The 230686-nt window shown below is 72.8% G+C and carries 214 protein-coding genes and 1 pseudogene (2 of these 215 running past the window's edge); 142 read left to right on the forward strand and 73 right to left on the reverse strand.

Annotated features, from left to right (window positions below; translation table 11 throughout):
• From FHX46_RS11955 to FHX46_RS11965, 3 genes are all read left to right on the forward strand, one after another.
• Positions 1-193, forward strand: the 3' portion of a protein-coding gene (locus FHX46_RS11955) for a glycosyltransferase (protein WP_167113338.1). Its footprint begins 914 nt before the window's first position; 193 of the gene's 1107 nt are visible here — the last part of the coding sequence; its start codon lies off the left edge, out of view; its stop codon occupies positions 191-193.
• Between the two features lie 44 nt (positions 194-237).
• The gene (locus tag FHX46_RS11960; protein ID WP_167107660.1) at positions 238-480 is read left to right on the forward strand and encodes a DUF2630 family protein; all 243 of its coding nucleotides are present in this window, start codon (positions 238-240) and stop codon (positions 478-480) included.
• An 85-nt stretch (positions 481-565) separates the two neighbouring features.
• Positions 566-1177 carry an FMN reductase gene (locus FHX46_RS11965; RefSeq protein WP_167113340.1) on the forward strand — a complete coding sequence of 204 codons (612 nt, stop codon included), beginning with the start codon at positions 566-568 and terminating at the stop codon, positions 1175-1177.
• Here the strand turns inward: FHX46_RS11965 and FHX46_RS11970 are convergent.
• The 4 genes from FHX46_RS11970 to FHX46_RS11985 are packed head-to-tail and all read right to left on the reverse strand — an operon-like array spanning position 1167 to position 5527.
• Entirely contained in the window at positions 1167-2327 is a 1161-nt protein-coding gene (locus FHX46_RS11970) for an acyl-CoA dehydrogenase family protein (RefSeq protein WP_167113342.1), read from the reverse strand. The two genes, FHX46_RS11965 and FHX46_RS11970, sit on opposite strands and share 11 nt — an antisense overlap.
• Before the next feature lie 14 nt (positions 2328-2341).
• Positions 2342-3844, reverse strand: coding sequence for a 3-hydroxyacyl-CoA dehydrogenase (locus FHX46_RS11975; RefSeq protein ID WP_167113344.1), 1503 nt, complete (start codon positions 3842-3844; stop codon positions 2342-2344).
• Positions 3841-4596 carry a CoA-transferase subunit beta gene (locus FHX46_RS11980; protein WP_167113346.1) on the reverse strand — a complete coding sequence of 252 codons (756 nt, stop codon included), beginning with the start codon at positions 4594-4596 and terminating at the stop codon, positions 3841-3843. Before FHX46_RS11980 ends, FHX46_RS11975 begins: the two co-directional genes overlap by 4 nt.
• 1 nt (position 4597) lies before the next feature.
• Positions 4598-5527, reverse strand: a complete 930-nt coding sequence (locus tag FHX46_RS11985; protein WP_167113348.1) for a CoA transferase subunit A — start codon at positions 5525-5527, stop codon at positions 4598-4600.
• Positions 5528-5631: 104 nt separating this feature from the next.
• Here FHX46_RS11985 and FHX46_RS11990 point away from each other — a divergent pair, with 104 nt between their 5' ends.
• The 3 genes from FHX46_RS11990 to FHX46_RS12000 all read left to right on the forward strand — a co-directional run bounded on the left by FHX46_RS11990 (position 5632) and on the right by FHX46_RS12000 (position 12865).
• Positions 5632-6531 carry a LysR family transcriptional regulator gene (locus FHX46_RS11990; protein WP_167113350.1) on the forward strand — a complete coding sequence of 300 codons (900 nt, stop codon included), beginning with the start codon at positions 5632-5634 and terminating at the stop codon, positions 6529-6531.
• A 52-nt stretch (positions 6532-6583) separates the two neighbouring features.
• Positions 6584-7111, forward strand: a complete 528-nt coding sequence (locus FHX46_RS11995; protein WP_167113352.1) for a GNAT family N-acetyltransferase — start codon at positions 6584-6586, stop codon at positions 7109-7111.
• 270 nt (positions 7112-7381) lie between these two features.
• Positions 7382-12865 (forward strand): ATP-binding protein, encoded by a 5484-nt coding sequence (locus FHX46_RS12000; RefSeq protein ID WP_167113354.1) that lies wholly within the window; start codon positions 7382-7384, stop codon positions 12863-12865.
• A 39-nt stretch (positions 12866-12904) separates the two neighbouring features.
• On the opposite strand, the gene FHX46_RS12005 is transcribed toward FHX46_RS12000, so the two are convergent.
• On the reverse strand, positions 12905-14128 hold the full coding sequence (locus FHX46_RS12005; RefSeq protein ID WP_313886101.1) for an alpha/beta fold hydrolase: 1224 nt from the start codon (positions 14126-14128) through the stop codon (positions 12905-12907).
• Between the two features lie 392 nt (positions 14129-14520).
• On the opposite strand from FHX46_RS12005, the gene FHX46_RS12010 reads away from it, so the two are divergent.
• Positions 14521-14850, forward strand: coding sequence for a hypothetical protein (locus FHX46_RS12010; RefSeq protein WP_243871260.1), 330 nt, complete (start codon positions 14521-14523; stop codon positions 14848-14850).
• A gap of 118 nt (positions 14851-14968) precedes the next feature.
• Here FHX46_RS12010 and FHX46_RS12015 read toward each other — a convergent pair whose 3' ends face one another.
• From FHX46_RS12015 to FHX46_RS12030, 4 genes are all read right to left on the reverse strand, one after another.
• On the reverse strand, positions 14969-15265 hold the full coding sequence (locus FHX46_RS12015; RefSeq protein WP_167113356.1) for a MoaD/ThiS family protein: 297 nt from the start codon (positions 15263-15265) through the stop codon (positions 14969-14971).
• Positions 15262-16377 carry a WD40/YVTN/BNR-like repeat-containing protein gene (locus FHX46_RS12020; RefSeq protein WP_167113358.1) on the reverse strand — a complete coding sequence of 372 codons (1116 nt, stop codon included), beginning with the start codon at positions 16375-16377 and terminating at the stop codon, positions 15262-15264. Before FHX46_RS12020 ends, FHX46_RS12015 begins: the two co-directional genes overlap by 4 nt.
• A 107-nt stretch (positions 16378-16484) precedes the next feature.
• A complete protein-coding gene (locus FHX46_RS12025; protein ID WP_167113360.1) occupies positions 16485-17312 on the reverse strand; it encodes an SDR family oxidoreductase in 828 nt (275 codons plus the stop codon).
• A 30-nt stretch (positions 17313-17342) separates the two neighbouring features.
• On the reverse strand, positions 17343-18518 hold the full coding sequence (locus tag FHX46_RS12030) for a S1C family serine protease (RefSeq protein WP_243871261.1): 1176 nt from the start codon (positions 18516-18518) through the stop codon (positions 17343-17345).
• Positions 18519-18639: 121 nt separating this feature from the next.
• Here FHX46_RS12030 and FHX46_RS12035 point away from each other — a divergent pair, with 121 nt between their 5' ends.
• From FHX46_RS12035 to FHX46_RS12050, 4 genes are read left to right on the forward strand one after another with little or no spacing between them, the layout of a single operon-like run.
• The gene (locus FHX46_RS12035; protein ID WP_167113364.1) at positions 18640-19077 is read left to right on the forward strand and encodes a hypothetical protein; all 438 of its coding nucleotides are present in this window, start codon (positions 18640-18642) and stop codon (positions 19075-19077) included.
• Complete coding sequence (locus FHX46_RS12040) at positions 19074-20306, forward strand: NRAMP family divalent metal transporter (RefSeq protein WP_167113366.1); 1233 nt, start codon at positions 19074-19076, stop codon at positions 20304-20306. Before FHX46_RS12035 ends, FHX46_RS12040 begins: the two co-directional genes overlap by 4 nt.
• A complete protein-coding gene (locus FHX46_RS12045) occupies positions 20303-20698 on the forward strand; it encodes a hypothetical protein (RefSeq protein WP_167113368.1) in 396 nt (131 codons plus the stop codon). Before FHX46_RS12040 ends, FHX46_RS12045 begins: the two co-directional genes overlap by 4 nt.
• Positions 20685-20966, forward strand: coding sequence for a PRC-barrel domain-containing protein (locus tag FHX46_RS12050; protein WP_167113370.1), 282 nt, complete (start codon positions 20685-20687; stop codon positions 20964-20966). The genes FHX46_RS12045 and FHX46_RS12050 overlap by 14 nt, the downstream gene beginning before the upstream one ends.
• 7 nt (positions 20967-20973) lie before the next feature.
• Here the strand turns inward: FHX46_RS12050 and FHX46_RS12055 are convergent, their stop codons facing one another.
• From FHX46_RS12055 to FHX46_RS12065, 3 genes are all read right to left on the reverse strand, one after another.
• Positions 20974-21753, reverse strand: coding sequence for an MSCRAMM family protein (locus FHX46_RS12055; protein WP_167113372.1), 780 nt, complete (start codon positions 21751-21753; stop codon positions 20974-20976).
• Complete coding sequence (locus tag FHX46_RS12060) at positions 21750-24335, reverse strand: MFS transporter (RefSeq protein ID WP_167113374.1); 2586 nt, start codon at positions 24333-24335, stop codon at positions 21750-21752. The genes FHX46_RS12055 and FHX46_RS12060 overlap by 4 nt, the downstream gene beginning before the upstream one ends.
• 409 nt (positions 24336-24744) lie before the next feature.
• Positions 24745-25212: a mycothiol transferase gene (locus tag FHX46_RS12065; protein ID WP_167113376.1), complete on the reverse strand. Its 468-nt coding sequence runs from the start codon at positions 25210-25212 to the stop codon at positions 24745-24747.
• Positions 25213-25304: 92 nt separating this feature from the next.
• Between FHX46_RS12065 and FHX46_RS12070 the strand changes: the two genes are divergently transcribed.
• Entirely contained in the window at positions 25305-26111 is an 807-nt protein-coding gene (locus FHX46_RS12070) for an isocitrate lyase/PEP mutase family protein (RefSeq protein WP_167113378.1), read from the forward strand.
• On the opposite strand, the gene FHX46_RS12075 is transcribed toward FHX46_RS12070, so the two are convergent.
• Complete coding sequence (locus FHX46_RS12075; RefSeq protein WP_313886102.1) at positions 26050-27252, reverse strand: MFS transporter; 1203 nt, start codon at positions 27250-27252, stop codon at positions 26050-26052. The two genes, FHX46_RS12070 and FHX46_RS12075, sit on opposite strands and share 62 nt — an antisense overlap.
• Positions 27253-27332: 80 nt before the next feature.
• Here FHX46_RS12075 and FHX46_RS12080 point away from each other — a divergent pair, with 80 nt between their 5' ends.
• A complete protein-coding gene (locus FHX46_RS12080; protein ID WP_313886103.1) occupies positions 27333-28217 on the forward strand; it encodes a LysR family transcriptional regulator in 885 nt (294 codons plus the stop codon).
• Positions 28218-28256: 39 nt separating this feature from the next.
• On the opposite strand, the gene FHX46_RS12085 is transcribed toward FHX46_RS12080, so the two are convergent.
• Positions 28257-28631 (reverse strand): hypothetical protein, encoded by a 375-nt coding sequence (locus FHX46_RS12085; RefSeq protein ID WP_167113382.1) that lies wholly within the window; start codon positions 28629-28631, stop codon positions 28257-28259.
• Positions 28632-28687: 56 nt separating this feature from the next.
• On the opposite strand from FHX46_RS12085, the gene FHX46_RS12090 reads away from it, so the two are divergent.
• Positions 28688-29140 (forward strand): MarR family winged helix-turn-helix transcriptional regulator, encoded by a 453-nt coding sequence (locus FHX46_RS12090; RefSeq protein WP_167113384.1) that lies wholly within the window; start codon positions 28688-28690, stop codon positions 29138-29140.
• A gap of 9 nt (positions 29141-29149) precedes the next feature.
• On the opposite strand, the gene FHX46_RS12095 is transcribed toward FHX46_RS12090, so the two are convergent.
• From FHX46_RS12095 to FHX46_RS12110, 4 genes are all read right to left on the reverse strand, one after another.
• Positions 29150-29425 carry a hypothetical protein gene (locus FHX46_RS12095; RefSeq protein WP_167113386.1) on the reverse strand — a complete coding sequence of 92 codons (276 nt, stop codon included), beginning with the start codon at positions 29423-29425 and terminating at the stop codon, positions 29150-29152.
• Positions 29426-29538: 113 nt separating this feature from the next.
• Positions 29539-30843, reverse strand: a complete 1305-nt coding sequence (locus FHX46_RS12100) for an NAD(P)/FAD-dependent oxidoreductase (protein ID WP_167113388.1) — start codon at positions 30841-30843, stop codon at positions 29539-29541.
• Positions 30836-31066: a hypothetical protein gene (locus FHX46_RS12105; RefSeq protein WP_167113390.1), complete on the reverse strand. Its 231-nt coding sequence runs from the start codon at positions 31064-31066 to the stop codon at positions 30836-30838. Before FHX46_RS12105 ends, FHX46_RS12100 begins: the two co-directional genes overlap by 8 nt.
• Positions 31063-31641 (reverse strand): alpha/beta fold hydrolase, encoded by a 579-nt coding sequence (locus FHX46_RS12110; RefSeq protein ID WP_167113392.1) that lies wholly within the window; start codon positions 31639-31641, stop codon positions 31063-31065. Before FHX46_RS12110 ends, FHX46_RS12105 begins: the two co-directional genes overlap by 4 nt.
• 71 nt (positions 31642-31712) lie before the next feature.
• Between FHX46_RS12110 and FHX46_RS12115 the strand changes: the two genes are divergently transcribed.
• Complete coding sequence (locus FHX46_RS12115) at positions 31713-31928, forward strand: hypothetical protein (protein WP_167107745.1); 216 nt, start codon at positions 31713-31715, stop codon at positions 31926-31928.
• 98 nt (positions 31929-32026) lie between these two features.
• Entirely contained in the window at positions 32027-32515 is a 489-nt protein-coding gene (locus tag FHX46_RS12120) for a glutathione peroxidase (protein ID WP_167113394.1), read from the forward strand.
• A 52-nt stretch (positions 32516-32567) separates the two neighbouring features.
• Here the strand turns inward: FHX46_RS12120 and FHX46_RS12125 are convergent, their stop codons facing one another.
• The gene (locus tag FHX46_RS12125; protein WP_167113396.1) at positions 32568-33107 is read right to left on the reverse strand and encodes a MarR family winged helix-turn-helix transcriptional regulator; all 540 of its coding nucleotides are present in this window, start codon (positions 33105-33107) and stop codon (positions 32568-32570) included.
• A gap of 134 nt (positions 33108-33241) precedes the next feature.
• Here FHX46_RS12125 and FHX46_RS12130 point away from each other — a divergent pair, with 134 nt between their 5' ends.
• From FHX46_RS12130 to FHX46_RS12150, 5 genes are all read left to right on the forward strand, one after another.
• The gene (locus FHX46_RS12130; RefSeq protein ID WP_167107754.1) at positions 33242-34204 is read left to right on the forward strand and encodes an MBL fold metallo-hydrolase; all 963 of its coding nucleotides are present in this window, start codon (positions 33242-33244) and stop codon (positions 34202-34204) included.
• Between the two features lie 3 nt (positions 34205-34207).
• Entirely contained in the window at positions 34208-35824 is a 1617-nt protein-coding gene (locus FHX46_RS12135) for an FAD-dependent monooxygenase (RefSeq protein WP_167113397.1), read from the forward strand.
• 11 nt (positions 35825-35835) lie between these two features.
• Positions 35836-36687: an SDR family oxidoreductase gene (locus tag FHX46_RS12140; RefSeq protein WP_167113399.1), complete on the forward strand. Its 852-nt coding sequence runs from the start codon at positions 35836-35838 to the stop codon at positions 36685-36687.
• A gap of 77 nt (positions 36688-36764) precedes the next feature.
• Positions 36765-37040, forward strand: a complete 276-nt coding sequence (locus FHX46_RS12145; protein ID WP_167113401.1) for a helix-turn-helix domain-containing protein — start codon at positions 36765-36767, stop codon at positions 37038-37040.
• Positions 37037-38887, forward strand: a complete 1851-nt coding sequence (locus FHX46_RS12150; protein WP_167113403.1) for a Na+/H+ antiporter — start codon at positions 37037-37039, stop codon at positions 38885-38887. The genes FHX46_RS12145 and FHX46_RS12150 overlap by 4 nt, the downstream gene beginning before the upstream one ends.
• Before the next feature lie 27 nt (positions 38888-38914).
• On the opposite strand, the gene FHX46_RS12155 is transcribed toward FHX46_RS12150, so the two are convergent.
• On the reverse strand, positions 38915-39280 hold the full coding sequence (locus tag FHX46_RS12155; RefSeq protein WP_167113405.1) for a nuclear transport factor 2 family protein: 366 nt from the start codon (positions 39278-39280) through the stop codon (positions 38915-38917).
• A gap of 75 nt (positions 39281-39355) precedes the next feature.
• Positions 39356-40816, reverse strand: a complete 1461-nt coding sequence (locus FHX46_RS12160; RefSeq protein ID WP_167113407.1) for a benzaldehyde dehydrogenase — start codon at positions 40814-40816, stop codon at positions 39356-39358.
• 108 nt (positions 40817-40924) lie between these two features.
• Here FHX46_RS12160 and FHX46_RS12165 point away from each other — a divergent pair, with 108 nt between their 5' ends.
• Positions 40925-41995, forward strand: a complete 1071-nt coding sequence (locus FHX46_RS12165; RefSeq protein ID WP_167121413.1) for a threonine aldolase family protein — start codon at positions 40925-40927, stop codon at positions 41993-41995.
• Positions 41996-42462: 467 nt separating this feature from the next.
• On the opposite strand, the gene FHX46_RS12175 is transcribed toward FHX46_RS12165, so the two are convergent.
• Positions 42463-43056, reverse strand: coding sequence for a winged helix-turn-helix transcriptional regulator (locus tag FHX46_RS12175; protein WP_167121415.1), 594 nt, complete (start codon positions 43054-43056; stop codon positions 42463-42465).
• 73 nt (positions 43057-43129) lie between these two features.
• On the opposite strand from FHX46_RS12175, the gene FHX46_RS12180 reads away from it, so the two are divergent.
• Together FHX46_RS12180 and FHX46_RS12185 are read left to right on the forward strand one after the other, a co-directional pair.
• On the forward strand, positions 43130-43624 hold the full coding sequence (locus FHX46_RS12180) for a pyridoxamine 5'-phosphate oxidase family protein (RefSeq protein ID WP_167113409.1): 495 nt from the start codon (positions 43130-43132) through the stop codon (positions 43622-43624).
• Position 43625: 1 nt separating this feature from the next.
• Positions 43626-44297 carry an alpha/beta fold hydrolase gene (locus tag FHX46_RS12185; protein WP_167113411.1) on the forward strand — a complete coding sequence of 224 codons (672 nt, stop codon included), beginning with the start codon at positions 43626-43628 and terminating at the stop codon, positions 44295-44297.
• Between the two features lie 49 nt (positions 44298-44346).
• Here the strand turns inward: FHX46_RS12185 and FHX46_RS12190 are convergent, their stop codons facing one another.
• Positions 44347-44901 carry a GNAT family N-acetyltransferase gene (locus tag FHX46_RS12190; RefSeq protein WP_313886105.1) on the reverse strand — a complete coding sequence of 185 codons (555 nt, stop codon included), beginning with the start codon at positions 44899-44901 and terminating at the stop codon, positions 44347-44349.
• 134 nt (positions 44902-45035) lie between these two features.
• On the opposite strand from FHX46_RS12190, the gene FHX46_RS12195 reads away from it, so the two are divergent.
• The 14 genes from FHX46_RS12195 (at position 45036) to FHX46_RS12260 (ending at position 60857) form a co-directional block, all read left to right on the forward strand.
• Positions 45036-46052 carry an Rv2578c family radical SAM protein gene (locus FHX46_RS12195; RefSeq protein ID WP_167113413.1) on the forward strand — a complete coding sequence of 339 codons (1017 nt, stop codon included), beginning with the start codon at positions 45036-45038 and terminating at the stop codon, positions 46050-46052.
• Positions 46053-46159: 107 nt separating this feature from the next.
• On the forward strand, positions 46160-47929 hold the full coding sequence (aspS, locus tag FHX46_RS12200; RefSeq protein WP_167113415.1) for an aspartate--tRNA ligase: 1770 nt from the start codon (positions 46160-46162) through the stop codon (positions 47927-47929).
• Positions 47930-47933: 4 nt separating this feature from the next.
• Positions 47934-48887 (forward strand): DUF389 domain-containing protein, encoded by a 954-nt coding sequence (locus FHX46_RS12205; protein ID WP_167113417.1) that lies wholly within the window; start codon positions 47934-47936, stop codon positions 48885-48887.
• A 32-nt stretch (positions 48888-48919) separates the two neighbouring features.
• Positions 48920-50116 carry a phosphotransferase gene (locus FHX46_RS12210; protein ID WP_167113419.1) on the forward strand — a complete coding sequence of 399 codons (1197 nt, stop codon included), beginning with the start codon at positions 48920-48922 and terminating at the stop codon, positions 50114-50116.
• Between the two features lie 109 nt (positions 50117-50225).
• Positions 50226-51098 (forward strand): SGNH/GDSL hydrolase family protein, encoded by an 873-nt coding sequence (locus tag FHX46_RS12215; protein WP_313886106.1) that lies wholly within the window; start codon positions 50226-50228, stop codon positions 51096-51098.
• A 49-nt stretch (positions 51099-51147) separates the two neighbouring features.
• Positions 51148-52527 carry a replication-associated recombination protein A gene (locus tag FHX46_RS12220; protein ID WP_167113421.1) on the forward strand — a complete coding sequence of 460 codons (1380 nt, stop codon included), beginning with the start codon at positions 51148-51150 and terminating at the stop codon, positions 52525-52527.
• 11 nt (positions 52528-52538) lie between these two features.
• Positions 52539-53423, forward strand: coding sequence for an NAD(P)-dependent oxidoreductase (locus FHX46_RS12225; protein WP_243871262.1), 885 nt, complete (start codon positions 52539-52541; stop codon positions 53421-53423).
• 39 nt (positions 53424-53462) lie between these two features.
• On the forward strand, positions 53463-53861 hold the full coding sequence (locus FHX46_RS12230) for a DUF948 domain-containing protein (RefSeq protein ID WP_167113423.1): 399 nt from the start codon (positions 53463-53465) through the stop codon (positions 53859-53861).
• Entirely contained in the window at positions 53858-54157 is a 300-nt protein-coding gene (locus tag FHX46_RS12235) for a hypothetical protein (protein ID WP_167113425.1), read from the forward strand. The genes FHX46_RS12230 and FHX46_RS12235 overlap by 4 nt, the downstream gene beginning before the upstream one ends.
• Positions 54158-54251: 94 nt before the next feature.
• A complete protein-coding gene (gene alaS / locus FHX46_RS12240; RefSeq protein ID WP_167113427.1) occupies positions 54252-56912 on the forward strand; it encodes an alanine--tRNA ligase in 2661 nt (886 codons plus the stop codon).
• Positions 56909-57400 (forward strand): Holliday junction resolvase RuvX, encoded by a 492-nt coding sequence (gene ruvX, locus FHX46_RS12245; RefSeq protein WP_167113429.1) that lies wholly within the window; start codon positions 56909-56911, stop codon positions 57398-57400. The genes alaS and ruvX overlap by 4 nt, the downstream gene beginning before the upstream one ends.
• Before the next feature lie 167 nt (positions 57401-57567).
• Positions 57568-58983, forward strand: coding sequence for an endolytic transglycosylase MltG (mltG, locus tag FHX46_RS12250; RefSeq protein WP_167113431.1), 1416 nt, complete (start codon positions 57568-57570; stop codon positions 58981-58983).
• A 13-nt stretch (positions 58984-58996) separates the two neighbouring features.
• Positions 58997-59821: a shikimate dehydrogenase gene (locus FHX46_RS12255; protein WP_313886280.1), complete on the forward strand. Its 825-nt coding sequence runs from the start codon at positions 58997-58999 to the stop codon at positions 59819-59821.
• A gap of 94 nt (positions 59822-59915) precedes the next feature.
• Positions 59916-60857, forward strand: a complete 942-nt coding sequence (locus tag FHX46_RS12260) for a D-2-hydroxyacid dehydrogenase family protein (protein WP_167113434.1) — start codon at positions 59916-59918, stop codon at positions 60855-60857.
• Positions 60858-61146: 289 nt separating this feature from the next.
• On the opposite strand, the gene FHX46_RS12265 is transcribed toward FHX46_RS12260, so the two are convergent.
• The 4 genes from FHX46_RS12265 to FHX46_RS12280 are packed head-to-tail and all read right to left on the reverse strand — an operon-like array spanning position 61147 to position 64326.
• On the reverse strand, positions 61147-61962 hold the full coding sequence (locus tag FHX46_RS12265; protein WP_167113436.1) for a serine hydrolase domain-containing protein: 816 nt from the start codon (positions 61960-61962) through the stop codon (positions 61147-61149).
• 51 nt (positions 61963-62013) lie between these two features.
• Entirely contained in the window at positions 62014-62280 is a 267-nt protein-coding gene (locus FHX46_RS12270; RefSeq protein WP_167113438.1) for an HPr family phosphocarrier protein, read from the reverse strand.
• A 13-nt stretch (positions 62281-62293) separates the two neighbouring features.
• Positions 62294-63499, reverse strand: coding sequence for a PTS transporter subunit EIIC (locus FHX46_RS12275; RefSeq protein WP_167113440.1), 1206 nt, complete (start codon positions 63497-63499; stop codon positions 62294-62296).
• A 41-nt stretch (positions 63500-63540) separates the two neighbouring features.
• Complete coding sequence (locus tag FHX46_RS12280; RefSeq protein ID WP_313886108.1) at positions 63541-64326, reverse strand: GntR family transcriptional regulator; 786 nt, start codon at positions 64324-64326, stop codon at positions 63541-63543.
• 163 nt (positions 64327-64489) lie between these two features.
• Here FHX46_RS12280 and FHX46_RS12285 point away from each other — a divergent pair, with 163 nt between their 5' ends.
• Both FHX46_RS12285 and FHX46_RS12290 read left to right on the forward strand, forming a co-directional pair.
• Positions 64490-64726 (forward strand): glucose PTS transporter subunit EIIB, encoded by a 237-nt coding sequence (locus FHX46_RS12285; RefSeq protein WP_167113442.1) that lies wholly within the window; start codon positions 64490-64492, stop codon positions 64724-64726.
• Positions 64723-65175: a PTS sugar transporter subunit IIA gene (locus tag FHX46_RS12290; RefSeq protein ID WP_167113444.1), complete on the forward strand. Its 453-nt coding sequence runs from the start codon at positions 64723-64725 to the stop codon at positions 65173-65175. The genes FHX46_RS12285 and FHX46_RS12290 overlap by 4 nt, the downstream gene beginning before the upstream one ends.
• A gap of 71 nt (positions 65176-65246) precedes the next feature.
• Here FHX46_RS12290 and FHX46_RS12295 read toward each other — a convergent pair whose 3' ends face one another.
• On the reverse strand, positions 65247-65690 hold the full coding sequence (locus FHX46_RS12295; RefSeq protein WP_167113446.1) for a QcrA and Rieske domain-containing protein: 444 nt from the start codon (positions 65688-65690) through the stop codon (positions 65247-65249).
• Between the two features lie 115 nt (positions 65691-65805).
• Here FHX46_RS12295 and FHX46_RS12300 point away from each other — a divergent pair, with 115 nt between their 5' ends.
• The 10 genes and pseudogenes from FHX46_RS12300 (at position 65806) to FHX46_RS12350 (ending at position 74785) form a co-directional block, all read left to right on the forward strand.
• The gene (locus FHX46_RS12300; RefSeq protein WP_167113448.1) at positions 65806-66195 is read left to right on the forward strand and encodes a hypothetical protein; all 390 of its coding nucleotides are present in this window, start codon (positions 65806-65808) and stop codon (positions 66193-66195) included.
• Between the two features lie 23 nt (positions 66196-66218).
• Entirely contained in the window at positions 66219-66704 is a 486-nt protein-coding gene (locus FHX46_RS12305) for a sigma-70 family RNA polymerase sigma factor (protein WP_208401145.1), read from the forward strand.
• A pseudogene (locus FHX46_RS29175) lies at positions 66701-66892 on the forward strand (anti-sigma factor family protein); the annotation flags it as partial. The gene FHX46_RS12305 and the pseudogene FHX46_RS29175, both read left to right, overlap by 4 nt.
• A 1506-nt stretch (positions 66893-68398) precedes the next feature.
• Positions 68399-68962 carry a prepilin peptidase gene (locus FHX46_RS12320; RefSeq protein WP_390622613.1) on the forward strand — a complete coding sequence of 188 codons (564 nt, stop codon included), beginning with the start codon at positions 68399-68401 and terminating at the stop codon, positions 68960-68962.
• 113 nt (positions 68963-69075) lie between these two features.
• Entirely contained in the window at positions 69076-70284 is a 1209-nt protein-coding gene (gene aroC / locus FHX46_RS12325; RefSeq protein ID WP_313886109.1) for a chorismate synthase, read from the forward strand.
• Entirely contained in the window at positions 70281-70784 is a 504-nt protein-coding gene (locus tag FHX46_RS12330; protein WP_167121429.1) for a shikimate kinase, read from the forward strand. The genes aroC and FHX46_RS12330 overlap by 4 nt, the downstream gene beginning before the upstream one ends.
• On the forward strand, positions 70781-71890 hold the full coding sequence (aroB, locus tag FHX46_RS12335) for a 3-dehydroquinate synthase (RefSeq protein ID WP_167113450.1): 1110 nt from the start codon (positions 70781-70783) through the stop codon (positions 71888-71890). The genes FHX46_RS12330 and aroB overlap by 4 nt, the downstream gene beginning before the upstream one ends.
• Positions 71887-72318 (forward strand): type II 3-dehydroquinate dehydratase, encoded by a 432-nt coding sequence (gene aroQ / locus FHX46_RS12340; RefSeq protein ID WP_167113452.1) that lies wholly within the window; start codon positions 71887-71889, stop codon positions 72316-72318. Before aroB ends, aroQ begins: the two co-directional genes overlap by 4 nt.
• Entirely contained in the window at positions 72315-73232 is a 918-nt protein-coding gene (locus FHX46_RS12345) for a GNAT family N-acetyltransferase (RefSeq protein WP_167113454.1), read from the forward strand. The genes aroQ and FHX46_RS12345 overlap by 4 nt, the downstream gene beginning before the upstream one ends.
• Positions 73233-73282: 50 nt before the next feature.
• Complete coding sequence (locus tag FHX46_RS12350; RefSeq protein WP_208401150.1) at positions 73283-74785, forward strand: beta-xylosidase; 1503 nt, start codon at positions 73283-73285, stop codon at positions 74783-74785.
• A gap of 6 nt (positions 74786-74791) precedes the next feature.
• Here FHX46_RS12350 and FHX46_RS12355 read toward each other — a convergent pair whose 3' ends face one another.
• Positions 74792-75241 carry a hypothetical protein gene (locus FHX46_RS12355; protein WP_243871263.1) on the reverse strand — a complete coding sequence of 150 codons (450 nt, stop codon included), beginning with the start codon at positions 75239-75241 and terminating at the stop codon, positions 74792-74794.
• 69 nt (positions 75242-75310) lie between these two features.
• Between FHX46_RS12355 and FHX46_RS12360 the strand changes: the two genes are divergently transcribed.
• Genes FHX46_RS12360 through nusB form a run of 3 tightly spaced genes read left to right on the forward strand, consistent with a single transcriptional unit; the run spans position 75311 to position 77450 of the window.
• Positions 75311-76408, forward strand: a complete 1098-nt coding sequence (locus tag FHX46_RS12360; RefSeq protein ID WP_167113456.1) for a M24 family metallopeptidase — start codon at positions 75311-75313, stop codon at positions 76406-76408.
• 36 nt (positions 76409-76444) lie between these two features.
• On the forward strand, positions 76445-77002 hold the full coding sequence (gene efp / locus FHX46_RS12365) for an elongation factor P (protein WP_167107854.1): 558 nt from the start codon (positions 76445-76447) through the stop codon (positions 77000-77002).
• A 1-nt stretch (position 77003) separates the two neighbouring features.
• Entirely contained in the window at positions 77004-77450 is a 447-nt protein-coding gene (gene nusB / locus FHX46_RS12370; protein ID WP_167113458.1) for a transcription antitermination factor NusB, read from the forward strand.
• Positions 77451-77567: 117 nt separating this feature from the next.
• Here nusB and bldD read toward each other — a convergent pair whose 3' ends face one another.
• Positions 77568-78056 carry a transcriptional regulator BldD gene (gene bldD, locus FHX46_RS12375; RefSeq protein WP_020422358.1) on the reverse strand — a complete coding sequence of 163 codons (489 nt, stop codon included), beginning with the start codon at positions 78054-78056 and terminating at the stop codon, positions 77568-77570.
• A 235-nt stretch (positions 78057-78291) separates the two neighbouring features.
• On the opposite strand from bldD, the gene pyrR reads away from it, so the two are divergent.
• The 22 genes from pyrR (at position 78292) to FHX46_RS12485 (ending at position 101792) form a co-directional block, all read left to right on the forward strand.
• Complete coding sequence (gene pyrR / locus FHX46_RS12380) at positions 78292-78882, forward strand: bifunctional pyr operon transcriptional regulator/uracil phosphoribosyltransferase PyrR (protein ID WP_167107860.1); 591 nt, start codon at positions 78292-78294, stop codon at positions 78880-78882.
• Positions 78879-79838, forward strand: coding sequence for an aspartate carbamoyltransferase catalytic subunit (locus tag FHX46_RS12385; RefSeq protein ID WP_167107863.1), 960 nt, complete (start codon positions 78879-78881; stop codon positions 79836-79838). Before pyrR ends, FHX46_RS12385 begins: the two co-directional genes overlap by 4 nt.
• Positions 79835-81124, forward strand: coding sequence for a dihydroorotase (locus FHX46_RS12390; RefSeq protein ID WP_167113460.1), 1290 nt, complete (start codon positions 79835-79837; stop codon positions 81122-81124). The genes FHX46_RS12385 and FHX46_RS12390 overlap by 4 nt, the downstream gene beginning before the upstream one ends.
• Positions 81124-81630 (forward strand): PH-like domain-containing protein, encoded by a 507-nt coding sequence (locus FHX46_RS12395; protein ID WP_167113462.1) that lies wholly within the window; start codon positions 81124-81126, stop codon positions 81628-81630. The genes FHX46_RS12390 and FHX46_RS12395 overlap by 1 nt, the downstream gene beginning before the upstream one ends.
• Complete coding sequence (gene carA / locus FHX46_RS12400; protein ID WP_167113464.1) at positions 81627-82757, forward strand: glutamine-hydrolyzing carbamoyl-phosphate synthase small subunit; 1131 nt, start codon at positions 81627-81629, stop codon at positions 82755-82757. The genes FHX46_RS12395 and carA overlap by 4 nt, the downstream gene beginning before the upstream one ends.
• A complete protein-coding gene (gene carB, locus FHX46_RS12405) occupies positions 82757-86086 on the forward strand; it encodes a carbamoyl-phosphate synthase large subunit (RefSeq protein ID WP_167113466.1) in 3330 nt (1109 codons plus the stop codon). The genes carA and carB overlap by 1 nt, the downstream gene beginning before the upstream one ends.
• A gap of 13 nt (positions 86087-86099) precedes the next feature.
• Positions 86100-86909, forward strand: coding sequence for an orotidine-5'-phosphate decarboxylase (gene pyrF, locus FHX46_RS12410; RefSeq protein ID WP_167113468.1), 810 nt, complete (start codon positions 86100-86102; stop codon positions 86907-86909).
• Positions 86910-87027: 118 nt separating this feature from the next.
• Positions 87028-87345 (forward strand): integration host factor, actinobacterial type, encoded by a 318-nt coding sequence (gene mihF, locus FHX46_RS12415; protein WP_017983071.1) that lies wholly within the window; start codon positions 87028-87030, stop codon positions 87343-87345.
• Positions 87342-88019 (forward strand): guanylate kinase, encoded by a 678-nt coding sequence (gmk, locus tag FHX46_RS12420; RefSeq protein ID WP_167113470.1) that lies wholly within the window; start codon positions 87342-87344, stop codon positions 88017-88019. The genes mihF and gmk overlap by 4 nt, the downstream gene beginning before the upstream one ends.
• Positions 88020-88023: 4 nt before the next feature.
• Complete coding sequence (gene rpoZ / locus FHX46_RS12425) at positions 88024-88296, forward strand: DNA-directed RNA polymerase subunit omega (RefSeq protein ID WP_017983069.1); 273 nt, start codon at positions 88024-88026, stop codon at positions 88294-88296.
• Complete coding sequence (gene coaBC, locus FHX46_RS12430; RefSeq protein ID WP_313886111.1) at positions 88289-89509, forward strand: bifunctional phosphopantothenoylcysteine decarboxylase/phosphopantothenate--cysteine ligase CoaBC; 1221 nt, start codon at positions 88289-88291, stop codon at positions 89507-89509. The genes rpoZ and coaBC overlap by 8 nt, the downstream gene beginning before the upstream one ends.
• 57 nt (positions 89510-89566) lie before the next feature.
• Positions 89567-90769, forward strand: a complete 1203-nt coding sequence (gene metK, locus FHX46_RS12435) for a methionine adenosyltransferase (RefSeq protein WP_167113472.1) — start codon at positions 89567-89569, stop codon at positions 90767-90769.
• Positions 90770-90985: 216 nt separating this feature from the next.
• Complete coding sequence (locus FHX46_RS12440; protein ID WP_167113474.1) at positions 90986-93055, forward strand: primosomal protein N'; 2070 nt, start codon at positions 90986-90988, stop codon at positions 93053-93055.
• Between the two features lie 60 nt (positions 93056-93115).
• A complete protein-coding gene (gene ggt / locus FHX46_RS12445) occupies positions 93116-94891 on the forward strand; it encodes a gamma-glutamyltransferase (RefSeq protein ID WP_208400123.1) in 1776 nt (591 codons plus the stop codon).
• 357 nt (positions 94892-95248) lie between these two features.
• Positions 95249-96175 (forward strand): methionyl-tRNA formyltransferase, encoded by a 927-nt coding sequence (gene fmt / locus FHX46_RS12450; protein WP_167113478.1) that lies wholly within the window; start codon positions 95249-95251, stop codon positions 96173-96175.
• Complete coding sequence (locus tag FHX46_RS12455; RefSeq protein WP_167113480.1) at positions 96172-97587, forward strand: RsmB/NOP family class I SAM-dependent RNA methyltransferase; 1416 nt, start codon at positions 96172-96174, stop codon at positions 97585-97587. The genes fmt and FHX46_RS12455 overlap by 4 nt, the downstream gene beginning before the upstream one ends.
• Complete coding sequence (locus tag FHX46_RS12460) at positions 97584-98093, forward strand: flavoprotein (RefSeq protein WP_167113482.1); 510 nt, start codon at positions 97584-97586, stop codon at positions 98091-98093. Before FHX46_RS12455 ends, FHX46_RS12460 begins: the two co-directional genes overlap by 4 nt.
• Before the next feature lie 44 nt (positions 98094-98137).
• Entirely contained in the window at positions 98138-98827 is a 690-nt protein-coding gene (gene rpe, locus FHX46_RS12465; RefSeq protein WP_167113484.1) for a ribulose-phosphate 3-epimerase, read from the forward strand.
• 23 nt (positions 98828-98850) lie between these two features.
• A complete protein-coding gene (locus FHX46_RS12470) occupies positions 98851-99486 on the forward strand; it encodes a riboflavin synthase (protein ID WP_167113486.1) in 636 nt (211 codons plus the stop codon).
• Between the two features lie 29 nt (positions 99487-99515).
• Positions 99516-100793 carry a bifunctional 3,4-dihydroxy-2-butanone-4-phosphate synthase/GTP cyclohydrolase II gene (locus FHX46_RS12475; protein ID WP_167121434.1) on the forward strand — a complete coding sequence of 426 codons (1278 nt, stop codon included), beginning with the start codon at positions 99516-99518 and terminating at the stop codon, positions 100791-100793.
• 31 nt (positions 100794-100824) lie between these two features.
• Positions 100825-101331, forward strand: coding sequence for a 6,7-dimethyl-8-ribityllumazine synthase (ribH, locus tag FHX46_RS12480; protein WP_167107907.1), 507 nt, complete (start codon positions 100825-100827; stop codon positions 101329-101331).
• Complete coding sequence (locus FHX46_RS12485) at positions 101328-101792, forward strand: PH domain-containing protein (RefSeq protein ID WP_167113488.1); 465 nt, start codon at positions 101328-101330, stop codon at positions 101790-101792. Before ribH ends, FHX46_RS12485 begins: the two co-directional genes overlap by 4 nt.
• Before the next feature lie 208 nt (positions 101793-102000).
• Here FHX46_RS12485 and FHX46_RS12490 read toward each other — a convergent pair whose 3' ends face one another.
• The gene (locus FHX46_RS12490) at positions 102001-102777 is read right to left on the reverse strand and encodes an exodeoxyribonuclease III (RefSeq protein WP_167113491.1); all 777 of its coding nucleotides are present in this window, start codon (positions 102775-102777) and stop codon (positions 102001-102003) included.
• Positions 102778-102866: 89 nt separating this feature from the next.
• Between FHX46_RS12490 and uvrC the strand changes: the two genes are divergently transcribed.
• From uvrC to whiA, 4 genes are read left to right on the forward strand one after another with little or no spacing between them, the layout of a single operon-like run.
• Complete coding sequence (gene uvrC, locus FHX46_RS12495; protein ID WP_167113493.1) at positions 102867-104810, forward strand: excinuclease ABC subunit UvrC; 1944 nt, start codon at positions 102867-102869, stop codon at positions 104808-104810.
• 35 nt (positions 104811-104845) lie between these two features.
• On the forward strand, positions 104846-105703 hold the full coding sequence (gene rapZ, locus FHX46_RS12500; protein ID WP_167109525.1) for an RNase adapter RapZ: 858 nt from the start codon (positions 104846-104848) through the stop codon (positions 105701-105703).
• Between the two features lie 8 nt (positions 105704-105711).
• Positions 105712-106677 carry a gluconeogenesis factor YvcK family protein gene (locus tag FHX46_RS12505; protein WP_167121435.1) on the forward strand — a complete coding sequence of 322 codons (966 nt, stop codon included), beginning with the start codon at positions 105712-105714 and terminating at the stop codon, positions 106675-106677.
• Positions 106678-106686: 9 nt separating this feature from the next.
• Positions 106687-107673, forward strand: coding sequence for a DNA-binding protein WhiA (whiA, locus tag FHX46_RS12510; protein ID WP_167107919.1), 987 nt, complete (start codon positions 106687-106689; stop codon positions 107671-107673).
• Between the two features lie 152 nt (positions 107674-107825).
• Here whiA and FHX46_RS12515 read toward each other — a convergent pair whose 3' ends face one another.
• Positions 107826-108644 carry a hypothetical protein gene (locus FHX46_RS12515; RefSeq protein WP_167113495.1) on the reverse strand — a complete coding sequence of 273 codons (819 nt, stop codon included), beginning with the start codon at positions 108642-108644 and terminating at the stop codon, positions 107826-107828.
• 101 nt (positions 108645-108745) lie between these two features.
• Here FHX46_RS12515 and FHX46_RS12520 point away from each other — a divergent pair, with 101 nt between their 5' ends.
• The 3 genes from FHX46_RS12520 to FHX46_RS12530 are packed head-to-tail and all read left to right on the forward strand — an operon-like array spanning position 108746 to position 111404.
• Positions 108746-109420, forward strand: coding sequence for a response regulator transcription factor (locus FHX46_RS12520; protein ID WP_167113497.1), 675 nt, complete (start codon positions 108746-108748; stop codon positions 109418-109420).
• Complete coding sequence (locus FHX46_RS12525) at positions 109417-110856, forward strand: ATP-binding protein (RefSeq protein ID WP_313886113.1); 1440 nt, start codon at positions 109417-109419, stop codon at positions 110854-110856. Before FHX46_RS12520 ends, FHX46_RS12525 begins: the two co-directional genes overlap by 4 nt.
• On the forward strand, positions 110856-111404 hold the full coding sequence (locus FHX46_RS12530) for a GerMN domain-containing protein (protein WP_243871581.1): 549 nt from the start codon (positions 110856-110858) through the stop codon (positions 111402-111404). The genes FHX46_RS12525 and FHX46_RS12530 overlap by 1 nt, the downstream gene beginning before the upstream one ends.
• A gap of 14 nt (positions 111405-111418) precedes the next feature.
• On the opposite strand, the gene FHX46_RS12535 is transcribed toward FHX46_RS12530, so the two are convergent.
• On the reverse strand, positions 111419-112123 hold the full coding sequence (locus tag FHX46_RS12535) for a 2OG-Fe(II) oxygenase (protein ID WP_167107931.1): 705 nt from the start codon (positions 112121-112123) through the stop codon (positions 111419-111421).
• A gap of 104 nt (positions 112124-112227) precedes the next feature.
• On the opposite strand from FHX46_RS12535, the gene FHX46_RS12540 reads away from it, so the two are divergent.
• The 4 genes from FHX46_RS12540 (at position 112228) to FHX46_RS12555 (ending at position 119506) form a co-directional block, all read left to right on the forward strand.
• A complete protein-coding gene (locus FHX46_RS12540; protein WP_167113501.1) occupies positions 112228-112692 on the forward strand; it encodes a MarR family winged helix-turn-helix transcriptional regulator in 465 nt (154 codons plus the stop codon).
• Between the two features lie 11 nt (positions 112693-112703).
• Positions 112704-114182 carry a hypothetical protein gene (locus FHX46_RS12545; protein ID WP_167113503.1) on the forward strand — a complete coding sequence of 493 codons (1479 nt, stop codon included), beginning with the start codon at positions 112704-112706 and terminating at the stop codon, positions 114180-114182.
• Between the two features lie 64 nt (positions 114183-114246).
• Positions 114247-115047: a hypothetical protein gene (locus FHX46_RS12550; RefSeq protein WP_167113505.1), complete on the forward strand. Its 801-nt coding sequence runs from the start codon at positions 114247-114249 to the stop codon at positions 115045-115047.
• Positions 115048-115057: 10 nt separating this feature from the next.
• Positions 115058-119506 (forward strand): hypothetical protein, encoded by a 4449-nt coding sequence (locus FHX46_RS12555; RefSeq protein WP_167113507.1) that lies wholly within the window; start codon positions 115058-115060, stop codon positions 119504-119506.
• A 25-nt stretch (positions 119507-119531) separates the two neighbouring features.
• On the opposite strand, the gene FHX46_RS12560 is transcribed toward FHX46_RS12555, so the two are convergent.
• The gene (locus FHX46_RS12560; RefSeq protein WP_167113509.1) at positions 119532-120017 is read right to left on the reverse strand and encodes a YybH family protein; all 486 of its coding nucleotides are present in this window, start codon (positions 120015-120017) and stop codon (positions 119532-119534) included.
• Positions 120018-120059: 42 nt separating this feature from the next.
• Here FHX46_RS12560 and FHX46_RS12565 point away from each other — a divergent pair, with 42 nt between their 5' ends.
• Complete coding sequence (locus FHX46_RS12565) at positions 120060-120407, forward strand: ArsR/SmtB family transcription factor (protein WP_167113511.1); 348 nt, start codon at positions 120060-120062, stop codon at positions 120405-120407.
• Here the strand turns inward: FHX46_RS12565 and FHX46_RS12570 are convergent.
• The gene (locus tag FHX46_RS12570) at positions 120388-121032 is read right to left on the reverse strand and encodes a LysE family translocator (protein ID WP_167113513.1); all 645 of its coding nucleotides are present in this window, start codon (positions 121030-121032) and stop codon (positions 120388-120390) included. The genes FHX46_RS12565 and FHX46_RS12570 overlap by 20 nt on opposite strands.
• A 73-nt stretch (positions 121033-121105) precedes the next feature.
• Between FHX46_RS12570 and FHX46_RS12575 the strand changes: the two genes are divergently transcribed.
• The 7 genes from FHX46_RS12575 (at position 121106) to FHX46_RS12605 (ending at position 126672) form a co-directional block, all read left to right on the forward strand.
• Positions 121106-121609, forward strand: a complete 504-nt coding sequence (locus FHX46_RS12575) for a DUF6069 family protein (RefSeq protein WP_167113515.1) — start codon at positions 121106-121108, stop codon at positions 121607-121609.
• A gap of 32 nt (positions 121610-121641) precedes the next feature.
• Positions 121642-122808 carry a winged helix DNA-binding domain-containing protein gene (locus tag FHX46_RS12580; protein ID WP_167113517.1) on the forward strand — a complete coding sequence of 389 codons (1167 nt, stop codon included), beginning with the start codon at positions 121642-121644 and terminating at the stop codon, positions 122806-122808.
• 149 nt (positions 122809-122957) lie between these two features.
• Positions 122958-123962, forward strand: a complete 1005-nt coding sequence (gene gap, locus FHX46_RS12585) for a type I glyceraldehyde-3-phosphate dehydrogenase (protein WP_167113519.1) — start codon at positions 122958-122960, stop codon at positions 123960-123962.
• Between the two features lie 4 nt (positions 123963-123966).
• Positions 123967-125175: a phosphoglycerate kinase gene (locus tag FHX46_RS12590; protein WP_167113521.1), complete on the forward strand. Its 1209-nt coding sequence runs from the start codon at positions 123967-123969 to the stop codon at positions 125173-125175.
• Positions 125175-125963 carry a triose-phosphate isomerase gene (tpiA, locus tag FHX46_RS12595; protein WP_167113523.1) on the forward strand — a complete coding sequence of 263 codons (789 nt, stop codon included), beginning with the start codon at positions 125175-125177 and terminating at the stop codon, positions 125961-125963. Before FHX46_RS12590 ends, tpiA begins: the two co-directional genes overlap by 1 nt.
• 75 nt (positions 125964-126038) lie before the next feature.
• Positions 126039-126269, forward strand: coding sequence for a preprotein translocase subunit SecG (secG, locus tag FHX46_RS12600; protein ID WP_154758078.1), 231 nt, complete (start codon positions 126039-126041; stop codon positions 126267-126269).
• A gap of 61 nt (positions 126270-126330) precedes the next feature.
• Entirely contained in the window at positions 126331-126672 is a 342-nt protein-coding gene (locus FHX46_RS12605) for an RNA polymerase-binding protein RbpA (RefSeq protein WP_167107970.1), read from the forward strand.
• 107 nt (positions 126673-126779) lie between these two features.
• Here the strand turns inward: FHX46_RS12605 and FHX46_RS12610 are convergent, their stop codons facing one another.
• The 7 genes from FHX46_RS12610 to tkt all read right to left on the reverse strand — a co-directional run bounded on the left by FHX46_RS12610 (position 126780) and on the right by tkt (position 136377).
• On the reverse strand, positions 126780-127961 hold the full coding sequence (locus FHX46_RS12610) for a sensor histidine kinase (RefSeq protein ID WP_167113526.1): 1182 nt from the start codon (positions 127959-127961) through the stop codon (positions 126780-126782).
• A 182-nt stretch (positions 127962-128143) separates the two neighbouring features.
• Complete coding sequence (gene pgl, locus FHX46_RS12615; protein ID WP_167113529.1) at positions 128144-128917, reverse strand: 6-phosphogluconolactonase; 774 nt, start codon at positions 128915-128917, stop codon at positions 128144-128146.
• Positions 128917-129918, reverse strand: a complete 1002-nt coding sequence (gene opcA, locus FHX46_RS12620; RefSeq protein ID WP_167113532.1) for a glucose-6-phosphate dehydrogenase assembly protein OpcA — start codon at positions 129916-129918, stop codon at positions 128917-128919. The genes pgl and opcA overlap by 1 nt, the downstream gene beginning before the upstream one ends.
• Positions 129915-131447, reverse strand: coding sequence for a glucose-6-phosphate dehydrogenase (zwf, locus tag FHX46_RS12625; protein WP_167107982.1), 1533 nt, complete (start codon positions 131445-131447; stop codon positions 129915-129917). Before zwf ends, opcA begins: the two co-directional genes overlap by 4 nt.
• Before the next feature lie 73 nt (positions 131448-131520).
• On the reverse strand, positions 131521-133137 hold the full coding sequence (locus FHX46_RS12630; protein WP_167113535.1) for a glucose-6-phosphate isomerase: 1617 nt from the start codon (positions 133135-133137) through the stop codon (positions 131521-131523).
• Positions 133138-133140: 3 nt separating this feature from the next.
• Positions 133141-134250 carry a transaldolase gene (gene tal / locus FHX46_RS12635; protein ID WP_167113538.1) on the reverse strand — a complete coding sequence of 370 codons (1110 nt, stop codon included), beginning with the start codon at positions 134248-134250 and terminating at the stop codon, positions 133141-133143.
• Between the two features lie 21 nt (positions 134251-134271).
• Positions 134272-136377 (reverse strand): transketolase, encoded by a 2106-nt coding sequence (gene tkt, locus FHX46_RS12640; protein WP_167113541.1) that lies wholly within the window; start codon positions 136375-136377, stop codon positions 134272-134274.
• 319 nt (positions 136378-136696) lie between these two features.
• Between tkt and FHX46_RS12645 the strand changes: the two genes are divergently transcribed.
• The 7 genes from FHX46_RS12645 (at position 136697) to FHX46_RS12675 (ending at position 145592) form a co-directional block, all read left to right on the forward strand.
• Positions 136697-137674, forward strand: coding sequence for a heme o synthase (locus tag FHX46_RS12645; protein WP_167113544.1), 978 nt, complete (start codon positions 136697-136699; stop codon positions 137672-137674).
• Positions 137675-137760: 86 nt separating this feature from the next.
• The gene (locus tag FHX46_RS12650) at positions 137761-140028 is read left to right on the forward strand and encodes an AAA family ATPase (protein ID WP_167121437.1); all 2268 of its coding nucleotides are present in this window, start codon (positions 137761-137763) and stop codon (positions 140026-140028) included.
• Positions 140029-140070: 42 nt separating this feature from the next.
• Positions 140071-140661, forward strand: a complete 591-nt coding sequence (locus FHX46_RS12655) for an FKBP-type peptidyl-prolyl cis-trans isomerase (RefSeq protein ID WP_167113547.1) — start codon at positions 140071-140073, stop codon at positions 140659-140661.
• Between the two features lie 5 nt (positions 140662-140666).
• Positions 140667-141428, forward strand: coding sequence for an SDR family NAD(P)-dependent oxidoreductase (locus tag FHX46_RS12660; protein WP_167113550.1), 762 nt, complete (start codon positions 140667-140669; stop codon positions 141426-141428).
• A 42-nt stretch (positions 141429-141470) separates the two neighbouring features.
• Positions 141471-142448, forward strand: coding sequence for a DMT family transporter (locus tag FHX46_RS12665; RefSeq protein ID WP_167113553.1), 978 nt, complete (start codon positions 141471-141473; stop codon positions 142446-142448).
• Between the two features lie 110 nt (positions 142449-142558).
• The gene (locus FHX46_RS12670) at positions 142559-143245 is read left to right on the forward strand and encodes a hypothetical protein (RefSeq protein WP_167113556.1); all 687 of its coding nucleotides are present in this window, start codon (positions 142559-142561) and stop codon (positions 143243-143245) included.
• 337 nt (positions 143246-143582) lie between these two features.
• Positions 143583-145592, forward strand: coding sequence for a bifunctional phosphatase PAP2/O-acyltransferase family protein (locus FHX46_RS12675; RefSeq protein WP_167113559.1), 2010 nt, complete (start codon positions 143583-143585; stop codon positions 145590-145592).
• Positions 145593-145599: 7 nt separating this feature from the next.
• On the opposite strand, the gene FHX46_RS12680 is transcribed toward FHX46_RS12675, so the two are convergent.
• Positions 145600-146814: a PucR family transcriptional regulator gene (locus FHX46_RS12680; protein ID WP_243871265.1), complete on the reverse strand. Its 1215-nt coding sequence runs from the start codon at positions 146812-146814 to the stop codon at positions 145600-145602.
• A 137-nt stretch (positions 146815-146951) separates the two neighbouring features.
• Between FHX46_RS12680 and hpnC the strand changes: the two genes are divergently transcribed.
• The 8 genes from hpnC (at position 146952) to map (ending at position 156504) form a co-directional block, all read left to right on the forward strand.
• Complete coding sequence (gene hpnC / locus FHX46_RS12685) at positions 146952-147854, forward strand: squalene synthase HpnC (RefSeq protein WP_167113565.1); 903 nt, start codon at positions 146952-146954, stop codon at positions 147852-147854.
• Positions 147851-148714 carry a presqualene diphosphate synthase HpnD gene (gene hpnD / locus FHX46_RS12690; protein WP_167113568.1) on the forward strand — a complete coding sequence of 288 codons (864 nt, stop codon included), beginning with the start codon at positions 147851-147853 and terminating at the stop codon, positions 148712-148714. Before hpnC ends, hpnD begins: the two co-directional genes overlap by 4 nt.
• Entirely contained in the window at positions 148711-150066 is a 1356-nt protein-coding gene (gene hpnE, locus FHX46_RS12695) for a hydroxysqualene dehydroxylase HpnE (RefSeq protein WP_167113571.1), read from the forward strand. Before hpnD ends, hpnE begins: the two co-directional genes overlap by 4 nt.
• Entirely contained in the window at positions 150063-151073 is a 1011-nt protein-coding gene (locus FHX46_RS12700) for a polyprenyl synthetase family protein (protein WP_167113574.1), read from the forward strand. Before hpnE ends, FHX46_RS12700 begins: the two co-directional genes overlap by 4 nt.
• Positions 151073-152971 (forward strand): squalene--hopene cyclase, encoded by a 1899-nt coding sequence (gene shc, locus FHX46_RS12705; RefSeq protein WP_167113577.1) that lies wholly within the window; start codon positions 151073-151075, stop codon positions 152969-152971. The genes FHX46_RS12700 and shc overlap by 1 nt, the downstream gene beginning before the upstream one ends.
• The gene (gene ispH / locus FHX46_RS12710) at positions 152968-154443 is read left to right on the forward strand and encodes a 4-hydroxy-3-methylbut-2-enyl diphosphate reductase (protein WP_167113580.1); all 1476 of its coding nucleotides are present in this window, start codon (positions 152968-152970) and stop codon (positions 154441-154443) included. Before shc ends, ispH begins: the two co-directional genes overlap by 4 nt.
• A 3-nt stretch (positions 154444-154446) precedes the next feature.
• Complete coding sequence (gene hpnH / locus FHX46_RS12715; RefSeq protein WP_167113583.1) at positions 154447-155451, forward strand: adenosyl-hopene transferase HpnH; 1005 nt, start codon at positions 154447-154449, stop codon at positions 155449-155451.
• 267 nt (positions 155452-155718) lie between these two features.
• Positions 155719-156504, forward strand: coding sequence for a type I methionyl aminopeptidase (gene map / locus FHX46_RS12720; RefSeq protein WP_167113586.1), 786 nt, complete (start codon positions 155719-155721; stop codon positions 156502-156504).
• Between the two features lie 12 nt (positions 156505-156516).
• Here map and FHX46_RS12725 read toward each other — a convergent pair whose 3' ends face one another.
• Positions 156517-157488: a quinone oxidoreductase family protein gene (locus tag FHX46_RS12725; RefSeq protein WP_167113589.1), complete on the reverse strand. Its 972-nt coding sequence runs from the start codon at positions 157486-157488 to the stop codon at positions 156517-156519.
• Positions 157489-157566: 78 nt separating this feature from the next.
• Between FHX46_RS12725 and FHX46_RS12730 the strand changes: the two genes are divergently transcribed.
• A complete protein-coding gene (locus tag FHX46_RS12730; RefSeq protein ID WP_167108039.1) occupies positions 157567-157872 on the forward strand; it encodes a hypothetical protein in 306 nt (101 codons plus the stop codon).
• Between the two features lie 3 nt (positions 157873-157875).
• Here FHX46_RS12730 and FHX46_RS12735 read toward each other — a convergent pair whose 3' ends face one another.
• From FHX46_RS12735 to mptB, 5 genes are all read right to left on the reverse strand, one after another.
• Complete coding sequence (locus tag FHX46_RS12735; RefSeq protein WP_167113592.1) at positions 157876-158790, reverse strand: acyl-CoA desaturase; 915 nt, start codon at positions 158788-158790, stop codon at positions 157876-157878.
• 100 nt (positions 158791-158890) lie between these two features.
• On the reverse strand, positions 158891-159865 hold the full coding sequence (locus FHX46_RS12740; protein ID WP_167113594.1) for a COX15/CtaA family protein: 975 nt from the start codon (positions 159863-159865) through the stop codon (positions 158891-158893).
• Between the two features lie 69 nt (positions 159866-159934).
• Positions 159935-160660 carry an ABC transporter permease gene (locus tag FHX46_RS12745; RefSeq protein WP_167121438.1) on the reverse strand — a complete coding sequence of 242 codons (726 nt, stop codon included), beginning with the start codon at positions 160658-160660 and terminating at the stop codon, positions 159935-159937.
• Positions 160661-160725: 65 nt separating this feature from the next.
• A complete protein-coding gene (locus tag FHX46_RS12750) occupies positions 160726-161652 on the reverse strand; it encodes an ABC transporter ATP-binding protein (RefSeq protein WP_167113597.1) in 927 nt (308 codons plus the stop codon).
• A 24-nt stretch (positions 161653-161676) separates the two neighbouring features.
• On the reverse strand, positions 161677-163293 hold the full coding sequence (gene mptB / locus FHX46_RS12755) for a polyprenol phosphomannose-dependent alpha 1,6 mannosyltransferase MptB (RefSeq protein WP_390622617.1): 1617 nt from the start codon (positions 163291-163293) through the stop codon (positions 161677-161679).
• Between the two features lie 149 nt (positions 163294-163442).
• Here mptB and FHX46_RS12760 point away from each other — a divergent pair, with 149 nt between their 5' ends.
• Genes FHX46_RS12760 through FHX46_RS12790 form a run of 7 tightly spaced genes read left to right on the forward strand, consistent with a single transcriptional unit; the run spans position 163443 to position 169811 of the window.
• The gene (locus FHX46_RS12760; RefSeq protein WP_390622618.1) at positions 163443-164210 is read left to right on the forward strand and encodes a helix-turn-helix transcriptional regulator; all 768 of its coding nucleotides are present in this window, start codon (positions 163443-163445) and stop codon (positions 164208-164210) included.
• The gene (gene sufB, locus FHX46_RS12765; RefSeq protein ID WP_167113599.1) at positions 164207-165655 is read left to right on the forward strand and encodes a Fe-S cluster assembly protein SufB; all 1449 of its coding nucleotides are present in this window, start codon (positions 164207-164209) and stop codon (positions 165653-165655) included. Before FHX46_RS12760 ends, sufB begins: the two co-directional genes overlap by 4 nt.
• Position 165656: 1 nt before the next feature.
• Positions 165657-166835, forward strand: a complete 1179-nt coding sequence (gene sufD, locus FHX46_RS12770) for a Fe-S cluster assembly protein SufD (RefSeq protein WP_167113602.1) — start codon at positions 165657-165659, stop codon at positions 166833-166835.
• Between the two features lie 42 nt (positions 166836-166877).
• Positions 166878-167648 carry a Fe-S cluster assembly ATPase SufC gene (sufC, locus tag FHX46_RS12775; protein WP_167113604.1) on the forward strand — a complete coding sequence of 257 codons (771 nt, stop codon included), beginning with the start codon at positions 166878-166880 and terminating at the stop codon, positions 167646-167648.
• A gap of 46 nt (positions 167649-167694) precedes the next feature.
• Positions 167695-168981 (forward strand): cysteine desulfurase, encoded by a 1287-nt coding sequence (locus tag FHX46_RS12780; RefSeq protein WP_167113607.1) that lies wholly within the window; start codon positions 167695-167697, stop codon positions 168979-168981.
• Positions 168982-169425, forward strand: a complete 444-nt coding sequence (gene sufU / locus FHX46_RS12785; protein WP_167113610.1) for a Fe-S cluster assembly sulfur transfer protein SufU — start codon at positions 168982-168984, stop codon at positions 169423-169425.
• Complete coding sequence (locus tag FHX46_RS12790) at positions 169422-169811, forward strand: metal-sulfur cluster assembly factor (RefSeq protein ID WP_167113613.1); 390 nt, start codon at positions 169422-169424, stop codon at positions 169809-169811. Before sufU ends, FHX46_RS12790 begins: the two co-directional genes overlap by 4 nt.
• Positions 169812-169926: 115 nt before the next feature.
• Here the strand turns inward: FHX46_RS12790 and FHX46_RS12795 are convergent, their stop codons facing one another.
• Complete coding sequence (locus FHX46_RS12795) at positions 169927-171630, reverse strand: GGDEF domain-containing protein (protein WP_167113616.1); 1704 nt, start codon at positions 171628-171630, stop codon at positions 169927-169929.
• Between the two features lie 109 nt (positions 171631-171739).
• On the opposite strand from FHX46_RS12795, the gene FHX46_RS12800 reads away from it, so the two are divergent.
• From FHX46_RS12800 to FHX46_RS12810, 3 genes are all read left to right on the forward strand, one after another.
• Positions 171740-173302 carry a deoxyguanosinetriphosphate triphosphohydrolase family protein gene (locus tag FHX46_RS12800; protein WP_167113618.1) on the forward strand — a complete coding sequence of 521 codons (1563 nt, stop codon included), beginning with the start codon at positions 171740-171742 and terminating at the stop codon, positions 173300-173302.
• Positions 173303-173475: 173 nt separating this feature from the next.
• On the forward strand, positions 173476-175104 hold the full coding sequence (locus FHX46_RS12805) for an ABC-F family ATP-binding cassette domain-containing protein (RefSeq protein ID WP_167113621.1): 1629 nt from the start codon (positions 173476-173478) through the stop codon (positions 175102-175104).
• A gap of 176 nt (positions 175105-175280) precedes the next feature.
• Positions 175281-175490, forward strand: a complete 210-nt coding sequence (locus tag FHX46_RS12810) for a helix-turn-helix domain-containing protein (RefSeq protein ID WP_017982988.1) — start codon at positions 175281-175283, stop codon at positions 175488-175490.
• On the opposite strand, the gene FHX46_RS12815 is transcribed toward FHX46_RS12810, so the two are convergent.
• The gene (locus tag FHX46_RS12815; protein WP_167113624.1) at positions 175477-176781 is read right to left on the reverse strand and encodes a glycosyltransferase 87 family protein; all 1305 of its coding nucleotides are present in this window, start codon (positions 176779-176781) and stop codon (positions 175477-175479) included. The two genes, FHX46_RS12810 and FHX46_RS12815, sit on opposite strands and share 14 nt — an antisense overlap.
• Positions 176782-177741: 960 nt before the next feature.
• Here FHX46_RS12815 and FHX46_RS12820 point away from each other — a divergent pair.
• Both FHX46_RS12820 and FHX46_RS12825 read left to right on the forward strand, forming a co-directional pair.
• Entirely contained in the window at positions 177742-178332 is a 591-nt protein-coding gene (locus FHX46_RS12820; protein WP_167113627.1) for a TetR/AcrR family transcriptional regulator, read from the forward strand.
• Positions 178333-178463: 131 nt separating this feature from the next.
• Entirely contained in the window at positions 178464-180329 is a 1866-nt protein-coding gene (locus FHX46_RS12825) for an ABC transporter ATP-binding protein (protein ID WP_167113630.1), read from the forward strand.
• Here FHX46_RS12825 and FHX46_RS12830 read toward each other — a convergent pair.
• Complete coding sequence (locus tag FHX46_RS12830; protein WP_167113633.1) at positions 180326-181039, reverse strand: sugar isomerase domain-containing protein; 714 nt, start codon at positions 181037-181039, stop codon at positions 180326-180328. The genes FHX46_RS12825 and FHX46_RS12830 overlap by 4 nt on opposite strands.
• Positions 181040-181139: 100 nt before the next feature.
• Between FHX46_RS12830 and FHX46_RS12835 the strand changes: the two genes are divergently transcribed.
• Positions 181140-181796, forward strand: a complete 657-nt coding sequence (locus FHX46_RS12835) for an alpha/beta hydrolase (RefSeq protein ID WP_167121440.1) — start codon at positions 181140-181142, stop codon at positions 181794-181796.
• A gap of 165 nt (positions 181797-181961) precedes the next feature.
• On the forward strand, positions 181962-183050 hold the full coding sequence (locus tag FHX46_RS12840) for an LCP family protein (protein ID WP_167113636.1): 1089 nt from the start codon (positions 181962-181964) through the stop codon (positions 183048-183050).
• A 114-nt stretch (positions 183051-183164) separates the two neighbouring features.
• Here the strand turns inward: FHX46_RS12840 and FHX46_RS12845 are convergent, their stop codons facing one another.
• A complete protein-coding gene (locus FHX46_RS12845) occupies positions 183165-183611 on the reverse strand; it encodes an Lrp/AsnC family transcriptional regulator (RefSeq protein WP_167113639.1) in 447 nt (148 codons plus the stop codon).
• A 92-nt stretch (positions 183612-183703) separates the two neighbouring features.
• Between FHX46_RS12845 and FHX46_RS12850 the strand changes: the two genes are divergently transcribed.
• From FHX46_RS12850 to FHX46_RS12860, 3 genes are all read left to right on the forward strand, one after another.
• A complete protein-coding gene (locus FHX46_RS12850) occupies positions 183704-184522 on the forward strand; it encodes an LLM class flavin-dependent oxidoreductase (protein WP_167113642.1) in 819 nt (272 codons plus the stop codon).
• A complete protein-coding gene (locus FHX46_RS12855) occupies positions 184522-184953 on the forward strand; it encodes a nucleoside deaminase (protein ID WP_313886283.1) in 432 nt (143 codons plus the stop codon). The genes FHX46_RS12850 and FHX46_RS12855 overlap by 1 nt, the downstream gene beginning before the upstream one ends.
• Before the next feature lie 213 nt (positions 184954-185166).
• Positions 185167-185706 (forward strand): GNAT family N-acetyltransferase, encoded by a 540-nt coding sequence (locus FHX46_RS12860; protein ID WP_167113648.1) that lies wholly within the window; start codon positions 185167-185169, stop codon positions 185704-185706.
• Positions 185707-185737: 31 nt separating this feature from the next.
• Here the strand turns inward: FHX46_RS12860 and FHX46_RS12865 are convergent, their stop codons facing one another.
• Both FHX46_RS12865 and FHX46_RS12870 read right to left on the reverse strand, forming a co-directional pair.
• Complete coding sequence (locus tag FHX46_RS12865; RefSeq protein WP_167113651.1) at positions 185738-186667, reverse strand: cobalamin-binding protein; 930 nt, start codon at positions 186665-186667, stop codon at positions 185738-185740.
• Positions 186668-186694: 27 nt separating this feature from the next.
• The gene (locus FHX46_RS12870) at positions 186695-187189 is read right to left on the reverse strand and encodes a pyridoxamine 5'-phosphate oxidase family protein (RefSeq protein WP_167113654.1); all 495 of its coding nucleotides are present in this window, start codon (positions 187187-187189) and stop codon (positions 186695-186697) included.
• A 133-nt stretch (positions 187190-187322) separates the two neighbouring features.
• Here FHX46_RS12870 and FHX46_RS12875 point away from each other — a divergent pair, with 133 nt between their 5' ends.
• Positions 187323-188357, forward strand: a complete 1035-nt coding sequence (locus FHX46_RS12875) for a DNA polymerase IV (RefSeq protein WP_167113656.1) — start codon at positions 187323-187325, stop codon at positions 188355-188357.
• 5 nt (positions 188358-188362) lie between these two features.
• On the opposite strand, the gene FHX46_RS12880 is transcribed toward FHX46_RS12875, so the two are convergent.
• Positions 188363-188893 carry a CGNR zinc finger domain-containing protein gene (locus tag FHX46_RS12880; RefSeq protein ID WP_167113659.1) on the reverse strand — a complete coding sequence of 177 codons (531 nt, stop codon included), beginning with the start codon at positions 188891-188893 and terminating at the stop codon, positions 188363-188365.
• A 51-nt stretch (positions 188894-188944) separates the two neighbouring features.
• Between FHX46_RS12880 and FHX46_RS12885 the strand changes: the two genes are divergently transcribed.
• A complete protein-coding gene (locus FHX46_RS12885) occupies positions 188945-189793 on the forward strand; it encodes a DMT family transporter (protein ID WP_167113662.1) in 849 nt (282 codons plus the stop codon).
• 22 nt (positions 189794-189815) lie between these two features.
• Here FHX46_RS12885 and FHX46_RS12890 read toward each other — a convergent pair whose 3' ends face one another.
• A complete protein-coding gene (locus FHX46_RS12890) occupies positions 189816-190757 on the reverse strand; it encodes a zinc-binding dehydrogenase (RefSeq protein ID WP_167113665.1) in 942 nt (313 codons plus the stop codon).
• A 56-nt stretch (positions 190758-190813) separates the two neighbouring features.
• Between FHX46_RS12890 and FHX46_RS12895 the strand changes: the two genes are divergently transcribed.
• The 3 genes from FHX46_RS12895 to FHX46_RS12905 all read left to right on the forward strand — a co-directional run bounded on the left by FHX46_RS12895 (position 190814) and on the right by FHX46_RS12905 (position 194347).
• On the forward strand, positions 190814-191650 hold the full coding sequence (locus FHX46_RS12895) for a universal stress protein (RefSeq protein WP_167113668.1): 837 nt from the start codon (positions 190814-190816) through the stop codon (positions 191648-191650).
• 72 nt (positions 191651-191722) lie between these two features.
• On the forward strand, positions 191723-192490 hold the full coding sequence (locus FHX46_RS12900; protein ID WP_167113671.1) for an ABC transporter ATP-binding protein: 768 nt from the start codon (positions 191723-191725) through the stop codon (positions 192488-192490).
• A gap of 3 nt (positions 192491-192493) precedes the next feature.
• Entirely contained in the window at positions 192494-194347 is a 1854-nt protein-coding gene (locus FHX46_RS12905) for an FtsX-like permease family protein (protein WP_167113674.1), read from the forward strand.
• Positions 194348-194398: 51 nt separating this feature from the next.
• Here FHX46_RS12905 and FHX46_RS12910 read toward each other — a convergent pair whose 3' ends face one another.
• Positions 194399-194737 (reverse strand): cupin domain-containing protein, encoded by a 339-nt coding sequence (locus FHX46_RS12910; RefSeq protein ID WP_313886114.1) that lies wholly within the window; start codon positions 194735-194737, stop codon positions 194399-194401.
• 170 nt (positions 194738-194907) lie between these two features.
• Here FHX46_RS12910 and FHX46_RS12915 point away from each other — a divergent pair, with 170 nt between their 5' ends.
• From FHX46_RS12915 to FHX46_RS12935, 5 genes are read left to right on the forward strand one after another with little or no spacing between them, the layout of a single operon-like run.
• A complete protein-coding gene (locus tag FHX46_RS12915) occupies positions 194908-195729 on the forward strand; it encodes an ABC transporter permease (RefSeq protein WP_167113676.1) in 822 nt (273 codons plus the stop codon).
• On the forward strand, positions 195714-196424 hold the full coding sequence (locus FHX46_RS12920; RefSeq protein ID WP_167113679.1) for an ABC transporter ATP-binding protein: 711 nt from the start codon (positions 195714-195716) through the stop codon (positions 196422-196424). The genes FHX46_RS12915 and FHX46_RS12920 overlap by 16 nt, the downstream gene beginning before the upstream one ends.
• The gene (locus tag FHX46_RS12925) at positions 196411-197430 is read left to right on the forward strand and encodes an ABC transporter substrate-binding protein (RefSeq protein ID WP_167113682.1); all 1020 of its coding nucleotides are present in this window, start codon (positions 196411-196413) and stop codon (positions 197428-197430) included. Before FHX46_RS12920 ends, FHX46_RS12925 begins: the two co-directional genes overlap by 14 nt.
• Positions 197431-197433: 3 nt before the next feature.
• Positions 197434-198573 (forward strand): LLM class flavin-dependent oxidoreductase, encoded by a 1140-nt coding sequence (locus tag FHX46_RS12930; RefSeq protein ID WP_167113685.1) that lies wholly within the window; start codon positions 197434-197436, stop codon positions 198571-198573.
• A gap of 31 nt (positions 198574-198604) precedes the next feature.
• The gene (locus FHX46_RS12935; protein ID WP_208401187.1) at positions 198605-199588 is read left to right on the forward strand and encodes a serine hydrolase domain-containing protein; all 984 of its coding nucleotides are present in this window, start codon (positions 198605-198607) and stop codon (positions 199586-199588) included.
• On the opposite strand, the gene FHX46_RS12940 is transcribed toward FHX46_RS12935, so the two are convergent.
• Together FHX46_RS12940 and pruA are read right to left on the reverse strand one after the other, a co-directional pair.
• On the reverse strand, positions 199578-200486 hold the full coding sequence (locus FHX46_RS12940) for a proline dehydrogenase family protein (RefSeq protein WP_167113690.1): 909 nt from the start codon (positions 200484-200486) through the stop codon (positions 199578-199580). The genes FHX46_RS12935 and FHX46_RS12940 overlap by 11 nt on opposite strands.
• An 11-nt stretch (positions 200487-200497) precedes the next feature.
• Positions 200498-202123: an L-glutamate gamma-semialdehyde dehydrogenase gene (pruA, locus tag FHX46_RS12945; protein WP_167113693.1), complete on the reverse strand. Its 1626-nt coding sequence runs from the start codon at positions 202121-202123 to the stop codon at positions 200498-200500.
• Between the two features lie 113 nt (positions 202124-202236).
• Here pruA and FHX46_RS12950 point away from each other — a divergent pair, with 113 nt between their 5' ends.
• Both FHX46_RS12950 and FHX46_RS12955 read left to right on the forward strand, forming a co-directional pair.
• Positions 202237-203790, forward strand: coding sequence for a PucR family transcriptional regulator (locus FHX46_RS12950; RefSeq protein ID WP_167113696.1), 1554 nt, complete (start codon positions 202237-202239; stop codon positions 203788-203790).
• Positions 203791-203858: 68 nt separating this feature from the next.
• Positions 203859-205085, forward strand: a complete 1227-nt coding sequence (locus FHX46_RS12955) for an FAD-binding oxidoreductase (protein ID WP_167113698.1) — start codon at positions 203859-203861, stop codon at positions 205083-205085.
• A 9-nt stretch (positions 205086-205094) separates the two neighbouring features.
• Here the strand turns inward: FHX46_RS12955 and FHX46_RS12960 are convergent, their stop codons facing one another.
• Complete coding sequence (locus FHX46_RS12960) at positions 205095-205547, reverse strand: hypothetical protein (RefSeq protein WP_167113701.1); 453 nt, start codon at positions 205545-205547, stop codon at positions 205095-205097.
• 121 nt (positions 205548-205668) lie between these two features.
• On the opposite strand from FHX46_RS12960, the gene FHX46_RS12965 reads away from it, so the two are divergent.
• Entirely contained in the window at positions 205669-206445 is a 777-nt protein-coding gene (locus FHX46_RS12965; RefSeq protein ID WP_167113704.1) for a TetR family transcriptional regulator, read from the forward strand.
• Between the two features lie 53 nt (positions 206446-206498).
• Here FHX46_RS12965 and glgB read toward each other — a convergent pair whose 3' ends face one another.
• The 9 genes from glgB to malQ form a co-directional block, all read right to left on the reverse strand.
• Positions 206499-208685, reverse strand: coding sequence for a 1,4-alpha-glucan branching protein GlgB (gene glgB / locus FHX46_RS12970; protein WP_167113707.1), 2187 nt, complete (start codon positions 208683-208685; stop codon positions 206499-206501).
• 3 nt (positions 208686-208688) lie between these two features.
• Positions 208689-210074: a maltokinase N-terminal cap-like domain-containing protein gene (locus FHX46_RS12975; protein WP_167113710.1), complete on the reverse strand. Its 1386-nt coding sequence runs from the start codon at positions 210072-210074 to the stop codon at positions 208689-208691.
• A gap of 1 nt (position 210075) precedes the next feature.
• A complete protein-coding gene (gene treS / locus FHX46_RS12980) occupies positions 210076-211887 on the reverse strand; it encodes a maltose alpha-D-glucosyltransferase (RefSeq protein WP_167113713.1) in 1812 nt (603 codons plus the stop codon).
• Positions 211888-212009: 122 nt separating this feature from the next.
• Entirely contained in the window at positions 212010-213995 is a 1986-nt protein-coding gene (locus tag FHX46_RS12985; RefSeq protein WP_167121442.1) for a maltotransferase domain-containing protein, read from the reverse strand.
• Between the two features lie 391 nt (positions 213996-214386).
• On the reverse strand, positions 214387-216519 hold the full coding sequence (glgX, locus tag FHX46_RS12990; protein ID WP_167113716.1) for a glycogen debranching protein GlgX: 2133 nt from the start codon (positions 216517-216519) through the stop codon (positions 214387-214389).
• A 92-nt stretch (positions 216520-216611) separates the two neighbouring features.
• The gene (gene treZ / locus FHX46_RS12995; protein WP_167113719.1) at positions 216612-218318 is read right to left on the reverse strand and encodes a malto-oligosyltrehalose trehalohydrolase; all 1707 of its coding nucleotides are present in this window, start codon (positions 218316-218318) and stop codon (positions 216612-216614) included.
• Entirely contained in the window at positions 218315-220588 is a 2274-nt protein-coding gene (treY, locus tag FHX46_RS13000; RefSeq protein WP_167113722.1) for a malto-oligosyltrehalose synthase, read from the reverse strand. The genes treZ and treY overlap by 4 nt, the downstream gene beginning before the upstream one ends.
• Complete coding sequence (glgX, locus tag FHX46_RS13005; protein WP_313886115.1) at positions 220585-222702, reverse strand: glycogen debranching protein GlgX; 2118 nt, start codon at positions 222700-222702, stop codon at positions 220585-220587. The genes treY and glgX (FHX46_RS13005) overlap by 4 nt, the downstream gene beginning before the upstream one ends.
• Positions 222703-222762: 60 nt before the next feature.
• The gene (malQ, locus tag FHX46_RS13010) at positions 222763-224703 is read right to left on the reverse strand and encodes a 4-alpha-glucanotransferase (RefSeq protein ID WP_167113725.1); all 1941 of its coding nucleotides are present in this window, start codon (positions 224701-224703) and stop codon (positions 222763-222765) included.
• Positions 224704-224760: 57 nt separating this feature from the next.
• On the opposite strand from malQ, the gene FHX46_RS13015 reads away from it, so the two are divergent.
• A complete protein-coding gene (locus FHX46_RS13015; protein ID WP_167113728.1) occupies positions 224761-226035 on the forward strand; it encodes an alpha-amylase family protein in 1275 nt (424 codons plus the stop codon).
• Positions 226036-226053: 18 nt separating this feature from the next.
• Here the strand turns inward: FHX46_RS13015 and FHX46_RS13020 are convergent, their stop codons facing one another.
• A complete protein-coding gene (locus FHX46_RS13020; RefSeq protein WP_167113732.1) occupies positions 226054-226353 on the reverse strand; it encodes a hypothetical protein in 300 nt (99 codons plus the stop codon).
• Positions 226354-226452: 99 nt separating this feature from the next.
• On the opposite strand from FHX46_RS13020, the gene FHX46_RS13025 reads away from it, so the two are divergent.
• Positions 226453-227514 (forward strand): DUF2235 domain-containing protein, encoded by a 1062-nt coding sequence (locus FHX46_RS13025; protein WP_167113735.1) that lies wholly within the window; start codon positions 226453-226455, stop codon positions 227512-227514.
• A gap of 27 nt (positions 227515-227541) precedes the next feature.
• Here the strand turns inward: FHX46_RS13025 and FHX46_RS13030 are convergent, their stop codons facing one another.
• On the reverse strand, positions 227542-228666 hold the full coding sequence (locus FHX46_RS13030; protein WP_167113738.1) for a CapA family protein: 1125 nt from the start codon (positions 228664-228666) through the stop codon (positions 227542-227544).
• Positions 228667-228735: 69 nt separating this feature from the next.
• Positions 228736-230686 carry the 3' portion of a PQQ-dependent sugar dehydrogenase gene (locus FHX46_RS13035; RefSeq protein WP_167113741.1) on the reverse strand. Its footprint extends 1328 nt past the window's final position, so 1951 of the gene's 3279 nt are visible here — the last part of the coding sequence; the start codon falls outside the window, past its right edge; it ends in the stop codon at positions 228736-228738.

The following is a 230686-nucleotide window of genomic DNA, read 5'->3' on the forward strand; positions in this document are numbered from 1 at the left end:
CGCGGCGTGGCTGCTGATGACGCTCACCTTCGTCCCGATGCTGCGTTACCACGGCCGGCCCTGGCCGGCCGCGGTGCTGCTGCCGGTGACCGCGGCCCTGTACCTGCTGATGACCGTCGACTCAGCGATCCAGCACTGGCGCGGCCGCGGCGCCGCGTGGAAGGGCCGCAGCTACCCGCGTGCGCGGGCGTGATCGCGGGTACGGTCGGACCCGGACCCCGGAACGAGGAGAAGACCATGGCCGACCAGGAGATCATCGCCGACATCGACAGGCTGATCGCCGAGGAGCACGAGCTGCGGTCCCGGTCGATCGGCGGCGGCCTGAGCGACGACGACCGCGCCCGCATGCGCCGGGTCGAGGAGCAGCTGGACCAGTGCTGGGACCTGCTCCGCCGGCGCCGGGCGGCACGCGAGTTCGGGGAGAACCCGGACCAGGCGCAGGCCCGCCCGGCCGGCGAGGTCGAGTCCTACCAGCAGTGAGCCGCGGGCGGCCGGAATACCGGCGCCGCCGCGCCGGTTGACCCTGCATAGTTGAACGCACAACTAGTTGAGCAGGGTGAGGTCCATGTCCCGCACACTCGTGGTCGTCTCGGCCGGCCTGAGCAGTCCCTCGTCGACGCGGCTGCTGGGCGACCGGCTGGCGCAGGCCACCGCCAGGGAGATCGACGCCGCCGTGACGGTGGTCGAGCTGCGCGACCTCGCCGGTGACATCGCCAACAACCTCGTCACCGGATTCCCCAGCCCCAAGCTGGGCGACGCGATCGACGCCGTCACCCGCGCGGACGGGCTCATCGTCGTCACGCCGATCTTCAACGCCTCCTACAGCGGCCTGTTCAAGTCGTTCTTCGACGTGATCGAGGCCGGCTCGCTGCAGGGCAAGCCCGTCCTCATCGCCGCCACCGCGGGCACCGCCCGGCACTCGCTCGCGCTGGAGTTCGCCCTGCGGCCCCTGTTCGCCTACCTGCGTGCCGACGTGGTGCCCACCGCGGTGTTCGCCGCCTCGGCGGACTGGGGCGCGTCCGACCGCCCGGACGGCGACCTCACCGCCCGCATCGACCGCGCCGCCGGGGAGCTGGCCGCGGTGATGGCCGGACGGCCCGCCGCCGCGCCGGAAACCGATGCGGACGAGTTCGTCCCGTTCGAGGCGCAGCTGGCCCGCCTGGGCATCACGTCATAGCGTCCACGCCGGTCAGGTCCCGGCCGATGATCAGCTTCTGCACCTGGCTGGTGCCCTCGTAGAGGGTGAGCACGCGCGCGTCCCGGACGTACTTGCCGACGGGGTACTCGTCGATGAACCCGTACCCGCCGAACACCTGCAGGCAGTTGTTCGTCACGCGCACAGCGGTCTCGCTCGCGTGGTACTTCGCCGCCGAGGCGTCCGTGGCGTACTCCTTCGGCGTCATCCCGGCGTCGGCCATGCGGGCGACCTGGTGGGTGAGCAGCCGGGAGGCCTGCACGTCCACCGCGGCGTCCGCGAGCAGCTCCTGCACCAGCTGGAACGAGGCGATCGGCCGGCCGAACTGCTCGCGCCCGGTGGCGTAGCCGGTGGCCGCGTCGAGGGCGGCCTGGGCCACGCCGACGGCACCCGCCGCCACCGAGATCCGGCCGCGGGACAGCGTGCCGAGCGCGATGCCGAGGCCCCGGCCGACCTCGCCCAGCCGGGCGGAGTCCGGGACGCGCACGTGGTCGTAGGTCAGCTCCGCCGTCGCCTGGCCGCGCAGCCCGAGCTTGCCCTTGATCTCCCGCGCGGTGAAGCCGGGCGCATCGGTGGGCACCAGGAACGCGGTGATGCCGGTGTCGCCGGTGCGGGCGAACGTCAGCGCGACCTGGGCCCAGGTGCCGTTGGTGATGAACATCTTGCTGCCGTCGATCACCCAGTCGGCGCCGTCCCGTTTCGCCCGGGTGCGCAGCGAGCCGGCGTCGGAGCCGGTGCCCGGCTCGGTGAGGCCGAAACAGCCCAGCGCCGCGCCGCTGCTCAGCCGCGGCAGCCACTCCTGTTTCTGCTCCTCGGTGCCGTGCGTGGCGATCGTCTTCGCCACCAGGCCGAGCGACACCGACACGATGCCCCGCACCGCCGAGTCACCGCGGCCCAGCTCCTCGGTGACCAGCACGTAGGACAGCATGTCGGCGTCCACGCCGCCGTAGCGCTCGCCCAGCGTCAGGCCGAGGAACCCGAGCTCGCCCAGCCGCCGCACCACCGCCTGGTCGACGTGCTCGGCGCGGTCCCACTCGCGGGCGTGCGGGACGATCTCGGCGTCCACGAACTCCGCCGCCAGCCGGCGGAAGTCGCGCTGGGTCTCGGTGAGCCCGAAGTCCCGTGCCAGCATGGCGCCGCTCCTCCTCAGACGTCCGCGGGTGCGGTGCCGGCGGCGGTGAGCGGCAGGCCGAGCTGCGCGCGTTCGGTCAGCCACCGGGTCGGCCGGTACCGCGGGTCGCCGGTCGCCTCGTGCAGGGCGCGCTGCAGCATCAGCAGCCGGGCGGGCCCGATCTCGTCGCCCCAGGCCAGCGGGCCCTTCGGGTAGCCGAGGCCGAGCCGCACGCCCAGGTCGATGTCCGCCGGAGCGGCGATGCCCTGCTCGGCGATCGAGGTGGCCACCGAGACGATCGACGACACCAGCCGCTGCGCGACGCCGCCCTCGACGTCCCGCACCACCGACACCGCGCTGCCGTCACGGGCCAGCACCGCCCGCGCGTCGCGGGCGGCGGCCGGGTCGGCGGCCGGGGTGATCGCCAGGACCCGCCGTGCGGTGCGGACCGACAGCGGGTCGACGCCGAAGGTGCGCTCCGGCGGCAGGCCCTGCGCGGCGACCACGGTCGCGACCGTGGTGCCCCAGGTCGTGACCAGCGCGACCGCTTCCGCGGTCAGAGTGTCGGTCACCTTCGCCCCGGCCTCCGTCAGCGCGGCCCGCAGATCCGGGTCGTCCGTCCACACCGGACGGTCGGCGTCCCCGGTGACCGGTTTCTCCGCCGGCTGTTCCGCGCCGGGGGAGTAGTCGAACCAGCCCTGCCCCGTCTTGCGGCCGTGCAGCCCGGCGGCGACGCGGTTGGGCGTGAGGAACGACGCGCGCAGCCGGTCGGAGTAGCGGAACCCGGTCCAGATCGACTCGATCACGGTCGCGGTGACGTCGAGGCCGGTGAGGTCCATCAGCTCGAACGGGCCCATCTTCAGGCCCAGCACGTCCCGCGCGACGCGGTCCAGCTCGGCCGGGTCGGCGACCTGGCGCTCGAGCAGCGCGAGCGCCTCGGTGACCAGGCCGCGCCCGGCGTGGTTGATCAGGAAGCCCGGTGTGTCGGACACGACCACCGGGTGGTGGCCGGACTCGCGGACCAGGGCCGACACCGTGTCCACCACGCCGGCGCGGGTGCGGGCGCCCGGGATCACCTCGACGATCTTCATCAGCGGTGCCGGGTTGAAGAAGTGCAGGCCGACCAGGCGCGAGGGGTCCGCCAGCCGCGCGGCGATCTGCGTGACCGGCAGCGACGAGGTGTTGGTCGCGAACACCGCCGTCGCGGGCAGGTTGTCCGCCAGCTCGGTGAACAGCGCGGCCTTGGTGTCCAGGTCCTCCCGGATCGCCTCGATCACCAGGTCCACCTCGCCCGGCTCGGCCGGGGCGGCCAGCGGCACCAGCCGCCCGGCGATGGCCGCGGCCTCCGCGGCGGTGCTGCGGCCCTTCTGCACGGCGCGGTCGAGCATGCCGCGGATGAAGTCCACGGCTTCGCCGACCGACTCCGGCCGGGCGTCGGCCAGCTCCACGGTGTGGCCCGCGGTGGCGGCCCACTGGGCGATCCCGCGTCCCATCACCCCGGTCCCGACGATCCTGATCCGCACGGTCCTCTCCTTCATCGCAGATACACCCGTTCCGGGTCGACATCCTCGCGCAGCAACCGTAGTTCCGCCTCGCTCGGCGGTTCGATCACCGGCACGTCCCCGGCCACCTCGAGCGGCCACCCGGTCGCCGCGCGAACCTGCTCGACGGTGACCCCGGGGTGCCGCGCAACCAGCCGCAGCTCCTCACCGGGGCCGCCGCGCGCGAGGATGCCCAGCCCGGTGATCACCCTCGTGACGCCGAGCCCGGACGGTTTCCCCCCGTCGGCGAGCGCGCGGTCCGGGCCGGGCGAGGTGCAGAAGTCCAGTTCATCCACAAAGGACCGCGGTTCGTGGCGGCGCATCACCACGAACACCTCGCGCGAGTTCGCCATGACCTCCGTCGCGCCACCGGGACCGGGCAGCCGCACCTCCGGGGAGTGCCAGTCGCCGATGACCGACGAGTTCAGGTTGCCCCACCGGTCGATCTGCGCCGCGCCGAGGAACCCGACGTCGATGTGCCCGCCCTGCAGCACGTACCCGAACAGCGCGGGCATCGGCAGCACCGCCTCGGCGCCGGTGATCAGCACCGCGTCGGCGATGGTCTCCGGCAGGTGCGACGGGTGCGCCCCGCACACGCCCGACTCGTAGACGATCTCCAGGTCCGGCGCCACGGTCAGGTGCGCCAGCGACGCGGCCAGTGTGGGCAGGCCGATCCCGGCGAACACGGTGCGCTTCCCGGCCAGTTCGCGGGCGGCGACGACGGACAGGAGTTCCGACGAGCTGGTCACGTCAGAGCCTCCGCCCGTAGTTCACCGGTTCGCTGAGCGCTTCGCCGACCGCGAGCCCGGCCCAGAACCCGTCGCCGAGCTTGGCGACGTACTCGGCGTGGTCGGCCGTGCCGTACACCCACTCCGCCATCCACGCGGTCAGGCGCGCGCGGTCCTTGCTGATGCCCGACCACGCCCGGTAAAAGGCGTTGTCGCGGTCGTAGTAGCCCTGTGCGAACGACGGGTGCGCGCCGCGCGGGCATTCGACGACGGCGTCCACGGCGTGCGCGGGCACCACCGTCCGGTTGGGGTCGGAGCGGATCACCTCGTCGGCCACGATCTCCTCGACCACCACGATCGCCTTCTCCGCGGCGAAGACCGCCTCGGCCTGGATGCCGGTCAGGCCCCAGATCTGGGTGTTGCCGGAGCGGTCGGCGCGCTGGGCGTGGATGATCGTCACGTCCGGGTTCAGCGGCGGGACGACGGCGACCTGCTCGCCGTCGTACGGCGAGGTGACCTTGCGGATCGCCGGGTTGACCCGCGGCAGGTCCGAGCCGGCGTAGGAGCGCAGCGGGTAGAACGGCAGCCGCTGCGCCCCGGCGAGGTAGCGGCAGATCATGCCGTAGTGGCTGTATTCCTGGAACTCCAGCGGCTCGGGATCGGCGTGCTCGATCCGGCGGCGCAGCTCACCCAGCGACCCGGCCGAGGAGTTCCCCACGAACGACGACACCAGCGTGCGCACGCAGCCGCCGGCGAGCAGCTGGTCGACCACGATGTCCGCGGTCATCCGGACCACCGTGAGGTCGCGGCGGCCCTGCCGGATGATCTCGTGCCCGGCCGCGGTGGGGATGAGGTGGGTGAAGCCCTCCAGCGCGACCGTGTCGCCGTCGTGCACGAAGGCCGCGACGGCCTCGCGCAGGCTCATCGTCTTGTCCGGGCTCGGCCGGGGCATCGGCGCTCCTGTGCGGGTGGTGGCTGGGCGGGTTTCACGGTGCCAGGCCGATTGAGTAGTGTCCAATATCAAATCGAAGTCAGATCAAGACGGAGCTGGTCATAGTGGAGCTGCGCTACCTGACGTCCTTCCTGGCCGTGGCGGAGGAGCTGCACTTCGGGCGCGCGGCCAAGCGGTTGCGGATGGCGCAGCCGCCGCTGTCCCAGCAGATCCGGCAGCTGGAGAAGGAGCTCGGCGTCCAGCTGTTCGAGCGCAACACCCGCTCGGTACGGCTGACCAGCGCCGGTGAGTCGTTCCTCGGGCCGGTGCGGAAGGTGATGGAGGACCTCGACATCGCCACCAAAGCGGCACGCGCCGCCGGGCGCGGCGAATACGGCCGGGTGACGGTGGGCTTCGCGGGCGCGTCGAGCCACGAGAGCCTGCCGCTGCTCACCCGCGCGGTGCGCGCCGCGCACCCGGGGCTGGAGCTGGTCATGCGGGGTCAGACGTACGCCAACGTGGCACTGGCCCGGGTCGCGGACGGCTCGCTGGACCTGGGTTTCGTGCGGCTGCCGATCACCGCACCCGGGGTCGAGGCCCGGGTGATCGACGAGGAGGAGATGATCTGCGCCCTGCCCTCGGACCACCCGCTGGCCCGGCTCGAGGAGGTGCCGGTCGCCGCACTTGCGGACGAGCCGTTCGTGAGCTTCCCGGACAACGCGGGATCGACGGTGCGGGACGCGACGGTGCGGGTCTGCGTGTCCGCCGGGTTCAACCCGCGCGTGGTCCAGGAGGCACCCGACTCCTACACGATCCTCGCCCTGGTGGCGGCCGGCGTCGGGGTCACGCTGACCCTGTCGTCGTGCCGGCACATCCAGCAGACCGGGCTGGCCTACCGGCGGCTGGCCGGCGAACCGATCCGGTTGCAGGCTGCGCTCGCCTGGCGGCGGGACAACCCCTCGGCCGCGTTGCGGACCGTGCTGGCCATCGCCGAGCAGGCGCTGCCCACTCCGGCTGCCCCCTGACCGCTGCGCCCGCAGACCGGTCCCCGGTGCGCGCGGGCGGCAGGATGGTGCCATGCCGGAGATCGAAATCCGTCCCGCCGGTCCCGAGGACCACGAAGCGGTCGCCGGGCTGCGGTGGCGCTGGGTGGCCGAGCGGGACGGGCCGCCCGGCACCGGCCGGGACACCTTCGTCCGCGAGTTCGCCACCTGGGCGCGTGAGCACGCCGGGACCCACCGTTGCCTGGTGCTCGTCCGGGCGGGCCGGATCGCCGGGATGGGCTTCCTCGCCGTCACCGCGCGCGTGCCGTCCCCCGGTTCCCTCACCCGCGCGTCCGGCGACATCCAGTGCGTCTACGTCGTCCCGGAGGCCCGCGGGGCCGGTCTCGGCGGCCGCCTGATCGAGGAGCTCCTCGCCCTGGCGCGCCAACTCGGGCTGGAGCGGGTGACGGTGCACTCCTCGGCCCGCGCCGTGCCCGTCTACGCGCGCACCGGGTTCACGGTCTCGCCGCGGCTGCGCCAGATCAGCCTCGCGGCCGGTCCGCGGGAGTCCACTGTGGAGGGCGGTCCGGCCGGGAGGACGCCGGGACGGCCGGCCCGGTGACCGCGGCGCGGCGCCAGGCTTGGCTGCCTCCTACAACCCGGCCGGGCCGGCCCGAGTGACCAGGCTCTCACGAGCCGCGGGCCGGCGGGTGCGCGCGGCCTGCCCGGATACTCCCGGGTCGTGGGCGCCCTTTGGAGGGTTCCCACAAAAATCGGCCGTCGGCACGGTGAACGGGCGACGATCACACTACCGGTGGGTACGCGCGATGCTGGTCCGGCGGCCAGGGGAGGCCGTGCCGTCCAACCACCACAACTTGTGAGGCTCGATTCGGTGTTCAGTCGTGTCGCGATCGTCAACCGGGGAGAGGCCGCGATGCGCCTCATCCACGCCGTCGGTGAGCTCAACGCGGAGGGCGGGCCGCGCATCGAGACCGTGGCCCTCTACACCGACGCGGACCGCACCGCCACCTTCGTGCGGGAAGCCGACCTCGCCTACGACCTGGGTCCCGCGTCGGCCCGCCCGTACCTCGACCTGGCCGTCCTGGAACGCGCGCTGATCGAGACCGGGGCGGACGCGGCCTGGGTCGGCTGGGGTTTCGTCGCCGAGGACCCCGCCTTCGCCGAGCTGTGCGAGAAGATCGGCGTCACCTTCGTCGGACCCGGACCGGAGGCGATGCGCAAGCTGGGGGACAAGATCGGCGCCAAGCTGATCGCCGAAGAGGTCGGCGTGCCGGTCGCGCCGTGGAGCCGCGGCCCGGTCGAGGACCTCGACGCGGCCCTGCGCGCGGCCGAGCGGATCGGCTACCCGCTGATGCTCAAGGCCACCGCGGGCGGCGGCGGGCGCGGCATCCGCGTCATCAACAACGCGGACGAGCTGCGCGACGCCTACGAGCGCACCAGCCAGGAAGCCGCACGCGCGTTCGGCAGCGGCGTGGTGTTCCTGGAGCGCCTGGTCACCGGCGCGCGGCACGTCGAGGTCCAGGTCATCGCCGACGGGCAGGGCACCGCGTGGGCGCTCGGCGTGCGCGACTGCTCCGTGCAGCGCCGCAACCAGAAGATCATCGAGGAGTCCGCCTCGCCCGTGCTGGCGCCGGAGCAGGTGGCCGAGCTCAAGTCCGCCGCGGAACGGCTCGCCGTGGCCGTGGGCTACCGCGGCGCCGCGACCGTCGAGTTCCTCTACCACCCGGTGGAGAAGATGTTCGCCTTCCTCGAGGTGAACACCCGCCTGCAGGTCGAGCACCCGATCACCGAGTCGACCACCGGCATGGACCTGGTGAAGGCCCAGCTGCACGTCGCCGCGGGCGGCCGGCTCGAGGGCACCCCGCCGGCGGAGCTGGGCCACGCCATCGAGGCCCGGCTCAACGCCGAGGACCCCGACCGCGACTTCGCGCCCGCCCCCGGCCGCATCGCGTTGCTCGACCTCCCGGCCGGCCCGGGCATCCGCGTCGACACCGGGGTCAGCGAGGGCGACTCGATCCCGGCCGACTTCGACTCGATGATCGCCAAGATCATCGCCTACGGCCGCGACCGCGACGAGGCGTTGTCCCGCCTGCGGCGCGCGATGCGCGAGACCACCGTCCTCATCGAGGGCGGCACCACCAACAAGAGCTTCGTCCTCGACCTGCTCGACCAGCCCGAGGTGATCGACGGCACCGCCGACACCGGCTGGATCGACCGGGTCCGCGGGCAGGGCCGCCTGGTCTCGCACGCCCACTCCGGTGTCGCCCTGGCCACCGCCGCGATCGCGGCCTACCGGGACGAGAAGCAGGTCGAGCTGCAACGGCTGCTCTCCACCGCGCACGGTGGCCGCCCGCAGGTGCAGCACGAGGTCGGCCGCCCGATCGACCTCAAGCTGCGCGGCGCGGGCTACCGGCTCACCGTCGCCGAGACCGGGCCGGGCCGCTACCGCATCGGGTTCCTCACCGGCGACGACGTGGAGACGGTCGACGCCGAGCTGGAACGGTTCGACGACCACACCGGCCAGATCCACCTCAACGGCCGCCGCTTCCGCCTGGTCACCGGCACCCACGGCCCGATCCACCTGGTCGAGGTCGACGGGGTGACCCACCGGATCAGCCGCGACGAGGGCGGCGTGGTCCGCTCGCCGGCCCCGGCGCTGGTGGTCGCGACCCCGCTCGCCGTGGGCGACGAGGTCGAGGCCGGCGCCCCGGTGCTGGTGCTGGAGAGCATGAAGATGGAGACCGTCCTGCGCGCGCCGTTCCGGGCGTTACTCAAGGAGTCGATGGTCTCCGTGGGCAGCCAGGTGGAGACCGGGGCGGCGCTGCTGCGCCTGGAACCGCTCGCCGACGACGCCGCCGAGGCCGCCCCCGAGACGGCCGGGGCCGACCTGGACCTGCCGTCCGAACCGGACGGTCTCTCGGCCGCGCAGCGCGCCGAACGCGGGCTGGCCGATCTGCGCAGCATGCTGCTCGGGTTCGACGTCGACCCGCGCGACGGCGGCCGCACCCTCGCCCGCTACCTGGCCGCGCGGGCCGAGCTGCCGCAGCGTCCGCTGGAGGCCGAAACCGGCCTGCTGGAGGTCTTCGCCGACCTGTCCGAGCTGTCCCGCAACAAGCCGGAGGGCGAGGAGACCAAGGCCGAGACGCGGGTGCACAGCCCGCGCGAGCACTTCCACACCTACCTGCAGAGCCTCGACGCCGAGCGCGCCGGGCTGTCGGAAACCTTCCAGGGCCGGCTGACCCGCGTGCTCGGTCACTACGGGGTGGACAGCCTGGACCGCACGCCGGAGCTGGAGGAGGCGGTCTTCCGGATCTTCCTCGCCCAGCAGCGCGCGGCGTCCGACGTCGCCGTGATCACCGCCCTGTTGCAGCAGTGGCTCACCGAGGCGCCGCCGCACAACGGTCTGCGCCAGACCGTGGGCCAGGCGCTGGAGCACCTGATCCGCGCCACGCAGCTGCGCTTCCCGGTGGTCGGCGACCTCGCCCGGAGCCTGGTGTTCCGCTGGTTCGCCCAGCCGCTGCTGCGCCGTACCCGCGCCGAGGTCTACACCCGGGTCCGCCGCCACCTGAGCTACCTGGACGCCAACCCGGACGCGCCGGACCGCGACGAGCGCATCGCCGAGATGGTCGCCAGCCCCGAGCCGCTGGTGCGGCTGCTCGGCCAGCGCATCGGCCGCCCGGGTGCCGATCCCGGCCCGCTGCTGGAGGTGCTGAGCCGTCGCTACTACCGCGAGCACGGCGTGACGCGCGTGGAGACCGGCACCGCCGGCGGGCGCGCGTTCGTCACCGCCGGCTACGACCTGGACGGTCAGCGGCAGCTGCTGATCGCCACCGTTGCGGACTTCACCGAGCTGGCCGACGCGGTCCGCACGATCGTCGAGATCGCCGGCAAGACCGAGCCGGGCGCCCTGGTCGCCGACATCTACCTGACCTGGACCGGTCAGCCCGCCGAGGCCGACCTGATGGCGGCCGAGCTGCGCGAGGTGCTGTCCGCGGTGGCGCTGCCGGGCAACCTGCGCCGCGTCACCACCACGGTCGCCGGGCGCAGCGGATCGGCGATGCACCACCACTTCACGTTCCGGCCGTCGTCGGCGGGCCTGACCGAGGACCGGCTGATCCGCGGTCTGCACCCGCTCATCGGGCAGCGGCTCCAGCTGCGCCGCCTGCGCAACTTCGACCTCACCCGGCTGCCCTCCGCCGACGAGGACGTCTACCTGCTGCGCTGCGTCGCGCCGAAGAACCCGTCCGACGAACGGCTGGTCGCGATGGCCCAGGTGCGCGACCTGACCCCGCTGCGCGACGACGAGGGCCGCATCCTCGCACTGCCCGCGGTGGAGGGCGCGCTCGGCGCGTGCCTGGACGCGATCCGCAAGGTGCAGGCCCAGCGGCCGGCGAAGAAGCGGCTCGACACCAACCGGATCTTCCTCTACGTGTGGCCGCCGAGCGACCTCTCGCCGGAGGACCTGAACACGGTCGCGCAGCGCGTGGTGCCGACCACCGCGGGCGCCGGTGTGGAGGAGGTGCTGTTCCTCGGCCGCCAGCGCGACCAGGAGACCGGCGAGCTGCAGCCCGTCGCGGTGCGCGTGTCCTACGACGCCACCGGGGTGCGGCTGGCCGTCACCGACCCGCCCACGGAGCTGATCCAGCCGCTGGACGACTACGGCCAGAAGGTGCTGCGCGCGCGGCGCCGCGGCACGGTCTACCCGTACGAGCTGACCGCGATGCTCGCCGGTGAGGGTGGCTCGTTCACCGAGTACGACCTCGACGACGCGGGCGCGCTGGTCCCGGTGGAGCGCGAGAAGGGGCTCAACAAGGCCGGGATCGTGGCGGGCGTGGCCACCACACCGACCGAGCGGTACCCGGAGGGCGTCAAACGCGTGGTGCTGCTGGGCGATCCGACGAAGGCGCTCGGGGCACTGTCCGAACCGGAATGTTCGCGGATCATCGCTGCGCTGGACCTGGCCGACCGGCTGCAGGTGCCCGTCGAGTGGTACGCGTTGTCCGCGGGCGCCCGGATCGCGATGGACTCCGGCACGGAGAACATGGACTGGATCGCCGCGGCCCTGCGCCGCATCGTCGGGTTCACCCAGGACGGTGGCGAGATCAACATCGTGGTCGCCGGCATCAACGTCGGTGCCCAGCCGTACTGGAACGCCGAGGCGACGATGCTCATGCACACCAAGGGCATCCTCGTGATGACGCCGGACTCGGCGATGGTGCTCACCGGCAAGCAGTCGCTGGACTTCTCCGGCGGAGTGTCGGCCGAGGACAACTTCGGCATCGGCGGCTACGACCGGGTGATGGGGCCGAACGGGCAGGCGCAGTACTGGGCGCCCGACCTCGGCGCCGCGCACGCGGTGCTGATGAGCCACTACGACCACACCTACGTGCTGCCGGGTGAGACCGCTCCACGGCGGGCCGTCACCACCGACCCGGTCGACCGGGACATCTCGGACTACCCGCACGCGATCGTCGGGTCCGACTTCACCACGGTGGGGCAGATCTTCTCGCGGGAGACCAACCCGGACCGCAAGAAGCCGTTCGACATCCGGACCGTGATGCGCGCGCTGGCCGATCAGGACCACGTGATCCTGGAACGCTGGGCGGGCATGGCGGACGCGGAGACCGCGGTGGTGCAGGACGTGCACCTGGGTGGCTACCCGGTGTGCCTGCTGGGCATCGAGTCGCGGTCGGTGCCGCGGCGCGGCTTCCCGCCCACCGACGGCCCGGACACCTACACCGCGGGCACGCTCTTCCCGCGCTCGTCGAAGAAGGCGGCCCGCGCGATCAACGCGGCCAGCGGCAACCGGCCGCTGGTGGTGCTGGCGAACCTGTCCGGGTTCGACGGGTCCCCGGAGTCGATGCGCAAGCTCCAGCTGGAGTACGGCGCGGAGATCGGCCGGGCGATCGTGAACTTCCGCGGGCCGATCGTGTTCTGCGTCATCTCGCGCTACCACGGCGGGGCGTTCGTGGTGTTCTCCAAGACGTTGAACCCGAACATGACGGTGCTGGCCGTGGACGGCTCGTTCGCGTCGGTCCTCGGCGGTGCGCCCGCGGCGGCGGTGGTGTTCGCCCAGGACGTCAACTCCCGCACGGCGAACGACCCGCGGGTGACGGAGCTGGAGGCGCGGATCTCCGCCGCCGACAGCGCTTCCCGCGCCGAGCTGGTCACCCAGCTGGCCGACGTCCGTGCTTCGGTGCGGGCGGAGAAGCTGGGCGAGGTCGCGGCCGAGTTCGACAGCGTGCACTCCATCCAGCGGGCGCAGCGCGTCGGCTCGGTCGACGCGATCATCCGCCCGGAGGAGCTGCGGCCGCAGATCATCGCCGCCATCGAGCGCGGCCTGGCGCGGGCCTAGGTGTGGTGGCGTCCGGGCGGTCCGCCCGGCCGGACGCCGTCACACTCCGGCGTGGCGGGTGCGGGCGACCGCCCGGAGCACCCGCCGCGCGGCCCGGTCGACCGGGCCGTCCCCGGCGACCACCACGCCGAGCGCGGGGAACAGCGTGCGCAGGCGGGCGGCCTCGGCCGGGTCGTGCAACACCAGGTGCCCGCCCTCGCCCCGCTCGGCCATCCGCGCGGCGAACTCCCGCGCCCGGCCCTGGTCGTCCACCACGACGTCGGGAACCTCGTGCCCGTCGGCGCGCACCTCGGCGCCGGCCGCCTCGAACGCGGACGCCACCGCCCGCGCGAAGCGGCTCGCGCCGGTGACGACCACCAGGTGGCCGTCGAAATCCGCGGCCCGGGCACGCCGGAGGCTCCGGCTCTCCGGCGCGCCCTCGATGTGCTCGACCAGCTCGGCCGCGCACCGCGCGATCACGTCCGGCCGCTCCCGGGGAATCCAGTGCCCGCCGGGCAGCCGCCGCACCCACAGCCGTGGCACCCACCGCGTCACCTCGGTCTGCAGGGCGGGCGTCACGTAGGGATCGCCGAGCGGGGCGAGCACCTGCACCGGGATCTCCACCGTTCGCGGCCGCGGCCGGGACAGGTGGGCCCCGATGTTGGCCCGGTACAGCTCCAGCCCGTGCACCGCATCCGCCACCGCGGGGCGGCCGGCGGCGCTGCCGGACACCTTCCTGAGCAGCTGCCGGCCCAGGCCGGAGCGCCAGCCCAGCTCGGGCACGAGCGGGATCTGGAAGAACAGGATGTAGGTCGAGTGGAGCAGCTGCCGCAGCGCGGGCGCCCAGCGCGCGGGATTGCGCAGCCGGCTGCGGAACCAGTCGGCGGCGTGGTCCAGGGACGGGCCGGAGATCGAGGTGAACGACGCGATCCGGCCGCGCAGCGCGTCCGAGGTGACGGCGTGCCAGCTCTGGACCGAGCCCCAGTCGTGGGCGATCAGGTGCGCCGGCCGGTCCGGGCTGACTGCCGCGAGCACCGCGGTGAGGTCCTCGGTGAGCCGGTCGAGCCGGTAGTCCGCACGGCGCGCCGGGCGGTCGGACTCGCCGGCGCCGCGCACGTCGTAGGTGACGACGTGGAACCGGGACGCCAGCTCGGCCACCACGCCGTCCCACACCGTGCGGTCGTCGGGGTAGCCGTGCACGCACACCACGACCGGGGCGGCCGGGTCCCCGGTTTCCGCGACCGCGATCCGCGTGCCGTCGCGGGACACCACTCGCCGGACCACGCCGCCTCCTCGCTCAAGCTATTACCCGAAGTAACACCCAGCGCGGTCGAGCATCGACGGCGGCCGGGGCGTTGTCAAGGGCGGCCACGGTGATCATTCCACCCGCGCGAGTGACGCACCAAGGGCGGATGTCCTGTGCTGCAACGGACATCCCTGCGCCGCGGGCGGTTGATCGGTTTTCCGGTGCCGACCAGCGGCAGCGGCTCCGGTGGCGCTGGCGGGTGGTGATCACAAGGTGGTCTGCGTCACAACTGCGGCCCAGATCTGCCGCCGGGCTCCCGGGCATCCGGTCCGCGGGCCGATCACGGTGCGGCCCGGAATCCGTTGACACGAACAGAACCCGGCATCATGAACGTTCGTCGCTTCGCGATCGCCGGGCTGCTGGCCTTCCGTTGTCGTTCGGCGCCGCGGGCATCGCCTCGGCCGACAGCTACGGCTCGTCCAGCGCGTCCGCCGGCCCCTGCGGCGCCGTGATCACCAGCACCGGCGCGGTCGCGGGCCACGACAACGACGGCCGGGATCACCATTGCGCCGCCTACTACGACTCGGTCCTGTCGGCCGGCCCGTACGGGGCCGGTGGCGGGTACACCGTGTCCGGCACCGACGGTCACAGCGCCTTCTCCGCCGGCAAGTGGGCGTGGGCCGGGCCGGGCGGCGCGCACTCCGGGGAGACGCACGCGACCGCCGGTCACCACCACACCCACGACTGGGACGGCAACTGAGGCGGTCCGCAGCGCATCTCGTCCGGCGGTGGCTCCCGCCCGGATGGGGGGCCACCGCTTCCGCGTCCCGCCGATGGCCGTCCGGTGTGGACGGATCGGACCGTCCTCAGTGGACGGCTCAGCCGCCGGCCATGGCGCCCATCACGAGGAACGGTTCGGCGCCCGAGGCCACCGGTGCGGGCAGCGGGGCGTCCGGCTCCTGGTGCGAGAGGTCCTGCTCGCAGGCGAAGAACCGCACGAACGTCCGTCGCTTCCCGGTGCCGTGCTCGCGGATCGTGCCGCACAGCACCGGGTACCGGGCTTCCAGCGCGTCCAGCACGGCGCGCTGCGTCACCGGGCCGTCGAGATCCAGCTCGACCTCACCGTCGATGTGCGCGATGGTGCGCAGGTGCGCTGGCAGGTGAACGCGGATCATGGCAGCGTCTGGACCTCCACCGAAAGGACGGCAGGCAGATCCCGCACGATCGGCGCCCAGGTGTCCCCGGAATCGGCCGAGGCGTACACCTGTCCGCCGGTGGTGCCGAAGTAGATTCCGCACGACTCCAGCGAGTCCACCGCCATCGCGTCCCGAAGCACGTTGACGTAGCAGTTCTCCTGCGGCAGCCCGGCGGTGAGCGGTTCCCACTCGGAGCCGCCGGTGCGGCTGCGGTACACCCGCAGCCGGCCTTCCGGCGGGAAGTGGTGCTCGTCGCTCTTGATCGGCACCACGTACACCGTGTCCGGCTCGTGCGCGTGCACGTCGATGACGAACCCGAAGTCGGTGGGCAGGTCGCCGCTGATCTCGTACCAGTTGCCGCCACCGTCGTCGCTGCGCATGACGTCCCAGTGCTTCTGCATGAACAGCACGTCCGGGCGCTGCGGGTGCCGCGCGATGTGGTGCACGCAGTGGCCCACCTCGGCGTCCGGATCCGGGATCTGGCCCGACCGCAGGCCGTGGTTGATCGGCTGCCACGTCTTGCCGCCGTCCTCGGTGCGGAACGCGCCGGCCGCGGAGATGGCGATGATCAGCCGGTTCGGGTCACGCGGGTCCTGGATGACGGTGTGCAGGCACATGCCGCCCGCGCCCGGCTGCCACTGCGGGCCCGAACCGTGCCCGCGCAGGCCGGGCAGCTCCTGCCAGCTCGCGCCCGCGTCGTTCGAGCGGAACAGCGCTGCGTCCTCGACCCCGGCGTAGACCAGGTCGGGATCGGTCAGCGACGGCTCCAGGTGCCACACCCGGGCGAACTCCCACGGGTGCGGTGTGCCGTCGTACCACTGGTGGGTGCCCGGCACGCCGTCGTAGGCGAACTCGTTGCCCACCGGCTGCCAGGTCTTCCCGCCGTCGTCGGACCGCTGGATCAGCTGGCCGAACCAGCTGGTCGACTGGGAGGCGAAGATCCGGTCCGGATCGGCGGGCGAGCCCTTGACGTGGTAGATCTCCCAGCCCGGGAAGTGCGGCCCGCTCACCGCCCAGTCGGTGCGCCGCTCGTCGGAGGTCAGGACGAACGCACCCTTGCGGGTGCCGACCAGCACGCGAACCCCGCTCATCGCCGCTCCTTCCCACAGCCGGTCACCAGACCCTAGGGAGCGCGGCCGGGGCGCGTCTTCTCCAATCTTGCGGTGTGCCGCCGTCCCCGGTGACCGGTCCGGGTGCGTCAGACCTTGCGCCAGTCGTCGTGGCCGAGGGCGGACGCGCCCTGCGGGCCCATCAGCAGCATGCCGCCGTCCACCACGTAGGACGAGCCGGTCACGTAGCTCGCCGCGGGCGTGGTCAGGAACGCGACCACCGCGGCGACCTCCTGCGCGTGCCCGGTCCGGCCGAGCGGCACCCCCGGGCGCACCTGGTCGTGCGGGTTCACGTCCGTCTGGCCGGTCATCGGCGTGGAGATCTCGCCCGGCGCGACCGAATTGACCGTGATGCCGTACTCGGCCAGCTCCAGCGCGAGCACCTTCGTCAACATGCCCAGCCCGGCCTTCGCCGCGCAGTAGGGCGCCGCGCCGACCTTCGGGGCGTGCTCGTGCACGCTGGTGATGTTCACGATCCGCCCGCCCTGGCCGGCTTCGATCATGTGCCGCGCCGCCCGCTGCGCGCACAGGAACGCGCCGTCGAGGTCCACGCTCAGCACGTGCCGCCAGGTGTCGAAGTCCATGTCCATCGCCCGCTGGCCGGTGCCCGTGCCGGCGCAGTTCACCAGCACGTCCACGCCGCCGAGCGCCTCGGCCAGCTCGTCGATGGCCGCCGCGGCCGTGGGCAGGTCACCCAGGTCCAGGCGGCGCACCTCGGCGCGGGCCCCGGCCTCGCGGACCTGCTCGGCGGTCGCCTCCGCACCCGCGGAGTCGCGGTGCCAGGTGATGCCGACGTCCACCCCGCCACCACCGAGCGCGACCGCGATCGCGCGCCCGATGCCGGAATCGGAGCCCGTGACGATCGCCGTGCGCGGCCGTCCGCCCTGTTCTGCCGGGAGGGGAGCTGTCTGCGTCATGCCCCGCCACCTACCCGCCGCCCGGGCGGCCTAACCCACCGGACCCTCGACCAGGGTGGTGCTCGCGCTGTGCTGCTGACCCGCCTGGTCCAGCCAGGTGAGGGTGACGTTGTTGCCCGGGTGCAGCGTGTCCATCACCGCGGTCAGATCCGTCGCCGACCCGACCGCGCGGCCGTCCAGCTGGGTGATGACGTCGCCGACGACGAGCCCCGCGTCGTCGGCCGGGCCGCCCGGGACCACCTGCTGCACCAGCGCGCCCGGGCCGCCGGCGTCGCTCACCGACACCCCGAGGAACGCCGACGCTCCGATGTGGACGGTGTCCGAGGCGTGGCCCGCCTCGATCTGCCGGGTCAGGGTCAGCGCATCGTCGATCGGGATGGCGAACCCGCTCACCCCGGCGGGCTCACGTCCGGGGCGGCCGAACTGGTAGCCGGTCGAGGCGGCGGTGTTCATCCCGATCACCCGGCCCTGCGCATCGGCCAGCGCACCACCCGAATCGCCCGACTGGATGTTCGCGTCCACCTGGATCAGCCCGGTCAGCTGTTCCGAGCTGCCCGACGACTCGTCCGTCGCGGTGATCGACTGGTTCAACGCCGTCACCTTGCCGGGGGAGACGCTCGGTGCGCCGCCGTCGCCGCCGGCGTTGCCCAGTCCCACCACCGGGTCACCGGCCGCCACCGGCGACGAGTCACCGGTGGTGACCGTGCCCAGGCCGGAGGCGTCCTGCAGCTGCAGCACCGCCACGTCCCGCGTCCGGCTGTAGCCGAGCACCTCGGCCCGGTAGGTGCGGCCGGTGTCCACGTCGGTCGCCTTGATGCTGGTGGCCCCGGCCACGACGTGGTTGTTGGTCAGCACCTTGCCGTCGGCGCTGAGCACCATCCCGGTTCCCGCGGCCTGCTGCCCGGAGTAGCCGAGCGTGGAATAGACGTCGACCAGCCCGGGCGCGACCTTGTCCGTGACCGCCTGCACGTCGAGCGTGCTGCTGCTGGTCTGGCGGTTGTGCAGGGTGCGGTCCAGCGGGGCGGAGGTGCCCCCGGTCGGCAGCGAGTCGCGCCCCAGGTCCCACGCCACGAAACCGAGCGCGACCAGCACCACCAGGCCGAGCGCGCTCAGCAGCGCGCGCGGTCCGCGCCGGCGCCGCCGGGGCGGCTGCGGCGGTGGTGGCGGCGGAGCCCAGGGATCGTGGTGCGGTGGGTAGTAGGTCATGGGTGCCTCTCCTCCGCCGTCCAGTGAACCCCTCCTCCCTGAGATTCGCCTGCGGCGCGACCGTGAAACACCTGAGAGGACCCCGCGTTTGTGAAGTTGACCAAGGGGTACACCGGAGCCGATGCGCAAGGGGACGGCCTTCGCGGGCCTCGCGCTCGCGGTCATGCTCACCGCCTGTTCTGCCGGCTCGGCGTCGAGCTACACGGACAGCGCGGTCGTCTCCGCGCAGGAGGGGCTGGCCGCGGTCGGTACCCTGCACCGCATCATCCAGGCCCACCAGCAGGGCCACCTGTTCCCGACCTTCACCACCGCCGCGGTGGACGACGTGATGGCAACGGCCACCAAAGCACTGGACGATGTGGACAACCAGCAACCGTCCGCGCCCGGCGCCCGGCGGATCTACGACGAGTTGCACCCCCGCCTGCAGGACGCGGTCGCGCAGGCCACCGGGGCGCAGGAAGCCCTCGAGTCGGGCGATGCCGGCCGGATCACCGCGGCCGACACCCAGCTGGTGCGGGTGACCGGCGAGCTGACCGACTTCGTGGAGAGCCACCGATGAAGAAGGCGCTCGCCGTCACCCTGGGCATCCTCACCGCGATCGGCGGGTTCGTCGACATCGGCGACCTCGTCGCCAACGCCCAGTCCGGCGCCCGGTTCGGGATGCGGCAGGCGTGGGTCGTCGTCATCGGCGTGGTCGGGATCTGCGTGTTCGCCGAGATGTCCGGCCGGGTCGCCGCGGTCAGCCAGCGCCCGGTGTTCGACCTGGTGCGCGAGCGGCTCGGCCCGCGCACCGCGATGGCCAACCTCATCGGGTCCTACCTGGTCACCCTGCTGACCCTGACCGCCGAGGTCGGGGGTGTCGCGCTCACCATCCAGCTCGTCAGCGGCCTGCCGCACCTGCTGTGGGTGCCGCTGGCCGCGATCGCCGTGTGGCTCGTGCTGTGGCGGGTGAAGTTCCAGCTGATGGAGCAGGTGTTCGGCGCGCTCGGGCTGGCGCTCGTGGTGTTCGTCGTCGCGCTGGTCGCGCTCGACCCGCCATGGGGCGATTTCGCCCATCACGTCACGCACATCGGCCCGCCGCAGGGCGAGAACTGGGCCACGTGGGGCTACCTGGCGGTGTCGCTGTTCGCCTCGGCCCTGACGCCGTACGAGGTGTTCTTCTTCTCCTCCGGTGGCGTCGAGGAGAAGTGGACGGTGCAGGACCTGATGACCGAGCGCAGCAACACCCTCGTCGGCTTCCCGCTGGGCGGGGTGCTCGGCCTGGCGATCATGGGCTGCGCCGCCACCGTGTTCGAACCGGCCGGGATCCAGGTCAGCCAGCTCAGCCAGACGGCGCTGCCGGTGGCGGTCGCGCTGGGCAAGTTCGGCCTCGCCGCGGTCATGCTCGGGTTCTTCGCCGCCACCTTCGGCGCGGCGCTGGAGACCGGTCTGTCCACCGGGTACTCGATCGCGCAGTACTTCGGATGGCAGTGGGGCAAGATGGTCCGCCCGCGTGAGGCGGCCCGCTTCCACACGGTGATGCTGGTCAGCATCCTGCTCGGCACCGCGGTGCTGCTGACCACCGTCGATCCGGTGCAGGTCACCGAGCTGTCGCTGTTGTTCAGCGCGGTGGTGCTGCCGCTGACCTACCTGCCGATCCTGGTGGTCGCCAACGACCGGGACTACCTCGGCGACCACGCCAACGGGCGAGTGCAGAACTTCCTCGGCGTCATCTTCCTGGTGATCATCGTGGTCGCCGCGATCGCCGCGGTCCCGCTCATGATCATCACGGGAATGGGGCAGTCATGATCCTCGGACAGCCGGACCCGCTGCGGGTCGAGTTCCACCTCCTGGACCGCCAGATCGTCGACGTCGACGGGCACCCGGTGGGCAAGGTCGACGACGTCGAGCTCACCCGCGACGACGACGGCACCTACCGGGTGACCGCGCTGCTGACCGGCCAGTACGTGCTGGGCCGGCGGGTCGGCGGACTGCTCGGCACGGTGCTGTGCTGGCTCGGCGCCCGGCTCGGCGGCGGCCGGGTCGAGCCGTTGCGGATCGGTTTCGACCACGTGCAACGGGTGAGCAGCGACGTGACCCTGTCGCTGCGCGCGGAGGTGCTGGAGGAGCAGCCGTTGGAACGCTGGTTGCGCGACAAGTTCATCGCGCGGATCCCGGGGTCCGGCCATGCCGGAGGATGAGGTCGTGCGGGCCGGCCAGCTGCTCGGCCGCCGGGTCTACGACGCGCGGGGGCGGAAGCTGGGGAAGGTGACGGACCTGATCACCCGCCTCGACGCGGACGGGCAGGAACGGACCGTCGCGGTGCTGGTGAGCCGCGGCCGACGCGGGCGGCTGCTCGGGTACGAGCGGAGCGGCCAGCGCGGGCCGTGGCTGCTCGCGTGGCTGGCGAAGGTCGTGCACCGGGGCACGCGGGAAATACCCTGGTCGGAGGTGCACTGGTCGCGGTGATCGCCGGTCAGCCGAGCCGGACGTCGTTGTGGGTGCTGCCAGGCCCGACCCGGACCGCCTGCCGCACCGGTGCGTGGCTGGCGGCGACCACGGTGTACGTGCCCGGTTCGAGGTCGTGGAAGGCGTAGCGGCCGTCGTCGTCCGCATGCGCCCTGCGGACCACGGTGCCCGCGTCGTCCAGCAGGCTCACCGTGATCCGCGGCCACGGCTGCGGCAGATCGCGCACGGTCACCGTGCCCTGCACGGTCGCCGCGTCGGACAGCTCGACGTCCTGCCGCACGGTCGCGTCGCTCACGGTGACCGCCACCGCCGCGGGCCGGTAGGCGGGTGCGTTGACGGCGAGCGTGTAGACCCCGGCCGGCAGCGCGCCGAAGGAGTAGTCGCCGCCCTGCCCGGACAGGGACGAGCCGACCACCTCGCCGCGGAAGTCGGCCAGCAGCACCGTCGCCCCCATGACCGGGACGCCGGTCGACGCCGAACGGACCACGCCACCGAGCCCGGTCGCGCCCTCCAGCACCAGGTCGACACCGGCGGGGGAGTCGCCGACCGCCACCGTCGCGGCCGCCGGCCGGTACGCCGGGGCCGCGGCGATCACCACGTACCGGCCGCGGCCCGGCACGGGCAGCCGGTAGCCGCCGTCGCCGCCGGTGGTGCCCCGCGCGATCTGCTGCCCGCCGGAGTCCACCAGGGTGACGGCTGCGCCGGTCACCGGATCCCCTCCGGCCGACCGCACCCACCCGGCCACCTCGGCGCCGCGGCCCCGCGGCGGGATCGGCGTGCCGGTCATGACCGCGCCTGCTCGGGCCGGCCCGCGTGCAGGGCGTGCAGGTCGATGTCGACGGTCGCCGACTCGCCACCGGTGAGGTCCACCTGCCGCACCGCGGGTTCGAACAGGCTGGTCACCACGCTGTAGTCGCCGGGCGGGAGGCCGGTCACCTCGTAGCCGCCCAGCTCGTCGCTCACCGCGGTCGCGGCGAGCTCGCCCGCGGCCGTGCTGACCTCGACCCGCGCGCCGGGAACCGGACGGCCGTCCGGGCCGGTGACCGTGCCGTGCAGCGTGCCGGCGGCCTGGACGAGCAGGTCGGCCACGGCGGGCTCGGTGCCGGACACCACGACCGTGGCGGCCGCCGGCCGGTGCCCGTCCAGGTGCGCGGTCACCGTGACCTCCCCGGCGGGCAGGCCGGTGAGCTGGAACGTGCCGTCGGCGAGGGTGAGCGTCCGGCCGAGCACCTGACCGTCGCCGCCGGTGGCGACCACGGCGGTGTCCCCGGCGCCGGCGCCGCCGGGGGAGAGCCGGACGATGCCGGTCACCGTGCCGCCACCGGCCACCACGAAGTCACGCACCGCGCCCGACCCGGTCACGGTCACCGCGGCCGCCTCCGGCCGGAACCCGGGTGCGGTCACGATCACGGTGTAGGTGCCCGGCGGCAGCCCGGACACGACGTAGCCGCCGTCGGCGCCGGCCCGGGTGCGCCCGGCCTGCGTGCCGTCCGGGCCCGTCACGGTCACCACCCCGCCGGGCGGCGCGCTGCCGCCGGCGGTGCGCAGACGGCCGGAGATCCGGCCCGGCCCGGCCGCCCCGGTTTCGTCGCCGGTCACGTCGACGACCTCGCCCGCGGCGGCGGCCAGCTCGGAACCGGCCGTTTCGTGCGGCTGCCCCGGCGCGGTCTTGGGCGACCGCCCGGTGAACCAGGACGCGGCCGCGGCCACCACCGACGCGATGATCGCGAACCAGAACGCCGCGGTCAGGCCGTCGGCGAACGGGCCGGAGATCAGCTGCGGGAAGAAGCTGCGCCCGGTGAGGTACGCGGCCTGGTCGGGCGGCAGGGTGGGCAGCACACCGCCGAGGAGCTGTTCGATCGGGTTGTAGCCGAGGAAGGCGGCGAACAGCACGCCGACCGGTGGCAGCACGGCGATCTGGTTCGCGTCCGCGGTGGGCACGCCGTGCGCGGTCAGGCCCTGCGCCATCGCCGAGGGCAGGTGGTCGGCGAGCCCGGCGATCATCAGGCTGAAGAAGAAACCGATCGACAGCACCATCGCCGAGTTCTGGAACGTGGCGGTCATGCCGGCGCCGGCGCCGCGCGCGTTGTTCGGCAGGCTGTTCATCACCTCGGCCCGGTTGGGCGAGGTGAACAGGCCCATACCGAGCCCGTTGAGCAGCAGGATCGCGGCGAAACCCCAGTAGTTGAAGTTCACCGGCAGGACCTCGAGCAGGATGAAGCTGACCGCGGTGAGGAGCATCCCGCCGGTGGACAGCAGCCGGCCGCCGATGCGGTCGGAGATGATGCCGGACACCGGCGCGGCGATCAGGAAGCCGACCGTCAGCGGCAGCATGTAGATGCCCGCCCACAACGGGGTCTGCTCGAAGCTGTACCCGTGTTGCGGCAGCCAGATGCCCTGCAGCCAGATGATCAGCACGAACTGCAGGCCACCGCGGCCGAGCGAGGCGAGCAGGTTCGCCAGGTTGCCGAAGGTGAACGCGCGGATCTTGAACAGCCCGAGGTTGAACAGCGGGTTCGCCACCCGCGTCTCGATGAGGCAGAAGATCAGCAGCACCACAACGCCGCCGATGAGGCAGGACAGTACGAACGGGCTCGTCCAGCCCATGGTGTGCCCGCCGTAGGGCTGGATGCCGTAGGTGATGCCGACGAGCACGGCGATGAGACCGACCGCGAAGGTCAGGTTCCCCCACCAGTCCATCCGGGCGCGGTGCCGTTCGCTGGTGTCCTTCAGCTTCAGGTAGGCCCAGATGGTGCCGAACACGCCGAACGGCACGGACACGAGGAAGACCAGCCGCCACTCGACCGGGCCGAGCAGCCCGCCGATCACCAGGCCGAGGAACGAGCCTGCGATGGCGGCGACACCGTTGATGCCCAGCGCCATGCCGCGCTGGTGCTTGGGGAAGGCGTCGGTGAGGATCGCGCTGGAGTTCGCCATCAGGAACGCGCCCCCGATGCCCTGCACGATCCGCCAGGCGATCATCCAGATCGCCGCGGCGCCCCCGCTCATCCAGGTGACCGCCAGGAAGATCGACGACACCGCGAACACGGCGAAGCCCAGGTTGTACATCCGGACCCGGCCGTACATGTCGCCCAGGCGCCCGAACCCGACCACCAGCACCGCGGTGACGACGAGGAAGCCCATCATCATCCACAGCAGGTAGCTGGTGTTCGACGGTTCGAGCGGGTTGATGTCGATGCCGCGGAAGATGTCGGGCAGGGCGATCAGCACGATCGAGGAGTTGATCGTGGCCATCAGCATGCCCAGCGTGGTGTTGGACAGCGCGATCCACTTGTAGTGCGGACCGAGCGCCGGGGGCCGGTGCCGGGGGGTACCCGCTTGCGTCTGCGGGGCAGACTGCACTTCCATCACTCCAACCAGGGGAAGTCCGTCGCCAGTGACCGATCCGGAAAAATTAGTTGACCTATGCTAACTGATTTTCCGCGGATCGAGTGAGAGCGCTCGCGGGTTTCGGCCCCGTGATCCCGGTCGCATCAGCCTGGCGCAATCCGGAAAAATCTGATGACACCGCCACTAAACGGACCCGCCCAGCAAACCCGCCGCCCGGACCGGCAAACACGCCGCCCGCTCCGGCGAACACGCCGCCGGGAGCGGCGAACACGCCGCCCGGACCGGCAAACACGCCGCCCGGACCGGCAAACACGGCGCGGGGAGCGGCAAACACGGCGCAACCGGCGTGTTTGCCCGTGGGCGCGGCGTGTTTGCCCTTGCGGGCGGCGTGTTTGCGTGTGCGGGCGGGGGCGCCGCGGGCGGGGGCTCAGGAGCGGGTGCGGGCGAGCAGGATGTCCCGGGTCAGTTCGAGCTGCCCGTGGTGCTGGGCGAGTTCCTCGAGGACGTGCACCAGGGCGGCGCCCTGCCGCTGCCCGATCGGGGTGCCGGCGTACCGGGCCGGGACGTCGCCGCGCGGCGGGGCGGCGAAGTCGGCGGCCGCGATGTCCCGCCGCAGCTGGTCCTTGGCCTGCGCGACCCGGTCGAGCAGGGGCGCGACCGGTCCCGAGGAGGTGAACTCGGCCTCGCGATCCCGGTCCACGGTGCGTCCCGCGACGACGTGACCGGCCCAGGCGGCCATCACCCCGAGGCAGTGGGTGACGATCGCGTACGGCGAGTTGGCGCCGGGCAGGTCCGGCCGGGTGTTGGCGAGCTCGTCGCCGAGCGCGGCGAGGATCGCCGTCATGCCGTCGAGCGCGCGGTCGGTGAAGTACAGGAAGGTCTCCTCGTCCAGCATGATCGTCATTGTCCGGGAAGCGCCGCGCGCACGGCGACCGGAGCCGGATCGCATCGGCCGCCGCCGACGGGTTCCGGCGCTACCGTCCGGACATGAGCTTCGCCGACCTGCACCGCACCGGAAACCCCCTGCTGCTGCCCAATGCCTGGGACCACGCCTCCGCCGCCGTCCTGGCCGCCGACGGGTACCCGGCCATCGGCACGACCAGTCTGGGCGTGGCCGCCGCGGCCGGTCTTCCCGACGGAACCGGTGCGGCCCGGGACGAGACGATCACGCTGGCCCGCCGCCTGACGCGACTGCCGTGCCACGTCAGCGTCGACATCGAGGGCGGGTTCTCGGCGGATCCCGGTGAGGTCGCGGCGCTCGGCGCCGAACTGGCGGCGCTCGGCGTCGCCGGGGTGAACATCGAGGACGGCCGGGACAACGGCCGCCTCGCCGATCCCGTCCACCAGCAGGAGCTGATCGCCGCGCTGAAGGCGGCGGCGCCCGGCCTGTTCGTCAACGCGCGCACCGACACGCACTGGCTCGGCACCGGCGAGGACCCTCTTCTGCGTGTCCGGGCCTACCAGGAGGCAGGCGCGGACGGGGTGTTCGTGCCCGGCCTGACGACGGAGGCCGAGATCGCCGCCGTGGTCGCCGCGGTCGAGGTCCCGGTGAACATCCTCTACGCCGCCGGCGGCCCGGGCATCGAGCGGCTCGGGCACCTCGGTGTGCGCCGGGTCAGCCTCGGTTCCCTGCTGTTCCGGGCGGCCTTGGCCGCGGTGCGCCGGACCGCCCACGCGGTGGCGCACGGCGCCGGGGTCCCGCCCGTGCCGTCCTACGCCGAGGTGCAGGCCCTCAGCTCGCCCGGAACAGCCGCCGCACCACCACGGCCAGGATCAGCAGCAGGGCCGCGGTGAACCCCAGCAGCGCCACCCGCAGGTCGAGGATCTGCGTGGCCACGCCGAGCGCGAGGACCGGCACCGCGAGCCCGGTGTAGGCGGCGAGGAACAGCCCGGCCAGGGCCTCGCCGCGGCTCTCCCGGGAGGCCAGGCCGAGCACGACTCCGACACTGCCCTTGAAGCCCGCGCCCGCCCCGGCACCGGCGAGCACCGCGCCGACCAGGAACAGCGCGAGGCTCGGCAGCCAGACCGCCACCGTCACCAGCACCAGCCCCACCGTCAGCAGGATGAGCCCGATGGCGAGCAGCCGGTGCAGCTCCGTGCGCGCCAGCACGATCTGCGCCACTGCGGCGGCGCCGAACACGGCGAACACGCTCACCCCGGCCAGGGCGTGCGAGTGCTGGTGCAGCGTGTTCGCCAGGAACCCGGGCGCGAGCGAGGTGAACAGCCCGAACACCGCGAACTCCGCGAGCGCGGCCGCCCCCGCCGCCAGGTAGCGCGCCCGCGCGTGTGGCGGCACGGACACGCGCTGCGGGCGGTAACGCACCCGGGTCGCGGTGACCGTTTCCGGGGACAGCGCCACGGCGAGCGCGCCGAGCAGCATCAGCACCTGGAACACCAGGTAGGGCACGTGCAGCGGGTCCGGAACGTATTCGGCCAGCAGCCCGGCCACGAGCGGGCCGAGTCCGATGCCGCCGAGGTTGGCGGCCGTCGCGACCACGTCGGCCCGGGTGCGGGAGGCACCCGGCCGCGCGGCGAGGTGCAGCTCGGTCAGGTGCGCGGTGGCGGTGGCGGTGAGCATGCCGATGCTGATGCCGGACAGCACCCGCGCCACGAGCAGCGCGGGCACCGACGTCCAGATCAGGAACACCACCCCCGCTGCCACGTTGATCAGCACCGCGGGCACCAGCACCCGGCGGCGGCCCAGCCAGTCGGACACGTGGCCGGCCAGGAAGAGGCTCGCGATCACGCCGAACGCGTAGGCGGCGAACACGAGGGTGACGGTGAACGGGCCGAAGCGGTCCTTCGCCTGGTAGAGCACGTAAAGCGGGGTGGGGGCGGCGGAGAACCCCATGGTCACGGCGAAGGTGCAGGCGACGAACCAGAATCCGGCGCCGTGCCGGCGGGCCGCGGCGGACCGGGCGGACTGAGTGGTCACGATCCGAGGATGCGCCCGCCCAGGCCATCGCGTCCAACGAATGTTTTCGCTCGTAGCCATCTCGGAGTTAGATAGGTGGGGTGGAACTGCGACAGCTGGCGTACTTCGTCGCGGTGGCCGAGGAGCTGAGCTTCACGCGCGCGTCGCGGCGACTGCGGGTGGTGCAGTCGGCGGTGTCGACCGCCGTGCGCGCCCTCGAGCGGGAGATCGGTGCCGAGTTGTTCGACCGGGACAGCCGGCGCGTCGCCCTGACGGCTGCGGGCGCGGCGATGCTGCCGGAGGCGCGCACCGCCCTCGCGGCAGCGCGCGCGGCGGCGCAGGCGGCCGCCGGGGCCGGTGGTGAGGTGCGGGGCGTGGTCACGATGGGCACGATCCTGTCGACCGGCCGGGTGGACGTGCCCCGCCTGCTCGGCCGGTTCTCGCGCCACCACCCGCAGGCCGCGGTGCGGTTGCAGTACTCGCCGTCCGGCTCCGCCGGGCACGTGCGCGCAGTGCTGGACGGCAGCATGGACCTGGCGCTGGCGTCGCTGCCGGGCCGGGTGCCCGCCGGTCTGGCGCAGGAGGTCGTCGCGCAGGAGAACCTCGTTCTGCTGGCTGCGCCGGGCCATCCGGTGGCGGGGCGGGCCGCGGTGCGGCTCGCCGATCTCGCCGATGAGTCCTTCGTGGACTTTCCGGTGGGCTGGGGGAACCGGACGGTCGTGGACCGCGCCTTCGCGGAAGCCGGACTGTCCCGGCAGGTGGCGCTGGAGGTGTCCGACTACGACACCGCCCGCGCCCTCATCGCCCAGGGCCTGGGAGTGGGTTTCGTGCCGGAAGGTGCGGCGGGGCGGCTGGCGGAGGTGGTGGCGGTGGCGCTGGCCGAACCCCTGCGGTGGTCGGTGTCGGTGGTGCACTCGGCGGTGCGGCCGCTGTCTCCCGCGGCGGCGGCGCTGCTGCGGGAGGTCCGCGCCGAGCTGGAGCCCTGAGGCGTGTTCCGCGACAGGGCGGCCGGGGGGGGGGGCGGTCTAGTGCGCGGCTTCCAGGTTGCCGGCCATCGCGGCCAGCGTGCGGACGGTGTCGGCGTACTGCTGGTCCGTCAGCCCCTCGAGCGTGCGGGCACGGAAGCGCTGCACGTGCTCGGCGATCTCGGTGTGCGCGGCGCGGCCGGCTTCGGTCAGCGCGCCGTCCGGCGTGGTCCAGCCCCGGGCCACCAGGTCGGCGCGGGCTTGCCCGGCGCCTTCGAACACCTCCAGCACGTCCGCGCCGTAGCGCGGGGCGTTCAGCGCCTGCCAGTGCCGCCGGGTCAGGCCGTGGCCGGCGAGCAGCTCGTCGAGGCCGGTCTCCAGCAGGGTGTGCAGGTGCCGGAGCCAGAATCCGATCGGACGGTCGAGAGGGTCCACCACGACTCCCATGTAAAGTTACATGTACTTGTCGTTGACCATAGATGAGGGCGGACATGGACCGCAACAGCGAATCGATCGCCCGGGCACTCGCTGCCCTGCGCCGGGCCCAGTCGCGCCGCGCGCTGAGCCGGCTGGCACGCGAACGGGGCCGCCGCGGGCCGGTACCGGACGCGGTGTACGAGCTGCTGGACGTGATCGCGGCGGCCGGACGGCCGCCGACCGTCACCGAGGTGGCCGCGGCGCTGGGTACCGACCAGCCGCGCGCGAGCCGCCTGACCGCGCAGGCCCTGGACGCGGGACTGGTGCAGCGGCGCGCCGATCAGATGGACGGACGCCGCTCACTGCTGGAACCCACCGCCGAGGGCAGGCGGGCTCTGGCGGAGATCCAGGGGTTCCGGGCCCGGGTGGTGGCCGAGGTGACGGCCGGGTGGGACCCCGCGGACCGCGCGGCACTGGCGGGGCTGCTCGCCCGGTTCACCGAGGACTTCACCGCGCTGGTGCGCTGACCGCGCCGGTCAGGCGGCGTGCGCGTGCCGCGCCCGGAGTGCGCCGAGCCCGGCCTCGGTGGCCACCACGGGAACGTCCCCGGCGCCGGAGCCGTGCGTCGCCTCGATCAGGCCGCGCCAGCTGAGCCGGTCGAGCGCCTCGCACTCCCACGGCGGCACGCGGCCCGCGGCGGCGCCGTCCGCGTCCGCCCACATGTAGCAGGCGGGGGCACCCCACAGTCCGTTGTGGAACAGGATGAGCCCGGCGGCGACGTCCGCCAGGGCCTGGAGTTCTTGCGCGGTCATACCACACAGGGTGCCCGAGGGCCGGGCGGGCACACCTCCGCCGAATCACCGAGGCGGGTACGTAAGTCCGCCCTGCCGCACGACGCGGACACCTCGGGCGCCCGGAGCGCGGCCTACCGCCGGCTGGCCCGCACGAACTGCTCCCGCGGGTGCTGTTGCTCCCCGGTCGCCACGACCTGGCGCCGGAACGGCAGCGAGATCAGCCAGTCCGCCGCGATCCGCGTCTTGCGGTGCGCCGTCGGCATGGTCATCAGGTGGTAGGCGCGGTGCAGCGCCCACGCGGGCCAGCCACGCAGCTTCACGCCGTAGATCTGCGCAACTCCCTGGTACAGCCCCAGGCTGGCGACCGAGCCGGCGTAGGAGTGCCGGTAGCCCTCCAGCGTTCCGCCGCGCAGCGTCGCCACGATGTTGCGCGCCAGCACCACCGCCTGGCGTGACGCGTGCTGCGCCGACGGCGCGCACACCGCGCCCGGTTCCTTGCTGGTCACGTCCGGCACCGCGGCGGCGTCCCCGGCCGAGAACACGCCCGGGGCGCCGTCCACCTCCAGCGTGGTGGCGCAGCAGACCCGGCCCTGCGGGTTCAGCGGCAGGTCCGTGTCCGCCAGCATCGGGCTCGGCTTGACGCCCGCGGTCCACACGATCGTGTCCGCGTCGAACTCGGTGTCGTCGCCCAGCACCACGTGGCAGTCCACACAGGACTTGAGCGTGGTGCCCAGGTGGATCTCGAACCCGCGCCCGCTCAGCACGTCCAGGGTGTAGCCCGCCAGCGACGAGCTCACCTCGGGCATGATCCGGTCGGCGGCCTCGACCAGCACCCACCGCAGCTCCGAGCGGTCGATGGCGTAGTCCTTGAGCGCGTGGCGGGCCATGTCCTCCAGTTCCGCCATCGCCTCGATACCCGCGTAACCCCCGCCGACGAACACGAACGTGAGCAGCTTGCGCCGCAGCTGTTGATCCACCGTGCTGGCGGCGACGTCGAGCCGGGACAGCACGTGGTTGCGCAGGTAGACCGCTTCCTCCAGGGTCTTGAACCCGATGCCGTGCTCGGCCAGCCCGGGAATGGGCAGCGTCTTGGACACCGAACCGGGCGCGACCACCAGGATGTCGTAGCCGATCCGCTCGACGTGCCCGTCGGCGACGCGCAGCGTGACCGACTTCGCCGTCGTGTCGACGCCGGTCGCCTCCGCGGCCATCACCGTGCAGCCGGGCAGCACCTCCCGCAGCGGTACGACGACGTGCCGCGGTTCGACGGAACCAGCCGCCGCTTCGGCCAGGAACGGCTGATACGTCATGTACGAGCGCGGGTCGAGCACGGTCAGCTCGGCTTCGGCCGGGGCGAGCCGCTTGCGCAGCTGCCGGGCCGTCGTGGCGCCGACGTAACCGCCCCCGATGATCACGATCCGGGCCGGGTCACCCACGCAGCACCTCCTCGTCGGTCTCGTAGTCCACTTCCAGGCGCTGCTCGGCCACGTCCCCCAGATCGGCTTCGGACGGCAGCTCCGGCGCCGGCCGCGTGCGTTTCCGCGGGTCCGCGGTCTGCCGCTGCTCCAGTGCGTCGGCGACAGGCGCTTCGGGGTCGGGCGGCAGCGGCGCGTCGTGCTCCAGCGCCTCGCGCACGGACTCCTCGTCGGGCTCGGTCACCTTCGATCACCCTCCTCGTTGTTCGCGGGCAGTTCGGCGAGGGCCTGGGCGACGCCGGCGACCACGTCCGGGTGACCCAGCGGCAGCGGTGCCGGGACCCGGTCGTCCGCGCCGCCGGTGCTGTGCGCGACCACGCGCACCGGTACCCCGGCCTCGGCCAGGCCGCTGATCCGCTCGCGGTTGTCCGTCTCCCAGCTCCGGTCCGCGGTCTCGCCGTCGCCCGGCGGCACGAACTGGTCGGCGGCCGGGTCGACGAGCAGCAGCGAGCGCACCCGGTCGCGGTGCTGCTCGGCCAGCCGCAGGGCGCCGTCGGCGAACGGGCCGCTGGCGACCACGTGCACCGATTCGCCGGGCGGGTCGGACAGGATGTCGTCCGCCTGCGTCAGCCCGCCCTCGGCCGGCAGCCGGCACCACACCACCTGCCACTCGTCCGTCTTGTCCCGCCAGGTCGCCGGGAGCCCCTCGTGCTTGGCCAGCCCGGTCGGGTCGAGTACCAGCACGGTCGGGCCGTCCGGGGTACCTTCGGTTACGGCGGCCGGGCCCTCGGCACGCACCGGGTCCGGGGAGTAGTTCATGACCGCTCCTTTCTCCGGTCCCCGGCTACCCCGGGTACTGCCGCCCTACACGGATCACGTGCGGACAGGGGATGGACATGCGGGAGCACTTGCAGGAGGTAGCCGGCTTCAACGTCCCGGTCACGTCGGCCGAGGACACCGAACTGGTCGCCGCGCAGCGCCGGCGCGCGGTGCGCGCGGTCGCGTCCGCGGCGGAGAACGCCGAGGACTGCGCGCTGCTGCTGGATGCGCTGGGCCTCAAGCCGGCCGAGGGGATGGCGCCGGTCCCGGCGCAGCGGCACGGCTGATCGGGTGTAACGCTGGTCACGGTCGGCGCCGGCTGGGGAACGGTGCGGCCGTGATCGCGTTGGCCAGGGCAGGACCCGATCACCTGCGGAGGACTGGCATGGCCCTGGCTGACATCGAGCTGCGCACGCTCGGCGGCGAACCGACGACCCTGGGCGGCCTCGGCCGCACGGCCCTGCTCGTGGTGAACGTCGCCTCCCGGTGCGGTCTGACCCCGCAGTACGCCGCGCTGGAGCGGCTCCAGGAACGCTACGGCGACCGCGGGTTCTCCGTCGTGGGCTTCCCCTGCAACCAGTTCGCCGGTCAGGAACCGGGCACGGCCGAGGAGATCGCCACGTTCTGCTCGGCGACCTACGGGGTCACGTTCCCGCTGTTCGAGAAGATCGAGGTGAACGGACCCGGCCGGCACCCGCTCTACGCCGAGCTCGTGCAGGCCCGGGACGCCGCGGGGGAGAGCGGCGACGTGCAGTGGAACTTCGAGAAGTTCCTGGTCGGCCCGGACGGCACGGTGGTGGCGCGGTTCCGGCCGCGCACCGATCCGGAGGCCCCGGAGGTGGTCGAGGCGATCGAAGCGGTCCTGGCCGCCTGAGTCCATCAAACCTTTGACGGCCCGGGGCGCGTGAGCGGCGCCACGATGAGCGCTAGAACCGGCGCTTCGCGTCCAGGGCGGCCGAGCTCGTGGTGAGCTTTTCCAGCAATCCGATGAGGATGGTCTGCTCCGGCTTGGTGAGCGCGTTCGCCCACGCCTGTTCGCGCTGGTTGTGGGCCTCGTAGGCGCTGGTGATCGCCTCGTGCCCGGCCTCGGTGAGGGCCAGCAGCACCGCGCGCCGGTCGTGTTCGGCCTGCCGGCGGGACACCAGTCCGTCCCGCTCCAGCGTGTTGACCAGGGCGGACACCGCCGCGCGGCTCATCCCGGACAGCTGCGCGACGCGCTTGGCCTCCATCGGCCCGGCCAGCCACAGCGCGAACAGCACCCGGAACCCGCCCCAGCTCCAGCCGCGCGGCCGGTGCACCGTGGACTCCCAGTCGTAGACGAGTGCGCTGGTCAGCCGGTGCAGGGTGAGGCCGAGCCGCATCGCCGTGGCATCGACCGCGGGCAGCTCGGCGGTCGTCTTCGCGATCGCGTAGTCCACGAACGTCAGGTAGTCCAGCTCGTCGGGGGCAGCCGGTTCCGCGGTCATGCGCCCAGGCTAGGCGGTCGCAGCCGCGACCTCGACCGGCGGCCGCGGTTCGGACGTACCCTTCCCTTGCGGGGTGACCCGCGTTACGCTGTCGTCCACCAGATAGTCAAAGCTTTGATCAAAGGAGGTGCGGGGTGGCCCAGAAGGCGTTCGCCTCGTCCGGCGACGTGGCGGAGAAGCAGCAGACCCTGGAGGTCCTCGACGACGGCGTCTACGCGCTCACCGCCGAGGGCGACCCGAACGTCGGCGCCATCGAGGGTGAGGACTTCCTGGTCTGTTTCGAGGCACTCGCCACCCCGGTCGCCGCCCGGGAGTGGCTCGCGAAGCTGCGGGAGCACACCGACAAGCCGGTCCGGTACCTCGTGCTGTCGCACTACCACGCGGTGCGCGTGCTGGGCGCGTCCGCGTTCGACGCCGAGGTGATCGTCGCGCACGAGAACACCCGCGCACTGGTCGCCGAGCGCGGCAAGGAGGACTGGGAGAGCGAATTCGGCCGCATGCCGCGGCTGGCCAAGGGCGCGGAGTCGGTGCCCGGCCTGACCTGGCCCACGCTGACCTTCTCCGACCGGCTCACGATCGACCTCGGCGGCGACCGCGGTGACCTGGTCCTGCAGTACTGCGGCCGCGGCCACACCGAGGGCGACATCGTGGCGTGGCTGCCGCGGCAGCGCATCCTGTTCGCCGGTGACCTCGTCGAGGCCGAGGCCGCGCTCTACACCGGGGACGCCTTCCACCGCGACTGGGCCTCGTCCACTTTGGACCGGGTCAAGGCGTTCGGTGCCGAGGCGCTGATCGGCGGGCGCGGCGCGGTCAGCCGGGGCCGGGACGCCGTCGACGCCGCGGTCGAGCAGACCCGCAACTTCCTCGACGTGATGATCCGCGAGGTCGGCGCCGTGCAGCGGGCCGGTGGCACGCTCAAGGAGGCGTTCGAGCGCACCCACGCCGCGCTGGCGCCGCAGTACGGGCACTGGCCGATCTTCGAGCACTGCCTGCCCTTCGACGTCTCCCGCCTGTGGGACGAGCTGTCCGGCATCGAGCGCCCGGTCATCTGGACGGCGCAGCGGGACCGCGAGGTCTGGGACCAGCTGCAGGGCTGAGCGATGACCACGACGACGGACCCCTCGACCGGGCATCACAGGGTGGCGGTCATCGGCAACGGCCCGGTCGGCCAGACCACCGCGCTGCTGCTCGCCCGGTGGGGCGTGCCGGTGGTGCTGCTCGACGCCCGGGCCGAGCGCGACCTGGTCGGCTCGAAGGCGATCTGCCAGCAGCGCGACGTGCTCGACGTGTGGGAGGCGGTCGGCGCCGGGCGCCGGATCGCCGACGAGGGCGTCACCTGGACCACCGCGCGGACCTTCCACCGCGACCACGAACTGTTCGCCTACAGCATGGCCGACCCGGGCCGCTCGGCGTTCCCGCCGTTCGTCAACATCTCCCAGGCCCGCACCGAGGAGATCCTGGACGAGCGGATCGCCGCCGAGCCCCTGGTCGACGTGCGCTGGGGCCACCGGGTCACCGGCATCGACCAGGACGAGCACGGCGTGACCCTGGCCGTCGCGGGGCGGCCGGCCGTGCGCGCCGACTACGTCGTGGCCTGCGCCGGGGCGCGGGGCGAGGAGATCCGCCGGATGCTCGGCATCGGCTTCGGCGGGCACTCCTTCGACGACCGGTTCCTCATCTGCGACATCCGCGCCGACCTGCCCGGCTGGGCGCGGGAACGGCGGTTCTACTTCGACCCGGAGTGGAACCCGGGCCGCCAGGTGCTGATCCACCCGTGCCCCGGCTCGACGTTCCGGATCGACTGGCAGGTGCCCGGCGACTACGACCTCGCCGCGGAGGAGGCCAGTGGCGCGCTGGACGCGCGCATCCGCGCGATCATCGGCGATCAGCCGTACGAGATCGTGTGGAAGTCGGTGTACCGGTTCCACTCCCGGGTGGCCGACCGGATGCGGGCGGGCCGCGTGCTGCTCGCCGGGGACTGCGCGCACCTGGTGTCGCCGTTCGGCGCCCGCGGACTCAACTCCGGGGTCGGCGACGCCGAGAACGCCGCCTGGAAACTCGCGTTTGTGCTGCACGGCTGGGCCGGCGCGGAGCTGCTGGAGTCCTACCACGACGAACGCCACGCGGCGGCGTGCGAGAACATCGCGGTCACCACGGCCACGATGGACTTCCTGGTGCCGCAGACCGAGGAGCAGCACCGGCGGCGGCGCGAGGTGCTCCGCGCCGCGGCCACCGACCCGGCGGTGCGGGCGCAGGTGGACTCCGGGCGGCTGGCCGAGCCGTTCTGGTACGTCGACTCCCCGCTGACCACCCCCGATGCGTCGCGGCCGTTCCGCGGGCGCCCGCCCCGCGGCGAGGTGCCGCCGGCCGGCCCGGGGATCCTGGTGCCGGACGTCCCGGTGTCGGTGACCGGCTCGTCCTGCGGCCGCTTCCGGGAGCTGGCCCGCGACGGCGTGCTGCTGCTGGCCACCGACGGTGCGGAGGCCGAGCCGCCGCCGGACGTCGCCGCGCCGGTGCGCGTGCTGCGGCTGCGTGACATCGACGTGACCGGGGTGCTCGCCGAAGCGCTCGCCGCGCGGCCCGGGGAGGTGTGGGTGATCCGGCCGGACGCCCACGTCGCGGCGGTCGTCACCGACGCGGCGGCCGTGGCGGCGGCGGTGCACCGCGCCCTCGGGCAGCCGGCCGGTGACCGTGTCCTGCCGGCCGCCGGCGCGTGAGGGGGAGGGCCATGGACAGGATCGCGGTCACCGGGGCCACCGGGCAGCTCGGCTCCCGGGTCGCCACGCTGCTGGCCGAGCGGGGCGTCCCGCACCGGCTGTGCGTGCGCGACCCGGCCCGGGCGCCACGGGCCGCGGGAGCCGAGGTGGTGGCCGCGGACTACGCCGACCCGGCCGGGTTCCGCGCGGCGCTCACCGGCATCTCGACGCTGCTGCTGGTGTCCGGGCACGAAGGCCCCGAACGGATGGACCTGCACCGCAACGCCGTCCGGGCCGCCGCCGAGGCCGGGGTCGACCGCGTCGTCTACACCTCGTTCCTCGGCGCGGCCCCGCACGCGACGTTCACCTTCGCCCGGGAGCACGCCGAGACCGAGCGGCTGATCCGGGAGCACGGGCTCCGGCTGACGGCGCTGCGCAACACGCTCTACGCCGATGTCGCGCCGCACTTCGCCGGCCCCGATGGGGTGCTGCGCGGCCCGGCCGCCGACGGGCGGCTCGCGTGGGTCGCCCGCCAGGACGTCGCGCGCCTGGCCGTGGCGTGCCTGCTCGACGACGGGCACGCGAACCAGGTCTACGACGTGACCGGCCCGGAGGCGATCGACCTGCACGAGACCGCGGCGCTGCTGAGCGAGGTCACCGGCCGGGACATCACCTACCACCCGGAGACCGAGCAGGAGGCGCGTGCGTCGCGAGCGGGCGCGCAGCCCTGGCAGATCGACGGCTGGGTCGGCTCCTACCTCGCGGTGGCAACCGGTGAGGTGGCCGTCACCAGCCACACCGTCGAGCACGTGACGGGCCGCCGCCCGTGGACGTTCGCGGAGTTCCTGGCCGCGGAACCGCACGCCTGGGCGCACCTGGTGTGACCCCGGCGGCTGCACGCCCGCCGAGCGGGGCAACTATCATCGAGACCCGAGAAGATCACCCCCGAGAGGCACCGCGCATGGCGTCGGACAGACCGGCATCACCCTCGGTCGACCGCACGCTGACCGTGCTGGAGACCCTGGTCACCGCCGGTGAGGGCGTCACCCTCACCGCGCTGGCACGCGCGAGCGGGATCCCGCTGGCCACCTGCGCCTCCATCGTCTACACGCTGGAGAGCCGGGGCTACGCCCGCCGTCGCGTCGTCGGGCGCAGCCACTTCTGGCGCGCCACCACCCGTGTGTGCGAGCTCGCCGCCCCGCTGGCCGGCGAGGCGCGGCCGGCGCGGTCCCGATGATCGTCGCGGTCGAGCTGGCGGCGCTGGTCGCCGCCGTTCTGGTTGTCACCGGCATCGCCCAGCGGCTGGGCTGGTCACCACCGTTGTGCCTGGTCGCGACCGGGGTCGCCGCCTCGTTCGTCCCGGGGGTGCCCGACTACCACCTCGATCCGGAGGTCGTGCTGGTCGGGTTGCTGCCGCCGCTGCTGTACGCGACCGCGATCCGCACCCCCCTCTTCGACTTCCGGGCCAACCGGGTGCCGATCGCGGCGCTGTCGGTCGGTCTGGTCGTGTTCACCACGCTCGTCGTCGGCTGGGTCGTGTGGCTCATCGTGCCCGGCATCCCGCTGGCCGCCGGGTTCGCGCTCGGCGCGGTGGTCGCGCCGCCGGACGCGGTGGCCGCCACCGCGGTCGCGCGCCGCGTCGGCATGCCGCGGCGGGTCGTGCGCATCCTGGAGGGCGAAAGCCTGCTCAACGACGCGGCGGCGCTGGTCGCGCTGCGCACCGCCATCGCGGCGATCGCCGGTGCGGTGAGCATCGCCGAGGTCGGTGGCGACTTCCTGCTCGCCGCCGGCGGGGGAGTCGCGGTCGGTGCGGTGATCGGCTGGGGCGCGAGCCTGCTGCGCCGCCGCCTGACCGACCCGGTGCTGGACACCGCCTGGTCGTTCGTCATCCCGTTCCTGGCCTACCTGCCGGCCGAGGCCGTCCACGGTTCCGGTGTGCTGGCGGTCGTGGTGGCCGGGCTCATCGTCGGGCACCAGATGCCGAAGCTGCTGTCCGGCCCGTCCCGGCTGGCCAGCAGGCTGAACTGGCGCACCATCCAGTTCCTGCTGGAGAACGTGGTCTTCCTGCTGATCGGGCTGCAGGTGCGGCGGATCGTGGAGGAGGTCGGCGCCGCGCGGCTGTCGGCGTGGACGCTCTCGCTGATCTGCGCCGGGGTGCTCGCCGCGACGATCCTCGCGCGGATCGTGTGGGTCCTCGGGTACGGGCTGGTCACCCGGATGCGGCCGGGCGGCCGCACGCCGTGGTCCTACTTCGCGGTGATCTCGTGGGCGGGCATGCGTGGCGTGGTCACGCTCGCGGCCGCGTTCGTCCTCCCGGACGACACGCCGCAGCGCGCGGTGCTGGTGCTTGCGGCGTTCGTCGTGGTGGCCGGCACGCTGCTGCTGCACGGCACCACCCTGCCCGGCCTGGTGCGCCGGCTGCGCCTGCCGCCGCCCAACCCGGCCGAGGACGCGTTGCAGGAGGCGGCGCTGCTGCACGACATGACGTCGGCGGGCCTGGCGCGGCTGGAGGAGATCCGCCGCCCCCAGGACCCGATCGAGGTCATCGACCGGTTGCGGGACAAGCAGGCCTACCGGTCGGACTCGGCGTGGGAGAGCCTCGGCCGGCTCAGCGACGTGGAGGAGACCCCCAGCGACGCGTACCGTCGGTTGCGCGCCGAGATGCTGGACGCGGAGCGGCAGGTCCTGCTCACCGCACGCGCCCGGGGCACCGCCGACGACGAGGTGCTGCGGCGGGTGATGGACGGGCTGGACATCGAGGAGTCGCTGCTGGAGCGACCCGAGGAGGAGCCGGGCATGGAACGTGAGCTGGAGACCCCCGCGGCCACCGCGGGCAGTTGCGACCACCTGGAGCGGGCGGGCTCGCCGGACGCCGACGCCGAGGGCTGCATCGACTGCCTGCGCGAGGGCACGACGTGGGTGCACCTGCGGTTGTGCTTGGAGTGCGGGCACGTGGGCTGTTGCGACTCCTCGCCGCGCAAGCACGCCACCCAGCACTTCCACGACACCCGCCACCCGGTGATCCGCAGCTACGAGCCCGGCGAGAACTGGCGCTGGTGCTTCGTCGACGGCATCGTCGGCTGAGCCGCACCGCCCGGTGACCGCTCCGGGTCAGAACATCCCGTTCGGGATCTGACCGGCCTCCGGCACGCGCTGGACGACGTCCCAGTGCTCGGCGATCTGCCCGTCCTCGAGGCGCCAGATGTCCACGACGGCGGCAGCGCGCTCGCCGCCCTCCGGGGTCATGCTGTAGTGCAGCACCACGAGGTCGTCCTCGGCGACGACCCGTTTGAGATCGAGGTGCGCGCCGGCGACCGGGGCGGCGGCGATGAACTCGATGAACGCGTCCCGCCCGCTGGGGTTGCCGGGGCTGTGCTCGATGAAGTCCTCGTGCAGAAGGGTGCGCAGCACCTCGGTGTTACCCGAGGCGAATTCGCGGAATCCGTCGACAACCAGTTGCTTGTTGGTCTTGTCCATCTGCCGACTGTGGCGCACGGCGGCCGGGCGCGTCGATTACCCGCCGGGTAATGGATGCGCGCGGCCGGCATGCCGTCAGAACGGGTAAGCCGCGACGTCGCCGCGCATCGTGACCCAGCGGGTCTCGGTGAACGCCTCGATGTTCGCCGCCGGGCCGCCGAAGCGCGAGCCGGTGCCGGAGTCGAACACGCCGCCGAACGGGGCCAGCGCCTCGTCGTTGACCGTCTGGTCGTTGATGTGCGCGATCCCGGTCGGAATCCGGTCGGCCAGCGCCAGGCCCTTCGCCACGTCCGCGGTGATGATGCCCAGCGACAGCCCGTACTCGCTCTCCGACGCGAGCTTCGCCGCCTCGTCCAGCGTGGCGAACTTCGCCACCGGGGCGACCGGGCCGAACACCTCCTGGTCGTAGGCGGGCACCGAGGGGCCCGCCCCGGCCAGCACGGTGGCGCGGTAGAAGAGGTTTTCGTAGGTGCCGCCCGCCGCGACCTTCGCCCCGGCGTCCACACTGGACGTCACCAGGCCGTGGATCTTGTCACGCTGGCGCTCGTCGATGATCGGGCCGAGCGCGACCTGGTCGGTGAACGGGTTGCCGACCGGCAGGTGGTTCGCCTTCTCCGCGAGCCGGTCCACGTACTCGTCGTAGAGCGAGGCGTGCACCAGGTGCCGCCCGGTGGTCATGCAGATCTGGCCCTGGTGGAAGAACGAGCCCCACGCGGCGGCGCTCATCGCCTGCTCCAGGTCGGCGTCGTCGAGCACGATCAGCGCCGAGTTGCCGCCGAGCTCCAGGTGCGCGCGCTTGAGGTGACGCCCGGCCGATTCGCCGACGGCCCGGCCCGCGGCCGTGGACCCGGTGAACGAGATGACCCGGACGTGCGGGTCCTCGACCAGGGCCGCGCCGACGTCCGGCCCGCCCGGCAGCACGTGCAGCACCCCGGCCGGCAGCCCCGCCTCCTCGAAGACGCGCGCCAGCGCCACGCCACCGCAGACCGCGGTGCGGGGGTCCGGCTTGAGCACGACGCTGTTGCCCAGCGCCAGTGCCGGCGCGACCGACCGGATCGACAGGATCAGCGGCGCGTTGAACGGCGCGATCACGCCGACGACGCCGGCCGGGACGCGGCGGGCCATGCTCAGCCGCGGCGCCTCGCTCGGCAGGACCTCGCCGGTGGGGTGGCTCGGCAGGGCGGCGGCCTCATAGCACTCCTGCGCGGCGACGTGCAGTTCGAAGTCGGCCTTGCCGGGGATGCTGCCCGACTCGCGGATCAGCCAGTCCTTGAGCTCGGCGGCGTGCTGCTGCCACAGGTCACCGGCGCGGCGCAGGACCGCGGCGCGGTCCTGGAAGGAGGTCGCCGCCCACGCGCGCTGCGCCTCGGCCGCCTTCGCCGCCGAGGCCGCGAGGTCCTGGGGCGAGGCGATGCCGACGCGTCCCAGCTCGTCCCCGGTCGCGGGCTCGACGACCGCCGCGTCGCCGCCCGCCGCGCGCTCCCAGCTGCCGGTGAAGACGCGTCCGGTCCACTTCTCGTCGTCGAGAAAGCTCACTGTCACTCCTGATGCGCGAGGTTTTCCGCCATCCTCCTGGGCTCTTCTGGGTTCGCCAGTGGGTCTTTCACTGAGTGGAAGGCCGGAAAACTGTCGGTGGTGGCTGCGATGATCGCGCTCGTGGACGAATCGAAGATCAAGCGGACGCTCGCCTCGCACGGCCCGGTGCGGCGGCGGCCACGGGCGGTGCTCGAACGGATGCTGGCGCGGGCGGGGGAGGACCTGTCGCCCGCGGAGCCGGTGGCGGCTCTGGAGGCGCGGATCGCGTCGCTGCTGGGCAAGCCGGCGGCGTTGTTCTTCCCGAGCGGGACGATGGCGCAGCAGGCCGCGCTGCGGGTGCACGCGGACCGGTCCGGGCGGCGGACGTTCGCCGCGCACCCGCACACGCACCTGGACAACTGGGAGGACAAGGGTTACGCGGCGGTGCACGGCCTGCGGTTCCGGCCGGTGGGGGACCGCAACGAGCTGATGACGCTGGCGGACCTGGAGGCGGTGGGGGAGCCGCTCGCGGCCGTGGTGTGGGAGCTGCCGCAGCGGGACCTCGGCGGGTTGCTACCGTCGTGGGACGATCTGGTTGCGCAGACCGGGCTCGCGCGCTCCCGTGGCGCGGCGGCGCACCTGGACGGCGCGCGGCTGTGGGAGTCGCAACCGTTCTACGGCAAGGATTTCGCCGAGATCGCCGGCCTGTTCGACAGCGTGTACGTGTCGCTCTACAAAGGACTGCAAGGCGTGCGGGGAGCGGTGCTCGCCGGCGACGAGGCGCTGGTCTCGGAGGTGGCGGTCTGGCGCCGCCGGCTCGGCGGCGCGATAGCCGACGCGTGGCCGCTGGCGCTCGCGGCGCTGGACGGGCTGGACTCGGTGCTGCCGCGGATGCCGGAGTTCCACACCCACGCGCGGTCCCTGGCGACGGCGATCAACCAGGACGGGGTGGCGTACGCGCACCCGGACCCGCCGCAGGCCGGGATGTTCCACGTCCACCTGCCCGCACCGAAGGCCGCGGTGGAGCGCGCGGCGGAGGAGCTGATCGCCGAGAAGGGCGTGCAGTTGTTCCTGCGGGTGCGATCGGCGCCAGACCCCCGGCGGTGCTCCTTCGAGGTCAGCGTCGGGGAGACCACAATGGACTTCACGCCGCCGGAGGTGGTCGCCCTGCTGCACGAGCTGCTCGACCGCGCGCGCTGAGCCGCGCCACCGGCGGTCGTCAGGTGCTCGGGCGCGCGAAGCGCCCGCTTGCCGGTCACCGCGGTGACGTTCAGGCGGGGCGCTGGGGACACCAGCGATCGCAACGGGCCTGCGTAGGCCGGCGGCTGCTCGGCCGCGCGCGCTGAGCCGCGCCACCGGCGGTGGTCGGGTGCTCGGGCGCGCGAAGCGCCCGCTTGCCGGTCACCGCGGTGACGTTCAGGCGGGGCGCTGGGGACGCCAGCGATCGCAACGGGCCTGCGTCGGCCGGCGGCTGGTCGGCCGCGCGCGCTGAGCCGCGCCACCGGCGGTGGTCGGGTGCTCGGGCGCGGGCGCCGGCGAGGAAGTGCTCGGCCACCGCCCGGTCGCCGGTCACCGCGGCCTCGTCCAGGCGGGCGCCGGGGAACGCCAGCGAGCGCAGCGTCTCCAGTGTCGCATCGGCCCTGCGCGCTGAACCGCGCCGACGGTCGTCAGCTGCTCGGGCGCGGGAAGCAGCCGAGGAACCGCTCGGCCACCGCTCGATCGCCAGTCACCGCGGCGTCGTCCAGACAAGCGCCGAGGAACACCAGCGAACGCAACCCGCCCGCGTCGGTCTCCAGCGTCGCATCGGCCTCGCCCGAGCCCCGCTCGATCGAGAACTCGCCGGAATCGACCCTGGCCAGGAACGCGTCGTCGCCGAGCTGCAGCGCCACCCGGGCCGACAGGTCGCCCGCCCGGTCCGGCGAGAACGTCGTCCGCAGCGCCAGGACCAGTGCGTCCACGCTCAGCTCCCCGGCCGGCGGCACCGCGCGGCGGCTGCCCCACCGCGCCAGCGCCAGCACGACCGCCTCCAGCTCGGCGCCGTGCTCGGTGAGCTCGTACACGCTGGTGCTGGCAGGCGGCCCGAGCCGTCGCCGCCGCACCACGCCGGCCGCCTCCAGTTCCCGCAGCCGCTGCGACAGCACGTTCTGGCTCATCCCCGGCAACGACCGGCTCAGATCCCGGAACCGCTTCGGCCCCAGCAGCAGCTCGCGCACCACGAGCAGCGCCCAGCGCTCGCCGACGGCGTCCAGTGCCCGCGCCACTCCGCAGGGATCGTCGTAACTCCGCACGAAGAAATACTAGCTTAATGACACCGATCACTCCTAAAGTAGGAGCATGGCTACCACGCTCCCACAGGGAGACCTCAGACTTCTCGGCACCGACCTGGCCCAGCGGATGCTCGCCTCGACCGAGCTGGCCCGTCTCGCCTACGTGGCCCCGGACGGCACCCCGCGGGTGCTGCCCATGTTGTTCCACTGGACCGGTGAGGAAGTGGTCATGTCGACGTTCGCCGGCACGGCGAAGGTCGCTGCGCTGCGCGCGAACCCGGCCGTCGCGATCACCATCGACCGCGCCGGCCCGCCACCGGAAGTGCTGCTGGTGCGCGGCACCGCGGTGGTGACCGAGGTCGACGGCGTGGTGCCCGAGTACGCCGCGGCGCAGCACCGCTACTACGGCGAGCAGGGTGACGCCGGGGTCGCCGAACTGGACCGCCCTGGCCTGAAGATGGCACGCATCGCGGTGCGGCCGGCCTGGGCCGGCACCTTCGACTTCCAGGAACGCTTCCCCGGCGGCGCCACGCGCGCGGAGTTCGCGCGGCGGGGGCGCTGACATGGCCACGTTCGTGCTCATCCCCGGTGCGGGCGGGCAGGCGTCGTACTGGAACCGGCTGGTGCCCGAGCTGACCGCGCGCGGCCACGAGGCGATCGCCGTCGAGCTGCCCGCCGGCGACGAGTCGGCGGGGTTGTCCGAGTACGCCGACGTGGTCGTCGACGCGATCGGGGGCCGCGACGGCGGCGACGGCGACGGCGGCGACGACATCGTCCTCGTTGCCCAGTCGATGGGCGGCTTCACTGCTCCGCTGGTGTGCGAGCGCGTCCCCGTGCGGCTCCTGGTGCTGCTCAACGCGATGATCCCGCGTCCCGGCGAGCCCGGCGGGCAGTGGTGGGCGGAGACCGGCTACCGGCAGGCGCATCCGGAGGAGATGGACGTCGAGCGCGACTTCTTCCACGACGTCCCGCCGGAGGTGCGGGCCGAGGTCATCGGACAGGGCGAACCGCAGCAGTCGGGCACCCCGTTCGAGCAGCCCTGGCCGCTGGCGAAGTGGCCGGACGTGCCGACCCGGTTCGTCCAGGGCCGCGACGACCGGTTCTTCCCGCTGGAGTTCCAGCGGCGGGTCGTGCGGGAGCGGCTCGGGCTGGAGCTGGACGAGATTCCCGGCGGTCACCTGGCCGCGCTGAGCAGGCCCCGCGAACTGGCTGAATACCTCGTTTCGCTCGTCTAGGTGGCCTGCGGTCGAAGGTGGCTCGACGGGGCGTGCGCGGTAGTTAGGGCTACCGATGGTCGGCGGGCATCTCGTAGATGATCTCGAGCCCGTCCTCGTCGTCCCACTGTTCGCCGACCTCGGCGAAGCCGTACTGCGATGCCAATCTGCGGGAGGCCGTGTTGCCGGGGCTGATGGTGACCCGGACGGTGTGTACCTCCGGCTCCCGGGCGGCCCGCGCCAGCAATGACTCCAGCGCCGCGCGCGCGTAACCGCGTCGCCGGTGTGCGGGGTCGACGGCGTAGCCGATTTCCACCATCCCCGACGTGTCGGGAGGCCCGTGGTAGCCGGCCGTTCCGACGGCCAGTAGTTGTTGCTGGTCCCAGATGATGCCGGTGACCCAGGCGGCGCTGTCGGGGTCCGCTGCGACCTGCCTGCTGCGCCTCTGCCAGAGCCGGCGCCGGTCCGGGCCGGCCAGGTAGGCAGTCAGGGGCACGGGGCTGGTCGCGTTCGCCCCTGCCAGGTCCCCGCGGGCGAGCGCGTCGAACGCGGGGCCGGTCAGATGCACGATACGAACATCCGGCTTCGGCGTGGTTGGTGTTGCCGCGTGGTGGTGGTCCGGCACGGAGAGGCAACCTGCCACAGATCTGATCACGACGCACCCGCAATATCCCGCCGCTCATCGGCCCGTCACAATGCGGCGTCCGGGCCGGGGCCGCCGCGCTTGACAGTTGTTCGAACGCGTGTTCGACTAGCTGGGTGAGGTGGGAGAACCAGCGCGCCGGGCGCGACGCGCAACCGGCCCTCCTGGGCCTGGACGGCCTGGTCCGGTCGGTCGCGTCACCGGAGTTCCAGGGCGTCACGTTCCACGAGGTCCGCGCACGTTCGGTGCTGAACAAGGTCCCGGGCGGGTCGATGGTCCCGTTCGGCTGGACGGTCAACCCCTACCGGGGCTGCAGCCACGCCTGCACCTACTGCTTCGCCCGCAACACCCACACCTACCTCGACTTCGACGCCGGCCGCGATTTCGACACCCAGGTCGTGGTCAAGGTCAACGCCCCGGAGGTGCTGGCCGCCCAGCTGCGCCGCCCGGGCTGGGCCCGCGAGCACGTCGCCATGGGCACCAACACCGACCCCTACCAGCGCGCCGAGGGCCGCTACCGGCTGATGCCCGGCATCATCCGCGCGCTCACCGGATCCGGCACGCCGTTCTCGATCCTCACGAAGGGCACCGTCCTCACCCGGGACCTGCCGCTGCTCACCGCCGCGTCGCGCGAGGTGGACGTGGGCATGGCGGTGTCGATCGCGCTGCTGGACCGCGACCTGCAGCGCAGCCTCGAACCCGGCACGCCCAGCCCGCGCGCCCGGCTGGACCTGGTCCGCCGCATCACCGACGCCGGCCTGCCCTGCCACGTGATGGTCGCCCCGGTGCTGCCCGGCCTCACCGACAACGAGGAGGCACTGGACCCGCTGCTCGCCGGGATCGCGGCCGCCGGCGCCACCCGCGCCACCGTGCTCGCCCTGCACCTGCGGCCCGGCGCGCGGGAGTGGTTCGCCCGGTGGCTCGGCGCCCACCGGCCGGACCTGGTCGAGCGCTACCGCGAGATCTACGGCCGCGGCAGCTACGCGATACCCGCCTACCGGCGGGCGCTGTCCGCCCGGGTCACACCGTTGCTGCGCCGGCACGGCCTGCACCGGCAAGAGGAGCCGCACCGCGCGCCCGCGCCGCGGGAACCGGTGCGCCCGGCACCGGGGGAGCAGCTGAGCCTGTTGTAAGGAAAACCTGGTGAACCAGGCCGCGGGCGCGTTCGTTAGCCTCTTACCGGCAGGAAAATCCCTGCTGACGCCACGAGCTGCCACGCCTCGCAAGGAGAACAACCGCAGTGCTTCGCACCCACGACGCCGGCACCCTGCGTGCCGAGCACGCCGGCCAGATCGTCACGCTCACCGGGTGGGTCGCCCGGCGGCGCGATCACGGCGGGGTGATCTTCATCGACCTGCGGGACGCGAGCGGGGTCGCGCAGGTGGTGTTCCGCGAGGGCGAGATGGCCGAGCGTGCCCACCAGCTGCGCTCCGAGTACTGCATCAAGGTCACCGGCGAGGTCGCGCAGCGCCCGGCCGGCAACGAGAACCCGGACATCCCCACCGGCGCGATCGAGGTGCTGGCCACGGAGCTGGACGTGCTGTCCGAGGCCGCCGTGCTGCCCTTCCCGATCGACGACCGCGTGGACGTCGGCGAGGAGGTGCGGCTCAAGTACCGCTACCTCGACCTGCGCCGCAGCGGCCCGGCCCGCGCCATCCGGCTGCGCAGCGAGGTCAGCCGCGCCGCCCGCGAGGTGCTGCACGCCCAGGGCTTCGTCGAGGTCGAGACCCCGACCATGACCCGCTCCACCCCGGAGGGTGCCCGCGACTTCGTGGTCCCGGCGCGCCTGCGCCCGGGTTCGTGGTACGCGCTGCCCCAGTCGCCGCAGCTGTTCAAGCAGCTGCTCATGGTGGGCGGCCTGGAGCGGTATTACCAGATCGCGCGCTGCTACCGGGACGAGGACTTCCGCGCGGACCGGCAGCCGGAGTTCACCCAGCTCGACATCGAGATGAGCTTCGTCGACCAGGACGACGTCATCGCGGTCGGCGAGGCGGTCGTGTCCGCGCTGTGGAAGCTGATCGGTCACGACATCCCGCGCCCGATCACCCGCATCACCTACGCCGACGCGATGGCCAAGTACGGCACCGACAAGCCGGACCTGCGCTTCGGGCTCGAACTGACGGACCTGACCGAGTACTTCGCCGACACCCCGTTCCGCGTGTTCCAGGCGCCCTACGTCGGCGCGGTGGTCATGCCCGGCGGCGGCGGCCAGCCCCGCCGCCAGCTCGACGCCTGGCAGGAGTGGGCCAAGCAGCGCGGCGCGAAGGGCCTGGCCTACGTGCTGATCGGGGAGGACGGCACGCTGTCCGGCCCGGTCGCCAAGAACATCTCGGAGTCCGAGCGCGCGGGTCTCGCGGAGGCCGTCGGCGCCCAGCCCGGCGACTGCGTGTTCTTCGCCGCGAACAAGCCGAAGGAAGCCCGCGCGCTGCTCGGCGCGGCGCGCGTGGAGATCGGCCACCGGCTGGGCCTGATCGACGAGGACGAGTGGTCGTTCGTCTGGGTGGTCGACGCGCCGCTGTTCGAAGCCGCCGACGAGACCGACGACGTCGCGGTGGGCTCCGGCAAGTGGACCGCCGTGCACCACGCCTTCACCTCGCCCACCCCGGAGTGGATCGACAAGTTCGAGACCGACCCGGGCAACGCCCTGGCCTACGCCTACGACCTGGTCTGCAACGGCAACGAGATCGGCGGCGGCTCGATCCGTATCCACCGCGCCGACGTGCAGAAGCGCGTCTTCGAGGTGATGGGCCTGTCCGAGGCCGAGGCGCAGGAGAAGTTCGGCTTCCTGCTCGACGCGTTCGCCTTCGGTGCCCCGCCGCACGGCGGGATCGCGTTCGGCTGGGACCGCGTCGTGATGCTGCTGGCCAAGGCCGATTCGCTGCGCGATGTCATCGCGTTCCCGAAGACCGGTGGCGGTTACGACCCGCTGACCGGCGCCCCGGCCCCGATCACCGCGCAGCAGCGGCGCGAGGCCGGCGTCGACGCGAAGCCGCCTGCCCCGCAGGGCTGACGCGGTGCTGCACCTGCGGGTCGTCAGCCCCGCCGAGGAGACCGAGCGGGCGCTGGCAGCGCTGCGGGACCAGCCGGGCACGGCGCACCTGATCGTGCACCGCGGTGCCGCCGTGTCCCCGGCCGGTGACCTCATCGAGGCCGACGTGGCCCGCGAGGCGGCCGACGAGGTGATCGAGGCGCTGTGCGGCCTGGGCCTGGACCACAGCGGCGCGATCACGCTCGAGGCGCTGGACACCGCGTTGTCCGACGCGGCGGACCGGGCCGAGGAGAGCGCGCCGGGCGAGGCGGCGGACGCCGTGGTCTGGCAGGAACTGCTGAACCGCACCGGCGAGGAGTCCCGGCTCAACGTCACCTTCCTGACGTTCCTGACCATCGCGTGCCTGCTGGCCTCGGTCGGCATCGTGACCGACTCGCCGGTGACGATCGTCGGCGCGATGGTGGTGGGGCCGGAGTTCGGGCCGCTCGCCGCGATCGCCGTCGGGCTGGTGCTGCGCCGCGGTGACCTGATCCGCCGCGCGGTCCTGGCGCTGGCGCTCGGGTTCCCGATCGCGATGCTGGTGACCGCCGGGGTCACGGTGCTCACCTGGATCGTGGGCCTGCTCGACGTGGGCGGCTTCCGTGAGGCGCACGAGGTGGATTTCGTCTACCAGGTCGGCTGGTACTCGCTGATCGTCGCGCTGCTCGCCGGCGCGGCCGGGATGCTGTCGATGACATCGGCGAAATCGGCCGCGCTGGTGGGCGTGTTCATCTCCGTCACCACCGTGCCGGCCGCCGGATACGCGGTGGTCGCGGCCGTACTGGGGGAGTGGTCGAAGGCGGCGCAGTCGTTCGGTCAGCTCGCGGTGAACCTCGTCGGGATCGTGGCGGCGGCGGTCGTCGTGCTGCTGCTGCGGCGGCGCCGGCACGTTCCGGTCACCGTGCGGCCGCTGCCGGAAGTGGAAAAATCGTTGTGGTGAGCGAGGTTCGCGCGCTAGTAGGGTCGAGGGCGATGACGGTGGACACTTCCCCAGGCACGGAGGACGACCAGGATCCGCCCGCCACAGCCGTTCCGGTCAGCGAAACGGCCGCTGTGGACGCGGCCGTCCAGGCGGCCGAGACCGTGCTGACCCGGCGCTTCGGCAGCCCGATCGGGCTGGTGGAGCCGGAAGCGCTGCCCGGCAGCGGACCGGCGACGGTCGTCCGCGCCCGTATCGCCGCGTCCCCGTTCGGGCTGCCCCGCACGCTCGTCATCAAGCACTACCCGGACGCGCCGCCGCGGGGCGTGGCCGACCCGTTCGCGCAGGAGGCGGTCAGCTACCAGCTGTTCACGGCGCTGCCCGCCGAGGACCGGATGTGCCCGGAACTGCTGGCCCACGACGGGCCGCTGCGGGTCCTCGTGATCGACGACCTCGGGCGCGCGCCCACGTTGTGGGACAAGCTCCGCGGCCCGGACGCGCGGCCGGCCGAGCGGGCGCTGCTGTCGTGGGCGCGGTCGCTGGGCCGCCTGCACGCGACCACCGCCGGCCGGGAGGCCGATTTCGAGGCCCTGCTGCGCCGGCTGGGCGGGTTCGCGCCCGACGAGGACACCACGCCGGCCGTGGCGTGCGCACGCCTGCCGACGCTGCTCGAGGAGGCGCTGGGCGTCGGCACCCCCGACGACGTGCGCGCCTACGCCGAGCAGGTGCGGGAATCCTCGGCGTCCTCGCCCTTCCGCGCGTTCAGCCCGGTCGACCTGAGCCCGGACAACAACCTGGTGACCAGCGGCGGGCTGCATTTCCTCGACTTCGAGCGCGGGGTGGTGCGCAACGCCCTGGTGGACGCCGCCCACCTGCGGGTCCCGTTCGCCACCTGCGACGACGCGAGGGCGCTGCCGACCGGCATGAGCGAGGCGATGATCGCCGCGTGGAAGGCCGAGGTGTCGGGCGTGTGGCCGGCGCTGGCCGACAACGAGGTGCTGTCGGCCCACCTGCTGGACCACCAGATGCTGCTGGTGTGGGTCGCGACCTGGGCCGCCCTGGGCGGGTCGTCCGCGGGGATCTCCCAGCACCGCGCGGCCGCCCTGGTGGCCTGGTGGCAGGATCTGGGCACCTACGCCGAGCGTGGCGGCAAGGACGCGGTCGCGGCGCACGCGCGAGCGGTGTCCGCCGCCCTCGACGACCGCTTCGGGCCGGGGCTGGAGCTGCCGCTGTACCCGGCGTTCCGCTGACCGCGCCGGCCACCGGCACCCGGAACGTTCGCTGAGCCGTCCGGGCGGTGTTACCCGGTGATCACGTGGCGGGCGGGTGCGTGCCCGAGGGTCTGCAGACGTGACCGCGGTGCACGCAGAACCCACCCAGGCCCCTGATCCCCGTCCCCGCCGGGCCGCCCGGCTGGCCGTGCTCGGCGACTCGACCGCCGTCGGGCTCGGCGATCCCGTTCCTGGTGGCTCCTGGCGCGGCGTCGGGCCCTTCGTGGCCGGGGCGCTGGGCATCGCGCCGCAGGGGTACCTCAACACCTCCGTCACCGGCGCCCGGATGCGGGACGTGCGCACCGGCCAGCTGCCGGCGGCGCTGCGCCACCGGCCCGACGTCGCGGTCGTGATCGCCGGCATGAACGACACGCTCCGCTCGGACTTCGACCCGGTGGCCCTGGCCTGCGACCTGAGTGACGTGGTGGCCGCGCTGCGCGCAACCGGCGCGGTCGTCGTCCCGATGCGCTTCCACGACCACAGCCGCGTCTTCCGGCTGCCCGGGCCGTTGCGGCGGGCCCTCACCGCGCGGATCGGCGAGGTCAACGACGTCGTGGATGCCGTCGCCCGGCGGCACGGTATCGCCTGCCTCGACCTCGGCGCGCTACCGGGCGCGTACGACCTCGCCTCGTGGAGTGTGGACCGGCTGCACCCGTCCGAGCTGGGGCACCGCCTGCTGGCGCGCGGCGTGACCGAACTCGTCGCCGAGGCCGGGATCGCCGTGCCGTCCCCGGTGAGCCTCGTCTGCTCCGGTGGGGTTGCGCCACGCACGCTCGACCACGTGGGCTGGCTGGTGGTCAAGGGCATCCCGTGGCTGTGGCGCCGCGGCCGCGACCTGCTGCCGCACGCGGCGGCGATCGTGGCCCGCTCGGCGGCGGAGTCCTGGCGCGCCCGTCGCGGCACCCCGCGCGAACTGGCGGCAGGACCCGGGCCGGGCGCTGAGGCTCCCCGGTCCGCGTGAGCCGCCGGTGGCGGGCGGTTTCGTCGGGGGGCGGCATTACGGTGGAGGTGTGCAGGACGAACTCTTCACGGTGAACCCGGACCTGGAGCCGCCGCCGGAGCGCGTGACGCAGCCCCAGGCGGCGCCGGTCCCGCCGGGTTCGCCCCTCGCCGTCCGGATGCGGCCGCGCTCGCTCGACGAGGTCGTGGGCCAGCAGCACCTCCTCGGCGAGGGGGCTCCGCTGCGCCGCCTGGTGGAGGGCGCCGCCCCGGCCTCGGTGCTGCTCTACGGCCCGCCCGGCACCGGCAAGACCACCCTGGCCAACCTCGTCTCCACCGCCACCGGCCGCCGGTTCGTGGCGTTGTCGGCCCTGTCCGCCGGCGTCAAGGAGGTGCGCGGCGTCATCGAGGAAGCCCGGCGCCGCCGCCAGTACAACGCCGAGAACACGGTGCTGTTCATCGACGAGGTCCACCGGTTCTCCAAGACCCAGCAGGACGCGCTGCTCGGCGCGGTGGAGGACCGCACCGTCCTGCTCGTCGCCGCCACCACCGAGAACCCGTCGTTCTCGGTCGTGTCGCCGCTGCTGTCCCGCTCGCTCGTGCTGCAGCTCAAACCCCTCACCGACGAGGACGTGCGCCTGCTGATCCGCCGCGCCATGACCGACGAGCGCGGCCTGGGCGGTGCGCTCGAGCTCACCGCCGACGCGGAGGACCACCTGGTCCGCCTGGCCGCCGGGGACGCGCGCCGCGCCCTCACCGCGCTGGAGGCCGCCGCCGACGCCGCCGCGGCCACCGAGCACAAGACGATCGACCTGCCCACCGTGGAGTCCACGGTGGACAAGGCGGCGGTGCGCTACGACCGCGACGGCGACCAGCACTACGACGTCATCAGCGCGTTCATCAAGTCGATCCGCGGGTCCGACGTGGACGCCGCGCTGCACTACCTGGCCCGCATGATCGAGGCGGGGGAGGACCCGCGGTTCCTCGCGCGCCGCCTGGTCGTGCACGCCAGCGAGGACATCGGCATGGCCGACCCGACGGCGCTGCAGGCCGCGGTCGCGGCCGCGCACGCGGTGCAGTTCATCGGCATGCCCGAAGGGCGGCTCGCGCTGGCCCAGGCCACCATCCACCTCGCCACCGCGCCCAAGTCCAACGCCGTCGTGGCGGGAATCGACGCCGCGCTGGCCGACGTCCGCGCCGGGAAGCTGGGCACCGTGCCGCCCCACCTGCGCGACGGCCACTACGCCGGCGCCGCCAAGCTCGGCAACGCCCAGGGCTACCGCTACCCGCACGACGTGCCCGAAGGAGTGGTCGCGCAGCAGTACCCGCCGGACGAGGTCGTGGGCGTGGACTACTACCACCCGACGCAGCGCGGCGCCGAGCGCGCGCTGTCCGAACGGGTCCCCCGGTTGCGCCGGTCGGTGCGCGGCGGTCCGGCGTCCGCGGTGTGATGATCGGAGGCATGCCCGAGAACCCGCAGATCACCGTCGCCGTGCTCGGCACCGGCATCATGGGCCTGCCGATGGCCGCCAACATCGCCGCGGCCGGCCTTGCGGTGCGGGCCTGGAACCGCACCCGCGACAAGGCCGAGCCCCTCGCCGAGCGGGGCTGCACCGTCGTGGACACCCCGGCCGAGGCTGTCGCCGGCGCGGACTTCGTCGTCACGATGCTCAGCGACGGCGCCGCGGTGCAGGACGTCGTCGAGCAGGCCGGCCCGTTCCAGGCGGTCTGGCTGCAGATGAGCACCGTCGGCGTGGACTGGACCGGCCGGCTGGCCGCGCTCGCGCGCCGGTCCGGCGTCGCGTTCGTCGACGCACCCGTGCTGGGCACCCGCAAACCGGCCGAGGACGGCGCGCTCGTCGTCCTCGCCGCCGGCCCGGAGGACCTGCGCGAGCGGTGCGCTCCCGTGTTCGACGCGGTCGGCAGCCGCACGCTGTGGGCCGGTGCGGCCGGCGCGGCCAGCAGGCTCAAGCTCGCCGCCAACGCCTGGGTGCTCGCCCTCACCAACGGCACCGCCGAGAGCATCCGGCTGGCGCAGGTGCTCGGCGTCGACCCGCGGCTGTTCCTGGAAGCCATCACCGGTGGTGCGCTCGACGTGCCCTACGCCCACCTCAAGGGCGGCGCCATGATCGACGGCGAGTTCCCGCTCGCGTTCGCCGCCCGGCACGCGGCCAAGGACGCCCGCCTCGCGCTCGAGGCGGCCGGGGACGCGGTGGATCTCGCCGGAACGCGCGCCGCGCTGGCGCATCTGGACGCCGCGATCGACGCCGGCCACGGCGACGAGGACATGGCAACCCTCTACTACGGCCTGGAGGGCCGTCCGGCCGGTGACGGCGACGCACGGTAACCTGACCGGCATTCACGCCGCTTGAACCGAGGAGGGCCCGTGTCGGCAGGGCAGATCGCCGCGTTGATCGCCGCAGGAGCGTTCGTCCTGCTGGTGCTGCTGCTCGCGATCCCGTTGCTCAAGCTCGGTCGCACGCTGGACGAGGCGACGATCGCCATCCGCAAGGCGCACGAGAACTCGGACCCGATCCTGCTCGGTGCCAACGAGACGATCACGCACGTGAACAACCAGCTGGAACGGGTCGACGGGATCACCGCGAACGCGCAGGCCGTGACCGGCAACGTCTCCGCCCTCTCGTCGGTGTTCACCGCCACCCTCGGCGGCCCCCTGGTCAAGACCGCGGCGTTGTCCTACGGCCTGAGCAAGGCCATCCGGTCCCGCCGCAAGGCCAGGGAACTGGGCGAGGGCAAGCACTCCCGGAAGCGGGGCCGCAAGTGAAGCGCCTGCTGTGGCTCGGCGTCGGTGTCGCGACCGGTGTCGCGCTGTCCCGCAAGGCCACCCGGACCGCTCGTCAAGCGTCGCCGGCGGGGTTAGCCTCGAACCTGGGTGACGCCGTGTCGGAGCTGGCCGGCGCCATCGGATCGTTCGGCGCGGACGTGCGCGCCGGGATGAGCGAGCGGGAGCAGGAGCTGCGCGAGATGGTGGTGGACCGGTCCGGGGTGGCGACCCCGCGCGCCTCCGAGGGCCGGCACGCCGCCCGGCGCCCGGCGCGAGCTCGCCGGGCGGAGAGCTGACCACGCGGCACCGCCGCCGCGCCGTGTTCTCCGCCGACGCCGCTGCCCCTGACCCCGCGGCGCCCGCCGCCTGCCTTCGCACGAGGACTGACCAGTGGAAACACACGAGATCAACAAGCGGTTCCTGGCGCACTTCCAGGCCAAGGACCACACCCCGGTGCCCAGCGCGTCGCTGATCCTGGACGACCCGACGCTGCTGTTCGTCAACGCCGGCATGGTCCAGTTCAAGCCGTACTTCCTGGGCGAGGTGCCGCCGCCGTACCCGCGGGCGACCAGCATCCAGAAGTGCGTGCGCACCGGCGACATCGACGAGGTCGGCAAGACCACCCGGCACAACACGTTCTTCCAGATGGCCGGGAACTTCTCCTTCGGCGACTACTTCAAGGAAGGCGCGATCGCGAACGCCTGGGAACTGATCACCAAGTCCCAGGACGACGGTGGTTTCGGCTTCGACCCGGACCGCATCTGGGTCACCGTCTACGAGAACGACTCGGAGGCGGCCGGGCTGTGGCAGAAGATCGCGGGCATCCCCAGCGAGCGCATCCAGGCCCGCGACGGGCGGGACAACTACTGGGACATGGGGGTGCCCGGCCCCGGTGGCCCGTGCTCGGAGATCTACTACGACCGCGGCCCCGGGTTCGGCCGCGACGGCGGCCCGGTGGTCGACGAGGACCGGTACCTGGAGATCTGGAACCTGGTCTTCATGCAGGACGTGCGGGGCGAGCAGAGCCCGAAGTACGGCCACCCGCCGGTCGGTGAGCTGCCGAAGAAGAACATCGACACCGGCATGGGCGTCGAGCGCGTCGCCTACCTGCTGCAGGGCGTGGAGAACGTCTACGAGACCGACCTGGTGCGGCCGGTCATCGCGCGTGCCGAGGAGTTCTCCGGCCGCCGCTACGGCGCGAACCACGCCGACGACGTGCGCTTCCGCGTCATCGCCGACCACGCCCGCTCCGGCGTGATGCTGATCGGCGACGGCGTGACCCCGGGCAACGAGGCGCGCGGCTACGTGCTGCGCCGTCTGCTGCGCCGCATCGTGCGGTCGGTGCGCCTGCTGGGCGTGCAGGAGCCGGTGCTGCCCGAGTTCGCCGCGGTGGTGCGCGACGCGATGGCGCCGTCCTACCCGGAGATCGCGCGCGACTTCGACCGCATCAGCGAGGTCATGCGGGTCGAGGAGGAAGCGTTCCTGCAGACCCTGACCAGCGGGTCGCGGATCTTCGACCTCGCCGCGGAGGAGACGAAGAAGGCCGGCGGCAACGTGCTGGCCGGCGACCGCGCCTTCCAGCTGCACGACACCTACGGCTTCCCGATCGACCTTACCCTGGAGATGGCCGCCGAGCAGGGCCTGTCGGTCGACGAGGACGGGTTCCGCACGCTGATGGACGAGCAGCGCCGGCGCGCGAAGGCCGACGCGGCGGCCCGCAAGAAGGGCCACGGTGACCTGTCGGTCTACCGTGAGATGCTGGAGCGGCACGGGGAGACCGACTTCCTCGGCTACACCGACCTGCAGGCCACCGCGAAGGTCGTCGGCCTGCTCAAGGACGGCCAGGGCGTGCCGGTCGTGCGCGAGGGCGACAAGGCCGAACTGATCCTCGACCGCACCCCGTTCTACGCCGAGAGCGGTGGTCAGGTCGCCGACACCGGCGTGCTGCTCGGGTCGGCCGGCGAGGCCAGGGTCGTCGACGTGCAGAAGATCGTGCCGGGCCTTTGGGTGCACCGCGTCGAGGTGGTCGCGGGCGAGATCGGCCTGGACACCGAGGTGACCGGTTCGGTCGACCAGACCCGCCGCGGCTCGATCGCGCGCTCGCACTCGGCCACCCACCTCGTGCACGCCGCGGTCCGCGGCGCCTACGGCCGCCGCGCCGCGCAGGCCGGGTCGCTGAACTCGCCCGGCCGCATGCGGTTCGACTTCACCACTCCGGGGCCGGTCTCCACCGATGTGCTGACCGAGGTCGAGGAGGAGGTCAACGACTACCTGCAGAACGACGTCGAGGTGCAGGCCTACACCACGACCAAGGACCAGGCGCTCGAGCTCGGCGCGGTGGCGCTGTTCGGCGAGAAGTACGGCGACCGGGTCCGGGTCGTGGACATGGGCGAGTACTCGCGCGAGCTGTGCGGTGGTACCCACGTCGGCCGCATCGGCGAGCTGGGCCTGGTCAAGCTCGTGTCCGACTCCTCGATCGGGTCCGGGGTGCACCGCGTCGAGGCGCTGGTCGGCACGGACGCGCTCAAGCACGTGCGCAAGGAGCAGCTGCTGGTCTCGCAGCTGGCGAACACCTTCAAGGTGCCCAGCGACCAGCTGCCCTCCCGCATCGAGGACGTGCTGAGCCGCCTGCGCAACGCGGAGAAGGAGATCGCCCAGCTGCGCACCCGGCAGGTGCTCGGTTCGGCCGGGACGCTCGCGGACAAGGCGACCGACGTGCACGGCGTCGCGGTCGTGGCCGAGAAGCTCGACGGCGACATCGACGCGGGCGCGCTGCGCTCGCTGGCGCAGGAGGTCCGCAACCGGCTCGGCTCGCGGCCAGGTGTGGTCGCACTGTTCGCGCCGCAGGGCGACAAGCTCAGCTTCGTGGTCGCGACCACCGCCTCCGCCCGCGACAAGGGCTTCGCGGCGGGCAAGCTGGTGCCCTCCTTCGCCGGCGCGGTCGGCGGTCGCGGCGGCGGCAAGCCGGACCTCGCGCAGGGCGGCGGCAGCAACCCGGCGGGCATCGAGCAGGCCATCACGGCGCTGCGTGGCGCGGTCGCGGCAGGGTGACGCCGCGCACACCGGACCGTCCCGGGGAGCACGATCCCGGGGCCGGTCGGCGGCTGGGCGTCGATGTCGGATCCGTCCGGGTCGGCGTGGCGCTCAGCGATCCGTCGCCGGTTCTCGCCAGCCCGCTGGTTACCCTGTCGCGTGATGCGAACAGCGACAGCGATCTCGAGCAGCTGGCCGCGCTGGTGGCCGAACACGAGGTGGTGGAGGTGATCGTGGGACTGCCGCGCACCCTGGCCGACCGCCACGGTCCGGCCGCGGAGATCGCCGCCGGTTACGCCGACGCCCTCGCCGGGCGGATCGCGCCGGTCCCGGTGCGGCTCGCCGACGAGCGCTTCACCACAGTCACCGCGTCACGGATGCTGTCGCAGCGTGGTGTCAAGGGCCGCAAGCAGCGCGCGGTGGTCGACCAGGCCGCCGCCGTGGAAATCCTGCAGGGCTGGCTCGACGCGCGGGCCGCCTACCGCGCACGGGCGGGTGAGGCGTGAACCCCGAACAGCCGCCGCGCCCGCCGCGGCGCCGTCCGTCGGTGCCACCGCCCCCACCGCCCCCACCGGTTCCGCCGCGCGGTGTGCCCGCGCGGCCGGCCGGCGGGCCGCGCCACGCGCGCCCGGAGCCACCGCAGGCACCGCAGGCCCCGCCTCCGCCGCCGGCGGTGCCCCGCCGTCCGCCGTCGCGCCGTCCGGCGCCGCCCGACTACGGCCTCGACCTGTTCGACGAGCGGCCGCCGTCCCCACCGCGCCGGCCCAGCCGTCCCACCCGGCCGGTTCGTCCCCCTCGTCCGCCGCAGCCGCCGCCGGACGAGTCGCCGACGGAGATCATCCGGCTGGACGACGACTACGACTACGACGATTTCGACGACTACCCGGAGAACGCGGAGGAAGTCCGGGCCGAACCGGAGTACATCGACCCGGACGATCCGGACGACCCGGACGACGACGAACCCGTCGGCACCGGGCGCAGGCGCAGACCGCTGCGCTGGCTGGTCGCGCTGGTGGTGCTGGCACTCATCGGCGGCGGCGCGTGGTACGGCATCGACGCGGTCTTCGGCTACGACGACTACCAGGGCACCGGTGAGTCCGACGTCCTGATCCAGATCAACGCCGGCGACTCCACCGGTGCCATCGGCCAGGAGCTGGCCGCGTCCGGTGTGGTCGCCAGCGCGAAGGCGTTCGTCAAGGCCAGCGAGGACAACTCGAAGGTGCTGAGCCTGCAACCCGGCTACTACGTCCTGAAGACGAAGATGTCCGGGGCCGCCGCGGCGGCGAAGCTCACGCAGGACGGCTCGCGCGTCGGCGTGCTGCAGGTGCGGGCCGGCACCCAGCTGGACGACATCACCCAGCCCGACGGCACGGTGACGCCCGGCGTGTTCTCGCTGCTGGCGAAGGCTTCCTGCGCCGACCTCAACGGCAGGAGCACCTGCATCACCGCGCAGCAGCTGCGGGACATCGCGGCGCGAGCCGACCTGGTCGCGCTCGGCGTGCCGGACTGGGCCGCGTCCGTCGTGTCGGCGTCCACCGACGCCCGGCGTATCGAGGGGCTGGTCGCGCCGGGCGTCTACGACGTCAAGCCCGGCTGGACCGCGACCGAGCTGCTGTCGAACGTGCTCCGGACGTCGGCGAGCCGCATCCAGGCTGCCGGGCTGACCGGCACGGCCAAGTTCCAGGGCCGCACTCCGTACGAGACGCTCGTCGTCGCCTCGCTGATCGAGCGTGAGGCCATCAAACCGGACTTCGCCAACGTCGCTCAGGTCATCTACAACCGGCTCGGCAAGGCCATGCGGCTGCAGCTGGATTCGACGGTGAACTACCTGCTGGACAAGCCGGTCGTGACCACGACCGACGAGGACCGCAACCGCCCCGGCCCGTACAACACGTACCGGATCGCCGGGCTGCCGCCGACGCCGATCTCCTCACCGAGCGTGGAAGCCATCCACGCCGCCGAACAACCCACCCAGGGCGGCTACATCTACTTCGTCAAGTGCGAGAAGAACGGCCAGTCCTGCTTCGCCACCACGGACCTGGAACACCTGCAGAACATCACCCTTGCGAGGCAGCGCGGTGCCTACTGAACGCAAGGCCGCCGTGCTCGGCAAGCCGGTGGCGCATTCGCTGTCGCCGGTGCTGCACCGAGCGGCGTACGCGGCGCTGGGCCTGGACGGCTGGAGCTACGAGCGGATCGAGGTCGACGCCGAGGGGCTGCCCGGGTTCGTGCGCGGGCTCGGCCCGGAGTGGGCGGGGCTGTCGGTGACCATGCCGGGCAAGCGGGCCGCGCTGGACTTCGCCGTCCGGGCGACCGGCCGGGCCGTGGCCGCCGGTGCGGCGAACACCCTGGTCCGCACCGCGGAGGGGTGGCTGGCCGACTGCACCGACGTGGACGGGGTCGCCGGCGCGCTGCGGTGCGCGGGCGGGTTCAGCGGCGGCGGCACCGGCCTGGTCCTGGGCGCCGGTGGCACGGCGGCCGCGACGGTCGTCGCGTTCGCCGAGCTCGGGGTCCGGCGCGTGGTGCTGGTGGTCCGCGACCCCGCCCGTGCGGCGGAGACCGTGGCGGCGGCGGGCCGGGCCGGGATCGAGGCGGACGTGCGCGGATGGGCCGAGGCGGACTTCGGCAAGCTCGCCGCGGACGCGGCGGTGCTGGTGAACACGGTGCCGCCGGCGGCGGTCGCGGAGCACGCGGCGGAACTGGCGGCGGCGCCGTGCGTGCTCGACGTGATCTACCACCCGTGGCCGACCCCGCTGGCCGAGGCCGCCGCCGCCCGCGGGGGCCGGGTCGCCACCGGACTGGACATGCTGCTGCACCAGGCGTTCGGGCAGGTCGAGCACTTCACCGGCCGCCCGGCCCCCCGCGAAGCGATGCGCACCGCCCTGCGCGAGGCCACCGGCAGCGTCTTGCCGCTGCCCATCGGATGAGCTCGTCGACGTGCGGCTGGTCGTACCCCCACGCCGAGGGGACAGGCGGGGTGGGTCCGCCATTCCCGAGCGCGGTTGAACTAGCGTGGTGGCCATGAAGATCGTGGTGCTGGACGACTACCAGGATGTCGCGCGGAGCCTCGCGGACTGGGACTCGCTGGGGGCCGAGGTCGAGGTGATCACCTCCTTCATCGGCGACCACGACGAGCTGGTCCGGCGGCTCGCCGGTGCCGAGGTCGTGGTCGCGATGCGGGAGCGCACCCGGTTCACCGCGCAGCTGCTGGACCGGCTGCCGGACCTGAAGCTGCTGGTCAGCACCGGCCGCCGGAACGCCGCCATCGATCTGAAGGCCACCGAGCGGCTGGGCATCACCGTCTGCGGCACCGGCTACCTGCCGCACCCGACGGCCGAGCACACCTGGGCGCTCGTCCTCGCCGCGCAGCGCCACCTGGAGACCGAGCTGGCCGCGATGCGTGACGGTGCGTGGCAGTCCACGGTGGGTACCGGCCTGCACGGCAAGACACTCGGCCTGCTCGGTCTGGGCAACCTGGGCCAGCGGGTGGCGCAGGTCGGTCAGGCGTTCGGGATGGAGACCATCGCGTGGAGCCAGAACCTCACCTCGGAACGGGCGGCCGAGCACGGTGTCACAGCAGTGTCCAAAGAGGACTTGTTCGCCCGGTCCGACGTGTTGTCCATCCACCTGGTGCTGTCCAAGCGCACCCGCGGTCTGGTCGGTGCCGCGGAACTCGCCGCGATGAAGCCGGGGGCGCTGCTCGTCAACACCTCCCGCGGACCGATCGTCGACGAGCAGGCACTGCTGGACGCCCTGCGGGCCCGGCGGATCCGCGCCGCGCTGGACGTCTACGACATCGAACCCTTGCCGGCGGACCACCCGCTGCGCGCGATGCGCAACGCGACGCTGACCCCGCACCTGGGTTACGTCACGCGCGAGGTGTACGAGATCTTCTACCGCGACGCGGTGGCGGATATCGCCGCCTGGCGGGAGGGCAACCCGGTGCGCGTCATGACGCTGTGACCGCTCGCCCCGCACCGGAAGGGAACACCGCGCCGCACGACGCGCACCGGTAAGCGGACCGGATCGCCCGATCGCGCCTACGCACCCGCGCGACCGGCCAACTCGCCGCCACAACCAGCAAACACGCCGCCGCCAGCGGCGAACACGCGGCCGGGAGCGGCGAACACGCCGCCGGTGTCGTGTTTGCCCTTGCGGGCGCCGTGTTTGCTGTCCGGGGCCTCGTGTTTGCTGGTCCGGTCGGTGTGTTGGCGCTGGCGGGCGCTGGGTTGGCCGTGGCGGGCCGGCGGCGTCAGCCGCGCAGTTCGGCGAGCACCGCGTCGGTGAACGGGGGCCACGCCTCGATGGCCCACGGACCGAAGTCCAGGTCGGTCAGCACCACGCACGCGGCTCCGGCGTCCGGGTCCACCCACAGGAACGTGCCGGACTGGCCGAAGTGCCCGAAGGTGCGCGGCGAGCTGGCCGCGCCGGTCCAGTGTGGACTCTTGGAGTCGCGGATCTCGAACCCCAGCCCCCAGTCGTTGGGCTTCTGGTGCCCCAGGCCGGGCAGGACCCCGGTCAGGCCGGGGAACGCGACGGAGGTCGCCTCCCGCAGCGTCGCCTCGGCGATCAGCTTGGGCGCCTGCAGTTCCGCCGCGAACCGCACCAGATCGTCCACACAGGACACGCCGCCCGCGCCGGGCGAGCCGTCCAGGCGGGTCGAGGTCATGCCGAGCGGGGCGAGCACCGCCTCGGACAGGTAGCCGGCGAACGGGATGCCCGAGTGCTGCGCCAGTGCCTCGCCGAGGACGGCGAACCCGGCGTTGGAGTACATGCGGCGGGTGCCGGGCGCGGCCAGCACGCGATCGGAGTCGAAGCCGAGGCCGGCGGTGTGCGCGAGCAGGTGCCGGACGGTCGAGCCCTCGGGACCGGCGGGCGTGTCCAGCTCGACCACGCCCTCCTCCACCGCGATCAGCGTCGCGTAGGCGGTGAGCAGCTTGGTCACCGAGGCCAGCCGGAACGTCCGCGCCGTGTCGCCGTGGCTGCCGGCCACCGTTCCGTCCGCCCGCACGACGGCCGCCGCCGCGTGCGGGGCCGGCCACTGATCGATCCGCTCCAGGCTGCGCATGCCGCAAGCCTAACGGCGGCCGTCCCGCGCCGGCGACGGCCGCCGCCGGGGTCAGGCGTCGAGGTCGCTGGCGACCAGGTCGGCGACCGCGTCCACGGCGGCCTGGGCGCCGTCACCCTCGGCGGCGACGACCACCTCGTCCCCGTGCGCCGCCGCGAGTGTCATCAGGCTGAGCAGGCTGCCGGCCGGCACCGGTTCGCCGCCGTCCTTGGCGATCGTCACCGGCACCGCCTGCGCGGCCGCGGTCTTCGCCACCAGCGCGGCGGGCCGGGCGTGCAGGCCCACCTTGCTGGCCACCGTCACACGTCGGTGCGGCATGGTCTTCCTCTCCTCACTGGGCCTGGCCGGACGAGCGCGGCTGCTCGTCGGCCGGGGCCGCCTGCTCGGTGTCGTCCTCCCGGCCGGGCGTGCGCAGGTTCCACTTGGTGATCACCCACCGGAACAGGAAGTAGTAGATCACCGCGTAGACGAGGCCGATCGGGATGATCAGCCACGCGCGGTGGGCCGCCGGCGCTGTCGAGTTCAGCGCGAAGTCGATGACCCCGGCCGAGAACGAGAACCCGAGGTGGATGTCCAGCGCGTTGCAGAGGGCGTGCGACAAGCCGGTGAGCACCGCGTGGATGAGGTACAGCGGCCAGGCCACGAACATGAACGCGAACTCGATCGGCTCGGTCACGCCGGTCAGGAACGAGGTGAGCGCGCCGGCGATCATGAGGCCGCCGGTCACCTTGCGCTGCCCGGGCCGCGCGGTCCGCCAGATCGCCAGCGCCGCGGCCGGCAGCGCGAACATGAAGACCGGGAAGAAGCCGGTGGTGAACACCCCCGCGTGCGGATCGCCGTTGAAGAAGTTGGTGATGTCGCCGCCGTTGAAGATGAACCACACCGGCACGTTGATCAGCTGGTGCAGGCCCACCGGCAGCAGCAGGCGGTTGAGCAGGCCGTACACGCCGCCACCGGCGACCGCGTTGCCGGTGACCGTGTCGCCGAGCCAGTGCATGGCGTGGTCCACGGCGGGGAAGACCAGGCCGAACACGACCCCGATCAGCAGCAGCACCAGCGAGTTGATGATCGGCACGAACCGCCGGCCGCCGAAGAACGCCAGGTACGGCGGCAGCTTCACGCGGTGGAACCGTTGCCACAGCACCGCCGTGACCAGGCCGACGACGATGCCGCCCAGCACGCTGTAGGGCCACTTGATCGGCTGGAGGTACCAGCCCTGCTTGAACCCCGCCAGATCGCTGATCGGTGCGAACACCTGCACGACCTTGTTGAACACCACGAACCCGACGACGGCGGCGACACCGGTCGAGCCGTCGCCCTTGCGCGTGAACCCGACGGCGATGCCGACGGCGAACAGCAGGGGCAGCCAGTCGAACAGGCCCCCGCCCGCCGCGGCGAGCACGGCGGCGACCTTGTCCCAGCCCAGGCCGTCCTTGCCGAGCAGGTCGTCCTGCCCGAGCCGGCTGAGCAGGCCGGCGGCCGGCAGCGTGGCGATGGGCAGCATGAGGCTGCGGCCGAAGCGCTGCAGCCCCGCCATCCCCCTGCCTCTTCCCTTTTTTCCTTCTGCGACGGTGGCGTTCACGGGTTACCTCCGTGTTCGGCGGGGACTGTGCGGTCGAGTTGCATGGTCACCTCGTACCGGTCGCCCCGGTACCACGAGGTCATGTCCTCCACCGGGACTCCGGACGCACTGGAGACCCGGCGGAAGACCAGGAGCGGGTCGCCGGCGCGGATGCCGAGCAGCCGCGCGGTCTCCCGGTCCGCCGCTTCCGACCGCACCGTCTGCCGGGCGTGGTCCAAGCGGAGGTCGTAGTGCTGTGCGAGCTGGTCGTACAGCGAGGAGGTCAGGTCCAGATCCGGCAATCCGGGCACCCGGCGCGGGTGGTACCAGCCGCGCTCCACCGCCAGCGGGACGCCGTCGGCGCGGCGGCGGCGTACCAGCCGGTACGCCGGTTGGCGCGGCGCCAGCCCGAGCGCGCCGGCGGTTTCCGGTGGCGGGGCCTCGCTGCCGCAGTGCAGCAGTTCGGTGGCCGGGGTCAGCCCGCGGCGGCGCATGTCGTCGGTGAAGGACATGAGGTAGAGCTGCAGCTCCATCCGCCGGGTCGCGGTGAAGGTGCCCTTGCCCCGGGCGCGGGTGAGCAGGCCCTCCTCGACGAGCTTGCCGATCGCCGAGCGCACGGTCAGCCGGGACACCTGGTACCGCTCGGCGAGATCCCGCTCCGACGGGATCGGCGAGCCGGGCGGCAGTTCGCGCTCGATCGCGCGGCGCAGGATTTCCCGCAGCTGCGCGTGTTTCGGTGTCGGCCCGTCCACCACGCGGTCGGTGGTGGACGCGGGGGTCGCCGGGGTCACGGTCTGCGGCACGCCACCTCCAGGTTCCGGGTTGGTCTCGGGGCTCGCACCGGGTCCCGCGAATTGGTACGTTCCGGTCTAGACCATTTCTCGATGGGGCAGAATGCTCCGCTACCCGGGAGGGTGTCAACCACCGTTACGGGTTCGTGTTCGGCAAGCAGAGAAGGAGGCGGCCGTGGCGGACGACAGGCCGGAAAGGATTCTCGCGGCACTGGGTGGCGCGGACAACGTCGTCGAGATCGAAGGCTGCATCACGCGGCTGCGCTGCGAGCTCGAGGACGGCTCGCTGGTGGACGAGGCCGCGCTCAAGGCGGCCGGCGCGCACGGCGTGATGAAGGTGGGTTCGGTGGTGCAGGTCGTCGTCGGCCCCGAGGCGGACACCATCGCCGGCGACATCCAGGACCTGATGTGAGCGTGGTGGTGCTGAGCCCGGTCGCCGGGCGGGTCACACCCCTGTCCGGGGTGCCGGACCCGGTGTTCGCGCAGGCGATGGTCGGGCCCGGCGTCGCGGTGCTGCCGGCCGGCGGACGGCAGGACGCGCTCAGCCCGGTCAGCGGCACCGTCGTCACGCTGCACCCGCACGCCTTCGTCGTCGCCACCGAGGGCGGCCAGGGCGTGCTGGTGCACCTGGGCATCGACACGGTGCAGCAGAAGGGTGAGGGCTTCACCCTGCACGTGGTCAAGGGCGAGTCGGTGCGCGCCGGACAGCTGCTGATCAGCTGGGACCCGGACGCGGTTGCCGCCGCGGGCTACTCACCGATCGTGCCGGTGGTGGCGCTGGACGCGGACGCGCAGGCGCTGACCGGGCTGCCGGCCGGCGGCGGCATCACCGCGGGCGAGCAGCTGTTCAGCTGGGACTAGCGCGGGGTGGCGGAACCCGCGGGTGCCGGCCGGCGGCCGCACGAGCGGCTCCGCCGCTGCGGAAACCGACCCTAGGCGGTCACGATGTTGCCGCCGTCGACCTTGACGGCGATCGGGGCCAGGGCCCGCTCGGCGGGGCCCTTCTCGACCGCGCCGGTGAGGGCGTCGTACGTCGACCCGTGACACGGGCAGTGCAGCTTCGACCCCTCCGGCGCGACGGTGCAGCCCTGGTGGGTGCAGATCGCGCTGAAGCACACCGCGGTGGTGCTGGTCGGGCGCGACACGATCGCCGGTTTGCCGTCGACCTCGACCGACTTGGCGCCCCCGACCGGGACGTCGGCGAGCGCCGCGAGGGGGGCACCGGGCGGGGCGGCGGGGGCCGGTCCGGTGTTCTGGCTGCTTCCGGAGCTGCCGCCGCTGCCGCAGGCGGCGAGGGCCACGGAGCCGGCGGCCGCACCGGCCACGGCGACCCCGGTCGTCAGGACGGCACGGCGGGTGGGTGAATGCGCAGTCATGCCCGGTGAAACGACCGCCGGCCCCGCCCGGTTCACTTCCCCGGCGGATTGAACCCGATCGCGGCCCGTCCCGTGGTCAAACGGTGCAAGGATCGCCGGTGGAGGAGGTCGGGTCATGGTGGCGTGGCTGCTGCGGATCCTGGTGGTCCTCGGGCTGCTCGGATCGGCGTGGGTGCACTGGACCCTGTGGTCCGGCGAGGGGTTCCGCGACATCGCCACGATCGGGCCGTTGTTCCTGGTCAACGTCGCGGCCGGGGTGGTGATCGCGGTCGCCGTGCTGTTCTGGCACCACTGGCTGCCGGTGCTCGCGGCGATCGGGTTCGGCGCCGCCACCCTGGGCGCGTACCTGATCTCGCTGACGCCGGGAGGCCTGTTCGGGGTGCGGGAGCAGTTCGTGACGGCCGCGGAGAAGTGGGGCGTGATCACCGAGTCCGCGTGCATCGTGTTCGGGGTGCTGCTGCTGGTCGCGCAGCGGGTGCGGCGGAAGCAGAGCGTGCTGGCGTGACCGGGGGCGCGGAGGACCAGCTGATGCGGGCGCTGCACGCCGACCACGCGGCCGCGCTCTGGTCCTACGCGCTGCGGCTCACCGGGGGCGACCGGGCCCGGGCCGAGGACGTCGTGCAGGAGACGCTGCTGCGGGCCTGGAAGCACCCGCGGGTGCTGGACCAGACGCAGGGGTCGGCGCGGGCGTGGCTGTTCACGGTGGCGCGCCGGATCGCCATCGACGACTGGCGGTCGGCGGCGCACCGGTCGGAGGTGACCACGGATTCACCCCCGGAACGCGCCGCACCGGACGACACGGACCGGGCGTTGCAGGGGTGGCTGGTCGCCGAGGCGCTGCGGGAGCTGTCCGTGGCCCACCGCGAGGTGCTGTTGCTGTGTTACTTCCAGGGCTTCTCGGTCGCCGACGCGGCCGAGCGGCTCGGGATCTCACCCGGGACGGTCAAGTCCCGGACGCACTACGGACTGCGGGCGTTGAAGCTCGCGCTGGAGGAGAAGGGGGTGACCCGGTGACCGAACCCGACGAGTTCGTGACCTATGACGCGGCCTACGTGCTGGGCGCCCTCTCACCGGAGGACCGCTCGGCGTTCGAGGAGCACCTGCGCACCTGCGACCGGTGTTCCCGGGCGGTGGCCGAGCTGGCGGGTCTGCCCGGGCTGTTGTCCCAGGTGACCGCCGACATGCTGGGGCCGGCACCGGATGCGCCGACGGGGTTTTCGGATGCGGGGTCGCCGGGTGCGGTCCGGCCGGGGACGGGGAAGCCCGGGGTGAAGCCGTCCCGGGCCGTGGAGCCGCCGCCGGAGTGGCCCTGGCCGGTGGCGTCGCTGCCGGACGGGGTGCTGCCGGGACCCGGCAGGCGTCCCGCGGGGACGGCGGGTCGGGAGTCACCCCCGGGCGGTCGCACGGCGGAGCCACGCCCGGACCGGGAGCTTCCGCCCGGGACGCCGGGGACCGTGCTTGGTGAGCCGTCACCGGCCGGGTCGCCGCGGGGAATGGCGCCCGGGGAGCCCGTGCCGGAGGTGTGGCAGCCCGGGGTGGCCCCAGATGAGCCGTCCCTGGGCGGCGTATCGAGCGGGGCGCCGCAGCGGGTGACGGCGCCGGGCGAGCGCTCGCCCGGCGGGGAGCCGCGGTCCGCGACCGCGCCGCCGTCATCGCGCGGGGCACGGGGGCCGGGGATGGTGCCCGGCGAGCCGCCACCGGAGGAGATGCTGCCGGCGTTGCTGCGCACGGTGCACCGCGGCCGGCGGCGCCGGCTGGCGGCGACCATCGCGGCAGCGGTGGCGGCCGCGGCAGCGGTGCTGGCTGCGATCTTCGTGTCCCTGTCCGCCGGGGACGGTGGCGGGACCGCCATGACCCCGCTGGGCGCCTATCCGGTCCAGGCGACGGCCGCGGTGGCCTCGGTGTCCGGCGGCAGCCGGGTCGACATGTCGTGCACCTACCGGGGCGCCCGGCAAGGGGCGGGATACCGGCTGGTGGCCCTCCGCGCGGACGGCTCGGCGACCGAGCTGGCCACGTGGACCGCCACCCCCGACCGCGACGCCCGCATTTCGGTGGGCACCGACGTGCCGCGCGAACAGATCACGGCACTGGAAGTCCGCACCACGAGCGGCGTGCCGCTGCTGCGCTGGTACCCCTGACGACCGGCCGGTGTGGTGCGCTCACGAGTGGGACCCTCGTGACGTGCGGCCGGACCGTTCGTGGACGGGCGAGGCGCGGCTGTGCCTCCGCAGACCCGTCGACCGGACCGTGATCACGCTCGTGGCCGGATTCCGCGGGAACTGCATCCGGCCGGACCTTGCCCGGACCTTGCGCACGCGGGACCACGGTTCCCGCCGGCAACTCCGCGTGCCGAATGGCCCGGCCGACGGGCACGTGCGCGAAGTTCGCTAGTTCCGGCGGAGCGGTACTCGGGTGCCCTGGCCAGATACCAGCGGATCGCCAGCCGCGGGAGACCGGCGTGATACCCGCAGATCGGCGCTCCTGTGCACCGGCGAGAGGTGCCTTCCCCGCGAATCTGCGTCGCTCAGGCCTTCCCCGGCGCGGGGGCGACGGCGGGAGGTGTTCCGGTGCACGAGCGAGCGGGAGGGCATGACTGGTTCTCCCGTCGCGCCACGAGAAGACCTTTCGCACGAGGTGCCTCGTGCGAAGGGGACTTTCGTGCGGGCCGGGATTTGGCGGTCCGGCCGAGCCAGTCCCAGCCTGGGATCGTGAACTGGGGAATCGCCGCGGCGCTCGGTGCCGCGGGAACAAGTGCCGGCGCCGCATCGGCCCGCCTGCTCCGCCGGGCGGAGGCGCCGGTGCCGGTCATCGCCGTCACGGCCGGCACCGGCGCGGTGTGGCTGGTGTTCGCCGCGGCGGGGGTGAGCCGGTGGCTGCCGTTCGTCCTGGCGGCGCTCGCGGTGCCGTTGACCGCCGCCGACCTGCGCCATCGGCGGCTGCCGGATGTGCTCACCGTGCCGGCGTACCCGCTCGTCGTCGCGGTGGCGCCGAAGCCGCTCCAGGCGCTGGCCGGGGCCGCGGTCTTCGGCGGCGCGCACCTGGTGGCCCACGTGCTCGCCCCGCACGCGATGGGCGCCGGGGACGTGAAGCTGGCCGGAGCCCTCGGCGGCGCCCTCGCGTCGGTGGGTTGGCTCGCGCTGCCCGGGGCCGCCGTGCTGGCGGCGTTCGTCACGGCGGTCCTGGCCGCGAGCCGCCATTGGCGCGATGGCGTCCCGCACGGGCCCGGCCTCCTCGCCGCGGCCACCACGCTGGTGTTGTTGCGTCCGGGATGACCGGCGGTGGCAGGGCGGCTCCGTTCGTGCCGTGCAGGGCCGCCCCGCGGGCCCGCGCCACACCGGCCGGAGCCGCGTGCATCGCACCGGGAGGGCCATGACAGGATCGTCTGGTGGGACTGCGCTGGATAACCGCTGGTGAATCGCACGGCCCGGCTCTCGCTGCCGTGCTCGAAGGGATGGTGGCCGGGGTCGAGGTCACCACCGCCGACGTGAGCGAGCAGCTCGCCCGCCGGCGGCTCGGGTTCGGCCGCAGCCCCCGCATGGGCTTCGAGACCGACCACATCGAGTTCCTCGGCGGCGTCCGGCACGGCGTCACCCAGGGCGGCCCCGTCGCGGTGCACATCGAAAACGCCGAATGGCCCAAGTGGGAAAAGGTCATGTCGGCCGACCCGGTCGACCCGGCCGAACTCGAGGGCCTGGCCCGCAACGAGCCGCTCACCCGGCCCCGGCCCGGCCACGCCGACCTGCCCGGCATGCAGAAGTACGGCTTCGACGAGGCCCGTCCGGTCCTGGAGCGTGCCAGCGCCCGCGAGACGGCCTCCCGCACCGCGCTGGGCACCGTCGCGCGGAACTTCCTCCGTCAGCTGCTCGGCGCGGAAATCGTCAGCCACGTGGTGTCCATCGGCGGCGCCAGCGCCCCCGACGGGCCGCTGCCCGGGCCCGGCGACCTCGCGGCCGTCGACGCCTCGCCGGTCCGCGCGTTCGGCCAGGAGGCCACCGACGCGATGATCGCCGAGGTCGACGCCGTGCGCCAGGCCGGCGACACCGTCGGTGGCGTCATCGAGGTCATCGCGTACGGCCTGCCGCCCGGGCTGGGTTCCCACGTCCACTGGGACCGCCGCCTCGACGCGCGTCTGGCCGGCGCGCTCATGGGCGTTCAGGCCATGAAGGGCGTCGAGGTCGGCGACGGCTTCACCACCGCCCGCCGCTGGGGCAGCCAGGCGCACGACGAGATCGACCGCGGCACCGGCCCGGTCGGCGTCACCCGCCGCTCCAACCGCGCCGGCGGCCTGGAGGGCGGCATCACCAACGGCGAACCCGTCCGCGTGCGGGTCGCCATGAAGCCGATCTCCACCGTCCCCCGTGCACTGTCCACAGTGGACGTCAAGACCGGCGAACCGGCCGTGGCGATCCACCAGCGTTCCGACGTGTGCGCGGTGCCGCGCGCCGGTGTCGTCCTGGAATCCGTTGTGGCGCTGGTGCTCGCCGACGCGGCACTGGAGAAGTTCGGCGGCGACTCGCTGGCCGAGACCAAGCGCAACGCCGAGTCCTACCTCGCTGCCCTGGAGGAACGGTGGACCAGCCACCCTGCATCGTGATCGCCGGGCCGCCCGGCTCCGGCAAGAGCACGATCGGACCGCTGCTCGCCGAGCGCCTGGGCGTGCCGTTCCGCGACAGCGACGACGACATCATCGCCCGCACCGGCCGCGCCATCGCCGACATCTTCGCCGAGGACGGCGAACCGGCCTTCCGCGCACTGGAAGAAGAGGTGATCGCCGAGGCGCTGGCCGGGCACCACGGCGTGCTGTCGGTCGGTGGTGGCGCGGTGCTCGCCGAGGGCACCCGGAAACGCCTGCGCGACCACCCGGTCGTGTTCCTCAACGTCGGCTTCGCCACCGGCGTGCAGCGCGTCGGCCTGTCCACCGCGCGGCCGCTGCTCGCCGGGGTCAACCCCCGCGCCACCTACCGCTCGCTGCTCGAGGCGCGGCTGCCGGTCTACCGCGCGATCGCCACCCTCGAGGTGCAGACCGACGACCGCAGCCCGGCCCAGATCGTCGACGCCATCGCCCGCGAACTAGCCCTGGAGGAAGCGCAGTGACCGATCCGGTCCGGATCGAGGTCCGCACCGCCCGCCCGTACCCGGTGATCGTCGGCCGTGGCCTGCTCGGCGAGCTCACCGAGGCCGTCAAGGACGCCTCCAGCGTCGCGATCATCCACCAGCCCACGCTGGCCGCCACCGCGGAGGCCGTGCGCGATGAGCTCATCGCCGCCGGGCTCGACGCGCACCGCGTCGAGATCCCGGATGCCGAGGACGGCAAGGACCTGTCCGTCGCCGGGTTCTGCTGGGAGGTCCTCGGCCGCATCGGCCTGGACCGCCAGGGCGTCGTCGTCGGCCTGGGCGGGGGAGCGGTCACCGACCTCGCCGGGTTCGTCGCCGCCACCTGGATGCGCGGCGTGCGGCTGGTCAACGTGCCCAGCACGCTGCTCGGCATGGTCGACGCCGCGGTCGGCGGCAAGACCGGCATCAACACCGACGCGGGCAAGAACCTGGTCGGCGTCTTCCACGAGCCCAGCGCCGTCCTGGTCGACCTCGCGACCCTGGAAACCCTGCCCCGCCACGAACTCGTCGCCGGCATGGCCGAGGTCGTCAAGGCCGGGTTCATCGCCGATCCGCGCATCCTCGAGCTCATCGAAGCCGGCCCGGAAGCCGCCACTGACCCGGCCGGCGAGATCCTCGGCGAGCTGGTGCGCCGGTCCATCCAGGTCAAGGCCGACGTGGTGGCCGCCGACCTGCGGGAATCCGACCTGCGGGAGATCCTCAACTACGGCCACACGCTCGCCCACGCCATCGAACGTCGCGAACGCTACCGCTGGCGCCACGGCGCGGCCGTCAGCGTGGGCCTGGTGTTCGCCGCCGAGCTGGCGCGCCTGGCCGGCCGGCTCGACGACGCCACTGCCGACCGGCACGCGCGCATCCTGGAGACGCTCGGCCTGCCGACCAAGTACGACCCGGACGCCCTGCCCCAGCTGCTGGAGTCCATGCGCAAGGACAAGAAGACCCGCTCCGGTGTGCTGCGGTTCGTCGTACTCGACGGGCTGGCCAAGCCCGGCCGCCTGGAAGGCCCGGACCCGGCGCTGCTCGCCGCCGCCTACTCGGCCGTGGCCGGTCCCCGCCAGTCCGAGGGCGGGAGCGTGCTGCTGTGAAGGTGTTCGTGCTCAACGGCCCCAACCTGGGCCGCCTCGGCAAGCGCGAGCCCGGTGTCTACGGCTCCACCACGCACGCCGAGCTCGCGGAGCTGTGCGTCAAGACCGGCGGCGAGCTCGGCATCGAGGTCGAGGTGCGGCAGACCGATCACGAGGGTGAGATGGTCGGCTGGCTGCACGAGGCCGCCGACGGCGGCAACCCCGTGGTGCTCAACGCCGGCGCCTGGACGCACTACTCGATCGCGGTGCGCGACGCGGCCGCCCAGCTCACCGCGCCGCTGATCGAGCTGCACATCTCCAACGTGCACAAACGCGAGCAGTTCCGGCACCACAGCGTGCTCTCCGACATCGCCACCGCCGTGATCGCCGGGCTGGGCGTCGACGGCTACCCGCTGGCCCTGCGCTGGCTCGCGGCCAACGCGGGATGACCGTCCCGGACCTCCGAACCCCCCGGCTGCGGCTGCGGGGCCTCCACGCCGGTGACACCGAAGCGATCGTCCGGATCTTCGCCGACCCGGAGATGAGCCGCTTCCTGGCGACCGACCTCAGCGACCCGGCGCGATGCCGGGCCTCGGTCGCGCGGCGCCTGTCCTACGCCGGGCCGGACGGCACCGGCCACTGGGTCGTCGAACGCGAGGGCGAGGTCATCGGCCTGGCGCACCTGCGGCCGTCCACCGAGCTGTCCGGGGACCTCGTGGAGATCGGCTACTTCCTCGACCCCGCCCACGGTGGCCAGGGCCTGGCCACCGAAGCGGCCGACGCGCTGCTGCGTCACGCCTTCGCGGCCCTCGGGCTGCCCGCCGTGTGGGCGCTCGTCCACGAGTCCAATGTGGCCAGCCGGAACCTGGTGCACCGCCTGGGTTTCACCGACGTCGGTGGCGGCGAGCACTACGGCGGCCCGCACCGCGTGTTCGTCGCGCTGCCGGCCGCGGCCGGGCAGTGGCACCACGTCGAGCTGTGGGTGCCCGACCTCGCGCGCGCCGAGGAGAGCTTCGGCTGGCTGCTCACCGAACTCGGCTGGCGGGAGCACCAGCGCTGGCGGGACGGCGTGAGCTGGAAACTCGGCGCGGGGTACCTCGTGGTCGAACAGTCCCCGGCGCTCACCGGTGCCGTGCACGACCGTTGCGCGCCGGGTCTCAACCACGTAGCGCTGCACGCCGGTTCGCCGGAGCGCGTCGGCGAACTGGCCCAGGCCGCGCTCGCCCACGGCTGGCGGCCGTTGTTCGCCGAGCGCTACCCGCACGCCGGCGGTGCTGATCATTACGCCGCGTATCTGGAGAACGCCGACGGCTTCGAAGTCGAACTCGTCGCTGACTGGCCGCGTTTCACTCGACCGGGTTAAACGCTCTCTACACTGATCCTGTCGGTGGCGGTGGACGAACGGCGGTGACCATGCGCAGGGTGCTCGGCGGAACGCTCGCCGCGGTGCTGGCCGTCAGCGCGCTGGCCGGGTGCGCCGGCAGCGTGCCGCCGCAGGCCGAGGGCGCCGGGCACGGCGTGATCGGCGGCGCCCAGCCGGGCACCACCACGACCGCGCCCGCCGACATCACGCTCGAGACCGCCTCGCCGCGCGAAAGCCCGGGTGTCGTGGGCGCGGGCGGACCCGGCGCGCCCTACAACTACGGCCCGACCGTGATGGCCGACGGCGCCACCAACCGGATGTGGTGGTGCAGCCAGTACCCCGGCTCGCCGCCGCCCGGCGACGACATCCTCTACGCCGAATCCGGATCGCTGGACGGGCCGTTCACCGGCCCCGGCGGCGCGGTGCCGCCCGCCGTGCTGTCCGGCGACCCCGGACAGTTCGACGGCGTGCACACCTGCGACCCGTCGGTGATCCGGGTGGGCGGGACCTACTACCTGTACTACACCGGCGCGGCCGGCGACCACGCCCTCGGCAACGCGATCGGCCTCGCCACCAGCACCGACGGGATCACCTGGCGGCGCGCGAACGGGGCGGGGCCGATCGTCGGCCCGGCCCACGACACCCACCGCGACAACCTCTACGGCGCCGGCCAGCCCGCCGCGGTGTACCTCGACGGCTGGTTCTACCTGATGTTCACCGACACCACTGGCCTCGCCGCGGGCTGGAACGGCGCGGGCCAGTTCGTGCTGCGGTCGAAGGACCCGGCCTTCGCCGGTGGCGTCGAAGCGCTCGGCGAGGCCGGGTTCGCCCCGGTGGCGAGCACCGCCGCGCCGCGCACCAGGTCGGTGGCCGACGCGTTCAGCGCGGACCTGATGTGGATCGATGCGCTGAACGCGTGGGCGATCGCGCACGAGACCGCGGACGGCACCACGATCACCTTCTGGGACCGCGACTTCACCCGCAGGCCGTACCAGCCGCTGCTCGTCCCGGGCGCCTGGCGGGAGGGTCCCGGCCTGGTCCGGCGTCCCGACGGGCACGCGCCGATCTCGGCGGCGGACCCGTGCCGGCGCGTGCCGCTCGATGTGGTCCGTGCGACCGCGACCGGGGAGGCCGGCGCGCCCACCGACCTGCGCCGGTTCGGGCTGGACGTCGTGGGCGTGCCCGGGTGCGCGGACCCGCGCCGCGCGCTGACGGTCCTGGACGGTTTCGCGATGCCGTCCCCGGTGCGGACCATGGATCTGGTCGTCGCCGGACAGGTCGTGCGGGTCGACCGCCGCTCGGTGGCGCAGCAGCTGGCCGGGCACGTGCTGGACACGCGGCTGGACGTGCTGGACCAGTTCCCGGTCGCGGCGCGGCTGGAGTCGGGCACGCGTGCGCTGACGGCGGCCGGGCTCGGCGTCGGCTTCCTGCTCGACGACGGCCGCCTCTACCCGGTGCGGCGGGCGGACGCGGTGTCCGCGAACGGTTCCGCCGTCGAGGACGTCTCGCCCGCGCAGTGGCGCGGCTTCCCGGCCGGGCCCGCGCTGGGCTGATCCGGGTCAGTCCTCGGCCGCGGGCCTCGGGCGCGGAGCGGGCCGCGGGCGCGGGCGTCGTGCCGGGCGTTCCCCTGGCTCGTCCTCGTCGGGTGCCGGCCGCTGGACCCGCCCGCCGGCGAACAGGCCCAGCCCGGCCGGCACCAGGATCAGCAGCGCGGTGAACGCGGCGCCACCGGTGACCGCAGGCCACAGCTCGTCCGCGCCCGTGCGGTCCACGAACACCGCGCGCCCGATGACGTACAGCACGCCGGACACCGGACCCGCCACCAGCGACGCGATCAGCCAGATCCGGCCGGCGCCGGCGAGGCGCCGCCACGCGTCCAGCGCGCTCCACAGCGCCGCGATGCCCACCAGCAGCGCGATCACCGCGATCCGGGCGGTGGTCAGGCCGGTCGGGTCGTACACGGTCGCCTTCGCCAGGGCGACCTCGACCAGCGCGTGCAGCACCGCCATGCCCAGACCTCGAACCAGCCAGGACCGCATACCCATCCACCCATCGTCGCACCGCACTAAGCTGCCTGTGTGCCCGACCTCCACGCCTCCCGGCGCGACGCCCTGCGCACGGTGCTCAACGAGTCCGGCGTCGACGCGTTGCTCGTCACCGACCTGCTCAACGTGCGTTACCTGACCGGCTTCACCGGCTCCAACGCCGCGCTGCTGGTGCACGGCGCGGGTGAGGACCGCACCGTGTTCTGCACCGACGGCCGCTACACCACGCAGGCCGCGGCCGAGGTGCCGGACCTGGAGCGGGTCATCGAGCGGGAGAGCGCCGAGGCTCTGCTGGCGCGCGCCGCGGGCGACGCGGCCGCCTACCGGCGCACCGGTTTCGAGAGCCAGCACGTCAGCGTCGAAGCGCACGACGCCTACACCCGCGTCGCCGACGGGGTCGAGCTGACCCGCGCGCCCGGCCTGGTCGAGCGGTTGCGGCTGGTCAAGGACGAGGCCGAGATCGAGGCGCTGCGGATGGCGTGCGCGGCCGCCGACCGCGCGCTGGCCGGGTTGCTCGAGCACGGCGGCCTGCGCGCCGGCCGCACCGAGCGGGACGTGGCGCGCGATCTGGAGAACCGCATGCTCGACCACGGCTCGTCCGGGCCGTCGTTCGACACCATCGTCGCGGCGGGGCCGAACTCGGCGATCCCGCACCACCGGCCGGCCGACCGCCCGCTGCGCGCCGGGGACTTCGTCAAGCTGGACTTCGGGGCGACGGTCGACGGTTACCACTCCGACATGACCCGCACGGTCGTGCTCGGCCGCCCGGCCGGCTGGCAGGAAGACCTGTACGAGCTGGTCCGCCGCGCCCAGCAGACCGGCCTGGAGGCGGCGCTGGCCGGGCAGGCGGTCGCCGACGTGGACCGGGCCGCCCGGCACGTCATCGAGCACGCCGGGCACGGTGACGACTTCTCGCACGGCCTCGGGCACGGTGTCGGCCTGGAGGTGCACGAGGCGCCCAGGCTCGCGAAGAACGTCGCCGGTACACTGGCCGTCGGCATGACGGTCACCGTGGAGCCAGGCGTCTACCTCGCCGGCCGCGGTGGCGTGCGCATCGAGGACACGCTGGTCGTGCGGGACGCCGATCCCGAACTCCTCACCCTGAGCAGCAAGGAACTCGTGGTCGTGTAGCGCGGCCCGATCGGAAACAGGAGAACTGGACAACCCGTGGCCACCACCAACGACCTGAAGAACGGCCTGGTGCTGAACCTCGACGGACAACTGTGGTCCGTCGTGAACTTCCAGCACGTCAAACCGGGCAAGGGCGGTGCGTTCGTGCGCACCACGCTCAAGCACGTGCTGTCCGGCAAGGTGGTGGACAAGACCTTCAACGCGGGCACCAAGGTCGACACCGCGACCGTCGACCGGCGCACCATGACCTACCTGTACAACGACGGGTCCGACTACGTCTTCATGGACGGCGAGACCTACGACCAGATCACGGTGCCGCGGGAGACGGTCGGCGACGGCGCGAACTACCTGCTGGAGAACACCGAGGTCCAGGTCGCCATGCACGAGGGTGTGGCGCTCTACGTCGAGCTGCCGACCTCGGTCGAGCTGGTCATCCAGCACACCGACCCGGGCCTGCAGGGCGACCGCTCCACCGGCGGCACCAAGCCGGCCACCCTGGAGACCGGCGCCGAGATCCAGGTGCCGCTGTTCCTGAGCACCGGCGAGAAGGTCAAGGTCGACACCCGCGACGGCCGTTACCTGGGCAGGGCCTAGGTTGTCCGACCCGGCATCGGCACCACGGCGCGGCGGCCGCCGGGCCCTGCGCAGGCGTGCCGTCGAGATCCTGTACGAGGCCGCCCAACGTTCACTCGATCCGGTGACGCTGCTGGCGGACCGGGTGGGGTCCACCGCCGCCGACCCGGTCGGCGACTACACGATCAGCCTCGTCGAGGGCGTCACGGCGAACCGCGAGCGGATCGACGAGCTGCTCGCCGAGCACGCGCACGGCTGGACGCTGGAGCGCATGCCACCGGTCGACCTGGCCGTGCTGCGGGTGGGCGTCTACGAGCTGCTGTGGGCGGCGGACGTGCCGGACCCGGTCGCGATCGACGAGGCGGTGGGCCTGGCCCGGGAGCTGTCCACGGACGACTCGCCGCGGTTCGTCAACGGGGTGCTCGGCCGGATCGGCACGATCGCCGACCGCATCCGCGCGGTCCTGTAGCGAGCAGCAGAAGGCCCGGCGCGCGGAGATCGCGCCGGGCTTTCCGTGTCGGTGGTTCCGGGCGCAGCGGGACAGTGGTTCGCGCCGTTCCGCGAACCCCGGTTGCCCGCCTGGCCCTCAGTCCTCCTTGGCGGGACGCGCTTCCGGCGGCAAGACGCCCCAGTCGATGAGCTGCTCGGTCAGTTCACCGGGGGTCATGTCGTAGATGATGGCCAGCGACCGCAGGTCCTCGGTGCGGATGGACAGCACCTTGCCGTTGTAGTCGCCGCGCTGGCTCTGGATGGTGGCCGCGTAGCGGGCGAGCGGACCGACCTTCTCGGCCGGCAGCTGCTGCAGCCGCTCCAGGTTTATCACGATCTTGGTGGCGGGTTCGGCGCCGGAGGGCACGCGGCCTTCGGGCAGCAGCTCGACCACCGGCACGCCGTAGAAGTCGGCGAGCTCGGCCAGCTTCTGCACGGTCACGGCCCGGTCGCCGCGCTCGTAGGAACCGACCACGACAGCCTTCCAGCGTCCGCCGGACTTCTGCTCGACCCCGTGCAGGGACAGGCCCTGTTGCTGGCGGATCCCGCGGAGCTTCGCCCCGAGCGCCTTGGCGTAATCGCCCATCTGGTGGTTCTCCGTTTCCTCGCCCAGTCGGTCTGGTGGGCCGCCGGGGGACTGCCGAGTTGAACACTCAGAGTAATGGTTACGCATTGTCGTCACCAGGTCAAGGAGAGGATGCCTCCGCCACCACCCGGATGGCTGAACCGAACCTCCTGTTACCATCAAGTGGATTTCCTCGGTAAGCAGGAGATCGACATCCTTTAAGGACCCGTCCGGTGAGGCGGGGAAGGAGTCTGCCGTGGCGTCACGCCCTCGTGGCGCGGCGGAGCCAGGTGGCGAGCGCGAGCTGCTCTCCGCCGGCGACGTTGCGCGCACCATCGCCCGGATGGCCCACCAGGTCATCGAGAAGACCGCCCTCGGCGGCGGCCCGGGCGCACCGCCCGTTCTCCTGGGCATCCCGACCCGGGGCACCTCGCTCGCGACCCGGCTGGCCGAGCGCATCGGCGAGTTCTCCGGCGTCGAGCCCCCCACCGGTGCCCTGGACATCACCCTCTACCGCGACGACCTGCGCCGCCGTCCGACGCGGCCGCTCGCGGACACCACCCTGCCCGACAGCGGCATCGATGACCGGGTGGTGATCCTGGTCGACGACGTGCTGTTCTCCGGCCGGACCGTGCGCGCGGCGCTGGACGCCCTGCGTGATCACGGGCGTCCCCGGGCCGTGCAGCTCGCCGTGCTGGTCGACCGCGGGCACCGCGAGTTCCCGATCCGCGCCGACTACGTGGGCAAGAACATCCCGACCGCACGTGCCGAGGACGTCGCCGTGCTGCTGTCCGAAGTAGACGGCCGCGACGCGGTGCTGCTGCGGGAGGGGGAAGCGAAGGCATGAAGCACCTGCTGGCCACCGAAAACCTCGATCCGGACCTGGCGACCGCGGTGCTGGACACCGCCGACGGGCTCAAGCGCACGCTGCTCGGCCGCGAGGTCCGCAAGCTGCCGACCCTGCGCGGCCGCACGGTCGTGACCATGTTCTACGAGAACTCCACCCGCACCCGGGTCTCGTTCGAGATCGCCGGGAAGTGGATGAGCGCGGACGTGGTGAACGTCTCGGCCGGCGGCTCGTCGGTCGGCAAGGGCGAGTCGCTGCGGGACACCGCGCTGACCCTGTCCGCGGCCGGCGCCGACTGCGTCATCGTCCGCCACCCGGCCTCCGGCGCGGCCCAGCGCCTGGCCGGCTGGCTCGAGGGCACCGGCACCTCGGTCGTCAACGCCGGGGACGGCATGCACGAGCACCCCACCCAGGCGCTGCTGGACGCGGCCACCCTGCGGGACCGGCTCGGCGGGATCAAGGACCGGCGCATCGGCATCGTCGGCGACGTCCTGCACAGCCGGGTCGCGCGCTCCAACATCCACCTGCTGTCCGCGCTGGGTGCCGAGGTGGTGCTCATCGCGCCGCCGACGCTGCTGCCGGCCGGGGTCGGCGCGCTGCCGGTGACCGTCTCGCACGACCTGGACGCCGAGCTGCCTGCCCTGGACGCGGTGATGATGCTGCGCGTGCAGGCCGAGCGGTTGGCCGGCGCCGCCGGCCCCGGCGGCAAGTTCGCGGGGTTCTTCCCCTCGGCTCGCGAATACTCGATCGCCTACGGCCTGAACGAGGCGCGGCTGCGGCTGCTGCCCGAGCACGCGGTGGTGCTGCACCCCGGCCCGATGCTGCGCGGCATGGAGATCGCCTCCGCCGTGGCGGACGCGCCGTCCGCGGCGATCACCGACCAGGTCCGCAACGGGGTGCACGTGCGGATGGCCGTTCTCTACCACCTGCTCGCCGGAGAGGAAGACGCGAAGTGACCCAGGTTCTGATCAAGGGTGCCCGGCTCTACGGCGAGGGCGACCCGGTGGACGTCCTGGTCACCGGCGGCACCATCGCCGAAATCGGCGAAATCCAGGCACCCGGGGACGCCGAGGTGATCGAGGCCGGCGGCCAGGTCCTGCTGCCCGGCTTCGTCGACCTGCACACCCACCTGCGGGAACCGGGCCGCGAGGACACCGAGACCATCGAAACCGGCTCGGCCGCGGCCGCGCTCGGCGGCTACACCGCCGTGTTCGCGATGGCCAACACCGATCCGGTGGCCGACAACGCGGTGGTGGTCGAGCACGTGTGGCGCCGCGGCCGGGAGACCGGCCTGGTCGACGTGCACCCGGTCGGCGCGGTGACCGTCGGGCTCCGCGGCGAGCGGCTCGCCGAGCTGGGCACGATGGCGAAGTCGGCGGCCGGGGTGCGGGTGTTCTCCGACGACGGCCACTGCGTGCACGACCCGCTGATCATGCGCCGGGCGCTGGAGTACTCGACCGCACTGGACGTGGTGATCGCCCAGCACGCCGAGGAGCCCCGGCTGACCGTCGGCGCACAGGCCCACGAGGGCGAGAACGGTTCACGCCTGGGCTACGCGGGCTGGCCCGCCTCCGCCGAGGAGTCCATCGTCGCGCGCGACTGCCTGCTCGCCGAGCACGCCGGCGCGCGCCTGCACGTGTGTCACGTCTCCACCGCCGGCACCGCGGACGTGCTGCGCTGGGCGAAGGAACGGGGGACCCGGGTCTCGGCCGAGGTCACCCCGCACCACCTGCTGCTCACCGACGAGCGCCTGGCCACCTACGACCCGGTGAACAAGGTCAACCCGCCGCTGCGGACCGGCGGCGACGTGGCGAAGCTGCGGGCCGCACTGGCCGAGGGCGTCATCGACTGCGTCGCCACCGACCACGCCCCGCACGCGCCGCAGGACAAGGACTGCGAGTGGTCCGCGGCCCGGCCCGGCATGCTCGGCCTGCAGACCGCCCTCTCCGTGGTCGCCGCGACCATGGTGGAGACCGGGCTGCTGGACTGGCGTGGCGTGGCGAAGGTCATGAGCGAGCGGCCCGCGGAGATCGCCGGCCTGCCTGACCAGGGACGACCGCTCGCCGTGGGCGAACCCGCCAACCTGGTGCTGGTCGACCCGGGCGCACAATGGACCGTGCGGGGGGCGGAGCTGGCCAGCCTCGCCGCCAACACCCCGTACGAGGGAATGCGGTTGCCCGCCGTGGTGACCGCGACGATGTTGCGCGGGCGGGTCACGGCCCGCGAAGGGAAGATCTGCTGATGGACCGGTTGCTGCTCACCCTGCTGGTGATCGCCTGCTTCCTGCTCGCGCTGTGGGGGATGCGACGAAGCTGGCGGCGCCGCGCCCGGTCGCAGAGCGCCGTGCTGCCGCCGTTCCCGCAGAAGCCGGCCGAGCCGGGGGAGGAGCTGCTGCCGGAGGCCAAGGGCCTCTACGTGAGCACCACCACGGCCGGCAACTGGCAGGACCGGATCGTCACGCGCGGGGCCGGCCTGCGCGGCCGGGCGGTTCTGCGGCTCTACCCGGCCGGACTGGAGATCGACCGGGCCGGCGCGCCCGGGTTCTTCATCCCGCGGGAGTCCATTGTGGAGGCCGGAAGGTCGAACGCGATCGCCGGGAAGGTGATGGGCACCGACAGCCTGCTCGTCATCCGCTGGCGGCTCGGCGACGCCGAACTCGACACCGGCTTCCGCGGCGACGACCTCGATGTCTATCCACAGTGGATTCAAAGCTTGTCCGAACGAGAGATCAAGGGAGGGGCCCAGTGACCGTGGGCACCAGGACACCGGCCGCATTGGTGCTGGAAGACGGGCGGGTGTTCCGCGGATCGGCCTATGGCGCCCAGGGCCACACGCTGGGCGAGGCCGTGTTCTGCACCGGCATGACCGGCTACCAGGAGACGCTGACCGATCCGTCCTACCACCGCCAGATCGTGGTGCAGACCGCGCCGCAGATCGGCAACACCGGCTGGAACGACGAGGACGACGAGTCCGACCGCATCTGGGTGGCCGGCTACGTCGTGCGCGACCCGGCCCGGACCCCGTCGAACTGGCGCTCCCGCCGCACCCTCGACGAGGAGCTGGCACGCCAGGGCGTGGTCGGCATCAGCGGTGTGGACACCCGCACCCTCACCCGCCACCTGCGCGAACAGGGTGCGATGCGGGCCGGGGTCTTCTCCGGCGACGCGCTCGGCGCCGAGGACGCGATGGTGGCGCAGGTGCTGGCGAGCCCGCCGATGACGGGCGCCGACCTCGCCGGCGCGGTCACCACGAAGCAGCCGTACGTGGTGGCGCCGGAGGGGGAGCGGCGGTTCCGGGTGGCCGCGCTGGACCTGGGCATCAAGTCCAACACCCCGCGGCAGATGAGCCGCCGCGGCATCGAGGTGCACATCCTGCCCTCGACCAGCACGCTGGAGGACCTGCTGGCCGTCGAGCCGGACGGGGTGTTCCTGTCCAACGGCCCTGGCGACCCCGCCACCCAGGACCACGCGGTCGCGCTGACCGAGGAGGTCCTGCGCCGGGAGATCCCGCTGTTCGGCATCTGCTTCGGCAACCAGATCCTCGGCCGCGCGCTGGGGCTGGGCACCTACAAGATGCGCTACGGCCACCGGGGCATCAACATCCCGGTGATCGACGTGGCGACCCGGCGGGTGGCGATCACCGCGCAGAACCACGGTTTCGCCCTCGAAGGCGAGCCCGGGCAGCGGTTCGACTCGCCCTTCGGCACCGCGCAGGTGAGCCACTACTGCCCCAACGACGACACGGTGGAAGGCGTGCGCTGCGCCGACGTGCCGGCCTTCTCGGTGCAGTACCACCCGGAGGCCGCCGCGGGCCCGCACGACGCCGCCCCGCTCTTTGACGAGTTCGTGACCCTGATGGAGAAGAAGAGCCGCTGATGCCGAAACGTACAGACATCGAGCACGTCCTCGTCATCGGATCCGGGCCGATCGTCATCGGTCAGGCCGCCGAGTTCGACTACTCGGGTACCCAGGCCTGCCGGGTCCTGCGCGCCGAGGGCCTGCGGGTCAGCCTGGTCAACTCCAACCCGGCGACGATCATGACCGATCCGGAGTTCGCCGACTCCACCTACATCGAGCCGGTCACGCCGGACTTCGTGGAGAAGGTCATCGCGCACGAGCAGGCGCAGGGACGCCCGGTCGACTGCCTGCTCGCCACCCTGGGCGGGCAGACCGCGCTGAACACCGCCGTCGCCCTGCACGAGCGCGGGGTGCTGGAGAAGTACGGTGTCGAGCTCATCGGTGCCGACGTCGACGCCATCCAGCGCGGCGAGGACCGGCAGAAGTTCAAGGACATCGTCCGCGCCATCGGCGGTGACGTGCCGCGCAGCCGCGTGTGCCACTCGATGGAGGAGGTCCGCGACACCGTCGCCGAGCTGGGCCTGCCGGTCGTCATCCGGCCCTCGTTCACCATGGGCGGGCTCGGCTCGGGCATGGCGCACACCGACGAGGAGCTGGAGCGGCTGGCCTCGATCGGGCTGGCCGAGTCGCCGGTCACCGAGGTGCTGATCGAGGAGAGCGTGCTCGGGTGGAAGGAGTACGAGCTCGAGCTGATGCGCGACCGCCACGACAACGTGGTGGTGATCTGCTCGATCGAGAACATCGATGCGATGGGTGTGCACACCGGTGACTCGGTGACCGTCGCGCCCGCGATGACCCTCACCGACCGCGAGTACCAGCACATGCGCGACGTGGGGATCGCCGTGCTGCGCGAGGTCGGCGTCGACACCGGTGGCTGCAACATCCAGTTCGCGATCAACCCGCGCGACGGGCGCATGGTCGTCATCGAGATGAACCCGCGCGTGTCCCGCTCCAGCGCACTGGCGTCGAAGGCCACCGGCTTCCCGATCGCCAAGATCGCCGCGAAGCTCGCCATCGGCTACAGCCTCGACGAGATCCGCAACGACATCACCGGTGAGACCCCGGCCTCGTTCGAGCCGACCCTGGACTACGTCGTGGTCAAGGTGCCGCGGTTCGCGTTCGAGAAGTTCCCGGGCGCCGACCCGGAGCTGACCACCACGATGAAGAGCGTCGGCGAGGCGATGGCCGTGGGCCGCAGCTTCCCCGAGGCCCTGGGCAAGGCGCTGCGCTCGATCGACACGAAGGCGGCCGGGTTCTGGACCGTGCCCGACCCCGAGGGCGCCACCCTGGAGAACACGCTGGAGGCCCTGCGCACCCCGCACGACGGCCGCCTCTACGCGGTCGAGCGCGCCCTGCGCCTGGGCGCCACCGTGCAGCAGGTGTACGAGGCCAGCGGCATCGACCCGTGGTTCATCGACCAGATCGCGTTGATCGGCGAGATCGGTGCCGAGGTGCGCGACGCCCCGGTGCTGGACGCGCCGTTGCTGCGCGAGGCCAAGCGCGTCGGGCTGAGCGACCAGCAGATCGCCGCGCTGCGGCCGGAGCTGGCCGGCGAGGACGGCGTGCGCGCGCTGCGCCACCGGCTCGGGGTGCGCCCGGTGTTCAAGACCGTGGACACCTGCGCGGCCGAGTTCGCCGCGAAGACGCCGTACCACTACTCGGCCTACGAATCCGACCCCGCGGCGGAATCTGAGGTCTCACCGCAGCCGGACAAGTCGAAGGTGCTGATCCTCGGTTCCGGCCCGAACCGGATCGGTCAGGGCATCGAGTTCGACTACTCGTGCGTGCACGCCGCGCTGGCGCTGCGGGAGGCCGGGTTCGAGGCCGTCATGGTCAACTGCAACCCGGAGACCGTGTCCACCGACTACGACACCTCCGACCGGCTGTACTTCGAGCCGCTCACCTTCGAGGACGTGCTCGAGGTGGTCTACGCCGAGCAGCGCTCGGGCACGGTCGCCGGGGTGATCGTGCAGCTCGGCGGCCAGACCCCGCTGAAGCTGGCGCAGCGGCTGGCCGACGCCGGGGTGCCGATCGTGGGCACCTCGCCGGAGGCGATCAACCTGGCGGAGGACCGCGGCGCGTTCGGCGACGTGCTGGCCGGTGCGGGCCTGCCGGCGCCGAAGTACGGCACCGCCACCTCGTTCGAGGGCGCCAAGCGGATCGCCGACGAGATCGGCTACCCGGTCCTGGTGCGGCCCTCCTACGTCCTCGGCGGCCGCGGCATGGAGATCGTCTACGACGAGGCGTCCCTGGCCGGCTACATCCAGCGCGCCACCGAGGTGAGCCCCGAGCACCCGGTGCTGGTCGACCGGTTCCTCGACGACGCGATCGAGATCGACGTGGACGCCCTGTTCGACGGCGAGGAGCTCTACCTCGGTGGCGTCATGGAGCACATCGAGGAGGCCGGTGTCCACTCCGGCGACTCCTCGTGCGCGCTGCCGCCGATCACGCTCGGCCGCCAGGACGTCGAGGCGGTGCGCGCCTCCACCGAGGCCATCGCCCGCGGTGTCGGCGTGCACGGCCTGCTCAACGTCCAGTACGCCCTCAAGGACGACGTGCTCTACGTCCTGGAGGCCAACCCGCGTGCCAGCCGCACCGTGCCGTTCGTGTCCAAGGCCACCGGCGTCCAGCTGGCCAAGGCTGCCTCGCTGATCATGACCGGCTCCTCGATCAAGGACCTGCGCGCCCGCGGCGTCCTGCCGGCCGAGGGCGATGGCGGGCACCTGCCGATCGACGCGCCGGTCGCGGTGAAGGAAGCGGTCCTGCCCTTCCACCGCTTCCGCACGCCGGAGGGCAAGGGCGTGGACTCGCTGCTGGGGCCGGAGATGAAGTCCACCGGCGAGGTGATGGGCGTGGACACCTCGTTCGGCGAGGCGTTCGCGAAGTCGCAGGCCGGGGCCTACGGGTCGCTGCCCACCGCGGGCAAGGTGTTCGTGTCGGTCGCCAACCGGGACAAGCGGGCCCTGGTGTTCCCGGTCAAGCGGCTGGCCGACCTCGGGTTCGAGATCCTCGCGACCTCCGGCACCGCCGAGGTGCTGCGGCGCAACGGGGTGCCCAGCACGGTGGTGCGCAAGTACTCCGAAGGCAGCACGCCGGACGAGCCGAACGTGGTCGAGGTGATCACCTCCGGCGGCGTGGACATGGTGATCAACACCCCGTACGGCAACAGCGGGCCCCGCATCGACGGCTACGAGATCCGCACCGCCGCGGTGTCGCGGGACATCCCGTGCATCACCACGGTGCAGGGCGCCGCGGCCGCGGTGCACGGCATCGAGGCGCTTATCCGGGGTGACATCGGCGTCCGCTCGCTGCAGGACCTGCAGGCGGCGCTGCGGGCGAAGGCGTGACGGGGGCCGGGGCGTGACGGGTTTCGGTGCACGCCTGGTGGCGGCGATCGCCGCGCGCGGGAACCTGTGCGCGGGGATCGACCCCCACCCCGGGCTGCTCGACGCGTGGGGCCTGGACCGGGATGCCAACGGGCTGGAGAAGTTCGCCCTGACGGCGGTTGACGCGCTGGCGCCGGAGGTGGCCGTCGTCAAGCCCCAGTCGGCGTTCTTCGAGGCGTTCGGGCCGCCCGGCGCGGCGGTACTGGCCCGCGTGGTGGAACACGCGCGGGACCGCGGCGCGCTGGTGCTGCTGGACGTCAAGCGGGGCGACATCGGGTCGACGATGGCCGCCTACACGGCGGCCTACCTCGGTCCGGACGCGCCCGTCCGGGCCGACGCGATCACCGTCTCGCCCTACCTCGGGTTCGGTGCGCTGGCGCCGGCGCTGGGCACCGGCGAGGGCCTGTTCGTGCTCGCCCGCACCTCCAATCCGGAGGCCGGCGGGCTGCAGAACGCCTTGCTGGCCAACGGCAAGACCGTCGCGCAGTCGATTGTGGACGAAGCCGCCCGGTGCAACGCCGGTGCCGGCTCCCTCGGCGACGTCGGCGTGGTCGTGGGCGCCACCATCGACGACGGCGAACTCGACCTGGCCGGGCTCAACGGACCGGTCCTGGCGCCCGGTTTCGGGGCCCAGGGCGCCACTGTGGCCGATCTTCGGCGGCTGTTCGGTGCGGACCTGCCCGGGGTGCTGCCCGCGTCGTCCAGGGACGTGCTCAGGCACGGTCCCGACCCGGTGGCGTTGCGCGACGCGGTGCGCCGCATCCAGGCGAGCCTGACCGGATAGCGCCAATATCAGGTCCCTGTCCTGGAACCGAGCGACCACCCCCCGCATTGTGGCCGGTGGCGCGGGGTGGGTACCGTCGCGTCACCCACCCAGAATTTTGAGTACTACGGAGGAAAACGTGGCACTTCCCCAGCTGACCGAGGAACAGCGCAAGGCGGCGCTGGAGAAGGCCGCTGCCGCTCGTCGTGCCCGCGCTGAGCTGAAGGAGCGCCTCAAGCGAGGCGGCACCACGCTCACCGATGTGCTGAAGCAGGCCGACGAGGACGAGGTTCTCGGCAAGATGAAGGTCTCCGCCCTGCTCGAAGCCCTCCCCGGCGTCGGCAAGGTGCGCGCGCAGCAGACCATGGAGCGCCTGGAGATCGCACCGAGCCGGCGGCTGCGCGGCCTTGGTGACCGGCAGCGCAAGGCGCTGCTGGCCGAGTTCAGCGGCGAGTGAGCGACACCGGCAGCGACCGCGTCACCGGGGCCGGCGGGCATGCCGGCCCGGCGGCGCACCGTGAGCCGGCACCGGGCCAGGCGCGACAGGGGTCCCGGAGCCGGCTCACGGTCGTCTCCGGCCCGTCCGGGGTCGGGAAGTCCAGCGTGGTCGGCGAGCTGCGCCGGCTGGACCCGGACATCTACTTCAGCGTGTCGGTGACCACCCGGCCGCCCCGCCCCGGCGAGATCGACGGGGTGCACTACCACTTCATCGACCGCGCCGTGTTCGACAAGATGGTCGCCGCGGGCGAGCTGCTCGAGCACGCCGAGTTCACCGGCAACTGCTACGGCACGCCCCGCGAGCCCGTGGAACGGGCACTGGCCGAGGGCAGGCCCGCCGTGCTGGAGATCGAGCTCCAGGGGGCGCGGCAGGTGCGCGCGGCCATGCCGGACGCCCGGCTGGTCATGCTCATGCCGCCGTCCTGGGAGGAGCTGGTCGGCCGGCTCAAGGGACGCGGCACCGAGGGGGAGGCCGCCGTCACCGCCCGCCTCGCCGAGGCGGAGCGGGAACTCGCGGCGGCCGGCGAGTTCGACGTGCGGGTCGTGAACGCCGACGTCGGGGAAGCCGCGCGGCAGTTGTTAGACTTGCTGCGGGGAGACCACCGACTTCACGAAGAGAATTCAGGAGCATAAGCGCGTGACCGCATCGCTCGGCATCTACGGCGAGGAACTCGAGGGCATCACCAACCCGCCGATCGACGACCTCCTCGCGAAGGTCAGCTCGAAGTACGCGCTGGTGATCTACGCCGCGAAGCGCGCCCGCCAGATCAACGACTACTACGCCCAGCTCGGCGAGGGGCTGCTCGAGTACGTCGGCCCGCTCGTGGAGCCGGGCCCGCGCGAGAAGCCGCTGTCGATCGCGCTGCGCGAGATCCACGCCGGCCTGCTCGAGCACACCGAGGGTGAGTAAACCCCGCGTCGTGCTCGGCGTGGGCGGCGGGATCGCCGCCTACAAGGCCTGTGAGGTGCTGCGCGGGCTGACCGAGACCGGTCACGACGTCCGCGTGGTACCCACCGAGGCCGCGCTGAACTTCGTCGGCGCGGCCACCTTCGAGGCGCTGTCCGGGCACCCGGTGCACACCGGCGTGTTCACCGAGGTGGACCAGGTGCAGCACGTCCGCATCGGCAAGGAAGCCGACCTCGTGCTGGTCGTCCCGGCGACCGCGGACCTGCTCGCCCGTGCGGCCCAGGGCCGCGCCGACGACCTGCTCACCGGGACGCTGCTCACCGCGCGCTGCCCGGTCGTCTTCTTCCCGGCGATGCACACCGAGATGTGGGAGCACCCGGCCACCCGGGACAACGTGGCGCTGCTGCGGTCCCGCGGCGCCGTGGTCACCGAGCCCGCCGCGGGGAGGCTGACCGGCGCCGACACCGGCAAGGGTCGCCTGGCCGACCCGGCCGAGATCGTCGACCTGGCCCGGCTGCTGCTGGCCGCGCCGTCGGCCCTGCCGCGCGACCTGGAGGGCCTGCGCGTCGTGGTCTCCGCGGGGGGCACGCGGGAACCGCTCGACCCGGTCCGCTACCTGGGCAACCGGTCCTCCGGCAAGCAGGGTTACGCGCTGGCCCGCGTCGCCGCCCAGCGCGGTGCCGAGGTGACGCTCGTGACCGGGCACACCGCCGAGCTGCCCGAACCGGCCGGCGCCGAGCTGCGCCGGGTGTCCACCGCCGAGCAGATGCGCGAGGCCGTCCACGAGGCCGCCAAGGAGGCGGACGTCGTGGTGATGGCCGCCGCCGTCGCCGATTTCCGGCCCGCCACCCGATCCGGTCACAAAATCAAGAAAACCGACGACCGGCCCGATCCCGTCATCACCCTTTCCCGGAATCCGGACATTCTCGCGGAACTGGTCACGAATCGATTGCCGGGACAGGTCATCGTCGGTTTCGCCGCGGAAACGGGGGACGAGCACGGTAGCGTACTCGACCACGGCCGTGCGAAACTGCGGCGCAAGGGCTGTGACCTGCTGGTTCTCAACGCCGTCGGAGAGGGCAGGGCGTTCGAGGTCGAGGAGAACGCGGGGTGGCTGCTGGCCGCCGACGGCACCGAGCGACCTATCCCGCTGGGCTCCAAAACGCAACTCGCCGCCGCAGTGTGGGACGCGGTCGGGGAATTCATCAGGCACTGACCGGCACGTCTTACGCTGACGGCCGGAGGGACGAAGATTTGATGGGATGTGAGCGTGGTGACCGCGTCTAACCGCAGGTTGTTCACTTCGGAGTCGGTGACCGAGGGGCACCCGGACAAGATCTGTGACGCCATCAGCGACTCGATCCTGGACGCCCTCCTGGCCAAGGACCCGCGCTCCCGCGTCGCGGTCGAGACGCTGATCACCACCGGCCAGGTGCACGTCGCCGGCGAGGTGACCACCGAGGCCTACGCCGACATCCCGACCATCGTGCGCGAGCGGATCCTCGACATCGGCTACGACTCCTCCGCCAAGGGCTTCGACGGCAACTCCTGCGGGGTGAACGTCGCGATCGGGGCGCAGTCCCCGGACATCGCCCAGGGCGTGGACGCCGCCTACGAGGCGCGCGTGGAGAACGCCATCGACGACATCGACCGGCAGGGCGCCGGCGACCAGGGCCTGATGTTCGGTTACGCCTGCTCCGACACACCCGAGCTGATGCCGCTGCCCATCGCGCTGGCCCACCGCCTGTCCCGGCGGCTCGCCCGCGTGCGCAAGGACGGCGTGCTGCCCTACCTGCGCCCGGACGGCAAGACCCAGGTCACCATCGAGTACGCCGGTGACCAGCCGGTGCGCCTGGACACGGTCGTGGTGTCCACTCAGCACGCCGACGGTATCGACCTGGAGACCATGCTCGGCGTCGACGTGCGCGAGCAGGTCGTGCGGCCCGAGCTGGCCGAGCTGGACCTCGACCACGGCGACGTGAAGCTGCTGGTCAACCCGACCGGCCGGTTCGTCATCGGCGGTCCCATGGGCGACGCCGGGCTGACCGGCCGCAAGATCATCGTCGACACCTACGGCGGCATGGCCCGGCACGGTGGTGGCGCGTTCTCCGGCAAGGACCCGTCGAAGGTGGACCGGTCCGCGGCCTACGCGATGCGCTGGGTCGCCAAGAACGTCGTCGCCGCAGGTCTCGCCGGGCGGATCGAGGTGCAGGTCGCCTACGCGATCGGCAAGGCGTCGCCGGTCGGCCTGTTCGTGGAGACCTTCGGCACCGAGACGGTCGACCCGGCCAAGATCCAGGCCGCCATCACCGAGGTGTTCGACCTGCGCCCGGCCGCGATCATCCGCGACCTGGACCTGCTGCGCCCGATCTACGCCGCCACGGCCGCGTACGGCCACTTCGGCCGCACCGACCTCCAGCTGCCGTGGGAGAACACCGACCGCGCCGACGCGCTCCGGTCGCTCGCCGGGGCCTAAGGAGATGCCGCGACTGGCCTGCGAAGCGGTGCGGGTGGCGGAACCTCAGACGTCCCCTCGCTGTGGGATCGCCTCCTCATGAATGCCAATTCACCACGTCGGCGCTGTCCTCGCGAGGGAACGTCTGAGAACCCGCGGCGGTGCCGGCTGCGTAGGTGGTGAGGAGCGGCTACTGCCGCTTCTCCAGGACCCGGGCGCGTCTGGTAGAGAACAGTGGTGACCTCGTCCGACGCGCTCTGGGAGCTGCCCGCCGCCGCGCCACCCCGGCGCGCCGCGGCGAAGCGTCCCGCGTCCCGGAAGGGGCAGCAACGGCCGGCGGAGCAGGACCCGATCGCGCGGGTCGTCGTCGACGTGCCGCTGGCGCACCTGGACCGCACGTTCGACTACCAGGTGCCGGACAAGCTCGACGCCGACGCGGTGCCCGGCTGCCGGGTGCGGGTGCGGTTCGCCGGGCAGCTGGTCGACGGGTTCCTCGTCGAGCGCGCCGCCACCACCGGGCACCGCGGCCGGCTGGCGTTCCTGGAACGGGTCACCTCGCCCGAACCGGTGCTGTCCCCGACGTTGTACGCGCTGGCCCGCCGCGTCGCCGACCACTACGGCGGCACGCTGATGGACGTGCTGCGGCTGGCGATCCCGCCGCGCCACGCCAAGGCCGAATCCGAGCCGGCCGGTGCACCGGTGCGGATCACGCAGGCGCCGCCGACGGAGGCGTGGCAGCGCTACCAGTTCGGCGCATCGTTCACCGACGCCCTCCGCGCCGCCCGCCAGGCACACGCGGTGTGGCAGGCGCTGCCGGGGGAGGACTGGCCGGCGCGGCTGGCCGAACTGGCCGCCCTCGCCGCGGCGAGCGGCCGGGGCGCGCTGCTGGTGGTGCCCGATCACCGCGACCTGACCCGGGTGCACGACGCCTGCGCGCGCGTCGCCGGAGCGGACGCGGTGGTCGCGTTGTCGGCGGACACCGGGCCGGCCGAGCGGTACCGGCGGTGGCTCGCCGTGTCCCGCGGCTGCGTGCCGATCGTCGTCGGGACCCGCGCGGCCATGTTCGCACCGGTCGCCGACCCCGGCCTGTTCGTGGTGTGGGACGACGGCGACGACCTGCACGTCGACCCGCACATGCCCTATCCGCAGGTGCGGGACGTGCTGGCGCTGCGGGCGCACGCGCAGGGCGCGTCGTTCGTGGCCGGCGGGTTCGCCCGGACCGCGGAAGCGCAACTGCTGGTCGAGACGCGCTGGGCGCACCCGGTGATCGGCTCGCGCGACGAGCTGCGCAAGGCCGCCCCGCGCGTGACCCCGGTCGGGGAGGACTTCGACGTGGCGCGGGACGAGGCGGCACGCGTGGCGCGGCTGCCGTCGGTCGCGTTCGAGGCGGCACGGCAGTCCCTGTCCGCCGGGGCGCCGGTACTGGTCCAGGTGCCGCGCCGCGGCTACGTGCCCGCGCTCGCGTGCGCGCAGTGCCGCACGCCCGCCCACTGCCGCCGCTGCGCCGGCCCGCTCGGGCTGCCGGGCGGCGCGGGTGCCGACGTCGCGCACCCGCCGAGCTGCCGGTGGTGCGGCACACCCGAGGCCCATTTCCGGTGCCCGGCGTGCGGTTCGGCCCGGCTGCGGGCGGTGGTGGTCGGCGCGAAGCGGACCGCGGAGGAGCTGGGCCGGGCCTTCCCGGGGACCCCGGTGCGGACCTCCGGCGCCCGGGAGGTGCTGGCGGCCGTTCCCGGCCGCCCCGCCCTGGTGGTCGCGACCCCCGGGGCCGAGCCGGTCGCCGAGGGCGGTTACGGCGCGGCGCTGCTGCTGGACGGGTGGGCGCTGCTCGGGCGGCAGGACCTGCGGGCGGCCGAGGAGACGCTGCGCCGGTGGATGGCCGCCGCCGCCCTGGTGCGCCCCGCCTCCGCCGGGGGCCGGGTGATCGTCGGCGCGGAAGCACCGCTCGCGCCGGTGCAGGCCCTGGTGCGGTGGGACCCGGCCTGGCACGCCGAACGCGAACTGGCCGAGCGGCGCGAGCTGGGTTTCCCGCCGGCCGTGCGGATGGCGAGCGTGGAGGGCACGCCCGAGGCGGTGGCGGCGCTGCTCGAGGAGACCGAACTGCCGTCGTCGGCGGAGATCCTCGGCCCGGTGCCGCTGACCGAGCCCGACGAGGAGGGCCGCTCGGAGCGGGAACGCGCCCTGATCCGCGTGCCGCGTGGCGAGGGCCGCGCCCTCGCGTCCTGTCTGGCCGCCGCGCAGGCCACCCGCGCCGCGCGCAAGGAAACCGCCGCGGTGCGCATCCAGCTCGACCCGCTGGCGCTGATCTGAGCCGTCCGCCCCGCCGGGGTCCGGTTGAGTGAATGACCGAAACCGGGCAGGATGCGGCGAATGCGTACTCTGCGTGTCATCGCGGTTCTCGCCAGTGCTGTTCTGCTCGCCCCTGGTGTCGCCTACGCCGAGCAGGCACCGCCCAGACAACCGGTCGCCACCGGGTTCGGTGGTGCGGTGGCCAGCATCGACCCCGACGCCACCGCGATCGGCACCCAGGTGCTGCGCGAGGGCGGCAACGCGGTCGACGCGGCCGTCGCCACCGCCGCGGCCCTCGGCGTCACCGACCCGTTCTCGGCCGGCATCGGCGGCGGCGGGTTCTTCGTGTACTACGACGCCCGCACGCACCAGGTCCACACCCTCGACGGCCGGGAGACCGCCCCCGCCACCGCCGACGAGAACCTCTTCGTGGAGAACGGGCAGCCGATCCCGTTCGCCGAGGCCGTCACCAGCGGCCTGTCCGTCGGTGTCCCCGGCACGCCGGCCACCTGGCAGGACGCGCTGCGCGAGTGGGGCACCCGGCCGCTGAGCGAGATGCTGCGCCCGGCTGCCCGCCTGGCCCGCGACGGGTTCACGGTGGACGACACCTTCCACACGCAGATCGCGGAGAACGCGGCGCGGTTCGCCGCGTTCCCCAGCACCCGGGAGCTGTACCTGCCGGGCGGCGCACCGCCCGCGGTCGGCAGCCGGTTCACCAACCCCGACCTGGCCACCACCTACGACACCGTGGCCCGCCAGGGCGCCCGCGCCTTCTACCACGGCCCGATCGCCGACGAGATCGCCGCAACCGTCCAGCACCCGCCGGTCGATCCCGCCTCCGGGCTGAACGTCCGGCCGGGCAAGCTGACCGCCGACGACATCGCCGCCTACCGCACGGTCGAGCGCGAGCCCACCCACACCCGCTACCGCGGCCTCGACGTCTACGGCATGCCCGCCCCGTCCTCCGGCGGTCTGACCGTCGGCGAGGCGCTCAACATCCTGGAGAACTTCGACGTCGCCCGGTTCTCCGAGTCCGACTACCTGCACCACTTCCTGGAGGCCAGCCGGTTCGCCTTCGCCGACCGCAACCGCTGGATCGGCGACCCGGCGTTCGTCGACGTCCCGTCCCGGCAGCTGCTCAGCCAGCGCTTCGCGGACAGCCGGGCATGCCTGATCAACCCCGGCCGCGCCGCCACCGGCACGGTGCCCGCCGGCGACCCGCGCCACCCGCAGCCGTGCGCGACGGGCCCCGCGGCGCCCACGCCGTACGAAGGTGAGAACACCACCCACCTGACCGTCGCCGACAAGTGGGGCAACGTCGTCGCCTACACGCTCACCATCGAACAGGAAGGTGGCAGCGGGATCGTGGTGCCCGGCCGCGGCATCCTGCTCAACAACGAACTGACCGACTTCTCCTTCACCCCGGTCACCCCGGGCGTGCCCGACCCGAACCTGCCCGGCCCCGGCAAGCGCCCGCGCTCGTCGATGGCGCCGACGATCATCCTGGAGCACGGCAAGCCGTTGGTGGCGGCCGGTTCGCCCGGCGGGGCGACGATCATCACCACCGTGCTGCAGGTGCTGCTCGGCCGGCTCGACCGCGGTCTGACCCTGGAACAGGCGATCGCCGCGCCGCGCGCCTCGCAGCGCAACTCCGGGCCGGCCCAGGTGGAGCCCGCGTTCCTCGCGCTGCGCGCGGCGTCCGACCTGCGGGCGCGGGGCCAGCAGTTCTCGTCGTCCCCGGCGGAGATCGGGGCCGCCACCGGCGTGGAACGCCTGCCCGACGGCCGGTGGCTGGCCGCCGCCGAGCCGGTGCGCCGGGGCGGGGGAGCGGCCCAGGTCGTACACCCCGCACCCTGACCGCAGCATCCCCGAGCGGCAACCACACCGCCGCAACCGGCCAACACTCAAGCCGGAGCGGCCAACACACCGCAGCAACGGGCCAACACGCGAGCCGGAGCGGCAAACACGCGAGCCGGAGCGGCCAACACGCCGCCGGGACCGGCGAACACGCCGGTGGCGGGCGTGTTTGCCGCTCCGCGCGCCGTGTTTGCCCTTCCGGGCAGCGTGTTGGCTGCTGCGGGTGGTGAGTTGGCCGGCCCGGGCGCCGTCGTCGGCGGTGACGGGCGGGGTGATCCGCCCGGACGGGCCACCCGGGCCGGTCATTAGACTGGGGTCGATGCCGACCCCTCCCACACCCGCCACCGAGGTGCGTTGATGCGCCTCGTCTTCGCCGGTACCCCCGAAGCCGCCGTGCCGTCGCTGCGGGCGCTGCTCGACTCGCCGCGGCACGAGGTCGCCGCGGTCGTCACCCGGCCCGACGCGCCGGCCGGCCGCGGCCGCAAGCTCGTCCGCTCCCCGGTCGGCGCGCTCGCCGACGAGCACGGCATCGAGGTGCTCACCCCGCCCAAGGCGGGCGACCCCGGGTTCCTCGCCCGGCTCGCCGAGCTGGCCCCGGACGCGTGCCCGGTCGTCGCCTACGGTGCGCTGCTGCCGCAGCGGGCGCTGGACATCCCGCGGCACGGCTGGATCAACCTGCACTTCTCGCTGCTGCCCGCGTGGCGCGGTGCCGCGCCGGTGCAGGCCGCGATCCGCGCGGGCGACGAGATCACCGGCGCATCCACCTTCCGCATCGTCAAGGAGCTCGACGCCGGCCCGGTCTTCGGTGTCGTCACCGAGAAGATCGCCGCCGACGACACCGCCGGCGCGCTGCTGGAGCGCCTCGCGATCTCCGGCGCCCGTCTCCTGGCGTCCACTCTGGACGGCATCGAGGACGGTGTGGTCCAGGCGGTGCCGCAGCCCGCGGACGGCGTCACCTACGCCCCGAAGGTCGCCGTCGAGGACGCCCACGTCTCGTTCACCGAGCCGGCCGCCGCCGTGGACCGCCACATCCGTGCGGTCACCCCCGATCCGGGCGCGTGGACCGGGTTCCGCGGCGAACGGCTCAAGCTCGGCCCGGTCACCGTCGTCGACGAGCCGGCCCTCGAACCCGGTGAGCTGCGCGTGGAACGCAAGCGCGTCCTGGCCGGTACGGCCACGAAACCGGTGCGGCTGGGCGAGGTCCAGGCGCAGGGCAAGAAACGCATGGCGGCCACGGACTGGGCCCGCGGCACCCGCATCGAGCAAGGAGAACGGCTGTCATGAACGAGCGCAGGCCCTCGCGGCCGCAGCGCGGACGCCCGGCGCCCCGCAAACCGGGCCCGCGCCGCCCGCCGGCCGAGGACCCGGCGCGCCGCGTCGCGCTGGACGTGCTGCGCGCCGTCCGCCAGCGCGACGCCTACGCCAACCTCGTGCTGCCGGACATGCTGCGCCGGCACCGGTTGTCCGGCCGCGACGCCGCACTGGCCACCGAGCTCGCCTACGGCGCCTCCCGCGCGCAGGGCATGCTGGACGCGATCATCGCCGCGTGCCTCGACCGCCCGCTGGACAAGGTCGACGGCCCGGTGCTGGACTGCCTGCGGCTGGGCGCCTACCAGTTGCTGCGCACCCGCATCCCGGAGCACGCCGCGGTCACCTCGACTGTCGACCTGGCCCGCGCCGACGCCGGGTCGCACGTGGCCGGGTTCGTCAACGCCGTCCTGCGCAAGATCTCCGAGCAGGACGAGGACGCGTGGATGGCGCAGCTGACCCCGGACCGCGAGCAGGACCCGATCGGGCACCTCGCCATGCGCACCGCGCACCCGCGGTGGGTGGCCCGGGCGTTCGCCGAAGCGCTCGGCGACAAGGGCGACGACCTGCAGGCGGCGCTCGAGGCCGACGATGCCCGTCCGGCCGTGCACCTGGCGGCCCGGCCCGGTGAGATCAGCGCGGACGAGCTCGCCGCCGTCACCGGTGGGGACGTTGCGCCGTACTCGCCCTACGGGGTGCACCTGCCCACCGGGGCCGGTGACCCGGGCGACTCCGAGCCGATCCGGGAACGGCTGGCGGTGGTGCAGGACGAGGGCAGCCAGCTGTGCGCGCTCGCTCTCACGCGGGTGCCGCTGGCCGGTTCCGACGAACGCTGGCTCGACCTGTGCGCCGGCCCCGGCGGCAAGGCCGGGCTGCTCGGCGCGCTCGCCGCGACCCAGGGCGCGCACGTCGACGCCGTCGAGCAGGCGCCGCACCGGGCCAGGCTCGTCGAGCAGGCCACCGAGGGCCTGCCGGTCACCGTGCACGTCGCCGACGGGCGTGATTCCGGGCTCGACCCGGGTTTCGACCGGGTCCTGGTCGACGCGCCGTGCAGCGGCCTGGGGGCGCTGCGGCGCCGCCCCGAGGCGCGCTGGCGCCGCAAGCCCTCCGACGTGCCGGACCTGACCCGGTTGCAGGGCGAGCTGCTCACCGCGGCGCTGGACCTCACCCGCTCCGGCGGGGTGGTGGCCTACGTGGTCTGCTCACCGCACCTGGCCGAGACCGAGGGCGTGGTCGGCGAGATCGCCCGCCGCAGCAAGGCCGAGGTGCTCGACGCGCGCGAGTTCTTCCCGGGCGTGCCGCAGCTGGGCGACGGGCCGTACGTGCAGCTGTGGCCGCACCGGCACGGCACGGACGCGATGTTCTGCGCCGTGCTGCGCAAGCCGTGACGGTCCTCGGGCTGGTCGGCAGCGCGTGCGGGGGACTGGACACCAGGTTCCGCGCCGAGCTGGCCGCGCCGGCGGTGGCCCGCGGCTGGCGGCCGGCGATCACCCTGACCCCCACCGCGCACCGCTGGCTGGACGCCGCCGGTGAACTCGACGGGCTGGCGGCGCTGACCGACCTGCCGGTGCGGTCGGTGTCGCGGCTGCCCCGAGAACCGCGCCCGCACCCCGACCCGGCGGTGTTCCTGTTCGCGCCCGCCTCGGCCAACTCGATCGCCAAGCTCGCGCTCGGCATCGCGGACAACCAGGCGCTCACCGTGCTCGGTGACGTGCTCGGCGATCCGGGCGTCACGATCGTCGCCGGCTACCAGGTCCAGGACAGCCGGCTGCGGCATCCGGCGTGGTGCCGCCACCTCGCCGTCCTCGCCGAAGCCGGCGTGCGGGTGGAGCGTCTCGAGTACGGAAAGCCCTGGTCGGCCGTGCTGGACCTGCTCCCGGCGTCCACAGGATGAGTGCGCCCGAAGCGGCGCGGGCGCACGATCTACACTCCGGAACCGTGGCCCACCGACCTCTCATCGCGCCCAGCATCCTGTCCGCCGACTTCGCCCGTCTCGGCGAGGAGATCCGCGCCGTCGCCGGTGGCGGTGACACCCGGGCCGACTGGGTTCACGTCGACGTCATGGACAACCACTTCGTGCCCAACCTGACGCTGGGCCTGCCGGTCGTGCAGTCGCTGCTCAAGACCACCGACATCCCGCTGGACTGCCACCTGATGATCGAGGACCCGGACCGCTGGGCCATCGGGTACGCCGAGGCGGGCGCGCACAACGTCACCGTGCACGTCGAGGCCGCCGCGGACCCGGTCATGCTGGCGAAGAACCTGCGGGCCGCGGGCGCGAAGGCCGGCCTGTCGATCAAACCGGGCACCCCGCTCGAGGACCACCTCGAAACCCTCAAGCACTACGACACCCTGCTGGTCATGTCGGTCGAGCCCGGCTTCGGTGGCCAGTCGTTCATCCCGGACGTGCTGGCCAAGGTCCGCACCGCCCGGCGCCTGGTGGACACCGGTCACCTGAAGCTGCTCGTCGAGATCGACGGCGGGATCAACGCCGACACCATCGAGCAGGCCGCCGAGGCCGGGGTGGACTGTTTCGTCGCCGGCTCCGCCGTCTACGGCGCCGGGGACCCGGGCAAGGCCGTCGCGGCCCTGCGCGAACGCGCCGCGAACGCCGGCGCGGCACACTGACACCGACAAGGAGGCGCGCGCCAGTGTTCACCGGCATCGTGGAGGAGCTCGGCGAGATCATCGCGGTCGAGCAGGTTCCGGGCGCCGCGCGGCTCACCGTGCGCGGGCCCGTGGTGACCTCGGACGCCAAGCACGGCGACTCGATCGCCGTCAGCGGGGTGTGCCTGACCGTCGTCGACGTGTCCGGCGCCGAGTTCACGGTCGACGTGGTGCACGAGACGTTGCAGCGCTCCCGGCTCGCGAAGATCGCGGTCGGTGACCGGGTGAACCTGGAGCGCGCGACCGCGGTCGGCGACCGGCTCGGCGGGCACATCATGCAGGGTCACGTCGACGGCACCGGGGTGTTCCTGTCCCGCGACGCGGTGGGCCTCACCCGGTTCGCGCTGCCCGAGGGGTTGTCCCGTTACATCGTGGAGAAGGGCTCGATCGCGGTCGACGGCATCTCGCTGACCGTGACGAGTGTGACGAACGACGAGTTCTCCGTGGCGCTGATTCCGACCACACTGGAGCTGACCACCCTCGGCCGTGCCGCGCCGGGTGATCTGGTGAACCTCGAGGTCGACGTGCTCGCCAAGTACGTGGAGAAGCTCGCGACGCCCCATCTGCCCGGCCGCACGGAGGACACTGGAGCCGGGGCAGGCTCGAAGGAGGACGCGTGAGCAGCGCAGGGACGCCGTGCGGGGCGGGGGTGCCGGTCGATGCCGCCGGTATCGAGAAGGCGATCGCGGACATCGCCGCCGGCCGGCCGGTGGTCGTCGTCGACGACGAGGACCGCGAGAACGAGGGCGACCTGATCTTCGCCGCCGAGAAGGCGACGCCGGAACTGCTCGCGTTCATGGTGCGCTACACCTCGGGCTACGTCTGCGTGGCGCTCACCGAGGGGGACTGCAACCGGCTGGACCTCCCGCCGATGTACCACACGAACCAGGACCAGCGGGGCACCGCGTACACCGTCACCGTGGACGCGGCCGACGGCATCACCACCGGCATCTCGGCCGCCGACCGGGCGCACACGATCCGGCTGCTGGCCGACCCGAAGTCGCAGGCGAGCGATTTCCGCCGGCCCGGGCACGTGGTGCCGCTGCGGGCCAAGGAGGGCGGCGTGCTGCGCCGCCCCGGGCACACCGAGGCGTCGGTCGACCTCGCTCGCATGGCCGGCCTGCACCCGGCCGGTGTGCTGTGCGAGATCGTCTCCCAGAAGGACGAGGGGGACATGGCGCGGCGGGAAGAGCTGGAGATCTTCGCCGCCGACCACGACCTGCAGATCATCACCATCGCCGACCTGATCGCCTACCGGCGCCGGCACGAGAAGCAGGTCGAGCGGGTCGCCGAGGCGCGCATCCCGCTGGCCGCGGGCGAGTTCCGCGCGGTCGGCTACGACAGCCTGCTCGACGGCATCGAGCACGTCGCGTTCGTCTACGGCGAGATCGGCGACGGCGAGGACATCCTGGTGCGCGTGCACTCCGAATGCCTCACCGGCGACGTGTTCGGCTCGCTGCGCTGCGACTGCGGCCCCCAGCTGGAGGCCGCGTTGCAGATCGTCGCCGACGAGGGCCGCGGCATCGTCCTCTACATCCGCGGGCACGAGGGTCGGGGCATCGGCCTGCTGCACAAGTTGCAGGCGTACCAGCTGCAGGACCTCGGCGCGGACACGGTGGACGCGAACCTGGCGCTCGGCGTGCCGGCGGACGCGCGTGACTACGGCACGGGCGCGCAGATCCTGTGCGACCTGGGGGTGCGGTCGATGCGGCTGCTGACCAACAACCCGGCCAAGCGGATCGGCCTGGAAGGCTACGGCCTGACGATCACCGGCCGCGTGCCGCTGCCGATCTCGCCGAACCCGGAGAACCTGCGCTACCTCCGCACGAAGCGGGACCGGATGGGACACGACCTGTCCAACCTGGAGGAGTTCGACCAGGTCGGCGCCGACCTGGAGGCGCGGAACGGGAACGGTGCGGCACAGTGAGCGATGACGACCGCAGGGAGCGGCAACGGCCATGAGCGGTGAGGGACGTCCGGACGTCGAGCTCGACCTGAGCGAGTGCGAGAACCTGCGGCTGGGGATCGTGGCGACCCGGTGGCACGCGAAGATCACCGGCGCGCTGCTGGAGAACGCGCTGAAGACGGCGCGCGAGGCGAAGCTGAACGAGGAACCGACGGTGGTGCGTGTCGCCGGTGCGATCGAGCTGCCGGTGGTGGCGCAGGCGCTGGCCCGCACGCACGATGCGGTGGTCGCGCTCGGCGTGGTGATCCGCGGCGGCACGCCGCACTTCGAGTACGTGTGCGACGCGGTGACGGCCGGGCTGACCCGGGTCGCGCTGGACGAGGGCACGCCGATCGGCAACGGCGTGCTGACCTGCGACACCGAGCAGCAGGCGCTGGACCGCGCCGGGCTGCCCGGATCGGCGGAGGACAAGGGCCGCGAGGCGACGCAGGCGGCGCTGGACGCGGCGCACGTGCTGCGGTCGCTGCGGCAGCCGTGGACGGATCGGAAGTTCGTGTGAGCGTGGCCGTGGCGAACCAGACCGGGCCGGTGGTGTTCCGGCCGCACCGCGCGACGTGGATGTCGTCGGCCCTGGCCGTCGTGCTCGTCGCGGCCTTCGTGGTGGTGGCGATCCTGCTGCGCAGCTCCAGCACCGGTGTCATCTTCGAGCGCTCCGACCAGGTCGCCATGGTGTTCATCGGCCTGCTCCTGGGCGGGGCGACGATGCTGTTCGCCACCCCGCGGGTGCGGGCGGACGCCGAGGGGGTCTCGGTGCGCAACGTCCTGGTGGGGCGGCGGTTCACCTGGCTGGAGGTCCTGTCGGTCAGCTTCCCGGACGGCGCGTCGTTCGCCCGCCTGGAGCTGCCCGAGGACGAGTACTACGCGATGCTCGCCATCCAGGCAGTGGACCGCGATCGCGCCGTCGACGCGGTGCGCACCCTGCGGCGGCTGCACCAGGCCGCGTGGGCGCAGCGGGACTGAGCGCCGGCGTGTTGGCCGTCCCCGCCGGCGTGTTCGCCGTTCGTGGCGCCGTGTTGGCCGCTTGAGGCAGTGTGTCGGCTGTTCGCGACGCTGAGTTGGCTGCTTGCGACAGCCAACCCAGCGCGTCCGGCGGTGAACACGGTGCCCGGAACGGCAAACACGGTGCCCGGGGCGGTGGACACGGCGCCGGGAGTGTGGCGGGGGCGGGTTATACCGTCAGGTCCACGACCACCGGGGCGTGGTCGGACGTGCCCTTGCCCTTGCGCGCCTCGCGGTCCACGTAGGCGTCGCTGACCGCACCGGTGAACTTCGCCGACCCGTAGACGAGGTCGATCCGCATCCCGTTGTTCTTCGGGAACGCCAGCTGCCGGTAGTCCCAGTAGGTGTAGGGCGTGTCGTACTTCAGCGCGCGCGGCACCACGTCGCTCAGGCCGGCTTCGCGCAGCGCCGCCAGCGCCGCCCGCTCCGCCTCCGTCACGTGCGTCATGCCGTCGAACAGCGTGATGTCCCAGACGTCGTCGTCGGCCGGGGCGATGTTGAAGTCGCCCAGCACCGCGAACGGGCGGTCGGCCGCGGCCTCGGCCGCCACCGTCGCCCGCAGCGCCTCGAGCCACCGCAGTTTGTACGCGTAGTGCGGGTGCGAGGGCTCGCGCCCGTTCGGTACGTACACCGACCACAACCGCACCCCGCCGCACGTCGCGCCGATCGCGCGCGGCTCGGACGCGCCGTCGAACGCCGGCTCGCCGTCCAGCCCGCGCCGGACGTCGGCCAGCCCGACCCGGGACAGGATCGCCACGCCGTTCCACCGGCCGGTCCCGTACGCCGCCACCTCGTAGCCGGCCTGCGCCACCTCGGCCGGGAACGCCTCCGTGGCGCACTTGAGCTCCTGCAGGCACACCACGTCCGGCTGGGCCGTGCCGAGCCAGGACAGCAGCCGCGGCAGCCGCGCGGTGACGGAGTTGACGTTCCAGGTGGCGATGCGCATGATCGGAAGAATCGCATACCGGCAGGGGCCGTCCGCGCCCGGCAGGAGGGGTGTCTCGGACTGTCGGAGGGGAGCCATAGGCTGGAGGCGTGGCTGACCCGTCCACCTACCGTCCCGCGCCGGGGAGCATCCCGGACGAGCCCGGCGTCTACAAGTTCCGCGACGCGAACCGGCGGGTTATCTACGTCGGCAAGGCCAAGAGCCTGCGCAGCCGGCTGAACTCCTACTTCGCCGACCTGTCCGGGCTGCACCCGCGCACGCGGCAGATGGTGACCACCGCGGCCGGCGTGGAGTGGACCGTCGTCTCCACCGAGGTCGAGGCGCTCCAGCTGGAGTACAACTGGATCAAGGAGTTCGACCCGCGGTTCAACGTCCGCTACCGCGACGACAAGTCCTACCCGGTGCTGGCGGTGACGCTGCACGAGGAGTTCCCGCGGTTGCACGTCTACCGCGGCCCGCGCAAGAAGGGCGTGCGTTACTTCGGCCCGTACGCGCACGCGTGGGCGATCCGGGAGACGCTCGACCTGCTGCTGCGCGTGTTCCCGGCCCGGACCTGTTCCACCGGGGTGTTCCGCCGCCACGGCCAGATCGGCCGGCCGTGCCTGCTCGGCTACATCGACAAGTGCTCCGCGCCGTGCGTGGGCAGGGTGAGCGCCGAGGAGCACCGGCAGATCGTGGACGACTTCTGCGATTTCCTCTCCGGCCGCACCGACGCCATGGTGCGCAGGCTGGAGCGGGAGATGGCCGACGCGGCGGAGGCGCTGGAGTTCGAGAAGGCCGCCCGGCTGCGCGACGACATCGGCGCGCTGCGGCGGGCGATGGAGAAGCAGGCCGTGGTGCTCGGCGACGGCACGGACGCCGACCTGGTCGCGTTCGCCCACGACGAGCTGGAGGCCGCCGTCCAGGTCTTCCACGTGCGCGGCGGCCGGGTGCGCGGCCAGCGCGGCTGGGTGATCGACAAGGCCGACGAGATGGGCGTGCCCGAGCTCGTCGAGCAGTTCCTCACCCAGTTCTACGGCGAACAGGTGGAGCTCGCCGATCAGGGCACCGACCTGGGCACGCCGGTGCCGCGCGAGGTGCTGGTGCCGGAGCTGCCCGCCGATCCGGGCGCGATGAGCGAGTGGCTGTCCGGGTTGCGCGGTTCCCGCGTCCAGCTGCGGGTGCCGCAGCGCGGTGACAAGCGCGCGCTGGCCGAGACGGTGCAGCGCAACGCCGAGGAAGCGTTCGCCCAGCACAAGCTGCGCCGCGCGGGTGATCTGACGGCGCGCTCCGCCGCGCTGGCCGAGCTGCAGGAGCACCTCGCGCTGGACAGCGCGCCGCTGCGCATCGAGTGCGTCGACATCAGCCACACGCAGGGCACCGACGTGGTCGCCTCGCTCGTGGTGTTCGAGGACGGTGTGCCGCGCAAGGCCGAGTACCGCCGGTTCGCGTTGCGCGAGGCCGCGACCGAGGGCGACGTCGCCGCCATCGCGGAGGTCGTGCGGCGCCGCTTCGCCCGCTACCAGACCGAGACGCAGGAGGGCCTGGCCGGTGACAAGCCGGGCCTCGACCCGGAGACCGGGCGGCCGCGCAAGTTCGCCTACCCGCCGAACCTGCTCGTGGTCGACGGCGCCGGCCCGCAGGCGACGGCGGCGGCGGACGTGCTCGCGGAGATGGGCATCACCGACATCGCCGTGGTCGGTCTGGCCAAGCGGCTGGAGGAGGTGTGGCTGCCCGGGGATCCGGACCCGGTGATCCTGCCGCGCACCTCCGAGGCCCTGTACCTGTTGCAGCGGGTGCGGGACGAGGCGCACCGGTTCGCGATCGCCTACCACCGGCAGAAGCGGGCCAAGCGCGTGCAGGTGTCCGCTTTGGACGGAGTGCCGGGGCTGGGACAGGCGCGGCGGGCCGCGCTCATCAAGCACTTCGGCTCGGTGAAGCGGCTGAAGGAAGCAGGGGTGGACGAGATCGCGCAGGTGCCTGGCGTGGGGAAGCGCACCGCCGAGGCGATCGTCGCCGCGTTGGCCTCACTTGGGGAGTCGGAGAAGAAGTGACGGGAGAGACGATGGCCGAGGAGCGGGGCACCGGCATGGAGGTGGCCGTGGTGACCGGGCTGTCCGGTGCCGGCCGCAGCACCGCCGCGAAGTGCCTGGAGGATCTGGGCTGGTTCGTGGTGGACAACCTGCCGCCCGAGCTGATCGCGACGATGGTCGAGCTGGGGGCGCAGGCCCGGGGCGCGATCACGAAGGTCGCGGTGGTGATGGACGTCCGCTCGCGCGCGTTCACCGACGACCTGTCGTCGATCATCAAGGACCTCGACGCGCGCGGCTACAAGCCGCGGGTGCTGTTCCTGGAGGCGACCGACGCGGTGCTGGTGCGCCGGTTCGAGCAGGTGCGCCGCGGCCACCCGCTGCAGGGCGACGGGCGGCTCATCGACGGCATCACCGCGGAACGCCAGATGCTCGCGCCGCTGCGCGAGGAGGCCGACCTGGTGCTGGAGACGTCCGCGTTGTCGGTGCACGACCTGCGTGCGAAGATCGAGGACGCGTTCGGCAGCGAGGCGGCCATGCAGACCCGGGTGACCGTGCTGTCGTTCGGCTACAAGTACGGCCTGCCGATGGACGCCGATCTGGTGATGGACGTCCGCTTCCTGCCCAACCCGTTCTGGATCCCGGAGTTGCGCGACCACACCGGCCTGGACGCCGAGGTGCGCAACTACGTGCTGTCGCAGGAGGGCGCCGAGGAGTTCCTGGACCGCTACCACCAGCTGCTGCGCCTGATCGGCGCCGGCTACCGGCGGGAGGGCAAGCGCTATCTGACGCTGGCGGTGGGCTGCACCGGCGGCAAGCACCGCAGTGTGGCGATCTCCGAGGAACTGTCCCGCCTGTTGTCCAATGAGGACGGAATGGCCGTGAAGGTCGTGCACCGGGACCTGGGACGCGAGTGACGCCGGGGTTGCGAGCCGTCGCGCTGGGCGGCGGCCACGGGCTGCACGCGACGCTGACCGCGCTGCGGCGGCTGACCACGGACGTGACCGCGGTGGTCACGGTCGCCGACGACGGCGGCTCGTCCGGGCGGCTGCGCCGGGAGCTGGGCCTGCTGCCGCCCGGGGATCTGCGGCAGGCGCTGGCCGCGCTGACGGTCGCCGAGCAGGGCGAGTCGCTGTGGGCGGAGGTGTTCCAGCACCGCTTCGGCGGCAGTGGCGCGCTGACCGGGCACGCGGTCGGCAACCTGTTGCTGGCCGGGCTGTTCGAGGTGCTGGGCGATCCGGTGGCCGCGCTGGACGAGGCGCGCCGCCTGCTGGGGGTGCCCGGCCGGGTGCTGCCGATGTCGCCCGAGCCGCTGGAGATCGAGGCGGAGGTGTCCGGGCTCGACGACGACGGGTCGCTGCGCCGCATCCGCGGCCAGGTCGCGGTGGCCAGCACACCCGGCCGGGTCGAGCGGATCACGCTGCGCACGCCGGGGCGGCCGGGTGGTGTGCCCGCGGCGTGCGAGGAGGCAGTGCGGGCCGTGCTGGACGCGGAGGCGGTGTTCCTCGGGCCGGGTTCGTGGTTCACCAGCGTGATCCCGCACCTGATGGTGCCGGGCCTGCATGATGCGCTGCTGCGCACCGCCGCGACCAAGATCGTGGTTCTCAACCTCGTACCTCAACCGGGTGAGACGGCGGGGTTCTCGCCCGAGCGGCACTTGGACGTACTCTTCCAGCACGCGCCCGGGTTGCGGGTGGACGCGGTGATCGCCGACCGGGACTCGGTGCCGGCACCGGGCCGCCTGCGGGACGCGGCGGCGGGGCTGGGGGCGAAGACGCTGCTGGCGGATGTGGCGGACCCCGGTCGCGAGGGTGTGCACGATCCGGATGCGCTGGCGAGCTGTGTGCGGGAAGCTCTCGGTCTCAGTGGGACCGCGGGCGGGAAAGGGTAGGGAGGGGCCATGGCGATGACCGCCGCCGTGAAGGACGAGCTCAGCAGGCTGCAGATCACCAAGATCGGGCCGCGCCGGTCGGAAGTCGCATCGATGCTGCGCTTCGCCGGTGGCCTGCACATCGTGGGGGGACGGGTGGTGGTGGAGGCGGAGCTCGACACGGGTTCGGTCGCGCGGCGCCTGCGCAAGGAGATCCACGAGCTGTACGGTCACCACTCGGACGTGCACGTGCTGTCCGCCGGCGGGCTGCGCAAGACGACCCGGTACATCGTCCGGGTGGTTCAGGACGGGGAGAGCCTGGCCCGGCAGACCGGGCTGATCGACCAGCGGGGTCGCCCGGTGCGCGGCCTGCCGGCCGCGGTGGTGTCCGGGGGCATCGCCGATGCGGAGGCCGCCTGGCGGGGCGCGTTCCTGGCGCACGGCTCGTTGACCGAGCCGGGCCGGTCGTCGTCGCTGGAGGTGACCTGTCCCGGCCCGGAGGCGGCACTGGCGCTCGTGGGGGCGGCCCGGCGGATGGGTATCCAGGCGAAGTCGCGCGAGGTCCGGGGCGCCGACCGGGTGGTGGTGCGCGACGGTGACGCGATCGGCGCCCTGCTGACCCGGCTGGGCGCCCACGCGAGCGTGCTGCAGTGGGAGGAGCGGCGCATGCGCCGCGAGGTCCGGGCGACGGCCAACCGCCTGGCAAACTTCGACGACGCCAACCTGCGCCGCTCGGCCCGCGCCGCGGTCGCGGCGGCCGCCCGGGTGGAACGGGCACTCGACATCCTGGCGGACTCGGCGCCGGAACACCTGCTGGCGGCCGGCCGGCTCCGGCTGGAGAACCGGCAGGCCTCGCTGGAGGAACTGGGTCAGCTGGCCGACCCGCCGATGACGAAGGACGCGGTCGCCGGCCGCATCCGGCGGTTGCTGGCCATGGCCGACAAGCGCGCGAAGGAACTGAACATCCCGGACACCGAGAGCGCGGTGACGCCGGACATGCTCGAAGAAAGCGTCTGACTCCGGAACGGGACCCGACCGCGGCCGCACGCGACGCGATCGCGGTCGGTCACCGCGGTTGCTCAGCCGAGCCAGGCGGCCTCCCGCGCCGGACGATCAGCGCCGGCGCGGGAGACCTGGTGGGTGGCCCGTCGGTTCCTGGGCGGGAAACCTCAGGTCAGCAACGATCGCACGGCTGCCGTCGCCACGGTGACCTCGGCCATCGCGGTGTGCGCGGGCGTTCCGCCCGGGCGGTGGCTGAGCACCACCACGATGTACCGGTCGCCATTGCCGACCACGCCGCTGGTGTGCACGTCGACGCCGCCGCGGCCGGCTGCCCAGCCCTGTTTGATCGCCCGCGGCATGCCGGGCAGCGCGTCCGGGATGCCGAAGAACTGGTCCGTGCCGTCGGCCGCCACCCGTTCCGCGTCGCGGAGCGGGTCGAGGATCAGGCGGCGCTGGCCGTCCGGCAGGGCGAGCACCGCCTGGTACACCGTCACCATGTCCGACGCCGACAGCAATGTGTCGCCCCAGCGGCTCGAGTCGGCCGGCGGCTCGGTCGCCGTCAGGCGGAGCGATTGCACGACGCGGCGGACGATGTCCGGTCCGCCGCCCGACTGCCACAGCGCACTGGCGATCGCGTCGTCGCTGGCGGCCAGCATCCGGGCGATCCGCGGGCTCGGCCGCTCGCTGGTCACCTTGCCGCGCTGCACCAGGTCCAGTGCGATGAGCACCTTCACCAGCGAAGCCGACCGGAACCGGACCGCGGGGCCCTCCGCGCGCAGGATCCGGTTCTGCGTGCGGTCGTAGACGAGCACGCTGGTGGCCGACTCGTCGGCGCCCACCGTCATCGAGGAGGTGCTGCCGGTGCCGCGGACCAGGAAGGCGGTCCCCAGGGCGACCGCGATCACGACGACGGCGGTGACGAGGAGGGCGACCGGGCCACGACGGCGTGCCCTCAGCTGCACGGTCGGCGCCGTGTGGACAGACATGCCGATCAGCATCGGGCAGGAATGTCCGGGTCCGATCGCCGCCATGTCATGGATTCGCTACCAAGTCGCGGTAGCTCGTGACCACCCGCCATAATCGCAGCGTGGCGAGTGTGCTGTTGATCGAGGACGACCCGGCCGTCCGGGAAGGACTGTGCCTTGGCCTGCGCCGGCACGGTCACGACGTGGAACCGGCGCCGGACGGGGAACGCGGAATGTCCCTGCTCGCCGCCCGCCGACCGGACCTCGTGCTGCTCGATCTGATGCTGCCCGGGATCGACGGGTTCGAGGTGTGCCGCCGCATCCGCGCGACCGGTCCCGTCCCGATCATCATGCTCACCGCCCGGGGTGACGACATCGACGTGGTGGGCGGCCTCGAAGCCGGGGCCGACGACTACGTGGTCAAACCGGTGCAGCCGCGCGTGCTGGACGCGCGCATCAAAGCCGTGCTGCGCCGCGGCGGCGTGGCCGGTCACGACCGCGAACAGCACGGCGACCTGGTGATCGACCGGGCCGCCTGCGAGGTCACGAAGAAGGGAAACCTGGTCCGCCTGACCCCGACCGAGTTGCGGCTGCTGCTGGAGCTCTCCCGGGTGCCCGGCCGCGTGCTCAGCCGCCAGCAGCTGCTGGAACTGGTGTGGGACCACGACTACCTCGGCGACTCGCGGCTCGTCGACGCCTGTGTGCAGCGGCTGCGCGCGAAGCTGGAGGACCGGCCCGCCGCGCCGGTCTACGTGCGCACCGTGCGCGGGTTCGGCTACCGGTTCGGTCCACTGTGATCAGACGAATCCTGGGGGTGCTGCGGGGAATCCGCGCCCGCCTGGTGCTGATCATCAGCCTCGTCGCGGTGGTCGCGACCGCCGGTGCGACCGGCATCAACTACGTCAGCGCACGGCGCACGGTGCTCGCGGCGGCCCAGGACCGGCTGATGAACCAGCTGCGCCAGGACGTCGACGCCCTCGCCCCCACCGTGCGGATGCCGCCCGACCGGACCACCCTCGACGAGCTCAAAACCGTCATCCGCGGATTGTCCGTCTTCGTCCGCTACCGCGATATCGGCTCGTCCGACTACTCCTCCCCGTCTTCGTTCCCGCTCGGGACTCCGATCCCGCCCGAGCTGGTGTACCGCGTCCACACCGAGGGGCGGTTGGTCTTCCAGCGCATCTCCGACGGCGACATCGGCCCGGCGCTGGTGGTCGGCATGCCCGTGATGACGGTCGGCACGGACTTCCGCCCGGTGCCGTCCGGACTCGAGGTGTACGCCGAGTACCCGCTGTTCCAGGAACAGCGGCAGATCAGCGAGTTCGCGCTCAACGGCTGGCGCACGGCGGCTGTGGTGGTGCCCCTGGCGGTGATCCTCGCGTGGCTGGCCGCGGGTGCGGTGCTCCGGCCGGTCCGGAGCCTGCGCGACGGCGCCCGGGACCTGGCGCACGGACGGCTGTCCACCCGGCTGCCGGAACGCGGCGGCGACGAGCTGGCCGAGCTGGCGCGCACCTTCAACGAGTCCGCCGCGAGCCTGGAACAGTCCGTGGGGGACCTGCGGCGGATGGAGGCCGACGCGCGCCGGTTCGTCGCGGACGTCTCGCACGAGTTGCGCACCCCGCTCGCGGCCATGACCGCCGTGACCGAGGTGCTCGACGAGGAGGGGGCGCGCCTGCCGGGTGACGCCGGCACCGCGGCCCGGCTGATCGGCGAGGAGACCCGCAAACTGACCCGGCTCGTGGACGATCTCATCGAGATCTCCCGCTTCGACAACGGCCGTGCCCGGATGGACCGGCGGGAGGCCGACCTGGGCGAGCTGATCGCGGCGACCTTGCGCACCCGTCAGTGGACGGACCGGGTCGAGGCCGCGCTGCCGGCCGGGATCACCGCCCCGGTGGACGCGCGACGATTCGACGTCATCGTGGCGAACCTGGTCGGCAATGCGCTGCGCCACGGCGCCCCGCCGGTGCGGGTGCGGCTGAGCAGCTCGGGCCCGGCCGCCCTCGTCGAGGTCACCGACCACGGACCGGGCCTGGCCGAGGACGTGCTGCCGCACGTGTTCGACCGGTTCTACAAGGCCGACAGCGCACGGACGAGGTCGGAGGGCAGCGGGCTGGGTTTGTCGATCGCGCACAACAATGCCGCCCTGCACGGGGGCACGCTCGAAGCGGGCAACCGGCCGGATGGTGGGGCGCGGTTCCTGTTGCGACTGCCCCGGGCGGTGGCGTCGTGATGCGGTGGGTCGCGCTGCTGCTCGTGCTGGTGCTCGCCGGGTGCGGCGTCCGGCCGACAGGGCCGGTCGGGGCGGGGCAGGGGCCGATCGGGGTGGCGCCCGGGCCGATCCTGTACTTCCTGCGCGCGGGGGCCACGACACCGGTGCTGCGGCAGACCGGTCATCTGGGCACCGTGCGGGAAGCGGTCGCCCTGCTCCTGGCTGGTCCGACCCCGCAGGAGCGGGGTTTGGACTACTACACCGCCATCGGACCCGCAGTGGCCTCCGCCACGTCCGTCGGGCCGGTGCGGGACGGCGTGGTCACAGTGGACTTCACCATGCCCTTGGAGTACGTCGGGCAAGAGGCGAAGGCCCAGATCGCGTGCACCGTGATCGCGGTGAACGCCCAGCTCGGTGCCAGTGCCCGCAAGCTGCTCGTCCGGTTCCGCAGCGTTCCGGGCGTCACGCAGTTGACCGGCCCGGACGCCGTTCCCGGGGCGGCCGGGCCGTCCGCACAAGAGCCGTACGTCCAGGTTGCGCCCCGGGGCTGCTCGGCCATGCCCAGGTGAGGAGCCGCCGGGGCTCAGGTCGCGTCGTGGAAGACGAGGCCCAGCGTGTGGCGGATGCCGCTGCGGACGGTGCTGACGCCGTGCCGCACCGGTGCCGCCGACCAGCCCCGCGACGAGCGCACCGGGCGGTCCCGCGTGGTGAAGATCAGCGCGTGTCCCTGCGGCAGCACGGTCACCGTGCCGCGGGACTGGGCCCGTGGTCGCTGCTCGACCAGCAGGAACTCGCCGCCGGTGTGGTCGGTGCCGGGTGCGTCGAGGCCGATCACGACCTGCAGCGGGAACACCAGCTCGCCGTAGAGGTCGCGGTGCAGCGCGTTCCAGTCACCGGCCCGGTAGCGCAGCAGGATCGGGGTCGGGCGGGTCTGGCCGGCCCGGTGGCAGCGGTCCAGCCACGTCGCCAGGTCGTCCGGCCAGGGCGCGTCCCAGCCGAGCTTGGCGGCCCAGTCCCGCGCGACCGGCAGCAGGCGCGGGTAGAACGCCTCGCGCAGCCGGGCCACCGGATCCGGCAGCGGGTGGTCGAAGTAGCGGTACTGCCCGGAGCCGAAGCGGAAGCGCGCCATGTCGATCGTGGACCGGAACCGGCCGGGGTCGTCGTACAGCGCCGCCAGCTCGCGGCATTCGGCCGGGCTCAGGATCGGGGGCGTGAGCGCGCAGCCGAGGTCGTTCAGGTCCCGGGTGAGAGCCGGCCAGTCCAGGCCGGCGAGGTCGGTGGTCCGCACGTCCGCGAGTGTGCGCCGGTTCGCGGGCGGGGGCTGGCGGAAATCGGCCGGGGAGCCCGCCGGACGGCGATCCCCGCTGCCGGCGGCGTGGGATCATGACCGGCATGGCGAGCGAAGGACCAACCACGGAGGAGGCCGTGCGCACCGCGTTGCTGCTCCTGCCGCGGCTGGTGGGGCGCGCCAAGAAGATCCCGGTCCCGGAGTCGCTGCGCGGGTTCTCCCTCGCCCCGCGGCACCTGTCGCTGCTGTCCTACCTGCTCTTCGACGGGCCGATGACGGTCAACGAGCTGGCCGCGCGTCTGGAGGTCGCGCCCACCACGGTCAGCCTGATGGTCGGCGACCTCAGCCGCCGCGGCATCCTCACGCGCACCGAGGACGAGCAGGACCGGCGCCGCACCATCGTGAGCATCGCCGCGGCCTACCACGCGGATGTGGAGGGCTGGCTCGCCACCGGCGCACGTGCCTGGCGCACCGCGCTGGAGCCGCTCACGCCCGCACAGCGGCGGATGTTCCTCGACACGCTGCGCGCCTACGAGCGTGAAGTCGAGCAGGAGCGGGGTCCCGGGTAGTCTGGCCCGCTGTGCGTGACTCGGACCTGATCAGCGGGGGGCTGGTGGACGAGGGCCTGGCCCGGCGGCTCAAGGCGCTCGCCTGCACCGCGCCCCTGCACGACCTGGACGCGCGCAAGGCGAAGCTGGACTGGGCCGACGCGACCGTCTACCAGATGGCCGAGATCGCGCTGCACACCATCGACCTGGTCACCATCGCGATGGACTTCGACACGGGCGCCGACCACGACGACGTGGTGCGCCGACTGCAACCGTTCGTCGCTGCGCAGGCCCCGCAGCGCCCCGCCGAGGAGCACCTGCGGGTCGCGCGCTGGGTGCTGGACAACCTGATCAACGTCGGCACCACCGACCGCGGTTTCCGCCGGGTCTACGGCAGCGTGGACGCGCACGGCCGCTACCGGCGCCGCGCGTTCGACTTCAAGCTGCTCGTCGAACTGGCGGCCCCGGACGGTGAGGTGTACCTGCGCGCCAGCGACGAGGCGATCAACGTGCTGGTCGGCGCGCTGGACACGGACGTGGAGTCCGCGCAGATCGCGGCCGAGGTCAAGCTGGAGAACCTGATCAGCCGCGGCCGGCTGGCCGACGCGAAGCTCGCCGCCGAGCAGGCCCGCTACCGCACCGTCCAGTACGGCGAGACGCTGCGGGCCAAGCTCGACGCGACCCGCCGGGATGTGCGTGCGGTGGACTGGGACCGGGAGATGCCGGAGCTGCTGGACTCGGCGCTGACCCACATCGAATCCCGGTTCCGGGCCGAGAACGCGATCCTGCGCAACATCACCGCGGCCCGGGACGAGGCCGAGGACGTCGACCACAAGCGCCGCGCCGCCGAGCTGGTCGACATCGTCAGCGACTGCATCAGCCGCCACACCCGGTTGCAGGCGCGGTTGCAGGCCGCCGGTGCGGTGTTCCGGGCCGAACAGGACCGCCAGCAGTTCTCCGGTCCGCCGCAGCGCGCCACGGTCGACCTGTTCGGCCAGATCCTGGTGCCCGCGCTGGAACTGCCGATCGCCGATGCCGTCGCGCCGCTGGAGAAGTACTTCCACGCCGCGGCCGGGCTGACCGTGCCGACCGTGCCCGCGCTGCCGTCGCTGGTGTCGCTGCTGCTGCGGCCGGCCCCCGAGCGCGACAAGGTGGTGGGCGAGGTGCCCGAGCCGGAGCTCGTCCCGCCCGAGAGCCGCGACCACTACAGTGACGAGCAGTGGCGGCGCGCCGACGAGCTGCTGGACCTGCCCGAGGTGCCGCGGCGGCTGTCCGGCCTGCTGGCCGAGGCGCGCGAGCTCGACCCGCAGCTGCCGCGTCTGGTGGCACTGCGGGCGCTGCACTCCTACAGTCCCGAGGTGGGTGCGGCGATCCGGCAGGGGGACGACCGGGCGCTGCTCGCCGTCGACGACGGCACACCGCTGGCGGACGACGAGTTCGGCGGCGCCGACCTGCTGCTGAGCACGGTCCGGCTGGACCGCGACGTTCTGGACGAAGAGGGGGCGGCATGAGAACTGCGCGCAGGTCCGGATCATCCGGTGCCGTGCGGACCGCGTCCGGCGTGGAGGTGCCGGCATGACGCGTCCGGTCACCACCGGCGACGCGGAGAACGCGGCACGGCTGATCTCGTTCGGCATGCGGCCCAAACACCTGCCCGCGCGCGACGTCGTGTACGCGGACCTGGTCCGCCGCTACGGCGAGGACAGCGCGTTCAAGCAGCTGACCAACTCCGTCGCGGCCGGGCTGGGCCTGATGGTGCTCGGCGTGAGCAGCCAGGCCGGTGCGGTGCTGGCCGCCACCGACGAGTCGGTGTTCGAGGTCAGGATGGACAGCTACGCGCGGCAGAGCAAGATCCGCGAGCGCCGCGACACCGAGAAGGTGCTGCACGGCCTGGTCCACCTGGCCACCGCGGCCCTCGGTTACCCGCGCCCGGACGACCTGGCCAACGACACCTACATCGGCCGGGTCAGCGTCGACCAGGTCGACGGCGTGGTGCGCGAGGCGTGCCGGATCCTCGACGAGCGCGCGGCGAAGGCCGAGGCGAACAACGACCCGCTGTCCGACTCGCCGGAGCTGGAGCAGGCGTGGCGTGCCTACGCCCGCCGTCCCGAGGCCGCGGCCACCAAGGACGGCCGGCTGGCCGCGGACACCACGCGCGGCATGGTGTCGCGCGCGCTGCGGTTCCTGGCCGACCAGGGCTTCCTGGTGCAGGTCAGCGGTGAGCAGGGCGGCACGTACCGGACAACGCCGCGCTACCAGGTGCAGGTGCGGGAGCTGGCCGCGGACAGCGCTTTCGAGGAACTGCTGGCGCTCGGCGTGGTCGCGGTGTCCGACGGCGAGGGCACGCTGCGTCCGTCCGGTTCGGACACTCTGTAGGGGGAGATCGGTGTACGAGCTTTCGCGGGTGCGGCTGCACTCGGTCGGTCCGGCCGGCGCGCGCTACCAGGACGTGCTGCTCGACTTCAGCGGCGCCGGCCCGCTGGTGCAGGCGCCGGCGCAGGACGCGCTGTTCACCGCCGGGATCCACTCGGCCGAGGGTGGCCTGCCGCGGCGGCCGTCGCCGGCGAGCGTGCTGTTCCTGGAGAACGGCGGCGGTAAGTCGGTGCTGATCAAGCTGATCTTCTCGGTCATGCTGCCCGGGCGGCGCCAGGTGGTGGGCACGACCAGCACGCGCGTGCTGGAGAAGTTCGTCCTGGCCAAGGACGTCGCGCACGTCGTGCTGGAGTGGCAGCACACCGAGACCGGGCAGCGGGTGATCACCGGCAAGGTGTCGGAGTGGCGCGGGCACGTGACCTCCGGTGATCCCGCCAACCTGATCGATTCGTGGTACTGCTTCCGGCCCACCGCGTCGCTGGATCTGGAGTCGCTGCCGTTCACCGACGGCGGCCGCCTGCTCACCATGTCCGGGTTCGCCGAGCAGCTGGACCGCGCGCACAAGGCCGAGCCGGAGCTGGAGCTGTTCACCACCCGGCGCCACCACGAGTGGACCGAGCGGCTGGACGGCCTCGGCCTGGACACGGAGCTGTTCCGGTACCAGCGCGCGATGAACGCCGGCGAGGGTGAGGCGGCCGATGCGTTCGCCTTCACCTCCGACGAGGCGTTCGTGGAGTTCCTGCTGCGCGCGGTGATCCCCGAGGACGATCCGAAGGACCTCGCCGAGGTGGTGCAGACCTACGCGCACAACCTCGGCCGCCGCGGTGAGCTGATGAGCGAGCGCGAGTTCGTCGCCGGGGCGCTGGAGCTGCTCACCCCGCTCACCGAGGAGGAGTCGCTGGCCGCGGCCTCCCGCAAACTGGCTGCCCTCGCCCGCGAGGAGGCCTGCGAGCTGGCCGGTTCCGTCGTCGCCCGGCACCGGCTGGAGGCCGGGCGCCTCGACGGACTTCGGTCCTTTGTAGACGATGCCAGGGACGCGGAGAAGCTCGCCGAGGGCGACCACCGGCGCCGCGGCGCCGTCGTGACCGAGCTGCGCCGGGTCGTCGCGGAACTGCGGCTGGCCGCCGCCACCGCCGAGAAGGCCCGGCTCGACGAACAGCTGCGGCACGCCCGCGAGACGGCGGCCGCCTGGCGCGAGACCGGCACGGTGCTGGCACACGTCAACGCAGCCCGCAGGGCCGCCGACATCCGCGAGCTCGTCGGTGACCGTGAGCAGAGCGCGAAACCGGCTCTGGAGGCCAAGAACGCGGCGGCCACGGCACTGGCCCGCGGACTGCTCGCGCTGGCCCGGGAGGCCGGCGAACAGGCCGAGGCCGCCGAAGCGCGTGCCGTGGCCGCGCGGACCGGCGCCGCGGCCGCGCAGGACCAGCGGGACGAGGCCACCGCCACCGCCGCCGCGCACCGCGCCGAACTGGGCCAGCTGACCCGCCGCGTCGAGGAGGTGCGCGCGCGGGTGCAGCAGGCCGTCCGGGACGGGCTGCTCACCGATGGCACCCAGGTCGCCGCTGCCGCGCAGGAGGCCCGCACGCGCGGGGAGCAGGCCGTGGCGGAGCTGGCCGCGCGGGAGAGCGAACTGGAGGGTGTGGCCGAGGACCACGCCCAGGCCCAGCTCGCGCTGCACGCCGCGCAGCAGCGAGCCGCCGCCGCGCAGGCCCGCGCCGCACACGCGGCCGAGGAGCTGGCCAAGGCGCAGCGCCGCACCGGCAACCTCGCCGCGCACCCGCGGCTGCTGGAACTGCTCGGCGGTGACACCGTCCAGCTGGAGACCGACACCCCCGCGCTGCTGACCCGGTTGCGGGAGGCGCGGACAGCCGCGGAACGCGAGCAGACCGCGCTGCGCATGGCGGAGTCGGCCGACGAACGCGCGCTGGCCGCGCTCGGCTCCGGTGGGCTGCTGCCGGCGCCGCCGGAGGTCCAGTCCGCTTTGGACGTCCTGGAGGCGGCGGGCATCACCGCGTGGTCCGGGTGGCGGTATCTGTCCACCATGGACAGCGCAGGGCGGGAGCGGGTGCTGCGGGACCTGCCGCACCTGCTCGGCGGGGTACTGGTGAACGACCCGGCGCACCTGGACCGCGCCCGCCAGGTGCTCGCCGGTGCCAACCTGCTGCCGAGCGTGGTGCTGCCGGTCGGCACCACCGAGGCGGTGCGCGCCGGCGGCGCGGCGCCGGGTGTGGCGTTCCTGGTCCCGCCCAACCCCGCGATGTACGACGAGGAAGCCGCCGACACCGAGCGGCAGGCGATCGCCGCCCGGCACGCCCGCCGGCAGAAGCAGCTCGACGCGCTGGCGAGCGCCATCGGCGACGACGCGGCACTGGAGTGGAAGCTCACCACCTGGCGCGAGGACTACCCGCCCGGCGCGCTCGCCACGCTCGCCGAGGAGGCCGAAGCCGCGGCGACCGAGCAGACCGAGGCCGCGGCCGCCATCGCTGCGCAGGAACGCGCCCTGGCCGATCTGGGTGCGCGGCGGAACCGGTTGCGGGAGGCGATCCCAGCGTTGCGCGCCGGTGCCCGCACGAGCGAGGAGCGCGCCCGCAAGCTCAGTGAGCTGGCCGAGCGGGTCGCGTCGATTCCGCAGTGGACCGAGGCGGCCGGGCACGCGCAGGAGGTCGTCGCCCGCGCGGAGGCCGAGGCCGAACAGGCCGCGGCCCGCGCGGCGCGGCTGCGCGAGGAGGCCGCCGAGGAGCAGCGCACCGCGGACGGCCACCGCCGCACCGTGACCCAGGCGCGGGCCGAGCTGGCCGAGGTGCCCGGCGGGGGATCGGTGTCCGAGGACGAACCGGTGCCCGCCGAGCCGGTCGACGTGCTGCGCCGGACGTTCGCCGCGGCCGGCGACGCCTACGCCCGGGTCGAGGTCGGCAGCGACCTGCGGGCCGAACTGGACCAGGCCGAAAGCGCGGAGTCCGCCGCGCGGGCGGCGCTGGAGGCCGTGGACGCTGCGGTGCGGGAGCGCGCCGCGCGCCTGCTGGAAACGCCGGACGGCTCGAACGCCGCGACCAGGGCCGCGGCCCTGGCCCGCGCCGGGCGGGCCGTGTCGGCGCTGGAGGCCGAGCACGGCGAGGCGATCGGGCTCGTCGCGACCTGCAAGGCCGAGCTGGAGCAGCTGCCGAGGCAGAACGCGGTGCTGGAGACCCGGCCGCGCGACGTCGAGCACGGCCGTGCGCTGATCGACGACGCCGCGGAGGAGGTGTCGGCCGCCGCCCGGGCGCTGGAGGAGGCGCAGGCGCGGCGCGCGGAGGCCGAGCGTGCGCTGGCGGCGGCCACCGCGTCGGCCGCCGGGTTCGAGATGCTCGCCGGGTCGATGGCGCACCTGGTTCCCGGCGGTGAGCCGGACGGGGCGGTGAGCGTGTTCGACGGCGATGTGGAGGCCGCGCAAGCCCGCTACCGCAAGCTGAACACGACTCTGACCGACGCCGAGGCCGCGGTGGAGGGCGCCGAGAAGCGGGTGCGCGCGGCGGCGGACGCGCTCGCCCAGTACGCGACGGACAAGCGGTTCGAGAAGCTGACCAGCCCGGTGCGGCAGCAGATCGTGTCGGTGCGCCGGGACGACCTGCCGGCGCACGCGCGGGAGTGGGCGGCCGCGCTGAAGCCGCGGCTGCGGACGCTGACCGACGACCTGGCGCAGATCGACCGGCACCGGTCCGGGATCGTCGCCCGGCTGCAGGGGATGGTCGAGGGTGCGCTGCGGATGCTGCGCTCGGCGCAGCGGCTGTCGCGGCTGCCGGAGGGACTCGGCGGCTGGTCCGGCCAGGAGTTCCTGCGGATCCGGTTCGGCGACCCGGAGGAGCCGCAGCTGTCCGAGGCGCTCGGCCAGGTCGTGGACGAGGCCGCGACCGGGAAGACCGGCGACGGGCGCGACGTCAAACGGGACGGCATGTCGCTGGTGCTGCGGGGGGTGCGGGCGGCGGTGCCCAAGGGGTTCCGGGTGGACATCCTGAAGCCGGACTCGGTGCTGCGCACCGAACGCCAGCGGGTGTCGGAGATCCGGGACGTCTTCTCCGGCGGGCAGCAGCTCACCGCGGCGATCATCCTGTACTGCACGCTGGCCGCGCTGCGGGCGAACAACCGTGGCCGGGTCCGCAACCGGCACTCCGGGGTGCTGTTCCTGGACAACCCGATCGGCCGCGCGTCGGCCGGGTACCTGCTGGAGCTCCAGCGTGTGGTCGCCGAGGCGCTGGGTGTGCAGCTGATCTACACCACGGGCCTGTTCGACGCCGGAGCGCTGTCGGAGTTCCCGCTGATCGTCCGCCTGCGCAACGACGCCGACCTGCGGGCCGGCCGCAAGTACCTGTCGGTCGACGCGACGATCCGCAACCACCTCGACGACCTCGGGGAACCGGACGGCACCGCCCGCATCTCGGCGACCCGGCTGTTCGCCAGGCCGGGGGAGCAGGCGAGCGCCTGAGGCGGCCGCCCCGTTCCCCGGGTGGTCAGCCGCGGATCGCGGCCTGGTACGCGGCCAGTTCGCCGGCGTCGTCGATGCTGCCGTGGTGGTGGAACTGCGCCCAGCGGCCGTCCGCGTAGCGGAAGTACCGGCTGGTGCGGATCCGCAGCGGCACCTCACGGCCGTCGACGACGTACGAGCCGGTCTCCCGCCCGGCGAACAGCGCGTGGCCCTCGCCGGCGTACTCCACGATGTCGCCGAACGTCACCGTCACCAGCGCCGGGCCGTGGAACACCTTGTCGTACAGGGCGGTGATCTCCGGGCCGCCGCGCAGGATGCCGCCCAGCGGGTTGTTCAGCTGGGCCAGCGGATCGCCGGTCCACACCTGCGCGAACACGTCCGAATCGCGCTGGTTGAAGGCGAAGTAGAAGGTTTCCAGCGCGGCCAGCGCGCCTTCGATGCCGGGCGCGGTGGCCGCGTCCAGCCGGTTGCGCGAGTCCGGGCCGAAGGTGGCCGCGAGGCGTCGGGTCATGTCCGCTCCTGCCGTCTAGAGTGTTCGATGGAGGTCGATCACATGAGTGTACGACAAGATTCGAACACCGCGCGGGCGCGCGGGCTGACCCACGCCGATCCGAAAGACGTGTCCCTGCAGGACGCCCTGACCGCCGTCGCCGACCCGGTGCGCCGGGCCATCCTGCGCGAGCTGGCCGGGGTGCCGGACTGGACCAAGACGTGCGGCACCTTCGACCTGCCGGTCACCAAGGCCACCCGCAGCCACCACTTCGCGGTCCTGCGCGCGGCCGGCCTGATCGAACAACGCGACGCCGGCCCCCGGCGGCTCAACAGGCTGCGCCGCGCCGAGTTCGACGACGCCTTCCCCGGCCTGCTGGAGCTGGTGCTGACTAGTCCCGCCGACCGTTGAGCGCCAGCCCCGCGCCGAGCCCGATCATCACCAGCCCGCCGGTGCCGCCGACCAGTTCGAGCCGCCGCGGCGAGCGGGCGAACCACGCCCGCGCGGCGCCCGCGACCAGCGCCCACCCGCTGTCCGACACCAGCGCGACGACCGGCAGCGCGATCCCCAGCACCAGGATCTGCACCACCACCCCGCCGGCCGGGTAGTCGACGAACTGCGGCAGCACGGCCGCCAGGAACACGATCGACTTCGGGTTGGCGAAGCCCACCACGAACCCGTCGCGCAGCACCGCTGCCGTGCGGCCGGCGGTGGCCGGCACCGCGCCGGTGAGCGCCTCCGACAGCTTCCGGCGGTGCCGGATCGCCTGCACACCCAGGTAGACCAGGTAGGCCGCGCCGGCCAGCTTGATCACGGTGAACACGGTTGCCGAGGTCCGCACGAGCGCGCCCATCCCGAACGCCACCGCCACGACCTGGGTGTACACCCCTGCCGCGTTGCCGGCGACGGTCAGCAACGCGTCCCGGCGGCCCGCGGACAGCGCCCGGCTCACGGTGAACAGCACGCTCGGCCCGGGGACGATCACCATGACGAACACCAGCGCGGCGAAGGCGGCGAAGTGGCTCGGAGACACCATCTCCGGAGCATATCGGCACGTTCGCGCGGGTGACGAATGTTTATCCGCGGCGGATCGGGCCAATCCCCGGACGGTGACCGGATACCCGCCCAGTGTCCCGACCGAGCCCGACTACGGCCGGCTGTGGGCCGGCGGGGTGGCGACCGCGGTCGTCGCCGCGCTGGCGGCCGTCGTCGGCCTGCTGATCGCCCGCGGTCTGTTCGACGTCGCCGTCCTGGCCCCGAAGGGCAACGGCATCTGGGGCAACGCCAACACGCTCACCTACGCCCTGTGCGCGGCCGTCGCGGCGCTGCTGGCGACCGGGCTGATGCACCTGCTCAGCCTCGCCACCTCGGCGCCGGGGCAGTTCTTCACCTGGATCATGGTGCTGATCACCGCGATCGCGATCGTGCTGCCGCTGACGCTCACGGTGAAGACCGACGCCAAGGTCGCGACGGCGCTGATCAACCTCGCCATCGGGGCGGTGATCACCACGCTGGTGAGCACGGTGGCCGCCACCGCGCGCCGCCGTCGCCGCGACCGCGATGCGCCGGCGCCCACCGTCAAGTGGGACAACGGTCCGCACTACTACTCCTGAAAAGTGTCGGACCCCGGTGGTAGAACCACCGGGTGAGCAGGAAGCTGGGGAACGACCAGCGCCGGGCCCGGCTGGTGACCCGGCACCACCTCGCCGTGCCCGCGGACGGCCCGGAGCAGGTCGCCGAGAGTCTCGTCGCGCTGCACGCCACCGACCCGGCCACCGTGCACCTGTCGGTGCTCGCCCGCTGCGCGGCCGGCACGGCCGACGTGGAACGCGCCCTCTACGACGACCGCACGCTGGTGCGGATGCTCGGCATGCGGCGCACCATGTTCGTCGTCCCCGCCGCGCTCGTGCCGGTCGTGCAGGCCGCGTGCGCCGACGACATCGCCGTCCGGGAGCGCAAGCGGCTGGTCCAGCACCTGGCCACCGCCGATGTCGACGGCGACCCCGGCACCTGGCTCGCCGGGGTCGAGGAGGGCACCTACACCGCGCTGCGGGCCCGCGAGCCGGCGTTCGCCCAGCACATCGCCGACGGCGAGCCGCGGCTGCGCACCGAGATCGTGATGGCCGCCGGCAAGCCGTACGAGTCACGCGGCTACGTCACCAACCGGGTGCTGTTCCTGCTCGCCGCCGCCGGACGCATCGTGCGCGGCCGTCCGCGCGGCAGCTGGTTGTCCACCCAGTACGCCTGGTCCACCGCGGAGACCTGGCTGCCCGGGCTCGCACCGGTGGACGCCGGCACCGCCCGCGCCGAACTGGCCCGCCGCTGGCTGCGCGCCTTCGGCCCGGCGCCGGTCGCCGACCTCAAGTGGTGGACCGGCTGGAGCGCCGGCCAGGTGAAGAAGACGCTCACCGCGATCGGCCCGGTGGAGGTCGACCTGGACGGCGGTCCCGGCATCGCACTGCCCGGCGACGACGAACCGGTTCCCCGGCCGGAGCCGTCCGCGGCGTTGCTGCCCGCACTGGACCCCACCCCGATGGGCTGGCAGGAGCGCGGCTGGTTCCTGGGCGATCACCAGCCGCTGCTGTTCGACCGCACCGGCAACATCGGCCCGACGGTGTGGTGGGACGGCCGGGTGGTCGGCGGTTGGGCGCAGCGGCCGGACGGCGAGATCGCGATTCGTCTGCTGGCCGACATCGGCGCCGACGGAACCGCGGCCGTGCACGCGGCGGCCGCCCGGTTGCACGGCCGCCTCGGCGGTGCGGTGGTCATACCGAAGTTCCGCACTCCCGTCGAGCGAGATCTCTCATCTTGATCGTCCTCTTGATCGATTCCCCACGGTGGTGGACATCTCGCTAGGGTGTTCGGGTAGACGCAGGCCAGCACCGATAGGGTTGGCCTCGAGCCCGAAGATGTGTGCCCGGTTCCCGCGGGAGCCGGGACGAACCCGAGGAGAGAGCAGCAGTGACGGTTCGCGTAGGTGTGAACGGCTTCGGTCGGATCGGCCGCAACTTCTTCCGCGCCGTGCAGGCCGCGGGTCACGACATCGAGGTGGTCGCGTTCAACGACCTCGGTGACGTCGCCACCATGGCGCAGCTGCTCAAGTACGACAGCGTCCTGGGCCGCTACCCCGAGGAGGTCACGGTCGGCGACGACGGCATCGTCGTGGGCGGCAAGACCATCAAGGCCCTCGCCGAGCGCGACCCGGCCAACCTGCCCTGGGGCGACCTGGGCGTGGACGTCGTGGTCGAGTCCACCGGCTTCTTCACCAACGCCGACGCGGCGAAGGCCCACATCGCGGGTGGCGCCAAGAAGGTCATCATCTCGGCCCCGGCCAAGGGCGAGGACCTGACGGTCGTGCTGGGCGTGAACGACAACCTCTACGACGGCTCGCAGACGATCATCTCCAACGCGTCCTGCACCACCAACTGCCTCGGCCCGCTCGCCAAGGTCCTGCACGAGGCCTTCGGCATCGAAAAGGGCCTGATGACCACCATCCACGCCTACACGCAGGACCAGAACCTGCAGGACGGCCCGCACAAGGACCCGCGCCGCGCCCGCGCCGCCGCGCTGAACGTCGTGCCGACCTCCACCGGCGCCGCCAAGGCCATCGGCCTCGTCCTGCCCGAGCTCAACGGCAAGCTGGACGGCTACTCGCTGCGGGTGCCCGTGCCCACCGGCTCGATCACCGACCTCACCGTCGACCTGGCGAAGAAGGCCTCCGTCGAGGAGATCAACGCCGCCTACCGCGAGGCCGCCGAGGGCTCGCTGGCCGGCATCCTGCGTTACAGCGAGGACCCGATCGTCTCCAGCGACATCGTCAACGACCCGGCGTCCTGCATCTTCGACGCGCCGCTGACCAAGGTCATCGACAACCAGGTCAAGGTGTTCGGCTGGTACGACAACGAGTGGGGCTACTCCAACCGCCTCGCGGACCTGGTCAAGCTCGTCGGCTCGAAGCTCTCCTGAGGCCATGGCTGTCAAGACTCTCGAAGACCTGCTGGCCGAGGGTGTCTCCGGGCGGCGCGTTCTGGTCCGGTCGGACCTGAACGTGCCGCTCGACGGCTCGACCATCACCGACGACGGCCGGGTGCGGGCCGCGCTGCCCACCATCCGCCGCCTGTCCGAGGCCGGCGCGAAGGTGATCGTGGCGGCCCACCTCGGCCGCCCGAAGGGCACGCCGGAGGCCAAGTACTCGCTGCGGCCGGTCGCCGACCGGCTCGGCGAGCTGCTCGGAGCCGAGGTCCGGCTGGCCGGTGACGTCGTCGGCGAGCAGGCCCGCGCGGTCGTCGCCGGCCTGTCCGACGGCCAGGTGGCCCTGCTGGAGAACGTGCGGTTCGACCCGCGCGAGACCAGCAAGGTCGACGACGAGCGGGCCGGGCTGGCCCGCGACCTGGCGGCCCTGACCGGAGAAGGCGGCGCGTTCGTCTCCGACGGCTTCGGCGTGGTGCACCGCAAGCAGGCCTCGGTCTACGACGTGGCGCGCGCGCTGCCCGCCTACGCCGGTGGCCTGGTGCTCGCCGAGCTGGAGGTGCTGAGCAAGCTGACCGGTGACCCGCAGCGGCCCTACGTGGTCGTGCTCGGCGGGTCGAAGGTGTCGGACAAGCTCGCGGTCATCGAGGCGCTGCTGCCGAAGGTCGACCGCCTCCTGATCGGTGGCGGCATGGCCTTCACGTTCCTCGCCGCGCAGGGCCACGGCGTCGGCTCCTCGCTGCTGGAGCAGGACTACGTGGACACCGCGCGCACGCTGCTGGCCGAGCACGCCGACAAGATCGTGGTGCCCTCCGACGTCGTGGTGGCGGACCGGTTCGCGGCCGACGCGGCCACCGACACCGTCGCGGCCGAGAAGATCCCGGACGGCTGGATGGGCCTGGACATCGGCCCGGCCACCACCGAGCGCTTCGCGGCCGAGGTCGCGGCGGCGAGGACGGTGTTCTGGAACGGCCCGGCCGGCGTGTTCGAGATGGCGCCGTTCGCGGCGGGCACCAGGGGTGTCGCCGAGGCGATCGCCGGGTCCGGCGCGTTCAGCGTGGTCGGTGGCGGGGATTCGGCGGCTGCGGTCCGCGTGCTGGGCCTGCCGGAGGAGAAGTTCTCGCACATCTCCACCGGCGGTGGCGCTTCCCTGGAGTACCTCGAGGGAAAGGAGCTGCCGGGCGTGGCGGTACTGGAGGGTGGTGCCTGATGGCGCGCAAGCCGTTCATCGCCGGCAACTGGAAGATGAACCTCAACCACCTCGAGGCCATCGCCCTGGTGCAGAAGATCGCCTTCTCGCTGCCGGAGAAGTACTACGCGAAGGTGGACGTCGCGGTCCTGCCGCCGTTCACCGACATCCGCAGCATCCAGACCCTCATCGACGGGGACAAGCTGCTGCTGACCCACGGCGCGCAGGACCTGTCGCCGCACGACTCCGGTGCCTACACCGGCGACGTGTCCGGGCCGATGCTCGCCAAGCTGGGGTGCTCCTTCGTGACGGTCGGGCACTCCGAGCGCCGCGAGTACCACCACGAGGACGACGACGTGGTGAACAAGAAGGTCCGCGCCGCGATCAAGCACGGCATCAAGCCGATCCTGTGCGTGGGGGAGAAGCTCGACGTGCGCGAGGGCGGCGGGCACGTCGAGCACTGCGTCGGGCAGCTGCTCGCCGGGCTCAAGGGGCTCACGGCCGAGCAGGTCAAGGACAACGTCGTGGTCGCCTACGAGCCGGTGTGGGCCATCGGCACCGGCAAGGTCGCGACCCCGGCCGACGCCGAGGAGGTCTGCAAGGCGCTGCGCGGTGCCCTGGTGGACAAGTACGGCGCCGAGGTGGCCGACGAGGTCCGGGTGCTCTACGGCGGTTCGGTGAAGTCGGGCAACATCGCCGAGCTGATCGCGTGCGACAACATCGACGGTGCGCTGGTCGGCGGGGCGAGCCTGCAGGCCGACGAGTTCACCAAGCTGTGCGCCCTCGCTGCCGGCGGCCCGCTGCCGTAACGGGGCGGTCGGCGAGTAGTCTGGCAACCTCAGACCGTCACACGATCAGGCAACCCCCGAAGACCAGAGGATGAGATGAAGCTGTTCCTGCAAATCCTGCTGATCGCGTCCAGCGTGCTGCTCGTGATCGCCGTGCTGCTGCACCGCGGGCGCGGTGGCGGGTTGTCCTCGCTGTTCGGGGGTGGCATGCAGTCCAGCCTCTCCGGGTCGAGCGTGGCCGAGAAGAACCTCGACCGCATCACGCTGCTGCTCGGTGCCATCTGGCTGATCAGCATCGTGGGCCTGGGGCTGCTGCTGAAGGTGTGACGGACTGAAACGCACGGGCGTGCCTATGGGGGGTGCGCCGCCTATCACACTGTGAGGATTCATGGTTGGCGGTAACGCAATCAGGGGCACCAGGGTCGGTGCCGGTCCGTCCGGTGAGTCGGAGCGCGGTGAGGCCGCTCCCCGCCGCCGGGTGTCGTACTGGTGTGCCAACGGGCACGAGTCCCAGCCGTCGTTCGCGGTCGAGGCGGAGATCCCGGCGGAGTGGGACTGCCCGCGGTGCGGGCTGCCCGCCGGTCAGGACGAGAAGAACCCGCCGGCAGCGCCGCGGACCGAGCCGTACAAGACCCACCTGGCGTACGTGAAGGAACGGCGCAGCGACGCCGACGGTGAGGCCATCCTCGCCGAGGCGCTCGAGCGGCTGCGTCAGCGCCGTCAGATCTGAGGAATCGCGGACACCACGGACGGACCCGTCCCGCCGGCGCGCACCGGCGGAACGGGTCCGTTCCGCATTTCCGGGGTCCCGCCGGCAGCGCTCGCGGGCGTCGGTGGTCAGGCCCCGAGCGGGTAGCGGGCGCGGATCCGGAAACCACCGTCCTCGGTGGCGCACATCTCCAGGCTGCCGCCGAGCAGCCGGGCCCGTTCGGCGAGCCCGGTAAGCCCGTACCCGCCCGACGGGAGCGCGGGCGGTTCCCGCCGGGGCCGCTCGTTGCGGATCTCCACGTTCAACGCGCCGTCCCCGCCGCGGACGACTACCGTCGCGGGCGCACCGGGCGCGTGCTTGCACACGTTCGTCAGCGCCTCCTGCACCGTCCGGTAGGCCGCCGCCGACACCTTCGGCGGCACCTGCTCGGGCACCGCGTCCATGGTCAGCCGCACGGCGAGGTCGCAGTTGTGCACCAGGCGGCCGAGCTCACCGATGCCGGGGTGCGGGCCGTCGCCCTCGCCGCCGGAGCGCAGAACCCCGACCAGTGACCGGAGCTCCTCCAGGGTGCGGGTGGACAGCTGCCGGATGATCTCCGCGGTCTGCCGCGCGGACGGCGGGTCCTGGGCGGTGAGCGCCCCGGCCTGCATGGCGATGAGCGTGATGTCGTGGGACACCACGTCGTGCATCTCCCGGGCGAGGCGGGCCCGTTCCTCCGCACGCACGGCATCGGCGGCGAGCCGGCGTTCCCGGTCGCGGCTCGCGGTCAGCTCGCCCAGCCTCCGGGCCAGCTGCGCGCGAGCCCCGGCGAGCAGGCCGATCGCGATCGGCATGCCCGCGACGAGCACGCCGTAGATGCCGTCGAGCACGTGTTCACGCCAGCCCAGCTGGGCGAAGTCGCCGGGCGGCCACCGCACGAACCGGCACGCCCACACCAGCACCGCGCCGGCCCACACCTGCCAGTGCCTCTGCTTGCGGGTGGCCAGCGCGCCCAGCGCGATCATCGCCGCCAGCTGGGACCAGCCGGCGAGGAAGCCGGGCACAGTCAGCAGCACCGCGCCGAAGGGCAGCCGGCGGCGCGCGGCCAGTGCGAGGCAGGCCAGCGCGGACAGCGGGATCGAGTAGGGCGGTGCCTCCGCCGGGATGACGAGCCAGACGTCGAGCGCGGCGACGAGGATCGCGGTGACATCGACCGCGAGCGGCACCCACCCGGACCGGCGGGCGCCGGCCGGGCGGCGGTGTGCCCGGCCGGCGGCCCCCGCGCCCGGGCCGCCGACCGAAATCCCGATGGACAGTCCCTCGGAGCTCATGGTTGCGACCTCACTCGTCTCGTGGACTGTCTAGGAGAGTCCCCAGCCGTCCGAGCGGGACGCGGGCCGCCGCAACAATGTGCGGATGCTAACGAGAACGCGGGGCGGGCCGTGAATCGCCGTCGCGTCACCAGCACGAGAAAGGCCCGCCGGCAGTACCGGCGGGCCTTGTCCCGGTGGACTCAGGCCGTGGGTGGCTGGTAGACGTGCGACAGCTTGCTCGCCGCCGTCCGGTCGAGCAGCCACAACGTGCGCCGCCGGCCCTGGGCACCGGCCACGGGCAGCTGGACCTCGCCCGCGCCGGACAGGGCCAGCGCCACCGCGTCCGCCTTCGCCTCGCCCGTGGTCATCAGCCATACGTCGTGCGCGCGGCGGATCGCGGGCAGGGTCAGCGACACCCGCGTCGGCGGCGGCTTCGGGCAGTTGCGCACCGCCACGACGCTGCGCTCCGTCTCGTACACCGCCGGCGACTCCGGGAACACCGACGCGGTGTGCCCCTCGCCGCCGAGGCCGAGCAGGCAGATGTCGAACGACGGCACGTCGCCGTGGTCCTCCGGCTGCGCGTTGTCCGCCAGCACGCGCGCGTAGGCGGCCGCGGCCGCGTCCACGTCGTCCCCGAACTCGCCGTCGGAGGGCGCCATCGCGTGCACGCGCTCCGGGTCGACCGGCACGTGGTCCAGCAGCGCCGCACGCGCCTGCTTCTCGTTGCGCTCGTCGTCGTCCGCGGGCACGAACCGCTCGTCGCCCCAGTAGATGTCGAGCCGGGACCAGTCCACCGCGTCCCGGGCGGGGGAGCGGCGCAACTGCTCCAGCACCGCGATCCCGGTACCGCCGCCGGTCAGCACCAGCGACGCCGAACCCTTCGCGCTCTGCAGGTCCACCAGGCGCGTCACGAGCCGGGCCGCCGCCGCGGCCGCGAGCAGCTCGCCGCTCGCGTACACCACGACCTCCGCCATCAGGCGCTCGCCTTCGACTGCGCCGGCTTCACCGACTGCGCCGGTTTCTTCGCGGCGGGCTTCTTCCTGGCGGCGCCCGCCGACCCCGCGGACAACTTGTCCAGGCCCTGCAACGCCGCCTCGAACACCTCGTCCGGGTCGAGCCGCCGCAGTTCCTCGATCAGGCAGTCCTTGGTGTTGCGCCGGTGCAGCGCGATCCGCCGGGTGGGCTGGTCCGGCTGCATGAGCGTGCCGACCTTGCCGTCCGGCCGGTGCAGGGCGATCGCGCCCGACCGGCGCTCCATCTCCACGGACACGATGCCCTGCGCGGTGGTCGTCTTGACCCGGCGCACCGGCACCTTCAGGTACTCGGCCAGCCACCCCGCCAGCAGCTCGGTGGACGGCGAATCCGCCTCGCCGGTGACCGTCGCGCCGGTGATCTTCTCGTACGGCGGCAGGTCCAGCGCGGCCACCAGCTGGGCCCGCCAGTTCGTCAGCCGCGTCCAGGCCAGGTCGGTGTCACCCGGCACGTACGACTTCCGCCGCGCCGACAGCGCCCTGATCGGGTTGCGCTCCGCCGCCGAGTCGGTGATCCGGCGCTGCGCCAGCTGCCCGATCGGGTCCTCCGCCGGCACCTTCGGCCCGGAGCTGGGCCACCACGCCACGATCGGCGCGTCGGGCAGCAGCAGCGGGATCACCGCGCTCTGACCCTGCGAGGCCAGCGGGCCGTACAGCCGCAGGATGATGACCTCGCTCGCGCCGGCGTCGCCGCCGACGCGGATCTGCGCGTCGATCCGGGCCGCGGCCGTGCGTGATCCGCGGGCCAGCACGATCACCCGGCACGGGTGCTCGCGGCTGGCCTCGTTGGCCGCGTCGATGTGCTCCTCCAGGTGCTCGCCGTCGTCGTCGACGATCACCAGCGTCAGCACCCGGCCCAGCGCGACGGCGCCGCCGCGCTCGCGCAGCTCGACCATCTTCCGGTTGACCTGCGAGGTCGTGGTCGAGGGCAGGTCGATGATCACGGGCGCCTCCAGTTCCGGCCGCTGCGCTGCAGGACCTCGTCCGCGGACTGCGGGCCCCACGTGCCCGGGGGATAGGGCTCCGGCGCGCCGTGCTTCGCCCAGAACTCCAGGATCGGGTCCAGGATCCGCCAGGACAGCTCGACCTCTTCGTTGACCGGGAACAACGACGGCTCGCCGAGCAGCACGTCCAGGATCAGCCGCTCGTAGGCTTCCGGCGAGGACTCGGTGAACGCGTGCCCGTAGCCGAAGTCCATCGTGACGTCGCGGACCTCCATCGTGGTGCCCGGCACCTTCGAGCCGAACCGCAGCGTCACGCCCTCGTCCGGCTGCACCCGGATCACCAGGGCGTTCTGCCCCAGCTCCTCGGTGGAGGTGTAGTCGAACGGCAGGTGCGGCGCCCGCTTGAACACCACCGCGATCTCGGTGACCCGCCGTCCCAGCCGCTTGCCGGTGCGCAGGTAGAACGGCACCCCGGCCCAGCGGCGGTTCTGCACCTCCAGCGACACCGCGGCGTAGGTCTCGGTGGTCGAGTCCTTGGCGAACCCGGCCTCCTGCAACAGGCCCGGCACCTTCTTGCCGCCCTGCCAGCCACCGGTGTACTGGCCGCGCGCCGTGGTCTCGGCGAACGGCTCCATCGGCTTGGTGGCCCGCAGCACCTTGATCTTCTCCGCCCGCAGTGCCCGCGGCTCGAACGACAGCGGCTCCTCCATCGCGGTGAACGCGAGCAGCTGGAGGAGGTGGTTCTGGATCACGTCGCGCGCCGCGCCGATGCCGTCGTAGTAGCCGGCGCGGCCGCCCAGGCCGATGTCCTCGGCCATGGTGATCTGCACGTGGTCCACGTAGTTGGCGTTCCAGATCGGCTCGAACAGCTGGTTGGCGAAGCGCAGCGCGAGGATGTTCTGGACGGTCTCCTTGCCGAGGTAGTGGTCGATGCGGAACACCGACTCCTCGGGGAAGACGTCGTTGACGATCGCGTTGAGCTCCTTGGCGCTGGCCAGGTCGTGCCCGAACGGCTTCTCGATCACCACCCGCCGCCACGACTCGTCGTCGGACTGCGCAAGCCCGGACCGCGCCAGCTGCTTGGTCACCACCGGGAACGCGCCCGGCGGGATCGACAGGTAGAACGCGGTGTTGCCGCCGGTGCCGCGTTCGGCGTCCAGCTCGCGCACGGTCTGCGCGAGCCGGTCGAACGCGTCGTCGTCGTCGAAGGTGCCCTGCACGAAGCGGATGCCCTCGGCGAGCCGGTTCCACACCGACTCGCGGAACGGGGTCCGCGCGTGCTCGGCCACCGCGTCGTGCACCAGCTGCCCGAAGTCCTCGTCCTCCCAGTCCCGCCGGGCGAAGCCGACCAGGGAGAACCCGGCCGGCAACAGCCCGCGGTTGGCGAGGTCGTAGATCGCCGGCATCAGCTTCTTGCGCGACAGGTCACCCGTGACGCCGAAGATCACCAGGCTGGACGGCCCGGCGATGCGCGGCAACCGCTTGTCGCGGGGATCCCGCAACGGGTTGGTCCACCCCTTGCTGCTCATCGCACCGCCTCGACGTACTCGGCGGACCGGGCCACCAGCACTGCTGTGGTGCACGGTCCGGTCACACGCTCCCTCACTGAGCCTCCTGTACCGCACGCATGAGCTGGGCCAGGCCCGCGGCCCGGTCGGTCAGGTGCAGCCGCAGCACCGGGCGGCCGTGTTCGGTCAGCACCTGGCCGTCACCGAGCGCCTGCGCGTGCTGCAACTGGCCCAGTGTGTAGGGCCGGTCCGGCACGTCCAGGTCGTTCTCGCTGGCCCCCGTGATCTGCAGGAAGATGCCGTTCTGGTGGCCGCCCTTGTGGTACTGGCCGGTCGAGTGCAGGAACCGCGGCCCCCACCCGAAGGTGGTCTGCAGCCCGGTCCGCTTCGCCAGCTCCGGCCGCAGCAGCGCGGCCGAGGCGTCGTCGAGCCGGTCCAGGTAGGCCTGCACCGCGAGGTAGCCGCCCTCGGGCGCGGTCGCCAGGAACTCCCGCAGCACATCCGGCAGCGTGCCGTCGCCGGAGACCCCGGCGGGCGCGAAGATCTCCACCGCGTCGTCGGTCGCGCTCGGCGTCTCGCCGCCGGAGAGCTTCGACGGGTCGTCCAGCAGCGCCCGCGCGGCCTTCTTCGCGGCCTCCACGTCCGGCTGGTCGAACGGGTTGATCTTCAGCAGGCGCCCGGCGATCGCCGTGGCGAACTCCCACAGCAGGAACTGCGCGCCCAGGGAGCCGGTGGTGGACACCGCGGCGTTGCCGGTGTCGGGGCCGATCGCCACCGGCGTCGCGTCGGCCTTGGCATCGGCGAAACCGGGTGCGGCCGGGCCGTCCACGGCCACCGGCAGCAGTCCGGTGCCGAGCTTGCCGGTGGACTCGGCGATCAGCTGCTCCGCCCAGTCGGCGAAGCCGGTGATGCCCGAGCCGGTGTCGGCCAGCACGACCTTCTCCGCGCCGGCGTTGTGCGCGGCACCCCACGCGGCGGCCAGCTGGAGGGCCGGGTTGTCGGGGCTGTCGGAACCGAGCACCTGCGCGGCGGCCGCGGCCTGGTCGAGCAGCCGGGCGATGTCCGCCCCGGCCAGCCCGGCGGGCACCAGCCCGAACGCGGTGAGCGCCGAGTAGCGGCCGCCCACGTGCGGGTCGGCGAGGAACACCTTGCGGTACCCCTCCTTCTCGGCCAGCTCCGCCAGCGGCGAGCCCGGGTCGGTGACCACGACGATCCGGCGCGCGGCGTCGATCCCGTTCTCGGCGAACGCCTTCGCGAAGATCCGGCGGTGGCTGTCGGTTTCCACCGTGCCGCCGGACTTCGACGAAACCACCAGCACCGTGCGCTGGAGGTCGCCGGCGAGCGCGTCGGCGACCTGGCCCGGGTCGGTGGTGTCCAGCACCGTCAGCGCCACGTGCTCGGTCGCCGCGATGACCTCCGGGGCGAGCGAGGAACCGCCCATCCCGGCGAGGACGATCCGGTCCACGCCCTCGCTGCGCAGCTCCTCGCGCAGCGCCTCGATCTCACCGATCAGCGGCCGCGACGACTTGTGCAGCGTGGTCCAGGACAGCCGGATCGACGCCTCGGACTCGGCGTCGGGACCCCACAGCGTGGGGTCCTGGGCCGCGACCTTGCTGGCGACCTGGTCGGCGACGAGCTGGTCGACCAGGGGAGCGGCCTGCGCGGCCAGCTCCCCGTCGCTGATCGTGACCGTCAGTCGTTCCCCCACCACGGGTCAGCCCTTCGCCTTCTCGAGCTGGCCGGTGACCGTCTCGAGCAGCTCGGCCCAGGACTTGTCGAACTTGTCGACGCCCTCGTTCTCCAGGGTCAGGAAGACGTCGGTGATGTCGATGCCCACCGCGGCGAGCTTGTCGAACACCTCCTGCGCCTGCGCGCCGGTCCCGGTGACCTTGTCGCCCTCGATCCGCGCGTGGTCGGCGACGGCGTCCAGCGTCTTCTCCGGCATGGTGTTGACCGTGCCGGCGACCACCAGCTGGTCGACGTAGCGGGTGTCGGAGTAGGACGGGTCCTTCACCCCGGTGGAGGCCCACAACGGCCGCTGCGGCCGGGCGCCCGCCGCGGCCAGCGCCTGCCAGCGGTCGGTGGCGAACAGCTCCTCGTAGGCGGCGAAGGCCAGCCGGGCGTTGGCGATGGCGGCCTCGCCGCGCAGCGCCTTGGCCTCGTCGGTGCCGATCGCGTCCAGCCGCTTGTCCACCTCGGTGTCCACCCGGGACACGAAGAACGACGCGACCGACTCGATGGTGGCGAGGTCGTGGCCGTTGGCCTTGGCCTGCTCCAGGCCGGCGAAGAAGGCCTCGATCACCTTGCGGTACCGCTCCACGGAGAAGATCAGCGTGACGTTGACGCTGATGCCCTCGGCGAGCGTCTTGGTGATCGCCGGCAGGCCCTCCTCGGTCGCCGGGATCTTGACGAAGATGTTCGGCCGGTCGACCGTCTTCCACAGGTCCTGCGCCTCGGCGGCCGTCTTGTCCGCGTCACGCGCCAGGCGCGGGTCGACCTCGATCGACACGCGGCCGTCCACACCGTTCGTGCGGGTGTAGATGTCGCGGAACAGGTCCGCGGCGTTGCGCACGTCGGTGGTGGTCAGCTCGCGGACGACGGCGTGCACGTCGGCGCCGCGGGCGGCGAGCTCGCGGACCTGCTCGTCGTAGGACTCGCCCCGGGACAGGGCGTTGGCGAAGATCGTCGGGTTCGTGGTCACGCCGACGACGTGCCGGTCGCGGATGAGGCCGGCCAGGTTGCCGGAGTTCAGCCGCTCACGGGACAGGTCGTCGAGCCAGATGGACACGCCGGCCTGGGACAGTTGAGCAAGGTTGTCGCTCATGACTTCATCCCCTTCGGATGATCAGGAATTCTTGGTCTTGGCGAGCGAGCGCCGCGCGGCGTCGACCACGGCGTCGGCGGTGAACCCGAACTCGCGGAACAGGGTCTGGTAGTCGGCCGAGGCCCCGAAGTGCTCGATCGAGACGATCTCACCGGCGTCGCCGACCCAGCGGTACCACGGCTGCGCGATGCCGGCCTCGACCGACACGCGGGCCTTCACCCCGCTGGGCAGGACCGACTCGCGGTAGGACTCGTCCTGCGCCTCGAACCACTCCACGCACGGCACCGACACGACCCGGGTGGGCACGCCCTCGGCCTCCAGCGTCTTGCGCGCCTCGACCGCCAGCTGGACCTCCGACCCGGTGGCCATCAGCACGACCTCCGGGGTGCCGGAGGAGGCGTCGGCGAGCACGTAGGCGCCCTTGGCGACGGCCTCGGCCGAGCTGCCCTCCAGCACCGGCACGTTCTGGCGGGTCAGCGCCAGGCCGGACGGGTGGCGCTTGTCCTCCAGCGCGGCCTTCCAGGCACCGGCCGTCTCGTTCGCGTCGGCCGGCCGGACCACGTTCAGGCCCGGGATGGCGCGCAGCGCGGCCAGGTGCTCGATCGGCTGGTGCGTCGGGCCGTCCTCGCCGAGGCCGATCGAGTCGTGCGTCCACACGTAGATGACCGGCGCGTGCATCAGCGCGGCCAGCCGCACCGGCGGGCGCATGTAGTCGCTGAACACCAGGAAGGTGGCGCCGTAGGGGCGGGTGCCGCCGTGCAGCGCGATGCCGTTGAGGATCGAGCCCATCGCGTGCTCGCGGACACCGAAGTGCAGGGTGCGGCCGTAGGGGTTGGCCTGCCACATGCCGGTGGAGGCCTTCTCCGGGCCGAACGAGTCGGCACCCTTCATCGTGGTGTTGTTGCTCTCGGCCAGGTCGGCCGAGCCGCCCCACAGCTCCGGCAGCACGTCGGCCAGCGCGTTGAGGACCTCGCCGGACGCCTTGCGGGTGGCGACGCCCTTGGCGTCGGGCTCCCAGGACGGCAGCTTGTCGGACCAGCCCTCGGGCAGGTCGCGGGTGGCCATCCGGTCGGCCAGCTTCTTGCGCTCCGGGTTGGCCGCGGCCCACTCCTCGTAGCGCTCCTGCCAGGCGGCGCGCTCCTGCTTGCCGCGCTCCAGCGCCTTGCGGGTGTGCGCCAGCACCTCGTCCTCGACCTGGAAGCTGCGCTCCGGGTCGAAGCCCAGGATCTCCTTGACGGCCGCGACCTCGTCGGCGCCCAGGGCGGCGCCGTGCGCCTTGCCGGTGTTCATCTTGTTCGGCGCCGGGTAGCCGATCACGGTGCGCAGCAGGATGAACGACGGGCGGGTGGTCTCCGCCTTGGCGGCCGCGATGGCCTCCTCGATGGCGACGACGTCCTCACCGCCCTCGACGACCTGCACGTGCCAGCCGTAGGCCTCGTAGCGCTTCGCGGTGTCCTCGGACAGCGCGATGTTGGTGTCGTCCTCGATCGAGATCTTGTTGTCGTCGTAGATCACGACCAGGTTGCCCAGCTCCTGGCGGCCGGCGATGGAGGAGGCCTCCGAGGTCACGCCCTCCTCGATGTCGCCGTCCGAGGCGATCACGAAGATGTGGTGGTCGAAGATGCTCTCGCCGGGCGCGGGCTCGGGGTCGAGCAGGCCGCGCTCGCGGCGGGCCGCCATCGCCATGCCGACCGCGTTGGCCAGACCCTGGCCCAGCGGGCCGGTGGTGGTCTCCACACCCTTGGTGTGCTGGTACTCCGGGTGACCCGGGGTCTTCGAGCCCCACTTGCGCAGCTGCTTGAGGTCCTCCAGCTCGAGGCCGTAGCCGGCGAGGAACAGCTGGATGTAGAGCGTCAGGCTGGAGTGCCCGGCGGACAGGACGAAGCGGTCCCGCGCGGGCCATTCCGGGTCACTGGGGTCGTGGCGCATGATCCGCTGGAACAGCGCGTACGCGACGGGCGCCAGGCTCATCGCGGTGCCGGGGTGACCGCTGCCGCAGTTCTCGACCGCGTCGGCGGCGAGCACCCGGACGGTGTCCACCGCACGGGTGTCGAGGTCGGTCCAGTCGGCGGGCAGGTTCCGCCGCAGCAGTGGGTTGTTCTCGCTGATGGAGGCGATATCGGACACTGAACTCGAACTCCCCGTCCTTGTCGGTGGCATCTCTTCTGTTGGTGGGGGTCTTCGCGCGCGCAGGCTCCACTCATCTCAATCGATCCCGAAGAGCCGATATTCCTGCCAGCGGGCGTGCGCACGACCACAAGCGCAAACCCCCGCGCCAGCCTAATGGGTCGGGTACCCGGCGGCCGCGGGGCCGACACACCCCGCAGCCCACCCCCTGTGCACCGCCCTGTGCACCCCGGTGCACGCGGGGCCGCGGCCCGGCGATTACGATCGGTTGTGGCGCCGGGCCGTCCCGGTGCCACCGAATCTGACTCAGGGAGCGGAATTGTCGTTGGTGAACGCTGCGCACGGGCGCAGTGACAGCACCAGCGCTGTCGACCCCGGAGGCGAGCGCCCGCGCGGTCTGCGGCGCGTGAGCCGGATCGTCGGCGCCTACGTCGCCCTGACCAAGCCACAGGTCATCGAGCTGCTGCTGGTCACCACCATCCCGGCGATGTTCCTCGCCGCGCGCACGATCCCGTCGCCGTGGCTGATGCTGGCGACACTGGTCGGCGGCACCATGGCCGCGGGCAGTGCGAACGCGTTGAACTGCGTGATCGACGCCGACATCGACAAGGTGATGAAGCGCACCAAGCGGCGCCCGCTGGTGCGCGACTCGGTGCCCCGGCGCAACGCGCTGGTGTTCGCCCTGGCGCTGGGGCTCGGGTCGTTCGCGATGCTGTACTTCACGGTGAACCTGCTGGCCGCTGTGCTGGCGATCGCCACGATCCTGTTCTACATCTTCGTGTACACGCTGGTGCTCAAGCGGCGCACGGCGCAGAACGTGGTGTGGGGCGGTGCCGCCGGGTGCATGCCGGTGGTGATCGGCTGGGCCGCGGTCACCGGCACCGTGCAGTGGCCCGCGTTCGTGATGTTCGCGGTGATCTTCTTCTGGACGCCGCCGCACACCTGGGCGCTGGCGATGAAGTACCGGGACGACTACGAGCGCGCGGGCGTACCGATGCTGCCGGTGGTCGCCACGGCGGAGCACGTGGCCCGTCAGATCCTGATCTACGCGTGGGTCATGGTCGGCTGGACGCTGCTCCTGCTGCCCGCGACGAGCTGGCTGTACGCGGGCTTCGCGGTGCTGGCCGGGGCGTGGTTCCTCTTCTACGCGCACCGCCTGTACTCGGCGGTCCGGCGCGGGGTGGAGACCAAACCGATGGCCCTGTTCCACCGGTCGAACACCTACCTGATGATCCTGTTCTGCGCGCTCGCGGTCGACTCGGCGATCGGGCTGCCCGCCCTCGGCCTGCCGTTCTGACGCGGTCCGGGGAATTCCCCGGCGCCGGTCGTCGTTGGCTTCCTGGCCGACTTGTCCCCGAAGCCGAAAGCAGGTTGCTCTTGTCCGTGGCTGAGGACCGGGAACCACACCGCACCACCGACCTTCAGCACGAGCAGGACTACGTGTCCATGCTCTACCGCCGGCTCGACGACGAGCGCGCGACCACCGAGCGCCGCCTGGACCGGGCGCTGCGCTCGCACGGCGAAACCCCGCAGGAGAGCGCCGAGCGCGACGCGGCCACCAGCCTGCACCACGAGCGCCTCGCGCAGCTCGGGTCCGTCGAGCAGGGCCTGTGCTTCGGGCGGCTCGACTTCCACGACGACCGCGCGCCCGCCTACATCGGCCGGATCGGGCTGTTCGACTCCGACGGCGACTACGAGCCGTTGCTGCTGGACTGGCGCGCCCCGGCCGCCCGGCCGTTCTACCTGGCCACCGCCGCCTCGCCGGAGGGTGTGCGGCGGCGACGGCACATCCGCACGCTCAGCCGCAAGGTCGTCGGTCTCGACGACGAGATCCTCGACCTGCGGGCCGCCGGCGGTCAGCAGGCCGACCTCGGGCTGGCCGGCGAGGCCGCCCTGCTGGCGGCGCTGGAGCGCAAGCGCACGGGTGAGATGGGCGACATCGTCGCCACCATCCAGGCCGAGCAGGACGACATCATCCGCGACGAGCTCGGTGGTGTCCTCGTCGTGCAGGGCGGGCCGGGCACCGGCAAGACCGCGGTCGCCCTGCACCGGGCGGCCTACCTGCTCTACACCTACCGCCAGCAGCTCGCCTCGCGCGGCGTGCTCGTGGTCGGCCCGAACAGCACCTTCCTGCGCTACATCGGCCAGGTCCTGCCGTCGCTGGGTGAGACCGGGGTGCTGCTGTCCACGATCGGGCAGCTGTTCCCCGGCGTCCGGGCGCGTGGCACGGAGCGCCGCGAGGCCGCCGAGGTCAAGGGGCGCCCGGTCATGGTCGACGTGCTCGCCCGGGCCGTCGCCGACCGCCAGCGCGTGCCCGAGGACCGGTTCGCCGTCGAGTTCGACGACGACGTGCTGGTCCTGCGCCGCGAGGTGGTGGAGCGGGCTCGGGAGAAGGCCCGGCGCACCGGCCGGCCGCACAACGTGGCGCGCCGGGTGTTCGTCGACGCCGTGCTCGACGCGCTGGTCGAGCGTGCCGCGGTCCGCATGGAGGTCGACCTGTTCGCCGGGGTGCCGGACATCCCGCTCGCCGCGGGGGAGACCGCCGACGCGCCGGTGCTCGACGCGCGGGACCGGATGGAGATCCGCGCCGAGCTCGCCGGGTCTGCGACGGTGGCGGCCGCGCTCGACGAGCTGTGGCCCAAGCTTACCCCGCAGCGCCTGCTGCGTGACCTGCTCGGCGACGCGGACCGCCTGCGGTCGGCGTCGGAGGGGCTGCTCTCCGACGCCGACCGGGCGGCGGTGCAGCGGCCCGCGCGGTCGCCGTGGACCCCGGCCGACGTGCCGCTGCTCGACGAGCTGGCCGAGCTGCTCGGCGAGGACGACGACGCCGAGCGCGCCGCCCGCGAGCGCCGGGAGCGCGAGGAACGCGCCTACGCCGAGGGTGTGCTCGACATCATGGACCAGGACGAGGAAATCCTCGACGAGGACCAGATCCGCATCGCCGACGTCCTCGACGCCGAGCTGTTCGCCGAACGGCAGGAGCGCCGCAGCCGGCTCACCGCCGCCCAGCGCGCCGCGCGTGATCGCACCTGGACGTTCGGGCACGTCATCGTCGACGAGGCGCAGGAGCTGTCCGCGATGGACTGGCGGCTGCTGGCGCGCCGCTGCCCGACCCGGTCGATGACCGTGGTCGGCGACGTCGCCCAGACCGGTGCCCCCGGCGGCGCGTCGTCCTGGCAGGAGATGCTCGGCCGTCACGTCGGGGACCGGTGGCGGCTGCGCCAGCTGACGGTCAACTACCGCACCCCGGTGGAGATCATGAACGTCGCCGCCGAGGCGCTCCACGAGGTCGATCCCGACCTGCGGGTACCGACCTCGGTGCGCGAGACCGGTGTCGAGCCGTGGCGCGCCACCCTGGGCGAGCGGCCGCTCGCGTCCGTGGTGGACGACGAGGTGGCGGCGGCGGACGGCGGCACCGTCGCGGTGCTGGCCCCCGCGGCCCGGCTGGACGCGGTCCGGTCCGAATTGGACGGTCACGGCGAGGCGGTGTCGGTGCTCACCGTCGCCGAGGCCAAGGGCCTGGAGTTCGACGGCGTCGTGGTGGTCGCGCCGGAGGACATCGTGGCCGAGTCGCCCCGCGGCTGGAACGACCTCTACGTCGCCTGCACACGCGCGACGCAGCGCCTCGGGATTCTTTGCACGGAGCGGTAACCCGCGGAAACCGACTGGTCAGCGCCCGGTTAAGGTGTCGCCATGCGTAACGCTGGCAAGATCGTGCTCGCGGCGGCCGCCGCCCTCGCCGTCGCGGCCTGCTCTCCCGACCAGGAACCGTCGTCCGTCCCGCCCGGTGGCGGCCCGACCTACCCGGCGCCCGAGCCGGCGGCGGCGTCCACGAGCGCCTCGGCGGCCCACGGCACGAGCAGCAACGCCACGCGCGAGTGCACCGCCGACGACATCACGGTGACCGGTGACGTCGGCGCCAAGCCGACGATCACGATCCCGGACACCTGCGCCGCCCCGACCAAGCTGGTGACCAAGGACCTCAAGCCGGGCACCGGGGCCACCGCGCACGCCGGCAGCACGCTGCAGATGAACTACGACCTGGTCACCTGGTCGGACAAGACCGACCAGCAGAACTCGTTCGGCTCGACGCCGTTCTCGTTCGCGCTCGGCGCGGGCACCGCCATCCCCGGGTGGGACCAGGGCCTGGACGGCATCAAGCAGGGCGGCCGCCGGCTGCTGGTCGTCCCGCCCAACCTCGGCTACGGCCCGCGCGGCAACGGCCCGATCAAGCCGAACGAGACGCTCGTCTTCGTCGTCGACGCCGTCCAGGTCGCCGGCTGACGCCGGTGGACGTCCGCGGTGCGGTCGCGGTGGTCACCGGTGCCTCCTCCGGCATCGGGGCCGCCACCGCGCTCCGGCTGCACGAGGCCGGTGCTCGCCTCGTGCTGCAGGGCCGCGACGGTGACCGGCTCGCCGCGATCGCCGACCGCACCGGCGCCATCGCCATCCGCGCCGACTTCGCCGAGCCCGGCGCCGCCGAGGCGGCCGCGGAGGAGATCGCGCGGCGGGCGGAGCGGATCGACGTGCTCGTCAACAACGCCGGCCTGGGCTGGGCAGGGCCGGTGACCGAGATGTCCGGTCCGGACGTGCGGCGGTTGCTCGAGGTGAACCTCGCCGCCCCGCTCGAGCTGACCCGCGCGCTGCTGCCCCGGCTGCTGGCGCGGCCCCGCGCGGCGGTGGTCTTCGTCACGTCCATCGCGGGACGGGCCGGGGTCGCGGGGGAGTGCGTCTACTCGGCGACCAAGGCCGGGGTGGACATGTTCGCGGAGAGCTTACGGCTCGAACTGGCGGGCACCGGGGTGCGCGTCGGGGTCGTCGTGCCCGGGGTGGTCGACACGGCGTTCTTCGCCCGCCGCGGCCGCCCCTACCAGCGGCGGAGCCCGAAACCGGTTCCGGCGGTCAAGGTCGCCGACGCGGTGCTCGAAGCGGTCACCACGGGCCGGGCGGAGCAGTACGTCCCGCGCTGGCTGAGGCTGCCCACGGTGGTGCGGGCGACGGCACCCTCGGTGTACCGTGCACTGTCTGCCCGGTTCGGGGGCTCGAGCTGAAGCCCCGGAATCTTTCCGCCACTGGAAGCGCTGACAAGTGACGTGCTAGTCCCGGTCTTCCTCGGATTCGCCGCGGCGTTCCTGTTCGCCGCGTCCGCCGCGCTGCAACGACGCGCGGTGATCGAGGTTGCCGACAGCGACGTCGACGGTCGCGCCGCCCGGCACCGGGTCCCCGTACTGTGGCTGATCCGCAAGCTGTTGCGCAAGAGGGTGTGGCTCGCCGGATGGGCGACCAACCTGTTGGGATTTTTCAGCCAGGCCGCCGCGCTGCACTTCGGCTCGATCGCGCTGGTGCAGCCGCTGCTGGTCACCGAGCTGCTGTTCGCGCTGCCGATGGCCTCGGCCGCGATCCGGCGCTGGCCGCCGCTGCGGGACTGGCTGGCCGGGCTCGCCATCACCGGGGGCGTGGTGGTGTTCCTCGCGGTCGAGGGGGCTGCACCGCTGGACGGGCCGCCGGACCGGGGCCGCCTGCTGATCGCGGTGCTGATCGCCGCCGCCACCGTCGTCACCCTCGTCCAGGTCGCCCAGCACCGCGGTCCGCTCGTGCACAGCGCGCTCATCGCGACCGCGGCCGGGATCTGCTACGCGATCAGCGCGGCCATGATGAAGGTGACCACCGATCTGCTGTTGAACGAGGGTGTCGCTCACACCGCCATCACCTGGCCGGGGTACGTGCTGGCGTTGTCGACCCTGTCCGGGCTGTTGCTCGGCCAGCAGGCGTACGGGTCGGGGTCGCTGTCCGCGGCGATCGCCGTCATGTCCATCGTCAACCCCGCCGCCAGCTATTTCCTGGGACTACTGGCGTTCAACGCGACCTTGGTGACCGAGCCCGGTCCGCTGGCCGCCACCGCCGGCGCGGCCGTGTTGCTCGGTCTCGGCGTGTTCGGGCTGGCGCACTCGCCGAGCGTGCAGGCGGAAGCGAGCCGGTCCGCCCAACGCGGGGTTTACCCCGGAGGTGATAGGTTCTCCGGAACCGTCCCCGCCCGGCGTCGTTCTTCGGACACCCTCGCACAGGAATAATTCAGGTTTCCGGCGTAGGTTTCGCCCGGGCGAGCAGTGGAACCCACAGAGCCTGTCAATGAGTGCGCTGCCCCCGCGCAGTCCAGGCAGACCCTTGGAGGCTGGAACCCGTGCACCACCGAGCGTCGTCCGGCGAGCGCCATCTGGTGATCGAAATCCCGCATCTGGGCAAAACGGTCAAGGATGCAGTCATCATGCTGCTCGAGACCGTCATCGTGCCGACCGTGCTGCTGGCACTGCTGCTGCACATGGTCGGTCTCGTGCCGGCGTTGTGCGCGGTCATCGGCTGGAGCGCGTTCGTCATCGGCGCGCGACGGCTGATGAAGCGCGACCTGCCCCGCACGCTGCTGCTGTGCACCGCCATGCTGATCGGACGCGCCGCGGTCGCGCTGATCACGTCCAGCGCGGCGGTGTACGTGTTGCAACCGGTCCTCGGATCGGTGCTGATGTTCGTCATCTTCGTCGGCAGCGCGATGATCGGCCGGCCCATCACGGCCCGCCTGGCCAAGGACTTCGTGCGGCTGCCCGCGGAGCTGTTCAAGCACCGCACGGTGAACCGCGTGTTCGTCGAGGTGGCCCTGATGTGGGGCGGTTCGCGCCTCATCGACGCCGGGATGACCCTGGGTTTCCTGCACTGGGGCGTCGAGGCCGGCCTGATGTCGCGGGGCCTCCTCAGCGGCCTGCTGACCGCGCTCACCGTGGCGATCTGCACCGCGCACGGCTGGCGCAAGCTCCGCCGGGACGGCGTGACGCTCCGCCTGGCCGGCCGCCGCAGCCCGGCCCCCGCCGCCGCCTGACCTGCGGCCCTTCCTCTCCCGCACCCCTCTCCACACCCGGCCCACGCACGCCAACCGCCCAACACGCCGCCGCGCGCGGCCAACACACCGCGCCGACTGGCGAACACGGCGCGCCGACCGGCCAACACACCGCGCGCCGACTGGCGAACACGCCGCCGCGACCGGCCAACACACCGCGCCGACTGGCGAACACGCGGGGGTGGTGTGTTGGCCGCTCCGGGTGGTGTGTTGGCCGCTCCGGGCGGTGTGTTGGTCCCTCCGGGTGGTGTGTTGGCTGCTCATGGTGGTGGCTTGGCTGTTCCGGGCGGGTTCGCGGCGAGCGCCGTGACGGTGAACCGTGATATATGACGGTGTGCTCACGGTCGGTTTCCGCTCCCGGTCCCCGGTGGTCCCGGATGCCCGCACGGCGGCCCTCCGGCGTCCGAGCTGGTGGGGTGAGCTGCTGCTCGGCCTCGCCGTGTTCGGCGTCTACCTGCTGGTCGAGGCGTTGCCGCTGCCCGATCGTGAGGCGCGGGCACAGGCCGGCGGCGAGGCGTTGCTGGCCTTCGAGCGGATGCTGCACCTGGACTTCGAGCTGCCGGTCAACCAGTGGCTCGCCGGGCAGGGCTGGCTCCGGGTCGCCGCCAACTACGAGTACGCGATCACCTACATCGTCAGCGCGCTCGTCCTGCTGATCTGGGTGCACGCCCGGTACCCGGCCCACTACCGGTCGGTGCGCACCAGTTTCGTCTGGCTCAACCTGTTCGCCCTCGCCTGTTTCTGGCTGTTCCCGGTCGCGCCGCCCCGGATGCTCCCGGGTGCCGGGTTCGTCGACACCGTCCGCCTGGGGCACACGTTCCTGTCCTGGGGCTCCCCGGCGTTGCAGGGGGCGAACCAGCTGGCCGCGATGCCGTCCCTGCACGTCGGCTGGGCGTTGTGGGTGTCGGTGGTCCTCGCGCGCATCAGCGGCGGCCGGGTGGTGCAGATCGTCAGCGCGGTGCACGTGCTCGTCACGTTCGCGGTCATCATCGCCACCGGAAACCACTACTGGATCGACGCCGCCGGCGCCGCCGTGCTCATCGCCGCCGCGACCGGGCTCGCCCGGGTCGCCCGGCCGGTCGACCGGGTGTCCGCCTCCGACACGTTCTTCCTGCACGTGGAAACGCCCGCCTACCCCCAGCACGTGGGCGGGCTCATCATGCTGAACACCTCGGCCGATCCCGCCGGCCCGGCAGGCGATTGGGTGCGGGCCGCGATCCGGGACAAGCTCGCCGACCTGCCCCGCTACACCCAGCGCCTGTCGGAGTACTCGCCCTGGCGGCGGCAGTACTGGGTGCCGCACCCCGATCTCGACTGGGACTGGCACGTTCCCGAGTTCGACCTCACCCGGCCGGACGGCTCGCCCGGCGGCATGGGGGAGCTGCACAAGCTGGTCGCCCGGTTCCAGGGCGAACTCCTGCCGCGGGACCGGCCGCTGTGGCGGTTCGTGGTCGTGCGCGGGGTCGAGACGAACACCGCCGCGGTGATCTCGCTGGTGCACCACGCCGTCGCCGACGGCATCGGCACGATCAGCCTGATGCTCGACCTGTTCGACTCGCCGAGCCTGCTGGACGGGCTCAACGACACCAAACGGCCCACCGTCCTGCAGAAGGTCGCCGCCGGGGCGGTGGGCCTGGCGCAGCTGGCCACCGACGGGCGGCCGAAGTCCCAGCTGCCGGCCGGGAACCCGCCGGATCGCCGCTACGCCACCCTGCAGATCCCGCTCGACGACGTCCGCGAGCTGGCGCGCAGGCACCGCGTCCGGGTGACCGACCTGCTGCTGGGCGGGGTCGCCGGTGCGCTGCGCCGGGTGGCGGTCGCGCCGCTGCCGGAGTCGATGCTCACGTCGGTCACGCTGATGGCCGCCGAGCCCCGGCCGGGCGCGGAGGGCAACGTCACCGCCGCGGTGATGGTCGACATCCCGCTCGGGGACATGCCCGAAGCCGAGCGCCTGCGGCGGATCGCCAAGGCCACCAGGCGGCTGCGCACCGGCACCCGGGTCGTCGCGTCCCGGTTCGTGCAGCACACGGTGGCCGGGCTGCTGCCGGCGTTCGTGCACGCCTGGTTCGCCCGGACTGTCTACAATGCACGGTTCTTCAACGGCACGGTGTCCAACATGCCCGGGGCGTCGTGGCAGGTGAGCTTCCGGCATTTCCCGCTGCGCACCGCGTTCGCCATCATCCCGCTCGCACCGGGCACCCCGTTCACCATCGGCGTGCTCGGCTGGTACGGGTCGTTCTCCCTCAGCGCCACCGTGGACGCGGCGCTGGTGGACAGTGTGGACGAGTTCCTCGCCGGGTTCCGCGCGGTGCTGGCGGAACTGGACTGAGAAGTCCTCACAGGTCGTCCGGTTCGGACCCGCCCCAGGCCAGGGCGAGCGTGAGCCGGCGCCGGTTGTCCGGATCGTCCAGGCTCTCCCCGAACAGCTCCCGCAACTGGGTCATCCGGTAGCGCACGGTCTGCGGGTGGATGTGCAGTTCCTCCGCCATCGCCCGGCGGTCGCCGAGGTGCCGCAGCCAGCAGGCGAGCGTTTCGCACAACCGCTTGCGCGTGACCGGTCCCAGGTGCGCCAGGGGAGCGAGGCACTGGTGGCGGAAGGCGTCGAACAGCTTCGCGTCGCGGTGCACGATGAGCGAGTCCAGGTGCTCGTCCACGAACACCGGATCGTCGGTCAGCACGTGGTCGCGGCGCAGCTGCGCGGCGAGCTCGGCGATGTGCATGCTGGCCGGCAGGTGTTCCAGGGCCACCGCGTGCCCGACCACCGCCCCGGCGCCGCGCAACGCCGACGCCAGCCACTGGCGGCGCTGCGGGCCGCCCGGATCGGGCACGATCGCGCAGACCAGCCGCTGCCGCCGGACGTGCAGGCAGGACTGCCCCAGCCGGCCCAGCAGGGCGCTGCCGACCGGGTTGTCCGGCTCCACCAGGACCACCGCGGCCTGGCGCGGCAACGGCCAGTCCACGCGGGCCGCCGCGGCGCGGATCGCGGCGGAATCGGAACGGTCCGACAGCAGCATGTCCGCGAGTTCGTCGCGCAACCGTTCCCGGGTGGCCGCGGACTCCGACTGCTCCAGCACGTATCCGCGCGCCGAGGCCGAGGACAGCTGGTCCACGAAGATGAACACCGCCTCGGCCAGCGAGGCGAACATGTCGGAGGGGACTCCGACCTCCAGCGCGACCGCGGCGACGTGGTGCCACGCCACGCGCGCGCCGATCTGGTACGCCGACAGCAGGCTCGTCAGATCGCGGCCCTGCTGCCACTGCGCGCGCCCGATCTCCTCGAACAGCGGCTGTTCGCCGAACCGGTCGGCCCCCTCGGCGATCCCGGACAGCTCGGCGATGTCCCACTTGGCCATCCGGAGCAGGCGCTGCAGGAACATGTTGGCCGAGACCAGGACCTCGTCCCGCTCGGTGACGATGAACTCGGCGTAGTCCGGCCAGTGCTCGCCGAGCAGCCGTGCCACGTCGTCCAGCATCCGCGGCAGCCGCTGCGAGGTCGCCGCCGCCAGATCCGCCAGCTTGCCGTCGCTGGTCTCCGTCCGTCTGCCCGCCATGTCGTGGACCCCCACTCGCCCAGCCCGCGTGCCGTCCATCGTCCGGGTCAATACTGTCAGCTCGTGACAACCGGGGCTTCTCCATTTTTGTTTCCGGTGCGAAGAATTCGCCTCGGGGCCCGAGTGATTATGAGGCGATGGCTCCCGCACCCCCTGGTTCCGGCACGGTCGACGACCGCGTGCTGCGCGAAAAGAAGCAGGCCGAGAACTTTCCGGTAGCGCTGCGGATACTTCCCCGTGACCTGCGGGACGACCTGGGCGCGGTCTACGACGTCGCACGCGTCATCGACGACCTGGGCGACGAAGCGGCCGGCGCCGCGGCCGAGCGCACGGCCGGGTTACTGCGATTCCAGCACGATCTGGAACGCGCCTTTCGGGGAGAGCAACCACACGAACGGGTATTGCGTGATCTTCTGCCCGCGATTCGGCGCCGCGATCTGGAACTCGAACCGTTCAATCGCCTGGTGCGGGCGAACCTCCAGGACCAGCGCGTCGCCTCCTACGCCACGCAGGCCGAGCTGGAGGCGTACTGCGTGCTCTCCGCCGATCCGGTCGGCCGCATCGTGCTCCGGATCTTCGGCGTGCGCGACCCCGAGGCCGAGCGCCTGTCGGACCGGGTCTGCACGGCGCTCCAGCTCATCGAGCACTGCCAGGACGTCGGCGAGGACCGCCGCAACGGGCGGGTCTACCTGCCGCAGGCCGACCTCGCCGCGTTCGGCGCCACCGCCGCCGACCTGGACGCACGTGCCACCAGCCGCCCGGTGCGGCTCGCCGTGGCCGCGCAGACCGCTCGCGCGCTGGACCTGCTGGCCGAGGGCGCGGCCCTGCTGGACCGCCTGCACGGCTGGGCGCGCCTGGCCGTCGCGGGGTACGTCGCCGGGGGACTGGCCACACTCGACGCGCTGCGCCGGGCCCGCTGGGACGTCCTGCCCGGCGCCCCGCGCCCGCGCAAGCCCGATGTCCTGGCGCACCTGATCGCCCTGCTGGTGCGCCCGGCCGCCCATGTCCGCCGGATCCGGGAAGGTGGTCGGTTCTCGTGACGACCCCGACGATCGCACAGGCCTACGCCACCTGCGAGGACATCACCAGGACGGAGGCCCGGAACTTCTACTGGGGCATCCGGCTGCTCACCCGGCAGCGCCGCTCGGCGCTGTGCGCGGTCTATGCGCTGGCGCGCCGCGTGGACGACATCGGCGACGGCGACCTGCCGCTCGAGGAGAAGGCCGCGCAGCTGGAGACGGTCCGCAAGGAGCTGTCCGCGCTCGACCGCAGCACGGACCCGGTGCTGGTCGCGGTCGCCGACGCCGCCCGCCGCTACCCGGTGCCGCTGGAGGCCTTCGAGGAACTGCTCGACGGGGTCTGGATGGACATCGAGGGCCGCCGTTACGGCACCTTCGACGAGCTGACCGAGTACTGCCGGTGCGTGGCCGGGTCGATCGGCCGGCTGTGCCTCGGGGTGTTCGGTCACCGGCCGCACCCGCAGGCCGCGCACTACGCCGACGCGCTCGGCATCGCGCTGCAGCAGACCAACATCCTGCGTGACATCCGGGAGGACCTCCTCACCGGCCGGGTCTACCTGCCCGCGGCGGATCTCGACGCGTTCGGCGTCGAGCTGGCCGTCGACGAGCGGGGCGTGCTGGCCGATCCGGACGGCGGCCTGGCGAACCTCATCCGGCACAGCGCCGCCCGCGCCCGCGAGTGGTACGCCGACGGGCTGCGGCTGGGACCGCTGCTGGACCGCCGCAGCGGTGCGTGCTGCCTGGCGATGGCCGGCATCTACCGGCACCTGCTGGACCGCATCGCCGAGCAGCCCTCCGCGGTGTTCGACCGGCGGCTGTCGCTGTCCGGGCGGGAGAAGCTGGGCGTGGCGTTCCGCGCCCTGGGCGGGCGGGCGGCATGAGGCAGCGGGTCGCGGTCGTCGGTGGCGGGCTCGCCGGGATCACCGCGGCCCTGCGCTGCGCCGACGCCGGGCACGAGGTGACGCTGCTGGAGTCGCGCGGCCTGCTCGGCGGTCTCACGCACTCGTTCACCCGCGACGGGCTGCACGTCGACAACGGGCAGCACGTCTTCCTGCGCTGCTGCACCGCCTACCTCGGGCTGCTGCGGCGGCTGGGCGTGACCGACCGCGTCCACCTCCAGCCACGTCTGGAGATCCCGGTGCGCTCGCCCCGGCTGCGCCGTCCGGCGTGGCTGCGCCGCAACCCGCTGCCCGCACCGCTGCACCTGGCGGACTCGGTGCTGCGGTACGCCCCGCTCGGCCTCGGTGACCGGATGCGCTTCGCGGGCGCCGCGCTCGCGCTCAAGGCCGTGGACCCCGCTGCGCCGGCTTCGGACCGGCGCACGTTCGGCGAGTGGCTGGCAGCGCACGGCCAGAGCCGGGACGCCGTCACCAAGCTGTGGGACCTGGTCGGTATCGCGACGCTCAACGCCCCCGCCGAGCAGGCCTCGCTGGGCCTGGCCGCGACGGTGTTCCAGGTCGGGCTGCTCACCGACGCCGCCGCCGCCGACATCGGATGGGCGACCGTCCCGCTGCGCCGGCTGCACGGCGAACCCGCGCTGGCCCGGCTGACCGGGGCCGGCGTGCGGGTGCGGCTGAACAGCAAGGTCACCGGCCTGGCCCGGGTGGACGGGAGCTGGCGGATCGGCGCGGACGAGCCGGTGACGGCCGACCAGGTCGTGCTGGCCGTCCCCCCGATCGTCGCGGCGAAGCTGCTGCCCGAGGGCGCGGTGCGCCTGCCCGCCGATTTCGCCGACCGGCTCGGCAGCTCGCCGATCGTGAACGCGCACGTGGTGCTCGACCGCCCGGTCACCGGTGCCCCGTTCTTCGCCGTCGTCGACTCGCCGTTGCAGTGGGTCTTCGACCGCACCGCCTCGTCCGGGCTGGCCCGCGGCCAGTACCTGGCGATCTCGCTGTCGGCCGCCGTCGAGGAGATCGAGCTGCCGGTGCGGGTCCTGCGTGAGCGGCTGCTGCCGGCGCTGCGGCAGGTGCTGCCGGCCGCGCGGGACGCGCAGGTCCTCGACTTCTTCGTGACCCGGGAGCGGCACGCCACGTTCCGCCCGGCGCCCGGGTGCGCGGAACTGCGCCCACCCGCGCGCACCTGCGTCCCGGGCCTGGTCCTGGCCGGTGCGTGGACCGCCACCGGCTGGCCGGCGACCATGGAGGGCGCCGTGCGCAGCGGTGAGGCGGCCGCCCAAGCCGTGCTCGGCGCCCCCGCGGGGGTGCCGGGCCGATCGGAAGGGATACCCGCATGACCGCTGTTCTCGATTCCCTGCAGCAGGGCAGGCAGGCTGTCCTGCCCGCGATGCGGGCCGCCGTCGACCGGCTCGACCCGGCCAGCCGCGCGATCGCCTACTACCATCTCGGCTGGACCGACCTGGACGGCAACCCGACCTCCGGCGGCGGCAAGGCTGTGCGCCCCGCCCTCGCCCTGCTGTCGGCCGAGGCCGCCGGTGCGCGCCCGGAGACCGGGCTGCCCGGCGCGGTCGCCGTCGAGCTCGTGCACAACTTCTCGCTGCTGCACGACGACCTGATGGACGGCGACACCGAACGGCGCCACCGGCCCACGGTGTGGGCGGTGCGCGGCGCGGCCAGCGCGATCCTCACCGGGGACGCCCTGCTCGCGCTGGCCAACGAGGTCCTGCTCGAGGCCGACGGACCGGGTGCGGTCGGCGCGGCGCGGCTGCTGTCCGAGGCGGTCGGCGAGCTGATCCGCGGTCAGGTCCTCGACGTCGCCTTCGAGCAGCGCGACGACGTCACGCTGGACGAATGCCTGGACATGGCCGGCGGGAAGACCGGGGCGCTGCTGTCCGCCAGCGCCGCGATCGGGGCGGTGCTGGCCTGCGCGCCACCCCGCGTGGTCGACGCGCTCGCCGAGTTCGGCGCCGACCTGGGCCTGGCCTTCCAGCTGGTCGACGACGTGCTCGGCATCTGGGGCGAGCCGTCGGTGACCGGCAAGCCGGTGCACTCCGACCTGCGGGCCCGCAAGAAGAGCCTGCCGGTCACCTACGCGCTGACCCACGGCGGCGCGCCCGGCCGGGAGCTGGCCGCGTGGCTCAGCGGCGGTGACGCCGCCGACGAGGACGCGGTGCGCCGCGCCGCGGACCTGGTCGACCTGGCCGGGGGGCGGGCGTGGGCGCTGGAGGAGGCCCACCGCCGGATGACGGCGGGACAACGCAAGCTCACCGACGCCGGGGTCCCGGAACGGGTGCGCGCGGAGCTGCTGGCCCTCGCGCGGTTCATCGTGACCAGGGAGGCTTGATGACGCAGACCTCGGAGATCTCCGGGGCGGTCGGGTTCGATCCGGCCGGCACGCTCGACCGCGCGGTCGCCCACCTCAAGGGCCTGCAACGCGACGGCGGCTGGTGGAAGGGCGAGCTCCAGACGAACGTGACCATGGACGCCGAGGACCTGCTGATGCGGGAGTTCCTCGGCATCCGGACGGCCACCGAGACCGCGGAGGCGGCCCGCTGGATCCGCTCCCAGCAGCGCGCCGACGGCACCTGGGCCAATTTCCACGGCGGCCCCGGCGACCTGTCCACCACACTCGAGGCGTGGGTGGCGCTGCGGCTGGCCGGCGACTCGCCGGACGAGCCGCACATGCGTGCCGCCGCCGAGTTCGTCCGGGCTTCCGGCGGGGTCGAGGCCAGCCGCGTGTTCACCCGCATCTGGCTCGCGTTGTTCGGCCTGTGGTCGTGGGACGACCTGCCCACCATGCCGCCCGAGCTGGTGCTGCTGCCGTCGTGGGTGCCGCTCAACGTCTACGACTGGGCGTGCTGGGCGCGCCAGACCGTGGTCCCGCTGACCGTGGTCAGCACGCTGCGGCCGGTCCGCCCGCTGCCGTTCGGGGTCGACGAGCTGCGCACCGGGAACCGGCGCGGCGGGCTGGTCGCGCCGTGGACGTGGTCGGGCGCCTTCCACTACCTGGACAAGGCGCTGCACCTCTACGGCAAGGTCGCGGTCAAACCGGTGCGCGAGTTCGCGATGCGGCAGGCCGCGGAGTGGATCCTGGCCCGGCAGGAGGCCGACGGCGGGTGGGGCGGCATCCAGCCGCCGTGGGTGTACTCGCTGCTCGCGCTGCACCTGCTCGGCTACTCGCTGGACCACCCGGCGATGCGTGCCGGGCTGGCGGGGCTCGACGGGTTCCTCATCCGGGAGGAGACCCCGGAGGGCACCGTGCGGCGGCTGGAGGCGTGCCAGTCGCCGGTGTGGGACACCGCGCTGGCGATCGTCGCGCTGCTCGACGCCGGGGCGCCCGCCGACGACCCGCACGTGCTCAAGGCCGTCGACTGGATGCTCGGCGAGGAGATCGCGGTGCGGGGCGACTGGGCGGTGCGCCGCCCCGGCCTCGACCCGGGCGGCTGGGCGTTCGAGTTCGCCAACGACCTGTACCCGGACACCGACGACACCGCCGAGGTCGTGCTCGGCCTGCGCCGCGTCGCGCACCCGGACCGCGCCCGGCTGTCCGGTGCTCTGGACCGCGCCGTGAAGTGGGTGACCGGCATGCAGTCGCGGGACGGGGGCTGGGCCGCCTTTGACGCCGACAACACCCGGGAACTGACCACCAAGCTGCCGTTCTGCGACTTCGGCGCGGTGATCGACCCGCCGTCGGCCGACGTCACCGCGCACGTGGTCGAGATGCTCGCCAAGGAGGGCAAGGCCGGCAGCCGGGAGTGCCGTCGCGGGGTCGAATGGCTGCTGGACCACCAGGAGGCCGACGGCTCGTGGTTCGGCCGCTGGGGCGCGAACTACGTCTACGGCACCGGTGCCGTGGTGCCGGCCCTGGTCGAGGCCGGGGTGCCGACGTCGGCCCCGGCGATCCGGCGGGCCGTGCGGTGGCTGACCGAACACCAGAACCCCGACGGCGGCTGGGGTGAGGACCTGCGCTCCTACCGCGACCCGTCGTGGTCCGGGCGCGGCGAGTCGACCGCGTCGCAGACCGCGTGGGCGCTGCTCGCGCTGCTCGCGGCGGGGGAGCGGGACTCCGCGGTGACCGCGCGCGGCGTGCAGTGGCTCGCGGAGACCCAGCGCGCCGACGGCACCTGGGACGAGCCGCAGTTCACCGGCACCGGGTTCCCCGGCGACTTCTACATCAACTACCACCTGTACCGGCTGGTGTTCCCGGTGACCGCGCTGGGCCGCTACCTGGGACGGTCATGACCGGCGTGGTGGTCGCGCCGATGCGCGTCGAGGCGGCGGCACTGCGGGTGCCGGGCCTGACGGTGCTGCGCGGCGGGATGGGCCCGCGCCGGGCGGCCGAGTCGGCGCAGCGGTTGACCGCGGCCGGCCGGCCGGTCCTGGTGGCGGGTGTGGGTGGTGCGCTGGTGCCGCAGGTGCGGCCGGGTGATCTGGTGGTGGCCACCGAGATCGATGGGCCCGCCGGACGGGTGCCGCTGCCGTCCGCGCCGTTGCTGGCGGCCGCGCTGCGGCGGCACGGGCTGACTGTCCACCTGGGACCGATCGCGTCGGCACCGTCCGTGGTGGACGGTGCGGACCGGGCCCGGTTCGCCGCCCGCGGGGCCATCGCGGTCGACATGGAGTCCGCGGAGTTCGCCGCCCTGCCCGGTCCGCTGGCCGTTGTACGGGCCATCGTGGACACCCCGGACCAGCCGCTGTGGCGGCCGGGGACCGTGCTGCGCGGCATCAGCGGGCTGCGCTCGCTGCGGGCCGCGGTGCCGGCGCTGCGCGAATGGTGTGACGCGGCCGGCGACGGTGACCTGCTGCTCGCCAGCCCGCGGTCGTTCTGCGCCGGGGTCGAGCGGGCGATCCAGATCGTCGAGCGGGCGCTGGACCGGTACGGCGCCCCGGTCTACGTGCGCCGTCAGGTGGTGCACAACGCGCACGTCGTGCACCGGCTGGAGGCGATGGGCGCCGTGTTCGTGGCGGAGGTCGACGAGATTCCGCGAGGCGCGACCACGGTGCTCGCCGCGCACGGGGTCGCTCCCGCGGTGCGCGAGGCCGCCCGGGCGCGGGAGCTGCGCGTGGTCGACGCGACCTGCCCGCTGGTGATGAAGGTGCACAGCGAGGTCAAGCGCTACACCGGCCGCGGCGACACCGTGTTCCTCATCGGCCACGCCGACCACGAGGAGGTGGAGGGCACGGTCGGGGAGGCACCCGACCGGATCGTGGTGGTCGAGGACGCGGAGGCGGCGGCGCAGGTGCGGGTGCCCGACGGCACCGGTGTGGCCTACGCGATGCAGACCACGCTGGCCGTCGACGAGGCGGAGGAGATCGCTGCGGTGCTGCGGGCGCGGTTCCCGTCGATCGCCGGCCCCCGGCACGACGACATCTGTTATGCCACCACGAACCGGCAGCGCGCGGTGACGAAGGTGGCCCAGGAGGCGGATCTCGTCCTCGTGGTCGGCTCGGTGAACTCGTCCAACTCGCAGCGCCTGGTCGAGGTGGCGCGGCGGCGGGGGACGCGGGCCCGGCTCGTCGACGATGTGTCCGAAGTGGACCTGCGCTGGCTGGCCGGGGCGCGGCGGATCGGGATCACCGCCGGTGCCTCGGCGCCACCGGATCTGGTGGCGGAGCTGGTGCGGTGCCTGCGCGGTGTGGGACGGTCGACGGTGACCGAGCACGCGGAGGCCGAGGAGGACCTGGTTTTCACATTACCCCGGGAGGTGAGCTAGACCATGGCGATGCCGTTACGCCAGTCGATCCGGCTGGGCGCGTTCCTGGCCAAGCAGAAGCTGCTGCGCAAGGACAAGTACGCGATCCTGGTCGAGCTGGAACCGCTGTTCGCGTGCAACCTCAAGTGCGGTGGGTGCGGGAAGATCCAGCAGCCGGCGCACCTGCTCAAGCAGCGGATGCCGGTGCAGCAGGCGGTGGGTGCGGTGGAGGAGAGCGGTGCGCCGATGGTGTCCATCGCCGGTGGGGAACCGCTGATGCACCCGCAGATCCACGAGATCACCCGGATCCTGCTGGAGCGCAACAAGATCGTGTTCCTGTGCACGAACGCGCTGCTGCTGCCCAAGCACATCCACAAGTTCAAGCCGCACCGGAACTTCACGTGGATGGTGCACATCGACGGGCTGGCCGAGAAGCACGACGCCTCGGTGCGCAAGGAGGGCGGCTTCCAGGCCGCCGTCGACGCGATCCAGCTCGCGAAGTCGAAGGGCTTCAAGGTGATGACGAACACGACGTTCTTCAACACCGACACCCCGCAGGACGTCATCGACGTGCTGGACTACCTCAACGACGTCGTCAAGGTCGACAACATGCAGCTCTCGCCCGGGTACGCCTACGAGAAGGCCCCGGACCAGGAGCACTTCCTCGGGGTGCAGCAGACGCGGGAGCTGTTCGCCAAGGCGTTCGCGGACGGGCGCCGCAAGAAGTGGCGGCTCAACCACTCGCCGGTGTTCCTCGACTTCATCGAGGGCAAGCGGGACCTGGAGTGCACGCCGTGGGGCATCCCGTCCTACTCGCTGCTGGGCTGGCAGCGGCCGTGCTACCTGCTCGACGACGGCTACGCCAAGACGTGGCGGGAGCTGATCGAGGAGACCGAGTGGGACAAGTTCGGCCGGGGCAAGGACCCGAGGTGCGCGAACTGCATGGCGCACTGCGGTTACGAACCGACGGCCGTGATCGCGACGACGAGCAGTCTCAAGGAGACGATCCGCGCCGCGGTCAGCGTCTGACCCGGACCCGGTAGCGCGGGGGCGATCACCGCTCGTCCCCGCGCCGCCGGTCAGCTGGCGAAGAACTGGTGATCCACCGCGCCGGGCGGGGCGAGGCAGTCCTCGTCGCCGTGGCGTCCGGCGGGATCCACGTCCGCCGAACATCGCCTCCGCCGGTGCGGCGGACGATTCGACGCGCGGTGTGCCAGGCACCCCTGGTATTCCTATACCGGGTGAGTGCTAGGGTTCCGGTATAACTATACCGACACCCTGGGACGCGAGGTACCCGTGATCGAGTTGAAGACGCCGGCGGAGATCGAGCGCATGCACGTGGCCGGGCGGTTCGTCGCCGAGGTGCTCTCCGAGGTGGGCCGGCTGGCCGAGGTGGGCGTCAACCTCCTGGACCTGGAGCACCACGTGCGCGGGATGATCACCCGGCGCGGAGCGCAGTCCTGCTACTGGGACTACGCACCCTCGTTCGGCCGGGGCCCCTTCCGCAACGTCATCTGCCTGTCGGTCAACGACGCCGTCCTGCACGGCCTGCCCCACGACTACACCCTGCGCGACGGGGACGTGCTCACCGCCGACCTCGCCGTCGGCATCGACGGCTGGGTGGCCGACTCGGCGCGCACCGTCGTCGTCGGTACCGCCGCCGAGGAGGACCTGCGGATCGTCCGCGCCACGGAGGAAGCGCTCGCGGCGGCGATCGAGGCGGCACGACCGGGCAACCGCCTGGGCGACATCTCGGCGGCGATCTGGTCCGTCGCCCGGGCGCACGGCTACCCGGTCAACACCGAGTTCGGCGGACACGGCATCGGCCGCACCATGCACGAGGACCCGCACGTGCCCAACAAGGGGCACGCGGGGCGGGGGCTGACGCTGCGGCCCGGGCTGACCCTCGCGCTGGAACCCTGGTTCGCCCGCACGACCGACCGGATCGTCCACGACGCGGACGGCTGGACGATCCGGTCGGCCGACGGTTCCCGCACCGCCCACTCCGAGCACACGGTCGCCATCACCGAGGACGGCCCCCTGGTGCTCACCCGGCGCGCGGAGGAGTCGGCGGGGCGCTAGGCGCGACTGGGCCTACGGGATCAGTAGCAGCTTGCCGGTCGTGCGGCGGGCCTGCAGGTCCTCGTGCGCCTTCGCCGCCTCGGCGAGCGGGTAGCGACCGCCGATCCGCACCGTCAGCGCGCCGGAGGTCACCGCCTCGAACAGCTCGCCCGCCCGCCAGTCCAGTTCCTCCCGGGTCCGCACGTAGTGGGCCGACGTCGGCCGCGTCAGGTACACCGATCCGGCCTTGTTGAGCCGCTGCGGGTCGACCGGCGGGACCGGGCCGCTCGCGGCGCCGAAGAGCACCAGGAACCCCCGCACCCGCAGGCTGGCCAGGCTGCCGTCGAACGTGGTCCGGCCGACCCCGTCGTACACCGCGGCGACCCCTTCGCCGTCGGTCAGGCGCCGGACCTCCTCGGCGAAGTCCACCTGGTCGTAGCGGATCACCTCGTCCACGCCGGCCTCCCGGGCCAGCGCCTCCTTCTCCGCGGTGGACACCGTGCCGATCACCCGCGCGCCGCGTGCCTTGGCCAGTTGCGTCAGCAGCAGGCCCACCCCGCCCGCGGCCGCGTGCAGCAGGATCGTGTCGCCCTCGGCCACCTCGTAGGTCGACCGGACCAGGTAGTGCGCCGTGACGCCCTGCAGCAGGGTCGCGGCGGCCACCTCGTCGGACACGCCGTCCGGGATCCGCACCGCGCTGCGTGCCGGGACCCGGGCCCGCTGCGTGTAGCCGCCGAGCACGCCCTGCCAGGCGACCCGGTCGCCGACCTGGAAACCGGTGACGTCCGAACCGACCGCGGCGACCGTTCCGGCGCCCTCCTGGCCCAGCGTCGCGGGCAGGTCCAGCGGGTAGCTCCCGCTGCGGTGGTAGGTGTCGATGTAGTTCACGCCCGCGGCCGCGACGTCCACCAGCAGCTCGTCCGGCCCCGGATCGCCGACCTCCACCTCGGCGACCTCCAGCACCTCGGGTCCGCCGGTCCGCCGAATCTGCACTGCCGTGGGCATCGTGTGTCTCCTCCTGACGTGGTCGGGTTCACCCCGTACAAGCCGGTGGGGCCGCCCGATCTTCCTTAAGATGCCGGCATGGCTGAAGAGACCGAGGCACCGGCGCCCACCGCCCAGCAGCTTACGACCGCCCGCCGATTCGTCGCCGAACACGGCAAGCCGGCCAAGGCCGTCGTGGAGAACATCGGCCGCGCCGGTGCACGCGTGGTGCTCGTCGGCCACGACGGTGCGCTCGGTGACATCGTTGTGCGCACCGTCGAGACCGGTCAGCAGCTGGTCGAGGCGGTCGAGGACCTCGAGCCGGCCGAATGGGACTCGGCAACCGTCAACGAGACCCGGATCGGGCCCGGCCACCGCCGCCGGATGGCCGGGCACGCCCTGTAGGGCTCACGCAACGGTTTGCAGCCGCTTCGCGGCGAGGCGCTCGGCCCGCGGCCAGCGCACGTCGTGCGCCCAGCCCAGCTTCTCGAAGATCCAGATCAGCCGCGCCGACACGTCCAGCTGCCCGCGCAGCACCCCGTGCCGCGCGCACGTCGGGTCGGCGTGGTGCGAGTTGTGCCACGACTCGCCCATCGACAGGATCGCCAGCGGCCAGAAGTTCGCCGCCCGGTCCCGGCTGGCGAACGGCCGGTCGCCGATCATGTGGCAGATCGAGTTCACCGACCACGTCACGTGGTGCAGGAACGCGATCCGCACCAGCCCGGCCCAGAAGAACGCGGTCACCGCGCCCCACCACGACCAGCTCAGCAGCCCGCCGAGCAGCGTGGGCAGAGCGAGGCTGAGCACGATCCACAGCCAGAACAGCTTGCTCACCACCCGCAGGTCGCGGTCGGCCAGCAGGTCCGGTGCGAACCGCTCGTAGTTGGTCACCTCGCGCTCGAACATCCACCCCATGTGCGCGTGCCAGAACCCGCGCAGCAGCGCCGCCGGGCTCGTGCCGAACAGCCAGGGGGAGTGCGGGTCGCCCTCGCGGTCGGCGAAGGCGTGGTGCCGGCGATGGCTGGCCACCCAGAACAGGACCGACCCCTGCACGGCCATGCTGCCGGCGATCGCCATCACGACCCGCAGCGGCCGTCCGGTCTTGAACGAGCCGTGCGTGAAGTGGCGGTGGTAGCCGACGGTCACGCCGAGCGTGGCGAACACGTAGAAGAACACCGCCAGGCCGAGGTCGAGCCAGGTCAGTCCCCAGCCCCACGCGAGTGGCACCGCGGTGACCAGCGCGAGGAACGGGATCAGCAGGAACGCTTTGAGCACGATCATCTGACCGGTGGACCGGCGATGTGAAATCAGGGGTTTGGTCATGGGCGGTGGTTACCTCTCTTCCCGGCCCCACCGTACGAGGCCGTCCTGGCGGATACCCCCCTCGGGCGTTACCACCGCGTGACGAGCGCGGAAATCCGGCTCACGCCGTGGTCAGCTCCGGGCTCTGGGGCGGGGCCGGTGCGGCGGGGACGACCGGGCCCCGGTCGCGGCAGCCGCACCACAGGGCGGCGGTCGCCACGATCACCAGCGCCGAGCCCAGCACGTGCAGCGACACCAGCGCCTCCGGGATGCCGAGTGCGTACTGCACCGACCCCAGCACACCCTGCGCGAGCGCCACCACCCAGACGACCGCGTAGCGCCGCCACACCGCCGGCGGGGTGCCGCCGCGCATCAGGACCAGGCCGAACATCGCGAGCACGAGCAGGTAACACACCAGCAGACCACCGTGGACCTGGGCGAGCACCTCGATCGGCGCGTCCAGCCGGTGGGTCGCCGGGTCGCCGCCGTGCGGGCCGGCGCCGGTCACCGTGGTGCCGGCGATCAGCACCGCCCACATCGCGACCACGAGGGTGACCAGCAGCTTCTTCGCCAGCGGCGGGACCAGCCACCGCGCCGGCTCGTCGCCCTCGCCGAACGCGCGGACCAGCAGCACCGCCAGCCACACCAGCGGCGTGGAGACCAGGAAGTGGATCGCGACCGTCCACCACTCCAGCTTCGCGAGCACCGTCATCCCGCCGACCACGGCCTGCAGTACGACTCCGCCGGGCATTGCCCAGGCGAGCCGGAGCGCCCGCCGGCGCTCCGGGTGGGCGATCTGCACCCGCCACGCGGCGAGCACCGCCAGCGCGGAGACCAGGATGACCACCACGGTGAGCAGCCGGTTGCTGAACTCGATCCACTGGTTGAGCGTCTCGAGCTCGGGGTGCGCGACCGGCACCAGGCTGCCCGGGAAGCACTGCGGCCAGGTGGGGCAGCCCAGACCCGATCCGGTGACACGGACGACCGAGCCGGTGACCCCGATGCCCGCCTGGGCGACCACCGCGGCGACGGCGATCGCGCGCTGCACGGAGCGCGACGGGTAGGGCAGGCGGGCGATCAGGGACTTCAGTGCCACGCGGAAATAGTAGACGGGCGCGAAGCGCCTCCGTTGAGGGCGGTGGCGGGAGACGAGCGGGCCCCGGCGCTACGTCAGTTTCGTCGTGCGGCTGGCCAGTGCCGCCGCCAGCACGCCCCACCCGGCGAGCACGGCGACCGGGCCCGCGGCGAGCTGCCCGTGCACCAGCGCGGCCCGCAGCCCTTCGGCCAGCGCCCCGGAGGGCAGCAGCTCGATGATCGTCGCCGCCCCGGCGGGCAGCGCCGAGGGCGCGAGCAGGATCCCGCCCGCGAGCAGCAGCACGAACCACACGATGTTGGCCAGCGCCAGCACCACCTCGGCGCGCAGCGAACCGCCGAGCAGCACGCCCAGCGCGCCGAAGCTCAGCGTGCCGGCCACCAGCAGCAGGACCGCCTCGGCGATCCCGGCGCCCGACGGCGTCCAGCCGAGGAACGCGGCGACCACGCCCAGCACGACGACCTGCAGCAGCACCACCACCAGCGCGGCGACGATCCGGCCCGCGACGAGCAGCCACCGCGGGATGGCCGTGGCCGACAGCCGCTTGAGCACGCCGTAGCGGCGGTCGAACCCGAGCGCGATGGCCTGCCCGGTGAACGCCGAGGACATCACCGCGAGCGCGAAGATGCGCGGCGTGACCCAGTCCACCTTGGCGACCCCGTCGAGGTCGCCGGTGGGCAGGATGTTCAGCAGCGTCAGGCCGATCAGCAGGGCCAGCGGGATGAGCAGGGTGAGCAGGATCTGCTCACCGTTGCGCAGGGTGAGGCTGGTTTCCAGCTTCGCGTGGGTGAGCAGCATCCGGGTGCGGCGGCCCGGACCGGGCGCGGGGGTGAAGGTTCCGGCGGGGAACCGGGCCGGTGCGGTCACGAGCGCAGCTCCCGTCCGGTCAGCTCGAGGAAGACCTCTTCCAGGTCGCGCTTGCCGACGTGCAGCTCCTCGGCCAGCACGCCCTGCTGCGCGCACCACGCCGTCACCGTCGACACCACCTGCGGGTTCACGCTCCCGGACACCTGGTAGCTGCCCGGCGCGGACTCCTGCACGCGGTAGCCCTCGGGCAGCGCGGCCGACAGCAGTTCGGTGTCCAGCCCCGCGCGGGCCTTGAACCGCAGCTGCGCGGCGTCGGAGTCGTCCGCGGTCAGCGCGCTCGGCGTGCCCTCGGCGATCACCTTGCCGTGGTCGACGATCACCACGTCGTCGGCCAGCGCCTCGGCCTCCTCCATCAGGTGGGTGGTGAGCAGGACGCTCACCCCGTCGGCCCGCAGTGCGCCGAGCAGGTCCCACACCAGGCGGCGGGCCTGCGGGTCCATACCGGCGGTCGGCTCGTCGAGGAACACCAGCTCGGGGCGCCCGACCAGGGCGCACGCCAGCGACAACCGCTGCTGCTGCCCGCCGGAGAGGCGCTTGAACGGGGTGCGGCGCGCCGGGGTGAGGCCGAGGACGTCGAGCAGCCACTCGGGGTCCAGCGGGCTGGCGGCGCACGAGGCGACCAGTCCGAGCATCTCGCCGGCCCGGACACCCGGGTAGGCGCCGCCGCCCTGCGGCATCACACCGACCCGGGGACGCAGCGCGGCGCCGTCGCGAGCGGGATCCAGGCCCAGCACGCGCACCGACCCGGCGTCGGCGCGGCGGAAGCCTTCGCAGATCTCGACGGTGGTGGTCTTGCCGGCACCGTTGGGACCGAGCAGTGCGAGCAGGCGCCCGCGGTGCATCTTCAAGTCCAGGCCGTCGACCGCGGTCTTCGAGCCGTACCGCTTCACCAGCCCGGTGATCTCGACGGCAGGTGTGCTCACGACTGTCAAGCGTACGACCCCGGCTCAGGGCGCCGGCTGCGGATCCCTCTTCAGCAGCAGAGGTGCCCTGCGCCACACGACGAGCACGGCCACGGCGACCACGACACCCGCGGCGAGGTAGGCCTGCGGCACGACGAACGAGCGGCCGTCGAACGTGCTGCCCGGCGGTGCGGCGAGGAACGCCAGCGCCACGCTGGCCACGGTGGCCGCGACGCGGAACCGGGACGTGCCCGCGGCGGCGGCGAGCGGGATCACCGCCCACAGCAGCCACCACGGCTGCATCGCGACGTGCAGGATCATGAAGGCGCCCAGCGAGACGCCGAGCCCGATGATCGGCCGGTAGCGCCAGCGGAAGCTGTCCCACAGGAACTTCGCGGTGATCAGCCCGGCCAGCGCGATGCCGGCCAGCTGCAGGATCGACACCAGCGCGTTGGTGTGGTTGCCCAGGCCGAGCGCGATGCCCAGGACCCCGCCGAGGTTCGCGAGCTCGGCACTGGGGGAGATCCAGCTGCGCACCAGCCCCGGGGTGCCCAGCGCGCCGATCCAGCCGAAGCCGAGGCCGGTGCCCAGGCACACGGCGACCATGACGACGGCGAACACGCCGGTGAGCGCGGCGGCGGCGCGCAGCAGGTCGCTGATCCGGCCGCGCCAGCGGCGGGCGATCATGACACCGAAGAAGCCCAGTGCGATGACCGCGTTGATCTTCACCGCGGCGCCGAGCGTGATGACCGCCGCACCGAGCACGAGGAACGGGATCTCGCCGTTGGCCAGGGGTGGCGGCGTGTCGCCGGTGAACCGGACCGGCAGCCGGCGGATACCCAGCTCCAGGCCGGCGACCATCAGGCCGATGCCGAGCGCCTCGTTGTGCGCGCCGGCGACCAGGTGGAACAGCACGAGCGGGTTGGCGGCCCCCAGCCACAGCGCGGTGGCCGGTTCGACGCCGAACCGCTGGGCCAGGCGGGGCAGGGCCCAGATGATGAGCGCGACGCCGGCCAGGGCGAGGGCGCGCTGCAGCAGCACCCCGGCGACGATGTCGTCCCCGGTGAGCCCGGAGATCCAGCTGCCGAGTTTGAGGAAGAGCGGGCCGTAGGGGGCCGGGGTCTCGCGCCACATGTTGGAGACACCGCTGGTGAGCGGATCGGCCACGCCGAGCGCCTGCGCCGGGCCCAGTTCGTACGGGTCCATGCCGCGGTGCACGATCTCGCTCTGCGCCAGGTAGCTGTAGACGTCGCGGGAGAACAGCGGTGGGATGAACATCAGCGGCGTCAGCCACATGACCAGCGTGCGGGTCAGCTGGGCGCGGGTGGCCAGCCGCGGGCGCCCGGGCCGCGCGAACCGGCCCAGCAGCAGCCACCCGACGACGAGCATGCCCATCCCGGCGAAGCACATCGCCAGCGAGACGGTGGGGATGCGGGCGAACAGGCGGAGGACGGGGATGTCCTGGACCGGGTTGAGCACCGGGGCCGCGCCGGCGCCGAGCGAGCCCAGGGCGAGCAGCAGCGCGCCGACCGTGCCCAGCCGGCGCACGATGTCCAGGGCACGCAGTTCCCGCTGTTCCAGCGGCCCGGCCCCGGGAGGGTGCACCGGGGACGGCGGCGCCGCCACCGCACCACCTCCGGTGCTCCGCTCACCCCATGTCACACAGAGAGGGTATCGGCGCCGTCCCGGGCTGCCGAGAAGGGCGGCCACGGCGACCGGCGGCACCGGCGCGGCGGCCGGGATCCGTGACCCCGGTCACGCCGAGTTGACCACTCTTTGCCTCCCCGCCCGAAATACGACACAATTATGTTGTGAAAAACAGCGGACCCCACTCCCACCAGGGCGGCGCCGGCCGTCCCGGTGACGGCGTGGCCGCTCAGGCCACCCCGGACGGGCGCACCCGGCACGAGGTCGCCCGCCTCCTGCTGGAGGACGGCCCGATGACGGCGGGCGTGGTCGCCGACCGGCTGGGCATCAGCCCGACCGCGGTGCGCCGTCACCTGGACGCGTTGCTGGCCGACGGGGAGGCCGAGACGCGGGACGCGCCCCGGCGCGGACCGCGTGGCCGGGGCCGCCCGGCCAAGCTCTTCCTGCTCACCGAGACGGGCCGCGCCCGGTTCGGGCACGCCTACGACGACCTCGCGGTCGCCGCCCTCCGCTTCCTCGCCGAACACGCGGGGGAGGAGGCCGTGCGGGCCTTCGCCGAGCGCCGGGCCGCCGGCATGGTGGAGCCGCACCGGGCCGCGATCACCGCAGCGGACGGCCCGGCCGGCCGCGCGGAGGCCCTGGCCGCCGCCCTGAGCAGGGAGGGTTACGCTGCGTCGGCCCGCCAGGTGGGCGCTCCGGCCACCGGTGCCGGCGCGCAGCTGTGCCAGCACCACTGCCCGGTCGCCCACGTCGCCGCTGAGTTCCCGCAGCTGTGCGAGGCGGAGACCGAGGCGTTCGCCGAGCTGCTGGGCACCCACGTCCAGCGGCTGGCGACCATCGCACGCGGTGACACCGTGTGCACCACCCACGTCCCAGCGGAGAATCCGCCGGGTCTGCAAGCGAAAGCTCCGGACGGAGGGAAACGCGAATGACTGCCGCTGCCGAGCAGCGCAATCCCACCACAACGCCGCTGTCCCAGGAAGAGACCATCGAGTCCCTGGGCAACTACGCGTTCGGGTGGGCCGACCCGGATGCCGCGGGGGCCAGCGCCCGCCGCGGGCTCAACACCGACGTCGTGGCCGACATCTCCGCCAAGAAGAACGAGCCGGAGTGGATGCTCGAGGCGCGCCTGAAGGCGCTGAAGCTCTTCGAGCGCAAGCCCATGCCGAACTGGGGCGCCGACCTGTCGGGGATCGACTTCGACAACATCAAGTACTTCGTGCGCTCCACCGAGCAGCAGGCCGCCAGCTGGGACGAGCTGCCCGAGGACATCAAGAACACCTACGACAAGCTGGGCATCCCGGAGGCGGAGAAGCAGCGCCTGATCGCCGGGGTGGCCGCCCAGTACGAGTCGGAGGTCGTCTACCACAAGATCCGTGAGGACCTCGAGGCCCAGGGCGTCATCTTCCTGGACACCGACACCGGCCTCAAGGAGCACCCGGAGCTGTTCCAGGAGTACTTCGGCTCGGTCATCCCGGCCGGTGACAACAAGTTCTCCGCGCTGAACACGGCGGTGTGGTCCGGTGGGTCGTTCATCTACGTGCCGCCGGGCGTGCACGTGGACATCCCGCTGCAGGCGTACTTCCGGATCAACACCGAGAACATGGGCCAGTTCGAGCGGACCCTGATCATCGTCGATGAGGGTGCCTACGTGCACTACGTCGAAGGCTGCACCGCGCCCATCTACAAGTCCGACTCGCTGCACTCGGCCGTGGTCGAGATCATCGTCAAGAAGGGCGGCCGCTGCCGCTACACGACGATCCAGAACTGGTCGAACAACGTCTACAACCTGGTCACCAAGCGCGCCAAGTGCGAAGAGGGCGCGACCATGGAGTGGATCGACGGCAACATCGGCTCCAAGGTGACCATGAAGTACCCGTCGGTCTTCCTGATGGGCGAGCACGCCAAGGGCGAGGTCCTCTCGATCGCGTTCGCCGGCGAGGGCCAGCACCAGGACGCCGGCGCCAAGATGGAGCACCTGGCGCCGCACACCTCCTCGACCATCGTGTCGAAGTCGGTGGCGCGCGGTGGCGGCCGCACCTCCTACCGCGGCCTGGTGAAGGTGGCCAAGCGGGCGCACCACTCCGCGTCCACCGTGAAGTGCGACGCGCTGCTGGTGGACACCATCTCCCGCTCGGACACCTACCCCTACGTCGACATCCGCAACGACGAGGTGTCGATGGGCCACGAGGCCACGGTGTCCAAGGTCTCCGAGGACCAGCTGTTCTACCTGATGTCCCGCGGTCTCACCGAGGACGAGGCCATGGCGATGGTCGTGCGCGGGTTCGTCGAGCCCATCGCGCGCGAGCTGCCCATGGAGTACGCGCTCGAGCTGAACCGCCTGATCGAACTGCAGATGGAAGGAGCCGTCGGCTGACATGACGGTGGCTGCTGAGAACACCGCTGCCGCTGCGGAGGCCGTCGTCCCGGCGGCCTCCCGCGCGGAGCGCTTCACCGGGTACGACGTCGCCGCCTTCGAGGTCCCCAGCGGCCGCGAGGAGAACTGGCGCTTCACCCCGATGAAGCGCCTGCGCGGGCTGCACGACGGCACCGCGACGGCCTCCGGTGAGGTCAAGATCGACGTCGACGCCGCCCCCGAGGTGCGCGTGGAGACCGTCGGCCGCGAGGACGAGCGCCTGGGTCAGGCCGGCGTGCCGAGCGACCGGATCGCCGCGCAGGCGTACACCTCGTTCGCCGCGGCGACGCTGGTGACCCTGCCGAAGGAGACCCGCGCGTCCCGGCCGACCGTGCTGCGGCTGACCGGGCCGGGCGAGGGCAACACCGCCTACGGGCACGTGCAGGTGCGCGCCGAGGCCTACGCCGAGGGCGTGGTCGTGCTCGACCACCTCGGCTCCGGCACCTACGCCGACAACGTCGAGTTCGTCGTCGGCGAGGGCGCGAAGCTCACCGTGGTCAGCGTCCAGGACTGGGCCGACGACGCCGTGCACGTCTCCGAGCAGCACATCCGGCTCGGCAAGGACTCCACGGTCAAGCACATCGTCGTCACCCTGGGCGGCGACCTGGTGCGGGTGTCGCCCACCGCGAGCTTCGCCGACCGCGGCGGCGACGTGGAGATGCTGGGCCTGTACTTCGCCGACGCCGGCCAGCACCAGGAGCACCGCCTGTTCGTCGACCACGCGGTCCCGTACTGCAAGTCGAACGTGATGTACAAGGGCGCGCTGCAAAGTGATGGCCGCTCACAGGAGGCTCATACCGTGTGGATCGGCGACGTGCTGATCCGGGCCGCGGCCGAGGGCACCGAGACCTACGAGCTCAACCGCAACCTGGTGCTCACCACCGGTGCGCGGGCCGACTCGGTGCCGAACCTGGAGATCGAGACCGGTGAGATCGCCGGTGCCGGGCACGCGAGCGCCACGGGAAGGTTCGACGACGAGCAGTTGTTCTACCTCCAGTCGCGCGGGATCGAGGAGGAGCAGGCGCGGCGGCTGGTCGTCCGCGGCTTCTTCCACGAGATCCTGATGAAGATCGACGTCCCGGAGGTCCGCGAGCGCCTGACCCAGGCGATCGAGGCCGAACTCGAAGCCGTCGGCAGCTGAAGCCCTCCCCTTCCACCACGAGAGACAGAGACGAACGAGGCCATGGCCACACTGGAAATCAAGGATCTGCACGCCGGTGTCACCACCGACGAGGGCACGAAAGAGATCCTCAAGGGTGTCAACCTGACCATCCGCTCGGGTGAGACCCACGCGATCATGGGCCCGAACGGGTCGGGCAAATCCACCCTGTCCTACGCGATCGCCGGCCACCCCAAGTACGAGGTGACCTCTGGCGAGGTGCTGCTGGACGGCGAGAACGTCCTCGACATGTCGGTTGATGAACGCAGTCGAGCGGGCATTTTCTTGGCGATGCAGTACCCCGTCGAGGTGCCGGGCGTGTCCATGTCGAACTTCCTGCGCACCGCCGCCACCGCCGTCCGCGGCGAGGCGCCGAAGCTGCGGCACTGGGTCAAGGAAGTCAAGGACGAGATGGCCAAGCTGGAGATCTCGGCGGAGTTCGCCGAGCGCAGCGTCAACGAGGGCTTCTCCGGCGGTGAGAAGAAGCGCCACGAGATCCTGCAGCTGGCGCTGCTCAAGCCGAAGATCGCGATCCTCGACGAGACCGACTCGGGCCTGGACGTCGACGCGCTGCGGATCGTCTCCGAGGGCGTCAACGAGTACAAGGCGAACAACGAGGTCGGCGTCATGCTGATCACGCACTACACCCGGATCCTGCGGCACATCACCCCGGACTTCGTGCACGTCTTCGCCGACGGCCGCGTCGTCGAGTCCGGCGGCAAGGAGCTGGCCGACGAGCTGGAGGAGAACGGCTACGTCAAGTACACCGGCAAGAAGGAAGCCGCGGCGGTCTGACGTCCCCCGTTCCCGAACTGACACACCGAGAGAGGAGTTGGCGCGCATGACCACCACAGCCGCGGCCAACCTGCCTTTGGACGTCGCTGCCCTGCGCGCCGACTTCCCCATCCTGTCGCGCACCGTGCGCGACGGGAAACCCTTGGTGTACCTGGACTCCGGCGCGACCTCGCAGCGGCCGCGGCAGGTGCTGGACGCCGAGCGCCGGTTCCTGGAGACCTCCAACGCGGCGGTGCACCGGGGTGCGCACCAGCTCGCCGAGGAGGCCACGGACGCCTACGAGTACGCCCGCGCCCGCACCGCCGAGTTCGTCGGTGCCGACCAGGGTGAGCTGGTGTTCACGAAGAACGCCACCGAGGGCATCAACCTCGTCGCGTACGCGATGAGCAACGCGGCCACCGCCGGCCCGGAGGCCGACCGGTTCCGCGTCGGCCCGGGCGACGAGATCGTGATCACCGCGATGGAGCACCACGCGAATCTGGTGCCCTGGCAGCAGCTGTGCCAGCGCACGGGTGCCACGCTGCGGTGGTTCGACCTCACCGGCACGTTCCGGCTGGATCTGTCCAACCTGGACGACCTGATCACCGAGCGCACCAAGATCGTCGCGTTCGCGCACCAGTCGAACGTGCTCGGCACGATCAACCCGGTCGAGCCGATCGTGCGGCGGGCCCGCGAGGTCGGCGCGCTGACGCTGCTCGACGCGTGCCAGTCGGTGCCGCACTTCCCGGTCGACTTCCACGCGCTCGGCGTGGACTTCGCGGTGTTCTCCGGGCACAAGATGCTGGCGCCGTCCGGTATCGGCGTGCTCTACGGGCGCCGTGAGCTGCTCGAGGCGATGCCGCCGTTCCTCACCGGCGGGTCGATGATCGAGCTGGTCACGATGGACCGCACCACGTTCGCGCCGCCCCCGCAGAAGTTCGAGGCCGGGGTGCCGATGACCTCGCAGGCGGTCGGGCTCGGCGCCGCGGTGGACTACCTGAGCGAGATCGGCATGGAGCGGGTGGCCGCGCACGAGCACGCGCTCGTCGAGTCCGCGCTGGCCGGGATCGCCGAGATCCCGGGCGTCCGGCTGATCGGCCCGGGCGACACCGCCGACCGCGGAGCGACCGTCGCGTTCGTCGTCGACGGCGTGCACCCGCACGACGCCGGCCAGGTGCTGGACAGCCTGGGCATCGCGGTGCGGGTGGGTCACCACTGCGCGTGGCCGCTGCACCGGGTGTGCCAGGTGCCGGCCACCGTGCGCGCGACGTTCTACCTGTACAACGAGCTGTCCGAAGTGGACGCCCTGATGGGCGGTATCCGCGAGGCGCAGAAGTTCTTCGGGGTGGCGTAGGTGAACCTGGAGAGCATGTACCAGGAGATCATCCTGGACCACTACAAGAACCCGCACGGCCACGGCCTGCGGGAGCCCTTCGACGCCGAGTCGTTCCAGGTCAACCCGACCTGCGGGGACGAGATCACCCTCCGGCTCAAGGTCGAGGGCGACAAGGTCGCCGACGTCTCCTACGAGGGGCAGGGCTGCTCGATCAGCCAGGCGTCCGCGTCGGTGCTGACCGATCTGGTGACCGGGCACACCGTCGGTGAGGCGCTGTCCACGATGGACACCTTCGTGGCGATGATGCAGAGCCGGGGCCAGATCGAGCCGGACGAGGATGTGCTGGAGGACGCGGTCGCCTTCGCCGGGGTGTCGAAGTACCCGGCGCGAGTGAAGTGCGCCCTGCTGGGCTGGATGGCGTTCAAGGATGCGCTGACCCGCACGAACGGAGCCGTGAAGTGAGCGAGGAGCAGACGCGCGAGGGCCGCACCGCGGCGGACCTGCCGGAGCAGGCGCAGCCGGCCGCGGACGTGGCCAAGATCGAGGACATCGAGGAGGCCATGCGGGACGTCGTGGACCCCGAGCTCGGCATCAACGTGGTCGACCTCGGGCTGGTCTACGACATCCGGGTGGAACCGGACAACACCGCGACCCTCGACATGACGCTGACGTCGGCGGCCTGCCCGCTGACCGACGTGATCGAGGACCAGACGGCGTCGGTGCTGGTCGGCCAGGCCGGTGTGGTCAAGGACTTCCGGATCAACTGGGTCTGGATGCCGCCGTGGGGCCCGGAGAAGATCACCGACGACGGCCGGGAGCAGCTCCGCGCCCTCGGGTTCACCGTCTAGATCCGCATCGGCGGCACACCGCCGCCGCGGCCGGGCCCGTTCGGGTACTCCGGCTGCGGCGGCGGTGTGCTGCGTGCGGCCCGTGATCCCCTCGTAGCAGCCGGCGTATAACGACCTATACGGCGCGGCTCAAGCCGGCCGCAGACCGGTCGCGCTGTTCCGGCAACGCGTGCCGCGACCGGCCGCGCAGCACTTCGACCCGCTCGGAGCCCGGCCGGCCCAGCACCCAGCTCGACCCCGGCACCGCCTTCGCCCGCTTCTTCAGGGGTGCCAGCAGCCGGGACGCCTCCCGGTACGACTCGATCGTCGCCGTCGCGCACACCAGCGTCGCCAGCGACACCGTCACCGGCATGCCTTCGGCCGACCACGGCACGTCCAGCAGTGCCCCGGCGATCGTGCCGATCTCCGCGACGTCGCAGGCGATCAGGAAGTCGTCCCCGCCGACGTGGCTCACCACCATCCGCGGCAGGCGGGCCGCCAGGTCCGTGAGGGCCCGCCCGATCGCGCGGATCAGGTCGTCCCCGGCGGCGAAACCCGCGTTGTCGTTCACCGCCTTGAACGAGTCGACGTCCAGCCAGGCCGCCACGAACGCCTCCCGGCCGGCGATCCGGCGGTCCACGTCCCGCGCCACCGTGTCGCTGCCGGGCAGCCGGGTCAGCGGGTTCAGCGCGGCCGCTTCCTCGACCTTGGCCTCGGCCACCCCGCGCACCACCTCGGTCACCAGCACCACACCCAGGCAGCGGCCCGCGTCGTCGACCACCACCACGTCGTCGCCGGTGCGGCCCCAGTCGGCGTCGGTCACCAGTTCCAGCAGCTCCAGGGCCCCCGCATCGGCGTGGATCGTGTGCGGGCTGTCCGCCAGCCGTTCCGCGCTGCGCCTGGCGTGCAGCGCGTGCCCGTACGGGCCGGTGACCGAGACCAGGAACCGGGTGCGGTCGATCGACCACCGCGGGCGCCCGTCGGGGCCGATCCCGACGATCCCGGTGGGCGCGTCCGCGGCGGCGAGCGCGGAGCGCACGTCGTCGCAGGTCGCGTCGTGCGGCAGGGTGCTGGCCGGGCGCAGGAAGTCCCGCACCCGCGGGGTGCTCAGCGGTCCCGGCACCACGCGTTCCCCGGGGTCGGGGATGGCCGGGGTGAGCAGGTGCCCGAGGCTCACCCCGGCCCGGGCCGGCGCGAACAGGTTGCCCTGGGCGATGCGCACTCCCAGCCGCCGCACCGCCCCCAGCTGGGCCTCGGTCTCGATGCCGGTCGCCACCAGCCGCGCGTTGCGGCGGGCGGCGAAGTGCAGCAGCGATTCCACGACCGCCACCGAACCGGCGTCGCCGGGCAGCCCGCGCAGCACGCTGTGGTCCAGTTTCAGGACATCCACCGGCGCCGCGGCGAGCAGCGCGAACGGCAGGTCCCCGCGCCCGAGACCGTCCAGCGCCAGCCGGAACCCCAGCTCGCGCAGCCGCGTCAGGCCGGCGAGCAGCTGCTCGGGCGGGACCGAGCAGAACGGCGGGCCGATCTCCAGCACCACCTCGCGCGGCCGCTTGCCGGTGCGCGCGAGGGCGTCCAGCAGCGGATCCACCGCCGGGGCCGCCGCGGTGGCCGCGGTCAGGTTCAGGTGCACCGGCAGCAGCGTCTGCTGGTCGGCCTCGGTGCGCACCGCCTCGCAGGCCAGCGCGAGGTCGGTCTCGACCAGACGCTGTTCGCGGCGTGCGGTGTCGAGCAGGTCGTGCACGGACCCCTCGGCGGGGCGGGCCAGCGCTTCGAGCGCGACCATACCGCCGGTGTGCAGGCTGTAGAGCGGCTGGAAGGCGAACCGGACTGGGCGCACGGACCGATCTTCCTGGTGAGGTGGCTCCGGTGAAAGAGATGTTCACGGATGTTCACCTCCGGTGTGCACGCCGTATGCCCCCACCGGGTGTCCCCGGACCGATACGGTGATGCGCATGGAACTCGATCCGCGGATGCTGCGCCGGGAGAACGCCAGGGAACCGGCCTGGTCCGATCTGGCCGACAACCCGTTCCGGGCCGACCGGGACCGGATCGTGGTGTCGCCGTTCTTCGCCCGGCTCGGTGGCGTGACCCAGGTCGTGAGCGCCGCCGGGTCCGGTCTGCTGCACAACCGCCTCACGCACAGCCTCAAGGTCGCCCAGGTCGCCCGCGCGATCTCGGAGCGGCTGCTGTCCGCGGTCGACTCGGCCGAGCTGATCGGCAAGCTCGGCGGGCTGGACCCGGACGTGGCCGAGGCCGCCGCGCTGGCCCACGACCTGGGGCACCCGCCGTTCGGGCACCTGGGGGAGCAGGTGCTGGACCGCATCGCCCGCCACCGGTTCTCGCTGCCCGACGGGTTCGAAGGTAACGCGCAGACGTTCCGGATCATCACCACCACGGACGTGCGCGGCCCCGCGGCCGTCGGCCTCGACCTCACCGCGGCGGTGCGGGCGGCGGTCCTGAAGTACCCGTGGGCCCGGCTGCACTGGCCCGACCCGCACCCGTCCGCGATGCGGATCCCGCCCCGCGGCGCCGCCGAACCGGACGAGGCACCCGGTACCGGGTCGAGCAAGTTCTCCGCGTACTGCACCGAACTGGATGACGTCGTGGCGGCGCGCCGGTCGTTCGCGGGCCGGATCGAACCGTGGCAGCAGACCGTCGAGGCGTCGGTGATGGACACCGCCGACGACCTCGCCTACGCGATCCACGACATCCAGGACTTCCACCGCATCGGGGTGCTGCAGCACGCGCCGGTCGCGGCCGAGCTGGGGGAGTGGCTGGACCACGCCCTCGACCTGGCCGCGCTCGACAACGCCACGCTCGCGGCGCAGATCCGCCGCCCGGGCCGCTCGCTGGAGCAGCTGCGACGGCGCATGCACGCCAAGGACGCGTGGATCGTCGACGACGACGCCTTCGCCCACGCCGTGTCCCGGATCCGGGCCGAACTTGTCGACGGCCTGCTCGCCACCCCGTTCGACGGGTCGATCGAGGCCGAGCAGACCACGGCGGCGTTCTCCGCGCAGTGGACGCACCGGCTGGTGGATGGCGTGGTCGTGCTGCCGACGCCGTCCACCCGGGCCGGGCACGTGTCGTTGCGGCCGGCGCAGTGGCACGAGGTGCAGGTGCTCAAGTTCGTGCACCGCAGGTTCGTGCTGCTGCGGCCGGAACTGGCGCTGCACCAGCGGGGGCAGGCTTCGTTGCTGACCACGCTCGTGGACGCCCTGGACGCGTGGCTCGGCGACCGGGACGAGGTGTCCCGGCTGCCCCGGCGGCTGCACGACCTGGTCGAGCTGGCGCAGTCGGAGTTCGAGGACCTGGCCCGCAACGCGCCCGAGCTGCTGGTCGGAGCCACCGGCGAGCCGGTGACCGGTGCGGACGCGGTACGCAGCCTGGCCCGGCGCCGCGCGGTGATCGACTTCGTGTCCTCGCTGACCGACAAGCAGGCGGTCACCCTGCTGGACGCGCTGTCGGGCCGGTCCGCGCAACCCTGGTCGGACTCCTTCGTGCTGTAGCGGCAGGCAGCACCGCGTGCTGGGTGAGGACGGTCACCGCGGGGAAAACGGCTGGACGGTGATCCGTACACTGGACTCGTGGACGTCCAGTTGGAGTAGCTCCGGGCCCGGCCCCGCCAGACCCGGCGGGCCCGTCGATGTCTCCTGTCCACCCCCGATTCCGGGAGTTCCCCTTGATCACGGCCACCGGCCTAGAACTGCGCGCCGGGTCGCGCATCCTGCTGTCCGACACCACCGTGCGCATCCAGCCGGGTGATCGCATCGGCCTGGTGGGGCGCAACGGCGCCGGCAAGACGACCACCCTGAAGGTCCTCGCGGGTGAGGGCGAGCCCTACGCGGGCGAGGTGCGCCGCGGCAGCGAGCTCGGCTACCTGCCCCAGGACCCCCGCGAGGGTGATCTCTCCGTCACGGCGAAGGACCGCGTCCTGTCCGCCCGCGGCCTCGACACCCTGCTGCGGGACATGGAGAAGGCGCAGACCGCCATGTCCGAGCTGGTCGACGACGCCGAGCGGGACCGCGCCATCCGCAAGTACGGCCGGCTCGAGGAGCGGTTCGCCTCGCTCGGTGGGTACGCCGCCGAGAGCGAGGCCGCCCGCATCTGCGCCAACCTGGGCCTGGCCGACCGGGTCCTCGCGCAACCTCTGCGCACCCTCTCCGGTGGTCAGCGCCGCCGCGTCGAGCTGGCCCGCATCCTGTTCGCCGCCTCCGACGTGGGGGCGTCCGGCCGCTCGGACACGATCCTGCTGCTCGACGAGCCGACCAACCACCTCGACGCCGACTCCATCAACTGGCTGCGTGGCTTCCTCAAGGGGCACGAGGGCGGTCTCGTGGTGATCAGCCACGACGTGGACCTGCTGGCCGAGGTCGTGAACAAGGTGTGGTTCCTCGACGCGACCCGCGGCGAGCTCGACTCCTACAACATGACCTGGTCGCGCTACCTGGAGGCGCGCGCCACCGACGAGAAGCGCCGCCGCCGGGAGCGGGCCAACGCCGAGAAGAAGGCCGCCGCGCTGCAGGCGCAGGCCGCCAAGCTCGGCGCGAAGGCGACCAAGGCCGTGGCGGCCAAGAACATGGCCCGCCGTGCCGAGCAGATGCTCGCCGGGCTCGACGAGCAGCGTCAGGCCGACAAGGTGGCGCACATCAAGTTCCCCGCGCCGGCCCCGTGCGGGCGCACTCCGCTCACCGCCGACGGATTGTCCAAATCGTACGGTTCGCTGGAAATCTTCACCGGTGTCGATCTCGCGATCGACCGGGGGACCAAGGTCGTCGTGCTCGGTCTCAACGGTGCCGGCAAGACCACCCTGCTGCGGCTGCTGGGCGGAATGGAGAAACCGGATACCGGCAGTGTCGTCGCCGGGCACGGTCTGCGCCTGGGCTATTACGCGCAGGAACACGAAACCCTCGACCACGATGCGAGCGTCTGGGAGAACATCCGGCATCTCGCTCCGGACACCGGTGCGCAGGAGCTGCGGAACCTGCTCGGCTCGTTCCTGTTCACCGGCGAGCAACTGGACCAGCCGGCCGGCACGCTCTCCGGCGGCGAGAAGACCCGGCTCGCGCTCGCCGGGCTGGTTTCCAGTGCGGCCAACGTGCTGCTGCTGGACGAACCGACCAACAACCTGGACCCGGCCAGCCGTGAGCAGGTGCTCAACGCCCTGCGCAGTTACACCGGTGCGGTCGTCCTGGTCACCCACGACCCCGGCGCGGTCGAGGCACTCGAACCCGAGCGGGTGATCCTGTTGCCGGACGGCACCGAGGATCACTGGTCGGATGATTACCTGGAACTCGTCCAGTTGGCATGATGTAAACAATGGCGCCGGTCCTTAGTTGGACTAGGCAACCACCTGGTTCGGCGCAATTTTTCCGCCATTGGGCAGGTTTTTCTCGCCTCGTCTGGCAAATTCGCGGTTCGTGTTCGATCATTGCGTGACGAGGCCCACTGTGGCCTGCCAACGCGAACTGGTGGAGGCGGAACGACGTGGCTGACCTGAAGAAGGGCGCGCGGATCACCGGCAGCACGCGTGACAAGCTCGCCGCTGACCTGAAGAAGAAATATGAGAAGGGTGCGAGTATTCGGGCCCTGGCCGAGTCGACCGGACGCTCGTACGGTTTTGTGCACCGCGTACTTTCCGAATCCGGTGTGCAGTTGCGCGGGCGCGGCGGAGCGACACGAGCTAAGAAGAAGTAGGCCCGGCGGCGGCTTCGGCACGGCGGAAGCACAATGCCGCGCCGGCGAGCACGCACGGGTACAGCAGGTACCCGAAGCGCGTCGCGGGCGTCAGGAGGGTGAAGGCGCACAACCCGGCGGCGATGCGCCACAACGCGTCCGATCCCGCGACGGGCGGACGCCGCAGCAACCAGACGACGATCGCGGCGGCGGCGCCGACGAGCAGGATGAACGCGGCCACTTTCCCGGCCGGACCGATACCGGCGATGAGATGACCCGGCAGGGGGCTCGCCGCCGGTGACGCCACCTGGCCCACGCCGGCCGGGAACCGGACCACGTGCTCCACGAACGCGTGCGGATCGACCAGGAACACCGGGACGTTCAGCACCGCGCACGCGGCGACGGCCGTGCCGGCGAACCGCGCCAGGGCGGTGCCGCCCAGGCGGGTGAAGATCAGCACGGCCAGCACCACGGCGGCCGGTGCGACGATGAGCTTCGCGCTGATCACGAGCGCGAGCACGGTGCCGCTCGCCATCGGCCGGTCCCGCGCGGCGAGCGCGGCGGCGACCAGCAACAGACCGACGATCGCCAGGTCCGGCCCGGCGACCGCCCAGGTCAGCGCGGTCAGCGGGAAGGCCATGGCCAGCTGGGCCGCGCGTACCGGCACCCGGGGGGAACCGATCAGCCGCAGGGTCAGCCAGGCGCACACGCACGCGGTGAGGACGAACATCAGCCGCGCGTCGGTGAGGGCGTCGGCGACGGGACCGCCGCCGAACAGGGCGCGCGGCAGGCCGAACACGGCCATCACCGGGCCGTACGGGGTGTAGTCGTTGACCTCGGGCACGTGGTCGAGCGCGGTCACGTCGACGTACGGCGTGCCGTGCTCCAGCAGCAGACGCGCGGAACGTTCGATCACCCACACCTCGGGCTGGGCGCTCCAGGAGAACGGCGTGTTCAGCCAGTCGTTGCCGGTGAGGCGGCGGATCACCAGGACGACCAGGGGCAGCAGCATCGACAGCACGGCGATGCCCGCGAGCCCCAGCCAGCGGGAGCGCAGCGGTCCGCCCGGCCGGCGCGCCGTCATCAGCCAGCCGGTGTGCGCGGCCGCGAAGCCGTACCCGAACGCCGCACACGTGCCCCAGATGCGGAAGCCGTAGAACTCGCCGGTCAGCGCGAGTGCGATCGCGTAGACGGCGCACCCGAGGTAGAGGAGCAGGTCGACGGCCAGTGGATGCGTCGCGAGCAGCGCCCGGGTGCGTTCGATCGCGGTGACCGGGACCGGTGGGCGCGTTGCCGTGCGCTCGGTGGTCACCGGCTGCCACCGCGTGCCTGCATGCCGAGATCGTTCCGCCCCATGGGCAAAGGTTACCGAGACCGTCCCGCCCGGCGGCGCCCGGGAAGCGCCCGGTCGACCGGACCGCTGGTCCAGGGCGTGTTCTGTTCGCCGGGTGATGCACCGTTCCTGGAAGGGCCGGGTGAGACGTGTTTCCACGGTCCGTCGGGACACGATGAGAGCCCGGGCGGTCCCGGGGGTGGTTCAGGCCGTCGGCGACCAGGGCGGCGATCTTCTCCTCGGCCGGCGTGAGCACGTCCAGCGCACCGTGGCGGAATGCGACTTCGCCGATCGCCGCGACGATCCGCTCCTCGGCGAGCTGTGCTCCCGCTGGAACGGCACCAAGCCGCCGGCACGAGCCTGCCGCCCCGAAGCCGACTGGGCGACGGCTTCCGCGGTGGCGGCCGGTCGAGGTCGGCCAGGTACACCACGGCCGCGGTGTCGAACGCGCTGTTGACCCGTTGCGCCGGTGCCACGCGGAGCCGGGTCCTGCCCACGTCCGCCGGCCCGGTCAGCGTGAGCAGCCGGGTGCCGTGGCGAGATCCGCACGACTGTTCACCGATCATCCCGCCACTGTTAAACGCCGTACAACTATCGTGCCTGTCGTACGAGAGGCGCGGCGAAGTGCAGTGCTCATGTCCGTGGCTCTCACCGCCCTGCCACGGAGGTGCCAGAACGCGCGATCGCCGTGGTCGAGCCCGCCGGGATGGTGCCGGCACCGCGGCCGGGGACCCCGGGTGCGGTCCAGTCACCCGGGAACCGGCGCTACCGTCCCGTCCGGCTCGTGACGGGCAGCGGGAACGAGCGGGTGTGCTACTTAGCGTGGGACGAACGGGGCGTGACCGTGCCGGGTGGTCGCGGCGCCGCGGAGAGGGCCGATACCGTGTCGGGGATGGTGTGCGAGGCGTGCCTGCGGGAACGGGTGCGGGTGAGCCCACGGTGAGCAACCCCCGTATCAGCAAGGGGCTGACCCGCGACCAGATCGTGGCGGCGGCCGTCATGCTCACCCGCCGCCAGGGTCTGGAGGGGTGGTCGCTGCGCGGCGTGTCCGAGTGCGTCGGGGTCTACCCGGGTGCGGTGTTCCACCACCTGGGTGGCGGGCGGGACGTCCTCGTCGCCGCCGTCGTCGATGACATCGCTGCGCGGATCCTCCTCGTCCCGGCCCGCGGGACCGGCTGGCGCGAGTACGTGCGTCGCCTGGGGGAGATGGGGTGGGGGGTGCTGCGCCAGTGCCCCGGCGTCGCCTGGCACATCGCGCGCAACGCCGCCTCCGGTCACCTGCCCCAGCCGATGGGCGCCCGGCTGGTGGCCGTGCTCACCGAGGCGGGTTTCGGAGAGCGGGCCGAGACCACGGCGCTGCAGGTGATCCGGGTCCTGTGCCTGTTCATCGCCGGGCTCGACGAACTCCCCGGCGTCGATCCCGCGGCGCTGGAACGGCTCTGGGCCGCCGACCTCGCCCTGTTCCTGGCCGGTCTGGACGCCGTCGAGGGCGCCCGCGCCAGGCCGGGGGAGCCCGGGATCACGGAATAGCGGACGCCCGCGCCGGGCTTGATGTGGTGCGTGCCGTCGTGGCGGTGGTGACCTTCGGGCGCTGTCCCGGCATCCCGGCCGCAAACCTGAAGTAATCTGGAGCTGTTTGCGGCGGCACCGCGGAGGACGATGTGGACAACACCTGGTCGTTGATGAGTTCGGCAATGCGCTCGGCGGACGCACCGAAGGGACTGGCACCGGGCACGGTGCGCCGGGTGGCGCGGTTCGCCCGGCCGTACTGGCGCAGCCTGCTGGTCTTCCTGGCGCTGACCGTGGTGTCGGCGGTCATCGCGGTGACCACGCCGCTGCTGGCGGGCAAGGTGGTGGACACCATCGTGCGCGGGCGGGAGGCCGGCCTGGTCGGTCTGCTCGCCGCCGTGGTGGCCGCGCTCGCCATCGCCGACGCCGGGTTCGGACTGGTCGAGCGCTGGCTGTCCGCGCGGATCGGCGAGGGGCTGATCTACGACCTGCGCCGCGCGGTGTTCGAGCACGTGCAGCGGATGCCGATCGCGTTCTTCACCCGCACCCGCACCGGCGCCCTGGTGAGCCGGCTCAACAACGATGTGATCGGCGCGCAGCGCACCTTCACCGCGACCCTGTCCGGGCTGGTCACCAACGTGATCCAGCTGGTGCTCTCGCTCGGGGTGATGGTGACGCTGTCCTGGCAGGTGACGCTGCTGGCGCTGGTGCTCCTGCCGGTGTTCGTGCTGCCCGCCCGCCGGATGGGCCGCCGGATGGCCGCCCTGCAGCGGGAATCGGCCCAGCTCAACGCCGGGATGACCACCCAGATGACCGAGCGGTTCTCCGCTCCCGGCGCCACCCTGGTCAAGCTGTTCGGGCGGCCGCGGCGGGAGGCGGAGGACTTCGGCGCCCGCGCCGGCCGGGTGCGGGACATCGGGGTGCGGACGGCGATGCTCACCCGCTGGTTCATGACCAGCCTCACCCTGGTCTCGGCGCTCGCGCAGGCCCTGGTCTACGGCCTGGGCGGGTGGCTGGCGATCCGCGGGCAGCTCGCCCCGGGCACGGTCGTGGCGCTGGCGCTGCTGCTCACCCGGCTCTACAGCCCGCTGACCGCGCTGGCCAACGTCCGGGTGGACGTGATGACCGCACTGGTGTCGTTCGAGCGGATCTTCGAGGTGCTCGACCTGGAGCCGATGATCACCGAGAAGCCGGATGCGCGGACGGTGCCCGAGGGCGGGGTGTCGGTCGAGTTCGCCGACGTCACCTTCGCCTACCCGGCGGCCGACCGGTACTCGCTCGCCTCCCTGGAGGACGTGTCTACTTTGGACACCCGCGGGGGCGAGGAGGTGCTGCACGGGATCAGCTTCCGCGCCGAACCGGGACAGATGGTGGCGCTCGTCGGCTCGTCCGGCGCCGGCAAGTCGACGATCGCGTCGCTGCTGCCGCGTCTCTACGACGTGGACTCCGGGGCGATCCGGCTGTCCGATGTGGACGTCCGGGACCTGGCGTTCACCGCGATCCGGGACACCGTCGGCGTGGTCACGCAGGACGGGCACCTGTTCCACGACACCATCCGGGCCAACCTGGAGTACGCGCGGCCCGGCGTCACGGACGAGGAGATCTGGGACGCGCTGGAGCGGGCGCGGCTGGCCGAGCTGGTGCGCAGCCTGCCCGACGGGCTGGCCACGCTGGTGGGGGAGCGCGGCTACCGGCTCTCCGGTGGTGAACGGCAGCGCCTGACCATCGCACGGCTGCTGCTCGCGCAGCCCCGGGTGATCGTGCTGGACGAGGCGACCGCCCACCTGGATTCCGAATCCGAGGCCGCGGTCAGCGAGGCCCTGTCGCACGCCCTGGAGGGGCGGACCGCGCTGGTCATCGCCCACCGCCTGTCCACCGTGCGGGCGGCCGACCAGATCCTCGTCGTCGAGGCCGGGCGCATCGTCGAACGCGGCACGCACGAGCAACTGCTCGCCGCCGGCGGCCGCTACGCCGACCTCCACCACACCCAGTTCAGCGAGGAACCGGCCGCGGCCTAGCCGGACTGGCGCAACGCGGGGACGCGCGGCCGGTAGCGCTCCAGCAGGGCGGCGTTCGCCGCGTCCCCGTCCGCCATGTTCGAGCTGCGCCACAACGGCACCTCGGCACCCTCCCGGCGGGCGGCGTCGTGGACGTGCGCCAGCACCTCGTTCCAGAGGTAGACGTTGAGCAGCGACGACAGCGCCACCGTGCGCGGGTCGTCCGCCGGGAACGAGGCGTCGCCGGGCCGGACACCGGTGTCGAGCACCACGTCGGCATGGTCGAGCAGCGTGCTGGGCGACCGGCGCGGCGCAGCCGCCACCGCGGCGCGGGAGGTCACCGCCACCACCGGCGCCCGGACCGCCTCCGCCAGCTCCACCGGGTACGGGTTGACACCCGAGTTGGAGAACACGAACACGACGTCGTCCGGCCCGGGCGCTCGCTCGGCGAGCACCTGCGCCGCCAGCCCGGACCGCCGCTCGGCAGCCGTGCTGGTGGTCGCGCTGTGCAGCGGCAGCAGGTCCGGGTGGTAAAGCGGGTACACGCACGCCAGGCCGCCGGCGCGGTAGAAGGTCTCGGCCACCGACGCGAGTGAGTGCCCGGCCCCGGCGGTGAAGACAAGCGCATCCGCCCGCACCGCGCCCAGGACCAGCCCGGCCGCCTGCCGGATTTCCGCGGAGTTGCGTTCGCCGGCCCGCTCGAGCGCGCCGGCCACCAGATCGTGGATCACCCGGCCGACCCTAGGCAACGGACCACCCGCCGGAGTGGCCGGACGGAAGAATCCCGCCGCCCGGGATGTTGGACCCCAAGTGACGACCGACCCCGTGCTGATGACCTGGCGAGCCCGCGGACCGGTGCGGGCCGTGGTGCTGGTCCTGCACGGGGGCGCGGAGAACGGGCTCGCCGTGGTCCGGCCGTGGGGCCTGGCCTACCTGCGGATGGTGCCGCTGGCGCGGTCCACCGCCGGCGCGGGCGCGCCGCACGGCGTGGAGGTGCGGCTGCTGCGCAACCGCGTCCGTGGCTGGAACGAGCCGGAGATGCACCCGGTCTCCGACGCGCGGTGGGCGCTCGACCGGATCCGCGCGGAGCGGCCCGAGGTGCCGGTGTACCTCGTCGGGCACTCGATGGGTGGCCGGGTCGCGCTGCGCGTCGCCGACGACCCGGCGGTGCGCGCGGTACTGGCGCTGGCCCCGTGGACCCCGGCCGGGGAGCCGGTCGAGCCGGTGACCGGCCGCACCGTGCTGATCGCCCACGGCACGCGCGACCACATCACCGATCCCGCGGAGTCCTTCACCTACGCGCAGCGCGCGCAGGCCGTCGCGGAGCGGGTGGTGCGGATCGAGGTCATGTCGGAGGGGCACGCGATGCTGTTCCGGCCCGGCGTGTGGACGCGGCTGGTGCGTGACTTCGCCCGGGACGCGGCCGGCGTGGCGCCGCTCACGGCCTGGTCAGCGGGCCCCGACCAGCGGCTTCGCCTGCCCGTGTGATCGCGCGCAACCCGTTCGGGGTGCTGGACGTCCTCGGGAGGACGGCTTGCGGTTCACTAGGGGCGTCCTAGGGCCGGTCGATCGGGGAACGGTGATGGCGTGACGAACCAGGGCGGACACCCAGCGCGCGCTCCGCGCGGACCGCGACAGCACCAGCCTGCCCAGATGATGCCGGTGCCCGGCCGCGCGGACGCCGCACGGCAGGCCCCGCCCCGGCGGAGCGGCCCCCCGCCGACCCGCGCGATGCCCTCCCGCGGTGCTGTCCCGCCGCCCGCCCGGCCGCCGCGCACGCGCCGCCGCCGGTTCGGCCCGGGCAAGATCCTGCTCACGCTGCTGTCGGTGGTCCTGCTGTTCTTCGCCGGCGTGTGGATCTACCTGGAGTTCTCCATCAACCGGGTCGCGGCGATCGAAGACTACAACGGCCGACCCGCCGCGGCGTCGGGCACGAACTGGCTGATCGTCGGCTCCGACAGCCGCGAGGGCCTGTCCGCCGAGGACGAGGAGCGCCTGGTCACCGGGGACGTGGCCGCCGCGGGCGGCGGTCAGCGCACCGACACGATCATGCTCGCGCACCTGCCGGACAACGACACCAAGCCGACCCTGGTGAGCCTGCCGCGCGACTCCGAGGTCGCCATCCCGGGCCACGGCACCAGCAAGATCAACGCCGCGTTCTCCCTGGGCGGCGCGCCGCTGCTGGTGAAGACGGTCGAGCAGGCCACCGGGCTGCGCATCGACCACTACGCGGAAATCGGTTTCGGCGGGTTCGCCACCATCGTCGATGCGATCGGCGGCGTGGACATGTGCGTCGACAAGGAGATGCACGACACGATGACCGGCATCACGATCCCGGCCGGCTGCCAGGAGCTCGACGGCGCGCACGCGCTCGGCTTCGTGCGGATGCGGCACAGCGACGCGACCCCGCGCTCCGACCTGGACCGGGTCGAGAACCAGCGCAAGTTCATCGGCGCGCTGGTCAGCCAGATCGCCAGCCCCGGCACGCTGCTCAACCCGTTCGACTTCTTCCCGCTGCTGAGCGCGGCGCCGGACGCGCTGACCATCGACTCCGGGGACCATCTGCACAACCTGGTGGGCCTGGCGTGGGCCATGCGCGGCATCTCCTCCGACGGCGTGCTGTCCACGACCGTGCCGGTCACCTCGGCCGCGGCCGAGCACTGGGACAAGACGAAGTCCAGGCAGCTGTTCGACGCCCTCCGCCGCGACACCGCGGTGCCCGACAGCGCGATCATGAACTAGTACTCCAGCGGTAGATCGTGAGCACGCTTGCGAGGTCTTCGGCGAGGGCCGAAGCCATGGCCCCGCGATCCTCCACGGGGGCAGTGCGGAATGCGACGGCCGGTCAGCTGCCGGTCAGGGCCGGGGCGGTCCGTGAAAGGGCAGCGTCTGGCTGTAGACGACGCTGGTGGTCGTGCTGCCGAAGCCGGCCAGCTCGTCCATGAGTGTCTCCAGATGCTCCATGGAGGTCGCGGCTACCTTGAGGGTGTAGCAGTCGTCGCCGGTGGTGCGCAGGCACTCCAGGATCTCGCGTCGCTCGGCGAGCAGTCGGCGGAGCGGCTGGTGGTGGTTGCCCGGGTACTTCAACCGGACGACGGCGAGTACGGGGTAGCCGACCTTGGCCAGGTCGACCACGGCGTGGTAGCCGGTGACGACGCCCATCGCCTCCAGTTGCCGCACCCGTTCCGTGGTGGCTGACGGGCTGAGGCTCACGCGCCGCCCCAACTCGCTGAGGGAGATGCGTGCCTCCCGTTGCAACTCGTCGAGGATCGCCCAGTCGACGTCATCAAGATTCACGGCCATCTCGTCATTTTACCGGGAAAACGACTGGAAAACGTGGGAACTGCCGGGAGATCTCACTTCCCAGTTCCTTGATCGCCGGGATAACCTCAACCATGCAACTTGGCGTCAACGTACCGAACTTCGGGCCGGGAACCGATCCCGGCGTGCTGCGCGAGTGGGCGCGGATCGTGGAGGGGCTCGGCTTCGACCTCCTCATGGTGTCGGATCACGTGGTCGTCACCCCGGACGTGGCCGTGCGGTACCCGGAGCCGTTCTACGAGCCGTTCACCACGCTGTCCTGGCTGGCCGGCACCACCACCACGGTTCGGCTGGGTACCACCGTGCTCGTGCTGCCCTACCGGCATCCGCTGCTGGTGGCGCGCATGGCCACCAACCTCAACCAGCTCAGCGGCGGCCGGCTCGTGCTCGGGGTGGGCGTCGGCGGGGCACGTCAGGAGTTCGAGGCGCTCGGCGTGCCGTTCGCCGCGCGCGGCAGGCTGACCGACGAGTACCTCGGCACCCTGCGGAAGACCTTGCAGGAGGAGGCCGACGGCCGGACCAGCCCGATACCCATCTGGGTCGGCGGCAACAGCGAGGCGGCGATCCGACGCGCCATCAGGTTCGACGCCGCCTGGCACCCGCTGCGGGCCACCCTTCCCGAGCTGCGCTCGGCCGTGACGAACCACTCGCTGCCGGCGTTCGCGCCCCGCATCGTCCTGCGGCTGACCACCACACCGGTCGACGACCCCGATCGGCCGGCCGGCTCCGGCACCATCGAGCAGATCCTCGACGATCTGAACCAGCTCCGTCTGCTCGGCTCCGGCACCGTCCTGCTCGACCCCTACCACGGGGATCCGGAGGAGACTCGCCGTCCGAGCGCAGTCTGGCAGGCACTCACCGCCGTGGCCACACACTGGAGGACAACATCGTGATCACTGCAGCCGACGAGGATTTCCTGCGGCGCGCCATCGACATCGCGGCCCATGCCATCACCCTCGGCGACGCGCCGTACGGCTCCCTGCTGGTCGGCCCGGACGGGGCGATTCTCGCCGAAGCCCACAACACGGTGCGGCGCGACAACGACATCAGCGCCCACCCGGAACTGAAACTCGCCCGCTGGGCGGCCCGCGAACTCGACCATGACACGGCCGTACGCACCACCATGTACACCAGCTGCCAGCCATGCTCCATGTGCTCGGGCGGCACCGTCCGCTCCGGACTCGGCCGGGTCGTCTACGCGCTTTCCACCGAGCAACTCATCGAACTCAACCCGGACTCAGGCGCCTGGCCGGCGGTAGCGCAGGACGGCCCGGCTCTGTTCGACGTGGCACGCGCCCCCATCGACGACTACTACCGGCGTTGACCGGGAGTGCCGGCCAACACCCCGCACCACAACAACCCGAGCGCGTTCATCCGTAGTAGCTGGGCACGTTCACGTGTACGCGTGCACGACAGGGCCCACCGGCTCCGCTGGTCCCACCGGCGACGCCGCCGCCAGGCCGTCGCCCCAGCGTGATCACGATCGACCGCGGGAATCTCCCGTGCGGGCGAGCACCGGGGCGGGGATGATCGAGGGATGCAGATCCCTGCGGAGAGCCTGTCGGACGGGGTGATCGTGCTGCGCCGGTGGTGGGCCGGCGACGCCGAAGCGCTGCATCGCCTGGTCGACGAGTCGCTGGACCACCTCGCACCCTGGATGCCGTGGGCGGTCGGCAGCTACACCGAGCGCGACGCGCGGGAGTTCCTGATGCTGACGCGGGAGAGCTGGCTGGCGGCCGAGACGTTCGACTACGCGATCGTCGCCCCGGACGGGGCGATCGCCGGCAGCTGCGGGCTGATGGCCCGCATCGGCCGCGGTGGCCTGGAGATCGGTTACTGGCTGGGCAAGCCCTACACCGGTCGCGGCTGGGCCACCCGCGCGGCGCGCCTGCTCACCACCGAAGCCTTCCGCGTGGGCGCCAACCGGGTCGAGATCGTGCACGACGTCGCCAACCACCGCAGCGCGGCGGTTCCGGCCCGGCTGGGCTTCACACGGCTCGGGGAACGCCCCACGCAGCTGCCCGGCGGCACCGCCGCGACCGGGCGCGTCCTCGTGTGGCGGCAGACCGCGTCCTGACCACGCAGGGTTTTGCCGGCGGTACCCGGGATCAGACCGGAGGTGCCCCGCCGGAGCCGGAGGGGCTGCGGGCCGGGCGCGCCTCCTCCGGAGTCACGTCCCCGATGCCGTGCAGCACGTGGGCGAGGATTTCCGCGCCGCGCACGACGCGCGGGCCGGGCCGGTTGAAGTAGGCCGGGCCGTCGAGGACCCACACCCGTCCGCTGCGCACGGCCGGCAGGTCCGCCCAGCCCGGGCGGGTGGTGAGCAGGTCGAGTTCGGTCTCGGTGCGGTCCGGCGGCAGGCCGCACGGCAGCAGGAGCAGGACGTCGGGCCGGGCCGCGACGACCGCGGACCAGTCGACGGCGTGCGTGTGCTCCCCGGGCACCGCGAGCAGGGGTTCCCCGCCCGCGGCGAGGATCTGCTCGGGCACCCAGTGCCCCGCCGGCCACACCGGATCGAGCCATTCGATCGCGGCGACCCGCGGCCGGTTCCGGTGCCCGGTCTTCGCCCGGACGGCGTCGAGCCGGGCCTCGAGGTCCCGGTGCCGCTCGTGGGCCACCTCCGGCACGCCGAGGACCTCACCCACCTGGCGGAGGCAGTCGAGCACCTCGGGCAGCGTGCGGGGCTCCAGGCTCAGCACCCGCGGCCCGGCGTCGAGCAGGCGGACCGCGTCCGACACGCGCCGGTAGGAAACCGCGCAGACCTCGCAGAGATCCTGGGTGAGCACGACGTCCGGGGCCAGCTCGGCGAGTTTGGCGGAGTCGAGCGCGTAGAGCGCGGAGCCGGAATGCGCGCCGCCGACCGCGGCGGTGATCTCCCGGCTGCTCATGGCCGCGTGCAGGCCGCTGCCGGTCACCACGGGCACGGCGCCGACGCCCGGCGGCCAGTCGCACTCGTGGGTTCGCCCGACCAGGTGGCCGGCCAGGCCCAGCTCGGCCACGATGTCCGTGGCGGCGGGCAGCAGCGACACGATCCGCATGTCCCGAGCCTAGAACGGCGGAGCGTCTCAGTCCTGGCCCTGGCGTTCGCGGATCAGGTCCTCGACCGCCTTCGGGACCGTCGTCTCGAAGTCCAGCATCTTCGCCCAGTGCGGCTCGACCGTGATGACCACCATCCGTTGGTAGAGCGCTCGCACGCCCTGCTCCCACGCCTCGAACTCCCCGGCCGGGACCATCTTGCGCGACGCCTCGACGTAGCCCTCCGGCACGCCGTCGACCTCCGTCAGGCGAGCCGTGCCGCGGATCAGCAGCACCCGCGGAGGCCACCGGCCCTGCGTGTCGATGGTGATGGCCACGCGCGGATTGCGGCGCAGCGCCGGGACCTTCGCCGAGTTCGGTACCGTCCCCATCAGCAGGTTGCCGCCCTCGCACCAGAACCCGATCGGGATGACGCGCGGTCCGCCGTCGAGCCCCTCGTAGGCCAGCCGCGCCGGGATCGACGATCCCAGCAGCTCCTGCGAGACCGGCTCGGCCAGCACCCCGGCCACGTCGTCGCGGTTCATGTCCGTCTCCTCCCGTGGTGAGCGCCCGTCGTGGCGCAGTCTCCCCGGGGACGGGGCCCGCCGCACGGTTTCGACGTCTCCGGCATCCGCAATTCCACCGGGCGGGGGGAGGGTGGCCGCTAGCCTGGACCGCGTGTGCCCGGACACCTGGGTCCTCCACGTGGACCTGGACCAGTTCATCGCGGCGGTCGAGGTCGCCCGGCACCCCGAGCTGCGCGGCAAGCCGGTGGTGGTGGGCGGGTCCGGCAACCCGGCGGAGCGGGGCGTGGTGGCCACCGCCTCCTACGAGGCCCGCGAGTTCGGCATCCAGTCGGGCATGCCGTTGCGGCTCGCGGCCAGGCGGTGCCCGGACGCGGTGTTCCTGCCCGTCGACAAAGAGGCCTACGAGGAGGTCTCCGAGCGGGTGATGGCCACGTTGCGGTCGTTCCCGGTGGTGGTCGAGGTGATCGGCTGGGACGAGGCGTTCCTCGGTGCGCGTACCGGCGATCCGGAGGCGCTCGCGGCGGAGGTCCGGACGCGGGTGGCGGAGACGACCGGCATGTCGTGTTCCATCGGGATCGGCGACAACAAGGTGCGCGCCAAGATCGCCACCGGGTTCGCCAAACCGGCCGGCATCTACCGCCTGACGCGTGCCAACTGGGTCGAGGTGATGGCCGACCGGCCGACCGACGCGTTGTGGGGGATCGGCCGGAAGACGGCCAGGAAGCTCGAGGCCGCCGGGCTGACCACGGTCCGGCGGCTCGGCCTGGCCGATCCGGACGAGCTGGCCGCGCGGTTCGGCCCCACGATGGGGCCGTGGTACCGGCTGCTCGCCCAGGGTGCGGGCGACACCGAGGTCACCGCGACCCCGTACGTGGCGCGCTCGCGCAGCCGCGAGATCACCTTCCAGACCGACCTGACCGCCCGCGCGGAGATCGACGCGCAGGTGTCGGCGCTGGCGGCCCGGGTCGCCGCAGATGTGGTGTCGGAGGGCCGCCCTGCGGTACGGATCGGGGTGAAGGTGCGGTTCAAGCCGTTCCTCACCTACACCCGCAGCCTGACACTGCCCGCCCCGACGAGCGACGGTGCGGACATCGAACGCGCGGCGCTGTCGTTGCTGGACCGCTTCGAGTGGACGCGGCCGGTGCGGTTGCTGGGAGTGCGGGCGGAGTTCGACCGGGTGGAGTGACGCGCTCAGGTGTGCGTGCGCCGGTAGTGGCGGCGGGCGCGGTCGCGGTTGCCGCAGTCGCCGGAGCTGCACCATCGGCGTGATCCGTTGCGGCTGCGGTCGAGGAAGAGCCAGCCGCACGCCTCGTCGGCGCACTCCCGCAGCCGGGTGAGGTCTTCGAACTGCAGGAGCCGCCAGACCTCCAGCGCGAGCGCCGCGGGCAGGTCACTGGTGCCGTGCACCGCGATCCGCCAGTCCAGCGGTGCCACCGACGCGATCGCCGCCCGGCCGAGTGCGCCGACGATCAGCCGGCGCACCGGCTCGGGATCCCCGGGCGCCGCCCCGGTGGCCAGTGGCCGCAGCACCCGGTAGGCCGCTTCCCGGAGTGCGCGGACCTCCGCCACGCCACCGTCCACGGCGACGGGGGTGAAGCCGGCGCCCTCGGCCCAGCGCTGCAGCGCGTCGTCGTCCGGGAGCCGCTCCTCGGTGCGCGCCGGGTCGAGCCGCCACGCCACGGTGTTGAGCAGTTCCAGCGCCCGATGTCCACCCACGGCCATCTAACAACCGTAAAGGTGTTTGGTCGTTATGTCGACGGGTAGCCACCCGGTGTGCGACCTGCCTGGGGAGTCGCGACGGGGGCGCTGGGCGTCTCCGCCTCGGCCGTGCTGATCGACCTGTCCGGGACGGCGCCCGGCACCGCGTCGTTCTTCCGGTGCCTGTTCGCCCTGCCGCCGCTGGCGCTGCTCGCCGGCGCCGAGCGGGCGCGGGCCGGGCCGCTGGACCGCACGGCGGTCGTGCGCGCCGTGCTGGCCGGTGTGCTGTTCGCCGGGGACAGTCTGCTGTGGACACAGGCGATCGGGGAGGTCGGCGCCGGACTGTCCACGGTGCTGGTCAACCTGCAGGTGGTGATCGTGCCCGTGATCGCCTGGCTGGTGGACCGCGAGCCGGTGTCCCGCCGCTACTTCGCGGCCGTCACCCTGGTGCTGCCCGGGGTGGTGCTCGCGGCGGGTGTGCTCGGCGGTGCGACCGGGACCGCGCCGGTGGCCGGTGCGGTGCACGCGTCCCTGGCGGCGCTGTGCTACTCGGGGTTCTTGTTCCTGCTGCGGCGTGGCGGGCAGGACGGCCGGACGCGGCAGCCCTACCTCGTGGTGACCGCCGCGGCCATGATCGCGTCCCTGGTCGCGGGTGCCCTCGGCTACGGGCTGGACCTCGCGCCGGGCTGGGCCGCGGCCGGGTGGCTGCTGGTGGTGGCGGTGTGCGGGCAGGTCGTCGGGTGGCTGCTGGTGGCGGAGGGCAGCCCGCGGCTGCCCAGCCACGCCGGCGCCGTGCTGCTCCTGCTCACGCCGGTGGGCGCGGTCGTGCTGGGCGCGCTGGTGCTGGGGGAGCGGCCGTCACCGGTGCAGCTGCTCGGCTGCGGCCTGGTTCTCGCCGGGGCGGTCGTCACCGCACGGCGATGACTTCACACCACCAGGGCTGACCTCACACCACCAGGAGCGTCTTGCCCGTGGCCGTCCGGTTCTCCAGCGCCCGGTGCGCGTCGGCGGCGCGGGACAGCGGGAAGGTCTGCCCGACCACCGGGCGCACCGCGCCGCGGGCGGCCATCCGCAGCACGCGTTCGGCTCGGGCGCGGCGGCCCGCGGCGTACTCGCCCAGCTGCTCCAGCCCGTAGGCGGTCACGCCGCGGCGCGCGACCTCGGCGGCGGGGACCGGCGCGCCACCGGCGAAGCCGTAGTTCGAGTACCGGCCGCCGGGCACCACCAGTCCCGCGGCGGCCCGGCCCAGCTCGCCGCCGACGCCGTCGAACGCCACGTCCACCGGCCCGGCCTGGTCGGTCCAGCCGGGCTCGCTGTAGTCGATCACCACGTCCGCGCCCAGCCCACGCACCTTCTCCAGCTTCTCCGCGCCCCGCGCCGCGCCGATCACCCGTGCCCCCGCCCCGTGCGCCAGCTGCACGAGCAGGATGCCCAGCCCACCCCCAGCGGGCTGGACGAGCACCGTCTCACCGCGGTGGACCTGCACCCGCTCGAACACCGCCAGCGCCGTGGTGCCGTCGTGCAGCAGCGCCATCGCCTCGCGCAGCCCGGCCCCGGGCGGGATGCGGATCAGCTGGTCCGGTGCCGCCAGCACCTGCTCGGCGTAGCCGCCGTCCACATCGGCCAGCACCCACTGCCCGCACCACGACGGATCCACCCCCGCGCCGATCTCGGTGACCTGCCCGGCTGCGCCCGCGCCGGGCACGTAGGGCGGCGACACCGGGAACCGGTCCCCGCCCTCGCCCCGGCGGATCACCGTATCGAGCGACAGTACGCCCGCCACCTTCACCTCGACCACGACCTGCCCCGGCCCCGGATGCGGATCGCGCACGGTCTTGACCCGCAGCACCTCGGGACCGCCGAACCGGTCGACCACGATCACTCGCATGGGGACAGGCTGCAACTTCGACCGCGCTGGAGGTCAAGGCTCGGTAGCGTGGCGGCATGGCGGACGAAATCGTGGTCGGCGTGGACGGCTCGGCGGCGGCGCTGGACGCGGTGCGGTGGGCGGCGGAGGCTGTCCGGCGGAAGGTGGCGTTGCGCCTGGTCCACGCCACCGACATCACCAGCGGCCTGGACGGCGGGCTGCCGATGCCGCAGAGCTTCTTCGACGAGCTGGATCGCGCCGGTCAGGAGTTCCTCGCCGACGCGGTGCGGCTGACGGGGGAGGTCCCGGTGTCCACCGAAACGCCGTTCGCGCCGGCGGTCGCGCTGCTGCTCGAGCGGTCGCGCACCGCGCGGATGCTCGCGCTCGGCTCGTCCGGGCGGAGCGGGCTCACCGGGATGCTCGCCGGGTCCACGGCCGTGTCGGTGGCCGCGCACGCGTCCTGCCCGGTCGCGGTGGTCCGCGGGCGGCCGGCCACCGGCGGCCCGGTGGTCGTGGGTGTGGACGGCAGCCCGACCAGCGAGGAGGCGCTGTCGGTCGCCTTCGACGAGGCCGCCTGGCGCGCGGTGCCGCTGATCGCGGTGCACGCCTGGAGCGACGCCAAGGTAGCGCTGCCCGCACCGGATCCCGGCTGGGCGGAGGTGGAGCGCGACCAGTTACGGCTGCTGGCCGAGCGGCTGGCCGGCCGGCGCGAGCGCTACCCGGACGTGCGCGTCGAGCGGGTCGTGGTGCGGGACCGGCCGCGGGACGAGCTGCTGGCCCGCAGCCGGGACGCGCAGCTGGTGGTCGTGGGCAGCCGCGGCCGCGGTGGCTTCCGCGGCCTGCTGCTGGGATCCACCAGCCAGGCGCTCATCCACCAGGCCGAGTGCCCGGTGCTGGTGGTGCGTCCCCGGTAGGGCCAGCCCCACCACGCACCGGGTGGACGGCACCGCTGACAGCGGACCCGCCCGCACGATGGGATTGTCGTCATGACAACGCCTGTGGAAACCGTGGCCGCCCCCGTGCGGGCTTCGGGCACGCCAGCCGTCGAACTGCACGGCGTCACCCGGACCTACCGCGCCGGACAGCACGAGGTCCGGGCGCTGGACGGGGTGACCGCAACGTTCCCCGCCGGGTCCTGGACGGCGGTGATGGGCCCGTCCGGTTCCGGTAAGTCCACCCTCCTGCACTGCGCCGCCGGCCTGGAACGCGTCACCGGCGGGCAGGTCGTGGTCGCCGGCCAGGACATCACGACCGCCACCGATGCCGACCTGACCGCCTTGCGGCGCCGCGAGATCGGGTTCGTGTTCCAGAGCTTCAACCTCATCGGCTCGCTCACCGCCGAGCAGAACGTCGCCCTCCCGATGCGCCTGGCGGGCCGTCGGCCGTCGGCGAAGGACGTCACCGCGGTGCTCGCCGCGGTCGGGCTGGCCGATCGCCGCAAGCACCGCCCCCGCGAGCTCTCCGGCGGCCAGCAGCAACGCGTCGCGATCGCCCGTGCCATGGTCACCCGGCCGCGCGTGCTGTTCGCCGACGAGCCCACCGGGGCCCTCGACTCCGCCGCCGCCCGCCGCGTGCTCGCGCTGCTGCGCGAGCTGGTCGGCGCGGACCGCAGCATCGTGATGGTGACGCACGACCCGGCCGCCGCGGCCCGCGCCGACTCGGTGATGTTCCTGCGGGACGGCCGCGTCGTCGACCACGCCGTGGCCCCGGACGCCCGCGAGGTCGCCGCCCGCCTCGCCGCCCTGGAGGCGTGAGCGATGCTGCGCCTGTCCTGGACCACCTTCACCGACCGCTGGGCGCTGTTCCTCGGCGCGATCCTCACCGTGTGCCTCGGCGTCGCGCTCGTCCAGTCGTCCCTGCTGGTCCTGGTGTCCGCCGCGACCGCGGGCGGCGAGGTCACCGAGGCGATCACCCTGCTCGCGATGACCCTGGGTATCTCGGCGTTCCTCGCCGTCTTCATCGTCAGCTCGACGTTCGCCTTCACCGTCGCCCAGCGCCGCCGTGACCTCGCGCTGCTGCGGCTGACCGGCGCCGCGCGCGGCCAGGTGCGCCGGTTGCTGCTGTCGGAGGCGCTGTTGCTGGGCCTGCTCGGGACCGCCGCCGGCGTCCCGCTCGGCCTGCCGGTGATGCGGTTGCAGACCTGGCTGCTGCACGACCTCGGGTTCGTCCCCGCGGCGTTCACCCCGCGCTGGCAGGACTGGATCCTCGCCGTGTCCGCGGGCACCGGGACCGGTGTCGCGCTGATCGGCGTGCTCGCCGCCTCCCGGCGGGCCGCGAAGGTCCGGCCCCTCGAGGCACTGCGCGAGACCGGCGCGGCGACCCGGGTGATGACCGCGGTGCGCTGGTTCTTCGGGGTACTGTTCCTCGCCGGTGCGGTCGCCATGGCGACCGTCGCCGCGTTCGCCCCGCCGGAGGGCGCCGTCCCGCTGGCGATCAACACCGCGCTCGCCTCCGCGGTCGCGCTCACCGCGTTGAGCCCGCTGGTCGTGCCGCTCGCCGGGCGGGTGGCCGGGCTGCTCCTGCGCGGCCCGCTCGGACGGCTGGCTCAGGCGAACCTGCGCGACGGAGTCCGGCGCAGCGCCTCGACCGCGGCGCCGCTGATCGTGCTGGTCGCGTTGCTCGTCGCGCAGGCCGGGACACTCGCCACCATCGCCGGCGGGGCCGACCTTGAACGGCGCGCGGACATCCGCGGCGACCTCGTGGTGACCACGACCGGACCATCCGATTTGGACACTGCAGACACTGTGCACACTGGCGGCGTGGTGTCCCCGGAGAGCCGGGTGCCGATCACCGTCGTCACCCGTGACGAGGACGGCACCGAGACCGACGAGGCCCTCGCGAAGGTGGTCGATCCCGGCGCCTACGCCGCGATCCACACCCGCGGCCCGGCCAGCGGATCACTCGCGGCGCTGACCGGCGACACCATCGCCGTCGCGGACGGTTCCGGCGCGCTCGGTGACGTGGTGACCGCCCGCATCGGCGGCAGCGAACGGAACCTGCGGGTGGTGGCGGTGATGCCGGAAAGCCTCAGTGGTGGCGTGGACTTCCTGCTGCCCTCCGGGGTGGTGCCCGCCGGGCTGCTCGCCGCCGCACCCACCGAGTCGATCGTCCGGCTCGCGCCCGGCGCGGGGCCTGCGACGGTGACCACCCGCGGCACGGTGACCACAGTGGACGACTGGATCGCCACGACCGGGGCCGCCGAGCAGCAGACCGGCACCGGCATCATGACCGTGCTGATGGGCCTGTCCGGGCTGTACGCGCTGCTCGCGGTGATCAACGCCGTGGTGATCGCCGCCGCCGACCGCCGCCGCGAGTTCGCGGTCGCCCGGGTGACCGGCCTGACCCGCGGCCAGGTGGTGCGGGCCGCCGTGCTGGAGTCCGGCCTGGTCACCGCCATCGGTCTGGTGCTCGGCGGTCTCGCGGCGTCGGCGACCCTGGCCGGCATCTCCTCGGCCGCCGCCCGGATCTCCGGGCAGGCCGTCCTGGTGGTGCCGTGGACGTTGATCGCCGTCGTGGTGCTGGGCGCTTTCCTGGTGGTGGGTGTGACCAGCGCGGTCACCGCGCTGTCCGCGACCAGGCCGAACCCGGTGTCGCTCACCGGCGCGGCGTGAGTTCCGGCTGCGCCCGGCGGGTGGGCGCGGGCTCGCCCGGGCGCACCGGCGTCACCGGAGTACCCGGCCCACCTCCGGCGGCGGGGCCTTGAACTCCAGCCACCGGCTGTCGGTGATCGCGCTGACCGTGTGGCGCACTCCGCGCGGGTGCAGCACCGTGTCACCGGGGCCCAGCCGGGCCGGCACTCCGTCGACCGTGCCGGTGAGTTCCCCGGACAGTACGTAGACGAAGCTGTCGTGGTCGTGCGTGTGTTCCGGCGACGACACGCCCGCCGGGTATTCGAGTTCGAGCAGCAGTCCCCGCGGGGTGTTCTGCAGGACGCGGAACCGGCCGGAGCCGCCGATCAGCGGGAGCCCTTCGACGGAGGTCAGGGTGCGGAAGTTCGTCACGTCCGCAGCGTGACCGGTCAATCCGGGCGCTGTCAACGTTTTTCGGCAAGCGGGGAAAGGAACTCCGGGCTGTTCAGCGTGAGTGGGTCCGCGATCCGGGACGCCGTTGACCCGTTCGCGGCCGGGAGGAAGCATTTCTTCCGAACCTTCCGCAAAACTTGGGAGAATCCGTGTCGCTTTCCGCAACGGACGTTCTCGTGCGCCCGGACGGGGCAACCGGGCCGCGCGCACGTCCGGCCCGAAGACGTCTGCCCGATCTGCGCCGCTGGATCAGTCCGGTCGCATTGCTCGCCCTGTGGCAGCTGGCCTCCTCGACCGGGGTGCTGCCACCCGGCAAACTCAGTTCACCGTGGACCGTCCTGCAGGCCGGTGTCGAGACCGCCCGCTCGGGGGAACTGGGTGAGGCGTTCGCCGTCTCGATCGTGCGGGTGGGTTTCGGGTTCGCCGCCGGTGCCGCGGTCGCGGTCGTGCTGGGCGTGATCGCCGGGCTGTCCCGGTGGGGCGGGGTGCTCGTCGACCCGCCCGTGCAGATGTTGCGCACCCTGCCGTTCCTGGGCCTGATCCCGCTGTTCATCCTGTGGTTCGGCATCGGCGAGGAACCGAAGATCGTCCTGGTCGCGCTGGGCGTGGCGTTCCCGCTGTACCTCAACGTGCATTCGGGTATCCGGGGCGTCGACGACCACCTCGTGGAGGCGGCCACCGCCCTCGGCTACACGCGCTGGGAACGGCTGGTCCACGTCGTGCTGCCGTCCGCGGTGCCGCAGGCCCTGGTGGGGTTGCGGCAGTCGCTGGGCATGGCGTGGCTGGCGTTGATCGTCGGCGAAACCGTGAACGCCGACGCGGGCCTGGGCTACCTCATCAACAACGCCCGCGAGTTCCTGCGCACCGACGTGATCGTGGTCGGCCTGATCGTCTACGCCGTGCTCGGCCTGGCCACCGACGCGCTGGTCCGCCTGATCGAACGGAGGGCGCTGCGATGGCGCGCGAACTGATCGCCCAGGTGCGTGGCCTGACCAGGCGCTTCGGCGCGCGCACCGTATTGTCCGATGTGGATCTGGACATCGCGCGCGGCGAGTTCGTCGCCCTGCTCGGCCGCAGCGGCTCGGGCAAGTCGACGCTGCTGCGGATCCTCGCCGGGCTGGACGCCGGGATCGAGGGCGAGGTGCGGGTCGACGGCACGGTGTCCGTGGCGTTCCAGCAGCCGCGGCTGCTGCCGTGGCGGCGGGTGTGGCGCAACGTCGTCCTCGGCCTGCCCGGCCGCGGCCGGGACCGGGACCTCGCCGGGCGCGCGCTCGCCGAGGTCCGCCTCGCCGGTCACGCCGGAGCGTGGCCGCGCACGCTGTCCGGCGGTGAGGCCCAGCGCGTCTCGCTCGCCCGGGCGCTGGTCCGGGAACCCGGCCTGCTGCTGCTCGACGAGCCGTTCGGCGCGCTGGACGCCCTGACCCGGCTGGCGATGCACCGCCTCGTCGAGGACCTGTGGACCGAGCACCGGCCCGGTGTCCTGCTCGTGACCCACGACGTGGACGAGGCGCTGCTGCTCGCCGACCGCGTGCTCGTGCTCGGGGAGGGGCGGATCGTCGCCGAGCACGTCCTGGACCGCCCACGGCCCCGCGCGGTGTCCGACCACCTCGACGTCCGGGCCAGGGTGCTGGCCGACCTGGGAGTGACCGATCATGCGATTGCCTAGAACCCTCGCCGCTCTCGGCGCCACCGCGGCGCTCGTGCTGGGCCTCGCCGCCTGCGGCGGTGGCACCGGATCTTCGGGTGGCCCGTCGGTGCCGCCGCCGGTGAGCGCGGCCGACCTGGCGAAGGTGACCCTCAAGGTGGGCGACCAGAAGGGTGGCTCGCAGGCCCTGCTCAAGGCTGCCGGCCTGCTGGACGACCTGCCGTACCACCTCGAGTGGTCGACCTTCACCTCCGGCCCGCCCCTGCTGGAAGCCGCTTCGGGTGGTGCGATCGACGTCGGTGCGGTCGGCAACACGCCGCCGATCTTCGCCGCCGCCGCGAACGCCAGGATCGCGATCGTCAGCTCCGCGCAGGGCGACGTCCGCGGCGACGCGCTGCTGGTGCCGCCCGACTCGCCGCTGCGCACGATCGCCGATCTCAAGGGGAAAACCATCGGCGTCGCCAAGGGCAGCTCCGCCCACGGCCAGATCCTGCTGAACCTGCGCAAGGCCGGACTGTCCACGAAGGACGTTCAGTTGTCCTTCCTGCAACCGGCCGACGCCTACAGCGCGTTCACGCAGCACCGCATCGACGCGTGGGCGGTGTGGGACCCCTACACCTCGCAGGCGGTGCTGGAGGCGGGCGCTCGCGTGCTGGCCGACGGGACCGGCACCGCGAACGGGTACTCCTTCGAGGTCGCCGGGCACGACGCGCTGTCCGACCCGGGCAAGAACGCCGCGATCCGCGACTTCGTGGTCCGCATCGCCAAGGCACAGCGGTGGTCGGACGCGCACCGCGACCAGTGGGGGCAGGCGTGGGCGGCCGACACCGGCCTGGCGCCCGAGGTGGCGCTGGCCGCGGCCCGCAACGGCCCGGACGTGCCGGTCGCGCTGGACGACCGGGTCATCGCCTCCGAACAGGAGCTCGCCGACGCCTTCACCGGCGAGAAGGTCCTGCCGGGCAAGGTCGAGTTCGCCCGGTTCGTCGACACCCGGTACGCCGCCGATCTGTCCGCCGCGAGGGGATGAGAAATGACCATCACAGCGCACTGGTTCCTGCCCACCTCCGGGGACGGCCGGACGGTCGTGGAACGGTTCCACGCCAACCGTTCGCTCGGCCCGGCCGCGCAGCGGGAAGCCAGCATCGACTACCTGGCGCAGATCGCGCGCGCCGCCGAGCAGCTCGGGTTCGAGGGCGTGCTGACGCCGACCGGCACCTGGTGCGAGGACGCGTGGCTGACCACCGCGGCGCTGATCCGCGAGACCAGCAGGCTGAAGTACCTCGTCGCGTTCCGGCCCGGTGTGCTCTCGCCAACCCTGGCCGCGCAGATGGCGGCCACCTACCAGCGGATCTCCGGTGGCCGGCTGCTGCTCAACATCGTCACGGGCGGTGACTCCGTCGAGCAGCAGCGGTTCGGCGACTTCCACGACCACGACCAGCGCTACGCCCGCACGGACGAGTTCCTCACCATCGTCCGCGGGGCGTGGAGCGGGCAGCCGTTCGACTTCACCGGCGAGCACCTGTCGGTGGCGGGCGCGACGGTGCTCGCCGCGCCGGACCCGGTGCCGCCGCTGTACTTCGGCGGATCGTCCCCGGCCGCGCTGCCGGTCGCGGCCAAGCACGCCGACGTGTACCTGACGTGGGGCGAGCCGCCGGCGCAGGTGGCGGACAAGATCCGCCGGGTGCGGGAGCTGGCGCAGGCGCGCGGCCGCACGATCCGGTTCGGCATCCGGCTGCACACGATCTCCCGGGACAGCTCGGCCGAGGCGTGGGCGGAGGCGGGCAAGCTGCTCGACGCGCTGAGCCCCGAGCAGGTCGCGAAGGCCCAGGCGCAGCTGTCCGCGAGCGAGTCGGAGGGGCAGCGCCGCATGGTCGCGCTGCACGGCGGTGGCCTGGACCGCGGTGTGCGCGGGCTGGAGATCCACCCGAACCTGTGGGCCGGCATCGGCCTGGTGCGCGGTGGTGCCGGCACCGCGCTGGTGGGCAGCCACGGTGAGGTCGCGGACCTGATCGAGGAGTACCACGCGCTCGGTATCGAGGAGTTCGTGTTGTCCGGGTACCCGCACCTCGAGGAGGCGTACTGGTTCGCCGAGGGGGTGCTGCCGGAGCTCGCGCACCGCGGGCTGTTGCGCGGCACCCGCGACCGGCGCACGACCGTCGCCGCGCGGTGAAAAGGTGAGGCGATCCCCTCCACCGGGCAGGATGGGCGGGGTGGAGGGGATCGTCGACGCGCTCGTGGCCGAGACCGGGTTCTCCGGCGTCGTCCGCGTGGACTCGAGCGGGCGCACGCTGCTCGCGAAGGCCTACGGCTTCGCCCACCGCGGGCTGCGGGTGCCCAACACCGTCGGCACCCGCTTCGCCCTCGCCAGCGGCACCAAAGGCCTGACCGCACTGACGGTCGCCGCACTGGCCGAGCGCGGTGTGCTCGGGCTCGACACCACCGCCCGGTCACTGCTCGGTGACGACCTGCCGCTCATCGGCGACGAGGTCACCGTCGAGCACCTGCTGGCTCACCGCTCCGGCATCGGCGACTACTGCGACGAGGACGCCGGCCGGCCGGTCACCGACCACATCCTGCCCGTGCCGGTGCACGAGCTGGAGTCCACCGGGGACTACCTGCGCGTGCTGGACGGGCACCCACCGAAGTTCCCGCCCGGACGGCGGTTCTCCTACTGCAACAGCGGTTACGTGGTGCTCGCCCTCCTCGCAGAACGCGCCACCGGCCGCCCGTTCGCCGAGCTGGTGGGCGACCTCGTGTGCGCGCCCGCGGGCATGGCGGACACCGGGTTCCTCCGCTCCGACGAGCCCACGGCCGGGGTGGCCCTCGGCTACGTCGGCGCACGGCGGACCAACGTGTTCCACCTGCCGGTGCTCGGCAGTGGCGACGGCGGGATCTACTCGACCGCCGCCGACGTCCACGCCTTCTGGGCCGCGGTGTTCACCGGACGGATCGTCCCCCTCGCCCGGGTGCGGGAGATGACAGCGCCCCGCAGCGCCGTCCCGGAGGAGAACCTGCGTTACGGCCTGGGGTTCTGGCTCGCCGGTGACGCGGTGCTGCTGGAGGGCTACGACGCCGGCGTGTCGTTCCGAACCGTCCACAGTGGTGCGGCCACCTGGTCCGTGCTGTCCAACACCACCGAGGGCGCCTGGCCGCTCGCCCGGCGGATCGCCGAGCTCACCGGGTGACCAGCGCCCGGAGGAAGAACGCCAGGTTCGCCGGCCGCTCGGCCAGCCGCCGCATGAAGTACCCGTACCACTCGTCGCCGTAGGGCACGTACACCCGCATCCGGCCCTCGCGCGCGAGGCGGCGCTGCTCGGCGTCCCGGATGCCGTACAGCATCTGGTACTCCCAGTCCGGCCGGTCCTTGCCGAGTTCCGCGGCGATCGCGATCATCCGCGGGTCGTGGGTGGCCACCATCGGGTAGCCCTGGCCCGCCATGAGCACCCGCAGGCAGCGCACGTACGAACGGTCCACTTCGGACTTGTCCAGGTAGGCCACCGACGGCGGCTCGGAGTAGGCGCCCTTGCACAACCGGACCCGTGAGCCCGCGTACGCGAGGTCCCGGCAGTCCTGCTCGGTGCGCTTGAGGTACGCCTGCAGGACCGCACCCACCCACGGGAAGTCCGCGCGCAGCTCGCGCAGGACGCCGAGCGTGGCGTCGGTCGTGCTGTGGTCCTCCATGTCCAGGGTGACCGTGGTGCCGGCGGCGGCCGCGGCGGCGCAGATCCGCCGCGCGTTGTCCAGGGCCACCCGGTCACCGTCGGGCAGGCGCTGCCCGACCGCGGACAGCTTGACCGACACCTCGGCCCCGTCCGCCAGCCCCGAGTCGGCCAGCAGGGTCAGCAACTCGACGTAGGCCTTGACGGTGGCCGCGGCCATCGCCGCGTCCGTGGTGTCCTCGCCGAGGTGGTCGAGCGTGACCAGCCGTCCGCTGCCGGTCAGCTCGCGGGTCACGGTGATCGCGTCGTCCACCCCGGCGCCCGCGACGAACCGGCGGACCACCGGGCGGGTCAGCGGGGACCGCTCGACGAGCGACCGGCAGGCCGGCGATCCGGCCGCGGTGAGCAGTGCGGTGCGCAGCATGGTGGTCCTCCTCAGCCCTGGTGCGGGTAGCCGACGGTGGTGGGCGGCACGAACGTCTCCTTGATCGAGCGCGGGCTCACCCAGCGGAGCAGGTTGTGGATCGACCCGGCCTTGTCGTTGGTGCCCGACGCCCGGCCACCGCCGAACGGCTGCTGGCCCACGACCGCGCCGGTCGGCTTGTCGTTGACGTAGAAGTTGCCCGCCGCGAACCGCAGTTCTTCGCTGGCGTGCGCGATCGCCGCCCGGTCGGTCGCGATGATCGACCCGGTCAGCCCGTACGGCGCCACGTTCTCCATCTGGCGCAGCACGCTGTCGTAGCGGGAGTCATCGAACACGTGCACCGCGAGCACCGGGCCGAAGTACTCGGTGGTGAACACCTCGTGCCCGGGGTTGTCCGACCGCAGCACGGTCGGCCGCACGAAGTAGCCTTCGCTGTCGTCGGCGGTGCCGCCGGCGAGGATCTCCAGCTGGTCGTCCCCGTGGGCGCGGTCCAGCACGCCGGCCAGCTTGTCGAACGCCCGCCGGTCGATCACCGCCCCCAGGAAGTTGCCCAGATCGGTGACGTCACCCATGGGCAGCGACTCGACCTCGGCCAGGAAGTCGTCCTGGATCCGGGTCCAGACCGAGCGGGGGACGTAGGCGCGGGAGGCGGCCGAGCACTTCTGCCCCTGGTACTCGAACGCGCCGCGGATCAGCGCGGTGCGCAGCACCGCGGGATCGGCCGACGGGTGGGCGAGCACGAAGTCCTTGCCGCCGGTCTCGCCGACGATCCGCGGGTAGGTGCGGTAGTTCGCGATGTTCGCGCCCACCTGCGACCACAGGTGCTGGAACGTGCGGGTGGAGCCGGTGAAGTGGATACCGGCCAGGTCCGGCGCGGCGAGCGCGACCTCGGACACGGCCTGGCCGTCACCGGGCAGCAGGTTGATCACCCCGGGCGGCATCCCGGCCTCTTCCAGCAGCCGCATCGTCAGGTGCGCGGCGAAGCTCTGGGTGGGCGAGGGCTTCCACAGCACGACGTTGCCCATCAGCGCGGGCGCGGTGGGCAGGTTGGCGGCGATCGCGGTGAAGTTGAACGGGGTGATCGCGTAGACGAACCCCTCCAGCGGCCGGTGGTCGGTGCGGTTCCACACGCCCGGCGAGCTGGCGGGCTGCTCGGCGAGCAGCCGGCGGGCGAAGGCGACGTTGAAGCGCCAGAAGTCGGCCAGCTCGCACGCGGCGTCGATCTCGGCCTGGTACACGGTCTTGGACTGGCCGAGCATCGTCGCGGCGTTGAGCTTCGCGCGCCACGGGCCGGTCAGCAGGTCGGCGGCCCGCAGCAGGATCGCGGCGCGGTCGTCGAAGGACAGGGCGCGCCAGGCGGGGGCGGCCGCGCGGGCGGCGGCCAGTGCGTCCCGGGTGTCCTGCTGGGTCGCGTAGCCGAGGGTGCCGAGCACCGCGCCGTGGTTGTGCGGCTGGACGACGTCGACCCGCTGCCCGCCGCCCATCCGCTGCTCGCCGCCGATGGTCGCGGTCAGCTCGACCGGCTCCTTGGCCAGTTCCGCGAGCGCCGCCTGCACCTCGGCGCGCTCCGGGCTGCCCGGCGCGTACTGCAGAACCGGCTCGTTGGCCGGGGTGGGAACGGTGGTCACGGCATCCACGGCTGCTCCTCGTCGATCGGTTCGCTGGTGCCTCAACGCTAGGCAGACGGTGATCGCCGGATGTTGTCCGTTCGGCTAGGCTTGCGGGGTACCGCTTGTCGGATGGGACAACAATGAGCCTGCGGCAGATCCTGATCGCGCTCGGCGATCCGCTGGTCGAGGTGGAGGTCGCGCCGGACGGGCTGGAGGGCGAGATCTCCGACGTCGTGGTGCTCGAACCCGACGACACCCCGGAGCTGCGCCCGGGTGACCTGGCGCTGGTGATCGGCGCACGCGGGCGGGCGGCGGTACCGCTGATCCGCGCGGCGGGCCGCCAGGGCGCGGCCGCGGTGGCCGTCAAGGTGGAAGCCGACTCGGCGCTGCCGCTGCTGCGCAACGCGGCCACCGACGCCGGGGTCGCGCTGCTGGCCGTCGCCGCCGACGTGCGGTGGGAGCAGCTGGCCGCACTGGTGCGCGGGGTGCTGGAGACCGCCCGCGGCGCGGCGGACGAGGACGCCGGGGAGACGCTCGGCGACCTGTTCTCCCTGGCACAGACGATCGCCGGGCTCACCGGTGGCATCGTCAGCATCGAGGACACCGCGAGCCGGGTGCTGGCCTACTCCCGGTCCGACGACGAGGTCGACGAACTGCGGCGGTTGTCCATCCTCGGCAGGCAGGGACCCGCGCCGTACCTGAAGATGCTCCACGAGTGGGGCGTCTACCGGCGGTTGCGGGCGACCGAGGAGGTCGTGCGCATCGAAGAGCGGCCCGGCCTGGGCATCCGCACGCGGCTCGCGATCGGCGTGCACGCGGGCGGACGGCCGCTCGGGACGATCTGGGTGCAGGAGGGCGCGGTGCCACTCGCCGCCCGCGCCGAGCAGGCTCTGGTCGGCGCGGCCCGGGTGGCCGCGCTGCACCTGGTGCAGCGGCGCAGCGCGGCCGGCACGCGCTTCCGGGAGAACCTGCTGGCCGGGATGCTCGAGGGGCGCAGCGATCCGGTGTCGGTCGCCCGGCAGATCGGTGCCGACCCGGCCAAACCGGCCGCGGTGGTGGCGTTCGCGCCGCGCGAGGCCGAACCGGTGGACCGCACCGAGCTGGAACTGCGCCGGTCCGCGCTGGCGGCGGTGATCTCGGTGCACGCGGCCGCCTACCGGCGCAGCGCACTGGTGACCCAGCTCGGCGACCGCACCTACGCCTTCCTGCCCGATCTGCCGCCGGGGGTGGAGGGCGTGCTGCTGGACCTGACCCGCGAGATGGCCGCGGCCGCGCAGACCCCGGTGCGGGCCGCGGTCGGCCGGGTCGTGTCCACTGTGGACGAGGTGGGCGTCTCCCGGCAGGAGGCGGACCGCGTGCTGGACGCGATGTCCCGCGGCCTCGACCTGGAGGTGGCCACACTCGCCGACGTCCGGTCACAGGTGCTGGTCAGCGAGACGCTGGCGGTGCTGGCCGAGCAGCCGCGCCTGCGGGACCCGCGGCTGACCGCGTTGCGCGCGGAGCACGACGAGCTGGCGACCTCGCTGCTGGCCTACCTGGACGCGTTCGGCGACGTCCGGTCCGCCGCGGCGAAGCTGCACATCCACCCGAACACCGTGCGCTACCGGGTCCGCCGGGCGGCGGAGGTGGCCGGCCTCGACCTGGCGGATCCGCTGGTCCGGTTGTTCGCCTCGCTCCAGCTCCGGCTGTCATAACCGGCCGTTATCGTCACTAGACCGACCAGATCTTGGACTTCTGGTTCGACCAGCCGCACGCTGGAGGCATGATGCTCAAGCCTGGTGACAACGGTTTCGACGCGGAACTCGCGGGGTTCCAGACGGCCTACCGGCACCGACCCTCGGTGGTGTTCGCCGCCCGGGACGCCGCGGACGTGCGGCACGCGGTGGAGTACGCGGCCGAGGAGGACCTGCCGGTCGCCGTGCAGGCGACGGGGCACGGGTTGTCGGTGCCCGTCGAGAAGGGGGTGCTGGTCAGCACCCGGCGGATGACGGAGCTGGCGGTCGACCCGCGGCGCCGGGTCGCGCGGGTCGGTGCCGGCGTGCGGGCGGGAGCCCTGATCGAGGCCGCGGCGGCGCACGGACTGGCCCCGCTGAACGGGTCGTCCCCGTCGGTGGGGGTGGTCGGCTACACGCTCGGCGGCGGTGTCGGTCTGCTGGCGCGGCGGTTCGGGTTCGCCGCCGACCACGTGCGCCGGATCGAGATCGTCACCGCCGACGGCCGCCTGCGGGACCTGGGCCCGGCGGACGAGCTGTTCGGCGCGGTTCTCGGCAGCGGCGGGAACTTCGGGATCGTGACGGCGCTGGAGGTGGACCTGGTGGCGGTGCCGACCGTGTTCGGCGGCCAGCTGGTGTTCGACCCGGACCTGACGGGGCAGGCGCTGTCGGCGTGGCAGCGGTGGACGGCGACCGTGCCCGAGGACGTGACATCGTCCCTGACGCTGCTGCCGAACGGGATGGCGTCGGTGCGGGTGGCGTCGCCGGTGGCGGACGACGAGCTGCTGGCGCCGCTGCGGGCGGTGGGGGAGCGGGTGGCGGACACCGTGCGGTCCATGCCGTACCGCGAATCGTCGGCCATCCACAGCGATCCGGACGAGCCGCACCCCTACCGGGCGACGAACGTGCTGCTGCGGGAGCTGCCGGCGGCGGCGCTGGAGGCGGTCCGGTCGGCGCACGGCGCCGTGGTGGACGTGCGCCACCTGGGCGGGGCGATGTCCCGGCCGGGACCGGCCTGCGTGGGTCACCGCGCGGCGCGGTACGTCGTGCGGGTGATCACCGGACCGGAGGAGGACCACACGCACGACACGATCCGGCGCGCCCTGTCGCCGTGGGCGCTCGGCCACCTGCCGGCCTTCCTCTACGGCGACGTGCCGGACTCGCCGCTGCCCGCCTACGAACCGGAACTGCACCAGCGCCTGCGGTGGCTCAAGGCCCGGTACGACCCGCGCAACGTGTTCCGCTGCAACCGGAACATCGTCCCGGCCGCCGGGTAGGGCCGTGGGTCAGCGGTAGCGGCCGGCGGAGCGGATCGCGGCCAGGACGGCCGTCAGGCTGGGCAGCCAGCGCTGCTGCGGGTCCGGCGGCACGATCCAGCGCGCGAGGTTCGCGGCGCCGTGGGTGCCCGGCATCGGGATCGAGGTGCCGGCGGTGAGGACCCGCACGTCGGGCGGGAGGAATTCGGCGTCGCTGCCCAGGATGTCGGCCTCGACGAGGAAGATGACCACGGAGCCGTGCTTGGTCGGCACGCTCAGCGCGGGCCCGCGGCAGCCCTGGCGCGTCAGGTTTTCCAGCACCTGCTCGGCCCGGGCGCGGGGCACCGCGACCGCGCCGATGCCGGCTCCGATCACGAAGTTCAGGGTGCCGTTGTGCCAATGGACCGGCCAGCCGAACGTGCGGCGGTAGTCCACGGGCGTGCTGCCCGGACGTTTGGTGCCCAGGTCGGAATCGACGCTCATGACAGGCCCCCTTCCCGGTGAGGCGGGGCACCCGAGGCGCAGTGCCCGAAGCGGTGGTGGATGGCTGTGATGCTAATGGCACTGCGTGCCCTTAGCAAGCCCGGGGTGTTAGGTTCGGCCCATGTCCGACGAGTCCCGGTCCGCCCCACGGCCGCGCGTGGGCCGGACCACCGCGGGGCGCCGACGGCTGCGCCACGCCCTGACCGTGGCGGCCATCGAGAAGTTCTCCGAGCAGGGGTACGACGCCACCACGGTCGACGAGATCGCGTCGGCCGCGGGCGTCGGGCGGCGCACCTTCTTCCGGTACTTCCGGTCCAAGGAGGATGCGATCTTCCCGAACCACGAGGAGGTCCTCGTCCGCATCGAGCAGCTCTTCGCCGCCGCGGACGACCGGCAGAACCCGCTCGATGTCGCGTGTGCCGGGGTCGGGCTGGTCCTGGACTCCTACCTCGACGACCCGGACGTCTCGGTGAAGCGGTTCGCGCTCACCCGGACCGTGCCCTCGCTGCGGGACAAGGAGGTCGCGAGCGTCGACCGCTACCAGCGCGTGCTCGCGACCTACCTGCGCGCCCGGTTCCAGGCCGCCGGAGACCCGATGTGGGACCTGCGCGGCTCGGTGGCCGCGGCGGCTGTCGCGGCGGCGCACAACCACGTGCTGCGCCGGTGGCTGCGCAGCGGCGGCACCGAGGACGCGCACGCCCACGCCAAGGAGGCGTTCGCCCTCGTCATCGACGCCTTCGGCGACACGCCGGACTTCCCGGACACCGGAGGTACCAGCGGCACCGGGGCACGGCGCGGTGACCGGGACGACGAGTCCGTGGTCGCGGTGCTCCGCGCCTCGGCCCCGCTGTCCGAAGTGGTCCGCGAGATCAGCCGGGCGCTCCGCAGCGACGGCTGACGTGGCACGGGGTGCCACTCCCGGCGGGAGTGGCACCCCGTGCCATTAGAACCTCACTCGTCGGGTGTCAGCCAGAGCACCCCGCTCGGCGGCAGTTGCAGCACCGCGGAGGCCGGCTGGCCGTGCCACGGCTCGGTCTCGGCCTCGATGGTGCCGTAGTTGCCCACTCCGGACCCGCCGTAGACCTCGGCGTCGGTGTTGACCACCTCGCGCCACCGGCCCGGCACCGGCAGCCCGACGCGGTAGTCGTGGTGCGGCATCCCGGCGAAGTTCGCCACGCACGCCAGCTGGGACCCGTCCTCCCCGATGCGCAGGAAGCTCAGCACGTTGCCGCCGGAGTCGTTCGCGTCGATCCAGGCGAACCCCTCCGCCGTGGTGTCCGCGCTGAACAAGGCCGGAGTGGACGCATACACCCGGTTCAGGTCGCGCATCAGCTTCTGGATCCCGCTGTGCAGCGGCTGCTCCAGCAGGTGCCAGTCCAGCGACCGCTCCTCCGACCACTCCTGCTCCTGCCCGAACTCGCCGCCCATGAACAGCAGCTGCTTGCCGGGGTGCGCCCACATGAACGCCAGCAGCGACCGCACGCCGGCCGCCTTGTTCCAGTCGTCGCCGGGCATGCGGCCCCACAGCGAGCCCTTGCCGTGCACGACCTCGTCGTGCGACAGCGGCAGCACGAAGTTCTCGCTCCACGCGTACACCAGCGAGAACGTCATCTCGTTGTGGTGGTAGGACCGGTACACCGGGTCGTGGGACAGGTAGTGCAGCGTGTCGTGCATCCAGCCCATGTTCCACTTGAACCCGAACCCGAGGCCGCCCAGGTGCGTCGGCCGCGTCACGCCCGGCCACGCGGTGGACTCCTCGGCGACCATCACCACACCCGGGTGTCGCTTGTAGACGGTCGCGTTCAGCTCCTGCAGGAACCGCACCGCATCCAGGTTCTCCCGGCCGCCGTACTGGTTGGGCACCCACTGCCCCTCGGGCCGCGAGTAGTCCAGGTACAGCATCGACGCCACCGCGTCCACCCGCAGACCGTCCAGGTGGTACTCCTCCAGCCAGAACAGCGCGTTCGCGACCAGGAAGTTGCGCACCTCGTTGCGCCCGAAGTCGAACACGTAGGTGCCCCAGTCCGGCTGCTCACCGCGGCGCGGGTCGGCGTGCTCGTACAACGGCGTGCCGTCGAACCGGGCCAGCGCCCAGTTGTCCTTCGGGAAGTGCGCCGGCACCCAGTCCACGAGCACACCGATGCCGCGCTGGTGCAGCCGGTCCACGAAGTACCGGAAGTCGTCCGGGTGCCCGAACCGCGCGGTCGGCGCGTAGTACGAGGTGACCTGGTAGCCCCACGACCCGCCGAACGGGTGCTCGGCGATCGGCAGCAGCTCGACGTGCGTGAAGCCCATGTCCTGCACGTAGCCGGCGAGCTCGTCGGCCAGCTCGCGGTAGCTCAGGCCGGGCCGCCACGACCCGAGGTGCACCTCGTACACGCTCATCGGGGCGCCGGCCCAGTTCGTGGCGTCGCGCCTGGCCAGCCACTCGGCGTCGGACCACTCGTACGCCGAGGCGGTGACCACCGACGCCGTCGCGGGCGGCTTCTCCGTCGCGAACGCGAGCGGGTCGGCCTTCTCGTGCCAGTGGCCGTCGGCGCCCAGGATGCGGAACTTGTAGTGGGAGCCGATCTCCACCCCGGGGATGAACAGCTCCCACACACCGGACGAGCCGAGCGATCGCATCGGGTGCGACCGGCCGTCCCACCCGTTGAAGTCGCCGATCACCCGCACCCCGCGGGCGGTCGGCGCCCACACCGCGAACGACGTGCCGGTCACCACCCCGCCCGGGGTGTCGTAGGAGCGGGGGTGGGCGCCGAGCACGTCCCACAGCCGCTCGTGCCTGCCCTCGCCGATGAGGTGCTGGTCCAGTTCGCCCACCGTGGGCAGCCACCGGTACGGGTCGTCGAGCACGCTCACCTGGCCGTCGTAGTCGACCTCGAGCCGGTAGTCGCCGGGATGCTCGGGCACCGACCCGGCCCACAGCCCGTCCACGACGCGTTCGAGGTCGAACTTGTGGTCGGCGGCGACGACGCTGACCCGGCGGGCGCCGGGTCGCAGCGCGCGCACCACCACCGACTCGCCCACCGTGTGCACCCCGAGGACCGAGTGCGGGTCGTGGTGCGAGCCGGCGAGCAGCCGGTCGATGTCGGCGGGCGGCGGGGCCGCGCCGGGCAGTTCGGCTGGGACCGCGTTCACGGGTTATTCGCCTCCTGCGGTGATCCGGGCGATGGACGCCAGCGGCACGCTCAGCCATTCCGGCCGGTTGGCGTGTTCGTAGGCCACCTCGTAGACGGCCTTGTCGAGCTCGAAGGCACGCAGCAGATCCGCGTGCGACCGCGGGTCGCCGATCGTCTCCGGCGCGGCCTTGGCGTAGCCGTCGCAGAACGCCGACCGGTTGCGCCGCGCCCATTCCAGCGCCCGTTCGGTGAGGCGCGGGTCGTCCTCGTCCTGGCCGACCAGCATCTGGTGCGCCGCGTAGTCGAACGAGCGGAGCATCCCGGCGACGTCCCGCAGCGGCGAGCGCAGCGCCACCCGCTCGGCCGCCGGGGCGGCCGGCTCGCCCTCGAAGTCGATCAGCAGCCATCCGGTGACGGTCCGCAGCACCTGGCCCAGGTGCAGATCGCCGTGGATGAACTGCATGGTCACCGGGCCCTGGACCGACCGCACCTTCTCGAAGGCGGCCCGCAGCGCGGTGGTGTGCTCGGCCAGCTGGGGCACCGCCCTGGCGACGGTGTCCAGACGATCCCGCATCGCCTTGACCGTGCGGTCGAACTCGCCCTCGTCGGCGATCTCGTCGCCGAGGGCCTGCCGCAGGTCGCTGTGCACGGAGGCGACAGCCTGGCCGAGCCGCTGCGCCTCCCCGGCGAAATCGCCGCCCACCTCGTCGGGGGGCAGCTCGGGATCGGCCATCAGATCACGCACGCTGGTGGTGGCCATGGCCCAGCCGTCCACCGCGTCGGTCACGAACTTCTGCAGCATCCCGATCGTGACCGGCTCCCCGGCGAGTTCGCCGGTGATGGAGCCGAGCAGCTCGGCGATGTGCTTGCAGCCCACCCCGTGCAGCGCCCGGTGCAGCCGCAGGTCCGGGTTCTCGCCCGGGGTGAGCTTGCGGAACAGCTTGAGGATGTAGTGGTGCCCGAACACGAGCGAGGTGTTGCTCTGCTCCGCACCCACCGGCCGGGCCCGCAGCCCGCCGCGCACCTGCGCGCCCGGCTCGAGCTCGAACCGCAGCGAACCGATGTGCGCGCCCTCGGCGAGCAGATCGAGCAGCCTGCTGGTGAGGTCGGCGTCCCCGGTGGCCTCGTAGCAGGGCAGGCCCCGCTCGGTGCCGATCCAGCTCGAGCCGAGGTATTCCGGCAGGTGCGCCCTGCTGCCGATCAGCAGCTGGTACGGCTCGCGCCGGTCGTCCTGCTCCACCTCGACCACGAGGTGGAGCAGGAGCGGGTCGCCCTCCATCAGGACGGTCGTGCTCAGCGGGCGGACCGCCGTGATCGGGCGGTCCTTCCCGGCGAACCACCGCTGCGCCGGCAGCCACCCCGGCAGTTCGGTCACCAGCGCGCCGACCAGGTCACGGGGATCGGTCAAGTCACTCACCTCGCCTCGCCTTCGCGTCCGCGTCCAGCAGCTGGAACCAGTAGAAGCCGTGCCCGGGCAACGTCAGCAGGTAAGGCAGTTCCCCGACGTCGGGGAACTGAACACCACCGGTGAGCTCCAGGGGCGTGCAACCGTGATGCTCCGACAGGTCCAGCTCGACCGGCTGCGGGAATCGCGACAGATTGTTCACACACAGGACGATGTCCAGCCGCCCGTCGGGACGGATCCAGGTGCGCTTGTACGCCAGCACGCTCGGGTTGGACCCGCCGAGCTCGACGAAGTCGCCTTCGGCGAACGCGTGGTGCTGCTTGCGGACCTCGATCATCCGCCGGGTCCAGTTGAGCAGCGACGAGGCGCTGTCCCGCTGGGCCTCGACGTTGATCGCCTGGTAGCCGTACACCGGGTCCATGATGACGGGCAGGTAGATCCGGCCCGGGTCGCAACCCGAGAAGCCGGCGTTGCGGTCGGGCGACCACTGCATGGGTGTGCGCACCGCGTCGCGGTCACCCAGCCAGATGTTGTCGCCCATGCCGATCTCGTCACCGTAGTACAGAACGGGCGACCCGGGCAGCGAGAGCAGCAAAGCCGTGAACAATTCGAGCTGGTTGCGGTCGTTGTCCAGCAGCGGCGCCAGCCGGCGGCGGATGCCGATGTTCGCCTTCATCCGCGGGTCCTTGGCGTACTCCGCGTACATGTAGTCGCGTTCCTCGTCGCTGACCATCTCCAGGGTCAGCTCGTCGTGGTTGCGCAGGAAGATGCCCCACTGCGCGCCGTCGGGGATCTTCGGCGTCTGGGCGAGGATCTCCGAGATCGGGAACCGCGACTCGCGCCGCACCGCCATGAAGATGCGCGGCATCAGCGGGAAGTGGAACGCCATGTGGCACTCGTCGCCGCCGGTGGCCGGGTCGCCGAAGTACTCGACCACGTCGGAGGGCCACTGGTTGGCCTCGGCCAGCAGTACGCGCCCGGGGTACTCGTCGTCGACGACCTTGCGGCAGCGCTTGAGGAACTCGTGGGTGCGCGGCAGGTTCTCGCAGTTGGTGCCCTCCTGCTCGAACAGGTAGGGCACCGCGTCCAGGCGGAACCCGTCGATACCGAGGTCCAGCCAGAACCGCAGGACGTCGAGCATGGCCTCGGCCACGTCCGGGTTCTCGTAGTTGAGGTCGGGCTGGTGGGAGAAGAACCGGTGCCAGTAGAACTGCCCGCGCACCGGGTCGTAGGTCCAGTTGGACGTCTCGGTGTCGACGAAGATGATCCGCGCGTCGGCGTAGCGCGAGTCGTCGTCGCTCCAGACGTAGTAGTCGCCGTAGGGCCCGTCGGGGTCGGACCGGGACTGCTGGAACCACGGATGCATGTCCGAGGTGTGGTTCAGGACGAGGTCGGTGATCACCCGGATCCCGCGTTTGTGCGCCTCGTCGAGCAGGTAGACGAAGTCCTCGACGGTGCCGAACTCCGGCAGCACCGCGCGGAAGTCGCTGATGTCGTAGCCGCCGTCCCGCAGCGGCGAGGCGTAGAACGGCGGCAGCCAGAGGCAGTCGACCCCGAGCCACTCCAGGTAGTCCAGGCGGCCGGCCAGGCCGCGCAGGTCGCCGGTGCCGTCGCCGTTGGAGTCGGCGAACGCGCGCACCAGCACCTCGTAGAAGACCGCCGACTTGTACCAGTGCGGGTTGTCCGGCGCTTGCTTCGCGGATGTGAAATCGTCGGCCTGCGGCTCGACCAGCATCCCGTCGGGGGTCATCGCCTCACCGGTGTGCGGGATGCCCTCCAGACCGAGCGCCGCGTCGGGCCGGGCGTCTTCGTCCATGAACTCCACCTCTCCCCACCTCATCCGGGTGCGTTCCAGTACCCCGGCGCCGGTCGGTGCGCCGGGGGTTCGCGGTTGCGGAAACTCTGTTGTCGGAACGGCTGTCCCGGTCCCGGCCGGTCTCAGTCCCGGCCGGCCAGCCGCCGTTGCACGGCGACGACGTGCGCCACCGACCGCCACGGTTCGAGGCGCACGTAGTTGGCCTGGCCCCAGTCCCAGGTCTCACCGGTGACCTCGTCGTGCGCGATCAGCCGCTCGTGCCAGTCGAAGCCGAGAGCGGGCAGATCGAGCCAGACCGTCCCCTCCTGCGCCTGGTGCGGATCCAGCGTGACCACGACAACCACGGTGTCGCCCGTGGCCGGATCCTGCTTGGAATAGGCCAGGAGCGCATCGTTGTCCACGTGGTGGAAGCGCAGGGTGCGCATCTGCTGCAGAGCGGGGTGGGCCCGGCGCATCGCGTTGAGCTTCGTCAGCCACGGCTCCAGCGAGCGCCCTTCGGCGAGCGCCTGCTCGAAGTCACGCGGGCGCAGCTCGTACTTCTCGGAGTCGAGGTACTCCTCGCTGCCCTCACGCACCGGCTGGTTCTCGTACAGCTCGTAGCCGGAGTAGACGCCCCACGACGGGGAGAGGGTCGCGGCCAGGGCGGCGCGCAGCGCGAACATGCCCGGCCCGCCCTTCTGCAGCGACTCGTGCAGGATGTCCGGGGTGTTGACGAACAGGTTCGGGCGGCCCACGTCCCAGTGCTCGACCAGGTCGACACCGAACTCGATCAGCTCCTGCTTCGTGGTGCGCCACGTGAAGTAGCTGTAGGACTGGGTGAAGCCGAGCTTGGCCAGGCCCCACAGCCGCGCCGGGCGGGTGAACGCCTCGGACAGGAACAGCACGTCCGGGTGCGCGTCCTTGACCGTCTTGATCAGCCACGCCCAGAAGTCCGGCGGCTTGGTGTGCGGGTTGTCCACCCGGAAGATCCGCACCCCGTGCGAGACCCAGTGCAGCACCACGCGCAGTACCTCCGCGTAGATGCCTTCCGGGTCGTTGTCGAAGTTGATCGGGTAGATGTCCTGGTACTTCTTCGGCGGGTTCTCCGCGTAGGCGATGCTGCCGTCCGGGCGGGTGGTGAAGAACTCCGGGTTCTTCAGCACCCACGGGTGGTCGGGGGCGGCCTGCAACGCCAGGTCGAGCGCGACCTCGAGGCCGAGCTCGTGGGCACGGGCGACGAAGTCGTCGAAGTCGTCGAGCGTGCCCAGCTGCGGGTGGACCGCGTCGTGCCCGCCCTCGTCCGAGCCGATGGCCCACGGCGAGCCGACGTCGTGCTCGTCCGGGTTGAGGGTGTTGTTGCGGCCCTTGCGGTTGACGCGGCCGATCGGGTGGATCGGCGGCAGGTAGACGACGTCGAAACCCATGCGCGCGATGCGGTCGAGGGCCTCGGCGGCGGTGGCGAAGGTGCCGTGCACCGGGCGGCCCTGCTCGTCCCACCCGCCCGTGGAGCGCGGGAAGAACTCGTACCAGGACCCGAAGGCGGCGCGCTCCCGGTCCACCCAGATGCGCATCGGTTTGCCCTTGGTCACCAGTTCCCGCACCGGGTACTCGTGCATGATCCGGTCGACGTCCACGGACAACGCCGGCCCGACGCGTTCGGCGAGGTAGCGCTCGCCGTCGCGCAGGGCGTGCGCGGCGCTGCCGAGCAGGGCTCGTTCCCGGCGGCGGTCCGGGCGGCGCGAGACCCGGTCCAGCAGACGGGCGCCGGTCTCCAGGTCGTTGGCCAGCTCGTGGGCGTCCTGCCCCGCGGCGACCTTGACCTTGACGGCGTGCTTCCAGGTCGACCACGGATCGCTCCAGGCGTCGACCCGGAAGGTCCACAGGCCCTCCGCGTCCGGGACGATGACCGCGCCGAAGCGGTCCAGACCAGTGCCCTGCTCGGTCATCCGGGTGCGGCGGGAGATCCGGTCGTTCGGGCCACGCCAGGAGACGGTCGCGGCGACCGCGTCATGACCCTCCCGCCAGACCGTCGCCGAGATCGGAACGTGTTCCCCCACCACCGCTTTCGCCGGGTAGGTGCCACAGCTGACCGCTGGGGTCACGTCGTCGATGCCGAGCCGGCCGGTCATCGGCAGCGCCCCTCTCACCAGAAGTTGTCGGAATGTGCAGACCCCACCCGACGGCCCGGTGGGGAGAAACAGGTCTTCGAAAGGAAGTACCCAGCTGCGAACGTGGGCAAACTACCTCTTCGGTGTTCACTCTCCGTCGGCGGGCCATGTGTGTCCAGTGTGGTCACCGGCTGGTAACCCGGGCTTCACGGCGTGGTCCGGTCCCGCGCTGTTCCCGCCGCACTGTCGACCCTTCAACGCTGTTCAGGCAAGCCGGGCAACCCCAACGGGCGTCAGCCCGAAAGGGCTTGCTGCGGCCGCACCGGGAGGCCCCGGCATACCCGGCGGTAACCGGGTCCGCCCGTGGCGCAGCGTGACCGGAGGGCCCGGCGCACCGCGGGGCAGCTCGCGGCTACCTCACCGTGATGTCGCGCGGCGCGCGCAGCAGCAGGAGCGACCGGGCGGGCATGGTCAGCCGGCTGCCGGCCGTCAGGGCGCCCGGCGTGGCGGGACTGCCGTCGGGCGTGGTGGTGTCCAGGGTGGGTTTCAGCGTGGCGCCGAACTCCGGCCCGGGCAGCGTCACCTTCACCGGTTCGCCCCCGGCGTGCAGGATCAGCAGCCACGAGTGGTCGGCGATCAGTTCGCCCTCTCGGGTGCGGGACTGGCTGTTGGAGCCGTCGATCCACATCATCAGCGTGCGGCGGCCGCCGTCGAACCAGTCCTCCTCCGTCATCTCCTCGCCGTCCGGGCGGAACCAGATCAGATCCGGCCGCCCGGTCGGTGTCGTGCGGCCCTCGAAGAACTCCGGCTGCCGCAGCGCCGGGCTGGCGGCACGCAGGTGGACCAGCCGCCGGGTGAACGCCAGCATCGCGGTGGCGTCCGGGTCGCCGGACCAGTCCAGCCACGAGGTCTCGTCGTCCAGGCAGTAGGCGTTGTTGTTACCGCCCTGGGTGCGCCACAGCTCGTCGCCCGCGACGAGCATCGGGGTGCCCGTCGACAGCAGCAGCGTGGCGAGCAGGTTGCGCGCCTGCCGGCCCCGCAGCTCCCGGACCTCCGGGTCGCCGGTCTCGCCCTCGGCGCCGTGGTTCCAGGACCGGTTGTCGTTGGTGCCGTCCCGGTTGTCCTCGCCGTTGGCCTCGTTGTGCTTTTCGTTGTAGGACACCAGATCCCGCAGCGTGAACCCGTCGTGGGCGGTCACGAAGTTGATCGACTGCCACGGGCGGCGCAGGTTGTGGTCGTAGAGATCGGACGAGCCGGACAGGCGGAACGCCAGGTCGTCCACCCCGGCGGCACCGCGCCAGAAGTCGCGGACCGTGTCGCGGTAGCGGCCGTTCCACTCCGCCCACTGCGCTCCGAAGTCGCCGACCCGGTAGCCGTGCCCGGTCACGTCCCACGGCTCGGCGATCAGCTTGCAGCGGGACAGCACCGGGTCGGTGGTGATGGCCGTCAGCAGCGCCGAATCCCGGTCGAACGCGCCGCCACCGGGCCGGCCCAGGGTGCTGGCCAGGTCGAAGCGGAACCCGTCGACGCCCATCTCGGTGGCCCAGTACCGCAGCGAGTCGGTGACCAGCCGGATCACCGTCGGCGACCGCGCCTCCAGGGTGTTGCCGCACCCGGTCAGGTCGATCACGTTGCCGCGCCCGGCGTGCACGTAGTAGGCCGGGGCATCCAGCCCGCGGAAGGACAGCGTCGGGCCGTCCAGCCCGCCCTCGCAGGTGTGGTTGAACACCACGTCCAGGATGACTTCGATGTTGGCCGCGTGCAGGGCCGCCACCATGGTGCGGAACTCGGCCACCTCCCGGCCCGGCTCGCTCGCGTACCCCGCGTGCGGCGCGAAGTAGCCCAGCGGCGAGTAGCCCCAGTAGTTCTTGCGCCCGGTGCGCACCAGGTACGGCTCCTCGGTGAACCAGTGCACCGGCAGCAGCTCCACCGCGGTGACCCCGAGCCGCACCAGGTGCTCGATCGCCGCCGGGTGCGCCAGCCCGAGGTAGGTGCCGCGCAGGTTCGCCGGGATCTCCGGGTTGCGCTGCGTGAAGCCCTTGACGTGCATCTCGTAGATGACCGACTCCTCGAACGGCACCTCCGGTTTCACCCCGGTGTCCGGGCCGCCGTGCGAGCTGACCACCGACAGCGGCACGCTGCCCAGCGAGTCCACCTTCGACCGCCGGTGCTGCATCGGATCGCCCGCGTAGCCCAGCGCCGCGCTCAGGTCCGTGAGCGCGCCCGTGATCCGGGTGGCGTACGGGTCGACGAGGATCTTCGCCGGGTTGCAGCGCAGGCCGCGGGACGGGTCGTACGGGCCGTGCACCCGGTAGCCGTACTTCTGACCGGAGGTCACCCCGGGCACCAGGCCGTGCCACACACCGAAGGTGCGCTCGGTCAGCTCGACGCGGCGCTCGGTGCCGTCGTCGCCGATCAGGCACACCTCCACGGCGTCGGCGACGGTCGAGGTCACGGCGAACCGGACGCCCCCGCCCTCCGGGTGCGCGCCCAGCGGGAACGGGCGCCCGGCGAGCAGGTTGTCGGTGGCAGGTCGGATGGCCATGGCCCGATTGTCCCAGGCACCCCCGACAGTTCCGTCACCGCCGATCGGTGCAGATCCGGATCACGGTCCCGGCGGGAAGTGACCCGGGGTGATCAACCGGCGGTGTCGATCAGGACGAACGTGTCCGGCGGGACGTGACCGGCCGTCGCACCGCCCCAGGAGAGCACCACCGATCCGGCCGGTTCACCGAGGTCCGCCCCGTCCGGGCCGAAGTTGCACACCAGCCGCAGCGGGCCGCGGTCCAGCACCAGGCACGAGCCCTGCGACCGGACGGCGAACCGGTCCAGCCACGGGTCCGACAGCTCCGGCCGGGACCGGCGCAGCGCGATCAGCGCCCGGTACAGCTCGAGCACCTCGCGGTGTCCCGCCCGGCCCGGTTCGGACCAGTCCAGCTGGGAGCGCTCCACGGTCGCCGGGTCCATCGGGTCCGGCACCTCGGCCTCGCCCCAGCCGTGCCGCGCGAACTCGCGCCGGCGGCCCGTCCGCACCGCCTCGGCCAGCTCCGGGTCCGGGAACGACGCGAAGAACTGCCACGGCGTGCTCGCCGCCCACTCCTCGCCCATGAAGATCATCGGCGTGTAGGGCGAGCAGAACACGATGGCCGCGCCACAGGCGAGACGGCCGGGGGAGACCGAGGCGGACAACCGGTCCCCGGTGGCGCGGTTGCCGATCTGGTCGTGGTTCTGCAGGTAGATCAGGAACCGGTGCCCGGGCAGCCGGGACCGGTCCACCGGCCGGCCGTGCGTGCGCTCCCGGAACGACGACCACGTGCCGGCGTGGAAGAACGCCTGCCGCAGCGTCGTCGCCAGCGCGCCGGGCGCCCCGAAGTCCGCGTAGTACCCGCTGGTCTCGCCGGACAACGCGACGTGCAGCGCGTGGTGCAGGTCGTCGCACCACTGGGCCTGCAGGCCGTACCCGCCGCCCTCGCGCGCGGTCACCAGGCGCGGATCGTTGAGGTCCGACTCGGCGATCAGCGTCAGCGGCCGCCGCACCGCCGCGGACAGCGACTCGGTCGCCACCGCGAGCTCCTCCAGCAGGTGGGTGGCGCGCCGGTCGCTCAGCGCGTGGACGGCGTCCAGCCGCAGCGCGTCGACGTGGAAGTCCCGCAGCCAGCCCAGCGCGTTGTCGAGCACGTACCGGCGGACCTCGTCGGAGCCCTCGCCGTCGAGGTTGAGGCCGGGGCCCCAGTCGTTCTGCCCGGCGAAGTACGGGCCGAACCGGTCCAGGTACGCCCCGGACGGGCCGAGGTGGTTGTAGACCACGTCGAGCACGACGGCCAGGCCGCGGGCGTGGCAGGCGTCGACGAACCGCTTGAACCCGTCCGGCCCGCCGTAGGGTTCGTGCACCGCCCCCCACAGCACGCCGTCGTAGCCCCAGCCGTCGGTGCCGTCGAAGGAGTTCACCGGGAGTACCTCGACGAATGTGACACCCAGATCGACGAGGTGGTCCAGCCGGTCGATCGCCGAGTCGAAGGTGCCGCCGGGGGTGAACGTGCCGATGTGCAGCTCGTAGATCACCGCGCCGGGCAGGGCGCGCCCGGTCCAGCTCTGATCGGTCCAGGGGAACGCCGCGTGGTCGTAGACGCGGGACGGCCCGTGCACGCCCTGCGGCTGCCAGGACGAGCGCGGGTCGGGTAGGGCTGTCCCGTCCTCGCCGAGCAGGAACGCGTAGTCGGCGCCCGGCGGCGCCGGCACATCGGAGAACCACCACCCCCCACCGCCGGCGGTCATCTCGTGCTCGGCTCCCTGGGTGCGCACGCGGACCCGCGAGGCCGCCGGGGCCCAGACGCGGAACGTCATGACTCTCCTCGCACCAGCAGCGCCACCGGATAGCGCGCCAGCATCGCCGCCAGCTGCCCGGTGACGACGGTCCCGGTGAGCGTGTCCGTCCACTCGCCGTCGGGCAGCGGCAGCACGGTGTCCCGCCAGCCGCCAGCCGCGGCCAGGCCCACCGGCAGCCGGGTGGCCACCGTGATCAGGCCGCGCCGCTCGAAGGCGACCGCGTGCGCGGCGGCGGGGCCCTCGGCGTGCAGGCGGCGGTAGCCGGTGAACAGCTCCGGCCGGTCCCGGCGCAGGGTCAGCGCCCGGTGCACGACGAGCAGTTTCGCCGCGCCGGAGGAGTCGATCTCCGGCAGCCACCCGCCGGCGATCTCCGCCAGCAGCGCGGCGCGCGCCGCGTAGTCCACCGGCCGCCGGTTGTCCGGGTCGACCAGGGAGAAGTCCCACAGCTCGGTGCCCTGGTAGACGTCCGGCACGCCGGGCGAGGTGAGCTGGATCAGCTTCTGCGTCAGCGAATTCGACCACCCCGGCCCGCGTATCCGTCCGGCGAACGCCTCGACCTCCGCGCGCAGCTCCGCGTCGCCGAGCACCTCGTCCGGCCACGCCGCGACGGCCCGCTCGAACTCCTCGTCGTGGTCGGTCCAGGTGGTGCGGAGCTTGCTCTCCTTGGCCGCCTTGTCCAGGTAGCCGCGCAGCCGGTCCGCGTCGATCGGCCAGGCGCCGACCAGGGTCTGCCAGGCCAGCAGGTTCAGCGACGGCTCGTCGATGCCGCGCCGCGCGGTCCACCGCGTCACCGCGTCGGCGAACTCCCCGGGCACCTCCGACAGCACTGCCAGCCGCGCCCGCACGTCCTCCGAGCGCTTGGTGTCGTGGGTGGTCAGGGTGGTCATCGCGGCCGGCCACCCGGCGGCGCGGGCGGCGGCGGCGGTGTGGAACGCGGCCACGTCCGCGCCGAAGTCGTTCGGCGACCCGCCCACCTCGTTGAGCGCGGCGAAGCGGGTGTACCGGTAGAACGTGGTGTCCTCGGTGCCCTTGGCCACCACCATCCCCGACGTCTGCTGGAACCGGGTGGCCAGCTCGCCGTGCGGGTCCTCCCGCACCTGGAAGTCGAGCGCGTCGATCGCCTCGGCGAGGTCCGGCCGCGCGGCGCGGGCGGTGGCGATCGCAGCCGCCCAGTGCGCCGCACCCTCCGGCAGGTAGGACCGGTAGACCGGGAACGCGATCATCGTCTCCGCGACCGCACCCGCCGCGGCCTCCTGCTCGATGCCGCGCACCAGCGCGGCGATCCGGTGCACCTCGGCGACCAGGATCCGGTCGGTGACCAGCCGCCGGGCCCGGTCCTCCACCTGGTGGTAGTCCACCGGCTGGCCCAGCCGCCGCGCCAGCTCGGTGACCGGAGCCTCGCCGGCCGGGTCCACCAGCAACCCGGTGATCTCCCGCAGGGCGTCGTAGCCGGTGGTGCCGTCGACCGGCCAGCTCTGTGGCAGGTCCTCGCCCGGGTGCAGGATCTTCTCCACCACCAGCCACGCCTCCGGCGCGCCGGCGCGCAGCATCCGCATGTAGCCGCCGGGGTCGGCGAGGCCGTCCGGGTGGTCCACCCGCAGACCGGTGACCTCGCCCTCGGCGACCCAGCGCAGCACCTCGTCGTGCGTGGCGTGGAAGACGTCCGGCAGCTCGACCCGCACCGCCGCGAGCGTGGTGATGTCGAAGAAGCGGCGGTAGTTCAGCTCCGCGTTGCCGCGCCGCCAGCCCACCAGCTCGTAGTGCTGGCGCGCGTGCACCTCCTGCGGGCTGCCCTCGCCGGTGCCCGGCGCGATGGGGAACCGGTGGTCGTAGTAGACCAGTTCGTCTCCGTCGATCCGCAGCTCCGCGACATCCGCGTCGGCGCCGAGGACGGGCAGCAGCACCTTGCCGCGCCGCCAGTCGATGTCGAAGAAGTCGGCGTGCGCCGAACCGGGACCGCGCCGCAGCACGTCCCACCACCACCGGTTCGTCTTCGCGACCTCGACCGCCATGTGGTTGGGCACGATGTCCACGACGAACCCGAGCCCGGCCTCCCGCAGTCGTTTCGCCAGCAGCCGCCGGGCCTCCTCACCGCCCAGCTCCGGCCGGGCCCGCGCCGGGTCGACCACGTCGTAGCCGTGGGTGGACCCGGGCGTGGCGTCCAGCACCGGCGAGGCGTAGAGCGCGCCGGCACCGAGCCGGTGGAGGTAGGGGATCACAGCGGTGGCATCGGTGAAGGTGAACTCCGGGCGCAGCTGGACCCGGTAGGTCGACGACGGTGGCGTCATGCCTCCACCCGCTGCAGCACCACGAGCGAGCGGGCGGGCAGGTTCAGGGAGCCACCCGCCGGTACCGGTTCACCCGGCTCCCCGGCGACCGTGCCCGCCTCGGTGTCCACCACGACCGCCCAGCCCGCGCCGTAGTCGGCGTTCGGCAGGGTCAGCTCGATGTCCTCGTAGTGCGCGTTGAACGCGAGCAGGAACGAGTCGTCGGTGACCTTCATGCCACGGGCGTCGAGGTCGTTGATGCCCTCGCCGTTGAGGAACGCGACGATGGCCTTGCCGAAGCCGTCGTCCCAGTTCTGCTCCTTCATCTCCTCGCCCGACGGCGTGAACCAGGCGATGTCCCGCAGCTCCTCACCCTTGCCGATGGGCTTGCCGGCGAAGAAGCGGCGGCGCCGGAACACCGGGTGCTTCTTGCGGAACGCCGCCAGCGCGGCGGTGAACTCCACCTGGCCGGCGTTGGTGTCCGCGAGTGACCAGTCCATCCAGGACAGCTCGTTGTCCTGGCAGTAGACGTTGTTGTTGCCCTGCTGGGTGCGGCCCATCTCGTCGCCGTGCAGCAGCATCGGCACGCCCTGCGACAGCAGCAGCGTGGCGAGCAGGTTGCGGCGCTGCTTGGCGCGCAGTGCGAGCACCTCCGGGTCGTCGGTGGGCCCTTCCACCCCGCAGTTCCACGAGCGGTTGTCGTCGGCGCCGTCGCGGCCGTCCTCGCCGTTGGCCTCGTTGTGCTTGCCGTTGTAGGACACCAGGTCCTGCAGGGTGAAGCCGTCGTGCGCGGTGACGAAGTTGACCGAGGCGTACGGGCGGCGGCCGTCGTCCTGGTACAGGTCCGACGATCCGGTGAGGCGGGATGCGAACTCGCCGAGCGTGGCCGGCTCGCCGCGCCAGAAGTCGCGCACCGTGTCCCGGAACTTGCCGTTCCACTCAGTCCACAGTGGAGGGAAATTGCCCACCTGGTAACCGCCCGGCCCGACGTCCCACGGCTCGGCGATCAGCTTCACCCGGCTCACCGTGGGATCCTGCTGCACCAGGTCGAAGAACGTGGACAGCCGGTCCACGTCGTAGAACTCGCGGGCCAGGGTGGCGGCGAGGTCGAACCGGAACCCGTCCACGTGCATCTCGGTGACCCAGTACCGCAGCGAGTCCATGATCAGCTGCAGGGTGTGCGGGTGGCGCACGTTCAGCGAGTTGCCGGTGCCGGTGTAGTCCATGTAGTACTGCGGCTCGTCCTCGACCAGCCGGTAGTACGCCTGGTTGTCGATGCCGCGCATGGACAGCGTGGGACCGAGGTGGTTGCCCTCCGCGGTGTGGTTGTAGACGACGTCGAGGATCACCTCGATGCCGGCCTCGTGCAGGGCCTTGACCATGCCCTTGAACTCCTGCACCTGGCCGGCCTGCTCGGGCAGCGCCGCGTACCCCTCGTGCGGGGCGAAGAAGCCGATGGTGTTGTAGCCCCAGTAGTTGCGCAGGCCCTTCTCGGCCAGCCCGTGGTCGGTGATGAACTGGTGCACCGGCATCAGCTCGATCGCGGTGACGCCCAGCTTCGTCAGGTGGTCGACCACCGCCGGGTGCGCGAGCCCCGCGTAGGTGCCGCGCAGCCGCGGCGGCACCTCGGGGTGGTTCATCGTCAGGCCGCGCACGTGCGCCTCGTAGACGACCGTCTCGTTGTACGGCGTGCGCGGCGGGCGGTCGTCACCCCAGTCGAAGAACGGGTTGACCACCACCGCGTGCGGCACGTGCGCGGCGGAGTCGGCGTCGTTGCGCTCGCCGGGCGCGCCGAACGGGTACCCGAACAGCGCCTCGTCCCAGTCGACGTCACCGGCGATCGCCTTGGCGTAGGGATCGATCAGCAGCTTGTTCGGGTTGCAGCGCAGCCCGCGCGACGGGTCGTAGGGACCGTGCACGCGGTAGCCGTAGCGCTGCCCGGGACCGACCCCGAGCAGGTACCCGTGGTGGACGAACCCGTCCACCTCGGTCAGGCGATGACGTTCCTCGGTGCCGTCCGCGTCGATGAGGCACAGCTCGACGTACTCCGCGACCTCCGAGAAGAGGGCGAAGTTGGTGCCCACACCGTCGTAGGTGGCGCCGAGCGGGTAGGGCATTCCGGGCCAGGGCGGCACAGGTTCTCCTTCTAGCGTTCGCGAGCGGTGGCTTCGGACGTGTGCCCAATGTAGCCGTTCTCAAGCACTCCGCCCGGGCAACGGACGCGCCGCGCGCAATGCGCTCACGACATGGCGCAGTCGTGCATCCGCGAAGAACGCTTCCAGCGTGACCGGCAGGGGAATGCGCCAGTTCGGGTACTCCCCGGTCGTCCCCGGCAGGTTCGGCTGGCGGCGTTCCCCCAGCACGTCCGCCGGCGCGGTCAGCAACAGCCGCGACGCGGCCGACGCGAGCAGCGTGTGCAGCGCGGTCACCGGATCGCCGGCCGGGATGCCCTGAGCCGAAACGAATCCGAGCAGGTCCGACCGCTCGGCCTCGGCGGCGGCCCGCTCCTTCTCCACCGGCCCGTCGAGCAGTCCCAGCTCGGCTCGCACCCGCACGTGCTCGCCGGCGAGCCAGCCGGCCACCGTGGGCAGGTCGTGCGTGGTGATGCTCGCCATCGCGTCGCGGTCCCACTCGCCGGGCGGCACGAACGGGTGGCCGGGCGTGTCGTAGTCCCGCTGGAACCACAGCACCGCCGAACTGAGCACCCCGCGCTCGTGCAGGGTCTTGGTCACCGTGGCCTCGACCGTGCCCAGGTCCTCGCCGACCACGACCGCGCCCGCGCGGTGCGACTCCAGCGCCAGGATCCCGAGCATGGCGTCCGCGTCGTAGTGCACGTAGGTGCCGCGCGACGGCGGCTCACCGGGTGGGATCCACCACAGCCGCCACAACCCGGCGACGTGGTCGATCCGGATGCCGTCGGCGTGCCGCAGCACGCCGCGGATGACGTCGCGGAACGGCGCGTACCCGAGTTCGGCGAGCCGGTCCGGCCGGAACGGTGGCAGGTTCCAGTCCTGGCCCTGCTGGCTGAACGCGTCCGGCGGGGCGCCCACGGTCACCCGCGCCGCGAACGCGTCGCCCAGTGCCCACGTGTCCGCACCACCGGGGTGCACGCCCACCGGCAGATCGTGCACGATGCCCACCGGCATCGCCCGGGCCGCCTCGCGGGCGGCGTCGAGCTGGTCCTCGCACAGCTGCTGCAGCCAGCCGTGGAAGGCGATCCGGTCCGCCAGTTCGGCGCGCGCCGCCGCGACCGCCGGGTGATGCGGATCACGGAGTTCTTCCGGCCACTCCCGCCAGTCCGGGCCGTGCCGTTCCGCCAGCGCGCAGAAGGCCGCGAAGTCGTGCACCGCCTCGTCCAGGGGAGCCGGGTCGTGCAGCGGCCACAGCAGTTCCAGGGCCGCGAGCTTGGCGCTCCAGACGGCGTCGTAGTCGATCAGGTCCGTGCGCTCCGGTCGCAGGGCGAGCACGCGCGCCCGCAGGTCCTCGCCGGCCCGGGCGAACTCCGGGGTCGCGGTGACCCGCAGGTAGAGCGGGTTGGCGTAGCGGCGGCTGGCGGGCGAGTACGGCGACCGCTCCACCGGGTGCACCGGGCTGATCGCCTGCACCGGGTTGACCAGCACCACGCCCGCGCCGAGTTCGGCGGCCGAGCGCCGGGCGAACTCGGCCAGGTCGGCGAAGTCCCCGGCACCCCATGAGGCGTCCGAGCGCAGCGCGTACAGCTGCAGCATCCAGCCCCACGCCGGGGGCACCTCGGGCAGCCGGTGCGGCACCACGGCCAGCACCACATCCTGATCGGCCGTCTCGACCCGGTGCCAGCCCAGTGGCAGGTCGGCGGGGATCATCCGCTCGATCTCGCGGCGCGTGCCGTCCTCGAGGTGTACGACGGCGCGCCCGCCCGCGTCGTGTTCGGTACCTTCACGCAGCACGAGGGTCGGGGGCAGCAGGGTGGCCGCCCGCCGCTCGCGGACCGCGGCCAGCTCGCGGCGGACCGCGTCCGGCCCGGACGCGTCCACGCCGAACTGCGCGAGCACGGCCACGACGACGTCCGGCTCGACCTCCACCTCGCGTTGCTCGGCGTTTTCGTACCGGGTGGCCACGCCGTGCGCGTGCGCGAGGGCGGTCAGGTCGGCATCCACCCGTTCAGGATCCCGGTCCACGGCGGGTGCCGCCACACGAGGAGACGAGGAGAACGCATGGCGCACTCGGCCGACCACGCGATCTGGGCCGACCACGCGATCTGGTGGCACGTGTACCCGCTCGGCTTCACCGGCGCGCCACCGCGCGCGCTGCCGGCGGGCAGTCCGCCCGAGCACCGGCTGGGGCGGCTGGCCGGCTGGCTCGACTACGCCGTCGAACTGGGTTGTTCCGGTCTGCTGCTCGGCCCGGTGTTCGCGTCGGAGACGCACGGCTACGACACGACCGACCACTTCCGCATCGATCCGCGGCTCGGCGACGACGCCGACTTCGACCGGCTGGTCGCCGCCGCCCGCGACCGCGGGATGCGGATCGTGCTGGACGGGGTGTTCAACCACGTGGCGCGCGGGTTCGGGCATCCGCAGTGGTGGCGCCGCGACGGCGACGACTTTGCGGTGTTCGAGGGGCACCGGCACCTGGTCGCGCTGGACCACGCCAACCCCGCGGTCGCCGATCACGTGGAGCGGGTGATGAACCACTGGCTCGGCCGCGGCGTGGACGGCTGGCGGCTGGACGCCGCCTACGCGGTGCCGCCCGAGTTCTGGGCGCGGGTCCTGCCCGGCGTGCGGCGGCAGTACCCCGGCGCGTGGTTCCTCGGCGAGGTGCTGCACGGCGACTACGCCGGGTACGTCGCGCGCAGTGGCCTGGATTCGGTCACCCAGTACGAGCTGTGGAAGGCGATCTGGAGCTCCCTGCACGACGGCAACTTCTTCGAGCTGGCCTGGGCGCTGAAACGGCACGACGAACTGCTCGCCTCGTTCGTGCCGCAGACCTTCGCCGGCAACCACGACGTGACCCGGCTGGCCAGCCAGCTGCCCGACGAGCGGCACCTGGCGCACGCGCTGGCCGTGCTGTTCACCGTGGGCGGTGTGCCGAGCGTGTACTACGGCGACGAGCAGGCGTTCCGCGGGATCAAGGAGCACCGGGCCGGGGGAGACGACGAGATCCGCCCGGAGTTCCCCGCGGATCCCGCGGAGCTGGCGCCCTACGGGTGGCCGGTGTACCGGCTGCACCAGCGGCTGATCGGCCTGCGCCGGCGCAACGCGTGGCTGGTGCGTGCGCGCACGTCGGTGGAGCACCTGACGAACCGGGAGATGGCCCTGCGCTCCCGCAGCGGCGACGACGAGATCCTCACGCTGCTCAACACCGGCGACGAACCGCGCCGGTTCCCCGTGCGCATCGACGGCCTGCGGGTGCTGGACTCCTCCTCCCCGGGCGGGCAGGAGCCGTGGCCGACCGTGCCGGCCCACGGGTGGGCGATCTTCGGCCGGTAGCCGATCGCGGCCGCAGGGTCAGGCGGTGTCCTCCGGGCGGCGGCGCTCGATCATCGTGTCGGGCGCCGACTCCGGAACCTCCGTGCGCAGGTCCGAGTCGCGCAGGACCTCGCGGGCCTGTGCCTCGGGATCGGCGCTGCCGGCGTGCTCCTCCTCGGGCAGCAGCGTCGACCGCGTCTCCGCGCGGTCGTCCACCGCGTTGCGCTCGTCGAACACCCGTGGCCGGTCGAGATCGTGTTCGGCGCGGATGCGATGCTCCTCGGCGGCGGACAGCTCCGTCGCGCCCAGGTCCAGTGGTTCGTCGTTGCGCGCTGTCACGTCGCGGGAAGTACCCGATCACGGGGCCCTTCACACCCGGCCACCGGTAACCGCGGGCGCCGGGTCCGCGACTGAACTGGCGTCGAGGGGAGAGCAGGCATGACCAAGCGCCTGGTGATCTGCTGCGACGGGACCTGGAACACGCCGGACCAGCCGGCGCCCACCAACGTGTCCCGGCTCGCGCTGGGTGTCGCGCCGGTGGACGCCGCCGGGCGCGAGCAACGCGTCTACTACCACCCCGGTGTCGGGACCCGCCCCGGCGAACGGCTGTGGGGCGGGGCGTTCGGGTTCGGGCTGTCCCGCGCGGTGCGCGACGCCTACCGCTTCCTGGTGCGGACCTACCGGCCGGGGGACGAGCTGTTCCTGGTCGGGTTCAGCCGGGGCGCCTACACCGCGCGCAGCCTCGCCGGCCTGCTGCGCAACTGCGGCATCCTGCGCCGCGAGCACGAGGACCGGATCGGCGAGGCGTACACCCTGTACCGTGCGCGCGGGTCGGCGACGCATCCGCGGTCCGCCGCGGCGGAACTGTTCCGCCGGTCCTACTCCCGGGAGACCCGGATCCGCTTCCTCGGCGTGTGGGACACGGTCGGTGCCCTGGGCATCCCGCTGTCCGGGCTGCGGCTGGTCAACCTCGTGAACCGGCGCTGGCAGTTCCACGACACGGAGCTGAGCTCCAGCGTGGACGCCGCCTTCCAGGCGCTGGCCATCGACGAGCGGCGGCCGCCGTTCCGGCCGGCGCTGTGGCACCCGCGCCCCGGCGCGAGCGGCCGGCTGGTCGAGCAGGTGTGGTTCTCCGGTGTGCATTCCGATGTCGGCGGCGGCTATCCGGACCGGGCGCTCGCCGACATCAGTCTGCAGTGGATGGTGGAGCGGGCGCGGGCGCACGGGCTGGTGTTCGAGCCAGGCGCGTTCGCCGGCGCGGACCCGGACCCGCTCGGCCCGGCGCACGACTCGCGCACCGGGTTCTACCGCCTGATGCGCCCCTACGTGCGGCCGCTGGGCGCGACCGCGTTCGAGTACGCGGCGTCCAGCGCGGTGGAGCGGCAGGCGATGGTCGCCGGCTACGCGCCGAACCTCGGCGCGTACCTGGCCGAGGGCGGCGCGGTGCTGCCGGTCGGCACCGGTGCGGGCGAGCCGCACCCCGAGGCCGAGCCGGCCTGACCGGGGATCCGGGGGACCCGGCGGTGGTCAGCCGCGGGTGAGGCCCTGTGCCGCCGCGCCGCGGCTGAGGACGACCTCGTCGGTCCGGGCGAGCGCCTGCGCGGCGCGGGCGGGGTTCAGCGCCGGGTCGCCGGCGGTGCGCAGCCGGATCGGCGGGCCGAGGTCGATCACGGTCGGCACGTACTCGGCCCGGTCGACCGTCCACCCCCGACCGGTGCGGGTGAAGTGGAACCGGCCGATCAGGCCCTCCTCGGTGTCCCCGTGCGGTTCGGAGTGCCGGGCGATCGAGTTGCCCAGACCGTAGGCGACCCACTTGCCCGAGATCTTCTCGATCGGCTGCACCACGTGCGCGTGGTGGCCGATGATCAGGTCGACGGCCGGATCGGCCAGCACCCGCTGCGCGATGCGCTGCTGGTCGGCGGTCGGCTCGTGCTGGTATTCGGTGCCCCAGTGCAGGCTGGCGATGACGACCTGGGCGCCCGCCGCCCGGGCGGCCCGCGCCCCGGCCAGCACGGCGTTCGCGTCGAGCGGATTCGACACCCATTCCGTGGGCGGCTGCTTGCCGTTGAACCCGAACGTGTAGGACACGTGCCCGACCTTCACCCCGTGCACGTCGAGCACCAGCGGGGTGCGGGCCTCCTGCGGGGTGCGCGCCGACCCGGTGTGCCGGACCCCGGCCTGGTCCAGGTCGTCGAGCGTCCGGTTCACCCCGTCGCCGCCCTGGTCGAGGGTGTGGTTCGACGCGGTCGAGCAGTCGTCGTAGCCGGTGGCGGCGAGCGCCCCCGCGATCTCCGGTGGCGCACTGAACTCGGGGTAGCCCCGGAACGGGCCCGCAGCCGGCGCGAGCGGGGTCTCCAGGTGACAGATCGCCAGGTCGGCGGCGCTGACGGTGTCCCGGATCCCGGCCAGCAACGGCCGGTAGTCCCGCCGGCCGCCACCGTCGGCGGTGGCCTGGCCGGTCAGCTCCGGATGGATCAGCACGTCCCCGGTCGCCACGACGCTGAACCCGGGATCGGCGGGCGGAGCGGCCGGGCGGGCACCGGGCTGCGCACCGGACTGCGCACCGGACTGCGCCGGGTCGTCGGCCGGAGCGAAACAGGCGGCGAGCAGCGCGCCGGCCGCGACGCCCGCGAGGACCAAGCGGATCCGCATGGATGCTGATCCTGCCAGAGGGCCACCCCCGGCGCCCATGCCCCGGGAGTGGCCCTCGTGTGCAGCGGATCAGGACTTCAGCGACCCCGACAGGGCGGTGGCGTCCCGGCGCAGTGTCTCCGCGGCGAGCGCGTCCCGGACCTTCGTGCCGTCCCCGGTGACCGCTGCGAAGTTCTGCAGCGCGTCCCGGGCGGCGTTGATCCGTCCGGCGTCGGCGTGCTTCTGGGCCTGGTCGAGCGCGTTGTGCAGCTGCATCGCGCCCACCCTGGTCACCCACCCGGCGCCGGCGAAGCGGTCGACGAGCGTCCGCAGGTCACCGAACGACGTGCCGGTCGTGAAGCTCACGACCTTGGTCGTGGTGAGCCCGGCCTGGTCGGTGACCGTCACCGACAGCTGGTGCGCGCCCAGCGGCAGCCGCCACAGCTCCACCGGCTTGCCCGCGGTGACCGGCTGACCGTCCACTGTGGTCACGGTCGTGGCCACGCCGGAGGCGGTGTCGGTCGCGGTGACCACCGGGGCCGGCGCGGCGGAGTCGCCGAAGCCCTGGCCTTCGGTCACCCCGCCGACCGTCACCGCCGGCGCCGTCTTGTCGATCTTCACCGTCAGGGTGCCGGGTGCGGACACGTTGCCACCGCTGTCGGTCGCCCGGTAGAGCACGGTGGTCGTGCCTTCGGCCGACAACGTCACCGGACTGGCCGCGCTGGCCCAGGTCGCGCCGTTGTTCACCGAGTACTGGCGGCTCGACACCGTGCCGTTGTCCGTGGCGGACACGGTCAGCGTGACGTTGCCGGTGTACCAGCCGTTCGCGCCGGTCGGCGCGGACGCCGTCAGCGCGGCCGTCACCGCGGGCGGTGTCTTGTCCGCGACCCCGGCACCCTGGAAGGTGAAGGCGTCCACGTCGACCCCGCCACCGGAGGTGACGAACAGCTTCCCGGCACCGGTGGGCAGCCCGGACAGCGGCGTGGTCACCGTCTGCCAGCCGTCCCCGGCAGGCACGTCGATCGTCGCGAACGGTGCCGCGTCGGCCGCGTTCCACCGCAGCTGGAGTTGCCCGGCGCCGTGCGCCGTCGTCTGCACGCCGGTGATGCCGGCGAAGTTGACCGGGTCGTAGGCCAGCCAGTCGCCGGGGTCGAAGCCGGTGACCGAGCGCAGCCCGGACGCGGTCGCGTCGTCGGTGATCGTCACGCCGCTGCTCGCGTCGGCGTGCTCGCCCTGCATGAGCTTCGGGTTGAGGATCGCCTGCGCCTCACCGGTCGCGCCCGGAACCCCGTTCGCGCCGTTGTCGGTGTAGGTCACGTTGAGCACACCGAAGACGTTCTCGGTCGCACCGTGCCCGGCGTCGGTGGGGGTGGCCACCGCACCGGCACAACCGGTGCCGCTGTTGACCGGGTGCCCGTGCTGGTTGTGCCCGAGGCCGAACGCCCACGCCACCCGGCTGCACACCGGGCTGCCGCCGTCCTCGGGGTCGGTCACCGTCACCGCGTAGGGGATGGCGTCACCCCAGTCGAAGAACCCGCCGTTGACCGGCGCGGTCAGCGTGACCGTGGGTGCGGTGTTGCCGATGGTGACCTGCTGCGAGGTCAGGCCGTGCTTGCCGGCCGGGTCGGTGACCCGCAGCCGGGCCTCCACCTGGCCGTTCGCGGTGTAGGTGTGGCTCGCCCGCGGCCCGGTGGCGTCGAACGTGCCGTCCCCGTCGAAGTCCCACTCGTAGGTCAGCGCGCCGCCTTCGGGGTCGCTCGAGCCGGTGGCGTCGAAGGACACCGCCAGCGGGGCCTGCCCGGAGGACGGGGTCGCCGTCATCCGCGCGGTCGGGCTCTTGTCGCCGGGGGCGAAGTCGATCCGGTACAGCCCGGCGTCGGGGTTCTGCCGGAAGAAGCCGTCGCCGTACTCCAGCACGTAGAGCGAACCGTCCGGGCCGAACTCCAGGTCCATCGGGTTGTCCCAGATCGGCTGGCCCAGAGTGGACAGATCCTTGTTGGGCAGGAAGTTCTCCAGCTTCGTCACCGGGCCGTCCGGTCCG

Origin of the sequence: Amycolatopsis viridis (assembly GCF_011758765.1) — a bacterium.
Lineage (GTDB): Bacteria > Actinomycetota > Actinomycetes > Mycobacteriales > Pseudonocardiaceae > Amycolatopsis_E > Amycolatopsis_E viridis.

Excerpts from the sequence above, each read along its gene's own strand:
- FHX46_RS12530 (WP_243871581.1), top strand. The coding sequence starts at position 110,856 with ATGCGGTGGGTCGCGCTGCTGCTCGTGCTGGTGCTCGCCGGGTGCGGC.
- FHX46_RS12165 (WP_167121413.1), top strand. The coding sequence starts at position 40,925 with ATGATCGCGCTCGTGGACGAATCGAAGATCAAGCGGACGCTCGCCTCG.
- FHX46_RS12145 (WP_167113401.1), top strand. The coding sequence starts at position 36,765 with ATGGCGTCGGACAGACCGGCATCACCCTCGGTCGACCGCACGCTGACC.
- FHX46_RS11985 (WP_167113348.1), bottom strand. The coding sequence starts at position 5,527 with ATGCCCCGGCCGAGCCCGGACAAGACGATGAGCCTGCGCGAGGCCGTC.
- FHX46_RS12150 (WP_167113403.1), top strand. The coding sequence starts at position 37,037 with ATGATCGTCGCGGTCGAGCTGGCGGCGCTGGTCGCCGCCGTTCTGGTT.
- FHX46_RS12055 (WP_167113372.1), bottom strand. The coding sequence starts at position 21,753 with ATGACCGGCACGCCGATCCCGCCGCGGGGCCGCGGCGCCGAGGTGGCC.
- FHX46_RS12345 (WP_167113454.1), top strand. The coding sequence starts at position 72,315 with ATGACCGTCCCGGACCTCCGAACCCCCCGGCTGCGGCTGCGGGGCCTC.
- FHX46_RS12490 (WP_167113491.1), bottom strand. The coding sequence starts at position 102,777 with ATGCGCATCGCCACCTGGAACGTCAACTCCGTCACCGCGCGGCTGCCG.
- FHX46_RS12925 (WP_167113682.1), top strand. The coding sequence starts at position 196,411 with ATGCGATTGCCTAGAACCCTCGCCGCTCTCGGCGCCACCGCGGCGCTC.
- glgX (WP_167113716.1), bottom strand. The coding sequence starts at position 216,519 with ATGGCCATCCGACCTGCCACCGACAACCTGCTCGCCGGGCGCCCGTTC.
- whiA (WP_167107919.1), top strand. The coding sequence starts at position 106,687 with ATGGCGATGACCGCCGCCGTGAAGGACGAGCTCAGCAGGCTGCAGATC.
- FHX46_RS12985 (WP_167121442.1), bottom strand. The coding sequence starts at position 213,995 with ATGACCGGCCGGCTCGGCATCGACGACGTGACCCCAGCGGTCAGCTGT.
- FHX46_RS12845 (WP_167113639.1), bottom strand. The coding sequence starts at position 183,611 with ATGGCCGTGAATCTTGATGACGTCGACTGGGCGATCCTCGACGAGTTG.
- secG (WP_154758078.1), top strand. The coding sequence starts at position 126,039 with ATGAAGCTGTTCCTGCAAATCCTGCTGATCGCGTCCAGCGTGCTGCTC.
- FHX46_RS12965 (WP_167113704.1), top strand. The coding sequence starts at position 205,669 with ATGTCCGACGAGTCCCGGTCCGCCCCACGGCCGCGCGTGGGCCGGACC.
- FHX46_RS12110 (WP_167113392.1), bottom strand. The coding sequence starts at position 31,641 with ATGAACTACTCCCCGGACCCGGTGCGTGCCGAGGGCCCGGCCGCCGTA.
- FHX46_RS12300 (WP_167113448.1), top strand. The coding sequence starts at position 65,806 with ATGGTGGCGTGGCTGCTGCGGATCCTGGTGGTCCTCGGGCTGCTCGGA.
- FHX46_RS12930 (WP_167113685.1), top strand. The coding sequence starts at position 197,434 with ATGACCATCACAGCGCACTGGTTCCTGCCCACCTCCGGGGACGGCCGG.
- FHX46_RS11975 (WP_167113344.1), bottom strand. The coding sequence starts at position 3,844 with ATGAAGGAGAGGACCGTGCGGATCAGGATCGTCGGGACCGGGGTGATG.
- FHX46_RS12850 (WP_167113642.1), top strand. The coding sequence starts at position 183,704 with ATGCAACTTGGCGTCAACGTACCGAACTTCGGGCCGGGAACCGATCCC.
- FHX46_RS12680 (WP_243871265.1), bottom strand. The coding sequence starts at position 146,814 with ATGGCGGGCAGACGGACGGAGACCAGCGACGGCAAGCTGGCGGATCTG.
- FHX46_RS12155 (WP_167113405.1), bottom strand. The coding sequence starts at position 39,280 with ATGGACAAGACCAACAAGCAACTGGTTGTCGACGGATTCCGCGAATTC.
- FHX46_RS12700 (WP_167113574.1), top strand. The coding sequence starts at position 150,063 with ATGACCGCTGTTCTCGATTCCCTGCAGCAGGGCAGGCAGGCTGTCCTG.
- FHX46_RS12835 (WP_167121440.1), top strand. The coding sequence starts at position 181,140 with ATGACCTGGCGAGCCCGCGGACCGGTGCGGGCCGTGGTGCTGGTCCTG.
- FHX46_RS12515 (WP_167113495.1), bottom strand. The coding sequence starts at position 108,644 with ATGTCTGTCCACACGGCGCCGACCGTGCAGCTGAGGGCACGCCGTCGT.
- treZ (WP_167113719.1), bottom strand. The coding sequence starts at position 218,318 with ATGACGTTCCGCGTCTGGGCCCCGGCGGCCTCGCGGGTCCGCGTGCGC.
- FHX46_RS12730 (WP_167108039.1), top strand. The coding sequence starts at position 157,567 with ATGGCTGAAGAGACCGAGGCACCGGCGCCCACCGCCCAGCAGCTTACG.
- FHX46_RS12045 (WP_167113368.1), top strand. The coding sequence starts at position 20,303 with ATGATCCTCGGACAGCCGGACCCGCTGCGGGTCGAGTTCCACCTCCTG.
- FHX46_RS12185 (WP_167113411.1), top strand. The coding sequence starts at position 43,626 with ATGGCCACGTTCGTGCTCATCCCCGGTGCGGGCGGGCAGGCGTCGTAC.
- zwf (WP_167107982.1), bottom strand. The coding sequence starts at position 131,447 with ATGAGCAGCAAGGGGTGGACCAACCCGTTGCGGGATCCCCGCGACAAG.
- FHX46_RS12225 (WP_243871262.1), top strand. The coding sequence starts at position 52,539 with ATGCCCGAGAACCCGCAGATCACCGTCGCCGTGCTCGGCACCGGCATC.
- FHX46_RS12035 (WP_167113364.1), top strand. The coding sequence starts at position 18,640 with ATGCGCAAGGGGACGGCCTTCGCGGGCCTCGCGCTCGCGGTCATGCTC.
- FHX46_RS12115 (WP_167107745.1), top strand. The coding sequence starts at position 31,713 with ATGGACATGCGGGAGCACTTGCAGGAGGTAGCCGGCTTCAACGTCCCG.
- FHX46_RS12935 (WP_208401187.1), top strand. The coding sequence starts at position 198,605 with ATGGGCGGGGTGGAGGGGATCGTCGACGCGCTCGTGGCCGAGACCGGG.
- FHX46_RS12095 (WP_167113386.1), bottom strand. The coding sequence starts at position 29,425 with ATGACCGCGCAAGAACTCCAGGCCCTGGCGGACGTCGCCGCCGGGCTC.
- FHX46_RS12960 (WP_167113701.1), bottom strand. The coding sequence starts at position 205,547 with ATGAGCGTCGATTCCGACCTGGGCACCAAACGTCCGGGCAGCACGCCC.
- shc (WP_167113577.1), top strand. The coding sequence starts at position 151,073 with ATGACGCAGACCTCGGAGATCTCCGGGGCGGTCGGGTTCGATCCGGCC.
- FHX46_RS12020 (WP_167113358.1), bottom strand. The coding sequence starts at position 16,377 with ATGAGCGGGGTTCGCGTGCTGGTCGGCACCCGCAAGGGTGCGTTCGTC.
- ispH (WP_167113580.1), top strand. The coding sequence starts at position 152,968 with ATGACCGGCGTGGTGGTCGCGCCGATGCGCGTCGAGGCGGCGGCACTG.
- hpnH (WP_167113583.1), top strand. The coding sequence starts at position 154,447 with ATGGCGATGCCGTTACGCCAGTCGATCCGGCTGGGCGCGTTCCTGGCC.
- FHX46_RS12865 (WP_167113651.1), bottom strand. The coding sequence starts at position 186,667 with ATGCGGATCGTGTCGCTGCTGCCCGCCGCCACGGACATCGTGGCCGAG.
- FHX46_RS12140 (WP_167113399.1), top strand. The coding sequence starts at position 35,836 with ATGGACAGGATCGCGGTCACCGGGGCCACCGGGCAGCTCGGCTCCCGG.
- tal (WP_167113538.1), bottom strand. The coding sequence starts at position 134,250 with ATGAGCGACAACCTTGCTCAACTGTCCCAGGCCGGCGTGTCCATCTGG.
- FHX46_RS12570 (WP_167113513.1), bottom strand. The coding sequence starts at position 121,032 with ATGGTGTCTCCGAGCCACTTCGCCGCCTTCGCCGCGCTGGTGTTCGTC.
- FHX46_RS12090 (WP_167113384.1), top strand. The coding sequence starts at position 28,688 with ATGGACCGCAACAGCGAATCGATCGCCCGGGCACTCGCTGCCCTGCGC.
- FHX46_RS12950 (WP_167113696.1), top strand. The coding sequence starts at position 202,237 with ATGAGCCTGCGGCAGATCCTGATCGCGCTCGGCGATCCGCTGGTCGAG.
- bldD (WP_020422358.1), bottom strand. The coding sequence starts at position 78,056 with ATGGGCGATTACGCCAAGGCGCTCGGGGCGAAGCTCCGCGGGATCCGC.
- FHX46_RS12270 (WP_167113438.1), bottom strand. The coding sequence starts at position 62,280 with ATGCCGCACCGACGTGTGACGGTGGCCAGCAAGGTGGGCCTGCACGCC.
- FHX46_RS12070 (WP_167113378.1), top strand. The coding sequence starts at position 25,305 with ATGAGCTTCGCCGACCTGCACCGCACCGGAAACCCCCTGCTGCTGCCC.
- hpnE (WP_167113571.1), top strand. The coding sequence starts at position 148,711 with ATGAGGCAGCGGGTCGCGGTCGTCGGTGGCGGGCTCGCCGGGATCACC.
- FHX46_RS12395 (WP_167113462.1), top strand. The coding sequence starts at position 81,124 with ATGGACCGGTTGCTGCTCACCCTGCTGGTGATCGCCTGCTTCCTGCTC.
- FHX46_RS12060 (WP_167113374.1), bottom strand. The coding sequence starts at position 24,335 with ATGGAAGTGCAGTCTGCCCCGCAGACGCAAGCGGGTACCCCCCGGCAC.
- ribH (WP_167107907.1), top strand. The coding sequence starts at position 100,825 with ATGAGCGGTGAGGGACGTCCGGACGTCGAGCTCGACCTGAGCGAGTGC.
- FHX46_RS12905 (WP_167113674.1), top strand. The coding sequence starts at position 192,494 with ATGCTGCGCCTGTCCTGGACCACCTTCACCGACCGCTGGGCGCTGTTC.
- FHX46_RS12895 (WP_167113668.1), top strand. The coding sequence starts at position 190,814 with ATGGCGGACGAAATCGTGGTCGGCGTGGACGGCTCGGCGGCGGCGCTG.
- FHX46_RS12560 (WP_167113509.1), bottom strand. The coding sequence starts at position 120,017 with ATGACCCGACGCCTCGCGGCCACCTTCGGCCCGGACTCGCGCAACCGG.
- FHX46_RS12120 (WP_167113394.1), top strand. The coding sequence starts at position 32,027 with ATGGCCCTGGCTGACATCGAGCTGCGCACGCTCGGCGGCGAACCGACG.
- FHX46_RS12605 (WP_167107970.1), top strand. The coding sequence starts at position 126,331 with ATGGTTGGCGGTAACGCAATCAGGGGCACCAGGGTCGGTGCCGGTCCG.
- FHX46_RS12030 (WP_243871261.1), bottom strand. The coding sequence starts at position 18,518 with ATGACCTACTACCCACCGCACCACGATCCCTGGGCTCCGCCGCCACCA.
- FHX46_RS12455 (WP_167113480.1), top strand. The coding sequence starts at position 96,172 with ATGAACGAGCGCAGGCCCTCGCGGCCGCAGCGCGGACGCCCGGCGCCC.
- FHX46_RS12180 (WP_167113409.1), top strand. The coding sequence starts at position 43,130 with ATGGCTACCACGCTCCCACAGGGAGACCTCAGACTTCTCGGCACCGAC.
- fmt (WP_167113478.1), top strand. The coding sequence starts at position 95,249 with ATGCGCCTCGTCTTCGCCGGTACCCCCGAAGCCGCCGTGCCGTCGCTG.
- FHX46_RS12295 (WP_167113446.1), bottom strand. The coding sequence starts at position 65,690 with ATGACTGCGCATTCACCCACCCGCCGTGCCGTCCTGACGACCGGGGTC.
- FHX46_RS12745 (WP_167121438.1), bottom strand. The coding sequence starts at position 160,660 with ATGCTGCTCACCCACGCGAAGCTGGAAACCAGCCTCACCCTGCGCAAC.
- FHX46_RS12040 (WP_167113366.1), top strand. The coding sequence starts at position 19,074 with ATGAAGAAGGCGCTCGCCGTCACCCTGGGCATCCTCACCGCGATCGGC.
- sufB (WP_167113599.1), top strand. The coding sequence starts at position 164,207 with ATGACTGCCGCTGCCGAGCAGCGCAATCCCACCACAACGCCGCTGTCC.
- treY (WP_167113722.1), bottom strand. The coding sequence starts at position 220,588 with ATGACGCCACCGTCGTCGACCTACCGGGTCCAGCTGCGCCCGGAGTTC.
- FHX46_RS12260 (WP_167113434.1), top strand. The coding sequence starts at position 59,916 with ATGAAGATCGTGGTGCTGGACGACTACCAGGATGTCGCGCGGAGCCTC.
- FHX46_RS12385 (WP_167107863.1), top strand. The coding sequence starts at position 78,879 with ATGAAGCACCTGCTGGCCACCGAAAACCTCGATCCGGACCTGGCGACC.
- sufC (WP_167113604.1), top strand. The coding sequence starts at position 166,878 with ATGGCCACACTGGAAATCAAGGATCTGCACGCCGGTGTCACCACCGAC.
- FHX46_RS12275 (WP_167113440.1), bottom strand. The coding sequence starts at position 63,499 with ATGGCGGGGCTGCAGCGCTTCGGCCGCAGCCTCATGCTGCCCATCGCC.
- FHX46_RS12590 (WP_167113521.1), top strand. The coding sequence starts at position 123,967 with ATGGCTGTCAAGACTCTCGAAGACCTGCTGGCCGAGGGTGTCTCCGGG.
- FHX46_RS12955 (WP_167113698.1), top strand. The coding sequence starts at position 203,859 with ATGATGCTCAAGCCTGGTGACAACGGTTTCGACGCGGAACTCGCGGGG.
- FHX46_RS12550 (WP_167113505.1), top strand. The coding sequence starts at position 114,247 with ATGACGCGTCCGGTCACCACCGGCGACGCGGAGAACGCGGCACGGCTG.
- FHX46_RS12565 (WP_167113511.1), top strand. The coding sequence starts at position 120,060 with ATGAGTGTACGACAAGATTCGAACACCGCGCGGGCGCGCGGGCTGACC.
- FHX46_RS12880 (WP_167113659.1), bottom strand. The coding sequence starts at position 188,893 with ATGGCCGTGGGTGGACATCGGGCGCTGGAACTGCTCAACACCGTGGCG.
- FHX46_RS12920 (WP_167113679.1), top strand. The coding sequence starts at position 195,714 with ATGGCGCGCGAACTGATCGCCCAGGTGCGTGGCCTGACCAGGCGCTTC.
- FHX46_RS12780 (WP_167113607.1), top strand. The coding sequence starts at position 167,695 with ATGACCACCACAGCCGCGGCCAACCTGCCTTTGGACGTCGCTGCCCTG.
- FHX46_RS12655 (WP_167113547.1), top strand. The coding sequence starts at position 140,071 with ATGCGTAACGCTGGCAAGATCGTGCTCGCGGCGGCCGCCGCCCTCGCC.
- FHX46_RS13030 (WP_167113738.1), bottom strand. The coding sequence starts at position 228,666 with ATGCGGATCCGCTTGGTCCTCGCGGGCGTCGCGGCCGGCGCGCTGCTC.
- FHX46_RS13025 (WP_167113735.1), top strand. The coding sequence starts at position 226,453 with ATGACCAAGCGCCTGGTGATCTGCTGCGACGGGACCTGGAACACGCCG.
- FHX46_RS12890 (WP_167113665.1), bottom strand. The coding sequence starts at position 190,757 with ATGCGAGTGATCGTGGTCGACCGGTTCGGCGGTCCCGAGGTGCTGCGG.
- FHX46_RS12350 (WP_208401150.1), top strand. The coding sequence starts at position 73,283 with ATGCGCAGGGTGCTCGGCGGAACGCTCGCCGCGGTGCTGGCCGTCAGC.
- FHX46_RS11965 (WP_167113340.1), top strand. The coding sequence starts at position 566 with ATGTCCCGCACACTCGTGGTCGTCTCGGCCGGCCTGAGCAGTCCCTCG.
- FHX46_RS13015 (WP_167113728.1), top strand. The coding sequence starts at position 224,761 with ATGGCGCACTCGGCCGACCACGCGATCTGGGCCGACCACGCGATCTGG.
- treS (WP_167113713.1), bottom strand. The coding sequence starts at position 211,887 with ATGGACGAAGACGCCCGGCCCGACGCGGCGCTCGGTCTGGAGGGCATC.
- FHX46_RS12940 (WP_167113690.1), bottom strand. The coding sequence starts at position 200,486 with ATGCTGCGCACCGCACTGCTCACCGCGGCCGGATCGCCGGCCTGCCGG.
- FHX46_RS12305 (WP_208401145.1), top strand. The coding sequence starts at position 66,219 with ATGCGGGCGCTGCACGCCGACCACGCGGCCGCGCTCTGGTCCTACGCG.
- sufD (WP_167113602.1), top strand. The coding sequence starts at position 165,657 with ATGACGGTGGCTGCTGAGAACACCGCTGCCGCTGCGGAGGCCGTCGTC.
- rapZ (WP_167109525.1), top strand. The coding sequence starts at position 104,846 with ATGGAGGTGGCCGTGGTGACCGGGCTGTCCGGTGCCGGCCGCAGCACC.
- FHX46_RS12725 (WP_167113589.1), bottom strand. The coding sequence starts at position 157,488 with ATGCCCACGGCAGTGCAGATTCGGCGGACCGGCGGACCCGAGGTGCTG.
- hpnC (WP_167113565.1), top strand. The coding sequence starts at position 146,952 with ATGGCTCCCGCACCCCCTGGTTCCGGCACGGTCGACGACCGCGTGCTG.
- FHX46_RS12025 (WP_167113360.1), bottom strand. The coding sequence starts at position 17,312 with ATGACGCAGACAGCTCCCCTCCCGGCAGAACAGGGCGGACGGCCGCGC.
- FHX46_RS12800 (WP_167113618.1), top strand. The coding sequence starts at position 171,740 with ATGCGCATGGAACTCGATCCGCGGATGCTGCGCCGGGAGAACGCCAGG.
- FHX46_RS12135 (WP_167113397.1), top strand. The coding sequence starts at position 34,208 with ATGACCACGACGACGGACCCCTCGACCGGGCATCACAGGGTGGCGGTC.
- FHX46_RS11960 (WP_167107660.1), top strand. The coding sequence starts at position 238 with ATGGCCGACCAGGAGATCATCGCCGACATCGACAGGCTGATCGCCGAG.
- FHX46_RS12870 (WP_167113654.1), bottom strand. The coding sequence starts at position 187,189 with ATGAACCGCGACGACGTGGCCGGGGTGCTGGCCGAGCCGGTCTCGCAG.
- FHX46_RS12050 (WP_167113370.1), top strand. The coding sequence starts at position 20,685 with ATGCCGGAGGATGAGGTCGTGCGGGCCGGCCAGCTGCTCGGCCGCCGG.
- FHX46_RS12015 (WP_167113356.1), bottom strand. The coding sequence starts at position 15,265 with ATGATCCGCGTTCACCTGCCAGCGCACCTGCGCACCATCGCGCACATC.
- FHX46_RS12125 (WP_167113396.1), bottom strand. The coding sequence starts at position 33,107 with ATGACCGCGGAACCGGCTGCCCCCGACGAGCTGGACTACCTGACGTTC.
- FHX46_RS12735 (WP_167113592.1), bottom strand. The coding sequence starts at position 158,790 with ATGACCAAACCCCTGATTTCACATCGCCGGTCCACCGGTCAGATGATC.
- FHX46_RS11970 (WP_167113342.1), bottom strand. The coding sequence starts at position 2,327 with ATGCTGGCACGGGACTTCGGGCTCACCGAGACCCAGCGCGACTTCCGC.
- FHX46_RS12900 (WP_167113671.1), top strand. The coding sequence starts at position 191,723 with ATGACAACGCCTGTGGAAACCGTGGCCGCCCCCGTGCGGGCTTCGGGC.
- FHX46_RS12065 (WP_167113376.1), bottom strand. The coding sequence starts at position 25,212 with ATGCTGGACGAGGAGACCTTCCTGTACTTCACCGACCGCGCGCTCGAC.
- FHX46_RS12210 (WP_167113419.1), top strand. The coding sequence starts at position 48,920 with ATGACGGTGGACACTTCCCCAGGCACGGAGGACGACCAGGATCCGCCC.
- FHX46_RS12265 (WP_167113436.1), bottom strand. The coding sequence starts at position 61,962 with ATGCGCAGCCTGGAGCGGATCGATCAGTGGCCGGCCCCGCACGCGGCG.
- tpiA (WP_167113523.1), top strand. The coding sequence starts at position 125,175 with ATGGCGCGCAAGCCGTTCATCGCCGGCAACTGGAAGATGAACCTCAAC.
- FHX46_RS12840 (WP_167113636.1), top strand. The coding sequence starts at position 181,962 with ATGATGCCGGTGCCCGGCCGCGCGGACGCCGCACGGCAGGCCCCGCCC.
- FHX46_RS12610 (WP_167113526.1), bottom strand. The coding sequence starts at position 127,961 with ATGAGCTCCGAGGGACTGTCCATCGGGATTTCGGTCGGCGGCCCGGGC.
- carB (WP_167113466.1), top strand. The coding sequence starts at position 82,757 with ATGCCGAAACGTACAGACATCGAGCACGTCCTCGTCATCGGATCCGGG.
- FHX46_RS11995 (WP_167113352.1), top strand. The coding sequence starts at position 6,584 with ATGCCGGAGATCGAAATCCGTCCCGCCGGTCCCGAGGACCACGAAGCG.
- FHX46_RS12860 (WP_167113648.1), top strand. The coding sequence starts at position 185,167 with ATGCAGATCCCTGCGGAGAGCCTGTCGGACGGGGTGATCGTGCTGCGC.
- FHX46_RS12540 (WP_167113501.1), top strand. The coding sequence starts at position 112,228 with ATGGCGAGCGAAGGACCAACCACGGAGGAGGCCGTGCGCACCGCGTTG.
- FHX46_RS12355 (WP_243871263.1), bottom strand. The coding sequence starts at position 75,241 with ATGGCGGTGCTGCACGCGCTGGTCGAGGTCGCCCTGGCGAAGGCGACC.
- pgl (WP_167113529.1), bottom strand. The coding sequence starts at position 128,917 with ATGGCGGAGGTCGTGGTGTACGCGAGCGGCGAGCTGCTCGCGGCCGCG.
- ggt (WP_208400123.1), top strand. The coding sequence starts at position 93,116 with ATGCGTACTCTGCGTGTCATCGCGGTTCTCGCCAGTGCTGTTCTGCTC.